Raw genomic sequence first — 230686 nt, 5'->3', positions numbered from 1 at the left:
CCAGGTCGCCGAAGTGGCGCGCGCGCGTCGGGCATGCCTGGACGCAAGCGGGCTGGCGTTCGGCCTCGTCGAGCTTGTCGTTGTAGATGCGGTCGATGCACAGCGTGCACTTCTTCATCACGCCCTCGACGTGCGAGTACTCGCGCGCACCGTACGGACACGCCCACGAGCACAGCTTGCAGCCGATGCATTTGTCCTCGTCGACCAGGACGATGCCGTCGTCCACGCGCTTGTAGCTGGCGCCGGTCGGGCACACGGTCACGCAGGCGGGCTCTTCGCAGTGCAGGCACGAGCGCGGGAAGTGAAGCGTCATCGCCGGCTGCATGGCTTCGTGCACCAGACTGCCGGTGGAGCCGCAGGCGCTCGTCTTGGCATTGGCATTGGCTTTGCCCAGGCCGAGCGCGTCGTGCGCGCCGGGATCGAACGCCGGGGTGGTGAAGTCGGTGGCCGCCACCTCGTAGCTGTGCACGCGGTTGAACCACACGCCAGTGGGGTCCTTGCCGTAAGGCTTCTCGTCGGTCAGCGGCGCGGAAAATCCGCCGGCGTTCCACTCCTTGCAGCTGACCGCGCAGGCGTGGCAGCCGACACAGGTGTCGAGGTCGATCACCAGGCCCATCTTCTTCTTCGACGGCGGCGGCAGGTCGGTCATCGCGGATCCTTCGGTTTGCCGCCCTTGAGCAGCCACAGGCCAAGCACGAACACCGCCAGCGCAAACAGCACGCTCGGCAACAGGCCCAGCAGCAACGCGCCCAGCGACGTCGCCTGGCCCGCCGCGGGCATGCCCGGCGGATCGATCACGCCATAGCCGAGCAACGCGATCAGCGCGAACCCGAGCGCGACGCACAGCCAGCCGGCGAACAGCCGCGAACGGTTCATGGCTTGCCGTCCTCGCGAGCCCGGCGGAAGCCGGCGCCGTAACGCAGGGGCGCGTTGTCGGCCTCGCCCATGGGCAGCGCCGCGAACTGCGGCTGACTTTCGCGCGCTGCGTCCGTTGTGTCGGCCGGAGCCTCCACCTTGGCGATGCGCACGCGCAGGTCGAACCACGCGGCCTGGCCGGTCACCGGGTCGGCGTTGGCGTAGTCGCCACGCGGGGTGATGTCGCTGATCAGGTGGTTCAACAGGAAGCCCTTCCGGCCTTCCGGAGCGTCCTTGCCCAGCCGCCACGCGCCCTTGCGCTTGCCGATCGCGTTCCAGGTCCACACAGTGTCGGGCTGGGTGTTGCGGGCAAAGCGCGCCTGCACGGTGATCGTGCCCAGGTGCGAGGTGACGCTGATCCAGTCCTCGTCGGCGATGCCGTGGCGTGCGCCGGTGTCGGGGTGCAGGTAGAGGTAGTTGCGGGCGGTGATCTGCCGCAGCCACGCGTTCTGCGAACCCCAGGAGTGGTACATGAACATCGGTCGCTGGGTGACGGCGCTGAGCGGGAAGTCGTGCGCCACGTCGGCCACCTGCGCGCCCTCGAACGGCTCGTACCAGATCGGCAGCGGATCGAAGTAGGCCGCGACGCGCTCGCGGTGCTGCGCCGGCGGTTGCCGTTCGCCGTGGCCGAGCGCGGCCAGGCGGAACTTCTGCAGGGTTTCCGAATACAGCTGCAGCACGATCGGCTCGGCATGGCCGAGGAATCCCATGCGGTGCGCCCAGTCGAGGTAGCTGCGGTTGGCCATCTTGAAGTAGCGCGCGTTCTCGGGAATCTCGCTGCGCCAGAAGCCGCCGTTGTCGATGTAGCGTTGCAGCTGGTCGGGGTTGGGCGCGCCCTTGGCGTGGTGCTCGCCGTGTTCGCCCCGCCATCCGGCCAGCAGGCCGACGCCGGGGGCGCGTTCGTGGCGGACGATGTAATCGGCGTAGTCGCGGTACTTGGGCGTGCCATCGGCCTCGACCATGCCCGGCAGGCCGAGCCGCGCGCCGATGTCCAGCAGCACCGACTGGAATCCGCGCACGTCGCGGCCTTCGGCCTGCGTGGCCGGGTCCAGTACGGGATGGCGAATCGCGTCGCTGGCGCCGTCGGCATCGGAGATCGGCCGGTCCAGGATCGAGATCGCATCGAAGCGTTCGAGGTAGGTCGTGTCGGGCAGCACCAGGTCAGCGTAGGCCACCATCTCCGATGCGTACGCGTCGGCGTAGATGATGTGCGGGATCCGGTACGCGCCGTCGGCGTCCTTGTCGGTGAGCCAGCCAATGGTCTCGGTGGTGTTCATCGCCGAGTTCCAGCTCATGTTGGCCATGAACATCAGCAGCGTGTCGATGCGGTACGGGTCGCCCGCCCACGCGTTGCGGATCACGGTGTGCATCATGCCGTGCGCCGACAGCGGGTACGCCCACGAGAAGGCGTGGTCGATACGGCGCGGGTTGCCGTCGGCGTCGACGAGCAGGTCCTCCGGCGCATGCACGAAACCCAGTGGCGCGGCGTCCAGTGCGCCGTTGGCCTGGCGCGTCTTGCCGGGCCGATTGGGTGGCGCGATGGGCTTGGGGAAGGGCGGTTGGTAACGGAACGAGCCGGGCGTATCCACCGCGCCCAGCAGCAGCTGCAGCAGGTGCAGCGCGCGGCAGGTGTGGAAGCCGTTGCTGTGCGCGCTGATGCCGCGCATCGCGTGCATGGCCACCGGCCGACCGACCATCTGCGCGTGCTCGCGGCCGTGCGCGTCGGTCCACGCGATCGGCAGCGTGACCGGGTTGTCGAACGCGGCCTCCGCCAGCTCACGGGCAATCCGGCGGATCGTGTCGGCGGGAATGCCGCAGCGTTCGCTCACTGCGTCGGGCGCGTACTGCGGATCAAGGTAGCGCTCGGCGACGAGGTGGAACACCGGGATCGCCGTGCGGCCGTCGGCCAGCACGTACTCCCCGACCACGGCCGGCGAGACGTCGATGCGGTTCGCGTCGGCGGGTGCGCCGTCGGTCTTGTCGAAGCACTGCGGCTTGCCGTCGGCATCGCGCACGAACAGGCCGTCGTCGGCACCGCCGGGGTTTCGCACCACCAGCCAATGCGCGTTGGTGTAGCGAACGAGGTAGTCCAGGTCGATGCGATCGGCCTTAAGCAACTCGTGGGCCAGGGCGAACGCGAACAGTCCGTCGGTGCCCGGTCGGATGCCAATCCATTCGTCGGCGATCGCGCCGTAGCCCGAACGCACCGGGTTGACCGCCACGATCTTGGCGCCGTGGCCCTTGAGCTTGCCCAGGCCGAGCTTGATCGGGTTGGAGTCGTGGTCTTCCGCCACGCCCCACAGCATCAGGTACCGGGCGTTTTCCCAGTCGGGCTCGCCAAACTCCCAGAAACTGCCGCCCAGCGTGTACAGGCCACCGGCGGCCATGTTGACCGAGCAGAAGCCGCCGTGCGCGGCATAGTTGACCGTGCCGAACTGCTGCGCCCACCAGCCCGTCAAGGCCTGGCTCTGGTCGCGGCCGGTGAAGAAGGCCAACTCGTCGGGATTGCGCTCGCGGATCGGCTTGAGCCAGCCGGCCGCGATCTGCAGCGCTTCCTCCCATTCGATCTCGCGGAACTCGCCGCTACCGCGTTCGCCCACGCGCAGCAAAGGCTTGTGCAGCCGCGCCGGCGAGTAGTGCTGCATGATGCCGGCCGAACCCTTCGCGCACAGCACGCCCTGGTTGACCGGGTGCGCGGGGTTGCCCTGGATGTAGCGGATCTTGCCGTCGGCCAGCCACACCTTGATGCCACAGCGGCAGGCGCACATGTAGCAGGTGGTGGTCTTGACCTCGTCGCCGGGCGAGGGCGAGGTGTCGATGGTGGGCTCGTCGGCGGTGGTGCGCATGGCGCGCATTGTGCCTAGCCCGGCTGCGCATCGCGACCTGCCGACGTGAATGCGGCACGACGGCCATGCTGCACGCGGGGCCCGGTCAAGCTCCGGCGGAGGCGGCGCGCTCGCGTCGCCCCGCTGCAGTGGCCTGGCCTCAGCCTTGCGGCGGATCGATCTTCAGCGTGGCGTCGTTGATGCGCGAATAGCGGACCAGGGTGACCGTGGGCGCGAGCCCTTCCGGGCGGGCCTCGACCCGCATCTGCACCGGGTAACCGTTGTCGCCGATCCAGAGCGTCAGGTCGCTCGGCGTCGGACCGGTCTGTTTCACCCGGTACTTGCTGGCCGACACGCCATCGACGCTGTCGCGGCCTTCGCCCTGCACGTCCAGGTTGTCCTTGGCCTGGGCCAGGTTGGCCGGATCGCGCCATTGGGTGAGCGTGCCGGCCGGCAGCGGAACCTTCATCGCGCGACCCTGCACGGTCATGTGCATGGTGTCGCCGATGATGATCTGCGTGCCCATCTGCGTGACCATGCGGAAGCGGTCGGGCGCGACGAAATCCACCTCGTTGCGAACCGTTCCCTTGGGCCCGGCCTGGTGTTCCATCACCGCGTGGTAGCTGCCCACGGCGGCGAACTTGTCCATCGCCGCGCGGACTTCCTGCTCGGGATTGGCCACTGCGCGGCTGGCGGCGGTGGCCACGGTGTCGAGCGCTCCGGGTGGTGTGGCAGCGGGGTCGGCCGACGTGGCCGGGGCGTCTTGCTTGCAGCCGGATGCGGCCAGCAGCGCGAGGCTGGCCAGGACGGCGAAGGAAAGGGCGGACGCTGGACGCTGGAATGGCATGGACGGCTCCTGGGGCCGCGGGCGCGGCGCTGCTGGCGTTGACGTCGTGGGCACGCGATGCCCGGCCTTGGCGCCGGGCGGGGCACCGATAGTGGCATGGATGGTGAAACCGCACGCGCTGGGCGACGATAGCGGCAAACCACGAACTGGCGCGCCATGGAACGCATCGAACGCATCCACGCTTTGCATCGCATCCTCACCGCCTCGCGCTACCCGGTGACGGTGCAGCGATTGCAGCAGGAGCTCGAGTGCTCGCGCGCCACCGTCTACCGCGACCTGGCCTACCTGCGCGACTACCTGATGGCCCCGGTGATCGGCAATGGCGAGGCCGGCTTCCGCTACGACGCCAACGAAGGCGACCGCTTCGAACTGCCCGGCCTGTGGCTCAGCTCGGACGAACTGCACGCCCTGCTCGCCGCGCAGCAATTGCTGGCACGCAGCGGCGGCGGCATGTTGTCCACCGCGTTGGCACCGCTCCAGCAGCGCGTCGAGAAGCTGCTTGACGAACACGCCGGCGGGCGGCGCATGCCCGTTGAGCGCGTGCGCGTGGTGCCGCACCGCACGCGGCGCCTCGACGAGGCCGCGTTCCGCGTGGTCGCCACTTCGGTGCTCGATCGTCGGCGCCTCGCGTTCGAGTACCGCGCACGCTCGACCGACGAAGCCACCCGCCGCAATGTTTCGCCACAGCGACTCACGCACTACCGCGACAACTGGTACCTCGATGCCTGGGACCATGACCGCGACGCGCTGCGCAGCTTCGCGGTCGATCGCATCAGCGGCGCCAGGCTGCTCGAGGAGGCGGCGCGCGACGAGACCGACGAGCAGCTCGATCGCCACCTCGCATCGAGCTACGGCATCTTCTCGGGCGAGCCCAAGGGCTGGGCGACCATCGTGTTCAGCGCCAAGGCCGCGCGTTGGGTTGCCGACGAGCACTGGCATTCGCAGCAGCAAGGGCGCTTCCTGCCCGATGGCCGATACGAGCTCAAGGTGCCCTACAGCAACGGCCGCGAGTTGCTGATGGACGTGCTGCACTACGGCGCCGACGCGCAGATCCTCGAACCCCCGGTGTTGCGCGAGCAGGCGCGCGCATTGCTGTCGCTGGCGCTGAGCCAGTACGACCGCTGATGGCGGCCGCCGACGCCCCGCATATCCGCCGCGACGAACCGGTCGCGCTGGTGCTTGGCGCCGGCGGCGCGCGCGGTCTGGCGCAGATCGGCGTGATCCAGGCCTTGCAGGCGCGCGACATCGACATCGTGGCAATCGCCGGTTCGTCCAGCGGTGCGCTGGTCGGTGGCCTGCACGCCGCCGGCAAGCTCGACGCCTACCGCGACTGGCTGTACACGATGGGGCGAACCGACATGCTGCGGTTGCTCGATCCGGCGTTCGGACGCGCTTCGCTGTTCCGCGGCGACCGGCTCATGGATGCCCTGCGCGAAGTCGCCGGTTCGCCGCGTATCGAGGACTTGCCGATCGAGTTCACCGCCGTCGCGGTGGACCTGATGCGCCAGCGCGAGGTGTGGCTGCGCGAAGGCGATCTGTGGGAAGCGATCCGCGCATCGATCGCCATCCCGGGGTTGTTCACGCCCTACCAGTTGCACGGTCGCGAGCTGGTCGATGGCGGCCTGCTGGCGCCGTTGCCGATCGCCGCCACCCGGCTCAGTGACGCGCATCGCCTGATCGCCGTCGACATGCACGGATGGCCCGAGCGGCCGCCCGGAAAGCCGGCTGACACGGCCGTGTCAGCGGGCGAAAGCGAGCCCGGCGAAGGTCGCATGGCACGGCTCGCGCGCTGGTTCGGTCGCCGGCGCGGCCCGGCCGATGCCGAGACGCCGCCGCCTGCGGCGACCGAGCGCGAGATCGGTTTCAGCGAGCTCATGGCGCGCTCGCTGGACACGATGCAGGCGCAGATCGCGCGCGTGCAGCTGGCGCTGGATCCGCCGGAGCTGGTGATCCGCATCCCGCGCGATGCGTGCCAGTTCTACGAGTTCTGGCGGGCCCGCGAACTGATCGACATCGGCCGCATCGAGGCCGACAAGGCCTTGGACGCCGCGGGCTACTGAGGCGGGTCTGCCCGCGCCTGGTGCCGGCAATCCCGGGGCTCCCGCGCCGGGCGATGCCAGCCGCCGACGGACGGCGGCGTGGGTCGCAGCGTGTGAGATGGCGGCATCGGAGCCTGCGTCCAGCCCGATGGAGCCTCTGCCATGAACGCATCCACTGCTGTCACCCGATCCCCTTCCCGTCGCGACGCGGTTCCGGTCGATCCGGGCATCGAAACGGTCCTGCGCTACGCCGTCGCGGTCGGCGCCGTGCTGGTGCTGCTGCTACCGGCCGCACGTGGCAGCAGCGCGACGATCGGCTGGTTGCCCCTGTGGCTGCTGGTGATGCCGTCATGCGCCTGGTGGGCCCTGCACCGCTTCCGCCTGCCGTGGCATCGGGACGCGGAGGCGCGCCCGGTGCGCGCCCACGTCGCGCGGCGCCGCGCGCTGCCGCAGGCGCGGCGCCGCAGCCGCCCGGGCTCGCGTCCGGAGTGGCCGAAAGCCGCTTGAGCCCAAGCCGGCCGAGCCCAAGCCTGCCGAGTCGACTGCCCGCGGCCCAGAACGCCCCCGCACCGACGCACAGATCGCGCCCACGTCGCGCGGTGGTGCGTCTGCCGGCGCGGCGGGGGGTTGGCTCTCCGATAGGGCTTGCCCGTGCGCGACGACGCCGGCGGGTTGCAGCCGCAGCGCACAGGCAGCGCCGTGCGCGGGCGCGCGATGGGCAATGCCGCCCGGGGCCGCCCCTGGGGGATCGGCCGGCAAGGCAGGGGCGTGGCAGTGGGTGGGCTGTGCTAGCGTTTCCGCCCCGCACTTTCCCACCACCTCCGGAGCAACGATGTCCGTCCCGAGCAGCAAGCAAGCGACGCCGCTGGCCAAGGCATGCCAGACCCTCGCGATCACCGCCGGCCTGGCCGTCGCGACGTTTGCGGCGAGCGCGCCCGTCTCCGTCGCCCAGGCAGAGGAGACCGCCGCCATGAGCGATGCCACCGACCCCCATGCCTGGCTTGAAGAAGTCGAAGGCACCCGCGCGCTGGACTGGGTTCGCGAGCGCAACGCCAAGACCGAGGCCGAGCTGACCGGCACCCCGCAGTTCCGCGAGCTCGAAGCCGGCATCCGCGCGATTCTCGATTCCGACGCCAAGATTCCCGGCGTCGAGAAGATCGGCCGCTATTACTACAACTTCTGGAAGGACGCGCAGCACCAGCGCGGCGTGTGGCGCCGCACCACGCTGGAGGAATACCGCAAGCCCCAGCCGCGTTGGGAGACGGTGATCGACGTCGACGCGCTCAATGCCGCCGAGGGCAAGAAGTGGGTCTGGCATGGCGCCGACTGCCTCAAGCCGCAGGTCGAGGGTGCCGAACCCGAGCGTTGCCTGGTGGCGCTGTCGGACGGCGGCGCCGATGCCGACGTGACGCGTGAGTTCGATCTGGCCAGCATGGCCTGGGTCGACGGGGGCTTTTACCGCGCCGAGGCCAAGGGCGGTCTGCAGTGGATCGATCGCGACAACGTCTACGTCTACACCGACTTCGGCCCCGGCACGATGACCGACTCGGGCTACCCGCGCGTCGTCAAGCAGTGGCGTCGTGGCACCCCGATCGAGTCGGCCAGCGTGGTCTACGAAGGTCGTCAGGACGACATGTACATCGCCGCGATGCACGACCACACGCGCGGCTTTGAGCGTGATTTCGTCAGCCGCACGCTGGCGTTCTACAACGATGAGTTGTTCCTGCGCGGCGCCGACGGCAAGCTCGTCAAGATCGACGCGCCCAACTCGGCCAACAAGTCGGTGCACCGCGAGTGGTTGCTGCTCGAACTGCGCGAGCCCTACCAGGCCGGTGGCCGGACCTGGGCCGCGGGCAGCCTGATCGCCGCGAAGTTCGATGACTTCATGGCCGGCAAGCGCGAGTTCACGGCGCTGTTCGAGCCCACCCAGAAGAGTTCGCTGGCGGGCATGTCCTGGACCCGCAACCACCTCGTGCTGAACGTGCTCGAAGACGTCAAGAACAAGCTCAGCGTGCTGACCCCGGGCGACGGCGAGTGGGCGCGCAGCGAGTTCGTCGGTGCCCCGACGTTCGGCACGCTGGGCGTGGGCGCGGTGGATGCCGACGAGAGCGATGCGGTGTGGCTGACCGCCACCGACTACCTGACCCCGAGCACGCTCGCGCTGGCCGAGCTGGGCAAGGCGCCGGAAGTGCTCAAGACCATGCCGGTGTTCTTCGATGGCACCAAGGACGTGATCGAGCAGCACTTCGCCACCTCCAAGGACGGCACCCGCGTGCCGTACTTCCTGGTGCGGCCGAAGGACCTCGCGTTCGACGGCAAGGCGCCGACGCTGCTGTACGGCTATGGCGGTTTCGAGATCTCGCTGACGCCGGGCTATTCGGGCAGTGTCGGAAAGGGCTGGATCGAGAAGGGCGGCGTGTACGCGGTCGCCAACATCCGTGGCGGCGGCGAGTACGGCCCACGCTGGCACCAGGCCGCGCTCAAGGCCAACCGCCATCGTGCCTATGAGGATTTCGCGGCGGTTGCGCGCGACCTCGTCACGCGTCGCATCACCTCGCCGCAGCATCTTGGCGCGCAGGGCGGCAGCAACGGCGGCCTGCTGACCGGCAACATGCTGACCCAGTACCCCGAGCTGTTCGGCGCGATCGTGGTGCAGGTGCCGCTGCTGGACATGAAGCGCTACAGCCACCTGCTGGCAGGTGCATCGTGGATGGCCGAGTACGGCAATCCCGACACCGCCGACTGGGACTACATCCGGACGTTCTCGCCGTACCACCTGTTCGATGCCGGTCGCGACTATCCGGCGACGATCTTCATGACCTCCACGCGCGACGACCGTGTTCACCCGGGTCATGCACGCAAGATGATGGCGCGCATGGCCGAGGCCAACAAGGACGTGCGCTACTACGAAAACATCGAAGGTGGCCACGGCGGCTCGGCCAACAACGCGCAGGCCGCACACATGAGCGCGCTGGCCTTCACCTTCCTGTGGGAAAAGCTGTCCGATTGATCCCGCTTGGCAGTACACGGGAGTTCAACGCAAACGGGCGCCGCGAGGCGCCCGTTCTGCTTGGTGCATCAGGCGGCGCGCGTGCGGTGGACGCGGTGGACGCGGTGTCGTCGTCGACGCTTGCGCGATCTCCTCCCGCATGGGGCGCATTCGCGGCGGCTTGCGGTGGCTCCCGCTTTCGCGTCGCAGTCACTCCAGCAGCCGTGCCCAGCCTTCCATGCCTTCGATACGCGACAGCACCAGCTTCACGCAGACCAGCAACGGCACCGCCAGCAGCAATCCGACGATGCCCCACAGCCAGCCGAACACCATGAGCGCCAGGATCAGCACCAGCGGCGACAGGCGCATGCTGCGACCGAGGATGATCGGCGTGACGATCTGGCCTTCGATCGTGTGCAGCAGCAGGTAGATGCCCGCCGGGAGCAGCGCCTGCCAAGGGTCGTCGAACGCGACGAAGCCCATCAGCAGCATCACCATCACCCCGATCAACGGACCGACGTACGGCGCGAAATTCAGGATCGCCGCCATCGTGCCCCACAGCAGCGCCTCCGACAGCGGAACGCCCAGCAACGACAACCCCGTCGCCAGCACCAGGCCCAGTGCCGCGTTGATCACGCTGATGGTGAGCACGTAGCGGGAGATCTCGATCTCGATCGATTGCAGGATCTCGGTCGTGACCTTCTTCTGGTGGCGGCCGGGCAACAGCGCCATCGCGTGCCGCTGCAGGTTTTCGCCGTACACCATGAAGAAGAACGTCAGCAGCACCACCGCCAGCACCGAGGCCACCATGCGCGGCGTGCTGGTCAACGTCCTGTACGGGTCGTTGGCCTCGGTGCGCACGACTTGCACGGGCCTGCTCGTGCTCTCGCCTCCGGCGGCGCGTGCGATGTTCTGCGCCGCCCGGTTGGCGTCGCTGACCGGCTTGACCAGTTCGCGCAGTTTCGGGGCCAGTTGCTTCATCTCGCGCGGCACCTCGCGCACCCATTCGCTTGCCGGCTCGACCAGCTGGATGGCCAGCAGGCCCGTGATGGCCAGGCCGCCCAGCAGCACCATCAGCGCGGCCAGGAAGCGCGGGATCCACAGGCGGCGCAGGACGCGGATGATCGGATTGCCCACCAGCGCGAAGAACATCGCCAGCAGGATCGGCAGCAGCAACCCCTGGGCGGCCCACAGCGCGGCGCCGACGGCGAGGGTGGCCAGCACGATTGCCGCCCGCGACGAGGGCGGGCGCGCCGGGGCGGGCACGTGGCCGCCCCGGTCGTCGGGGTCGTCGAGGTCGCCGGCGTCGTCGGCCGGGTCCGGCCTGTCGGGTAGGTCGGTGCTGGCGATCACGGCACGGTGGACTCGGCAGGGCGTTCCGTCGCAGCGGAAGGGACGTTGGATTCGACCGCGGACGCGACGTCCTGTGCGCGCTCGGCGGCGACTTCGGCCTCGCTCGCGGCGACCTGGGCGCTGCCGCCAGCGAACAGTCCGGACAGCATCGTCAGCATCTGCATCAACTGGCCACTGCGTGCGGCGGCTTGCAGCGGTTGCGCGCGCCCGACGGCGAAGCCGCTGACGAGCCCGGCGATCACGATCCGTCCGGGCGTCCAGGTCGCGCGCCACGACTCGCGCAGCTGACGCAGGCCCGCGACGGCGCGCCGCTCTTCCTCCTCGAGCGCGTCCTCGGCCTGGTGCACCTTGTGGATCAGTTTGTCGAAGCTCATGAAGGGCCTGGCGTGAGGTGGCGGTGGTGCGTTTGGTCGGCGGTCACGGGGGCGTGACGTCGATCCCGCGGCGGTCCTTGAGCGGTTTGCCGTCGGGGGTTTGCGGCGGGTCGTGCCGGGTCCTGTCGCGCGTGCGTTCGGGCGAGCCCGGTTCCGGCGTGAAATCGGACAGCTCGCCGATGCCCAGCCGCGCCAACTGCCGGCGCGTGGCCTTCAGGCGGGTGTGCTCGAAGTACCGCACCGCCTGCCAGGCGCCGTACACAGTGATCAGGATGCTCAGCGCGGCGGTCACCAGCAACGACGTCGCCCACGACCAGCCCAGACTGCCGCTGAGAAACGCCACCGCGGCGGCCATCAGCAACAACCAGGACGACGCGCCAAACGCAATGGCCACGCCGGTGAACGCGAGCGATCGGCCGAACGCGCTGCGCGCCAACGACACGTCCGCCGCGATCAGGCTGCGAAAGGCCTTGGCGGCGTCGGTGGCGGCACCCAGGCTGGCGCGCCCGGTCTGGCCGAGTTGCCGCAAGGCTTCGGCGATGTCGGGCGGTGGGCCTTCTGGGCCGGGCACGGAATCAGTGCCCGCATCGGGCCGCGCCTGGGGAGCGGGCCCTGCGGTCTGTCCGGCCGCTGGCGCGTGCACGCGCCCGCCCGGCCCAGCCTCGGGGGCGTGGGACGACGGCGTCGTCGGCTCGGGCTCCTCGTGCATCGAGCGTTACTTGCTGCGTGCGAGCTTGGCAATGATGAAGCCGGCCGCGAACGCGACGCCGAACGACGCCAGCGGACGCTCGCGCACCAGTTCGGCAGCGCTTTCGATGAGGTCGCGGCCCTTGTCCATCAGCGCATCCATCTGCTCGCGCGCGGCACCGCCGGCTTCCTCGGCGGCGGCGATGCCGGCCAGCGCGCTGTCGGCCAGTCCGGACTTGACGTTGGCCTTGCCGATCCGAAGCTCTTCACCGGCAGCACCGGCGGCGTCCTTGATCGCAGTGCCGGCATCGAGCGCGGCCTGCTTCAGCTGGGTGCCGGCTTCGCCGAGGTTGCTCTTCATGACATCGGTCGAGGTGGGAGTCATCGCGAAGCTCCTTGCTGGGTAGGTGGGTAAAGCAAGGCCGGGAGGGCCCTGCGTCACATCATGGCGGTTCACGCGACGCACGGCACGATCATCGCCGCACGGCGCGTCCGCACGCCCGGGAGACGTCCCGGTTGGGCGGGTTTCAGCGCATCAGCAGTTCGCCGGGACGATTGCCCCGGATGACGCGCAACACCAACTGTGCCGGAGCCTGCGTGAAGCTCGCGCGGAAGCCGGGCAGGTCGGCGAAGCCGCCCGCGCTGGCGGCCACCACCACGTCGCCGGCACGCAGGCCGCTGCCGGCCGCACGGCTGCCCTTTGCGACCGCCTCGACCAGCACGCCGGACGCGCCGGATTGGCGCAGCCGTTCGGGCAATTCGGCGAATGTCGCGCCGTCCAGGCGCGGATCGAGTTCCAGGCCCGCCAAGGCGCGCGGCTGCTCGCGAAGCGTCGCCTTGAGCTGCAGCGGCTTGCCCTCGCGCAGCACGTCCAGCGTGACCGTGCTGCCGATCGCCTGCAGGCCTTCGAAGTTGCGCAGGCTGCCGCGGTCGTCGACGCGCTGGCCGTTGGCGGACACCACCACGTCGCCCGGCTTGAGCCCGGCCGCGGCCGCGGCACTGCCGGCGAATACGCGCGTCACCAGCGCGCCGCGCGGTTCGTCCAGGCCCAGGCCGCGCGCGAGCTGTGCGGTCACGTCCTGCGATTCCAGGCCGAGCGTGCCGCGACGCACCTCGCCGGTGGTGACCAGCTGTTGCATCACGCTGCGCGCCAGGCTGGTCGGAATCGCGAAGCTCAGGCCGATGTTGCCGGCCATCGAGCCGCGCGGGTTGAAGCTGGCGGTGTTGATGCCGACCAGCTCGCCATTGAGGTTGACCAGCGCGCCGCCGGAATTGCCGGGGTTGATCGAGGCGTCGGTCTGGATGAAGTCCTGGAAGCCCAGGCCGCGCAGGCCGCTGCGACCGACGGCGGAGACGATGCCCGAGGTCACCGTCTGCCCGATGCCGAACGGGTTGCCGACCGCCACCACGAAGTCGCCCACCTGCAAAGCGCTGGAATCGGCCAGCGGCAGGGCGCTGAGGCCATCGGTCTTGATCTGCATCACCGCGATGTCGGTGTCCGGGTCGGAGCCGACGAATGCGGCCGGGAGCGTGCGACCGTCGGCCAGCGTCACCGATACCGAGTCGGCACCTTCGATCACGTGGTGGTTGGTCAGCACGTAGCCGTTGACGGCATCGACGATCACGCCCGAACCGAGCGACTCGTTGATGCGCTCCTGGCTGAGCTCGGGGAACATGCGCCGGAACACCGGGTCGTTGCCGAACGGGCTCACGCTGACGCGCTGCTTGGTGTGCACGCTGACCACGGCCGGTGTGACGCGCGCCAGCATCGGCGCCAGCGACGGCATCGGCGTGCTGCCAACGGCGGCCGGCAGCGCGGCCACTGCCGGGGTGGCGACGGGCACGGCGGCCTGGGTCGGGTTCTGGAGGCTGTCGCGCAGCGCGGTCGCGGCGAAACCGCCGAACGCGGCGGCGAGGGACAAGGCAAGCAAGGTGGGCAGCGGGCGCATGGTGGGTGCGAGATCCGTTGGGTTGCGAAGGAGTGTCGGGCGCATCGGAACCGGTGCCGGGAAGCCGTTGCGCAGCGGTGTCGATGACGCTGGGTGCAGTGTCGGGGAGGTGCGTTAAATCGTTCGTTAAAGCCCTGAAAGCCACTCGTCGAAGCCGATCGGCGCAAGCCGTTGGTCAGGGCCGCCCGCCAAGGATGCCGGCACCGATCGACAGGTCAATCGCGCGTTTGATGCCGCCAAGGGCGATCCGGTTGCCCGGCCTGCCATCGACTCCCGGGGGGCGCCACCACCGGGCCCCGGCCGGCCGCCACGGATCCGGTCACCGGGCGGATCGGTTCGCGGCCACAATGCGGGCATTCCGCGTTGCAAAGCAGCATCCCGGCCCGCGCAATCGGTGCACGGAGCGGGGCGCGATCGCCCCCATTGCGAGTCCTGACATGGGTTTACGCCAGGGTTGGCAAACATTGTGCACAGGTACCGCAAAATACGTTGACTTGCCGGGGGGTGGGGTTTAGCGTGGCCACCTTCCACCGACACAACATCTTGTGGTCGGTGTTGCAGAAGAACCCATTCGTGGGGTTTGCATGCGCGGGTTTCGCTTGAATCGGTTGGGCGCAGTGAGGATCACGCGCATGACGGGCAAGCCGGCCAAAGGCCAAGGATCAACTTGAATCGACGCGTCGCCGAAGGGCGCACGCGTCCATGGCCGTCGGCGACCGGAACCGATGGCCGGGAAACACAATCGGTACAGCCGGTCGCGGCCGCGCGGCCAGCAACAAGGAGACAGGAAAGGTCATGAGTACGGTGCGCCTCGAGGCGGTGAAGTCGGCAGCAGCACAGCGGGAAATCCCCATGCAGCCCGCATCCCAGGACATCTGGGACAAGAAGTACCGTCTGAAGACCAAGTCGGGCGAGGCCGTCGACGCCGACATCGACTCGACCTACCTGCGCGTGGCCAAGGCGCTGTCCGAGGCCGAACCCACCGCCGAGAAGCAGCAGTACTGGATGGAACGCTTCGCGTGGGCGCTGCGTCGTGGCGCCATTCCGGCCGGGCGCATCACGTCCAATGCGGGCGCGCTCGAGCACAAGCCGGCCACCAGCACGATCAACTGCACCGTCTCGGGCACCATCGAGGACTCGATGGACGGCATCCTGGAGAAGGTCCACGAGGCGGGCCTGACGCTCAAGGCCGGCTGCGGCATCGGCTACGAGTTCAGCACGCTGCGCCCGCGCGGCGCGTTCGTCGCCGGCGCCGGCGCGTACACCTCCGGCCCGATGTCCTTCATGGATATCTACGACAAGATGTGCTTCACCGTGTCCAGCGCCGGTGGTCGCCGTGGCGCGCAGATGGGCACGTTCGACGTCTCGCACCCGGACGTGAAGGACTTCATCCGCGCCAAGCGCGAAGACGGCCGCCTGCGCCAGTTCAACCTGTCGCTGCTGATCACCGACGGGTTCATGGACGCGGTGTCTACCGACGCCGACTGGCCGCTGGTGTTCCCGGTCAACATCAAGGAACGCGGCGACATCGACCTGGACGACCCCAACCAGGTCGTGTGGCGCGAATGGCCGACGCACCGCAACTACATCGACCGCGAGGACGGCCTGGTCGCGTGCAAGATCTACGGCCACATCCGCGCGCGGCACCTGTGGGACATGATCATGGTCTCGACGTATGACTACGCCGAGCCGGGTTTCATCCTCATCGACCGCGTCAACGAGATGAACAACAACTGGTGGTGCGAGAACATCCGCGCCACCAATCCGTGCGGCGAGCAGCCGCTGCCGGCGTACGGCGCGTGCCTGCTGGGCTCGGTCAACCTGACCAAGTTCGTGCGCAACCCGTTCACCGAGCAGGCGCAGTTCGACTGGGAGGAGTACCGCGAAGTCGTGCGCGTGTTCACCCGCATGCTCGACAACGTGGTCGAGGTGAACGGCCTGCCGCTGGAACAGCAGCGCGCCGAGATCATGCGCAAGCGCCGCCACGGCATGGGCTTCCTCGGCCTGGGCAGCACCGTGACCATGCTGCGCATGAAGTACGGCAGCAAGGCGTCGTGCGAGTTCACCGAGGCGATCGCACGCGAGATGGCCGTGGCCGGCTGGGAAATGGGTCTGTCGCTGGCCAAGGAAAAGGGCGCGGCGCCGATCATGGACGAGACCTTCGAGGTCACCGCGGCAATGCTGCGCCAGCGCCCCGAGATGAAAAAGGACGGCTGGAAGCTGGGCCAGAAGATCGAAGGCCGCGTGCTGCACGCCCGCTACAGCCGTTACATGCAGCGCGTCGCCGAAGTGGCGCCGGAGCTGGTGGCCGAACTGGCCGAAGTCGGTGCCCGCTTCACGCACCACAGCTCGATCGCGCCCACGGGCACCATCAGCCTGTCGCTGGCCAACAACGCCAGCAACGGCATCGAGCCCAGCTTCGCGCACCACTACAGCCGCAACGTGATCCGCGAAGGCAAGAAGTCCAAGGAAAAGGTCGACGTCTGGTCGTTCGAGCTGCTGGCCTACCGCGAGCTCGTCAACGCCCGCGCGATGCCCTTCACCGATGACGAGTCGGCGCGCCTGCCCGACTACTTCATCTCTGCCGACGACATCTCGCCCAAGGAGCACGTCGACGTGCAGGCCGCGGCGCAGAAGTGGGTCGACAGCTCGATCTCCAAGACCGCGAACGTTCCCACGGACTATCCGTACGAGGACTTCAAGGACATCTACCGCTACGCCCACGAGCAGGGCCTGAAGGGCTGCACGACGTTCCGCTTCAACCCGGCGGCGTTCCAGGGCGTGCTGGTCAAGGAAGCGGACCTCGAGAACACCAGCTACCGGTTCGAACTCGAGGACGGCAGCGTGGTCGAGGTCAAGGGCAACGAACAGATCGAGTACGACGGCGAAATGCACACCGCCGCCAACCTGTTCGATGCGCTCAAAGAGGGGTACTACGGCAAGTTCTGAGCAGGCCGCCATTGCCAACGTTGCCGGCTGCATCGCATGACGCGATACACGCCTCCGTCACCGTTGGCTGGAGACTCTGCATGGAATGGAAGGGGCAGCTGCATCGTCTCTCGCGGAATCCGGGCCGGTTTCGCGCTCATGGTGTCGGCCCGGCGCGTGTTGCAGCACTGCACACAACGCGCGCAGCAGGTATAGCATCGGCTCGGGGAACTGCGTTTCCCGAGTGAGTCACAACACCAATCCCTGAGCCCTCGGGAGGGCACATGAGCAACGGTAATGGAGTGACGGCGACCCTGTCGCAGGCCGCTGAAAACGTGAAGGAAACTGCCAGCAACATCGGCAGTGCCATCGCCACCAAGGCTGAGGACGCCGTGGCGTCGGTCAAGAAGACCGCGACCAAGGCACGCAAGGCAGCCAAGAAAGCCGTCGGTACCGCCAAGAAGAAGCTCGCCAGCGCCAGCGCTGCCGCCAAGAAGGAAGCCGCGTCGTTGAAGGCGCGTGCAACCGGCAAGAAGGCCACGGCGAAGAAGACCGCCAAGAAGGCTGCCAAGAAGGCCACGGCCAAGAAGGCAGCAGTGAAGAAAGCCGTCAAGAAAGCCGTCAAGAAGGTCGCCAAGAAAGCCACGGCCAAGAAGGCCGCGGTGAAGAAGGCCGTCAAGAAGGTCGCCAAGAAGGCCACGGCCAAGAAGGCCGCGGTAAAGAAGGCCGTCAAGAAGGTCGCCAAGAAAGCGCCCGCCAAGAAGGCTCCGATGAAGAAGGCGGCAGCCAAGAAGGCTCCGGCCAAGAAGGCAGCCAAGAAGGCGGCAAAGAAGAAGTAAGCCGTCGTCGGGCCCCTCCCCTTGGCCGTTGCGAAGGGGAGGGGCTTGGTTCCATCGCCACGCGCACTGCCGCAGGCCCGGCGGCAGAATCGCGCCTGGCACCGCCTCCGGCGCAACAACTCCCACGCAGCAACCGCAACGCACCAGGACTCAGCATGGCCGTCAAGATCGACAAGAAAATCAAGGGCTACGGCGTCGTCAGCGCCGACGACAAGGCGGCCGCGGCCAAGGCGACCGCGGTTGCCGCAGCGGTGGTCGAGGCCACGCTGCCGACCGCCGACGTGATCCAGATGCACGAGCGCATCGAGCGCCCGGAAATCCTGGTGGGTTCCACCTACAAGATCAAATCGCCGCTGTTCGAGCACGCCCTGTACGTGACGATCAACGACATCGTGCTCAACGCCGGCAGCGAGCACGAGCAGCGCCGACCGTTCGAGATCTTCATCAACTCCAAGAACATGGACCACTTCCAGTGGATCGTGGCGCTCACGCGCATCATGTCGGCCGTGTTCCGCAAGGGCGGCGACGTGACCTTCCTGGTCGACGAGATGAAGGCCGTGTTCGATCCGAAGGGCGGCTACTTCAAGGCCGGAGGCGTGTACATGCCGTCGCTGGTCGCCGAACTGGGCAGCATCGTCGAGGACCACCTCAAGTCGATCGGCCTGATGCACGACCCGGAGATGAGCGACGCGCAGCGCGCACTGATCGCCGAGAAGCGCGCGGCCTACGCGCAGCTCTCAAAAAAAAACTCTGACGTAAGCCCGCGCGACGACCGCAGCGGCGAGCTGTTCCCCGAGCCGAAGGTCAAGCCCGACGCACGCGACGAGGACGTCGAGGTCACCGGCGACGGCGGTGTGGCCTTCCCGCCCAGCGCCACGATGTGCCACAAGTGCAGCACCAAGGCGCTGGTGATCATGGACGGCTGCGCGACGTGCCTGAACTGCGGGTACAGCAAGTGCGGATGAGTGCCGGCGCGCCGCCGATGATCAGGGCGCTCGTTCTGTCCTTCGTCTTGCTGATGTCCGTGTGCGCGATGCCGGGTGCGGCGCACGCCGGTGACGAGAGCGCCGCCGACGCCGGCGCCCGCCAGCTGCTGGAAGCGAATATCCGTGTCGGCAGCGATGGCCGCCTGCTCGACGTGCAATGGCAATCGTTCGGCGAAAGCGAGAAACAGGATCTCGTGGCGCGGGTTGAGCCCGTGCTACGCGGCTGGCGGTTCCAGGCGGGGCAGCACGAGGGGCAGCCGGCCGAGACCACCAGCCGATTGAAGATGCTGCTGCGCGCCGAACCGGGCGCCGACGGCCAGCGGGCATGGCGGGTGGAACGGGCCCGGACCGGGATGGCAATGTCCGGATCCTTCGGCCCCATCAGATACCCCTCCGAGGCGTTGCGGGCAGGGGCGAGCGCGAAGGTTCGCGTGGAGGCACAGGTGGCCCCCCCGGGAAGCGTCCAGGTGGTGCGATCGGCGATGACGACCAGTCGTGCGACAACGCGCCATCGCAACGTCTTCCTGCTCACGGTGGCCGAGTCGTTGGAGCGACTGGGCTTTCAGTTCGAGACCGTCGCTGGCCGGCCAGTGGGCGCGCGCGTGGTCGTCAAGATCGAATTCACCACCGGTGCTGCCGGGAGTCGGCTGGGCGAGCCGATGCTCGACAACTACACCGTGGACGACTGGGACGTTGGCCTCAGCATCGACAGCCAGACCAGACTGTTGACCGATGTGTCGCAGGTGGTGTTTTGACCGGTTGCTGAGCATCTCCCCTACAGTGCGTTTCCACCTCGCCCGTGCGGCAGCATGAAGAATAACTATCGGCTAGAAAAACTTAAAAAACTTGAACTAGGTCCGAATGAAAGCAGAGAAGCCATCTACGCAATGATGTTGCAGCCAACACTTTCAGGCGATTTCCTTCAGGCACTCGACTCACTTGGAGATCTGGAGCCTCACATGACTTCAGATTGCTATTATGTGGCACACAGGCTGATTGCTAGCAAAGGCAAAAAGACAGTTTTCAAGGGTGAGCTGCATAAGGCAGAAAGAAGCGATCTCTTGAGCTTTCTTGATGATGCCGTGACTTCAGGCGATCTGCGTGAGTTATTGATCTCTCCAGTTCAGGAGAATCCAAACGGAAGCATGATATACATTTCAGAGGATTCAATTTATCTGTATGCGGCAGGATGATGCCAGGCGCCAGATAAAAATTTCAGGCATTGCCGGAGCGTGGATTCTTCTGAAAGTGCCACATTGCACCAGGCTTTCAGCCTGGCGGTACCGGTCAGACAAATACGCACTCTTCGGGCACTTGGATCCAAGTTGGATATAGCGCTACCACCTGCACCGCGAAGCGCTGCGCACCCAAGGCCAGGTCAGCACCCGCAGCGAATACGACCGCAGCGGCCGCTTACGCTCACGCCAACCCCGACACGCCAGCTCGCCGCCTGCAGCAGGAAACCGTGTCTGCAGCGACGGCTTGGGCGCGCCGTGGTGCATCTGGACCATGCCCACACGCAGAACGGCCCAGGTTCATTTGCTATTGCGAGAAATGAACCTGAGCCCTTTACGAACCTGACCCTCTACGCTGAAGCGGTCAGTGCTTCGACAGCCGGCGACGTGTGTCTGCGAACAGCTCTTCGCGCGCCGCGTCCTGCAGTTGCGCCAATGGAACCGTGTCAGGACTGCTGCCAAGTCGTTTGGCAAGCGCGTCGACCACCTGTTTGTTGGCATAAGGATGCGGCGCGGCGGGATCGCTGCCTTGACTGGTGATGAATCCCCCCAGCCGCTTCTGGCTGAGCGTGGCACCGGCCTGCACCAGTTCTACCAGCTTGGCGCGGTACTCCAGTTCCCAGTTTTCCAGGTCCTTGAACCGGTGCTTGTCGGCGAAGTGCTGGGCCTCGTGGCCGAGGAACACGACCTGGAAGGCGTCGCTCTCGAGACCGTCCTTGTAGACCGGCACAACGGCGAACAGCGCTTCCTCGGTTGCCCAACCGCCCGTCGAGCCGCGATCACAGCGACCGTACGCGCCCCAGCCGAGGCTGACGAAATCGTCGAGCAACTCCACGCGCACGCGTTGGGGGCCTTCCGGCAAGGCGACGTCGTAGTCACGCCTGGTCTGCTTGCGCCACAGCATCAGCTCGCGCAGCGGAGGCGTCAGGCCAGTAAGGGCGTGGTACCCACGCTTCTCCAGCTCCGCCCGCAACAGCGCCTCGAGCGCGTCGAAGTCTGGCGCGGCTCCGGCCGGTTCGCCCAGCAGCTTGCGCAGGTCCTGTTGCAAGTTGGTTTCCAGCTCGGCCTTTCGCGACGGGGTCGTGAGGGCGGTCCACCAGTAAGCCTGGTAGCTCGCCAGCACCGAGCGCGCGAACGGATCCTCGATGGTTCCCACCATCGGTGGCGAGGCCGACCGCGCGAAACGATCATGCATGCATGACCGGTAATCACGGTCGGCACCGGCGAACTCTTCGACGGGCACCGCCGTCAATGCCTGCAGCGCCTGGGCGCCATCGCCACGCAGCACCGCGCCGGTCGAGGCCGCGATCGCGTCTTTTGCGGCCGGCGTGGATTCCGGCGGTTGTGCAAGCGTTCCATTCGCAGCGGCGAGCAGGAGGGAAAGAGGAAGTAACCAGAGTGGATGGGGGCTTGGCATGCTCGGAGGGTTCTGTAGAGGCGCGGCGTGCGCCAGTGGAGGGGGGGCGCGCGAGGGCGTGGCGAGCAATTGCTCCCAACCCCCTGGTTGGACTACCTGAGGACACCTTGCGCTGCAGCGCGCACTGCTTCCATCGCTCGCAAGTAGGGACCGGGGCCATGACTGATACGGGCCACGCCCGCGTCGGCGAGCGCTTGCACGTCGGGCAGCCCGGGCATGGTCATCACGTTCATGGGTAGGTCGATCGCGTCGCACAACACTGCGATGGTGTGCAGGTCGATCAGGCCAGGCACGAAGTACCCGGAGGCGCCGGCCTCGGCGTAAGCCGTGGCTCGTTCGCGAGCTTCTGCCAGCCCATTCACGGACGCGGCGCCAGTACCAAAGAAGAGGTCAGTCCGCGCATTGATGAATAACGGGATGCCGCGCGCGTCCGCCATGCGGCGGATCGCGGTGATGCGCTCGCACTGCGCGTGGATCCCGTGCAGCCCGGTTCCAGAGACGATGCGATCCTCAAAGTTGATGCCGGCCACGCCTTGATCGATCAGGCGAGCAACGTTTTCGGCGCAAACGCGCGGATCGTCGCTGTATCCGCCCTCGACATCCACGGTGACTGGCACTTCGACCGCGCCGACGATGCGGGCCGAAATGTGTTCCACCACCGACAAAGGGATGGACTCCCCGTCTTCGTAGCCATGTGCCGCGGCGACGGCCCAGCTGCTGGTCGCGATCACAGTTGAACCGGCACTCGCGATGGCCTTGGCACTGCCGGCATCCCATGCGTTGTGGAGGACCAGTGGATTTCCCTTGACGTGGAGGGCAGCCAGACGCTGCGCGCGCTCTTTCTGTTGCATGACAGGTTTCCTTGGTTTGTAAGTAGAAGTCGGATCGAAAGGGATCAGGCGGGGTCGAATTCCAGGTCGCGACCCATCGCGATCATTCGAATGCCATGGTGGCGGCGAAGCTCGGTGTGCCCGGTCGCGCCATGGACCGCGTCCGGGGCTACGTGCTGATGGTTCATGGATCTCTCCGGAAGGGGCGATACAGACCTGTCTGTTTAGCAAAACCTACAGACAGGTCTGTAGCCTGTCAACAAGAATCTTGCCTCTCCCACGCCCATGACCTCCCGCCCGCCTCGAAGCCCGCCGTAGCGCTAGCGGTACCAAGCCGCAAGATCTCTGCGCGAACACTTCCGCGAGACGGCCTCGGGCCCGTTCTACCGACGCGGGGTACGCCCTGTCGGCGTCGACCTGGTGATCCAGGAGGTGTCGCCAAGGCCAGCCTCTACCGGTACTTCCCGACCAAGGCCGATCTGATCGTCGCGTTCCTCGAGCGCGTGGACGTGGACTCCTGGTCGGTCTGGGATGCGGTGACCCGGCAGTGCGCCGATGACCCGCTCGGCGAGCTGGAGGCTCACATGCGGTGGATCGGCGAGTGGCTGTCGCGTTCGAACTACCGCGGCTGCCCGCGATCAATGTGGCCGCGGAGTCCGCGGCGCGCGACACCTTGAGCGTCAGGTGTCCCGGCCCTACATGCAGGCGCTTCCGCGCACGCCTTGCGTCCACTGCACGTCGGCTGGACGTACCGTGGTCGGAGGAACTCGTTGCCAAACTGGATCTGGCACCCTAAGGCTCAATTGCAGATGTCCGGGTCGAAAAGATTGGATTCCCAGCCCATAAGGCTGCATTTACTGCGCAATACATTGTTGACGTCTTGCATCTGCCAACGATCGATCGAACGCCACCTGGCGAAGTAGCCCTTCACGGAACGGCGGGAATTCATCCGGTGGTCGAAGAGTTGGTCCATCACGTCGGCGGGTCGGGTCTCTGGTACCGCCGTCGGCCGATGGCTGCGAATCTTGGCCCGCTACGCGGACGACGTGGCGGATAGCGTAGCCATCGAGTCTGTCCCGGCGCCTTATGGCGGTGATCTGATGCTGGTGCTGCCACTCAAATGACAAAGGTATCTTTAGGTGAACCCAGAAGAAATCTATCAAAAGAACATCGCGACTCTACTTGCCATTCACGCAGACATCGCGTCTGGAAATGCAGATTCGCTGAAAGCGCGCCTTGAGAAGGATCCTGTTCTGTTGCACTTGGCCATGTATGGCCTTCAGGGTCATGAGACCCTGCTGCACATGGCGGCCGAACAAGGTCAAACCGGAATTTGCAGCGTGTTGGTGTCTATGGGTATTGCGCTGGACCAGCCTGCTGCCAGTTGCGGCAATAGCACGCCACTTTCCGTGGCCGCGAGCAATGGACATCTACAAACATGCCAATGGTTTCTTGAGGCGGGTGCATTGGTGGACGGGTGGCCTACCGGCATCACCACCCCCTTGATTGACGCGATTACCTCTGGCCATCAGGACGTCGTCAACCTTCTTATAGAGCACCATGCCAACATTAATCGACTGCACACCAGGCTGAATACTGCGCCATTGGACATCGCCAAAGCCTGGGGATTTGCAGAGATTGCGTCAACCTTAATAAAGTCAGGCGCGGCCAGTGTCATGGACATTGTCGAAGGCCGATCCGGGGAGTTTGGCGGTTCTATAGTCGCTTTCGTGCACAACACCGCGGGCTGGGTTCTGCCCGCGCAACTGAGTCCCTTCACCAACGAAGAAGGTCTGGAGCTTCGGATCAGCTGCATTGATGGAAAGAGCAAGTTCAAGTTGCTCTTCACCATCGGACTTTTTGCCAAAAATCCCCGTACCGAATTGTTCGCATGCCTGCCCGGTGATTGGCCTTTACCGCAAGAAGGCTATACCCCATGCAGCCCTTGGGCGTTCCCAGTCGAGTTGCTGACTCTGCTTGCTCGCCACACGTTCGATAGTGGCCCTTTGTCGGAAGGCTTCATGATTCGCCGTTCCGATGCCACGTATGCCAACCTGGCCTGGCCAGGCGGAGTGGATGCTTTCGTGGTTGTGGACAAAGCCTGGGATACGAAAACTGAGAAAGAGACCATCCCCGATGATGACAAGGTAGCGCTCTATGTTTTAGCGCCTGTCAAATTCACGAAGAAGGGCGAGCCTGACGAAGAAGCGTTGCATGCCCTGGTGCGCCGCAAACGGACAGCCAGTTGGGCGAGTGTGGTAATTCCCGGTCCGGATCCAGAGATGACGCAGTAGGAACGTTTTTAGCCCGAGTGGCCATTGGTTGCCCGGAAGGCCTTGTGGCTTGTCTTCGCCACTGAGGCGGCGCATCGGAATCATGCTTGCCCACATGCCGGGCCCGGTCGCATCAGGATTCAGGGCGTTCCAGCAATGTCATTACGTCGACCACTTCCACGTCGTGCATGAGCCTGAGGTAGGCGTCGAAGTAGGGCCGGTGCGACGCGCCGACGATGGCCAGGACGCGGCCGCCCGGGTGGTTGCCCGAGGCGCTGCGAATGTTGGCCACCATGCGCAGGTTGCGCGTTTCCCACCACGCGACGTACTGCCGACCGTAACGGGCCGCTGACGCGTCCTTCAACGCAGCGCCGAAGTCGCCCTCGATCGCCGAGCGCATGACCTTCGGTTGATTGAGGAAGCGGTACAGCGCCAACATGTCCGCTGCCTGTTCCAGAGCCTGGGCTTGCTTTGCGTGCGGAAACTGGCTGTTCGCCCAGATCGCTTGTATCGCCGCTTCATAGCCCGGGCCCGCGCCCGCACCGACACTGTCCGCGCTGTGATCGTCGATGGCGTACACCCGCTGCAATCCCAGCCTTGCCGCGAGCGTGGCACCGACGAGGTAGTTCTCGTTGCGGGCGCGGCTGATCTTTCCCATCAGTTCGGCAAGGGCCTGATCCACGCCATCGCCGGCATGCCGTTCCGTGGCCGGCAACTGCAGCCATTGCACCAGGGCGGAGGCGCGGTCGTTCGCCGCAGCCAGCAGGCTCACCATGTGTCGGCGTTGCGCGGGCGTCGGTGCTTCGGGCCACGTCGCAAAGGCTTCCTGTACCTGCACGATGGCGGCTGCCGTATCCAGACCGGTCGCCTTGCGCGCGATTTCCGTGCTGCTGCAGTAGTCGGCGGCCCCGGGGTAGATGCTGGAATAGCGTGTCAGCAGCTCGCAACTCTCGCCGGGCAACGCCTCGATCGTGATGACGTCGGGCTTGAAGGCTTGCAGGTGATCAAGCAAGGGCGCGAGCGATTCCGGTTTGAAGGTCTCCGCCATCCCGGACAGGTGCGGGCTCCCCAACACGGCGATCTGGGTGCGCGGGCCTGCCTGGCTCCCGTTCAATTCGGCAATATCGAACTGCGCAAAGGCGGGTGCTGCGCAAACGCTTGCCAGGATTCCTGCCACTGCAGTGAGCAGTACATTCACAAACACACTCCCTTGATTGGCCACGCACGCGATGGCGGCGAGCTCGTTGCTGAGGCCGATGCGAGGTCATTCTCGGTCCGCGGAAAATATGTAAGTATTTACATATATCGTCAAGGGGCACGCGCAATGGACACATCCAAGGTGGAAGAGGCCGCGGATTTCATCCGCTCGGAGGGCGTGTTCTTCCTCGCTCACCTGATGCGCCGCCTCTCAGACGAGATCGTGCAAGGTTGTGAGCAGTGGTATCCCGCCGTCGGGCTGAAAGTGGCGCCACGCACCGCGTCGACGTTGCATCTGCTGCGCCGCCACGGCCCGCGCTCGGTCACCGAGATCGCCACCGCCATACGGCAATCGCACCCGCTGGTGATCGGGTGGATCAAGCAGCTCGAACAGCAACGGATGGTGAAAACACGAAGCGATCCGGACGACCGCCGGCGCACCGTCGTCTCCCTGACCCGGGCAGGGGAGCGCGAGGCGGACCGGATGATCGAGCTTCACGACGTGTTCGACGCCGCCTACAAAAAGCTGGCGAAAGACGCCGATGCGGATGTCCTTGCGGCACTGTGGCGGATGGAAGGTGCGCTTCGTTCCGCACCTTTCGTTGAGAGACTGGCGTCCGCCCAATCGGCTGAGTGACTGCAACGAGAGGCTGTAGTCGACACGTGGCCGGCATCGGCGTTGGGACGTTCGTTGTTGCGAATGAGTCCTATTTGTATTAGTTTTGCCGCGCTGTTCATTGGGCCGTCGCCACCGTGATTCGCGCACCCCGTTCCCTGTCGCCCACCGTGGCCGTGATGCGTGTCAGTGCCTCATTGGCACAAGTGGCGCATGGCGCCCGTGCGCCGTCCCACACGCCAATCCTCGACATCCGCACGATCGCCGTCGAGCGATCTGAGCGCCTGCACGCGTTCGCGGCTGCCGGTGCGCTGGTGGCTTATCGCGACGCGCCGGCCGACCTATCCAGCACCACCCGATTTCAGACCGGCGCCTTGGGTTCCACGGCGCGTCGCATCAATGGCGGCGGACTACGTCTGCTTGCAACGGGCCAGCGCCGCCGCCGGAGCGCGCTCTTCCTCTCCGATCACAACGTCAGATGACGCCGTCGACTTGCGCCCCGCAGATGCGACGTTGGCGTCACGTCGAACTTCCCGCTCCTCCATCTGTTGCCGACAAACCCGCAATCCCCACCAGGACTTCGATCTTCATGATTTCGCACCGCCGCCATCGCCTGACCATTGCCCTGCTGATCGCCTGCGTCGCTCCCGCGGCATTCGCCCAGGAAGGCGATACCGCCACCACCCTGGACTCGATCGAGGTGGTCGCCGAGCGCGCGGTGACCGCGACCAAGACCGACACCGCAGTGGTCGAGACGCCCCAGGCCGTGAGCGTGGTGCCGTCGGAACTGTTCGCCCAGCGCGGCGCGCTGAACCTGCAGGAGACCTTGCGCTACACCGCCGGCGTCACCGCCGAGTCCTACGGCCTGGACACGCGCGGTGAGAGCTTCTTCGTGCGCAGCGTCGATCCGACCCAATACCTGGACGGAATGCGCAAGGTCTACAACTACAGCCCGATTCCGCGCATCGACGTGTACACCCTCGACCGAGTGGAAGTGCTGCGCGGCCCGTCCTCGATGCTGTACGGACAGGGCGCTGCAGGCGGCATCGTCAATGCCATCAGCAAGCGGCCCGAGTCGACGTTCGGTGGCGAGGTGGGCGTGCAGTTCGGCAGCTTCGATCGCACCCAGCTGCAGGCCGACGTTACCGGCGCGCTGGACGAAGAGGGCGATGTGGCCGCGCGACTGGTGGCGGTTGCGCGCAACGGCGGCATGCAGACCGACGAGCTGCCGGATGATCGCCTCGTGCTGGCGCCGTCGATTGCATGGCACCTGGGCGACCATACCGACATCACCCTGCTGGCGCAGTACCAGCGCGACCGCAGCGCTTCCAGCCAGCAGTTCCTGCCCGTGGCGGGCACGTTGCTGGCTCCCCCGGGACGTCGCCTCGATCCGTCCACCTTCCTGGGCGACAAGGACTACGACCGGTTGGAATCGACGCAATCCAGCGCCACGATGCTGCTGGAGCATCGCTTCAATGACGCGCTGATCGGACGCAGCAGCATCCGCTATGCCGATATCGATACCACGTTCCAGGAGCTTTACCCGGACGTGTTCACCAACCCGGCCAATCCCTTCGACGCGGAAGGCCTTCTCAATCGTTATGCCTATGCGATCAAGCCGCATCTCGGCATCCTGACCAGCGACCACTCGCTGCAGTACGGCTTCGCCACCGGGCCGCTTGAACACAAACTGCTGGCAGGCGTGGATTACAGCGACTTCCAGCAGCGCTCGCAGTCGGCCTTCTGTCCTGCCGATCGTCTGCAGCAGATTGATTCGCGTTGCTTGATTCCCGCCATCGATCCCTACAACCCAGTCTCCTCTGGCGTCATCGCGCCCGCGTACGTCACCAACCCGAAGCAGCGCAACACGCAGCTGGGCGTCTACCTGCAAGACCAGATCCGCTACGCCGATCGCGTGTCGCTGGTGCTGGGCGTCCGCCGCGACCGTGCGCGTTCGCAGACCGAAGGCTCGCCCGAACAGACCGACAAGGAGACGAGCTACCGCATCGGCGTCATTGGCGACGTGGGCAAGGGATTCTCGCCGTACGTGAGTTACGCCGAGTCCTTCCTGCCGGTGGCGGGGCTGGACTTCTACACGCGCGCGTTCAAGCCGATGCGCGGCAAGCAGGTGGAAGCCGGCGTGAAGTGGGTGCCGACGCGCGGCGCGATGTTCACCGCCAACGCCTACCGGATCGTCGAGACCAACCGGACCACCAACGATCCGAACAATGTGCTCAATGTCATCCAGACCGGTGAGATCCGTTCGCAGGGCGTGGAGCTGGAAGCCGCGTACGCCATCGGCGACGATTTCCTGGTGACTGGTAGCGTTGCGTACAACGACGCCGAAGTCACTGAAAGCAACTTCGCGCATGAAGTGGGCGTGCAGCTGAGCGATACGCCCAAGCGGCTGGCCTCCGTGTGGGTGTCCAAGCGCTTCGCGCTCGGCGATGCCCTGCAGATGCGCGTGGGCCTGGGCGGACGCCACGTGGGTCCGACCTTGTCGACGACGGCAGCCGGCTCGCTGGAAACCCCGGGCTACACGCTGGCCGATGCGCTGGTGTCGTTCGACTGGACCCAGTGGTCGCTGACGTTCAATGCCACCAACCTGTTCGACAAGGAGTACTTCGCTCCCTGTCGCGCCTTCGGTGATTGCTTCACCGGCAACACCCGCACCTTGACCGGCTCGGTCGTCTACCGCTTCTGAACGTCGTCGTTCTCCACCGCCACCAGCCATCGAACATAGCGAGCGTGTGCCATGCCCCCTGATTCCGGAACTGCCCCGAGCGTCGTGCAGGAAACGCTGCCCAAAACGGGCGGGGCGTCACGCTGGTTCCGCTTCAACCTCTGGCTGCACCGCTGGTCCAGTCTGGTGGCCACGCTGCCATTCCTGGTGCTGTGCCTGACCGGAACGATCCTGATCTTCCACGAGGAGATCGACCACGCCATGGGGGTCGTGCCGGAGGTCCATCAGGCGACGACGCAACGGCCGATGCACGAATCCGTCGCCACGGTGCAGGCGAAGTTTGCCGATCAGCGCATCCTCAGCGTCGCCATGGAGGACGACCATCCCGGCGTGCTGATGGTGGCCACGGCGCCGATACAGGACGGTGGCTACGACAATTCGGTGTTCCACTTCACCGACCTGGCCACGGCGCGGTTGGTGGGAGGCGTGAATCTGGAGGACACGCTGACCGGGTTTCTTTTCACGCTGCACGCCAACTGGTTCCTGGGCCCGATCGGTGAGCTCATTGGCGCGCTGATCGCGTTGCTGGTGCTGTTGTCGCTGCTGTCGGGGCTGGTGGTGTACGCACCGTACGTCAAGCGGATGGCCTTCGGTGTGTTGCGGCGTGGACGCGGCGCACGCCTGCTGCAGCTCGATCTGCACAACTTCATCGGCGCGATCGTGCTGGGCTGGTCGATGGTGGTGACCATCACGGGGCTGATGCTGGGCTTCGGCACGCTGGTGGAAGGTGCGTGGCAGGCCAACGAACTGCCGCGCCTGCAGGCGGAGTTCGGCGGGGCCATTGCCGATCCGCGCAAGCCCGTGGCGACAATCGATCGTGTGTGGGAGGCGGCGACAAAGGCGGTGCCGGACACGAAGGTGGTCTCGGTGATCTGGCCCGACACCGACTACTCCACCCAGCGCCACTACACCGCGTTCCTCAGCGGAACCGAGGGGCTCAAGGAGCGCATGTACCAGATCGCCCTCATTGACGGCGAAACCGGTTTGGTGTCCGCCGTGAAGCAACCGCCGTGGTACCTGCAGGCCATCTGGGTTTCCCAGCCGTTCCACTTCGGCGACTACGGCGGTCTGCCGCTGAAGCTGTTGTGGACCGCGTGCGTGTGGCTGACGTTGCTCATCACCGTCAACGGTGCGTGGCTATGGTGGGATCGCCGTCGCCGGCGCAGCCCCAAGCCCAAGGGAGCGGCCGCATGAAAGGCCGTCATACGCTGAAGGTTGTCGTCGTGATGGCCCTCGTCAGTGCCGTCGGCATCATGGGATTGCTGCTGGTCGATGGGGCACTGGATTGGCTGCTTCTGGTGTTGGCCGCATTGCCGCTGGTGGTCGGCCTGTGGTGTTGGCGCAAGGAATCGAGCACCGCCCCGCGCTCACGCGCCTAGGTGCCCGCGCCGGGCCGAGCGTCGACACTCGAAGCGTCGCTTCGACGTCCGAACGCAACGCAATGGCCGTTGCGAACCGCGTGAGAACGCCGCTTGGGAGCGCCCGCGTGACGGGAGCTCCCAAGGCACGCGAGCGCGAATGCGCACCAAGGCGCCACACGCCTACTTGAGGCGACTCAGCAGCGCGTTGGCGACGCCGACGGCCGACGCCGGGTTCTGGCCGGTGATCAGCTCACGGTCGACGACGACGTTGGCGGCCCAAGGTGCCGTGTTGCTGCGGTACTGCACGCCAGCCTGCTGCAGTGCGGTCTGCGGATAGAACTTCATCTGCCCGCCGCCAAGCTGGGGTTTGGCCTGCTCTTCTTCCTGATTGCTGATCACCGTGACCTGGTAACCGCTGTAGATCCACTGCGGGACGCGCGCAGCTTGGCCGCGACTTTCCATTGCGGCAACGAAACCCGATGCGTCAGGCAGCGTCGACAGCAGGGCGATCGGACCGTGGCACACCAGGGCGGTCGGCTTTCCGCGGTTGTGGAACGCGCTCAGCAGCCGGCCAAGCGCTGGGCTTTTCAGCAGGTCCTGCATCGGTGCGTGGCCACCGGGCACGTAGACGGCGTCGTAGCGGTCATAGCCGATCTGCTCGATGCGCGAGAGGCTCAGTACCGGCGAGTTTTCTTTCGACGTCAGCGCCAGGCTGTCCAGCAGCGCCTGGTGCGCAGCGAGGTCGGTCGCGTCGTTGTTGAAGTACATCGGGTTGACCGACGTCTGGTCCACCGTCGGTGCCTGGCCGGTCGGCGTGGCGAAGGTGATCGTGTGGCCGGCGTCGCGCAGCAGTTTGACCGGCTGCATCAGTTCGTTGAGATAGAAGCCGGTGGGGAAGGCCTTGCCGTCCTGGAGGTCGAGGTGGTCGGCGTCGGACAGGACGACCAGTACGTTGGCCGCGTGGGCGGAGGCGGCAGTGAGCGCGAGCACGACCGAAAGAGCGAGCTTGCGCAGCAGAGGTTTGGCGGAACGTGGCATGGACTTCACCGAAAGCAGGGGGAGTGGCGGCCACTGTATTGCCGCCATCCGGGGCGATAAACTGGCTTCGTGGCAAATGATCATTGCCGTTGGAGCAAAAATGAGCCGCCGTTTCGATCATCTCGGCGATGTCGAAGCCCTCATCGCGGTGGTCGAACACGGTTCGCTCACCGCGGCTGCGGTGGCGCTGTCGACCACGCCCTCGGTGATCAGCCGGGCCATCGCGCGGCTCGAGTCACGCCTGGGCAGCCAGTTGCTGCGACGGACCACGCGCCGGATCAGCCTGACCGAGGCCGGTCGCCTGTACGTCGAGCAGACCCGCGCGGCGTTCGCGTTGATTGACGATGCCGAGCGCGCGATCCAGGGGCAGGAGGGGGAACTCAGCGGACGCGTCCGCCTCAGCGTGCCAACGACCTACGGACACCATCGCTTGCCGCCGTTGCTGCAGCGCTTCGCCACGCAGTACCCGCGCGTGCAGGTCGAGTTGAACATCACCAATCGCAACGTCGACCTGGTTGCCGAGGGTTTCGACCTGGCGGTTCGTCTGGGCACGCTGCCGGACAGCGGCCTGGTCGCGCGCAAGCTTGAAGACGCGACGCTGTGCCTGGTTGCCTCGCCGGAGTACCTGCAGCGTGCCGGCACGCCACGAGATCTCGATGCGCTGGCAGCGCATGCCTGCCTCACGTTCGTGATGCCCAGCACCGGCCGGGTAGCGCCGTGGTGGTTTCGCGTCGACGGTCAGGACATCGATTGGCCGCCGCCGGCGGGGTGGGCAGTATCCGACGACGTGCTGGGCGTGGTGTCTCTGGCCGAACACGGCGTCGGCATCTGCCAGAGCTACGACTTCATCGTTGGCGACCGTGTCGCGCGCGGCCGTCTGGTCGAAGTGCTGCCGGAGTTGCGCGGACGGTCGCGACCGTTCTCGCTGATCTATGCGCCACACCGCCGACTGTCGGCGGCATCGCGCGCCCTGATCGATGTGCTGGCAGGTGTCGACTCGCGGGCGTGATGGCACGGTTGCGTCCATCGATGCGGTCGCGGTGCTGTTGATGCAGGTCGTCGCCTCATGTGCAGCAAGACCCAACGCCCGGTGACCGGGTTCGCACCAGATAACATCCTGGTAACAACACAAGGCGCACTGTCCCCTGGCACTACGACGCAATGTCGTAACGGCCACTCAGCCGCGCTGCACGTCCCCTTCCTTCTCCGCACTGAGTCTCGATGTTCCTGCCGCCGGCAGGAGCCACGGCTTCGGCCGCTCTCGATTTCGCAACTCCGCGGATCGCACTCAAAGGCACTCAATTGATGAACACCACCACCAGTCCCACCAGCACCAAGAATCTCGTCGATACCGCCGCCGCCAATGGTTCGTTCAAGACCTTTGGCAAGGCGATTGAACGCGCCGGCATGAGCGACACCCTGCGCGGCGCTGGCCCGTTCACCATCTTCGCCCCGACGGACGCCGCGTTCGACAAGATGCCCGCTGGCCAACTGGAGAACCTGTTCAAGCCCGAGAACAAGGAAGAACTCGTGTCGCTGTTGAACTACCACGTCGTCAGCGGTCGCAAGCTCGTTGCCGACATCGGCAAGTGGGAAGTGGCCAAGACGGTCAACGGCCAGTCTGCCCCGATCAAGCTGGCCGACGACAAGGTCAGGATCGACGGCGCGCTGGTCACCTCGGCCGACATCGGCTCGACCAACGGCGTCCTCCACGGTATCGACAAGGTCAACATTCCGACCAAGCAATAACGGTCGCAGTAGTTAGCCAGGAAACGGCGGGGCTTTTGCTCCGCCGTTTTTTTTTCGTGGCTACAGCGGCGGCCGCAACGCATCGAGACGAATCCGCGACCTGCAGCTTCGGCAACTCGCGCGATGTGCGCCTCGCGCCGATGGGTCGCTGCAGCACGGACGCGATGGTCCACCGAATGCGGTGTCGTCAATGCACCGGGGAGCGGGCGGCTGCGACCAGGGCGTTGGCCGACGCCAGGAGAATGCGTGGCGCGTCCTGACCGGCAAGCAGTTCCGAGCTGACGAACGCGCCGTTGACCAGCACCGCCAGTTGCGCGGCCAGGTCTTCCGGGTGCGCCACACCCAACTGCTGGGCGATGGCGCCCAGGCGTGAGCGCAGGCCTTGCATGTGCGCCCGGGCCACCTGTCGGGTTGGATGATCGTATTCGGGAAACTCGGCGGCCACGTTGATCTGCGGGCAGCCACGATAGTTGGAGCGCGACAGGCGCTCCCCGATCCAGCGCATGTGCGCGGCCAGCTCGCCGCCCGGGTCGTTGGCGTGCTGGGCCGCGACGCCATCCCAGGTGGTCCAGAAGTCCACGTCCTCACGCTCAAGGAACGCGACGATGAGGTCGTCCTTGGTGCGGAAGTGCCGATACAGGCTGGTCTTTGCGACTCCGGCCTGCGCCACCACCAGGTCTACGCCAACGGCGCGCACGCCTTGCCGATAGAACAGGTTCGACGCGCATTCCAGGATCCGTTCGCGCACGTCCAATGCATCGGCGCCCTTTGAAGGCGGGGTTTGAGCGGACGACTTTGCAGCCATGGCGGGATCCGGTCTGTTTCGAGGTTGACATCATACAGACCGGTCTGTACGGTTACAAGAACAGACAGGTCTGTATCGCCGACAAGGAGCAGGGAAATGGCTGAGAACAAGATGACTGAAGACAACAAGATCGTTGCTGTGTATGGCGCAACCGGGCACACCGGAGCATTCGTCGTCGCCGAGCTGCTGCGCCGTGGCTTGAACGTGGTCGCAGTGGGTAGGGATGTCTCCACGGTTCCCGCTGGCGTGCCGGCCCGGACGGCCGCCATCGATGACCCGGCAGCGCTGGACCGGGCGTTCGACGGCTGCGCGGTGGTGATCAACTGCGCCGGTCCGTTCCTGGAAACCGCCTCGCCGATCGTGGAAGCGGCACTGCGGGCAGGCAGTTCCTATCTGGACGTCACCGCCGAACAAGCCAGCGCCCTGGCGATCTTCGAGCGCTACGACGAACGTGCGCGCGAGGCTGGGGTGGCCCTCATTCCCGCTGCGGGGTTCTACGGCGGCCTGGCCGACGTCCTGGCCACCGCGCTGGTGGGTCGTGGGTCTGGCGATGACATGACGGTGGCCATCGCACTGGATCGCTGGTGGCCCACCAAGGGCACCCGCAAGACCGGCGAGCGCAACCGCGTTCCGCGCGTGGTGGTCGAGAACGGCGCCCTGGTTCCCATGACGATCCCGGCAAGGCAGAAGGAGTGGACATTCGCCGCGCCGCATGGCGTCCAGACCGTGGAAGAACTGGCCTTCAGCGAGGTCATCACCATCTCCCGCCATCTGAAGGTGAGCAACCTGCGTGCGTACCTCAACGTCGCATCGTTGACCGACGTCCGCGATGCCGCGACACCCCCGCCAACGGCCATCGACTCGCAGGGGCGATCCGCGCAGCAGTTCGCGATGGAAGTCCTGGCAAGTGGCGACGGCGGTTCACGCCGCGCGCTCGCCTGGGGACAGGACATCTACGCGGTGACCGCGCCCCTGGTGGTCGAAGCGGCACAACGCATGCTCCAACCTTCCTTCGATCGAACCGGAGCGATCGCGCTGGGAGAGGCATTCGATGCGGAAGACTTCCTGCGTTCGTTCCAGCCCGGACAGCTTGCCTTCGAACTCGACGCGGCCTGATCCAGCGCGCCTGTGCGCGCGTCGTGCGCAACGGTGCCAATCAGAACGCCACGGGCATTCCGTGGCGTTCGACGTCATCGGCATGGTGGCCGCTGCGCGTCGCCTGAGGCATCGGATTCGCACATCTGATCCGTCAGATGTGACCGCCAGACGTAGTCGCGCCGCGCGCAGTGGCGAACGCGATGGGCTGCACTGCGCGCGCCCATCTTGCGCCTGACAGAGCGCGATACGACACGCCCCCGTACGGCCCGCAAACTTGTCCGGCACCGGTTGCGTGCCTAAACTGCGGCGACCACAGGTGTCCTGCCGCCATCCCGGCGCGCAGGGTGAAACGGGAAGCCGGTGCGGATCGTTCGATCCCATTCCGGCGCTGCCCCCGCAACGGTAGGCGAGACCACCCGACGTTCCACCACTGCGTTCGCGCGGGAAGGTGTCGGGGTGATGCGATTGCATCGCTCGCAAGCCCGGAGACCGGCCCGTGGTGGACATCCTCAGCGATGTCAGTACTCGAGTGTTGCGGTGGGCAACCGGGCGAGCCGATTCGGCGCTGCTTCCCCCTGCCTCGAATTCGTCGTCCTGCTCCGCAACACCCGGGCATTCGCGGGTGGGCGATATGGAGGCAGGACAATGAACGAAATGAGCCGTGTGGCGACCCAGGTCGCGAACGTGAAACTGTTGATCGACGGCGAGTTCGTCGAATCGAAATCCACTCAATGGCGCGATGTCGTCAACCCGGCGACGCAGGTGGTGCTGGCGCGCGTGCCGTTTGCCACTGCCGATGAAGTCGATGCCGCAGTCGCCGCGGCCAAGCGTGCCTTCGTAACCTGGCGCAAGACGCCGATTGGTGCACGCGCGCGCATCTTCCTGAAGTACCAGCAGCTGATCCGCGAGAACATGGCCGAGCTGGCCGCGATCCTGACCGCCGAACAGGGCAAGACGTTGCCCGACGCGGAAGGCGACGTGTTCCGCGGCCTCGAGGTGGTCGAGCACGCCGCGGCGATCGGCAACCTGCAGCTGGGCGAACTGGCCAACAACGTCGCCGGCGGCGTCGACACCTACACGCTGCTCCAGCCGCTGGGCGTGTGCGCCGGCATCACGCCGTTCAACTTCCCCGCGATGATCCCGCTGTGGATGTTCCCGATGGCGATCGCCACCGGCAACACCTTCGTGCTCAAGCCCTCCGAGCAGGACCCGATGGTGACGATGCGCCTGGTCGAGCTGGCGCTGGAAGCCGGCGTGCCCAAGGGCGTGCTCAACGTCGTGCACGGTGGCGAGGACGTGGTCAACGCGATCTGCGATCACGCCGACATCAAGGCCGTCTCGTTCGTCGGGTCGACCCGGGTGGGCACGCACGTTTACAACCGCGCCAGCCTGGCCGGAAAGCGCGTGCAGTGCATGATGGGAGCAAAGAACCACGCCGTCGTCCTGCCCGACGCGAACAAGGAACAAACCCTCAATGCGCTGGTGGGCGCCGCGTTTGGCGCGGCCGGTCAGCGCTGCATGGCCGCGTCCACCGCGGTGCTGGTCGGTGATGCGCAGGCGTGGATTCCCGACCTGGTGGCGCGGGCAAGGACGCTCAAGGTCAACGCCGGCATAGAGCCGGGAACCGATGTGGGTCCGGTGATCTCGTGCGCCGCACGCGAGCGCGTCGAAGGGTTCATCGGCGACGGTGTGCGCGAGGGCGCAACGCTCGAGCTGGACGGACGCAAGCCCGACGTCGCCGGCTACGAAAATGGAAACTTCATCGGACCGACCATCTTCTCGGGCGTCACGCCGGGCATGCGCATCTACGACGAGGAGATCTTCGGCCCGGTGCTGGTGCTGCTGACTGCCGAATCGCTGGACGCCGCCATCGCCTTGATCAACGCCAATCCCAACGGAAACGGCACCGCGCTGTTCACGCAATCTGGCGCGGCCGCGCGCAGGTTCCAGGAAGAGATCGACGTCGGCCAGGTCGGCATCAACGTGCCGATCCCGGTGCCGGTGCCGCTGTTCTCGTTCACCGGCTCGCGCGCCTCCAAGCTCGGCGACCTTGGCCCGTACGGCAAGCAGGTGGTGATGTTCTACACCCAGACCAAGACGGTGACCCAGCGCTGGTTCGACGACGACACCCTGCATGTCGGCGTCAACACCACGATCAGCCTGAAGTGATGGCCGCGGTCATGGACATCCACGTGACCACGGACCCGTTGCCGGGGCTCAGTGAGGACCAGCTTGCGTTCCGCGATGCCGCGCGCGATTTCGCCCTGGCCGAACTCGCGCCGCACGCGGCGCGTTGGGACGCCGATGGCGAGTTCCCGCGCGAGGCGATCGCCAAGGCGGGCGAGCTGGGCTTCTGCGGGCTTTACACCGACGAATCCGCCGGCGGATCGGGGCTGGCGCGCCTGGACGCGGCGATCGTGTTCGAGGAACTCGCCGCGCTCGACCCGTCCACCGCCGCGTTCATCAGCATCCACAACATGGCCACCTGGATGCTCACCGCACACGCACGCCCGGCCCTGCTTGCGGCCTGGGGGCCGTCGCTGGCCAGTGGCCAAAAGCTCGCCTCGTACTGCCTCACCGAACCGGGCGCGGGCTCGGATGCGGCGTCGTTGCGCACGCGAGCGCAGCGCGACGGCGATCACTACGTGATCAACGGCAGCAAGGCCTTCATCTCCGGGGCGGGCGTCACCGACATGCTGGTGGTGATGGCGCGAACGGGCGACGACGGCGCACGCGGCATCAGCGCGTTCGCGGTGCCCGCCGATGCTCCCGGGATCGCCTACGGTCGCAAGGAGGAGAAGCTGGGCTGGAACAGCCAGCCCACGCGCGGCATCGCCTTCGAGGACGTGCGGGTGCCCGCGGGCCACCTGCTCGGCGACGAAGGCGATGGCTTCCGGATCGCCATGAAGGGCCTCGACGGCGGGCGCATCAACATCGCCGCCTGCTCGCTGGGCGCCGCGCAGGGAGCGCTCGACGCCGCGCGCCGCTACATGGGCGAGCGCCGCCAGTTCGGCCGCAAGCTCGCGCAGTTCCAGGCGCTGCAGTTCAAGCTTGCCGACATGGCCACCCAGCTGGTAGCCGCGCGCCAGATGGTGCACACCGCGGCGCGCAAGCTCGATGCGCGAACCGCCGACGCCAGCGTTTGGTGCGCCATGGCCAAGCGCTTCGCCACCGATGCGGGGTTCACCATCTGCAACGAGGCGCTGCAGATCCACGGCGGCTACGGCTACATCCGCGAGTACCCGATCGAGCGTCTGCTGCGCGATTGCCGCGTTCACCAGATCCTGGAAGGCACCAACGAAATCATGCGCGTGATCATCGCGCGCCACCTGCTGAACACCGAAGAGGAATTGCGATGACTGCGTACCGGGAAAAGCCGCACACCGGCCTGAAGCTTGAGATCGAGGGCAACGTCGCCGTCGTCACCCTCACCAACCCGCCGGCCAACACGTGGACCGTCGACAGCCTGGCGGCATTGCGCGACCTCGTCACCGGGCTCAATGCCGACCGTGACGTCTACGCACTGGTGATCACCGGTGAGGGCGAGAAGTTCTTTTCCGCCGGCGCCGACCTCAAGCAGTTCGCCGATGGCGACAAGGGCGTGGCACGTGTCGCCGCGCGCCGATTCGGTGAGGCGTTCGAGACCCTGAGCGCGTTCCGCGGGGTCAGCATCGCCGCAATCAACGGGTACGCGATGGGCGGCGGGCTGGAGTGCGCCTTGGCCTGCGACCTGCGCATCGCCGAAGAACACGCGCAACTGGCGCTGCCCGAAGCGACTGTCGGCCTGCTGCCCTGCGGCGGCGGCAGCCAGAACCTGCCGCGCGTGGTGGGCGAGGGTTGGGCCAAGCGCATGATCCTGCTGGGCGAGCGCGTGGACGCCGCGACGGCGCTGCGCATTGGCCTGGTCGAGGAAGTGGTCGGCAAGGGCGAAGCAAAGGCGCGTGCGATCCAGTGGGCGCAGCAGGCCGGCAAGCAGAGCCCGACCAGCATCGCCGTGTGCAAGGCGCTGGTGCAGGCCACCCGCACCCAGTCGCACGCTACCGCGCTGGTCAGCGAGCGCGAGGCGTTCGTCGACCTGTTCGACACCGCCGACCAGAAGGAGGGCGTGTCCGCCTTCCTCGAAAGGCGCGCCGCGCAATGGATGAATGCATGAACGGGACGGCTGGCTCGACGGCCCCCGAACCGACCGTGGTCGAGGCGCCGGTGCTGTTCGAAGAGCGCGCCGCCGGCGGCGGCCGTCGCATCGGCATCGCCACGCTCAACGCGCCCAGGACGCTCAACGGCCTGTCGCTGGAGATGGCGCGGCAACTCGATGCGCAGCTGTTGCGCTGGGCCGACGACGACGCGATTGCGGTGGTGGTGCTGCAGGGCGCGGGCGAGAAAGCGTTCTGCGCCGGCGGCGACCTGCACGGCCTGTACCGCTCGATGCGCGAGTACCGCGAACGGGGAAGCACCGACATTCGTGACAACGCCTACGCGCGCGAGTTCTTCGAGACCGAGTACCGCCTCGATCACCGCATCCACACCTACGCCAAACCCGTGCTGTGCTGGGGCCACGGCATCGTCATGGGTGGCGGCATCGGCTTGATGGCGGGCGCGAGCCACCGAGTGGTCACCGAGCGATCGAAGCTGGCAATGCCCGAGATCACCGTTGGGCTGTATCCGGACGTCGGCGGCAGCTGGCTGCTCAACCGCGTGCCCGGTCGTGCTGGCCTGTTCCTGGCCCTGACCGGCGCACCGCTCAACGGCGGCGACGCGATCCATGCCGGTCTGGCCGATCACCAACTGGCCGAAGCGCAGCGTGATGCGGTGCTGGCAACGATGGGCCGACAGGCGTGGTCCGACGATGCCGGCGACAACCACGCGCAATTGAGCGCGCTTCTGACCGGACTGGCGCAGACGCCGGCACCGGGTCCGCTGCAGGCGAACCGTGAACGGATCGCCCAGCTGTGCGCGTCCGACGACCTCGACGCGGTCGTTGCCGGCATCACCGCACTCAACACCGACGACACCTGGCTGGTTGCCGCGCGGCAGACACTGGCCGCCGGCGCGCCTGGCTCGGCACGCCTGGCGTTCGAACTGCAACGACGCGCGGCGACGTTGTCGTTGGCCGACACGTTCCGCCTGGAGTACCTGGTGTCGTTGCACTGCGCCGCACACGGCGACTTCGCCGAAGGCATCCGGGCCCTGCTGATCGACAAGGATCGGGCGCCGCGTTGGAACCCGGCAACGCTGGCAGACGCCACGCCCGCCTGGGCCGCCGACTTCCTCATCGCACCGTGGCCGCAGGACCGGCATCCGCTGGCCACGCTGGGTGCCAACCACCTCGCAGGAGCAACCGCATGAGCCGCATCGCCTTCATCGGACTGGGCAACATGGGCGGGCCGATGGCCGCCAACCTGCTCAAGGCCGGGCACTCGGTGTGCGTGTACGACCTGAGCCAGCCTGCCATCGACGCCGCCGTCACCGCGGGCGCGGTGGCGGCCAGCGACGCGCATGCCGCGGTGGTCGATGCCGAGGTCGTGGTGTCGATGCTGCCCGCCAGTCGCCATGTGGAAGGTCTGTACCTCGGCGACGGCGGCTTGCTGGCGGCGATTCCCGCCGGCGCGCTGGTCATTGACTGCAGCACGATTGCTCCTGCGTCGGCGAAGAAGGTCGCCGACGCCGCGGCCGCTCGTGGGCTGGCGATGATCGACGCGCCGGTTTCCGGCGGTACCGCCGGCGCCGCCGCCGGCACGTTGACCTTCATTGTCGGCGGCCACGCGCAGGCGCTGGAACGCGCGCGGCCGGTGCTGGAGTCGATGGGTCGCAACATCTTCCACGTCGGCGACAGCGGCGCCGGACAGGTCGCCAAGCTTTGCAACAACATGGCGCTGGGCGCGATCATGGCGGTGACCGGTGAGGCGCTGGCACTGGGCGTCGCGCACGGGCTGGAGCCCAAGGTGCTGTCGCAGATGATGGCCGTCAGCACCAGCCGCAGCTGGGCCACCGAAGTGTGCAACCCATGGCCGGGCGTGCTCGAAAACGCACCCGCGTCGCGCGGTTACACCGGCGGCTTCGGCAACGACCTCATGCTCAAGGACCTCGGCCTGGCGGCGGAGGCGGCGATGGGCGTCGGCGCGTCGATTCCGCTGGGGGAACTGGCGCGAAATCTCTACGCGATGAACAGCCGCGCCGGTAACGGCGGGCTGGACTTCTCCAGCGTGGTCAAGCTGGTGGCCAAGGACGTATGAGCGCGGTCGAGCGCGAGCGGCTGGTGCTGCCCGGCGGCGGCGACAGGCTCCTGCTGCACTCGTGCTGCGCGCCGTGCTCGGGCGAGCTGATGGAGGCCTTTGTCGCATCGGGCATCGACTACACCGTGTACTTCTACAACCCCAACATCCACCCGGTGAAGGAGTACGAGCTGCGCAAGCAGGAGAACATCCGCTTCGCGCAACAGCACGGCGTGCCCTTCGTCGATGGCGACTACGATACCGACAACTGGTTCGCACGCGCCAAGGGAATGGAGGACGCGCCCGAACGAGGCGTGCGCTGCACGATGTGCTTCGACATGCGTTTTCGAACGCACCGCGCTGTACGCCCACGAGCACGGCTTCCCGGTGATGACCAGCTCGCTGGGCATCTCGCGCTGGAAGGACATGGCGCAGATCACCGGCAGCGGCGTACGCGCGGCCGCGCCGTACGACGGCCTCACGTACTGGGACTACAACTGGCGCAAGGGCGGCGGAAGCCAGCGCATGGTGGAGATCAGCAAGCGCGAGCGCTTCTACCAGCAGGAATATTGCGGATGCGTCTACTCGTTGCGCGACAGCAACCGGCACCGCCGCGAACAGGGCCGAGACCGCATCCGGATCGGGCTGAAGTTCTACGGCGACGAAACGGCGGGTAACGACTGATCGATTGCTTCGTCCTGCGCAAAGATCGTCCAGCGGCGCGGGCGGGCGACCGCCGCGCCGCCCGGCGGCCAGGGCCCGCGCCCGCTGCCCGTGCCGGGAAAACAGGGCTAGGATGCAGGTGCGTTACTACCTACGCGTCGTTGCAGGGCAATCGAATGTCGCACGTTTACGGACCCGGTCTGGTGCTGCACATGTACCCCGAAGAATTGCTCAGATTTGGCGCCAGCCACACCGTCGAGCCCGATGATGCGGTGGCCGCGCAGCATTACTTCGTCTGCCTGTCGGCCGATGCCAAGGGCGGCCTGTGGACGCCGCTGTACCTGACGCGTGGCCAGGACCGGCTGGCTATCCCGGAGGCTGCCAAGAGTGGGCATGCGCGCTGGACGCGCGGCGTGTCCTACTACTCGCCCGATGAGCTCTGGCACATCCCGCACAAGGCCACCCAGCGCGGCGCCGCCGCGGCGCAGGACCAGTCGCAGCCCAAGACCCCGAATCGCATTGCGTTGTCGTCGCTGCCCGGCCGTGCGCAGTTCCCTTCGGACACCGCGCTGCGTCCCCACCCGCCGAACTGACCGAGCGCTGGCGCGGGGCGCGATGGCGGTCCGGGCGATACCGGACCGGGTCGGCACGTCCAGTGCGGTCGATGGCTGCCGTCGAGGGCGCGCCGGTGGCCCGCGCTAACATCGCGTTCTCGCCAACTCCGGTCACCACGCCATGCGCTGCGTCCTGTTGCTGCTCTGCCTGTTGCTTCCGGTCGACGCCTTGGCGCTGGAACTGCCGCGACAGTGGGTGCACGGCGCCGCCGGCGAGCCGGCGCTGCAGGTGCACGAGGCCGCACCCGGGTTTTGGGTGTTGCGCCAGTCCAAGCGCAGCAACGCCGAGGCGCCGTTCCTGTACCTCATCGCCGGCGCCGAACGCGCGCTGCTGCTCGATTCCGGCGCGGAGCCCGTGCAGGGGCATTCGCTGCCGCTGCGCGAAACGGTCGATGGCCTGCTTGCGCAATGGGCTCGAGCGCACGGCAGGGCGCACTTCCCGCTGGTGGTGGCGCACACGCACGCTCATCGCGACCACGTCTTCGGCGACGCACAGTTCCGCGATCGTCCCGATACGCGCATCGTCGGCAGCACCGCGCAGGACGTGGCCAAGTTCTTCGGCCTGGATCGCTGGCCCGATGGCGAGGCCAACTTCGATCTGGGCGAGCGCGCGATGACCGTCCTGCCGATACCGGGCCATGAGCCGGCGCACATCGCGGTGTACGACCCCGTCACCGGCAGTCTGTTCACGGGCGATTCGTTGTATCCGGGCCTTCTGACGATCCGTGACTGGCCTGCGTACCGCGCGAGCGCCCAGCGGCTGGCCGCGTTTGCCGCTGCTCACCGCGTCGACCAGGTGCTCGGCGCGCACATCGAGATGACCGCAACGGCGCGGCGCATGTACCCGCTGGGGACCGCGTTCCAGCCCGAAGAGCACGCCCTTGCGCTGGGCATGGCGCAGATCGACGAGGTGGCCGCGACGACCTCGACGCTGGGCGACTTCCTGCACGCGGACGTCCACGACGATTTCGTCCTGCAGCGCATCATCGCCACGCCACCGAGCGACGCGCCCAACACGCACGGCATGCTGGTGGTCGGCACGGACGTGGTCTATCTGTCGCACCTGCCGATGTTCCACAGTCCGCACAACTACCAGTTGATCTTCGAGGCCGGACTGTCGGGCGAGGTGCTCGCCGCCTACCGCGCCGACGCCGCCCGCCATCCCGGTGCGGTGTACACCCTGGCGCCCACAGCGCAATGGGTGCTGCCGACAACGATCCAGCAGGGCGGCAGCTTCCGCGCCGACCTGTATCGCGGCCACTTCGAGCGCGGCGGAACCACGATCCTGTCGGACATCGAGGTCCGGGTTGCAGACGTCGTGCAGTTCCGTCGCTTCGAGCCCGGCAGCTCGCCCGAACCGGCGCAGTGGATTGGTTTCGGTCGCGGCAGCGAACATTTCCTCGCCCACCGTCTCGAAGGGCCGCCCGACATGGACCAGGTCGTGCAGGTCTCGCGACCCCAGGCCGAAGGCCGCGCGGTGGTGTTGCCGGGCGCGGCCGAGCTCAAGCCGGGCGATGCGATTCCCGCGGGCGCCGTGCAGCGTGTGATCTACACCGAGTACGGCGACCTGGCGCGCTGATCGCGCGACGCGCGCGGTCGAGAAGGGACCGGCGCGACGTCACTGGTCATTGTGCTGCCGCCAGCAGCATGACGATGACGAATGCCGAACGCCGTGTCTGGATCAGCCGGCCGCGCCATCGGGCTGCAGAAGCCGCGCCTGCTTGGCCTTGCTCAACGTGCCCAGCGCCCGACGGTAGGACCACGTCACCAGCTCCGTCAGGTAGTCGTCCGGCACGCTGCGCACGTCGACCACCGTCACCCAGTGGAAGCGTGCCATCCAGCGCGCGGGCTTGATGCCGGGAACGTCGGTCAGCTCCAGGAAGCGGTCCGGGCTGACGCGGAAACTGAAGCGCCAACGCTCGGGTTCGCTGGTCTTGAAATAGGCGAACTGCTTGCCGTCGAGCGAAAACACCAGCACGTTGCGTGCGTCGTCATACAGACGCGTGGTGGTGCCGGGCAGCGCGGCGCAGAACGCCTGCAACTGGTGCCGATCCATCGATCCTCCTGGAGGTGGTCGCCGCAAACGGCGTCAAGGATAGCCGCGCGGGTCCGGTCGTCTGAAAGGCGGCAACACGCGCGCTCGCGATGGGCGGGTGCGCGTGTTGTCCGGTGATCGCGTGGCGCGAACGCTCGACGCGCAAAAGCCGACGGCGTGGGCCGTCGGCTTTTCACTGTCACGGTGCACGTCAGAAATCGAAGCGCACCTGCAACTGGGCCAGATCGACGTCGGTGTCTTCGACTTCGAAGCGGCTGTACTCACCGCGCAGCGCGACGTTGTCGGTGAACCGGTACTGCAGGCCCAGGCCGTAGGTGGGATCGGTGCCGGTGTCCTCGCGGCTGCCAAGGACCGGCAGGTCGCTGTCGACGTCCCAGCGATGCACGCCGGCTTTTGCGTAACCGGAGAAATTGTCGGTGAACGGCACGCTGGCCACTGCCGTCAGATAGGCCGAGCTGCCTTCCAGATCGCTGCCCAGAAGGAACTCCGGCTCGATCTTGCCGAAATCGGCATAGCCGGCTTCGAGGGCGAAGTGACGGTTGAACTGGTAGCCGCCGAACGCCGAGAACGCGGTGTCCTCGTCGTCGTAGCCGGTTTCATCGACAAACGACTGACCGACGCCGGCGCCGGCATAGAAGCCCGGTTGCTCGGACGCCTGCGCGCCGAAGGCGGCGGCGCCGACGAGCACGGCAAGCACGGTGCGCAGCAGCGCGGTACGGGGCTGATTGTTGTTGTGCTTCATGGTTGCTCTGACTCCTGCGACGGACATCGCGACTGGGGGAGGGTGTCGGCGACGGTCCGTGCGATGGGCCCCGGCGAAGTGCCTGGACAGCCATCGCTGCGAGAACTAAGTGGGTGTCGGCAACGCCCACAAAAGGGCGGAATTCGGGGATACACCGTCCCGCGTCCGGAACATCACGCCGGTGGCACGCGCATCGGGGATGCACGTGCCGCCGAAGGCGCGATTGGCTTAGGGTGTGCGCTCGCATCAATCTGCCGATGACCATGAATCCGTTACGCCTTGCGCTTGTCTCGCTGCTTTCCGCAGGCCTTGTGGCCTGCACCACCGCGCCGCTGCGCAACCCGATGGCGCAATGGCAGGGCTCGTCGAACTTCGACGCGCGACGCGCCCGCGCGGTCGTGCTGCATCACACGTCGATGGACAGCGTCGACGAGGCCCTGCGAACCCTCAAGAGCGTGAACTCGGGCGGCCCGGTGAGCGCGCACTACCTGATCGGCGAGGACGGTCGCGTGCTCCAGCTGGTGGCCGAGGATGCCCGCGCCTGGCACGCCGGTGGCAGCCGGTGGGCCGGCATCGACGACCTCAACTCCAGTTCGATCGGCATCGAGCTGGACAACGACGGCAGCGAGCCCTTCAGCGAGGCGCAACTGCAGTCGCTGTTGCGCCTGCTCGCCGACATCAGCGCGCGATTGCGCATCCAGCCGCGTTTCGTGATCGGCCATGGCGACATCGCGCCCACGCGCAAGGACGATCCGAGCACGCAGTTCCCCTGGCAACGGTTGGCGCAGGCCGGGTTCGGGTTGTGGCCACGCGACGCGCCGGCGCCGCCGCCGGCGGGATTCGATCCCTGGTTGGCGATGGCCGTGATCGGATACGACCTGCGCGACCCCACCGCCGCGATGCGCGCTTTCCACCGGCACTATCGCGGCAGCAGCGCCGAGACCTGGCAGCCGGGCGACTTCGAGATTCTGCACGACCTGCAATCGCAGGTGCTGGAACTGCCCGCCACGCGATGAACGGCCGCTTGCGCCGTATCGGTCATGTCATCGCTGTGGCGATTGGCCCGCTGCCGGGACGCACACTCCCTGGCATCGCGGCTAATCAATCCGCGGCGCGGTGCCTAGTCTTGCGCGGCGCACTTCCCGCGGCCGGCGCACCGCATCAGCAGAACGGAACCCGCCCATGAGCCTTTCGATGTACCAGTCGTCCGTCCCCGTGTTCGTGCACGCGCTGCGCAACCTGTCCGCGGTACTGCGCAAGGGCGAGGCCCATGTCGAAGGGAAGGGCGTCACCGGCGACGTGCTGCTGCAGACGCGACTGATTCCCGACATGATGCCGCTGGTGCGACAGGTGCAGATCGCCACCGACATTGCCAAGAACGGCGCCGCACGCCTGGCCGGCGTCGATCCGCTGAAGTTCGAGGACAACGAAACCTCGTTCGAGCAGTTGTATGCGCGTATCGATCGCGCGGTCGATTACATCGGTTCGTTCTCGGCCGAGCAGCTCGACGGCAGCGAAGCGCGCCCGATCGTCGTCCCCTCGCGCACCTGGGGCGACCGGCATTTCGAAGGCCGCCCCTATCTGCTCGACTTCGTGTTGCCCAATCTGTTTTTCCACACCACCACCGCCTACGCGATCGTGCGTCAGGCCGGCACCGGTGTCGGCAAGGCCGATTTCCTCGGTTTGAGTTGAGCCCCGCGCGCGGGCGGCAGGTCCAGCGGGCTTGCTACCCTGTGGCTCGTACTGCCGCGATCCACAGGGGAATCCATGCAATACCAGCAAGCCGCCGCTCGCCGCCGCTTCGCCGCGGCCGTTTCGGCCTGCGTGCGCTACGGTGCGGCCATCGCGTTGGTCGCATTGCTGTCGTTGCCTTCGGCGCATGCGGCCAAGCGCATGGGCAAGCCGCCCTCGGCACTGGTTGAATGGACATTGCCCTGGCAGCAGGGCCGTCGCGTGCAGTACGACGTGACCAGCGAGCTGGTCCTGTCGACGGGCGCCACGGAAAGCCGCTACCAGCGCAGCGCCGTGACGACCATCGAGATCGTCGCGGCGGGCACCGACGGCTATCGCCAGCGTTGGACAGAAGGTGCGGGCAAGTCCGAATACGACAACATGCCCGAACCGATGCAGCAGGTGACGTCGGCACTCGCCGAAAGCCTCGCCGATCTGCCGCTGGACGTACAACTGGACGCGAGCGGCAACTTTCGATCGATCGAGAATCTGGACGACATTCAGCCTCGCTTCGCCGCGGCGATGGACGCCTGGATGCGAACGGCACTGTCCGGCAAGGCCGCGATGCTGTCGCCGGAGTTTCGCAGCGGCATCGACAACGCATCGCGCCTGGCGACATCGCCCAAGGTGCTCGAAAGCCACTTGGGCGGGTTACCCGTGGCGTACAACTTCCTGGGCGATGGCGGCATCGGGCTCGATCACGAGTACAGCTATCACGACGAAATCGGGAACCCGACGGGTGGCGAAGCGTATCCCGCCGTTGGCCGGATGACGCTGCGCAAGGACGCGTTGCAGCCGGGCTGGTACATGCTGGACTGGACGTTGACGATGGACCGCGAAGCAGGCGGTCGGATCGTTTCCGAGAGCGCGGCGCAATTGCTCGGCGAAGATTTCCTGCGTGCCGGCGGCAAGGAGGTCGACGAGGCACTTGCCGCGCTTCGTTCCGGCATCGACGTGGGTACCTCGACCCGCATCCGTCTCGATCCATCGACCGGCCTGGTGCAGTGGCTGCAGCTGGTCGAGTACAAGCGACTGGGTTCGCGCAACCAGGTCACCACCACCTCGATGACCTTGCGAAAGTAGGTACCACGCTCGCGCGTCCGTCCGACGGGCCTTGACGCAGCTGAACGGCCCGCCGCACCGGGACTTCTGGCCCGGGGCGGTGGCGGCTGCGCGGGCCTAGAATCGGCCCATGTTGCGCTTTAGCCACAACCGGTCGGAGTCGTCGACGAGGGCGACGCGAACCACGCGCCGTTGCATCGCCGCGACGGTTGCGGTGATTGCCCTGTCGAGCGCGTTTGCCACGTCTGCGCGCACGGTGTATCGCTGCGTGCGCGACGGCACGGTCAGTCTCGCCACCGCACCCGAGCCCGGTTCGCGTTGCCAGGCGAAGCAGATCGACGACAACGCCGTGCAGCTGCCCAATCTGTGGGGCGAGATGGGTGTCGTCAACGGCACCCTGTACGAACGCCAGCAGGGCGGAAAGACCGTCTACAGCACGCGCAATTTGCCGGGCTCGACACGCGTGCTGTCATTCACGGTGCAGACGCCACCGGGCGAGCCCGCGCACGCAGGTCTTGGCAATGTCGGCAAGCCCCGCATCGATCGCCACGCCGCGCAATTCCGCGCCGCCGCGCGGGCGACCGGTGTCGACGACGCCTGGCTGCGTGCCATCGCGCACGCGGAGAGCGACTTCGATGCGCAGGCGGTGTCACCCAAGGGCGCGCAGGGCGTGATGCAGCTGATGCCGGAAACGTCGCGCGAGTACGGTGTGCTCGATCCCTACTCGCCGCAGCAATCCATCGACGCCGGCGCGCGGCTGCTGAAGTCCCTGATGCGTCGCTATCGCGGCGACCTGACCCTGGTGGCTGCCGCGTACAACGCGGGCATCGGCACGGTCACGCGTTACGGCGGCGTGCCGCCGTATGCGGAGACGCGCGCGTACATCGAGAAGGTGAAGGCCCTGCACGAGCGTTATCGCGTCGCGCTGGGCGGACGTGCCACGGCCGTGTTGCGGCCGGCCCGGTGAGTGCGCTGCGCGACGGATTGAACGTCTGGATCGAGACGGAAGAATCACGACGGTTGGATAGCGACGGTTGGACCGCGATGATTCAACCGGGGTGATCGGATCGCGCGATCGAGCCGGGAGCCGCGCGTCGCGGGCCCCATCGAATAAGCGTCCGGCGCGATGCGCGATCGCCCACCGTTGTCAGGCGAACGCCGAGGCGGCCTCGAACGGCAACAGCGTCGCGCCCGTGGCGAGGATGGCCGGCTCCACCTGGGTCAACAGCTCCTTGCTGCCGTCGACCACGACAAGGATGCGACCGGCCTGTATCTCGGCGTCGAACTTGCGCCGGATCGGGTCGGGCAATGATGAGCCCACCAGCGCCGAGGCCCAGCAGCCAACCATTGCGCCGGCGGCGGTTGCGGCCGCGGCGCCCGCCAGCGTCAAGCCGATCGGCGTCACCACCACGGCGACAAGACCTGCCAACAGTCCGGCGGCACCACCGAAGCCGGCGCCGCGCAGTGCCGCCGCCATCATGTCGGTGTCGGCTTCCTTGCGTTCGTTGGGGATCTCGTCGAGCTCGATGTCCGAACGTGCGATCAGCAGGAGGTCGTCGTCCAGTACGCCCGCGGTGCGCGCTGCATCCATGGCGGACTGCGCTGCCTCGAGGTCTGGCGTACTGAACACGTGCCGGGTCTTCATGGCGGCCTCCATGAGGGCGGAACCGTGGCGGGTGCCAGGGCATGTCTCAGGGTTTGCCCGACTTCGTTATCGCCATGTGAAACGGACCGTCGGCACCGCCGCACTCGACGCAGGCGCGTACGCTGGGCACGCAGAGGCAACCGGAGACCACCATGCTGCCGAGTGTGCAAGTGCAATGCCCCTACTGCGGCGAACTGATCGATCTGGTGATCGACAACTCGGTGTCCGAAGAGCAGTACGTCGAGGACTGCCAGGTGTGCTGCCGTCCGATCGTGGTGACGGTGTCGATTGGCGACGATGGCGAGCCGTCGGTGCAAGTCGCGGCGGAGGACGACGCCTGATTGCGCGGCGCGTTGACCGGCCGTTTCGTAAAGGTTGTGTTGTGTTCACGGACGTGACGACGCCATCGGTGCGCACATCTGCAACCACGATCACGATTCGTAGCGAAATCGACGCGATGCCTAGCGGCATCCGTCGGCGGGCGGGTTAAGGAAACGTAGGTTTAACGGTTGCGAAGCGCTTTTCGTTCATCGCGCCGTTGGCAGGGTGTGTTTGCGCCGCCATCCCCCACGAGATGGACACAACCCCACCCGTGGCTGCGCCCGATTCCCGTTACCAGGAGAAACATTCAATGAAGCATCTGACCCGCAACTCGCTGCTCGGTACCATCGCCCTCGTCGCCGCGCTGTCCGCTCCCTTGGCGTTCGCGCAATCCACCGAGGCTGGCAGCACGCAGGACCCGGCCGCCACCCAGACACCGCCGACCACCACCGAAGCCACCACGGGCAACACGTCGGCCGACGCTTCGGCAGCGACCGATGCCGGCGCTGACAAGAAGAGCTGGGCCGATGTCGACGCCAACCAGGACGGCAACCTGACCCAGGCCGAGGCGGCCCAGGTGCCGGCGCTTGCGGAAGTGTTTGCCCAGGCCGACGCCAATGCCGACGGTTCGCTGACGGGCGACGAGTACCGCTCGTTCGTCTCCAAGTCCCAGACCGACGCCGGCAACACCCAGAAGTAATCGTTGTCGGGCCGCTGATCGTCGCGCCCACCTTCGTGGTTTCCCCCGACCCGATGGCACGGCGCGCGATGATCGGCAAACGCTTGGCCCATGTGTCTGCTGGGCCGGGCCCGTCGCCGCAAAGCGCCTGCCTGTGCCGGCGACGATCGTAGTGCCCCGAAGGGCGACCGAGAGGTCGCCCTTCGTCATTTCCGCGTTGGCCACAGACGCAACGGTGTGCGCGCGATGGTCGATCGATCCATTCGCCACGCCGAGCATCGCGGGTGGCAGCGCGGTCGCGGCATAATTGCCGCATGGAAACCAACTCCCCCCATAGCCGCACCGATCAGGCCATCGGCCTGGTGGGCTTCGATGCCGACGACACCCTCTGGCGCAGCCAGGACTACTTCGACGAGGCGCAGTTGGCGTTCGAACGCGTCGTGGGCGCCTATGTCGACCTGCACGACAGCCACGCCCAGCAACGCCTGTACGACGTCGAGCTGGGTAACCTGGGCATCTTCGGATACGGCGTGAAGGGCATGACGCTGTCGATGATCGAGGCGGCGGTCGACATCACCCAGGCGCGCATCAGCGCCGCAGACCTGCATCGCATCGTCGGCATCGGCAAGGCATTGCTGCAGCATCCGGTCGAACTGTTGCCGGGGATCCGCGAAGCAGTCGAGACCATCGCCGCCGAGTACCCCGTGGTGCTGATCACCAAGGGCGATCTGTTCCACCAGGAAGCCAAGGTGCGTCAGTGCGGTCTGGCGGGGTTGTTCCGGCGGATCGAGATCGTCAGCGAGAAAGACACGGCAACCTACACGCGTCTGTTCGAGGAGTTCGCCCTGCCGGCGTCGCGTTTCGTGATGATCGGCAACTTGCTGCGTTCGGACATTGCGCCGGTGCTGGAACTGGGCGGCTGGGGCGTGCACATGCCGTACCACACGTCGTGGGCGCACGAGAACGAGGCCAACGTCGACGACGATGCGCCGCGGCTGTGCCGGGTGGCGAACGCGTCCGAGTTGCCCGACGCGGTACGCGAACTGGCGCGGCGAGCCGTTGCCAGCCCCAACCCCGGCTGAGCGCAAACGGCGGGTCGTGGCCGCATTAAAAAAAGGTTCACCCGGCCGGGCCCATCGTCCCGGCATGCCCGCCGCGTGGCGGGCACCCAAGGAGAACGCCATGACCCGTTTCCATCGCATGCTCGCCCCGGCAGCGCTGGCGGCCGGCCTCGTCATCGCGGCCCTGCTGCCGACCCCGGTGCAGGCGCAGAGCGGCAGCGACCTGGTCCGCGTGATCGTCGACGTGGCCGACGTGGTCTACCACTCCGGTCACCCGTACTACCGGCACGGCAACTACGGTTACGGCGATCGGCTGATCGTCGTGCGCGACCGCTACGGTCACCGCCGCTACTACCGCCACGTGCCGCGTGGCTACCGACAGGGGCCGCCGTACGGCAACGCATACGGTTACTACGGCCGCGAAGCTCCGCGAATGCAGCAGCGGACGCGTTGCGACAGCCGTGGCCGTTGCCGTGTGGAGTACTACGACCCGCGCCATGACAATCGGTACGACAACCGGTACTACAACCGCGATGACGATCATGGCCGCTACGACCGTTACGACGGTCGCTATGACCGTTACCGTGGTGGTGCCAGCTACTACGACGGCCGCCGCTGGCGAGAGCGCGACGACGACTGATTGACGCAGGGCGCCCGTCGCGGCGGCACCGTCCTCGGTGTCGCCGCGGCCGGTTGCCTGGCGGTCACGCGTGCGGTGTCACGTTGGTGCCCTTCGCGGCCCGCCCGGTCCGCCGGTGTTAGCCTTTGCGCGCCTTCCCCCCTTGGAGCCCGCCGTGATGATGAAACGTCCCGCCATGATGCTTGCCGCCACGCTGCTGTCGGCGGTGCTTGCGCCAGCGGCGCACGCCAGCGGTCCGATCAACTGCACGATGTCGTTCAACCTTTCCGGCTGGTCGGTGTTCTACAAGACCGCCTCCGGCACCGGCACGGTCAACTGCAGCAACGGGCAGAGCATGTCGGTACGCATCAATGCCAAGGGCGGCGGCCTGACGTTCGGACGTTCGCGAATCCGCAACGGCCGTGGGGAGTTCTCCGGGGTCAACAACATCAGCGAAGTGCTGGGCACCTACGCCACGGCCGAGGCGCATGCTGGCGCGGTGCGTTCCAGCAAGGCCCAGGCGATGGTCAAGGACGACGTGGCGCTGGCACTGGCCGGTACCGGCGAAGGCTGGGACATCGGCGTGGCGTTCGGAAAGTTCGTGATCTCCCGCTGACCCTTCTGGCGTTGCGGGCGCCGGCTGCATGGCGCGGACGTCTCGGCGCCGAAGGTGCCGCTCGTCGCGGCACAGTGCCTCCATTGCTACCCAAGGAGTACCTCATGGCCTCGAAGATCAAGACCCGGCTGCTTGCGATCGCTGCCGCGCTGGCGACGTTGACCGGAACCGGGCCGGCCCTTGCGCAGGACTTCACGTTTGGCTGGAACCCCCGCAGCGGCGACGTTTGGGTCGACACGTGGCTGGGCGACCTGAACCACTACGGGTCGAGGTATCGCGAGCCGTTCGTCGACGAGATGGTGCGTTACTACGGTGCACCGCGCGACCTCGTCCACGAGTTGCTGGTGACCCGTCGCTGGGCGCCCGGCGACGTCTATTACGCGTGTGCGATCGCGCAGATCATCGGGCGTCCGTGTCGCTACGTGATCGACGAATGGGATCGCAACCATGGTCAGGGCTGGGGCAATGTCGCCAAGAATCTCGGCATCCGACCCGGTTCGCCGGAGTTCCACCGTCTCAAGCGCGGCTTCGTGCCGACCTACGATCGGTGGGCGCGACCCATCCAGATCGACCAAGAGCTGCAGCGTGATTTCCCCAATCGCGGCCGCGGCGGAAACGCCCATCGTGACGGGCAGCCCGGGCCGCCCGGCCAGCGTGCCGGCGACGACCGCCGCAACGACGACGCGCGCGGCAACCGCGGGGAAAGCCAGCGCGGCCAGGCCGGCCAGGACCGCCGCGGCAACGGCAATGCCAAACCCAAGGGCAAGGGTCAGCAGGGCGGCGATCGCCCGCGTGGCAACGGTCGAGGCGGATGAGCGGGCCGGACGCCGACACAAGCGATGCCTCACCCCGGGTGATCCATCGCGGCGGGTGTCACTGTCGCGCCGTGCGCTTTGAGGTGGATGCGCCAGCCGACCTGGCAGCACTCGACTGCAACTGCTCGATCTGCACGATGACCGGGTTCCGTCACTTGATCGTGCCGGCCTCGCGCTTCCGGCTGCTATCGGGCGAACAGGCGCTGAGCGACTACCGTTTCAACACCGGCATCGCCCGGCACCTCTTCTGCCACCACTGCGGGGTCAAGAGCTTCTACGTGCCCCGCAGCCACCCGGATGGCTACAGCGTCAACGTGCATTGTCTCGATCCGGGCACGGTGAGGACTGTGCAGATCGCGCTGTTCGACGATGGCGACCGCGACGCGGCGACCGAGGCCCTGGCCCACCTGTCACGTGATTGACGGCCCGTTCGCCGCGGCATCCAGTGGCGCGGCCGCTTCGAGGTCGGGCGTGGACCGACGGCGATATGCAGCGTCCCACCCGGGCGGCGTTCCGCCGTGCGGGTGGGGTCTAAGATCGGGGTCATGGCCACCAACCCGCACGATCCCGGCGCAAGCGCCCCGCTGTTGAAGGATTCCCCGCGCGTGATCGGCTTCGATCCGCGCTGGCGCGACGATTTCGCCCGACTCAACCTCGAATGGCTGCGCCGCTGGTTCACGGTCGAACCCATCGACGAGCAGGTGCTGCACGACCCCGAGACGCACCTGCTGGCCGACGGTGGCCGGGTGCTGTTCGCGATTGGCCGGGACGCCACGGGCCAGGAGCGGGCGATCGGCACAGTGGCTCTCAAGCACGAGGGAGGCCGGGTCTACGAGCTGACCAAGATGGCCGTCGACCCCGAGTCCCGCGGCATGGGCATTGGCCGCCTGCTGATGGAAGGCGCGCTGGCCGAGTACGCGGCGCTGGGTGGCCGGGAGCTGTTCCTGGAGTCCAGCAGCAAGCTCGGTCCGGCGCTGACCCTGTACGAAAGCGTCGGCTTTCGGCACCACCCGGCGCCGCGACCGGGCTCGCACTACGCGCGGGCCGACGTCTACATGGTGTGGGAGCCGCCGACGTCAGGCTGAAGCTTCGACGGGGCCGTGGCGCATTCAGGTTTCCGGTGGTGGCGGCCAGGCGCCCGGCACCGCCGCCGCCGGACCTGACTGAACAGACAGGCCCCCGACAATTGCTTTTCTGGCGCCATCGGGATACGGTGCACGCGCTGAGTTGGTAAGGGTCACCGTGAATCGTGGCCCGATGATGTAGATCCAAAGATCCACCCATCGTTGCACCTCGCTTCCTCCTTGCAACCAGCAAACCGCCGCACCCGCGGCCCACAACTACGTTCCAAGGAGTAAGAAAGATGTCGAACCGTGAAACCGGTACCGTCAAGTGGTTCAACGATGCCAAGGGCTTTGGCTTCATCAGCCGTGAGAATGGCGAAGACGTGTTCGTTCACTTCCGCGCCATCCAGACCCAGGGCTTCAAGAGCCTGCAGGAAGGCCAGAAGGTGAGCTTCACCGTCGTGCAGGGCCAGAAGGGCCTGCAGGCCGACGCTGTCGAGCCGGTCTGAACCACATGTCACGGCGCCGCGCCTAGCGCGGCCCGCGACCAGAAAAGCCCGGCTTCGGCCGGGCTTTTTCTTTTTGGGGCGCCGGTCGCGCCCGTTGTGCGATGTTTCAGCCTCCAGACGCTGGCGAACCGGTGCCGGGCGATGGGAGGATGGCGTTGTCATGAGCCCCACACCGCCCCCGTCGGATGTAGGCGAGACCCGGCGCCAGGCCGCGCTGGATGCCCATGCGCTGCTCGACACGCTGCCGGAGCGCGCATTCGACGACGTGGCCATGCTGGCGGCCCTGCTCACGGGCGCGCCCGCAGCCGGGCTGGCGTTGATCGACCAGCAGCGGTTGTGGTTCAAGGCGCGTACCGGCCTGCGCCAGCAGGAACTGACCGGCGCGGGCGGGCTCATCGCCCACGCGCAGGCCGCGCCGCGCGAGCTGCTGCAGATCGGCCAGCTGGTCGCCGGCGAACACCTCGACACCTTGCCGTTGCTCGTCGATGGCCGGGCGCTGCCGTGCTGCATCGGCGTGCCGCTGCTTGCCGATCGGCAGATGCTGGGCCTGCTGCTGGTGTTCGACACTGCCCCGCACACGTTGTCGGCCAGGCAAAACGATGGCCTGCATCGCCTGGTGCGGCAGGCGCGCCAGTTGCTCGCGCTGCGCCGTTGCGTGCTCGAACAACGCAACCTGCTCGCCGAGCGTGAGGCCTTCGGACAACGCCTGGAGGACGCACGTGCCGACATGCAACGCCGGCACGACCAGCTCGCCCACGAGGCCACCCACGATCCGTTGACCGGGCTGCTCAATCGCGCCGCACTCGACCACCTGCGCAGCGATCCGGTCTCGCAGGAGCACTTCAACGCCCAGCCGTACGCGCTGATCCTGCTCGACATCGACCACTTCAAGCAGGTCAACGACCGCCACGGGCACCGGCTCGGCGACCTCGCGCTGCAGGCGGTCGCCGAGGCGGTCAACGCCGCCGTGCGCAGCAGCGACCTGGTGGTGCGCTACGGGGGCGAGGAGCTGCTGGTGGTGTTGCCGCACACCCGGCTGGATGGCGCCGCCGAGGTGGCCGAGCGGATCCGCCGGCGCGTGGCGCGGGTGAGCTCGCTGCCGTTTGCGCTGACCGTGTCGCTGGGCGTGGCGGCGGGCGATCCCGCACGCGACCAGCCCGAGCACGTGTTCGAGCGCGCCGACCAGGCGTTGTACCGGGCCAAGACCAGTGGACGCGACCGGGTGGTGGTGGACGACAGCCCGTTGTTCGACGGCTGAGCGGGGCGGTGCTACCCGCCGGGCACGCGGCTAAGCCTGGCCTAGGGCCACTCGTTGGGCGCGCCGCGGTCGGTATCCTCGGGCATGCGGACCACACGCAGAAGCGTTGGCCGGTCGGGGCCTCCATCACCCACCAGCGCTGCACGAAGCCCACGCGTTTGGCGCCCAGGGCCTCCAGTCGCGCCACTTCGGCATCCAGATCGTCGGTTTCGATGTCCAGGTGCACGCGCGAGGGGTGATCGACCTTCTGCACCTCGATGTGCAGTCCGCCGGGCGTGCCGCCGAATTCGGCGTATTTGCCCGTGCCGCCGGAGTCGGGGTCGGCGATGCGGACGCCGAGCGCCTGGCTCCAGAAGCCGGCGGCGGCGTCGAGGTCATCGGTCTGGCAATCGATGATGAATCCGGCGAGGCGACTGCGGTGGGTCATGGCGTTTCTCCCGAATGATGGTTCGAAGGAGGTTCGACGATCTTGCCCGCGCCGAGAGACGTCGTGGCGAGGATTGTCCGGATCGACGCGAACAGGACCGGCCCGGTGCCGGAACCCCTGCTCGCGTCGTGCGAATCGATCCGCCCCTGCCCGCTTGCGCCGCGTCTACATCGGCAACGCGAGATCGTCGAGCATCGCGCGCAGGAAGCGTGCCGCCTCGCCGCCCGTGCAGGCGCGGTGGTCGAAGGTCAGCGACAGCGGCATGCGGCGGTGCACTTCGATGCCGCCGATCACACCGACGACATCGTGGCTGAGCTTGCCCGCACCCACGATGGCGACCGTCGGCGGCACCACCACCGGCGTTGCGTAGCGACCGGCGAACATGCCGAAGTTCGACAGGCTGATGGTGAAACCCGACAGCTCCGATGCCGCGATGCTGCGATCTTCGACCTGCGTGCGCAGGCGGCCGATCGCGGTACGGATGCCGGCGCCGTCGAGCATGTCGGCATTGCGCAGCGCCGGCACGAACAGGCCGTCGTCGGTGTCGACCGCGATACCGATGTCGACGTGCGGGTGCAGGGTGCGGGTGAGGTTCTCGCCATCGAACCACGCGTTGAGTGCCGGCACCGCCTTGCACGCGGCGACGATCGCGCGGACCAGGCGCGCGGTGATGTCCTGCTTGCCGATCCAGGCGTGCAGGTCGGCGTCGTCGACCAGGGTGGTGGGCACGACCTTGCTGTGCGCGTCGGCCATGACGCGCGCCATGTTGCGGCGCACGCCCTTGAGCTGCTCGGGCTGGCCGCTGGCCTTCACGCCCGGCGGCTGGGTGCGCATCGGCTTGCCGGACTGCGACAGCGTGCTGCGCGAAGCGGGCGCTGCGGCTGCGGGAGCCGCGGCCGGCGCGCTGGCCGGCAACGCTGGCGCGCTGCCCGGGCGCGCGCTGCCATCGGCGGCGGCCCGCTTGACGTCGTCCATCGTCACCACGCCGTCGTTGCCGGTGGCGCGCACGAGGCCCAGCTCGACACCGAGCTTGCGCGCCAGCGCGCGCACCGCCGGCATCGCCTTCACACCGCCGACCGCGACCGCCTGCTCGCTGCGCACCGCATCGGAGCTCTGCATCGCGCCAACCACGGTGCCGGCATCGGCGCGCGCTTCGGGCTTTGTCCCGCCTTCGCTGATCTCGCCGCCCTCGTCGGACGCCACGACCGCGTTGCCCGGGCCGGGCGCATCGCTGCCGACGCTCTTGGCCGGTGCGTGGCCGCCACCGTGATGGTGGCCTGTGTCCTGGCCTTCGGCGCGTTGCGGCGCGGACGGATCGACCTCGAACTCGGCGAGCATGCTGCCGGTGACGATCACGTCGCCGGCGGCGCCGGCCAGGCGCAGCACCTTGCCCGAGACCGGCGAGGGCACTTCGACCACGGCCTTGGCGGTTTCCATCGACACCAGGTTGTCGTCGAGGCGGATCGTATCGCCGACCTTCACGAACCATTCGACGATGGTGGCGTCGGGCAGGCCTTCACCGAGGTCGGGAAGGAAGAACGTCTTCTTGTCGGTCATTGCCGGTCCTTGATCATGTCGGGTTGTCGCCGGACGCCGGGGCGTCCAGCAGTTCCAGCGCGCGTTCGGGGATCCAGCCCTGCGCACCGGTGTCGTCTTCGGCCCACCACCAACGCGCCATTTCGTGGTGCAGCTGCACCACCTGGTCGGCATCGGCATCGAGCTCGCGTGTGTCGTAGTCGGCCAGGGCGGTGGCGCGGCCGTGGTCGGTATCGAACAGTTCCGCCGGCACCCAGCCGCCGTTGCCGCCCTCGACCACGGTCCATACGAACTGCGGCCAGTCGCGGTCGCGGTTGCCGAGCACGACGGCATCGCCGCGCCGCACCCGGATCGCAGGACGATCCGGGGCGCGATGGGCGACGACGACGCGTGCGCGGCGCATGCGGGCGTCTCAGCCTGCGGCGATGGCGCGCCTGGCCGCAGCGACGATCCGGTCCACGCTGGGCAGGTACTTCATCTCGAGCCGGAACAGCGGGATGTGCGTGTCGTAGCCGGTAACCCGCTCGACCGGGGCGCGCAGGTCGTAGATCGATTCCTCGGCCAGTCGTGCGGCGATCTCGGCACCGAAGCCGGCGGTCTTGGCGGCCTCGTGCACGATCACGCAACGTCCGGTCTTGCCCACCGATTCGGCGATGGTGGCGAAGTCCAGCGGACGCAGCGTGGCGACGTCGATGACCTCGGCGCTGATGCCTTCGCCGGCCAGTTGTTCGGCCGCTTCCAGGGTTTCCTTGACCTGTGCGCCCCATGTCACCAGCGTCACGTCGCTGCCGTCGCGCAGCACGTAGCAGACATCCAGCGGCAGCGCCTCGCCGTCATCGGGTACCAGTTCCTTGTACTGGCGGTAGATGCGCTTTGGCTCGAAGAAGATCACCGGATCGGGGTCGCGGATCGCGGCGAGCAGCAGGCCGTACGCGCGCTGCGGCGACGACGGCATGACCACGCGCAGCCCGGGCACGTTGGTGAAGATCGACTCGTTGGCTTCGCTGTGGTGCTCCGGGGCGCGGATGCCGCCGCCCCACGGCACGCGCAGCACCATCGGGCAGTGCAGGCGTCCGCGCGTGCGGTAGCGCATGCGCGCGGCGTGGCAGACCAGGAAGTCGACCATCGGGTACATGAAGCCGTCGAACTGCGCTTCCGCGACCGGCTTCATGCCCTGCGACGCCAGGCCGACGGTTAGCCCGGCGATGGTGGTTTCGTCCAGCGGGGTGTCGATCACGCGCTCGGAACCGAACTGCGCGTGCAGGCCGGCGGTGGCGCGGAACACGCCGCCGTTGACGCCGACGTCCTCGCCCAGCACCAGCACCGATTCGTCGGCGCGCATCTCGTAGGCCAGCGCCTGGGTGATGGCTTCGATCAGGGTGATCGCGACGGGTGCCTGGGCGGCCTGCATGGCATCGGTCTTCGGATTGTTGGCGGCGTTCATCGGCGACCCTCCTGGGCAAGCGCGGCGGCGCGGTGCGCCTGCACGTCCGGCGGCATGTCGGCGTAGAGGTAGTCGAACATCGCCTCCACCGGCTGCACCGGGGTTTCGAGGTAGGCGTTGATCTCGATGTCCACCTTCTTGCCGCATTCCTCGGCCCAGGCCTTCTCCTCGTCCTCGCTCCATACGCCCTGCGCCGTGAGCCAGGTGCGCAGACGCGTCACCGGGTCGCGCGCCCACGCGGCCTTGACCTCGGCGTCGTCGCGGTAGCGACGTGCGTCGTCGGCGGTGGTGTGGTCGTGCAGGCGATAGGTGATGAACTCGATCACGCTGCCACCTTCGCCGTTGCGCGCGCGCTCGCTGGCGCGGCGCATGCCTTCCAGCACGGCCACCAGGTCGTTGCCGTCGACCTGCAGGCAGTGCAGGCCGCCGGCAAGGCCCTTCTGGGCCAGCGTCTTGGCGCCGGTCTGCGCCGAGCGGGGCACCGAGATCGCCCAGCCGTTGTTGATCACGCACAGCACCAGCGGCGAGGTGTAGGCGCCGGCGGAGTTGAGCGCGGCGTAGAAGTCGGTCTTCGACGAGCCGCCGTCGCCGCAGCAGGCGACCGCGATGCGCTTCTGCTTGCGCAGCTTGAACGACAGCGCCGCGCCGGCCGCCATCAGGCACTGGGTCGCGATGGGCACGCACCACGGATAATCGTTGCGCGGCACGGCGAAGTCGTTGCCGCGTTCGTCGCCACCCCAGTACAGCAGCACTTCACGCGGCTGCACGCCGCGCATGAACTGCGCGCCGTACTCGCGGTAGCTGGGCGCAAACACGTCCTCGGGCAGCATCGACGCGCCGATGCCGACGTGGGTGGCCTCGTGGCCGAGACAGGCGGCGTACGTTCCCAGCTTGCCGGTGCGCTGCAGCGCGATGGCCTTGGTGTCGAACACGCGCACGAACAGCATCTGCTTGAACAGCGGCAGCAGGGCTTTCGGGTCCTGGAAACCCGGAGGGAACTCGGCGACGGCGGTGCCGTTGGGTCCGAGGTATTGCAGGTATTCGATCTCGTAGCTCGCGGCAATGCTCATCGCGCGGAATCCTGGCAGGGGAGGGAGGGCCCGCGACGGTCGCATCCGGATCCAGTGCCGGACACGAGCGCAGGCCGCAGGCGGCTTGGTCCGGCAGACATCCCGGACCTGGCTCGGTCGCAACGCGCGAACGCGTGCTGCGACGATCGCCCGATCATAACCAAACGCGGGAAAAGGTCCGTTGCGCGTTGCGGCACGCGCGACCCGGCGTGTACGCCCGCAGGCAATGGGTACGGTGGCGTACTGCGGCGTGGGCGCGCGCTTGGACGTGCAATCGCGGCGCAGCGCGTGTCCGGTCCGGCACGTCGATCGGCGTCCACCTGCGACAGGGGTGCGACAGGGGGGCGATGGCCGCGGCCCGGCTTTTGCGCAAAGACGCGGCCGGCGTTTGGGGCGGGCGGGGCCGTGCGCCGGCCAACGCATTCGAACGCGCAGAAGAAAGGCGCGGCCGAAGCCGCGCCTTTCAGGTGGTGCATCCCGTTCGTGGAATCAGCGCGGCGAACCGATGATCCGAACCGAATGCGAGGCGGTGTTGTTGCGTGCGCGCGGATCGGTTGCCGTCGACTCCACCGTCGAGGTGACGGTCAACTCAGCGCGACCGACGCGCGGCGGCGCGACGATCGCGAAGTCGAACGCCTGCAACGCCCATGTCGCCAACGAGCTGCGTTCGCAACGCGCCGCGAAATCGTTGCCGACGGAGGCGACGTTGCAGGTCCAGCCATTGGGCGCATTGACCCGCACGTTCGCCGCGGGCGCGTTGCCGCGCAACGTGACGACGGCGTGCTGCGCCGGGTTGGGGCCTTCGTTCCACACCACCACCGGGAAGTGGCCGGTGGTGCCACTGCGAAGGTGCAGGAACGGACCGAACACCAGCGTGCCCAGATCGGCGGTGCCGGGCGCGGCCTGCACCGCGATCGACGCATCGGCGCCGTCGTTGTCGGTGACCGCGTCGATCGATTGCGCGTCGCTGGCGGCCACCAGCCTGACCGAGCGGCCGGCCAGTGCCGGCGTCGCGGTGGCGGTGATCGCGAACGTGACGGTCTCGCCATTGGCCAGCGTGGAGGCGTTGCACGCGATGCTGGTGCGACCGTTGTCGATCTGCGCGGCGTCGCAATTCCAGGCGGCGCTCGACGGCACCACCGCCATCGTCGGCAGTTCCGCATCGATCGCGAAACCGATACCCGCCGCGGTTGCCGAATCCGGACCGTTGTTGCCCAGCACCGTGTGGAAGCCCAGCACCTGGCCCGGGTTCACGCTGGCGCTGTCGGCGGTCACCGTGACCGCAAGGTCGGCGTGGTGACGCGGTACGAACGTGGCCACGACCGGGTCGTGATCGGCCAGGCGCGAGGGCGAGGTCGCATCGTTGCGGTTGAGCTCCGGGAAGTCGGCGTTGATGCGCGCGTGGTCCAATGCGATGTCGCTGGTCTGGACGATCAGCTCTTCGTTGACCAGCACGTGATCGAGCGTCTGCGCATTGCCGCCGAACACGAACGAATAGCGCTCGGTGGCCGGTTCCAGGGTTCCAAGGTTGACCAGGTTCGGCTCGACCAGGTCGATGCCGTCACCCGGCACCACCGTGGTCTCGTCGGCGCTCGGCGTGCCGGTGACGACGTTCATCGAATCGCCCAGTCCGTCATTGAACTCGAACGCGTTGAAGTCGCCCAGCACCACCATGCGTCGGCCCGGGACCGACACCTGGCGTTCGTTGAGGAACGCCGCCAGGAACTCGGCCTGGCGCTGGCGCTTGCCACGGATGCGGTTGCCGTCGGCGTCGTCGGTCTCCGCGCCGTTGAGCGAGCGCTGGTGCACGGCGACCACGTCGATCGGGAACGCGCGGCCGTCGGCGTAGTGCACCACCGCTTCCAGCAACAGCGGAGGACGGTCGTTGAGGAGGCTGGTGCTGCCGCCCGGCTCGAGCCAGGTGGTGTCCTTGCCGACTTGCGTCACCGCGACAACTTCGACGCGTGCGATGCCGACCTGCACCTGGGCGGTCTTGACCAGGAAACCGATGTCGATGCCGCCGACGTCGTTGCCTTCGATCAGGTACGGCACGTAGCTCGGGTCGGGCTGGCCGGCGGCGACCGCGTCACTGTTGATGCGGGTGGCCAGCGCCTGCAGCGTCGACAGGTTTTCCACCTCGACCGTGCCGAGGATGTCAGGCGTGTTGAGGTAGTTGCGGATGCCAAGCGAGGCCTTGGCGAGGCGACGTTCGAACGCCGCCGCGGTCAGCACCGGCTCGCCGGTGGCCGGATCGTTGACGGTGTCGAAGAAGCGCTCGAGGTTGTAGCCGGCAACGGTGAACGCCTCGGGGTTGCTCGAGGCAGGCGCCGGCCGGGGCTCGGACTCCACTGGCCGCATGATCAGGTTCGGCAGCAACTGGTCGGGCAGCACGGTGTAGCGGCGGAAGCCGTAGTCCAGCGGTCCGATCACGTAGCCGATGCGGTGGCCCACGGACACTTCCCAGCGCTGTCCGCCCAGCGCATCGCTGTCGACGGTGATCAGTTCGGGGTTGAAGTCCCAGCGCGGGATCGGCGGCACCGTGCCGCCCCCGGGCGGGGTGTCGGGCATCTGGATGCCGGGCTCGCGGAACGGACGCGGCACGCCGCTCACCACCACGTTGAGGATGCCGTTGCTGGTGCCGCTGGCATTGGGCTCGTTGGTGTTGCCCTGCGTCGGCGCCACCACGGTGGCTTCGGCGATCTTGACGCGCATGCCTTCGACGCGTTCGAGCTGGTCGAGCGGGCCGTTCGGATCCGGGAAGGTCGCCGTCAGCTCGACCGGCGCCGGCAGCGAGAACATCGGCGGCAGGTCCGGATTGGCCACCGAGATCAGGGTCACGACCGGCGACCCGCCGATCTCGGTCAGCGGTGCCTGGCCGAGATCGGCACTGGGCACGAACTCGATGACGCTACCGTCCACGCGCACGCGGTTGCCCAGCGCGGCCGATGCCGGCGGCGCGCTGCCGGTGAAGACGAACACGCCTTCGGAGGTGGCCGGATCGGCGTCGGCCTCGCTGTCGGCGGCCTGCAGGAAGAAGCCGTTGGACTTGCGACCGGTGACGATGCCGACGGTGGAAAGCAGCTGGCCCGCCAGCGGCGAACGCGCGCCGTTGCCCTGGATGTCGTGGATGGCCACCACCGGGAGCAGGTCGTCGTTGCCGATCGTGCCATCGGCCTGGGTGTCGCCACCGATGCCGCCGACGACGTTGCTGAGGTTGAGGCGCAGGGTTTCGCTGGGTTCGTAGCGAGTGTCGCCGTTGATCGTCACCGCGATGACGGTCTGGCGCGAGCCGCCGCCCAACTGCAGGCTGCCGCTGGCGGCAACGTAGTCACCGTCGGCGACCGTGGCGGTGCCGTCGGCAGTGGCGTAGTCGAAGGTGACGACGCGGTTGTCGTCGGGCGAGCCGGACAGCGTCACCGGGAAGAACAGCGTGGTCTGTCCGTCGTTGCCTTCGACCGTCACCGCATCGCCCACCGTGAGCACGGGCAGGTCGCTGGGAACGCACAGCGCGACGGCGCTGGCGCTGTTGCGCGGCGCCGGCAAGGCGACCACGAAGTCGGCGCTGTTGACGTTGGTGTCGGTGCAGCCGCTGGCGTCGCGCAGTGCAGCCGTGACGCTGCCCAGGTTGGCGGTTGGCGCCGAACCTTCGGCGCAGCTGGCTGCGGTGCCGAAGCCGAGGAAGTCGATGTTGCCGGTCGGGCAGGCGCCGCTCAGCGCGGTGGTCGAATTGACCAGGGCGACCTTGCCCGCGGTGCCGCTCATCGGGATGGTGCCGATCGCGTCGGGGGTCGGGAGCGGCGCGGCGGCGCCGGTGCCGTCGGCCTGCTTGACCAGGTAATAGCCGCCCGGTGCGATCGTGCCCGTCAGCGGCGTGACCTGCCAGCTGGTACCCGCGGCGGAGGCGTACTGCACCGACCAGCCGGTCAGATCGACCGGGGTGGCGCCGTTGTTGTGCAGTTCGATGAAGTCGCTCTTGAGCGGTGCGCCGCTGTTTCCGCCGCCGCCGTAGACCTGGCTGAGCACCACCTGCGCCGGCGCCTGGCCTGCCATTGCCAACATCGTGGCAAACGCCAGTGCCGTGACCGCGAGGCGGCCATTGTGTCGTTCCATGTTGTTCCCCATTGGTTGAACTGCCGTCCTTGCCGGGGGGCATCGCCCGCGCCGGAGGCAGGATTGTGCCTGCGATCGTGCTGGATCGGCATGGCAGGACGGTGACCATTGCCGGCGCTGCCGCGACGGGGCGATGCGCTACCCTTGCCGGCCTGTCGGGGATGTCTGAAATGACTGTCGAAAAGAACGAGCGCGAACTGGAAAGCGGTATCCACACCGACCTGACGGGTCGGATCACTTACGCCGGATACCTTCGTCTGGACCGCCTGCTGTCCTCGCAGCAGCGCCTGTCCGACCCGCCGCACCACGACGAGATGCTGTTCATCATCCAGCACCAGACCTCCGAGCTGTGGATGAAACTGCTGATCCACGAGCTCTCGGCGGCGATCGCGTTCCTGCAGCGCGACCAGGTCTGGCAATGCCAGAAGGGCCTGGCGCGGTGCAAGCAGGTGCTGCAGCAGCTGACCGCGCAATGGTCGGTGCTGGAGACGATGACGCCGTCGGAGTACATGGGCTTTCGCGACATCCTCGGCCCCTCGTCGGGCTTTCAGTCGCTGCAGTACCGCACCATCGAGTTCCTGATGGGCAACAAGAACGCCGCGATGCTGAAGGTGTTCGCCCACGACGCCGACGCGCAGGCCGGGCTCGAGCGCGTGCTCGATGCGCCGTCGCTGTACGACGAGTTCCTGATGTACCTGTCGCGTTTCGGCCATGCGGTGCCGCAACGCCACCTGGAGCGCGACTGGCGGCAGGCGCATGTCGCCGTCCCCGAACTGCAGTCGGTGTTCGAGCGCATCTACGAGAACACCGACCTCTACTGGCGCGAGTACGCGCTGTGCGAGGACCTGGTGGACCTGGAAACCCAGTTCCAGCTGTGGCGCTTCCGCCACATGCGCACCGTCATGCGCATCATCGGCTTCAAGCGCGGTACCGGCGGCTCCAGCGGGGTCGGCTTCCTGCGCCAGGCGTTGGAGCTGACGTTCTTCCCCGAGCTGTTTTCGGTCCGAACCAGCATCGGCCTGGCCCCGACGGGCGAGGGCTGAGCGCGCCGCCCGACGCGTGCGGTGCCCGTGCCGCCGGCGCGTCGATCGCCTCGGAATCCGCGTGATCGGCGCGATCGCGCGGCGGCGTGTGGCGTGCTGCACCGCAGCAATACGCTGCCGGTGGTTTGACGCATCCGCGCCCACCCGGTAAACCTCTCCGGTCCCGTGCCGCAGGCGTGGGCTTTCCATTCAGTTTCGACACGGGGGACACCGCATGAGCGGCGCCGCAATACCTACGCAGGGCCAAGAAGCGCCCATTCCAGAGTTCAAGCAGATCCTCGGCCATCCGAAGCCGCTGTGGATGCTGTTCATGTCGGAGTTCTGGGAGCGCTTCGCGTTCTACGGCATCCGCTGGGCACTCGTGCTGTACATCGTGTCGCAGTTCTATGGCGGCGACGCGTCAGGCCAGGCGCCGGCCAACCTGACCTACGGTTCCTACCTTGCCCTGGTCTACGCGGGTGCCATCTTCGGTGGCTACATCGCCGACCGGGTCATCGGCTACCAGCGATCGATCCTGCTCGGTGCGGTGTTCATGGCCGCCGGCCTGTTCATGGTCTCGCTGCCCAACCTGCAGATATTCAACCTGGGCCTGGCGACGATCATCGTCGGCAACGGTCTGTTCAAGCCCAACATCTCGACGATGGTGGGCAAGCTGTACGCCAGCGGCGACGAGCGCCGCGATTCGGGCTTCACCATCTTCTACATGGGCATCAATGCCGGTGCGTTCATCGCCCCGATCATCACCCAGCTGCTGGCGCAGAAGGTCTTTGGCACCGAAACATTGCCGGCGTACAAGATGGTCTTCATCGCCGCGGGCATCGGCATGCTGATCAGCCTGGTGTGGTTCTGGTTCGGCCGTCGCCAGCTGCAGGGCATCGGTCGTCCGCCGGCGGAAGCGCCTGGCAAGCAGCGCGTTGCCTACGTGGCCCTGGGCGCGCTGGCCGCGATCCCGCTGGTCTACTCGCTGCTGGCGCTGGGTGCGAACGCGCTGCAGGGCATCCTGAGCCTGCTGTTCGTCGGTCTGTCGGCGATGCTGCTGGTCGAAGGCTTCCGCAACGGCGCCGTGGCACGCGACAAGGTGTTCGCGATGCTGATCATCTTCGCGTTCAACATTCTGTTCTGGATGTTCTTCGAGCAGGCGGGCAGTTCGTTCACCTTCCTCGCCGAGGAAATCGTCAACCGCGACCTTGGCGGCTGGACGTTCCCGACCGCGTGGTTCCAGTCGGTCAACTCGATCGCCATCATTGCCCTGGCACCGATCATCGCGTGGATCTGGGTCGCGATGGCGCGCAAAAACGTCAACCCGTCGATCCCGCGCAAATTCGGCCTGGGCCTGATCTTCAACGGCCTGGCGTTCCTGTTGCTGATGTTCGCCCTGAAGAGCCTAGTCGGCGAGGACAACAAGATCCCGTTCTGGACCCTCTTCATGGTCTACGTGATCCAGTCGGTCGGCGAGCTTTGCCTGTCGCCCATCGGCCTGTCGATGGTCACCAAGCTGGCCCCGATTCGCCTGGTTGGCCTGGGCATGGGCGGCTGGTTCCTGTCGACCGGCATCGGCAACAACCTGTCGGGCATCTTCGCCAGCCACGTCAGTGGCGAGAGCGGCATGACCACGACCTCGGCGTTGAGTGGCTACACCTTCGGCTTCTATTCGCTGCTGGGCGCTGGCGTGCTGCTGTTCCTGATCGCGCCGCTGGTCCAGAAGCTGATGCACGGCGTGAAGTAACGCGTCGCCCGTGCCCACCGCTTGGTGGGCACACGGTGGCCAACATTGCCGCATCGGACATGCCCGCCCTTGGCGGGCATGTTCGTTTCCGGGGGCGGCGATTCGGGCGGGCGTGCCCCACAGCGGCGCTCGTGGCGTCGTGGCCGAGGCGCATCGATTGCCAGTCCGGTGCCCGTTCGCTTGCCGGCTCGGGCCTGCCCGGCTGGGGCCTGCCGGTTCGGGCCTCGTCGGTTCGGGGCTTGCCCGGTTACGGCATGTCCGCCGCGGCCTCGACCTCGGCGCGCATTTCCAGCTCGTCCAGCCGGTCGAGCAGGCGGAACAGCATCGCGCGTTCGGCCGCGTCCATGCCCTTGAACAGCCGCTGTTCGAACGAGAGCGCCAGCGGCGCGATCTCGTCGTAGATCCGGTAGCCGGCTTCGGACAGCTTCAGCACCGAACGCCGGCGATCGTCGTCGTGCATCTCGCGCTGCAGGCGGCCGGACTCGATCAGACGAGACACGGCGCGGCTCACCGCCACCTTGTCCATCGCGGTGCGCTGGGCGACCTCGTTGGCCGACAGCTCGGGGTAGCGCCCCAGCACCGCCATCACGCGCCACTCGGTGATGCCCAGCGCGAAGCGCTCGGAATATACGCGCGCGATCGCGGTGCTGACACGGTTGGACAGCACCGACAGCCGGTACGGGAGGAAGTGCTCAAGGTCGAGCTCGGCATGGCGCGGCGGGGTGGCTGACATACGGCGGGTGCCTGATTTATGGTTTCATGTGAAACTTATATCCCCCGGGGCGAGAGTCCCACGTAGGTCCGCCCCGCCGCGGCCTTCCATCGCGACACAGGAGCCAACCATGAGCGCCCAGCCAAACCTCGGCATGCAGGTCACCACTTTCGAGAATCCGCTCGGCATCGACGGCTTCGAGTTCGTCGAGTTCGCCGCGCCGCAGGGCCAAGGGGAGATGTTGCACGATTACTTCCGCAAGATGGGCTTCACCGCGGTGCTGCATCACAAGAGCCGCCCGATCACCATCTATCGCCAGGGAGGCGTGAACTTCCTCGTCAACGAGGACCCGGACAGCTTCGCCGCCGAATTCGCCGAGGCCCACGGCCCGTGCGCGTGCGGCTTCGCGATCCGCTTCAAGAAGCCGGCCGGCGACGTGCTGGCCACGGTCCTCGGCAACGGCGGTGAAGCGATCACCGACAAGGCCGACACGCGCGCGGTCGACGCACCGGTGGTCAAGGGCATCGGCGACTGCATGCTGTACCTGGTCGACCGTTACGGCGACAAGGGCACGATGTACGAGGAGTTCCTGCCGGTGCAGGGCGCCGACCCGGCCCCGAAGGGCTATGGCCTGACCTTCATCGACCACCTCACGCACAATCTGTATTTCGGCAACATGCAGAAGTGGTCGGACTACTACGAGCGCCTGTTCAACTTCCGCGAGATCCGCTACTTCGATATCAAGGGTGCCAAGACCGGCCTGGTCTCCAAGGCGATGACCGCGCCGGACGGCGTCGTGCGCATTCCGCTCAACGAATCGAGCGATCCGAAGTCGCAGATCAACGAGTACCTCGACGCCTACAAGGGCGAAGGCATCCAGCACATCGCCTGCTTCACCGACGACATCTACTCGACGGTGGAAGCGATGCGCGAGGCCGGCTTGACGTTCCTCGACACGCCCGACACCTACTTCGACGTGATCGACCAGCGCGTGCCCAACCACGGTGAGGACGTCGCGCGCCTGGCCAGGAACAAGATCCTGATCGACGCCGATGCCGAGACCAAGCAGCGCAAGCTGCTGCAGATCTTCACCACCAACGCGATCGGACCGATCTTCTTCGAGATCATCCAGCGCAAGGGCAACGAAGGCTTCGGCGAAGGCAACTTCCAGGCGTTGTTCGAGAGCATCGAACGCGACCAGATGAAGCGCGGCGTGCTCTGATCGTGCCGTAGGGCGGGCCCAGGCCCGCCACTGGCCCGCAACATCACTCAACCACACATGCGATGGTGGGCTTGAGCCCACCCTACGGATGCGTGCTCTGATCGTGCCGTAGGGCGGGCCCAGGCCCGCCACTGGCCCGCAACATCACTCACCCACGCATGCGATGGTGGGCTTGAGCCCACCCTACGGATTCCCATGAAATCCAACAGCTACCAATCGGGTTTCGGCAACGAGTTCGCGACCGAGGCGGTCGCCGGAGCGCTGCCGGTCGGACGCAATTCACCGCAGCGCGTCGCGCACGGTCTCTACGCCGAACAACTGTCGGGTACGGCATTCACCGCGCCGCGCGGCGAGAACCGCCGCAGCTGGCTGTATCGCATCCGCCCCGCGGCGATGCACGGAACGTTCTCGCCGTATGCGGCGCCGGCCGACACGCCCCGGTTCCACAGCGACTTCGGCCAGGGCCCGATTACGCCCGACCAGTTGCGCTGGAGTCCGTTGCCGCTGCCGTCCGTGGACGGTGGCGCGGCGGTCGATTTCGTCGATGGCCTGTTCACGATGGCTGGCAATGGTTCGCCGGCCGCGCAGCACGGCGTCGGCATCCACCTGTACGCGGCCAACGCCGACATGCAGGGCCGCTACTTCTACGACGCCGACGGCGAGCTGCTGATCGTGCCGCAGCTGGGACGCCTGCGCATCGAAACCGAGCTGGGCGTGCTCGACGTGGAGCCGCAGGAGATCGCCGTGGTGCCGCGTGGCGTGCGCTTCCGCGTGGCGCTGCCCGACGGCGAAGCGCGCGGCTACGTGTGCGAGAACTTCGGCGCGCTGCTGCGCCTGCCCGATCTCGGGCCGATCGGCAGCAACGGCCTGGCCAATCCGCGCGACTTCCTCACGCCGTGCGCGGAGTACGAGGACCTCGAGGGCGATTTCGAGCTGATCGCGAAGTTCCAGGGCCACCTGTGGCGTGCCGACATCGGTCACTCGCCACTCGACGTGGTGGCGTGGCACGGCAACTACGCGCCGTACAAGTACGACCTGCGTCGCTTCAACACGATCGGCTCGATCAGCTTCGATCACCCCGATCCGTCGATCTTCCTGGTGCTGCATTCGGCCAGCGACACCCCGGGCACCAGCAACCTGGATTTCGTGATATTCCCGCCGCGCTGGCTGGTGGCGCAGGACACCTTCCGGCCGCCGTGGTTCCACCGCAACATCGCCAGCGAGTTCATGGGCCTGATCCACGGACAGTACGACGCCAAGGCCGAGGGCTTCGCGCCGGGCGGCGCTTCGCTGCACAACTCGATGACCGGCCACGGGCCCGATGCGGCGACGTTCGACAAGGCCAGCGCATCCGATTTGTCCCGGCCGGACGTGATCGCCGAAACGATGGCTTTCATGTTCGAGACGCGCGCGGTGATCCGCCCGACCGCGCAGGCACTCGATGCGGCCCATCGCCAACGCGACTACCAGGCCTGCTGGGCCGGCTTGCGCAGCCACTTCGTCGCGCCCGTCTGACCCGCGTTGCACCAATCCGGCCGGCCCTCGCGGGCCGGTGGCACGTCGTTGCCCGCACTGCCGCCATGCGACGGGCATCGGCGCGCTTCGCATTGCATTCACGACCGCCCGTTACGCTGCGGCGGTCGCTTCACGGAGAGATCGGATGAGATTGGCATTGCCTGGATCCACCTTGTTGTTGCTGGCGTTGACGGCATGCAATCCCGCGCCCGCACCGCAGGACGCCGTTGCGCCGCCGTCGGATGAGCCCGCCGAGGACGTGCCGCCCGCCACTGCGCCCAAGCCAGCGCCTGCGCCTGCGCCGGGCTCCGATCCGACGGCCGGTCTCGTCGGCCTGGGCGGTTACGGCCCGGCGAGTTTCGGCATGGATGTCGCCGCGTTGCGCAAGGCCGTGCCCGAACTGGGTGAAGGCAAGCCGGCCGAACCCGGTGGCTGCCACTACCTGCCGCTGGGGTCCGCGTCCGGCGACCAGCCGCAGGTGAGCTTCATGGTCGAAGGCGACAAGTTCGTGCGCATCGATGTCGACTCCGCTGCGGTGGTCGCGCCGGGCGGTGGCAAGATCGGCATGGACACCAAGCAGATCGAAGCGCTGTATGCCGGCCGCGTCGAGAAGCTGCTCAACAAGTACGTGCCCGCAGCCCGTGACCTGCGCATCAAGGATGCCGACGGCGGCACCGGCGTGCTGCTGTTCCAGGCCGACGAGAAGGGAAGCGTGCACGCGTGGCATGTCGGCATTCCACCGCAGGTCGATTACGTCGAAGGTTGCAGCTGACGGGCACGCGGCGCAGCGGTGGCATCGCACCGCGCGCGGCGACCTGACGACAGGCGACCCGGCTAGAATCGACCCGGCTAAAATCGGCTCGATCGATGGCGCCTGCCCACCGTGCGCGCCGAGCGCGCTAGGTGGGGCAGGCAACCGCCCGTCGCGGGCCGATGGGACAACAGGGGAATGATGATGCTGGCTGCCGTGGGGTTGTTCGTGCTGGGGCTGGCGCTGCTCGCGCTGGGTGGCGATTCGATCGTCAAGGGCGCGGCCGGCTTGTCGCAGCGGTTTGGTGCGTCGCCGTTCGTGGCCGGCATGGTGCTGGTGGCATTCGGCACGTCGCTGCCGGAAGTGGCGGTCAACGGGCAGGCGATCGCCCAAGGGCAGCCGGCACTCGCGCTGGGCAACGCGGTCGGCAGCAACGTCGTCAACGTCGGCCTGACCCTGGCCATTGCCGCGCTGGCCGCCCCGCTGGTGGTGCGTTGGCGGGCACTGGCGCCGCTGTTGGTGGTGCTGGTGCTGGGCACGGTGGCGGTGATCGTGCTCGGCCTCGATGGTTCGCTGTCGCGCGTCGAGGGCTTTGGTCTGCTGATCGCGTTCGTCGCGGTGTTCGCGTTTGCGCTCGCACGCAGCCGCAGCGAGGATGCCGCCGTGCGCGAGGAGCTCGAGGCCTACGTGCGCACCAGCACCGACCCCACCCAGAACCTGCTGCGGGTCGTGATAGCGGCGGTTGCGCTGTACTTCGGTTCCAAGTTCGTGGTTGTCAACGCATTGCAGATCGGTGACTGGTGCGGGTGGTCGCCGTTGCTGACCGGTCTGGTGCCGGTCGCGATCGGCACCGCGCTGCCCGAGGCCGCCGCCGCACTGGCCGCGGCGCGGCGCGGACAGGGCGACCTGGTGGTCGGCCATGTCGTGGGGTCCAGCGTGTTCAATCTGTTGGTCGTCGTGGGCGCCATGGCGGCCTGGAACACGCTGCCGATGCCGGGGTTGCTGGTGCGCTATGCGCTGCCGGCCGCGCTTGCGTTCGCGCTGGTCCTATACCCGATGCTGCGCGGCGATCTTCGGGTCAGCCGCAACGAAGGCATCGTGCTGCTGGTCGGCTTTGCCGCATGGCTGGCGTTCGAGCTGGTGCTGGTGCGCGACGCGGCGGGGATCGCGCCGCTGTAACCGGGCTTTCTGCCGGAGCGTTGCATGCGGACAGTGCTCGTGCCGCCGGTGGCTTGCCGGTGGCATCGTGCGATGCGGTCGTCGGCCATCCGCGACGTCGCCGATATACTTCGGCCATGACCAGCTCTCCCACTCCCGCGCACCAGGCGCGCCTTCGGCCATCGCGCGCGCTGCGCGGCCTCGTCGAGTTCTTCCGCCTGGAAGCCGCTGCCGGCATCACCCTGATCGTTGCGGCCGTGCTGGCGCTGATCGCGGCCAACTCGCCGTTTGCGGGCCTGTATTCGGCATTCCAGGACATGCCGGTACAGATACGCATCGGTGCGCTCGACCTGGCCAAGCCCGCGTTGCTGTGGATCAACGACGGCCTGATGGCGATCTTCTTCCTGCTGGTCGCGCTGGAGATCAAGCGCGAAGCGTTGACCGGGCAGCTTGCCGGTCGCGAGCAATTGGTGATGCCGTTGGTTTGCGCGGCGGCCGGCGTTGCGGTGCCGGCGTTGCTGTTCATCGCGCTCAACCACGACGATGGGGCGGCGATGCGCGGCTGGGCGGTGCCGACGGCAACTGACATCGCGTTCGCACTCGGCGTGCTGGCCCTGCTGGGATCGCGCGTGCCGGTGGGCATGAAGCTGCTGCTGTCGACGATCGCGGTGGTCGACGATCTGATCGCCATCGTGATCATCGCCTTGTTCTATTCGCATGGCATGTCGCTGGTCGCGCTCGGGCTGGCCGCGGTCGCGCTGGCGGCGATGTGGGTATTGAACCGCCTGCACGTGACGCGGCTGGCCCCTTACCTGCTGCTCGGCGTGGTGCTGTGGGTGTGCGTGCTGAAGTCGGGAGTGCACGCCACGCTGGCCGGCGTCGCCACGGGCCTGATGATTCCCCACGTCGATCGCCGCAACGCGGTACCCGACGAGATCGAGCATTCGCCGCTGGAGTACCTCGAACACGCGCTGCACCCGTGGGTGGCCTACGCGATCCTGCCGCTGTTCGCGTTCGCCAATGCCGGCCTCGCGCTCGGGGGCATCGATGCGGGCGCCATGCTGTCGGCGCTGCCGATGGGCATCGTGCTGGGATTGGTGATCGGCAAGCCGGTCGGCATCGTCGCCGCGGCGGTGGCAATGCGCGCCCTGGGTTGGGCGAAGTTTCCGGCAGGAATGGACCTTCGCGCGATGCTCGGCCTGGGTGTGCTGTGCGGCATCGGCTTCACGATGAGCCTGTTCATCGCGTCGCTGGCGTACCACCAGCCGGCGCAATACGACGGTGCCGTGCTGGGCATTCTCGGCGCGTCACTGCTGGCTGCCGTGATCGGCTTCGCGTGGCTGCGCGCGGTACTGCCCGCGCGCGCCGCGGGCACGGACTGAGGCGGAGCCACGCATGCGTCATGCCCTGGTGTTTGGCGGCAGCGGCCAGATCGGACGGCCGTTGCTTGGACTGCTGCGTCGCGACGGTTGGCGCGTGAGCGCGTTGTCGCGCAGCCCGCAGACCGACCAGCCGGGCCTGCACTGGCTGCAGGGTGGGTTCGATGCGATGCCCAACCTGCCTGCCGGCGTCGACGTGGTGGTCAGTTGCGGACCGCTGGACGGGTTCGCGTCCTGGTACCGCGACGCGCGCCTGCGTGCACCGCGCGTGGTGGCATTCGGCTCGACCAGCGTCGATACCAAGCTGGGCTCGGCCGACGCCCACGAGCGCGATGTCGCCCGGCGCCTGCGCGATGCCGAGGCGTCGTTGTTCGTCGAAGCCGCCGAGCGCGATGCGGCGGCCACCGTGCTGCGGCCCACGCTGGTGTATGGCGCCGGTCGCGATGCCACCCTGACCCGGATCGCGGCCCTGGCGCGGCGTTGGCGACGGTTCCCGTTGCCGCGTGGCGCCAATGGCCTGCGCCAGCCGGTGCACGTCGATGACCTTGCCGCGGCGGCGTTTGCCAGCATGGGCAGCAGCGTTACCCACGGACGCGCCTACGCGCTGCCCGGCGGAGAAACGCTGGCCTATCGCGAGATGGTCGCGCGCGTGCTGGCCGCTCTTGATCCACCACCGGCGATGATCGAATTGCCATCGCCGCTGTTCAACCTGGCCCTGCTGGCGGCGCAGGCCAGCGGTCGCGCCAGTGGCCTGGGAGAGGCCGCCGTGCGCCGGATGCGCAACGATCTGGTGTTCGATGCCACGCCGGCACGCCGCGATTTCGGCTACGCCGCGCGCGACTTCGCCCCGACCGCGGCGATGTTCGAGCCGCGCGGCGACGAAGCCGCGTAGCCCCGGCGGGCACGCGGTGCGGCCGACGCCGTTGACGGTGGGCCGTGCGCAATTCGTACGACCGGGCTAAAGATCCTGCGCCGTCGGCATCGACCTGGTCTTGGCCAGGGCGCGCAGCGCGATCGCCAGCACGCCGCCGAGCACCATCGAGCCACCGATCCACAGCCGTGGGCCCGGCCGGTCGCCCCAGAACGCAACGCCCAGGCCGATCGCGAGCACGGGGACCAGCAGCAGCCACGGCATCACCTGCGCCACCGGATGCCGTTGCACCAGCACGTAGTACAGGCCGTGACCGAGCAGGGACGACACGAACGCGGCATACGCCACGCCAAACCAGGCCACCGGTCCCGCCGAGCGCAGCTGCGCCAGGCCTGCGGGCTCCATCAGCATGCTGGCCGCCAGCAGGGGCAATAGCGCGATCAAGGCCGTCCAGCCCTGCTGGCTCCACACGTCGAGGCCGCGCAGGCCCTTCATGAGCACGGTGCCGACCGCCAGCGCCGCCGCCGAGGCGAGCATCAGCAGCACCGAGGCGGGGTGGTCGAGCACCAGGGGATCAAACCCCAGCACCAGCACGCCGGCAAAGCTCAATGCGATCGCAACGCCGGTACGCCAGGCGAAGCGCTCGCCGAGCAGCCACCACGCCAGCAGCGCGGTCATCGGTACGTAGCTCTGCATCACGATGGCGGGAGAGGACAGGTCGCCGGCAAGCTTGAGCGCCGTGAAGCTCAGGCCGAAATGCACGACGCCGATGCACAGGCAGACGGCGACCAGTCGAGGCCATTGGCCGTGGGCCGGGCGCTTGAGGAAGAACACCATCGGCAGCGCGAGCAGTGCAAAGCGCAGCGCGGTGAACAGCAGTGGCGGCAGTTCGCGCAGGGCATAGGCCGACGCGAGGAAGTTGCCGGCCCAGGCCAGCACGATCAACAGCAGCAGGACGAGATCGCGTGGCGGCATCGGCGTATCTTCGCCGAGCCGCGTGGACAGGTGTGAACAAGTCGCCGCGACACAGTGTTTCCGGCATGGCGTTGGCCACTGACCATTGCCGCTGCCGCGTGCGGCCGCGCATCCCGCTCCGAGCTGGAGCGGGATGCGGGCGCCATCAGAAGCGATAGCTGATCGAGGTCACCAGTTCGCGTCCGCTGGCCGGGAAGCCCACGTACGCGCCTGCCCCGGCGTTGTAGCCGTAGGTGGCGTGGTCGTAGTAGTGACGGTCGAACAGGTTGTTCAGTGCCACGCCCAGCACCAGCTGCCCATCGGCGAGCAGTTGCCAGTTCGCCATCGCATCGACCACGGCGTAGCCGGGCTTGTCCGGCGCGCCCGGCGCGATCGAGTTGGCCTCGTCCTCCACGCGTCGCGCGCGCAGGCCGTAGCGCGATCGGCCCGAGGCGGAGCGCCAGTCGACGCGCGCCGTCCAGGTGCGGCCGATGCCGGTGCCCAGGCCCAGGTCGGCATCGTTGAGCGGGCGGTCGTCGAACCGGTTGTCGGAGTTCCACACGCCCAGGCCCACGCCGAACTGCTGCCAGTCCTTGCCGGCTTCGAGCTCGTAGCCATCGACCTCGGCCTGGCCGATGTTGCCCCAATGGCCCCACTCGGCGTTGCCGGTGTAGACCGCGGCGATGTAGTTGTCGATGTGCTGGCGGAAGCCGGTGGCACGCAGGTACCAGCCGTCGCGCTCGTAGGCCAAGCCCAGTTCGACGTTGTCGGCGCGCTCGCCTTCGAGGTCGCCGTGGTGCGTGTACAGCGCACTGAAGAACGCCTCGCGAATGGTCACGCCGCGGAACGCCTGGGCGTATGCCGCGCGAAGGCTCAGGTGATCGGTCGGACGCCACTCGATGGCAAGGTTCGGGCTGGGACGCGATTGCGCGTTGGAAGCACCCTTGCCGACGCCGGCATCGACCTCGTGCCGGTAGTCGTCCCAGCGTACCCCGGCCGACAGCAGCCATGACGCCGAGGGTCGCCAGTCGCCCTGCACGTAGGCCCCGAACACGCGCGCTGTCTGCTGTGTGCTGCCCCAGAACGGCGGCGGCGTGGCCTGTTGCGTCGCCCGCAGTTCATCGCGCCGGTAGTCGATGCCGTAGACCAAGTCGAAGGCATCCAGGCGCGTGGTGTTGCGCAGATCGAAGCCGGTGCTGACCTGCTGGCCCCGGCTGTACACCAGGCCCGTGTTGTTGCGGCGGTTCTGGTAGCGGCTGTCGTTGCGGTAGGCCGTCGCGCGCACGTCGATCGCAGCGCTCGCCGGGTTGTAGCGGTGGTTGTACGAGAGCGTTTCGCGACGCATCCGATGATCGGACAACTGGAAGCGACCGTTGAAGTTGGTCATGTGCGGGCGCTCGTAGTACGTGCCGGTGTCGTCGAGCCGTTCCGCCGAGAGATCGAAGCTGTGCGCGTTGAACTGACCGTTGAGCTTGACCTGGCTGCGCTCGTGATCGAACGCGGTGGGCGATACGCGCTGGCCGTTACCGTCGTCGTAATCGCCGCCGTCGTGGCGCACATGCGTCGCCATCAGGCCCAGGTTGGGGCCCACGCGGGCGAAGGCCGCGACCACGGCCTTGTGGTGGTCCTGCCCGTTGAAGCCGGCCGCACCCTTGACCAGCATGCCGGCGTCGCGGCCGGGCGAGAGCATGTCGAAGGCATTGCGTGTGTTGACTCGCATCGTGCCGGTCAACGCACCTGCACCGGCGGTGGCGGCGCCGGCGCCGGCATCGAGTTCGATCGAACGGATGAACTCCGGTTCTACCTGCACGCGCGTCTGGTGGTGGTACAGCTCGGCCGGCTGCTGGGCACCGTCGATGGTGACGTTGAGCAACGTGTCCTCGAATCCGCGCACGTAGACCTTCTGCGCCACCGTGGATCCGCCGCCGACCGCGACGCCGGACTCGTTGGAGAGCAGGTCGCCCAGGTCGGCCGCCTGGGTCAGTTCGATTTCGTTGCGATCGATCGCGAAGTTTCCAGGCTCGCGCTCGGCAGTGACCACGACCTCGTCGAGCGTGCGTGCCTCGGCGTCGGGTAGGGGCTGTACGGCGTGGGCCATCGGGGCAAGCGCAAGCAGCGTCGCGCCTGTCAGCGACAGGCGCATCGGAAGGGAATTCATGCTGGATCGTCCTGGAAGGAAGAAGGCGGGATCAGCGCGCCCGGAAGGGCTGCGCTGCCGCATTGGCTGGACGTGTCGATGCAACGTCGGGCGAGCGGGCCGGCGAATACTGCCGCGTTGCGGCCGATCTGTAAATGCGAGAAATTCTCATTTGGCCTGACAGCGTCGCTGCGCGGCGCCATCGGCACCACGTAGTCCCGTCTTGGCGGCGGTGTCCGCGCGTTGTGCGTGCGATCACGGCGCACAGGAAGGTCCGGCGAAGCGCGCCACGCGTGCACGATGCGCGGCTTCGACGAACACCTGCGCAATCTTCGGGCTTGCCAATCACGATTCGCGCTTCGTAGGATGTCGGCGCTTTCGCGGCATCGCCGCATTGTCCAGCCAGCCGGCGTTTGACGCCCGCAAGCTCATTCGACCACGAGCTTGCAGGCCAGACAGATGAACGCATCACGGTGCGCGGCTGCCGCGCGGAACCGTTCCCGACACGCCATTCCCACTGCCGCCAGCGCGGACGGTGTGCGCTTTGCCGTGCGCGGTTTCGGCCGCGCGCGAAGTCGCCGTTCGCGTCTGCGCACTAGCGCCACCGGCACCCACGACGTCCGCTCCGGTCGAGGGAGTTCGCCTCGCGCTTCCCTGTGCCCGTTGCACTGCCCGTCGCCGCCGACACCGACCTGCGTCACGCCCGGGTCGCCATGACTCCCCCTCGACGCCATCACGGTCCCTCCATGCCCAACGATCCGTTGCTATCGGCCTATCGCGCGCGCGATTCGCTGTTCTCGTCACCGACCTCGCAGTTGCATGCACGCGGTGTGCTGCGCGAGGTTTCCACCGCGGCCGACCAGGGCCTGGTCGACGCGGCCGCCTTGGCGCTGCGACAGGCCGCGTGCGATGCGGGCCGCTTGCCCTTGCTGGGCGCGGTGCCGTTCGATGCGTCCGAACCGTCGCGGTTGTGGATCCCGATGCAGGCGGCGTTCGCCAACGGCGGCGCGCGGCACCGCGGCGCTGGCGCCGGCCACGCATCCACGGCGCCGTCGACGATCCACGTTCAACCGTACCCCGAACCCGCCCGCTACCTGCGCAACGTCGCCAGCTCGCTCGAACGCATCCTCGACGGCGGCCTGAGCAAGGTGGTGATGTCGCGCAGCGTGCGCATCAGTGCGCAGATCGACGTGCCGCAGCTCCTGCAGCGATTGCTGGCACGCACCAGCGACGGGTACACGTTTGCGATGGACCTGGCCGGCGCGGGCGGGCCGCGCGCCTGCCTCGTCGGGTCCAGCCCCGAACTGCTGCTTTCGCGTCGCGGCACCCGCGTGGTGTCCAATCCGTTGGCCGGTTCGATCGCGCGCAGCGAGGATCCCATCGAGGACCAGCGACGCGCGCGCCGCCTGCTCCGGTCTGCCAAGGACCGCCACGAACACGCCGTGGTGGTGGATGCGGTGGGTGCGGCGCTGACGCCGTTCTGCCGTCAGCTCAAGGTCCCCGCGGCGCCCTCGCTGCTGGCGACGCCGACGATGTGGCACCTGTCCTCGCGCGTGCAGGGCGAGCTGCGCGATACCTCGACCAGCTCGTTGCAGCTTGCGCTCGCGCTGCATCCGACACCGGCGGTCTGTGGACACCCGACCGCATCGGCGCGCCAGCTGATCCGCGAGATCGAGGGTTACGAACGCGGCCTGTTCACCGGCCTCGTCGGCTGGTGCGACGGCGACGGCGATGGCGAGTGGGCGGTGACCATCCGCTGCGCACTGATCGACGACGATTCGGCCACCGTGTACGCCGGCGCCGGTGTGGTCGAGGGCTCCAGACCCGATGCGGAACTGGCCGAGACCACCGCAAAGCTGGCCACGATGCTGGGCGCGATGGGCTTGGGCACGGCATTGGCGGGGCGCGCATGAACCCGTCGCCACTGCCTGGCTTCCGCCCGTGGCCCGCGGCATTCGCTGCGCGATACCGGGAGCGCGGCTACTGGACGGGCGTCGGCCTGTACGCGGAACTGGCGCGTGTCGCCGCCGAACATCCCGCGCGCACCGCGCTGGTGTGCGGGTCGCGGCGCTGGACGTACGCGCAGTTCGACCAGCGCGTGCGCCGTTTCGCCGCTGGCCTGGTGGCGATGGGCATCGTCCCGCGCGACCGCGTGGTGCTGCAGCTGCCCAACATCGCCGAGTTCCACATCGCTTGCTTCGCGCTGTTCCGGATCGGCGCGTTGCCGGTGTTCGCGCTGCCCGCCCACCGCCGCGCGGAGATCACGCATTTCGTGCAGCACACCCAGGCGCGCGCCTGCGTGATCGCCGATTGCGAGGCGGGCTTCGACCACCGTCTGCTGATGCGTGAGGTGATGGTCGAAAGCCCCTGCCTGCAACACGTGATCGTGGTCGGCGATGCGCTGGATCTGATGCCGTTCGACGCGGTCTACGGCGACGCTGACCAGTTGCACGGGCATCCCATGCCCGACGCCGCCGACGTGGCGTTCCTGCAACTTTCCGGCGGCAGCACCGGCGTGCCCAAGCTGATCCCGCGCACACACGACGACTACCTCTACAGCATCCGCGAGAGCGCCCGCATCTGCGGCCTCACGCCCGAGTCGATTTACCTGTGCGTGCTGCCGGCGGCGCACAACTTTCCGATGAGTTCGCCCGGCGCGTTCGGTGTGTTCCACGCCGGTGGCTGCGTGGTGCTTGCCCGGCAGCCGTACCCGGCGCAGTGCTTCGCGCTGATTGCCGCCGAGCGGGTGACGATTGCCGCACTGGTGCCCGCGCTGGCGCTGGCGTGGCTTGAATCGAAGGCGCGCAATCAACACGACCTGTCGAGCCTGCAGTTGCTGCAGATCGGCGGCGCGCACCTGGCCGGCGAGGTGGCGCGACGGATTCCGGCCACGTTTGGCTGCGCGCTGCAGCAGGTGTTCGGCATGGCCGAGGGCCTGGTCAACTACACGCGCCTGGACGACCCGCCCGAGCGCATGCTCGAAACCCAGGGTCGTCCGATCAGCGAGGACGACGAGATCCGCATCGTCGACGACGACGACCGCGATGTCGCACCGGGCACGGTGGGCCACCTGCTGGTGCGCGGCCCGTACACGATTCGCGGCTACTACCGCGCCGACGCACACAACGCCAACGCGTTCACTGCCGACGGGTACTACCGCAGCGGTGACCTCGTGCTGCGTCGTGACGATGGCTACCTGGTGGTGACCGGTCGCGCCAAGGACCAGGTGAACCGCGGTGGCGACAAGATCGCCGCCGAGGAGGTCGAGGGGCACCTGCTGGCGCACCCGGCGGTGTTCGATGCCGCGCTGGTGGCGATGGCGGACGCGTGGATGGGCGAGAAGTCCTGCGCGTTCGTGGTGCCGCGCGATGCGGTGCCGGGCACGCGCGAGCTGCAGGACTTCCTGCGCGGCCGCGGCATCGCCGGCTTCAAGGTTCCCGACCGCATCGAGTTCGTCGACCGCCTGCCGCGTACCGCGGTGGGAAAGGTCGACAAGAAGGCGCTGCGCGCGCGCATCGCCAACCTGCTGTGCGCACCGCGCGCTTTCTCCCTTCCCGCTGACGAACACACGCCATGACCATCCCCACCATTCCGTCCTATCCGATGCCGACCGCCGATGCGCTGCCCGGCAACCGCGTCGCGTGGCTGCCAGATCCCGCGCGCGCGGTGCTGCTGGTGCATGACATGCAGGAGTACTTCCTGGACTTCTACGACCGGACACAGTCGCCGGTCCCGGAGCTGCTGGAAAACATCCGCGCGTTGCGCAATGCCTGCGACGGCGCCGGCGTGCCGGTGGTCTACACCGCGCAGCCGCCGCAACAGAGCGCACAGCAGCGCGGCCTGCTGCAACCGTGGTGGGGGCCGGGCATCACCGCGCGGCCGGATCTGGCGCCCATCCATGCCGATATCGCACCGCGTGCCCAGGACACCGTGCTGACGAAGTGGCGCTACAGCGCCTTCGTGTCCAGCGACCTGCGCGAGCGCATGCACGCACTGGGCCGGGACCAACTGCTGGTGTGCGGCATCTACGCGCACATCGGCTGCCTGATGACAGTCGCCGACGCGTTCATGCACGACATCCAGCCGTTCCTGGTCGGCGATGCCGTGGCCGATTTCTCCGCCGACGAGCACGCGCAGGCACTCGACTACGTGTCCAGGCGTTGCGGCGTCGTCCTGCCGCACCAGGCGTGCGTGGAGGCCTTGGCCGGGGCGGGCGCGATGCCGGCCAGCCTGCTGGCGCTGCGCAGCGAGCTGGCGCAGATCATCGAGTTGCCGATCGAGCATCTGGCCGAAACCGACAACCCGTTCCATGCTGGCCTGGATTCGATCCGGCTGATGTCGCTGCTGGAACGTTGGACCGGGCGCGGTCAGCAACTGGGCTTCGTCGAACTGGCCGAGCGCGGCAGCGTCTCGGAGTGGTGGGAATTGATCCAGTCACGGCGGATGGCGGCATGAGCCCCGGCCCGGACACCGTCCCGGCGACCCACCCCGACGGCACGGCCATGCCCGTGACCGCGCCGCAGTACGGCATGTGGGCAGGGCAGCAACTGGATCCGGCCAGCGCCTCGTTCTGGACGGCCGAGGCCGTCGAGCTGGTGGGCGAGCTGGACGTGACGGCATTGCGCCGCGCCATCGACGAGGCCTTGCGCGATTGCGATGCCCTGCACATGCGCTACCGCGTCGAGGACGGTGAGCTGGTGCAGCGCCTGGACCCGAGGCGCGTCGTCGATCGGCAACGCCTGGACTTTTCCGGCGTCCACCAGGGTTCGCTGCTGGCGCACGGTTGGATGCGCCGCGACCTGTTGCATCCGGCCGACCTGGAACACGGGCCGCTGTTCGCCACCGCGGTGATCCGGATCGGCCCACAGCAGCACCTGTGGTACCTGCGTGCGCATCACATCGCGCTCGATGGCTACGCCTACCTGCTGTTGATCCATCGCGTCGCGCAGTTGTACTCGGCGTACTGCGTGGGCGGCACGCCCGAGCCCGGACGCGACTGGTCGCTGCGCGCGGTGGTCGAGGAAGAGACCACCTACCGGGCGTCGCCGCAGCGCACGCTCGATGCCGCGTTCTGGCGCACGCAACTCGCTGGCACCCCCACGCCACCGACCCTGGCAGCCAAGACGCCGCCGTGCGACAACACCCGCTCGCAGCGCTGGATGCTGGCGCCGTCCACACAGGCGCGCTGGCAGGTGGCGGCACGTGCATGCGGCGTGGACTGGGCGGCGTGGTTGGTGGCCGCGATTGCCGCGTGGCTGTACGCACGCAGCGGCGAGCGCGAGGTCAGCCTCGGGTTGCTGGTCATGAACCGTCTGGGATCGGTGGCGCTGGGCGTTCCGTGCATGGCGATGAACGTGGTGCCGCTGTGGCTGCGCGTCGATCCCGACGCGGGCTTCGATGCGCTCGCGCGAGAGGTCGCCGCCGCCATGCGACGCATGCGCCCGCACGCGCGCTACAACTACGAGCAACTGCGCATCGACATGGGCCTGGAAGGCAGCCACGCGCAGCTGTACGGGCCGGTGGTCAACCTGATGCCGTTCGATCGGGGCTTCGTGTTCGCCGGCCTGCGCAGCCGCGCGATTCCGGTGTCGGTGGGTTCGGTGGAGGACCTCGACATCACCGTGTCGCCACTGGCCGATGGCGTGCGCTTCGACATCGAGGCCAACCCCCGCGCGTACGACGCGAGCACCCTGCGTTCGCATCACGAGGCCCTGCTGGCGATCACCGAAGCGGCGATGGCGCATCCGATTGCGTCAGTAGCCGGGGTGGTGGCCCCGTGGCGATCGAGCGCCGCCGCCGTCAAAGGCACGGGTGACGCCGACGGCGTGGTGGGCGGATTGGCGGGAGGCGTGGCGGCATGAACGCGCAGGCCGCCGCCGTGCGCCCGGTACCGCGTCTGCTGCGGGTGCTGCGTGTGGTCACCCGCACGCCGCGCATGCGCCGGATCACGCTCACCGGCAACACCCTTCAGGGCTTTCCGGCGGGCAGCGGGGGCGCGCACATCAAGCTGCTGTTTCCGGATGCCGTCGACGAGGTGCCGGCGCTGCCCGCGGTCAGCGCCATCGGACCGGTCTGGCCGACGGGAGCGAAACGTCCACACGCGCGCACCTACACCGTGGCGCGCTTCGATCCGGACGCACTCGAGCTGGATGTCGACATCGTGCTGCACGGCGATGGCGGGCCGGCATCGCGATGGGCGGCGGTGGCGCGTGTCGGCGATTGGCTCGGGCTGGTGGGACCAGGCGGTCCGGCGTTGTACTGGCCGCAGGCCGACCGCTTCGTGCTGATCGGCGACCCGAGCAGCTATGCGCTGGTGGCTGCGGTGATGGCCCAGCTGCCCGATCACGCGGTGGGCGACGTGCTGATGCAGATCCCGGACCTGGCCGAGATCCAACCGTTGCCCGATCGTCCCGGCATGGTCGTTCGCTGGGCGTTGCGAGAGCGCGACGGCGGGGTCGAGCGACTGCTGCGCCTGGTGCAACTGCTGGCGTGGCCATCGTCGCGCGTGTCGGTGACGTTGGCCGGAGAGAGCGCGCAAGTGGTGGCGATTCGCGATTTCCTGGTCGCGCAACGTGGCGTGCAACGCCGGCACATGTACGCGGTGCCGTACTGGAAGCAGGCGGTGGATGAGGATGCCTACCACGAGGAGCGGCACCGGATCATGGACGCGTTCGCGGAGGAGCCCGCATGAGCTTTTCGGATAGCGGAGCGGGCGGGGAGTGGATGGAGTTCCGACATCGCACCGTGCTGGTCACCGGCGCCGCTCAGGGCATCGGCGCGGCAACGGCGCAGATGCTGGCCCGGCAGGGAGCGGCATTGGCATTGCTCGATCGCGACGAAGAGCGGCTGCACGACACCGCGGCATCGTTGCGCGCGTTAGGTGTGCCGGTGTTTGCGCAGGCGCTCGACCTGACCGACATCGCCGCGTTGGACGACGCGGTCGCCACGATCGAGCGCGAGTTCGGCGCGATCCGGCACCTCGCCCACGTCGCCGGCATCCTGCGCACCGGTGAGGTGCTCGACAGCCGGCTCGAGGACTGGGACGCGTGCATGGCGATCAACGCACGTGCCGTCTACGGAAGCACGCGCGCGGTGGCCAGGGTGATGGCGGCGCGGGGCCACGGCAGCATCGTCGTGGTGGGCTCCAACGCGGCCACGGTGCCGCGCGTTGGCATGGCCGCGTACGCCGCCTCGAAGGCGGCGGCCAGTCAGTACCTGCGCTGCCTGGCGCTGGAGCTGGCGCCGCTGGGCATCCGCTGCAATCTCGTGTCGCCTGGGTCCACCGACACGGCGATGCAGCGCGCGTTCGCCGGCGACGCGCAGGCGCGCCGCGACATCCTCGACGGCGTGCCGCAACGCTGGCGATTGGGCATTCCGCTGCGTCGCATCGCCGACCCGCAGGACATCGCCGAGGCCGTGTGCTTCCTGCTGTCCGATCGCGCACGGCACATCACCCTGCACGACCTTCGCGTCGACGGTGGCGCCACGCTGGACGCGTGAGGCGCCGCGCCGGTGCGCCGATCAGTAGCGCAGGCCGAGCTTGCGGTAGAGCTTGGCCACGACCCAGGCCGGGCCGATCAGCAGGTAGGTCAGGTCGGTGAAGAAGCTCGGTTTGCGGCCTTCGATCTTGTGGCCGACGAACTGGCCGATCCAGGCCACCACGAACACCGCTATCGCCAGCCACAGCAGCGTCATCGTGCCGTAGGTGTCGTGCAGCCAGCGCGTCGCCAATGCCATCAGCACGAATGTCGCCAGCATGCCGTAGCCCAGCGCGCGCGAGGACTTGTAGTAGAAGAGCAGCGCGGCGACCATCGCCAGCCCGGCCCAGGCCCCGGCACGCAGCCAGCCGCCGGGCGTGGGAATGCACCACAGCAGGGCGATCACGCTCCACGCGATCGCCGGCACGCAAATCACGTGGATCCGTTGGTTGGTGACGTTCTGGTGGTCGCCGGAGTAGCTCGCAAACCAGCGATCGATCGGGCGTTGCAGGGTCGATTCGGCGATGGTGCTCATGGCAGGCTCCCGGCATTGGCAAGGCGCGGCCCCGCTGCGGGGCGTCCGCCGGCGCGTCAGTGCGCGGCTGTCTTCGAGAATAGCTGGATTACCACCACGCCGGCCACGATCAGGCCAATGCCGATCAGTGCCGGCGCGTCCAACGGCTGCTTGAGCAGCAGCCAGCCAATCAGGGCAATCAGCACCACCCCGACACCGGACCAGATCGCGTAGGCGACACCGACCGGCGCGGTCTTCAATACCAGCGACAGGAAGTAGAACGCGATGGCGTAGCCGGCCAGCACCACCAGCGACGGCAGCGGTCGCGTGAAGCCTTCGGACGCCTTGAGCGCACTGGTCGCGATCACCTCGGCGGTGATCGCGGCAGCGAGATACAGCAGGCCCTTGGGCATCGTCGCGTCGGGCCGGCTCAGTCGATCGAGATGCCGGCCAGCTTCTGCAACGCCTCGGCGTACTTGGCACGGGTGCGTTCGATCACCTCGGCCGGGAGCTTCGGGCCGGGCGGGGTCTTGTCCCAGCCGAGTTCTTCCAGATAGTCGCGCACGAACTGCTTGTCGTAGCTCGGCGGACTGGTGCCGACCTGGTACTCGTCGGCCGGCCAGTAACGCGACGAGTCCGGCGTCAGCACTTCGTCCATCACGTACAGGCGACCGTCGGCGTCGGTGCCGAACTCGAACTTCGTGTCGGCCAGCAGGATGCCCCGTTGCGCGGCGTAGTCGCGCGCGAACGTGTACAGGCGCAGCGTCGCGTCGCGCACCTGTTCGGCGAGTTCTGCGCCGACCGTGCGCACGGCCGTGTCGAAGTCGATGTTCTCGTCGTGGTCGCCCACGGCGGCCTTCGTCGACGGGGTGAAGATCGGTTCGGCCAACTGCTCGGCCTGGCGCAGGCCATCGGGCAGGGCGATGCCGCTGATGCGGCCGGTGCGCTGGTAATCCTTCCAGCCGCTGCCGATCACGTAGCCGCGCGCGATGCATTCGATCGGCACCGGCTTGAGGCGCTTGGTCACCACGGCGCGCTTCTCGTACGCCGCCGGATCGACGCCCGGCGGCAGCACCGCGGCCACGTCGATGCCGGTGAGGTGGTTGGCGACGATGTGCTCGGTCTTGCCGAACCAGAAATTGCTGATCTGGCACAGCATCTCGCCCTTGCCCGGGATCGGGTCGGGCAGCACGACGTCGAACGCGCTGAGGCGGTCGGTGGCGACCATCAGCAGGTAGTCGCCCGGTGGGGTGCCTGCGGGCAGGCGATCGGCGGGCAGGTCGAACACATCGCGCACCTTGCCGCGGTGGCGCAGTGGCAGGCCGGGCAGGTCCGATTCGGAAAGGGCGGGTCGCAGCAGAGTCGTGGACAACGTGAAGTCCCTGAGTGGCAACGGGCCCCGCCGGCGTGCGCCTCGCACCACGCGCGGAATCGGCGGGGCCGGGCAGTGTACGACGGTCCGGGGCCGGCTTGCAGGTAGACTGTCGCCGGCCCGTCGCCGGGCGCCCTGAACCGCCTCGAGATTGCGATGAAACGCTGGTACGGCAAGCTGTTGGGGTTCTTCGCCGGGGCTGCGCTGCTGCGCGGCAACCCGCTGCTGGGGGCCGCCCTGGGCCTGCTGATCGGCCACGCCTTCGACAGCGACTGGTTCAAATTGGCCCGCGACAACCCCTACAGCGTGCTCGGGCTGACCTCCGATGCCAACGACGCCGAGGTCGACCAGGCCTATCGCCGGCTGATCTCGCAGTACCACCCCGACCGCCTGGCCGGCGCCGCGCGCGAGCTGCGCGAGCAGGCCGAGACCCGTGCGCGCGAGATCAACGGCGCCTACGACCGTATCAAGGCGCTGCGCAAGCGCTAGCCGCCGCCACCGCCACCGCCGCGCGTGCCGCCGTCTGTCGCGTGCGCGGGCCCTTCTTCCCGCCCCTGCTCCCGGAATCGCTCATGCAATCCACCGTCATCGCCCCGTCCATCCTCTCGGCCAACTTCGCCAAGCTCGGCGAGGAAGTCGACAACGTGCTCGCCGCCGGCGCCGACTGGGTGCATTTCGATGTCATGGACAACCACTACGTGCCCAACCTCACGATCGGCCCGCTGGTCTGCGAGGCGCTGCGCAAGCACGGGGTGACCGCGCCGATCGACGTGCACCTGATGGTGGAGCCGGTGGACCGCATCGTCCCCGACTTCGCCAAGGCCGGCGCGTCGATCATCACCTTCCATCCCGAGGCGAGCGCGCACGTCCACCGGACCGTCCAGCTGATCAAGTCGCACGGTTGCCAGGCAGGCCTGGTGCTGAATCCGGGCACGCCGGTGGAAGTGCTGGACTGGGTGCTCGACGACCTCGACGTGGTGCTGCTGATGTCGGTCAACCCGGGCTTCGGCGGCCAATCGTTCATTCCCTCGACGCTGGCCAAGCTGCGCCGCGTGCGCGAGATGATCGACCGCAGCGGCCGCGCGATCCGGCTCGAGGTCGACGGCGGTGTCAAGGCCGACAACATCGCCGAGATTGCCGCCGCAGGCGCCGACAGCTTCGTCGCTGGTTCGGCGATCTTCGGCGCCGCCGACTACGCACAGGTGATCGGCCAGATGAAGGCCGCCGTTGCCGCGGTGCGTTGATGAACACCTGCGACCTCTGCGATCGGCACGAGGCGATGCTGCGCGTGCTGGCCCTGCCGCTGCGTGACTTCGGCGGCCGCCTGGCGTTTCAGGGCACGGTCAGCACGGTGTCGGCGTTCGAGGACAACTCGCGCGTGCGCGAGGCGGTGGCCGAGCCGGGTCTGGGGCGCGTGCTGGTGGTGGACGGCGGCGGTTCGCTGCGCCGGGCGATGCTCGGCGACATGCTGGCCGAGAAGGCGGTCGAGAACGGCTGGTCGGGTGTGATCGTGCATGGCGCGATCCGCGACAGCGCGGCGATCGGCCAGCTCGCGCTGGGCGTCAAGGCGCTGGCCACCTGCCCGATGAAGACCGAGAAGCTGGGTCGCGGTGAGCGCGACGTCGTGCTGGCGATCGGTGGTGTGGTGGTGCGCCCCGGCGACTGGTTGTGCGCCGACGGCGACGGCGTGGTCATCGCCGATCACGCGCTCGCCTGAGCCGGGGCCGTAACGGCCCCGCCTGCCGCGAAGGGTGGCCGGCTCCTGCCGGGCCACCCTTCGCTCGATATTGGAGGCATCCAGCCTCCGCCCGTCGTCCCTGATATGGCCTCTCATACTCCAGGCAGACGGTGACCGGAGCGTTACCGCGCCGCGACCGTCGCATGTCCGGTGCGTGCGACCCGTGACGCCGGACGCGTGACGCTGTGCGAGGCAGGCACGGGCCACCGCCTTGCAACGCGCGGTCCTGCCGAGCCGTCGACCCGCTGGCATACTGCCGGGCCCCGTCCTCGCCGCTGCCCGCATGCAACTCGACGCCGAACAGTTCCGCCAGCTGGCCGACGCCGGCCACACCCGCATCCCGATGGTGCGCGAAGTGCTGAGCGACCTCGACACGCCACTGTCGGTCTACCTCAAGCTTGCCGACGGTCCGCACACCTACCTGCTGGAGTCGGTCGAGGGCGGTGAACGTTTCGGTCGCTATTCGATCATCGGCCTGCCGGCACGGCGCGTGTACGCGTTTGCCGGACACAGCCTGTTCGTGACCGAACACGGCGAGCTGATCGAGTCGCGCACGGTCACCGATCCGTTTGCCGAGGTCGAGCGCCTGCGCAGCGAGCATTCGGTGCCGAAGATCGACGGCCTGCCGGGCTTTACCGGTGGACTGGTCGGCTGGTTCGGTTTCGAGTGCATCCAATACATCGAACCGCGCCTGGCGGGGCCGCAGGCCGATGGCAGCAGCAAGCCCGACGAACTGGGCACGCCCGACATCCTGCTGATGCTCAGCGAGGAACTGGCAGTGTTCGACAACCTCAAGGGCCGCCTGTACCTGATCGTCCATGCCGATCCCAGCCAGCCGCAGGCGCATGCGCGCGCGGTCCGCCGACTCGACGAACTCAGCCATCGGCTGCGCCAGGGCGGTCCGGGCTATCCGGGGATGATCGATCCCAACGGCCTGGCCGAGGACGATTTCGTGTCGGGTTTCACGCGCGAAGGCTTCATCGATGCGGTCGAGAAGTCGAAGGAATACATCCGTGCCGGCGACATCTTCCAGGTGGTGCTGAGCCAGCGCATGTCGGTGCCGTTCAAGGCGCGCCCGGTCGATGTCTACCGCGCGCTGCGCGCACTGAATCCATCGCCGTACATGTACTTCCTCGACGTGGGCGACATGCAGGTGGTGGGCTCGTCGCCGGAGATCCTGGTGCGCCTGCAGGATGGTGAAGTGACCGTGCGACCCATCGCCGGCACGCGCCCGCGCGGGGCAACGCCAGAAGAAGACAGCGCGCTGGAAGCCGAGCTGCTGGCCGATCCGAAGGAGCGCGCCGAACACCTGATGCTGATCGACCTGGGTCGCAACGACGTCGGTCGGGTCAGCCAACCCGGAACGGTTGAGCTGGGCGAGCGATTCGTGATCGAACGCTACAGCCACGTCATGCACATTGTCAGCGAGGTCACCGGCCGCCTGCAGCCGGGCCTGAGCTATGCCGACGTGCTGCGTGCGACGTTCCCCGCCGGCACCGTCAGCGGCGCGCCGAAGATCCGCGCACTGGAAGTGATCCGCGAGCTCGAGCCGATCAAGCGCAACGTCTACGCCGGCAGCATTGGCTACATCGGCTGGCACGGCGATGCCGACACCGCCATCGCGATCCGCACCGCTGTGATCCAGGATGGTCGCCTGCACGTGCAGGCCGGCGCCGGCATCGTCTACGACTCCGACCCCGCCAAGGAGTGGGAAGAAACGATGAACAAGGGACGCGCGCTGTTCCGCGCGGTAGCCGAGGCGGCGAAGGGCCTGTAATCGACGGGGTAGGGTAAGGCGATGGCGACAGCGCAATATTCCGAGAACTGGTTCGAACACAACATCCCGCACTGGGAGCAGTGGCTGGCCGACCTGCGTGGCCGGCAGGGCGCGCGCGCGCTCGAGATCGGAAGCTTCGAGGGCCGCTCCACGCTGTGGCTGTGCGAGAACATCCTCACCGCCGACGACAGCCGCATCGACTGCATTGACTTGTTCCGCGCCGATCCGGTGTATGGCGACTACGTGCAGCGCTTTCGCGCCAACACCGCCGCGCACCGCGCGCGCATCCGCGAGTTCGCCGGCCCGAGCTTCGAGATGCTGCGGCGCGTGGAGGGGCCCTACGACATCGTCTACGTCGACGGTTGGCATTCGGCGTTCGGCGCACTCGCCGACGGGGTGATGACCTGGCCGCTGCTCAAGGTCGGCGGGGTGATGATCTTCGACGACTACCTGTGGGTCCCGCCGAAGCTCGGGGTGCCGCCCAGGATGGGATTGATCGAGCGCAAATGGGCGAAATGGCAGGGCCGCGATCGCAAGCGGATCATGCTGGACCGGCAGATCGCCTCGGTCGCCGTGGACACCCCGAAGCTGGGCGTCGACGGCCTGCTGGCCACGCTCGATGGCTACTACGAACTGTTGGGCGCCGAGTACCAGCTGGCAGTGCGCAAGACCCGCGATTTCGACCAGGGCCAGTTGGGTCACGACACCTGATTCGCGCTCCCGGCAGGTGCGTGCCGGGTGCGCTCTCGTCGATGCCGCACTCGTCGAACCGGCCCGCGTCGATGAGGCCCTAGTCGATGCGATCCACTTCGGCGCGGTGTCTCCGGCGGGGTCGAGGACGGCCAGCCGGCGCCGCCGACGAACGGCAATCGGCGTATCCAGCGCTGCCGCAGCCTTCCGGAACCAGTCGCACCGCCCCGGCGTGCTGCCGTGCAGCGTGCGTGCCGACACGATCGGCGTAGGGTCGCGCTGCGCGCCGGGCAACTGCCCGGCTCGTGCGTATGGTCCGGCATGGAACGCCGCATCCACCAGACGTTGTGGCGCCCTGCCGGGTCGGTCGGCTGCCAATGAAGGCGGCCTTCTTCCAGCCCAGGAGGGAAGTCGAAATGTCCGATAACACCCAGCGTCGCATGCGGCTGCATGCCTTGGCGGTCGCAACTGCGGTCGCGTTGTCCACCTTCGCCTTGCCGGCCGTCGCCGGCCGTGTCGACCTCGCCGGCCTCGAATCGGCCGGAGGCCATGACCAGTTCATCGTGAAATACCGCGACGGCAGCGCCGAGCGTGGCAATGCCGCCACCCTGCAGCGCTCGCTCGACGCGGCCGCGCGGCGCGTCGGCGCGCAGGCGTCCGGGCTCCGGCACGTACGGCGCATGGCCGTCGGTGCCGAGGTCGTGCGCGCCAGCCGCAAACTCGATCGCGCCGACGCCGAGCGCCTGATGCGGCAGATCGCCGTCGACCCCAACGTCGAGTACGTCGAGGTCGATCGCATGCTGCAGATCGCGCTCACCCCGAACGACCCGCGCTACCCCGAGCAGTGGGGCTACCAGGACGCCGACGCCGGCATCCGTGCCAACGAAGCCTGGGACAGCGCCACCGGCACCGGCGTGGTGGTGGCCGTTCTGGACACCGGCATCACCAATCACAGTGACCTCAACGCCAACATCGTCGCCGGCTACGACTTCATCACCAGTGCCACCACGGCCGGCGACGGCAACGGGCGCGATGCCGACCCAACCGACCCGGGTGACTTCTTCGGCGGCAACCCGTCGAGCTGGCACGGCACGCACGTCACCGGCACGGTGGCGGCGTTGACCAACAACGGCGTCGGCGTGGCCGGTGTCGCCTTCAACGCGCGGGTGCAGCCGGTGCGCGTGCTGGGCCGTGGTGGCGGCACCATCTCCGACATTGCCGACGCCATCGTCTGGGCGTCCGGCGGCACGGTCAGCGGCGTTCCGGCCAACCCGACCCCCGCCGAAGTCATCAACCTCAGTCTTGGCGGCAGCGGCAGCTGCAGCTCGACGATGCAGTCCGCGATCAACGGCGCGGTCGGCCGCGGCACCACGCTGGCCATCGCCGCGGGCAACAGCAACGCCAACACCTCCGGGTTCACGCCGGCCAACTGCAACAACGTCATCGCCGTGGCGTCCATCACCAGCACTGGCCAGCGCTCGAGCTTCTCCAACTACGGCCCGCTGATCGACATCGCCGCACCGGGCTCGGCGATCCTGTCCACGCTCAACACCGGGTCCAGCACGCCCGGCACGGAAACCTACGCCAGCTACAACGGCACCTCGATGGCGGCGCCGCACGTCGCCGGCGTGATCGCGCTGCTGCAGTCGGTGTCGCCGACGCCCAAGACCCCGGCGCAGGTCGAGACCATCATCAAGACCAACTACCGGCCGTTCCCGGTGACACCCACCCAGGTCATCGGTCCGGGCATCCTGGACGCCAAGGCGGTGGTGGATGCCGCCGGTGGCGGCGGCAACGCGCCGCCCAGCGCCAACTTCAGCTTCACCACCAGCGGGCTGGTCGCCAACTTCACCGACAGCTCCAGCGACAGCGACGGCACGATCGCATCGCGCAGCTGGAATTTCGGCGACGGCGGCACGTCCAGCGCCACCAACCCCAGCCACACCTACGCCGCAGCCGGCAGCTACACCGTCTCGCTGACGGTGACCGACGACGACGGCGCCACCAACACCAAGACCTCGACCGTGGCCGTGGGCGGCGGCGGGAGCGTACTCACCAATGGCGTCCCGGTGACGGGTATCGGCGGCGCGGTGGGGAGCGAGCAGTTCTGGACGATGGACGTGCCCGCGGGGGCCAGCAACCTGCGCTTCGTGACCAGCGGTGGCACCGGGGATGGCGACCTGTACGTGAAGTACGGGGCGGCGCCCACCACGGCCAGCTTCGACTGCCGCCCGTACCTGTCGGGCAATGCCGAAACCTGCGCGATGCCTGCGGCCACCGTCGGTACCTGGCACGTGATGATCCGTGGTTACACGGCGTTCTCGGGGATGAGTCTCACCGGTAGCTACACGCTCGGTGGCGCCATCACGTACAGCAACGGCACGGACTTCGCGATACCCGACAACGGCACCGTGGAAAGCCCGATCACCGTGAGCGGGCGCACCGGCAACGCCCCGGCCGGCACACCGGTGGCGGTCAACATCGTCCACACCTACAAGGGCGACCTGCGTGTCGACCTGGTGGCGCCGGACGGCAGCATCTACAACCTCCACAACCGCAGCGGCGGCAGCGCCGACAACATCGTCCAGACCTACAACGTGAGCCTGACGAGCGAGGCGCTCAACGGCACGTGGAAGCTGCGTGTGGCCGACCAGGTCGCGCTCGATACGGGCTACATCAACAGCTGGAGCATCACCTTCTAGGCCCGGCCCCTGGCCAATGGCCGACCCAACCGACAGCCCCGGCTCCCGCCGGGGCTGTCTTTTTGCCCCATCCGCGCGGGGGCGGAGAGCGGCCGGATCATGCGCCCGGCCCGGTTGCTTATGCCTTCGCCGCGGTGGCGTCGCCTGCGGGCATCCCGCACAATCCGAAGTCCGCTCCAGCGGCCCGGACGCGCTTGCGCCCCGTTGCGCATGCTGGCGCGACCCCGCCATTCCGCCACCGGCTCTCCCGCCAGCAGAGGACTCAGCGCGCCATGCTGCTGATGATCGACAACTACGACAGCTTCACCTGGAACCTCGTCCAGTACCTGCAGACGCTGGGCGCCGAGGTCCGGGTGGTGCGCAACGACGAGCTGTCGGTCGCCCAGATCGATGCACTGGACCCGCAGCGGATCGTGATCTCGCCCGGCCCGTGCACGCCCAACGAGGCGGGCGTGTCGGTTGCGGTGATCCGCGAGCTGGGTCAGCGCATCCCGGTGTTCGGCGTGTGCCTGGGCCACCAGAGCCTTGGACAGGCCTACGGCGGCGACGTGGTGCGCGCCAAGACGATCATGCACGGCAAGACCTCGCGCATCCGCCACGAAGGACTCGGCGTGTTCGCGGGCCTGCCCGATGGCTACGAAGCCACGCGCTACCACTCGCTGGTGGTGGCCCGCGAGACGCTGCCGGACTGCCTCGAGGTCACCGCCTGGACCGAGAACGCCGATGGCTCGTTCGACGAGATCATGGGCCTGCGCCACCGCGAGCATCCGGTGGAAGGCGTGCAGTTCCATCCCGAATCGATCCTCACCGAGCACGGCCACGCGCTGCTGAAGAACTTCCTGGTCCGGTGATCCCACCGGTGGGCCCCGGCCCGCCGGCACGCACGCAACGGCAGGTCACGGCCCGCCCTACAGGTTCGACGATGCCCATTACTCCGCAAGAAGCCCTGCAGCGAACGATCGAGCATCGCGAGATTTTCCACGACGAGATGGTCGAGCTGATGCGCATGATCATGCGCGGCGAAGTCAGCCCGACGATGACCGCAGCGATCCTGACCGGCCTGCGCGTCAAGAAGGAAACCGTCGGCGAGATCGCCGGTGCGGCCACGGTGATGCGCGAGTTCGCGCGGCCCGTGGAGGTGTCCGATCGCAACCACCTGGTCGACATCGTCGGCACCGGCGGCGACGGTGCCAGCACGTTCAACATCTCCACCGCCAGCACCTTCGTGATCGCCGCCGCCGGCGCCAAGGTCGCCAAGCACGGTGGTCGCAGCGTGTCGTCCAAGTCGGGCAGCGCGGACGCGTTCGAGGCGCTGGGCGCGGCCATCGAGCTGCAACCCGAACAGGTGGCGCGCTGCATCGAGGAATGCGGCATCGGCTTCATGTACGCGCCGCTCCACCATCCGGCCATGAAGGTGGTCGGCCCGGTGCGCCGCGAGATGGGCGTGCGCACGCTGTTCAACATCCTCGGGCCGCTGACCAATCCGGCCAGCGCGCCCAACATCCTGATGGGCGTGTTCCACCCCGACCTGGTCGGCATCCAGGTGCGTGTGCTGCAGGAGCTGGGCGCGCAACGCGCGCTGGTGGTCTGGGGCCGCGACGGCATGGACGAACTCTCGCTCGGTGCCGGCAGCCTGGTGGGCGAGCTGCGCGATGGCGTGGTGCGCGAGTACGAGGTGCACCCGGAAGACTTCGGCATCGCAATGGCCGCCAGCCGCAATCTGCGCGTCGAGAACGTCGAAGAGTCCAAGGCGATGCTGTTGCAGGCGCTCGACAACGTCGACGGGCTGCCGCGCGAGATCGTCGTGCTCAATGCCGGCGCGGCGCTGTACGTGTCCGGCGTGGCCGAGACCATCGCCGATGGCATCGCCCTGGCCCGCAAGACCATCGCCTCGGGCGCCGCGCGCGCCCGGCTGGATGCCTTCGTGGCGACCACCCAACGCCTGGCCGCGCAATGAGCCGGCAGGCAGCAACGCAAGCACGCCCATCGGGCACGATCAGGAATCGCAAGAATGGATGAGGGTTTCGCAAGCCTGCCGTCGCCGCCGTACTACGCGGTGATCTTCTCCTCGCGCCGCAACGGCGAGGACGAGGCTGGCTACGCCGCCGCCGCGCAGCGCATGGCCGAGCTGGCCGCGCAACAGCGCGGCTACCTGGGCGCGGAGAGCAGCCGCGATGCCGGGGGGTTCGGCATCACCGTGAGCTACTGGCAGGACGAGGCCGCCATCCTGGCCTGGAAACACCAGGCCGAACACGCGGTCACCCGCGCGCACGGCCGCCAGTACTGGTACGAGCATTACGAACTGCGCGTGGCCAAGGTCGAACGCGCTTACGGCGGCAAGGGCGGGGTGCGGAAATGAGCGACATCCTCAGCACCATCCTGGCGCGCAAGGTCGAAGAGATCGAACAGCGCAGCCGGGTGCGCGGACTGGACGACCTGCGCGCGCGCGCCGCGGCGCAGCCGGCCACGCGCGGATTTGCCGCCGCGATCGGTCGCAAGCTCGCCGCTGGCGACGCGGCGGTGATCGCCGAGGTGAAGAAGGCCAGCCCGTCGAAGGGGTTGATCCGCAAGGACTTCCACCCGGCGCAGATCGCCGCCAGCTACGAGGCCGGCGGCGCCGCCTGCCTGTCGGTGCTGACCGACGTGGACTTCTTCCAGGGCAGCAACCTGTACCTGGGCGAGGCGCGCGCGGCCTGCTCGCTGCCGGTGATCCGCAAGGATTTCATCATCGATCCGTACCAGGTCTACGAGGCGCGCGTGATCGGCGCCGACGCGATCCTGCTGATCGTCGCCGCGCTCGAGGACGGCCCGCTGATCGAGATGGCCAACCTCGCCCACGAGCTGGGCATGGACGTGCTGGTCGAGGTCCACGACATCGACGAGCTGGAGCGCGCGCTGCAGACCGATTGCGAACTGATCGGCGTCAACAACCGCAACCTGCGCAGCTTCGAGGTGTCGCTGGACACGTCGTTGGCATTGCGCGGCGCGGTGCCGCGCGATCGCACCCTGGTCACCGAGAGCGGCATCTCAACCCGCGAGGATGTGGCGCGCATGCGCGCGGCGGGAATCGATGCGTTCCTGGTCGGCGAGAGCTTCATGCGCGAGGCCGATCCGGGCGCCGCCCTGAAGCGGCTGTTTGCTGCGTGAATGGGCCCACCGAGTCCGTCCCCGACGGCCGCTACCCGCGGCCCGGCGCAGAGGCGCCGTTGGTGGTGTTCGACTTCGACCACACCCTGTACGACGGCGATTCGGGCAGCCACCTGTTCGCCTGGCTGATCAAGCGCCGCCGCTGGCGGACGCTGCTGGCCCTGCTGATCGCGCCGCTGTTCGCGCCGTTGATTGCCTTCCTGCCGACGCGGCGTTTCGGCGTATCGGGGTTTGTCTGGGCGGGATCGGTCGGCACCCACCGTACCGGCGGGTTCAACGCCGCGATCGACCTGTACGTGGTTACCCATGCCGAAAAGATCCGCGACCGGTTGCTGCCGATCGCCTTGGACGTACTGCACGGTCACCGCGAACGCGGCGACCGCGTGGTGATCGCCACGGGCGCGCCGCCGGAACTGGCGCGCGCGATCCTGGCGTTCGTCGCGCACGAGGACGTGCCCGTGATCGGCACCCTGGTCGGACCGAGGTTCGGTGGCATCGGCGCGCTGCGCCACTGCCACAACCAGATGAAGATGACGATGCTGCGCGAGGCGGGGTTCGGCGAGCCGATCGCGATGGCGTATTCCGACAGCAGCGCCGACCTGCCGCTGTTGCTGGCCGCACAGCGTCCGGTGGTGGTGAATCCCAAGGCGGGGCGCGTGCCGATGTTCCGGCGGGTGCTGCCGGCCGGCACGCCGATCCTCAATTGGGGTTGCGCCGATCGCGCCGGCGATCCGGTCTGAGCCCGCACGGCGGCGGCGCCCGGGCGGATTCGGGCGCAACGAGGCCCTAGTCGCCCAGCAGTTTGATGAAGTGCGCCGAGCCGTCGGCGTAGCCGCAATCGCGGTAGAAGGCATGCGCGTCGGCGCGGCGCTGGTTGCTGGTGACCTCGATGCGCGCGATCCGGGCGTTGCGCGCGATCGCCTCGACCTCACGCAACAGCCGTCGGCCGATGCCCCGGCGGTTGCTGTCCGGCGCCACCACCAGGGCGGTGATGCGCGCCAGATCGGCCCCGCGCGTCAGCGAATAGCGCAGGTCCATGGCCACCCGCCCGCATGCCATGCCGTCGACCTCGGCCAGCATCAGGTGCTGGCGCGGGTCGCCCAGGACGATGGCGATGCGTTCGGCGGCTTCGTCCCGGGTGCAGGGGTAACCCAGCAATCCCAGCAACTCGGCCACATCACTGGCGTCGCCGGTGGCCGCCGCGCGGATGCGCGGCTCAGCCGGCGGGGGCGCGTCGGCGGCGCCCACGGGTTCAGCGTGTCCCGAACAGGACGACGGTCTTGCCGCGCGCGTGCAGCTTGCCGTCGGCCTGCAGCTTCTTGAGCACGCGACCGGCCATCTCGCGCGAGCAACCGACCAGGCGGGACAGCTCCTGGCGCGATACCCGCAGCTGGGTGCCGTCGGGGTGGCTCATGGCCTCGGGTTCCTTGGCCAGGTCGTGCAGCGCACGGACGATGCGGTCGGTGACGTCGAGGAAGGCCAGTCGACCGGCCTTGCGGCTGGTGTCGAGCAGGCGACGCGAAATCTGGGCCGCGATTGCGTACAGCAACTTCGGCGCGTCCATCGCCAGCCGCGAGAGCAGCAGGTCGTAGAGGCGTTCGTGGCCGATCTCGGCGAGCTCGCAGGTGCTGCGGGTGCGCAGGATCACCTCGCGCTGGTTGCTCTCGATGAACAGGCCCAGTTCGCCGACGAATTCGCCGGGGCCGAAGTAGCCCAGCACCAGTTCGCGGCCATCTTCCTCTTCTGTGATGATGCTCACGGAGCCGGAGATCACGTAATACAAGGTGCTTGCCGGATCGCCCGGTCGGAACACGTCGGTGCGGGAGGGATAGCGTCGGCGATGGCAGTGCGCGAGAAAGCGCTCAATGGTCGCCGAATCCGGCAGCAGCGGGCTGTTGGTGCGTCGCAGGGCAGTCAAGTGGGCAACCGTGTCGGGAGGCGGAGTGGGATTCTGGAGCAGTACAGGCGTGTTCCAGCCGGAGCTTAGGGGCAAGCGCCTCAGTCGGCAAATCCCCGGTCAGGCGACAGATCGGGGCGACTTTCGTTTCCCTGCAACCCCAATTGCCGCATAATTCCGCTTCTCATCGCCCTACCGGGAATCGAAATCGTGGTCAAGCCGTTGCCGCGCCTGAGGTTGCAAGGTTTCAACAACCTCACCAAGGCGCTCTCGTTCAACATCTACGACGTCTGCTACGCCGCCTCCGAGGAGGAACGCCGTCGCTACATCGAGTACATCGATGAGGAATACAACGCCGACCGCCTGACCCAGATCCTGACAGATGTGGCGGACATCATTGGCGCCAACATCCTCAACATCGCCCGCCAGGACTACGACCCGCAGGGCGCGTCGGTGACGATCCTGATCTCGGAAGAGCCGGTGATCGACAAGAAGGACGCCGGCAAGGAGATCATCTCCGACGCCGTGGTCGCGCACATGGACAAGTCGCACATCACCGTGCACACGTATCCGGAGACGCATCCGGACAACGGCATCGCGACCTTCCGCGCCGACATCGACGTCGCCACCTGCGGCGTGATTTCGCCGCTGAAGGCGCTGAACTACCTGATCGAAAGCCTCGAGTCGGACATCGTGGTGATGGATTACCGCGTGCGTGGCTTCACCCGCGACATCAAGGGCAAGAAGCACTACATCGACCACAAGATCAACTCGATCCAGGACTACCTGGCCAAGAACGTGAAGTCGCGCTACGAGATGCTCGACGTCAACGTCTACCAGGAAAACATCTTCCACACGAAGATGCACCTGAAGGACTTCGACCTCGACACGTACCTGTTCGAGGAAAAGGCGCGCAACCTGTCGTTCAAGGAGCGCATGAAGATCGAGGCCCGCCTCAAGCGCGAGATCGAAGAGCTGTACCACGGCCGCAACCTGGCCGACTGATCCTCGCGATCGCGCTGCACTCGGAAAGGCCGGCCATGCCGGCCTTTTCGCTGTCTGGGGAACGGGCGGCGGCCCGCGCGGGGCCGGCGACGCTCAGAGCCGGTACGCGACGGCCTTCATCAGCTTCGACGCCGCGGCCATCAGGCTCGGCACCGGCACCGGCAGGATGCGCGCGCCGGCGGCCTCCGCGTTGGACGCATGGCGGGCCTCGTCGGCCTTCATCACTTGCAGGATCGCGCGGCTGCGTGCGTCCTCGGCCGGCAGCGACTGCAGGTGCTCGTCGATGTGCGCTTCGACCTGGTGTTCGGTTTCGACCACGAAGCCGAGGTTCCAGCCATCGCCGCGCAACCCTGCCAGCGCGCCGATCGCGTAGCTGCCGGCGTACCACAGCGGGTTGAGCAGGCTCGGCCGGCTGTCGAGCTCACGCAGGCGATCGGCGCACCAGGCCAGGTGGTCCGTTTCCTCCTGTGCGGCCTCGAGCAGGTGCTCGCGGGTGACCGCGTCGCGCGCCACCGCTGCCTGACCGCAATACAGCGCCTGCGCGCAGACCTCGCCGACGTGGTTGATGCGCATCAGCCCGGCGGCGTGGCGACGCTGGGCGTCGTCCAGAACGAGGTCGGCCTCGTTGCCGGCGGGGTTTGGACGGGTCGCGGGCGGGGCGCCGAAAACGGTATCCAGCGCGCGTTGCGCATCGTCGAGCAGGCGATCGATCGGGCCGAGCGTACGGTCAGTCATGGCCGCAGTTTACGGCGTCGCCATCGCCCCGGTCGATGCGGACGGCGTCGTCGCGGCCGCTGCGTCAGCGCCCGCCGATCCGGTATCCGTCAACGCAGAGTCGAGCAGTCCGGCGAGAAATTCGAGCGGGTGCAGGACCGGCACCTGGGTGGCATTGCCCAGGTGGAGCCGGCAGCCGAGGTTGGCGCTCAGCAACAGGTCGGCACCGGAGCGTTCCAGCTGTTCGATCAGCGGCTTCCGATACGCGCGCGCCCGCTCCGGGTCCGTCAGCATCTGGGTGCCGGCCGCGCCGCAGCAGCCCATGCCGCCGTCGAGCTCGACCACCTGCAAGCCGGGGATGCGCGCCAGCAATCGCCGTAGCGCGGGCACCGAGCCGCTGGCGTTGCGCTGGGTGCAGGGCAGGTGCAGCGCGATCGTGCGATGGCAGGCCCGCCAGGACAGGCGTCCGGCGCGTGACTCGACGAACTCGATCGCATCGCGCAATCGGCTGTCAGCGGGCAGCGCCGCGCCGATCGCGTCATGGCAGCCGCTGGCCAGGCTCAGTACCGTGCCAGTACTGGAGAAGGCGTCGCGGTTGGTGGCCGCAAGCCGTCGACCGGCCCCGGCGTTGCCAGCATGCACGTGCAGGGCGCCGCAGCAGGTCTGTCCCGCGGGGATCGACAGATCTGCGCCGACGGCCGAGCAGAGCCGCGCCAGCGCCGAGCGAAGCCCGACTTCGTAGGGCCCTGCCACGCAGCCGACGAAGAGCCCGATGGTGTCGGGGCTTGTCATGGCGTGGCTTGCCGGCGGCAAAGGGGGCATGGCAGGGCCGGGCGGACAGGGAAGGGGCCGCAAGGCCGCAGGCAGCCACCGGTGCGCGAGGCGATAGGCATGCAGCAGGGCTGCCAGCGTCCGCGTGCGGGCAGTCAAACGCTCCAGCCAACGTTGCCGCCAGGCCGGCCGTCGCCGCTGCCGCTGCAGGGCTCGCGCCGAGATCAGTAATTGGCCATAATCCACGCCCGCTGGGCAGACCGCTTCGCAGTTGCGGCAGCCCAGGCAATGATCGAGATGGGCGTCACCCGTGGCGTCCGTGGCGATCGAGCCCAGGGCCCAGGCCCGTGCAATGGCGATCCGGCCGCGAGGCGATTCCGCTTCCTGGCGGTCGCTGGCGTAGGTGGGGCATGCCGGCAGGCACAGTCCGCACTGGACGCAGCGCTCGGCCAGCGCCTGCAGCTGGTCTGCCGGGGGCTGGAGATGGGCGGGAGGCATCCCGCTGATGCTAGCACGTGCGCTTTGGGTGCTTGCGGCGGCCAAAAAAGCCCGCTACAATTCCGCCTCTTACGTTCCGCATTTGTGGAACCACGCCGTTTTACCTTTATTCGTTTTTCTGGGTGTCGTCATGAAGACTTTCAGCGCCAAGTCCGAGACTGTGCAGCGCGACTGGTATGTGGTTGATGCGTCGGGCAAGACGCTCGGCCGCCTGTGCACCGAGCTGGCTCGCCGTCTCCGCGGCAAGCACAAGCCGGTGTTCACCCCGCACGTCGATACGGGCGACTACCTGGTCGTGGTCAACGCCGAGAAGATTGCCGTCACCGGCAAGAAGCTCACCGACAAGAAGTACCACCGCTTCACCGGTTACATCGGCAACCTGAAGACCGAGACGCTCGGCCAGGCGCTCGAGCGTCACCCGGAGCGCGTGATCGAAATCGCCGTCAAGGGCATGCTGCCGAAGAACCCGCTCGGCCGTGCCATGTATCGCAAGCTCAAGGTCTACAAGGGCTCCGAGCATCCGCACACCGCCCAGCAGCCGCAGACGCTGGACATCTAAGGTACGAACATGGCAATCCAGCAGAACTACGGCACCGGCCGCCGCAAGTCCTCCACCGCTCGCGTGTTCCTGCGCAAGGGCGATGGCAAGATCACCATCAATCAGCGTTCGATCGAAGAGTTCTTCGGCCGCGAGACTGCCCGCATGATCGTGCGCCAGCCGCTCGAGCTGACGCAGTCGACCGACAAGTTCGACGTCAACGTCACCGTTGCCGGCGGCGGCATCACCGGCCAGGCTGGTGCGATCCGTCTCGGTATCGCCCGTGCACTGGTGGAGTACGACGAGTCGCTGAAGTCCGACCTGCGCAAGGCCGGCTTCATGACCCGCGACGCCCGTGAAGTCGAGCGCAAGAAGGTCGGTCTGCACAAGGCACGTCGCGCCACGCAGTTCTCGAAGCGCTAAACTACGTTTCATTGCCCCGTCGCCAAGCGGTAAGGCACCTGACTCTGACTCAGGCATTCGGTGGTTCGAATCCATCCGGGGCAGCCAAAACCCAGCTAGCGAGCGCTTCGGCGCTTCTGCGCAAAAACCCGCCTTCCGGCGGGTTTTTTGCGTTCTGGTCCTTCCGCTTTTGGGTGAGCCTGTCGGTTCCGATGGCCGGCGGTGCCTCGCGCCGCCCGCGGAACGGCTTCCGCATGGCTTGAAATGCCAACTATTGCCACGCTGATCAACGGCTTAGGCGCGCGGCCCGGCCGACTGTCGGCACGCTGCCCAGAGCCAGTCCGCCCCCAGGGGGTAGGACAATCCCGACCTGTCAGTTCTGTCAGGTGTCGGCGCAGCGCGATGCGACGATATTTCCATCTCCCCGATTGGGGGATCGGTGACGGATAGACAGGGGGCAATGTGTTGGGAGTGTTTCGTAGGCTGCTGGGGCAAACCCCGGCGCCAAAGCCACAGTCATCGCCGCGGGCAACGGTTACGTTACCGGCGCGGCCGGCGCGTGACATCGCCTACGACCCTGAGCTGGTGGACTCGCTGCAACGCGACCACGCAGAACTGGTCAATCTCTTCGGTTCGATCGGGCGCCAGGCGGAAATCGGCGCGTTCGAGCAGATCCCGGCCGCGCTGGTGTCGTTCAAGACCCTGCTCGAAGGCCATCTCATTGCGGAGAACGTCCGCTTCTACAACTACGTGGAGAACAGCCTGCGTGGTGACAGCCTGAATTCCGAACTCATCAGGAGCTTCCGGCGCGAGATGAACACGATCGCGCGCGGCGTGGTGGATTTCGTGAAGAAGTACCAACTGGCGACCTTCGATGTCGCGACGCGCGACGCCTTTCTCGGCGACTACCGCGCAGTCGGGGCGCTGCTGACCCAACGTATCGAACGCGAGGAGAACAGCCTTTACCCGCTGTACCAGCCGATGCGCGAATCGGCGTTTTCGTAACTGTCCCAAGGAGGGATTGGCGTGGACAAGGATGTCGATGGCGTTCTGACCGATGAAATGCAACGTCTGCGCGGACAGCTCGAGACACACCACGTGTTCTCGCAGTTGGCAGATGTGGAGGCGTTGCGCAGCTTCATGGAGGTACACGTGTTTGCGGTCTGGGATTTCATGTCCTTGGTCAAGCGCCTGCAGCGGGATCTCACCTGCGTGGAGTTGCCGTGGATGCCACCCGCGAATCCGGCAGCGGCACGCCTGATCAACGACATCGTCCTGGCCGAGGAAAGTGACCTGGATGTCACTGGCCAGCCAGCCAGTCACCTGGACCTCTACCTGGCGGCGATGCGCGATGTCGGCGCATCGACTGCGATGTTCAACCGTTTCGCGCAATGTCTGCGCGAGGGCAAGACACTGACCGATGCGCTGCATTCCGCCTCGGTCCCGGCTTTCGTTGGTGCGTTCGTGCGCCACACCATCGAGACGGCACGCGAAGGCAGCACGCTCGAAGTGATGGCGAGCTTCTTCTACGGGCGCGAGAACGTGATCCCGGGGATGTTCCAGGGGCTGCTGGACCGGTGGGGAATCGCTCCGGGGCAGGCGAGCGGGTTTGTCTACTACCTGCAACGCCACATCGAACTCGATGGCGACAGTCACGGTCCGGCGGCGAATCGGCTCATCGCGGACGAGCTCGCACGCGATCCGCGCGGTTTGGCGGAGGCGCGCAAGGCCGCCAGGCAGGCACTTATTGCAAGACATGCGTTGTGGGACGGGGCGTCGAATCTCATCCGTGCACAGCGTAAGCAGCACTTCATGGAAGAGACACCGGAGGCGAGTGTGTTCGCTTAGGGAACCTGTGAACTTGTTCAGAGGTCTCGCGCCAAGGACGGCGCGCTCGTGGATCAGGAGCAGAAGCCCCTGATCTGGCGAGGGCAGGTTCGGGGACTTCCCGGACTTGCCGAGTCTGGGCAAGTCCACGGATGGGCTTGTCCAGACCTTCCCTGTTGGTGGGCGCGGGGGCTGTCGAAAGGCGGCATCCGCCATGGATGAAGGCGGCAAGGACGCCGTCATTGTGGTCGTCGGGCGCTCGGCGCTCGCCGCGCCAGAGAGGCACCCCGGTCGCGCCGTGCAGGGATCCCTGCACGGCGCCATCGCGGGGTTGCACCACTGCCGCATCCCGGTGCTCTCCACCGACACTGCGATTAGGCGGCTTCGGCCAGCGTCGCATGCACCGGTTCAACGCCCAGCGCGAGCAGGTTCTGATCGCTCACAGGCAGATAAAACGCCAGGCTCTTGACGTTGCCGATGCGACGGGGCTCGCCGAGACGGTGCAGCTGAAGACCGAGCTTGAGAAGCATCCGCTCGAACGGTGCGCTGGTGACGCCAACGATCGCCTCGATGCCGCGTGAAGCAGCGAATCGCATCACCTCGGCCATCATCGTGGTGGGCAGGTCGCTGAAGCCATAGAGGCCCCGGGTGTGGTCCTCGGCCACCGCGAACCGGCTGATCTCCCAGATGCGCGGCCCGACCGGCACCGCCGATCCATCGGCCAGGAACGGGAAGATGTCGCGAAGCATGTTCGGTCCCTGGGTCGGCAGCAGTCGACAGCAACCGACTGCGTGCGGCTCCGAGCTCGATGCCTCGTGGGCGACGACGTAGTACGGGCCGATCAGGTCGAACCAATCGTGCTCGCGACCGTTCTCGACTCGCACCTCCCAGCCAAGTCGATGGTGGAAAACGTCCGTGCGCAGGCGGTACATGCTGTCGAGCAGTGGTGCATGAAGAGCGGCTTCGCCGGCGCGCGCAATCGTGATCTGTGTCATTGCCTGGACTCCTTGCGTGATAGGAAGTCGCAGGTGAACGCAAGCTGACAACAATGACAGCTGGCGCAATTGACAGGATAGAGGTATAGGCGTCCCGCCTTGGCTGGCAGACGAGGTGATTGGAAGGGAGCGGAGCGGGCCAGATCCGGCCCGTCCGGGAGTTACTGCGGGGCGATCAGGCCCATCGAAATGGCGCGCGCAATCGCGGCCTGGCGGCCGCAGACGCCGAGCTTCTGCGCCGCGTTCTGCAGGTGGAAAATCACGGTCCGCTCGCTGATCACCAGCAGTTGGCCGATCTCCCAACTGGTCTTACCCTGCGCCGCCCAGAACAGGCATTCGCGCTCGCGCTTGGTGAGTGCGGGGAACGTCTGCTGGGTGCGCGCGCGTGCGAAATGACGCCCGGCCTCGTGCACGAAATGGGCGAGCAGATGGAGCTCGGGCATGCGCCGCGAGAGCTCTTCGCCATTGCGCGCGTCGCACGCGAACGACATCAGTCCCCAGCACACGCCCGGCCCGTGCAGCGGGACGCTGACGCCCGCGCCGAGGCCAAACTCGCCGGCCTCTCCGAACATCCGGCGGACCTTCTGCAGCCTGGGGTCGGCGATCGCACGGTTGTCGCCCACTGCTTCCGCCCACGACAACGGCGTGGCGTGATCGTGGCAATGCGATACCAGCGGATCGATCTGCAGGTACTGCATTTCGAGGTAGCGTTCGAGCCAGCCCGGGGGGTAGCCGCCGAGGCTGAAATGGGCGTGACGATCGTCGATCAATGGCAAATTGATCGCGTAGAACCAATGGCTGACGCCAATGGACTTGGTGAGGCGATCCACCGCCACGGTGAGTTCGTCGGCGGAAGCGTAGGTGGTCAATCCACGCAGGGTCTCGAGAGCCGGAAACATTTCACGTCCTGTGAAATCCCCGGGCCACGATACCGCGGGAGCGGTGGCGGGGATGGGGGGTGGACCCGGGCCGACGGCTAGGTCGACACGGGACAATAGGGCATCGTCAGGCAGTTACAATTGTAACGATCGCGCAAGGGCGCAGTACAAACCGGGGTACACAATGAAGCTTGGCAGTCTGAAGGAAGGCGGTCGCGATGGCACGTTGATCGTGGTGTCGCGCGACCTGACACGCGCCGTTCGCGCAACCGGCATTGCAGACACGTTGCAGCGTGCGCTCGAGGACTGGTCAAACATCGCGCCGCGCCTCAACGCGCTTTCCGCCGCGCTCGATGCCGGCCAGGCCGATGCTGCGTTCCCCCTCGACATGGCCGCCCTCGCGGCGCCGATGCCGCGCGCCTACGAGTTCGTTGATGGTAGCGCCTACCTGCCGCATGTCGAGCGTGTCCGACGCGCGCGTGGCGCCGAGGTGCCGGAAAGCTTCTACGTCGACCCGCTGATGTACCAGGCGGTCAGCGCCGGTTTCTACGGCCCGCGCGACGCGGTCCGCGTGCCAAGCGAAGAGTACGGCATCGACCTCGAGGCGGAGGTCGTGATCGTCACCGACGATGTGCCGATGGCGGTCACTGCCGAACAGGCGGCCTCCCACATCCAGCTGGTGGGCCTGGTCAACGACGTCAGCCTGCGCAACCTCATCCCCAACGAACTGGCCAAGGGCTTCGGCTTCCTGCAGTCCAAGCCGCGCTCGGCGCTGAGCCCGGTGTTCGTGACGCCCGACGAGCTTGGCGACGCCTGGCAGGACAGCAAGCTGCACCTGCCGCTGTTGACGCACATCAACGGTGAGTGGTTCGGTGCGCCCGAGGCGGGCGTCGACATGCAGTTCAACTTCGCCCAGCTCGTTGCGCATGCGGCGAAGACCCGGCCGTTGTCCGCCGGCACCATCGTCGGTTCCGGCACTGTCGCCAACGAGGACACTTCGCTGGGCGCATCGTGCTTCGCAGAGCGCCGCACGGTCGAAACGCTGGAGCTGGGCAAGCCGCAGACGCCCTTCATGTCCTACGGCGATGTCGTGCGCATCGAGATGCTCGATCGCGATGGGCGTGACGTCTTCGGCGCGATCGAGCAACGCATCGAGCGCGCCGACGCGGGCTGAGGCAACGGGCCGGCCCGCCCGGGCCGGCCGCGACCAATCAGGCGACCCGACGGCGGTATGCCGTCGTCAGGCGGAGATGATCCATGAGCGGCAATCTGCAGCTGTATTCGTACTGGCGTTCGAGCGCGGCATTTCGCGTGCGCATCGCGCTGAACCTGAAGGGCCTGGCGTACGAGACGCTGCCCGTGCACCTGCTGCGCGATGGTGGCGAACAGCATTCGGCCGACTATCGCCAGATCAACCCGCAGCAGCTGGTGCCGGTGCTTCGCCACGGCGACCGGTTGTTGCGGCAGTCGCTGGCGATCCTCGAGTACCTCGAGGAAACCTGGCCACAGCCGCCGCTGCTGCCGGCCGACAGCCGCGGCCGCGCGCGCGTGCGTGGAATCGCCAATGCCATCGCCTGCGACGTGCACCCGCTCAACAACCTGCGCGTGCTGCAGTACCTGGAGCGTGAATGCGAGATGGGGCAGGACGAGCGCGACGCGTGGGTACGCCATTGGATCTCGGAAGGCTTCCAGGCCATCGAGGCGATGCTGGGCGACCATCCGTCGACCGGCCGCTTCAGCGAAGGCGACGTGCCGACGATGGCCGATTGCTGCATCGTGCCGCAGGTCTACAACGCGCGCCGTTTCGGTGTCGACATCTCGGCATTTCCGGCCATCGAGCAGATCGAGCGAGCGTGCCTGGCGCTGCCGGCGTTCGATGCTGCGCGTCCCGAGAAGCAACCCGACTCCCCGTCCGTGTAGCGCAGAAAGCAGAAGGCCGGGCAAGCCCGGCCTTCTGGGTGTCGCGGTGGAGCGGAAGCGTCAGTGTGCGGAGTGCGCGTCGAACACATCCGCGTACGGGTCGTGCTCGCCAGTGCCGCCTTCGGACAGGCGGAACTTGAGCGCGAGGCCATCGCGCGAGTCGGCGGCACGCAGCGCCTCCTCCTGCTCGATCTTGCCTTCCTTGTAGAGCCGGAACAGGCACTGGTCGAACGACTCCATGCCTTCTTCCAGCGACTCTTCCATTGCCTGCTTGATCTCGTGCACCTGGCCGCGACGCATGAGGTCGCGGACATGCGGGGTGTTGATCAGGATCTCGGCAGCGGGCATGCGACGGCCATCGACGCCGAGCACCAGGCGCTGCGACACCACGGCCTTGAGGTTCAGCGCGAGGTTCATCAGCACGTTCTTGTGCGCCGCCTCGGGGAAGAAGTTGAGGATGCGCTCAAGCGTCTGGTCGGCGTTGTTGGAGTGCAACGTCGCCAGGCACAGGTGACCGGTTTCGGCGAACGCGATCGCAGCTTCCATCGTCGTGGAGTCGAGGATCTCGCCGATCAGGATGACGTCCGGCGCCTCGCGCATCGCGTTCTTGAGCGCGTTGTGGAAGGCGTGCGTGTCGAGGCCGACTTCGCGCTGGTTGACGATCGACTTCTTGTGGCGATGCAGGTACTCGATCGGGTCCTCGATGGTGAGGATGTGACCGGAGGTGTTGCTGTTGCGGAAGTCGATCATCGACGCCAGCGATGTCGACTTGCCCGAGCCGGTGGAACCCACGATCAGCACCAGGCCGCGGGGGGCCATGATGATGTCCTTGAGCACCTGCGGGAGCTGCAGTTCCTCGATTGACGGGATCACGCTGCGGATCGCACGGATCACCATGCCGACCTCACCGCGCTGTTTGAAGACGTTGATGCGGAATCGGCCGGCGTCGGCCAGTGCGTACGCCATGTTGAGCTCGAGGTCGCGCTCGAACATCGGCACCTGGCCTTCGTCCATCAGCGAGTAGGCAATCTTCTTGACCATGCCCGGCGGCAGCCCGGTATTGCCAAGCGGATGCAGCTTGCCCTCGATCTTGATGTAAACCGGCGCGCCGGTGCTCAGGAACATGTCCGAAGCGTTTTTTTCCGTCATCAGCTTCAGGAAATAGCCGATGTCCATGTACTTGACCCTCGTTGGCGGCGGCGTGACCGTTGCATGCGCGCCGCAGGCTTCCGACAATGGCCGAGCGACACCCCTTCGCCACGGCACCCCAAATGACCACTAGCTTCGCACAATTTCGAATCCCGCTACTGTCGATTGCTACCGTGTTTGGCCTGAGCGCCTGTGCGACATTGCCGCCGCCGACAAACGAGTTGGCTGCCGCGCAGCAGGCCGTCGTTCGCGCCGATGGCGCCGATGCGGACCAGTACGCGGCGGCCGAAATCGCCGCCGCCCGCAACGCATTGGCACAGGCACAGGCCACGATGAGCAAGGGCCGCGATGCCGATGTGCGACGCCTTGCGCTGTTTGCCGCGGCCGATGCGGACCTGGCCTACGCCAAGAGCCGCGACGCGGTGGCCACCGCCGAGCTGGCACAGCGCCGCGCCGAACTCGACCAGCTGCGACGCCAGCTGGGCACGGAGGGCGGCCGATGAACGCGCGCCCCCTGCTGCTGGCCCTGCTGCTGGCCCCGGTGCTTGGCGCCCAGGCGCAGACCGCGCCGGCCGTCGATGCCGTTACCTCTCTCAACCAGCGCCTGAGCGCCGTCGAAGCGGAAGCGCAGGCGTCGGGCTTTGCCGCCTTCGAGCGCCTGCAGGCCCGCCACGCGGTCGATGCGCTTGCCGCGTCGCGGGGCCGGGATCGCGATGCCGCGCTGTATGTCGCCGAGCGCCGGGTGGAGATCGCCCAGATCGCCGCGCGCAGCCAGGCAACGCAGCGCGAGGTGGATCGGCTGGACCGCGAGCGCGGCGAGTTGCTGGTCGAGGCCAGCCGCCGCGATGCCGAGCGCGCCCGTGCCGAGGCCGAGCGCCTGCGGATCGCCGCCCAGGTACAGGCCGAGGAGGCCGCGCGCCTGCGCCAGCAGACCCTGGCCGACGCCGAGGCGATGCAGGACGTCGAGGCCGCGCTGCAGGGCGCAACAGGGGCGCAGGCGGCCAAGCTTGCCGCCGCTCGGGAAAAGGAAGCCGCCCTGGCGCGTGAAGAGGCCGAGCTGCTGGCCGGTGGGGGGCGTCTGCCGGCCTCGCGCCACGAGTCGCGTGGCGAGGTGTTCACGCTGGCCGGCGACGCGTTTGGGTCGGGCCAGGCCACGCTCACCGCCGCCGCGGCCGGCAGCGTGCGAGCGCTGGCCGCTTACGTGAAGACGGGTGGCGGGGCGGTCCGGATCGAGGGCCACACCGACAGCGACGGGAATGCCGCCGGCAACCTGGCGCTGTCGCAGCGGCGCGCCGACGCAGTTCGTGACGCGTTGGTCGCCGCTGGCGTTCCGCGCTCGCGGGTGCAGGCCGTCGGGCGTGGACAGGCCGAGCCGGTGGCCGACAACGGCAGTGCCGCAGGTCGCGCCCGGAATCGTCGGGTTGAAGTGATCGTCCCGCAGAAATAGCTTTGTTATCAATTGGTTATTTTCATCGTAGGGCGCGCGCCGTCCCGCGATGACCGTTGGTCGCTGTAGACGAAAGTCGCCTTGCCACCCCCCGGAGGGAGGAGTAGGGTCGGATACCCAAGCGGCTACCAACTGCTTGGCGATGAGCCCGGCCAATGACGCAATCGCTGAACCAGCAGGACCCCGCCGCCGCGCACCGCGCTCCGGCTCGTCTGTGTGGTGACGTAACCGATTTGCGCCGGGTGCCCCTGATCGATCCAAACAACGCCTCGGCCCTCCGGCCGGGGCGTTTGTGCATGGGGGTTTGTCCGAGAGTCCGGGCCGCAGGGCCTGGGCTTACAACAAGCTGAAGGAGGCTTTTCATGTTCGAAGAACAACCGCAGCTGGAAATCGACGCGCTGATCAAGTCCAACCCGGAATTTAAGCAGCTCTATCAACGGCACAAGCTGCTCAACAAGAAGGTCACGGACGCCGAACTGGGCGTACTTCCGATCGACGACACCACCCTGGGACAGATGAAGCGCGAGAAGCTTGCTGCGAAGGACCGCCTGCTCCAGTTGTACGACACGCGACCGCATTGACGCCTCCAGCCGTGACGGCGACGACCTCCCTCGTCGGTCGTCGTCGTCGCGGATCTGGTGCCCCGGGGTAGCGGCGACTGCCGCATCAGCCGCCCGGAGGTCCCAGGCAGTTGCGTGATGCCGGGCCGGGGGCCGTCCTGATGGCCGGCTCCCGCGATTCCCGCTGACACGTCCCTTCTCTCCCACCGTCGCCGGCCGCAAGGCCGGCCCTGACGGCCGCGTGGCGTTGCGACATGCGTCAGGGGCGCGTTGCGCAGGCAAACGCGTCGCAGGGCGATGACCGCATCGCCCGACACGGACATCGCCTTCCAGGACTTCCCGCCAGGGTCGCGGGCAAGGTTCGCCCGTTAGAATCGTCCGGTCCGCCGCGATTCCCGCGGCCCCTGGAAAGCGCGCTCCGCATGGCCATCCACTCTTCTGTACTCGAACTGATCGGCCGCACGCCGATCGTCAAAGCCCAGCGCCTCGACACCGGCGTCTGCGAGCTCTACCTCAAGCTCGAATCGCAGAACCCCGGCGGGTCGATCAAGGACCGCATCGGGCTGAAGATGATCGAGGCCGCCGAGAAGCGGGGCGACATCAAGCCCGGCGACACGCTCGTGGAGGGCACCGCCGGCAACACCGGCATCGGCCTGGCGCTGGTCGCGCAGCAGAAGGGCTACAACCTCGTCCTCGTCGTGCCCGACAAGATGAGCCGCGAGAAGATCTTCAACCTCAAGGCGATGGGGGCGCAGGTGGTGCTGACGCGCTCGGACGTGGCCAAGGGCCATCCCGACTACTACCAGGACATGGCCGAGCGACTGGCTCGCGAAACCCCGGGCGCGTACTTCATCAACCAGTTCGGCAACCCCGACAATCCCGCGGCGCACGAGCACGGCACCGGTCCGGAGATCCTCGAACAGATGGCCGAGGTCGGCGGCGTCGACACGATCGTGTTCGGCTGCGGCAGCTCCGGCACCATGACCGGCCTGTCGCGTTGCTTCGCCGAACACTCGCCGCACACCGAGCTCGTGCTCGCCGATCCGGTGGGCTCGATCCTCGAGGAATACATCAACCGCGGCACGTTGTCGGACAAGTCCGCCAGCTGGATGGTCGAGGGCATCGGCGAGGATTTCCTGCCGCCGATCTCGGACTTCACCCGGGTCAAGCGCGCCTATGCCATCAGCGACAAGGAAAGCTTCCTGACCGCGCGCGAGCTGCTCGAGAAGGAAGGCGTCCTGGGCGGTTCGTCCACCGGCACGCTACTGGCCGCGGCATTGAAGTATTGCCGCGAGCAGACCACGCCCAAGAAGGTGCTGGTCTTTGTCTGCGACACGGGCAACAAGTACCTGTCCAAGATGTACAACGACTACTGGATGCTCGACAACGGCTTCCTCGAGCGTGCCCCGAGCAACGATCTACGCGACCTGATCCTGCGTCCGTACTCGCAGCGCGACACGGTGGTGGTTGGCCAGAACGATCTGCTGGTCACCGCATACCAGCGCATGAAGCTGTACGACGTGTCGCAGCTGCCGGTGATGGAAGGCGATCAGCTGGTCGGCATCGTCGACGAGAGCGACGTGCTGCTGCACGTGTACGGCGACGAGGCGCGCTTCCGCGACCCGGTGTCGACGGCGATGGTCAGCAAGCTCGACAAGGTGGACGTGCACGCGCCGATCGAGTCGCTGCTGCCGGTGTTCGATCGCGGGCACGTGGCAATCGTGGTCGATGGCGACCGCTTCCTCGGCCTGATCACGCGCATCGACCTGCTGAACTACCTGCGCCGGCGCGTGCAGTGAACCCTCCGTTGCCCGCGCACTGGTTGCCGGGCGACCGCCTGCCCGACGTGCGCCTGCGGGCGGCCGACGGCAACGCGGTCACCTTGCACGGCGAGTTTGCCGGCGCCCCGGTGTGGCTGGCGACCCCGGCCGACGCGACGGCCGCGTCGCGACTGCCGGCGCCGTCGGATGGCGTGGTCGCGTTGTGCGTCGGTCCCGCGGCGCTGGACGTCCCCGCGCCGTGGCGGGCGTTCGCGGCCGATCCGGCGTGGTGCCAGGGCCTTGGCCACGCGCTGCTGTGGCAGGCTGACGAGAACCTTCGCCTGATGGCCTGCCACGCCTTGCCGCTGGCCCTGCCACCGGCGCCGTTTCCCACCGAGCAGCCCCTGCTCCCGGAGCAGACCGTCCGCATCGCGCCGGTGCTGCAGATTCCCGGTGTGTTCGAGCGGGAGCTGTGCGAGGCGTTGATCCGCCATCTCGACATCGATTGCGGCGGCGGCGAAGCCTCGGCGGTGCTGGTGCTCGAAAACGGGCGGCAGACCCTGCAGATCGATCCGTCGGTCAAACGGCGGCGCGAGAGCTTCCCGCGCGATGCGGCGCTCGAGGCGCGCATGCACGAACGCGTGCTGCGCCGCGCGCTGCCGGAGATCGCGCGGGTGTTCCAGTTCGGTGTGCAGCGCCGCGACCCGTTCAAGCTGCTTGCCTACCCCGAAGGTGCCGGCTACTTCCGCGCGCACCGCGACAACGACACCCCGGACGTGGCCCACCGCCGCTTCGCGTTGTCGGTCAACCTAAACGCCGGCGACTACGAGGGCGGCGAGTTCCGGTACCCCGAATTCGGTCCGCACCGCTTCTCGCCAGCCACCGGTACCGCGCTGGTGTTTTCGTGCTCGCTGCTGCACGAGGTGCTGCCGGTGCACCGCGGGACGCGCTACGCGATGACGACGTTCCTGGGCTGATGGTTGTCCGGCCGAGCGCCCGCCGGGGGCAGGTAGCCCGGGTGGCTGCGGGAGGCCGATCGCCCTGTTCAGCGGCTCCCAGGCGACTCAGTACGGCCCGCCTCGGTGCGGCCAGGCTCAAACATCGCCAGCCTCAGTCGCCGGATCGGCCACCGGGCCCGGCCGCGGGACGCAGGCGGGCGGTGATCGCCGCGTCGGGCGTGTTGGCCAGAGCGCGCTCGGCCCAGGCCAGCCCGGCCGCCACGTCGTGGGCGTGTGTCCGACCAGCGGCATCGAGCTCGCGTCGGCGGCTGCCGGCATCGAAAGCCTGGTCCGGATCCTTGGCGTAACGGTCCAGCAGGCCCGATACCCGGATCCGGGCGTCCCAGTCGGTGGGCACGGGCAGGCCGAAATGGCGGGCCAGCCCGGCGGTGGTTCCGGCCGGGTCGGCCAGCAGCGCCGCGAAATCGAGATCGACCAGGCGCCCGGCCAGTGCCGGATCGTCGACCAGGCGCTGCCAGCGCCACTGCGCGGCCAGCCACACCCGCGCCAGCCGCTCGCCGATGCCGTTGGCGGCGGGCGTCCGATCACCGCCGGCCAGGCGCGCCACCTCGCCCGACAAGGCCGCCTCGACCAGGCCCGGGTCCCGCAGCATCGTGGCCAACCAGTCCTGCAGGTCGACCCACAGCAGGCACGCCCTGCCGGAGGTCGCAGCCAGCAGCGGCGCGGCCAGGCAGGCCACCTGGCTGCTCGGCTTGACCACGACTGCCGCGGTATCGTCGAAGCCGCGATCCAGCGCGCGTACCGCCAGCGGCCACCAGGGCGACGCCGGCGCCCCGTCTGGATCCTGGGCCAGCGCCAGCAGCGGTAACGGCTCGCGCAGGCCCAGCACGCCCGGCAACAGGTCGAGCAGGCGGCTGAGCAGGCTGGAGCCGCAGTGACCGATGTGGAACAGCCAGTGCACCGGCAGCCCGGCGGCCGGGCCGGCCAGGGCCTGGGTCAGTTCGTCGCGCGAGGGCTGCCAGCCGGGGATGTCGCGATGGGCCAGCGCCCGGCGATCGAGAAAGCTCGCCCGCCGGTAGTCATCGGCGGTGAAATGCAGCACCAGTGCGGTCTCCCCGGCCGGCTCCAGCGCGAACAACGGATAGGCTGCACTGAGGCTGAAGTCGCCTGGCAGGCGAAGGGGAGGACGCATGGTCAATGTTAGAATCCGCGACCCTCGCATGCTAGCGGAAGCGGAAGTTCCCTATGACCGAACGACAGCCGGAAGGGGCGCGAAAGCCCGGTTTGGGCACCCTGGCGATCCACGCCGGGCAATCGCCGGACCCGAGCACGGGCGCGGTGATGACGCCGATCTATGCGACGTCCACCTACGTCCAGAGCAGCCCCGGCGAACACCAGGGGTTCGAGTACTCGCGTAGCCACAATCCGACCCGCTTCGCCTACGAGCGCTGTGTCGCCGCGCTGGAAGGCGGCACCCGCGGGTTCGCGTTCGCCTCCGGGCTGGCCGCCACCTCCACGATTCTGGAGATGCTGGATTCTGGCAGCCACGTGATCGCGATGGACGACGTGTACGGCGGCACCTACCGGTTGTTCGAGCGCGTCCGTCGCCGCTCCGCCGGCCTGGATTTCAGCTGGGTCGATCTCAGCGACGTCGCCGCCTTCGAGGCCGCGATCCGCCCGGAGACGAAACTGGTCTGGATCGAAACCCCGACCAACCCGCTGCTGAAGCTGGTCGACATCGCCCGGATCGCCGAGATCGCGCGCAAGCGCGGCCTGATCGTCGTGGTCGACAACACCTTCAGCTCGCCGATCCTGCAGCGCCCGCTCGAACTGGGCGCGCACCTGGTCATGCATTCGGCGACCAAGTACCTCAACGGCCACTCCGACATCGTCGGCGGCATGGTCGTGGTCGGCGACGACACCGAGCTGGCCGAGCAGATGGCCTTCCTGCAGAACGCGATCGGTGGCGTGCAGGGCCCGTTTGACAGCTTCCTGGCCCTGCGTGGCCTGAAGACCCTGCACCTGCGGATGCAGGCGCATTGCGACAACGCGATGCAGCTGGCGCAGTGGCTGGAGTCGCACGCCGCCATCGAGAAGGTGATCTACCCCGGCCTGAAGTCGCATCCGCAGCACGCGCTTGCGCAGCGTCAGATGAACGGCTTCGGCGGCATGGTCTCGATCTACATCAAGGGCGGGTTGGCGGCGGCCAAGCGATTCTGCGAGCGCACCGAGCTGTTTGCGCTGGCCGAGTCCCTGGGCGGCGTGGAGAGCCTGGTCAACCACCCGGCCATCATGACCCACGCCTCGGTGCCGGCCGAGCGTCGCGCCCAGCTGGGTGTCACCGACAACCTCGTGCGCCTGAGCGTCGGCGTCGAAAACCTCGACGACCTTCGCGACGAGCTGGCGGGTGCCTTGACGTGAGGCAACGTTCGTTGTGGCGCGATTTTGCGGATAGCGTGCGCCGTCCGGAATTCTGGGCCTACTCCAGTTGGCTCGGAATCGTTACGAAGTACCGTCGGTCCCGGCTCGGGCTGCTGTGGCTGGTGATGCCGGCGGTGCTGTACGTGTGGGGAATCGGGTACTTCTTCGCGCGGCTGCAGGGCGTGACGCCCGCCGAGTTCATGCCGCACATGGGCCTGGGCTACCTGATGTTCCGGTTGCTCTCGATGGTGATCAACGAGGCCTCCAGCGTCTTGCCCAGCCACCAGTCCTTCATCCTCGACGGCCACCAGCGCCTGACCGATTTTTTCCTGCGCGTGGTGGCCAAGGCGTTGTTCTACTTCATCGTCGCCTCGCCGGTGGTGGCCATTGCCCTGTTGCGGGCGCCACAACTGGAACTGGCGGGTGGGCTGTTTGCCTTGGTCTCGGTGCCGCTGGTGCTGGTAAACGTGATGTGGATCGCGGTGATCATCGCGCTGGTTGGCGCGCGCTTCCCCGACATCCACGAACTGATGGGCAGCGTGTTCATTTTTGGCTTCATCCTCACGCCGATCCTCTGGTACGCGAGTCGGGCACCGATGGGGACCGTGCACGGGACCTTCATGCGCCTCAATCCGCTGTACCACCTGATCGAAGTCGTTCGTGCGCCGCTGCTGGGGGAGCCGCTGGAGCACTTCACTCTCTATTACCTGGCCGTCTTTACGGTCGCGGGCTGGATGTTGGCGGCGTTGGCGTACAAGCGGTACGCGCGCTACGTGCCGATCTGGGTCTGATGCGGGTGACCGAATGAATGTTTCCCTGATTGCCCGCGGCGTGAGCCTCGAGGTTCCGATCTACCTGCAGAACGAGCGGTCTGCGAAGACGTGGTTCGCCACGCTGCTGAACGCTGCGTTCGATCCGCCGCGGCGCGAAACCCGGACCGTGCTTTCCGATATCGGCTTCGAAGCGCACGACGGTGACCGGATCGCCCTGATCGGACGCAACGGGGCGGGCAAATCGACCCTGCTGCGCGTGCTCAACGGCGCCTTCACCCCAACCCGCGGCGCGGTCGAGGTCAACGGCTCGTGCCAGGCGCTGCTGAATGTCTCGCTGGGCTTCAACGCCGAGGCGACCGTACGCGAGAACATCTTCCTGCGCGGAACCGCGATTGGTCTGCGCTCGTCGCAGATCCGCCACCTGATCGAGCCGGTCGTCGAATTCGCCGGGCTCACCGAGAAAATCGGCCACCGGCTCAAGACCTTGTCCGCCGGTCAGCGCATGCGCCTGGGCTTTGCCATCTCGACGTCGGTCCAGCACGACATCATGCTGATGGACGAATGGATCGGCACAGGCGATACCGAGTTCATTGCCAAGGCCAAGGAACGCCTGGCCGGGCGGGTGGACGGCAGCCGGATTGTCGTGCTCGCCAGCCACAATGCCGGACTGCTGAACAGCGTCTGCAACAAGGGCATCGTGCTCGAGCGCGGCCGGATGATCTTCTACGGCGGAATCAAGGAGGCGCTTGCGTCGTATCGCGACCTGATCAAGAGCGTTCCGGCCGAAGCCGCCGTTCTCTGAGCCATGCGCTTCCTCCTGGTCGCCTACGACTTTCCGCCGATTCCCTCGCCGCAGGCGCTGCGATGGGCCTATCTCGCTCGCGAACTGGCCGTTGGCGGCAACGAAGTGCACGTGCTGGCACCGGACGTGCTGGGTTACGGCGCCGGACGGTTGCCGGAGTTGCCAGCCTCTGTGGTGGTGCATCGCTGCTGGCCGGGACCGTTCATGGGCCGCCTGGTCGCGCGGAAACGGCAATACTATCGCGACCACCCCGACGCGCAGCGCCAGGAGCAGGAGCCGCCATCAACGCGCCCGGCTACGGGAGCGGGAGCGGTCAAGGCCGCGCCGGCGCTGAACTGGAAGGGACGGCTGTTCCACCGGATCAATGCCCTGCTGGGCTGGGTGCTGTATCCGGACATGCGGGCAGAGTGGGGTCCTTCGGCGCGCAAGGCGCTCGATCGCCTGCTCGATGAGGTCGCCCCCGACATCGTCATCAGCTCGCACGAACCGCCGGTGTCGATACCGCTGGGCCTGCACGCGAAGAAGAAGGGATTCACCTGGGTGGCCGATCTGGGCGACCCGGTGCTGGCGCCCTACACGCCACGCCGATGGCGCGCCCGTGCGTTCCGTCTGGAGCGCGAACTGTGCGCCAAGGCCGACCTGGTGACGCTGACCAGTGACAGCGCGCTGGCAACCCTGCGCGCCCGTCACGGCCTGCCGGTGGAGCGGGCGATGGTGCTTACCCAGGGCTTTGACCACCGGTTCGCCAGCCAGAGCGGCGCGACGACGGCGATCGCGTTCGATCCCGATCGCCTGGAGCTGCTCTATACCGGCAGCTTCTATGCGTTCCGTCGCCCGGAAGTGCTGCTGGACGCGGTTCTTGCCACGTCGGGAGCGCGACTCACCATCGCCACCATCAACCCACCACCGAGCCTGGTCGCACTGGCCGAGTCACACCCGGACAGCATCCGATTGCTCGGCTTCATCGGCCATCTGGATGCGCTGGCGCTGCAGCGCCGCTGCGACCTGCTGGTCAACATCGCCAATGCCGATCCGGTCCAGGTGCCGGGCAAGATCTACGAGTACCTCGGCGCGGCCGCCCCCATCCTGCACATCGGCGACAACCCGGCCGATTCGGCGGCGTCCCTGCTGTCCGAGTTCGGAGCCGGGTGGAGCGTCGCGGGCGATTCGGGCGAGATTGCCGCCCAGCTCGCCCGCCTGCGCGACGCCAAGTGCGCCACGGGCGCGTTGGCGCGCCCGGGCAGCGCCGTCGGGCGCATCGAGTCGTCGTTTTCCTGGCAAAGCCTGGCCGCTTCCCTGCAGGCGGCAAGCGCGCGCATCGCGCCGGCCCGATCGCCATGACCGCCAACGGGCACCGCGACAACGACGACCTCCAGGTGCGCCTGCGGTTGCTCCGTGCGCAAGCCCGTCTGCGTGAGCTGGACGCGGCGATCGACGAAGCGCAGCGCGGACTCCGGGACGCCGAAGCCGAAAGTCGGCTGGTGCGTGACTCGCTCGCATTCGGGCTGGGACACGCGCTGTTGGACGCGTGCCGCTCGCCCCGGTTGCTGCTCACATTGCCCACCCGTCTGGCGGGCCTGGTCTCGACCTGGCGCGCGCGCGTTGACCGCCCGGCGTTGCCGGCTGCCGCACCCAGCACCGCACCCGCGGTGCAGGTTCTCCACGGCGAAACTTTCCGTATCGAGATTGAAGCGCTGAACTCCGTGCCCGATGCGCCTGCATCGCTGGGCGGGCTGCGTGTTGCTGCGGTGCTGGATACCTTCTCCAGTGAAAGCCTGGGCCCGGATTGCGAGCTGATGCAACTCCGGCCGGACGACTGGGCCGGACAGCTGCGGGATTTCAAGCCGCACCTGCTGCTGGTCGAGTCCTGTTGGCACGGCCCGGACCACGCTTGGGAGGGCCTGGTGTCGCAGTGTTCCGACACCTTGCGCTCGCTGGTGGCCTCCTGCCGCAAAGCGGGAATCCCGACGGCCTTCTGGAACAAGGAAGATCCGCTGCATTTCGAGGCGTTCTTCGAGTCGGCCGCCTTGTTCGACACGGTTTTCACGACCGACGCCGACAGCATCCCGCGCTACAAGCGGGACTTCGGGCACGCGCGCGTCTACCTGATGCCGTTCGCGTTGCAGCCGAAAATGTTCCACCCGGTGGCGGAGAATGCCCGCGAGGACGCGTTCTTCTTTGCCGGCGCGTACTACGCCTCCCTGATCGAGCGTTCTCGCGATCTGCGCGCATTGACCGACGCCCTGGCGCTGGTCGGCCCGGTGCATGTCTTCGATCGCAATCACGGCCAGAAGGTCGGCAACGACCTGGCTTACCCGGCCGCGTACAGCGCGATGGTGCGCGGCGGCATGCCCTACAAGGGCATCGCCGACCTGTACCGCTCCTACCGGTTCGGCATCAACATCAACACCATCAAGCAGTCGCCGACCATGTTCGCGCGCCGGGTGTTCGAGTTGATCGGTAGCGGCTGCGGCGTGTACAGCAACCGCTCGCTTGGCATCTCGCGCTTGTTCGGCGACCTGGTGGTTGCCACCGACGACCAGGAAGAGGCGCTGTGCCGGGCCTGGGGTGAGTTCCGCGGCGACGACGCCACGCTTTCGCGCTCCCGGCGGGTGGCGGCGCTGCGCAAGGTGTTGCTGCAGCACACCTACGCCCACCGGCTTGGTTACCTTGCCAGCCGGGTCGGCTATTCGGTCTCGCCGCCATCCCTGCCGCGGGTGGCGGTGCTGGCGCGGATCGACGACGCCCGTCAGCTCGACGCGCTCCTGGCCAGTTGTGCCCGGCAGCGCCTGCAACCCGACCAACTGCTGCTGGCGGTGCCCGAGGCATTGCATGCGTGGGTGCCTGACACGGCGCAGGTGCTGTCCGCACAGGACCTGGCTGCCGCCGTGCGCGGACGCCTGGCGGGGTACTGGATCGCTCCGTTCGATCCGCGAGACCACTACGGCGAGCACTACTTGCAGGATCTGCTGCTCGCGACGCGCTACACCGATGCCGCGGCCATCGGCAAGGCGGCCTACCGACGCGCCGGCGACGATGGCCTGGTGACGCCCGAACTCGAATATCGCCGGGTCGATCGCCTGGCATTGCGGCGCCTGGTGATCGCGGCCGATAGGCAACCCGGTTCGATCGGCGGCCTGATCGATGCGATCGATGAGGGCTCGCTTGAGTTGCCCGGCGCCGTCTCCATCGACTCGCTGGGCTACGTCGAAGGCGGCGCGATGGACGACATCGAGCCCGAGGCGTGCTTCGACGAAGGTGTCGACATGGCCGACGCGCTGCGTTTTGCCGAATCGCTGGCGCCCGCGCCATCGGCCGCGGCCGGCCGGGAGCTGAGCGGCGCCCGCCTTGCGGCGGCATTGAAGGCGGGCGAGGTTCCCGCCGGAACGTCAGTGGCCGTGCGTCGTCACCGACTGGAACTGTGCGCGGCGCTCCCCCCGGGCACCGAGCACGCGACGCTGCGCTCGGCTGTCCTGTCCCGCGCGGAGATCGAGCGGGACGGCTGCGTGCTCGCCTGTGTCGATGCGGCCCCGGACGACGCGATCGAGTACGGGCTCGAGGCTGTGGCCAGCGATGGCGCGACCCTGGCCCGACTGCCGCTGATGGCGCAGGTTTCGGTGTCCCGCGTGCCCCCCGCCGGTACCGCCGGATACCGCTTCACCGTGCGATTGCGCGGGACATTGACCCGTTTCGTCGATGGGCTGTGGCTGGACTGGCGGTTGCCCGCCCCGGCATTCCTGCCCGGTGCCGGACGTGTGCTGGTGGTCACCAATATCTATCCCGAACCCGGCAGGCCGTACCGCAACGGTTTTGTCCACCGGCGAGTTATCGAATACCGGCGCCGTGGCGTGGCGGTGGATGTCGTGTGCGTGGCGGCGGGTGCGCAATCGCGCGGGTACCAGTACGAAGGCGTGCCGGTCCTGGTCTGCGATCCGGCAGCGCTGCGTGAAACGCTGGTGCATGCGCGGCACGACGCCATCGCCGTGCATTTCCTCGACCGCGACATGTGGCAAGGCATACGCGATGCCGCGTCGCGCACCCGGACGGTGGTCTGGCTGCACGGCGCCGAGATCCAGCCGTACGCGCGGCGCAGTTTCAACTTCTCCACCGACGAACTACGCGCGCGCGCCCAGCGGGACAGCGACGCACGTATGGGTTTCTGGCGCGAGATTCTGGCGACGCCACCGGCCGGCCTGCAGCTGGTATTCGTGTCGAGCACGTTTGCCGAGCAGACCTGGCAGGACCTGGGCCTGCGCCTGCCGGCGGAACGCTGGCAGGTAATCCACAATCCAATCGACACGACGCTTTTCGCGTATCACGAAAAGCCCGTCGAGGCGCGACTGAATATTCTTTCCGTGCGTCCGCACGATACCCGCGTGTATGCCAACGACCTGGTGGCGGATGTCATCCGGAAGCTTTCCGGATATCCGGAATTCGCCGGGATGAATTTCCACCTCGTCGGCGACGGTGCGCTGTTCGAACAGAATTTCGCCGGGCTGGATGCATTCGCCAACGTGCGCATCGAACGCCGCCTTCTGCGTCAGCAGGAAATCGCCGACCTGCATCGGCACAACGGAATCTTTCTGGTGCCGACCCGCAGCGATACGCAGGGCGTCTCGCGTGACGAAGCCATGGCATCGGGCCTGGTGCCGGTAACCAATCTCGCCGGTGCGGTGGGTGATTTTGTAGATGAACGGGTGGCCGTGCTGGCGGGCCCCGAGGATGTTGATGCTATGGTTCGCGGGATACTAAAATTGATCGCTGAACCACAATGCTTCCAGCAGATGTCAAGGGCTGCCGCGCGACGTGTCCGCGAGCAGAGTGACGCCGGCAAGGTGGCTGTCCACGAACTGACAGTCCTCGGCGTGCACGCACGGTTGCAGATCTAAGGGCGGCGCGGCCTGCCCGGCGGGCGCCCCTGCCCATTGTGAAATTCCATTTCGAACATTCCAGGGAATTGAAAATGCTGTCAATTGATGATGCGAAAATCGGCGTGGTTGGGTTGGGTTATGTCGGCCTGCCGCTCGCCGTCGAATTCGGAAAGGTGTTCGACGTCGTCGGCTTCGATATCAACACCACCCGGATCGAGGAGTTGCGCCGCGGTGAGGATCGCACGCTCGAATTGACCAGCGAAGAACTCGTCCAGGCCAAGTCGCTGGCATTCACCAGCACCCTCGAGGATCTTTCCGACTGCAACGTCTACGTGATCACCGTGCCGACGCCGGTCGACGTGGCGCGTCGCCCGGACTTCGATCCGCTGCTGCGCTCGAGCGCCGCGATCGGCTCGATCCTGAAGCGCGGCGACTGCGTCATCTATGAATCCACCGTCTACCCGGGTGTCACCGAGGAAGTCTGCGTGCCGGTGCTGGAGAAGGCGTCCGGCCTGAAGTTCAACGTCGATTTCTGGTGCGGTTACAGCCCCGAGCGCATCAACCCGGGCGACAAGGACCGCGGCCTGCGCTCGATCGTGAAGGTGACGTCGGGCTCGACGCCGGAAGTGGGCACGTTCGTCAACGCCCTGTACGGCAAGATCATCGATGCCGGCACCCACCTGGCCAGCTCCATCCGCGTGGCCGAGGCGGCCAAGGTCATCGAGAACACCCAGCGCGACGTCAACATTGCCCTGATGAACGAGCTGGCGATGATCTTCAACCGGATCGGCATCAGCACCCAGGAAGTCCTCGCCGCCGCCGGCACCAAGTGGAACTTCCTCGCGTTCCAGCCCGGACTGGTGGGCGGCCATTGCATCGGCGTCGACCCGTACTACCTGGCGCACAAGGCCGCGATGCTCGGCTTCCATCCGGAGCTGCTGCTCAGCGCCCGTCGCATCAACGACGGCATGGGCCCGTACGTTGCGGCGCAGGTCATGAAGCACATGGCGCGCAATGGCCTGCACCTGGTGGGCTCGCGCATCCTCGTGCTCGGACTCACGTTCAAGGAAAACTGCCCCGACCTGCGCAACACCCGGGTCGTGGACGTCATCACCGAACTCCAGGCGGCCAACGCCCAGGTCGACGTGTACGACCCCTGGGCCGATCACCGCCAGGCCCACGAGGAGTACGGCATCAGCCTGGTGGGTAAGCCCGACCTGGCCGCCTACGACGCGGTCGTGCTGGCCGTGCCGCACCACCAGTTCGTGGATGCGCCCGACGGCTCGGTCGAGGCGTATGCCAAGCCCGACGGCGTGGTGTTCGATGTGAAGGGACGACTGGCCCCCAGCGCGAAAGTCTTCCAGCTCTGATACCGGGAACGACCATGACCCAGGCCCTGAATCCTGAGATCGCCACGGTGCCCACCGCGCAGGCGAGTGTGTTCGAACACGACGGGTGCACGATCCACATGCTCCTGCCGTCGGCCGAAGACCACATCTCCAAGGGGATCCTCTCCAGCAAGGCGTTTTACGAGAGCGAGCTGCTTCGGGCCGTGGGCGCGAAGCTGTCTCCCGGGGACTGGGTCCTGGACGTGGGCGCCAACATCGGCAACCACACGGTGTTCTTCGCCCGGGTCAGGGGCTGCAATGTCGTCTCGTTCGAGCCGAATCCGGAGGCGTTCCACTTCCTGAAGGAAAACGTCCGCCTCAACGCGGTGGAGTCGCTGGTGCGACTCCACCCGCTCGCCGTGGGCAGCGGGCCGGGCCGGGTCAGCATGGTCTCCTCGATGGCCAACAACCTCGGCGCTACCCGTTTCGGGGTGGACGAGAACGGCGAGGTCGAGGTTGTCCGCCTGGACGACATGCCGATCGGCGGACGCGTGGCGTTGCTGAAGGTGGACGTCGAGGGGATGGACCTGGCGGTGCTGCGCGGCGCACAGGCGACGATCGAGAAGCACCGCCCGATGATCGTCTGCGAAGCGCAGACGCCCGAGGAATTCGAGGAGATCCACACCCTCCTGGCCCAGCACGGTTACTCCGTGCTGGGTTGTTTCAATGCGACGGCCACCTATCTGTTCATGCCGGCGAAAACCGCGGCGGAGAAGCGCGAGCTGCCGTTGCACGAGGCCGATGAATTGCTGCGCACGCAGATGACGTTGCGTGCCACGGTCAGCCAGGTGCAGAAGCTCAAGCAGGCCGTCGACAAGCAGGCGTTCCTGGGCCGGCAGCTGTCCGCGCGCCTTTCCGGGGATGGCGCCGATGTTGCCGCGACCGGCGGCGTGTTTGCCGAGCTGGAGAAGCTGGCCTCAAGTCTGGCCAGGATCGACGACCGACTGACGACGCTGGCGCCGCGGGTCGACCAGGCGCAGAACGCGATCGCCGAAGTGGCCGCCAAGGGCATGACCGGTCTGAGCATGGTGGGCGAACAGGCCCATCAGATGGGCCAGCTGGCCGTGAAGGTGGAGCAGACGAGCGAGCGATTGGCGCACCTGACGTCGGACCGGCAGCGGATCGATGCCGAGCTGGCCGCCGGCCTGGCCAAGGTCGATGGCCGTGTCGATGCGCTGCTGCCGCGAATCGAACAGGCGCAGGGCGATTTCGCCAAGCAGCTCGCCCAGCAGCTCGCCGAGTTCGGCGAGGACGCCGCCGGGCACACGGCGCGGCTGTCGACCCAGCTGCAGGACATCGAGGCAGCGCTGGCCGCGCACCAGGCCCATGCGGCGGAGATCGACGAGCAACTGCACGGGTCGTTCGCGTCGGCCATTGGCGACACGCATGCGATGGTCGCGTCGGAGATCGACGAGCGACTGCGCGAGTCGCGCCTGGCGGTCCTTGGCGACACGCGCGCGATGCTCGAGTCCGAAGTCGACGGGATCGAAACCCGCCTTGACGAGCGCTTCGCCGAACGCGAGGCGACCATTGCCGTTGCGCTGGCGACCCAGGCCGGCTCAGCAGCCCAGTTGCGCACGCTCGAAGCGACCGTCGACACCGTGGCGGCCGGACTGGACGATCACACCTCGACGCTGGCCCGCGTCAACGACACGCAGCGCGAGCACGACGCACAGTTGGCCATGCTTCGCGCCGCGATTGGCGAGGCGGACTTGCGTATCGGGCACGTGCTGGCCCTGCGCAACCGGCTCGAAGCCGAGCACGGCGCGCAGATCGGCCGACTCGACCAACGCATCTCCGAGCAGGTCAGGCATGCCAAGTCGACTGCCGAGGAAACGCAGGCCAGCCTGGCGCGTCTGAACCAGCTGGAAGAGAACGTGCGCGACCTGCGCGGGCGACACGATGCACTGCTGGGCGGACGGGTCTTCTCGTTCCTGCGACAGACCAAGGGCGTTGTGCGCACGGCGGCCTGGCCGCTGCTGAAGCTCATGGGCCGGGTGCCCGCGACCGAGGTTTCCGTTGCGCCGGCATTGACGCAAACGGCAAGCCCCGCCGCGCTGTCAGCGCCCGTCGCCCCACGCGTCCCGACGACGCAGGCGCACGTCTCAACGACGGTCGGGTCAGCGCCAGCCGCCGCCGTCGTGCCGTCTGCTGCCGCCCCGGCGGTTGCGTCGCGCGAGGCCGCGCGTCCCGCCGCGGCAACGGTGCAGGCGCCGGCGAAGGTTGCCGTGCCAGCGTCCGCTGCCGCTGCGACGCCAATGCCGACGCCGGTCCAGGCGCCCGTCGTCGACGAAGCGCCCCCGTCGCTGGTTCTCACCGACATTCCCTACATGCGTCGTCCGCTGGCGACGCTCAAGACCGACTTCGTGCGTCTGCCGGTGCCGGCGAACACGCTGGTGTCGGTCATCATGACCACGTTCAACACCGAGCAGTACGTGCGTGAGGCGGTCGAGTCGATTCTCACGCAGACCCACGCCAACCTCGAGCTGTTGGTGGTCGACGACTGCAGCACCGACCGCACCCGCGAGATCGTGCAGGAAATCGCCGCGGTCGACCCGCGGGTCCGGTTGCTGTGCTTCGGCTCGAACCGCGGCACCTACTGGTGCAAGAACCACGGCATCACCCAGGCGCGCGGCGCGGCCATCACGTTCATGGACTCGGACGATGTCAGCGAGCCCGAGCGCGTTGCCAAGCAGCTCGCGCTGCTGAGCGAGTCCGGCTGCGCGGTCAGCACCTGCCTGCACGAGCGGCGCGACCCGGCCGGCAACCTCATCGCGGTCAACGGACGCACCAAGCGACTTGCCTACATCAGCCAGATGATGCGTCGCGATGTGTTCGACACCGTCGGGTATTTCGACAGCGTGCGTACGTCCGCCGACGACGAGATGCTGCGACGGATCAAGCGTGTGTTCGGCGAGGACGCCCACAAGTGCGTGCACGAGGTGCTGTACAAGGCGCTGGTGCGCGATGAGTCGCTGACCCAGGATCCCGCCAACCGCGGCCTGTCGACGGTGCCGGGCGGCCTGGCCGCACCACGCAAGGCGTACAGCGATGCGGTGGATGCCTGGCACGCCGACCTGGCCAAGCGCGGGCGCTATCCGTTCGTGCCGTTCCCGGTGGTGCGTCGTCCGTTCGCGGTCCACAGCAAGCTGGGCGTGGTGCGCGGTGCGGCCAATCCGGACGAATCGATCTCGGTCTGTCTTGCCAGCTTCCCGCCGCGCCGCAGTGCGCTGCGCGCCGCAATCGATTCGTTGATCGACCAGGTCGATCGGATCTTCGTCTACCTCAACGAATACGACGAGGTTCCGCAGTTCCTGAAGCACCCGCGCATCACCGTCAAGATCGGTGGCGAGGACCTGCGCGACAACGGCAAGTTCTATTTCGGTCCCGAACTGCCGGAAGGCTACTGCTTCACTGTCGACGACGACATCGTCTATCCGCCCGACTACGTGCAGCGTCTGATCCGCAAGATCGAGCTGTATGGCCGCAAGGCACTGGTCGGTGTGCACGGCACGATCTTCGCCAAACCCATCGTGTCGTACTTCGCCGACCGCACGCTGTTCCACTTCAAGCATCCGCTGGAACGCGACCGCATCGTCAACCAGCTCGGTACCGGCACGCTCGCGTTCCACACCAGCCTCTGGCGTCCCAGCCACACCGCGTTCGCGTCGACGGGCATGGTCGATGCGTGGATCGCGGTGGAAGCGGCCAAGCGCGGCATTCCGCTGATCGTGGTGGATCGCAAGCGCAACTGGCTCAAGCCGATGGAGGAGCCGTCCGGCGCACCGCCGTCGTTGTTCGAGGAGTATCGCCAGCGCGATTCGGCGCAGACCGAACTGGTGCTGACGGGCGCGCCCTGGACGGAAGAGCCGGGCAGCGAGCTTGCGCGATTCCTCGCCGAGCGACTGGCTGCCGGTGGCGACGCCTTCGCCAATGGCATCGTCGACCTGCAAACGTCGTCCACGTCCGCTCCGGCGATCGCCAAGCCGGCGGTCGCCATGCCGGGCAAGGGTGGGGCAACCTTGCTGCACCTGGGCACCGATCACGAGGTGCGACCCAGGACCCGCGGCTGCGTCTGCTTTGAAGCGGGCACCGACCCGGAACGAATGAAGGCAACCGTCGGCGCGTTGCTGGTCCAGTTCGACGAGCTGTGCGTGGTGCTGCCCGCGGCGCAAGGCGTGCCGGAGTTCCTCATCGGACGCCCCGGCGTGCACGTGTGGATCAACGAGGTCGTCGACGAGCGGGCGCGGTTCGACGCCATCGAGGGATTCAAGGGTTATTACATTCCGCTCGACGCGGCCATCGACTATCCACCGCACTACGTCCGGCAGTTGGTCGATGCCATCGACCGCTACGACCGCAAGGCCGTCGTGGGTTGGCATGGCACGCCGGCGGTGGATTCCGCCGCCGGTCCGGATGGCGGTGATCGCCAGGTCAAGGCGCTCACGGCCGCGCTGTGTGCGTTCCACACCGACACCCTGAAAGTGTCCCGCGCCGATTTCACCCAGGACGCCGACGTCGATGCCGTGCTCGCGCGCCTGGGCCGTGTGCAGGCCGTGCCGTTTGTCGAGCTGGGTGACGCACCGGTGGGCAGCAAGGCCGCGTTGCAGTCGGCCTACCTGACCGTGCGTCCCGCCCCGTCGCAAATCGCGCCCGTGGCCGCCGATGCGTCCGACCTGTGGCGCATGCCGGCGTTGCAGGCGCCGTATCGGCGCCCGAACTTCCGCCTGGCGGTGGTCGGTCGTACCGATCGCGAGCGCTGGAAGAAGGGCGGCATCCTGAAGTCGACCCACCTCACCGCCGACATGCTGCGACCGTACGGCGTGGACGTGGCGCTGGTCGACCTGGAAACCGGCGACCCGCGCGGCCTCGACGGCCATCCGGCCGACATCGTGATGATCTACCCGGGCGACCCCGAGCGCCCGGACTTCGTGAACGTGCTCGACCTGGTGGACCACCACGCGCGGCAAGGCCGTTCGGTGCTGGTGAACCTCTCGCTCAATGGCCGCTCGACGCGCAAGAAGTTCATCTGCGAGCAGATGGCCGCCTGGCGCGCGCAGTACGGAAAGCGGGTTGCGATGATGGTCTTCAGCGATCGCGTGTTCGACGATCCGGAACTGGCACCGGTGCTCGATGGCATCGTCGCGATTCCCAAGACCCTGCAGATCGAGGCGCCGCGTTACGTGGATTTCCATTCCACCAGCGGCATCTTCCTGGGCGACTACGGCAAGCTCTGCGACGACAGCCTGCTTGCGTGGCCGGCAGCCGACGCGATCGAGGTGATCCGCAACGCGGTCCCCCACGCACGGTTGTTCACGGTCCAGCAGTACCGGCCCAAGGTGAAGAAGGACCTGGGGGTGGAAATCCTCCCGTTCCTGACCGACGACTTCTCCGAAGTACTGGCCACGTCGCGATTGATGGTGAGTCTGGTCAAGTTCGCGACGTTCGAGATGGTGCCGATCGAGGTCGCGTCGCTCGGCGTGCCGCTGCTGCACGCGAAAATGGAAAACTCGCTGTCGGACTACCTCGGCCTGGGGGCGATGGAGGTCACGTCGCTGCGCCAATTGGCCGCCTATTGCAAGCTGATTTATGATGACCCGCTTTGCTGGTCGGGGCTGAGCCGGGCGGGCATGGCCATCGCCAATGGTGCCGACTACCGCAACCTCAGCGCGCAGATGTACCTGCGGCTGCAGCAATTCCTGCATGAATCGAATGGGGGAAACGGCTCCCCCCTCTGAGCGGCAACTCTTTCCGGCCGGCCGCCAAGGCCGGCGTGTGTGCGGATATCCCTGTTTTTTCTTCAACCGAATTGTGAGGAAGTGATGAGCAAGAAGTTCGTGTTCGCCCTGGCGATGGTCGCCAGCCTGGCCGCCTGCCGCGACAACAACCAGGCTACCCAGGAGCCCGTCGCGCCGCCGGCGCCGACGGAAGCCACGGCTCCCGTCGTGGAACCCGCTCCGGTCGCTCCGGTTGCTCCGGTTGCTCCGCCGGTCGCGATGGTTCCGGCGCTCCAGGCCCCGCTGGCCGGTGGCGTCCAGACCCTGCCATTCCGTTTCCACGTCGCCGTGGAGCGTGAAGTCACCGCCAAGAAGACCGGCAAGGTCGTGCGCGAAGTGGGCATCGAGTTCTTCGACGGCACCGTCGATGAAGTGGATGCGCAGATGGCCGAAGCCTTCAAGCAGGGCGGTTACGCCCGTGACAAGGGCGAGCCGCAGGGCCATGCCATCCGTTCGGTCTACAAGAAGTCCGGCTCTTCCGACGTGCTGGTCTGGGTCCGCCGTGGCGCGCCGCGCGGTGAGCGCTTCAAGCTGCAGCAGCCCGACGCCAAGGGCACCGTGTACATGGCCTGGGATGTTGCCCCGAACTGATTTCGGGCGCTCGCCGGCGATGCAGCACATCGCCGGTGACCTGCTTTCCTGACGTTTCCGATCCAGAGATCCGCAATGACGAACGGCACCGGTTTCAGACTCGATATTCAAGGACTGCGTGCCATCGCAGTGCTTCTGGTCCTGGTGTTCCACGTCTGGCCGACGGGTCTGCCGGGCGGATACGTGGGCGTTGACGTGTTCTTCGTGATCTCCGGTTTTCTGATCACCGGCTTGCTGGTCCGCGAGTTCGAGAACAAGGGTCGGATCTCGCTCGTGGGCTTCTATGCGCGTCGTATCCGGCGCCTGCTGCCCGCGGCCACATTGACCCTGGCGGCCGCGGCGATCGGCAGCTACCTGTGGCTGCCCGAGGCGTTGTGGTCCGACCTCGCGATGGAGGTGCTTGCCAGTGGGTTCTATGTCGAGAACCTGCTGCTGGTCGTCAAGTCCGTCGACTACCTTGCATTGCAGGAAGCTCCCAGCCCGGTGCAGCACTACTGGTCGCTGTCGGTGGAGGAGCAGTTCTACATTTTCTGGCCGTTGCTGATGATCGCAACCGGTGCGCTGGCCCGGAAGATGGGCTGGCGCACGCGCGCGGTGTTCGCCGCGGCCCTGGGCAGCGTGACGCTGGCCTCGTTTGCGTGGGGTGTCTACAAGTCCTACACCGATCCGGCGCCGGGCTACTTCCTGACCACCACCCGGATCTGGGAGCTTGGCATCGGCGGCCTGCTGTCGCTGATGGCCTTCGACGAAGGCGGCAACCGGCTGGCACGCGGAGTCGCCGGCTGGGCAGGGTGCCTGGCGATCCTCGCCAGTGGCTATTTCTACACCACCGGCCTGCCGTTCCCGGGTTACGAAGCGCTGCTGCCGACATTGGGCGCGGCGGCATTGATCTACGCCAGGAGCGAACCGTCCGACCTGCTCGGCCGGGCGCTCGCCGTGCGTCCATTGCAGTACTTCGGCGATATCTCCTACTCGCTGTACCTGTGGCATTGGCCGGTGGTGGTGTTCTACCCGTATGTCACCGGACGCGAGATCGGTCGCTTCTCCGACGGCGTGACGGTGGTGGTGGTGTCGGTGGTGCTCGCGCACCTGTCCAAGTACGGCGTCGAAGACCGCTTCCGCCACCCGGTGGCCGCCACCGGACGCAGCAGCGGCTACAAGCTGGCCTACGCGATGGGCGCCGGCTGCATGCTGCTGGTCGCCGCCGCTGCCGCCGTGCCCTACGGCTCGGCAATGAAGCTGGATTCGGGTTACGCGGCGCCGCTGTCGCAGGTCGACGCCAGCTATCCCGGCGCCGAAGCGTTCCTGCACCAACTGCCGGTACCCAAGGTCGCCGCGTCGCTGCCTGCGCCCGGCGTGGCAAAGCTTGATCGTGGCCCCGCCTACGGTGGCAACGGCGAGAAGAACTGCATCGGCTCGACGGTCGACGACGCGATCGCGTTCTGCAACTACGGCAAGGCCGACGGCCGTTTCCACCTGGTGGTGATCGGCGATTCGCACGCGGTGCACTGGCTGCCCGCATTCAAGAAACTTGCCGACGAGCGCGGCTGGAGACTGACCGGCCTGACCAAGAGCAGCTGCGCCATCACCGACGTCACGGTGCGCTTTGGCAGTCGTTCGTCGACGCGCGAGTTCGAGGAGTGCACGCGCTGGAACCGCAAGATGATCGACTGGGTACTGGCCAACAAGCCCGACCTGGTGGTCGTGAGCATGTCGCCCAACCACAAGATCCAGAATCGCGAAGCGCCCGACAGCCAGGAGGCGATCGCCCAGGGCCTGGTGAGGGAGCTGCGCAACCTCACCAATGCCGGCATCGACGTGGCGATGATCAAGCACACGCCATGGCAGCTTGAGGATCCGCCGAGCTGCATGTCCAAGCCCGGCGCCACCGTCGAGGCCTGCTCCGGGCGTCGCAGCCAGGTGATCCTTGAAGGCGCCGTGGTCCTCGCCTCGCGCCTGGACAACCGGCTGAGCCTGCTCGATTTCGATGATGCGTTCTGCCAGGGCGATGTCTGCCCCGTCGTCATCGGCAACGTCTTCGTCCATCGCGACAAGAACCACCTCACCGCAACGTACGCCAGGTCGCTTGCGCCGGCGCTGCTCGATCGAATCAGGCGGACCCATCCCGGAGTGCCGTGACCTTGCCGCCGCCGGTCGAGGCCGGCGGACACAACGCGCCGCGTCGTCTGCCCACGTCAGGGCGATGTGCCAGCGGCGCCGCAGCGCGGTGATTCAACGAACCGCCGCGTTGTGGTTCACCTGCCAGACCGTTCACCTGCAAGCCCCAGATCTCCAGGACACACGATGTCGAGCACCAACACTTCCAGCTTCCGAACCGACATCCAGGGGCTGCGCGCAATCGCGGTGCTGCTGGTGCTGGTGTTCCACATCTGGCCGTCGATGCTGACCGGCGGCTATGTCGGCGTGGACGTGTTCTTCGTCATCTCCGGCTACCTGATCACCGGCTTGCTGGTTCGGGAGGCCGAGCGTGGCCGGATCTCACTGCTTGGCTTCTACGCGCGGCGCATCCGCCGGTTGCTGCCGGCGGCGTCGTTGACGCTGGTCGCAGCGGCCATCGGCGGCTACCTCTGGCTGCCACCCGCGGTCTGGTCCGACCTGGCCAAGGAAGTGCTGGCCAGTGGCCTCTACGTCGAGAACCTGCTGCTGGTGCAGAACTCCGTCGACTACCTGGCGCTGGGTGAGGCGCCCAGTCCGGTGCAGCACTACTGGTCGCTGTCGGTCGAGGAGCAGTTCTACATCGTCTGGCCGCTGCTGATGATCGTGACCGGCGCGCTTGCCACGCGCTTGCAGTGGCGGTTGCGCGGCACGTTCGCCGTGGCGCTGGCAACGGTGACGCTGGCTTCCCTCGGCTGGGGCATTTACATGTCCTTTACCGATCCGGCGCCTGGCTATTTCCTCACCACCACGCGCATCTGGGAACTTGGCGTGGGCGGCCTGCTTGCGCTGGTCGGCAGCGGGAGCGGCGAGCGTCATCCGACGTTGCGCAACACCGTGGGCTGGGCCGGCTGCGCGGCGATCCTCGTCAGCGCCATCTTCTACACGAACACGTTGCCTTTCCCCGGGTACGAGGCACTGTTGCCCACGCTCGGCGCGGCCGCCGTGATCTACGCAGGCAGCGGGCCGACCAGCGTGCTGGGTCGCGTGCTGGGCAACCGTGTCATGCAGTACTTCGGCGACATCTCGTACTCGCTGTACCTGTGGCATTGGCCGGTGGTCGTGTTCTACCCCTACGTGACCGGTCGCGATCTCACGCTGTTCTCCGATGCCGTCACGGCGATCACGATCTCGGTCGTCCTGGCCCATGCCTCGAAGTACCTCATCGAGGACCGCTTCCGGCACGCTCCCGCCCGCGCGCGTGGCGAGGGATTCCCGAGTGCCTACGCGATGGGCGGTGCGTGCATGGTGGTGGTGGTCGCGGCCGCGGCATTGCCGTACGTCCGTGCCGACTCGATCGACAACGATGCGGCGTCGACCGTGGCGCAGGCCGCTCCGGACTATCCGGGCGCACAGGCATTCCTCTACGGCGCGGCGGTGAAGCCGGTCGCCGTCCCGCAGCCCGCACCGGGCGTGGCCAAGCTCGACCGGGGCCCGGCCTACGGCGGCAAGGGCGGCACGCGCTGCATCGCCGAGGTCAAGGGTACCGACCTGGTGTCGTGCCACTACGGAACCACCGGCGGAAAGTTCCGCGTGGTGCTGGTGGGCGATTCGCACGCCGCGCATTGGTTGCCGGCGTTCGAGCAGCTCGCGATTGCGCGCGACTGGGATGTCACGGCCCTCACCAAGAGCGGCTGCGCGTTTGCCGACCTCACGGTGCAGTACGGCTCGCCCGGCACGCCGCCCACGGATTACGTCGAATGTGACCAGTGGAAGTGGAAGGCGCTGGACCGGATCCTCGCCGAGAAGCCGGACCTGGTGGTCATCAGCGAGTCGCCAAACCACCGCACCGGCGGCATGTCCGCATCGCAGAGCCAGCAGGCCGTTGCGGCCGGCGTGGTGACAATGGCGAAGAAGCTGACCACTGCAGGCATCAAGGTGTCCGCCATCAAGCACACGCCCTGGCTGGCGCTCAATGCACCGGCCTGCATGTCCAAGCCCGGTGCGTCACCGGAAGCGTGTTCGGGTGTGCGCCACAAGGCGCTGCGCAATGCCGCGCTGAACATCGCGGCAAGCCTGGATCCGCAGATCAAGCTGCTGAACTTCGATGACGCCTTCTGCCGCGGCGAAACCTGCCCGGTCGTGATCGGCAACGTGTTCGTGTACCGCGATCAGCACCACATGACCGCGACGTTCTCCCGGACGCTCTCGCGCGCCCTGCACGAGCGCATCCAGGCCGCCTACCCCGGCACGCCCTGATTGCATCGTCCTGCCGGTGGCATCGCCGGTAACTGGCGCCGCGGCCTTCCGGGGCGCGCAAGGACGGTCGTTGGACGGCGGCGTCAGCGCTGCGCCGCGTGATCGACGCGGCCTGCGCTCAGGCGCTGCGGGGGAGGGGGTCGATCGGGGCTGCAGACGCTCGCGTGCTGTCGCGCGCGGCGCGTCGAGGCGGGTTCAGCCGAGGTCGGCCGACGGCCCCGGGCGGCGTTGCTGGTCGGCCCACCAGGCCGACAGGACGCGCGTCATGCGTCCGGCGGTGTTGCCATCCCACAGCGGAATCGGCGTTGCGGCGGCACGCGGCGATTGCAGGATCGCATCGAGTTTCCCGATCGCCTCGGCCGGGCTGGTCAGGCAGTTCGTGCCGAGCGTGATCGTGACCGGGCGCTCGGTGTTCTCGCGGACCGTGAGGCAGGGAACGCCCAGGAACGAAGTCTCTTCCTGCAGGCCGCCCGAATCGGTCATCGCCACGCGCGCGTGCGAAAGCAGCGAAATGAATTCGCGGTAGCGGATCGGTGGAAGCAGGTGCAGGCCGTCGATGCCATCGGCATGGGCACGCAGGCCGTGGCGATCCAATGCGGCCGCGGTGCGCGGGTGCAGTGGCAGCACCACCGGCAGACGCGTGCTTGCCTGCTGCAGCAGCGACAACATGGCGCGCAGCCCGGGTTCGTGATCGACGTTGGAGGGGCGATGGAACGTCGCCACCGCAAAGCCACCGCGAGGCAGCCCGATCGCGTCACCCAGGCGTGCGCCGGCGTCGGCGTCGAGCGTGCGCACCAGCGAGTCGATCATCAGGTTGCCGACGAAGTGCACGGCGTCGGCAGGCTTGCCTTCGCTCCGCACCAGCGTGTCGACGGCGTCTTCGCTGGTGGCGAAGAACAGGTCGGCAATCGCATCGACCATGAGCCGATTGAGCTCTTCCGGCATCCGCCGGTCGTGGCTGCGCAGGCCGGCTTCCACGTGCGCCACCGGCAAGCCGTGACGTTTCGCGGCAAGCGCGGCGGCGAGCGTGGCGTCCACGTCGCCGAACACCACCACCAGGTCCGGTGTGTCGGCGCGCAGGGCCTCGCCGTAGCCGGCCACCATGTCGCCCAGGCGCTGGCCGTAGCCGTCGCCCGGCAGCGGGATGCGCAGTACGTGATCGGCATCGACCCCGAGGTCGGCGAGGATGTCATCGCCCAGGCCGGCATTGGTGTGCTGCTCGAGGAACACCACCCGCGGGTCGCACCAGTCCGAGGCCGAGAGCGCGTGCGCCAGCGGCCCGAGCTTGACGATGTTGGGACGCGTGCCGACGATCAGGTCGACTCGGCAGCGGCGCGTGGCGCTCAAGACCCGGCTCCGTGGCTCGACGTCGCATGCGCCATCGCGAAGTGCCGCTCCAGCGCCGTGACGATGCGCTGACTGGCTCGCCCGTCGCCGTAGGGGTTGTGAGCCGTCGACATGCGGCGGTAGTCGTCGGCGTTGTCCAGCAGGCGCTGCGCGGTGTCGACGATGCGCGCGGTGTCGGTGCCGACCAGTACCGCCGTGCCGGCCGAGATCGCTTCGGGGCGTTCGGTGGTGTCGCGCATCACCAGCACCGGCTTGCCCAGCGCCGGCGCTTCTTCCTGGATGCCGCCGGAATCGGTAAGGATGAGCTCGGCCTGTCGCATCAAATGCACGAACGGCAGGTAGCCCAGCGGTTCGACCAGGTGGACGTTGGGGGTGGCGGACAGCTGTTGTTGCACGACGCGGCGCACCTCCGGGTTCAGGTGCACCGGATACACGATCTGGATGTCCTGGCGCGCGGCCAGCATCGCCAGTGCGGCGCAGATGCGCTCGAAGCCGGCACCGAAGTTCTCGCGACGGTGGCCGGTGACGAGGATCGTTCGCTTGGCCGGATCGAGGAACGGGAACAGCGAACGGGTCGAGGCCAGCAAGGCGTCATCGGTTGCCAGGCGATCGTCCACCGTCAGCAGCGCGTCGATGACGGTGTTGCCGGTGATCACGATGTGGTCCGCCGCAACACCCTCGCGCAGCAGATTGTCGCGCGCCAGCTCGGTGGGCGGGAAATGCAGCCGGCACAGCGGCGCGGTCAGCCGGCGGTTCATTTCCTCCGGCCACGGCGCAAGCATGTCGCCACTGCGCAATCCCGCCTCGACATGGCCCACGGGGATGCCCGCGTAAAAGGCGGCCAGCGCCACGGCCAGCGTGGTGCTGGTGTCGCCGTGCACCAGCACCATGTCCGGACGCAGGTGCTGCAGTGCCGTGGAGGTGGCTTGCAAGATGCGCGCGGTGAGGTCGGGCAGGGTCTGGCCGGGTTGCATGACGTCGAGGTCGACGTCGGTGGTGATCCCGAACAGCTCGAGCACCTGGTCGAGCATGTGCCGGTGCTGCGCTGTCACCAGGACCTGCGGCTGGAGCCGTTCGCTGGCCTGCAGCGCATGCACCAGCGGCGCCATCTTGATGGCTTCCGGCCGCGTGCCGAAAGCCACCAGGATCCTGGATCTGCGTACCGTCACCGGAGCGTTCGCCGCGCGCCGGATTACAGCGCCGCTTCCAGCTCGGGAAGGATCTTGAACAGGTCGCCGACCAGGCCGATGTCGGCGATCTCGAAGATCGGGGCGTCACCGTCCTTGTTGATGGCCACGATGGTGCCTGCGTCCTTGATGCCGGTCAGGTGCTGGATCGCGCCGCTGATGCCGACGGCGACGTACAGCTCCGGGGCGATGATCTTGCCGGTCTGGCCGACCTGCAGTTCGTTGGGCACGTAACCGGCGTCGACCGCCGCGCGCGAGGCGCCCACGCCGGCGCCGAGCTTGTCGGCGAAGTCGTAGATGATCTTGAAGTTCTCGGCCGAGCCGACGCCGCGACCGCCAGACACCACGCGGCGCGCGCTCTGCAGGTCGGGGCGATCGGACTTGCCGGCGGCCAGGCCCTTGTAGCGCGTGTGCGTGGGCAGGGCGACATCGACGCTCGCCGCTTCGATGGCAGCGCTTCCGCCGCGCGCGGCTTCCGGCCACGAGGCGGTGCGCACGGTGGCGACCACGGCGTGGTCGGTCGGAGCCTCGACGGTGATGATCGCGTTGCCGGCGTAGATCGGGCGTTTGAACGTGTGGCTGCCTTCGACGGACATCACGTCCGACACCTGGGCGACGCCCAGCAGGGCGGCCACGCAGGGCATCAGGTCCTTGCCGAAGGTGGTGCTGGGGCCGAACACGTGGCTGTAGCCGGCCGCGAGGTTGGCGATCTGCGGGGCAAGCACCTGGGCGATCGCGTCGGCGTTGGCGGCGTTGGCCACGGTCAGCACGCGCGCAACGCCGGCGATCTGCGCGGCCTCGGCGGCGACGCCGGCCGGGTCGGCGGCCAGCACCACGATGTCGATCGACTCGGGCTTCAGCGCCTGCGCGGCGGTCACGCACTTGGCGGTGGCGGCGTTGAGCTTGCCCGCCAGGTGTTCGGCAACGATCAGTACCTTGCTCATCACAGCAGCCCCTTTGCCTTGAGTGCGGCGACCAGTTCGGCCGCGTCCTTGACCATCACGCCCTTGCTGCGCTTGGGCGGCGGCGCGAAGTGGGTGGTCTTGAGGGTGTCGCCGGCGTCCACGCCCAGGTCGGCGAAGGCGATGGTCTCCATCGGCTTGCTCTTGGCCTTCATGATGTCGGGCAACTTGATGAAGCGCGGCTCGTTGAGGCGCAGGTCGGTGCTGACCACGGCCGGCAGATCGACTTCCAGCGTTTCCAGGCCGGCGTCGACTTCACGGGTCACGGTGGCCTTGCCGCCTTCGACTTCGAGCTTGCTGGCGAAGGTGGCCTGCGGCCGGCCCCACAGCGTGGCGAGCATCTGGCCGGTCTGGCTGGCGTCGTCGTCGATCGCCTGCTTGCCCAGGATCACCAGGTCGGGCTGTTCCTTTTCGATCAGCTTGAGGAACACGCGTGCGGCGGTCAGCGACTGGATCGGCTGGTCGGTGACCACGTGAATGGCGCGGTTGGCGCCCATCGCCAGGCCGTTGCGCAGGTGCGCCTGGGCGTCGGCCGGGGCGATCGTGGCGACCACGACCTCGGTGGCGATGCCCTTGTCGCGAAGCCGCAGGGCCTCTTCGAGGGCGATCTCGTCGAACGGGTTGGCCGACAGCTTGACGCCATCGGTGACCACGCCGGAACCGTCCGGCTTGACCTGGATGCGGACATTGAAGTCCACCACGCGCTTGTAGCCGACGAGGATCTTCATCGTGCGGGGATTCCTTGGGGGGTTGGATCGTGGCCACACGGGCCCGAGCCGCCAATTCTAGCCGAGCCGACGGGCCGCCGCAGGCCGCCCCCGTCCCCGGGTCGGCTACCCTTGTGCGGTCATGACTTGAGGATTCGACATGCTGCATCCGGTGGTGCTCAGTGGCGGCAGCGGGACCCGGCTGTGGCCGTTGTCACGGCAGAACCAGCCCAAGCAGTTCCTGTCGCTGATCGGCGATCGTTCGCTGTACCAGGAGACGGTGCTGCGCGCCAGCGGCCTGCCGGGCGCGCAGGCACCGGTGACGGTGTGCAGCGACGACCACCGGTTCATGGTTGGCGAACAACTGCAGACGGTCGCCGTGCCCAGCGGCGGCATTGTGCTGGAGCCGATGGCGCGCAACACGGCCCCGGCGATCGCGCTGGCTGCCCTGCACGTGCTGGCCGGCGACGACGACGCCACGATGCTGGTGATGCCGGCCGACCACCTGGTCGAGGACGAGGCGGCGTTCCGCGAGGCCGTGGCGCGTGCCACCGACCTGGCCGCGAAGGACTGGCTGGTCGCCTTCGGCATCACTCCCGACTACGCCGAGACCGGTTACGGCTACATCCTGCGCGCCGAAGAACTGGCGCCGGGCGGCTTCCGCATCGAGCGCTTCGTCGAGAAGCCCGACCTCCCCACCGCCGAGCGCTACCTCGCCGAGGGAACCTACGCGTGGAACTCGGGCATGTTCCTGTTCCGCGCGCAACGCTACCTCGACGAACTCGGCCGCCATGCCCCTGCCATCCTGGCCGCCGCACGCGCCGCGTATGCCACGGCGACCGCGGACCTGGACTTCATCCGCGTCGGCGCCGAGGCGTTCGCCGCCAGTCCCAGCGACTCGATCGACTACGCGGTGATGGAGAACACCGATCGCGCCGCGGTCGTGCCGGTCAGTTGCGGCTGGAGCGACATCGGCTCGTGGTCGTCGCTGTGGGCGGTGGCCGAACACGATGCCGACGGCAATCGCCACGAAGGCGACGTCATCTCGGTCGACACGCGCGGCAGCCTCGTGCGGGCCTCCGAGCGCCGCCTGATCGCGACGATCGGCGTCGAGGACCTGGTCATCATCGATACCGCCGACGCCACGCTGGTGGCACGCAAGGATCGCGTGCAGGACGTCAAGACGGTGGTCGACCGGCTCAAGGCGGCCGGACGGAGCGAGCACCTGTTCCATCGCAAGGTCTACCGGCCGTGGGGCAGCTACGACTCGATCGGCGTCGGCCCGCATTTCCAGGTCAAGCGGATCTTCGTCAAGCCCGGTGCGGCGTTGAGCCTGCAAAAGCACCAGCACCGCGCGGAGCACTGGGTGGTGGTGTCCGGCGTGGCCGAGGTGACGTGCGATGACCGCGTGTTCGAAGTGCGCGAAAACGAGAGCACCTACATCCCGCAGGGCAGCGTGCACCGGTTGCGCAACCGGGGCAGCACGCCCGTCGAGCTGATCGAGGTGCAATCGGGCAGCTACCTCGGCGAAGACGACATCGTGCGGCTCGAAGACGTGTACGGCCGATCCTGAGCCACCGCGATCCCGGGCAACCGCGAACCGAAGCCAGCGCGATCGACGAGTGCATCGGCCGGCGCGTGTAGCCGGCGTCGCGGACAGTACGCAAGGGCATGGGCGCCACGCCGCGCATTGCCCGAAGGTCCGGTGCAGGCGACCGGGATGCACGGGGTAAACTGCGGCCATCCCGCACACGGAGTCATCCCATGCCCCAGGACAGTGCCGCGTCGCCCCGCGCCGGCGACGCGAAGAGCAAGCTTTACCCCGATGCCCGCAGCGCGCTGCAGGGCGTCGTTGCCGACGGACAGACCCTCGCGGTGGGCGGCTTCGGCCTCTGCGGCATTCCCGAGGCGTTGATCGGCGCGTTGCGCGATTCCGGTGTCAGCGGGCTGACGGCGATTTCCAACAACGCCGGCGTCGATGGCTTCGGCCTCGGCCAGCTGCTCTCCACGCGCCAGATCAAGAAGATGATTTCGTCGTACGTTGGCGAGAACAAGGAATTCGAACGGCAGTTCCTCGCCGGCGAACTCGAGCTCGAATTCAATCCGCAAGGCACGCTCGCCGAGCGCCTGCGTGCCGGTGGCGCCGGCATCCCGGCGTTCTTCACCGCCACCGGCTACGGCACGGTGGTGGCCGAAGGCAAGGAAACGCGCGAGTTCGACGGCAAGCATTACGTCATGGAAACCGCGCTCAGGGCCGACGTCTCGCTGGTGAAGGCGTGGAAGGCGGACACCGCCGGCAACCTGGTGTTCCGCAAGACCGCGCGCAACTTCAATCCGGCCTGCGCGATGGCGGGCAAGGTGTGCGTGGTCGAAGTCGAAGAAGTCGTCGAGGTCGGTGCCATCGATCCCGACCACGTGCACCTGGCCGGCATCTACGTCGACCGCATCGTGCTCAACCCGACGCCCGAGAAGCGCATCGAGCAGCGCACCGTCAGCGCGGGCTGATCCCGGCGTGCGGGTCGGGCGGCAGCGCTGCCGCCCATTGGCGTCCACATTCGACACACAGGAAGCATCTTCATGGCTTGGAACCGCGACCAGATGGCGCAACGCGCCGCGCAGGAACTCACCGACGGCGCCTACGTCAACCTCGGCATCGGCCTGCCGACGCTTGTCGCCAACTTCATTCCCGAGGGCATGGACGTGTGGCTGCAGTCCGAGAACGGACTGCTGGGCATCGGCCCGTTCCCGACCGAATCACAGGTGGACGCCGACCTGATCAACGCCGGCAAGCAGACCGTGACCGCGCGCGAAGGCGCCAGCTATTTCGGCAGCCACGATTCGTTCGCGATGATCCGCGGCGGCCACATCGACCTGGCGATCCTGGGTGCGATGGAAGTCACCGACAAGGGCGACCTGGCCAACTGGATGGTCCCGGGCAAGATGGTCAAAGGCATGGGCGGCGCGATGGACCTGGTGGCGGGCGTCAAGCGCGTCGTGGTGCTGATGGAACACACCACCAAGGCCGGCGAACCCAAGATCCTGCCCGAATGCACCCTGCCGCTGACCGGCGTGGGCGTGGTCAGCCGCATCATCACCGAGCTGGCCGTGATGGACGTGACCGCCGATGGCCTGAAGCTGGTCGAGCTGGCCCCGGACGTCACCGAAGACGACCTGCGCGCGAAGACCGGCGTGGCGCTGATCGCGGCCTGATCGCACGCTCCACCTGCCATCCGACGGCGGCCTGGGCGCCGCCGCCGGGACCTTCGCGGGAATCCGCACCGACGGGCGCGCTCTGCAACCGTCGACCCCGCCGCGCCGGATTAGACCGGACGGCCCATGCGCGGGCCTGGCCTGAGCTCGGCCGCGTTGGCCGAAGCCATCGGCCGGACACCGACAGAACACCGGCCCGGCGCCGACGGACCGGGCGCTGCCAGGCATGGCGCCGTAGCACCCGATTGGGCCTAAGCACGGTGCGATTCGTCATATGGACCGCTCACCGGGGCGATCTACACTGCCAATTCCGAATTTCCCGGCTTGGCCATGACGCACCCTCGTTCCAGTCACCTCGACCGCCTTGAGGCGGAAAGCATCCACGTGCTTCGTGAGGTGGCGGCTGCGTTCCGCAATCCGGTGATGCTGTACTCGGTCGGCAAGGACAGTTCGGTGCTGCTGCACCTGCTGATGAAGGCGTTCTATCCCGCGCGCCCGCCGATCCCGCTGCTGCACGTCGACACTGGCTGGAAGTTCGGCGAGATGATCGCGTTCCGCGACCGTCGAGCGGCCGAGACGGGGTGCGAGCTGCGCACCTACACCAACCCCGACGGCATCGCGCGCGGCATCGGTCCGATCAGCCACGGCGCCACCGTGCACACCGACGTGATGAAGACCCAGGCGCTCAAGCAGGCGCTGGACAAGTGGGGGTTCGATGCCGCGATCGGTGGAGCGCGCCGCGACGAGGAGAAGTCGCGCGCCAAGGAGCGCATCTTCTCGTTCCGCAGCGCACAGCATCGCTGGGACCCGAAGAACCAGCGCCCGGAGTTGTGGAACCTCTACAACACGCGAATCCACAAGGGCGAGTCGGTGCGCGCGTTCCCGATTTCCAACTGGACCGAGCTGGACGTGTGGCTGTACATCTACCGCGAGAAGATCCCGGTGCCGTCGCTGTATTTCGCCAGGGAGCGGCCGGTGGTCGAGCGCGATGGCGCGCTGATCATGGTCGACGATGATCGGCTGGCGCTGCGCGAAGGCGAGGTGGTGCGCAACCGCAAGGTGCGCTTCCGCACGCTGGGTTGCTATCCGCTGACCGGCGCGATCGAATCCGACGCCGACACGCTGGAGGCCATCATCGCCGAGATGCTGGTGGCCACCACCTCCGAACGCCAGGGTCGGGTGATCGACCAAGACCCGGGCGCCTCCATGGAGAAGAAGAAGCAGGAAGGGTATTTCTGATGGGCATCGACGACCGCCGGCGCCTGTCCGTTGTCGAGGGCACCGATTCCAGTGGGGCAGCTTCCAGCCAGGTCGATCCCGACAGCGCCGGCAGCGCCATCGCCGCCTACCTCCAACAGCACGAAAACAAGGGGCTGCTGCGCTTCATCACCTGCGGCAGCGTCGACGACGGCAAGAGCACGCTGATCGGGCGCCTGCTGCACGACACCAAGCTGCTGTTCGATGACCAGTTGGCCGCCCTCGAGAAGGACAGTGTTCGCCACGGCACGCAGAACGGCGAGATCGATTACGCCCTGCTGGTCGACGGTCTCGATGCCGAGCGCGAGCAGGGCATCACCATCGATGTCGCGTTCCGCTTCTTCGACACCGAGCGGCGCAAGTTCATCGTTGCCGACTGCCCCGGCCACGAGCAGTACACGCGCAACATGGCCACCGGCGCCTCCACGGCCGACCTGGCGATCGTGCTGGTCGACGCGCGCAAGGGCCTGCTGACACAGACGCGTCGGCACAGCTACATCGTCTCGCTGCTCGGCATCCGGCACGTGGTGCTTGCGGTCAACAAGATGGACCTGGTGGGTTACGACCAGCAGGTATACGACGAGATCGTCGACGGCTACCGCGAACTCGCCGCCCAGCTCGGGATCGAACACGTCACCAGCATTCCGTTGTCGGCGCTGAGGGGCGACAACATGCTCGGTCGCTCGGCGCAGACGCCCTGGTACCGCGGCGTGTCGCTGCTGGAACACCTGGAGACGGTGGATGTCGGTCGCGCGGCGCGTGCCGGCGGATTCCGCATGCCGGTGCAGTGGGTCGCGCGGCCCAATCAGGATTTCCGCGGCTTTGCCGGCACGCTGGTGGCGGGCGAGGTGCGGCCCGGCGACGAGATCGTGGCGCTGCCGTCCGGGCGTCGTTCGACCGTGGCGCGCATCGTGACTGCCGATGGCGACCTCGACGTCGCCGCCGATGGCCAGGCCGTGATGTTGACGCTGGCCGACGAGATCGATGTCAGTCGCGGCGATGTGCTGGCGCACGCGGCCAATCCGCCGCAGGTGGCCGACCAGTTCGCCGCGCACCTGCTGTGGATGGGCGAGCATCCGTTGCTCGCCGGCCGTCCGTACTGGCTGCGCATCGGCACGCGCACGGTTGGCGCGACGATCACCGAGATCAAGCACAAGATCGACGTCAACACGCAAGCGCAACTGGCGGCGCGGCACGTCGACCTCAACGAGGTCGCCTACTGCAACCTCAGCCTCGACGAGCCGGTGCCGTTCGAGGCCTACCGCGACAACCGCGGGCTCGGTGGCTTCATCCTGATCGATCGCCAGGACAACGGCACCGTGGCGGCGGGTGCGCTCGACTTCGCCCTGCGCCGTGCCGGCAACATCCACTGGCAGCACGTCGATGTCGACAAGGGCGCGCGCGGCCGCATCAAGCACCAGCAGCCGCGCTGCCTGTGGTTCACCGGCCTGTCGGGTTCGGGCAAGTCGACGATCGCCAACATCGTCGAGAAGCAGCTGCTCGCGATGGGGCGGCACACCTACCTGCTGGACGGTGACAACGTCCGCCACGGCCTCAACAAGGACCTGGGCTTCACCGATGCCGACCGCGTGGAGAACATCCGGCGCGTCGCGGAAGTCGCCCGGCTCATGGTCGACGCCGGCCTGATCGTGCTGGTGAGCTTCATCTCGCCGTTCCGTGCTGAACGTCGTCTGGCGCGCGACCTGTTTGCCGAGGGCGAGTTCGTGGAGACCTACGTCGACACGCCGCTGGCACTGGCCGAACAGCGCGACCCCAAGGGCCTGTACGCGAAGGCGCGCGCCGGCGAGATCATGAACTTCACCGGCATCGATTCGCCCTACGAACCTCCCGAGCACGCCGAACTGGTGCTGACGACGGCCGATGCGACGCCGGAACAGCTTGCCCAGCGCGTGATCGACCACCTGAAGGATGTCGGCGCGCTCTGAAGGGCGCGGTGTGGGCGGCATTCATCGCGAACACGACAACGCCGGCGACCCATGCTCCACGTCACGTTGGCGGACGTTCCAGGCGACTGGATGCATGAACGGGGGTTGCGGCGTCGGAATGTGATGGTCGTCGCGTAGCGGCAACTTGCCTGCGCAATCGTGCGACGAACGGGCGCATCGACTGGCCCGAAGCGCCTCCATTTCTTTGAGGCTGGCCGGTCCTTTGTCTTAGACTGGCCAAGCCCAGCGGGGCAGCAGGAATACGCGTGGCCGATGTCCTTGCGACAGCGTCCACATCAACGGGGGGATGGGTAATGAAGAAGCTTTTCGGTGTCCTGGCGGCTGCGCTGTTGTGCGCGTGCTCGCAGGACGGTACGCGCATCGGCGCTGATGGCGTCGCAGCGTCGGCGAACGCCGCGTCGGGTGTGCCTTCCACCATCGCCCAGCTCGGAGCGGCGCACAGCTTTGCGAGTGCTCCCGATCGCGGCGGGCTGGTGGAGTACGCGGGCGGCCGCACGCACACCAAGGGCGCCTACACCTGGCACCCGGTTTCGCTGAGCGAACGGCATGCATTGCAGGCGATCGTCGACGGCGAGATGACGATTCCAGTGCCCGGCGGCAACCCGGTCACGCTCAAGTACGAGCGCCATGTCGAGCACGACAACGGCAACTGGAGCTGGATCGGTCGCTCGACGTTGGACCCGGGGCAGACCTCGGTGATCACGTTCGGTGCTGAAGCCGCGTTCGGTACCGTTCCGATGGGTCCCGATGCGCCCGCGCTTCGCCTGACCACTGTCGCCGGCCGGCCGTGGATCGTCTCCACGGACCGCAACCTGGTGCGCGAACTGCACAACGCGGCCACCCGTCCGACCGCGCCCGACTACCTCGTCCCGCCCGGCAACCCCGGCGGCAAGGGGATGCAGGCCGCCGCGGCCAGCGCCGCTACTGCCTCGGCTTCGGCTTCGGCAACCAACACCCTCGATGTCGTGGTCGGCTACACCAACGGTTTCGCGACCGCGCGTGGCGGCACCAGTGCCGCGGTGACGCGCATCCAGAACCTCGTCGACATCACCAATGAGGCCTACGTCAGCAGCAACATCAACTGGCAGGTACGCCTGGTGGGCACGCTGGCGGTCAATTACGCCGACGCCACCAGCAACCAGACCACGCTCGAGGAGTTGACCGGATTCCGTGCGCCCAGCACCACCATCCCGGTCAACCCGGTGTTCAACGCGTTGCGTGCAGCGCGCGAGACGTACGGAGCCGACCTGGTTTCGCTGGTGCGCCAGTTCAAGACCCCCGAGAACGCCGGCTGCGGTATCGCCTGGATGATCGGCGGCGGCGGGCAGGTGATCGATCAGGGTTCCCAGATGTTCGGTTACTCGGTCGTCAGTGACGGCCAGGACGCGGGCGATGGCGGCACCTACTTCTGCCGCGAAGAGACCTTCGCGCACGAGCTCGGCCACAACCTGGGTTCCAACCACGACACCGTGACCGCCGGCGGCCAGCAAGGCGCGTACCCGTTCTCGTTCGGCTACAAGACCTCCGTGGCCAACGGCAACTTCTACACGATCATGGCCTACGGCGATCAGGGCCAGAGCGCCTACCGGGTGTTCTCCAACCCGGCCGTCACGACCTGTGGCGGGCGTGCCTGCGGCGTGGCCAACCAGGCCGACAACGCCCGCAGCATCAACCTCACCGCGCCGGTCATCAGCGCGTTCCGGGCAACGGTCGTCGTCCCGCCGGAGCCGACGGAACTGGTGCACAACGACATCGACGGCAACGAGAAGTCGGACGTGCTGATGGTCAAGCCCGGCTCGTTCGCCTACTGGGCTATGGACGCCAACGTCATCACCCGCTCGCGTGCGTTCACGCTGGGCACCGGACTGGTTCCGGTGGCCACGGGCGACTTCGACGGTAACGGCCGAGCCGACATCGCGTTCAAGAACGCCAGCCGGCAGATCTACCTGTGGCTGGGCGACGGCACGGTGTTCACCAGTGGCCTGGTTGCCTCGTTGGCCTCCGGTTACGAAGTGATCGGCGCCGGCGACGTCAATGCCGACGGCAAGGACGACCTGCTGCTGCACCGTCCGGGCCAGCTCGTGCATTGGGTCATGAACGGCACCACGATCACCAGCTCGAAGATCGTTCCGGTGGCCTCGGCCTTCAAGCCGGCAGCGGTCGGTGATTTCGACAACAACGGCCGCGCCGACATCGCCTGGCTCAACGACGCCAACGACATCTACATCTGGCTGGCCAACACCAGCAACTACAGCGGCAGCTTCCTGATCAAGCTCGATTCGCGCTTCACCATCCGCGCTGCATCGGACATCGATGGCGACGGCAAGAGCGACCTGCTGCTCTATCGTCCGGGGCAGATGGTGCAGTGGATCATGAACGGCGCGTCGCTCACGCGTTCGCGGGCGTTCTCGATCGTCACCAGCTACAACATCGCCTCGACCGGCGATTTCAATGGCGACGGTCGCGGTGACGTGGTGTGGCTGAAGACCGACGGCAACCTCTACATGTGGCTGGCGACGTCGACCGGGTTCTACACCAGCAAGGCAATGACCAAGCCGGCAGCCGGTTACGTGCTCGTTCGTTGAGGTTGAGTTAGGTCGTGCCCGCCTGGCGGGCACGACGCGTCACTACCGGTTTCACGCACAAGGCCGCCGAAAGGCGGCCTTGTCGTTTCGGGGGCGGGAGGTCTGCCTCGCTCGGTGCACCGCGTCTGCGGATGCTCGACGCTCCGGCACGCCGTTGGCGGCGCGCCGCGTACCGCGTCAGGAGGCTTCGGCGACCAATGGCTCGACGCGCGCGGGGAAGTCCGCCGGGTCGAACATCTCGTAGCCGAACAGCGTGAAATCCTCGCGGTAGAGGCGGTTGACCAGCGCCACGGTGGCGCGGTCGTAGCGGTCCAGGTACTTGGGCTGCGTGGTGCACAGACCGGTGCGCACGTTCTTGTCCGGCGCCTTGTCGAGCGTGATGCCAAGGCGCTCGCCCAGTCGCGTCATGTCCTCGACCAGGTGTTCGGCGCGTCCGACGAAATCCATCGTGGGCTCGCCATCCCGGCACGCAAACTCCGTCATCGGACAGAAACAGATCCAGCGCCAGTCCGAGCGGATGTCGGCGTGGGCGACGTGCTCGTGGAAGTAGCGCGCGAAGTCGTCGCCGATGGCATCGAACACCGGTTGCTTGGCGACCTTCCAGCGGGGGAAGTTTTCCGCGGCGAACCGGTCCTGCAGGTAGCCCGAGTAGAGCCGGTCGTAGGGATTGCGGACGAAGGTGAACTTGAAATAGTCGTCAAACCGCCCCGCGTGCTCGTCGCCCAGGAACTGCCGCACGGTCTGGTGCTGCACGTACCTGGACACCGGCCAGCCGATGTCGACACTGGGGCTCAGCGATTCGCGCAACGTGGCCGAAGCGGACTTGGGCACCACGAAGTACAGGAACCGGTGCCGGTGGGATATCACCATGGTTCAGAGGTTCTGGTAGTTCGGTCCCGCGCCGCCTTCCGGAGTGACCCAGTCGATGATCTGGTACGGGTCCTTGATGTCGCAGGTCTTGCAGTGCACGCAGTTGGCGGCATTGATCTGCAGGCGCTTGCCCTGCGCTTCGTCCTCGACGATCTCGTAGACGCCGGCCGGGCAGAAGCGCGTGCACGGGTTGCCGTATTCCTGGGTGCAGCGCGTCACGCACACCGAGGTGTCGTGCACCTTGAGGTGCACGGGCTGGTCTTCGTCGTGTTCGGTGGCGGCGAAGTACACGCCGGCCAGGCGGTCGCGTGGCGCGAGGGTGCGGTCGAGGTAATCGCGCCTGGGCTGCTCGTGTTCGCCCAGCTTGTCCAGCGAAGACCAGTCGGGCTTGTTCTTCAGCGTCCAGGGCGAATGACCGCCGGTGATGGTTTCCCAGGCGGCGTTGAGCATGCCCATCCACAACCCGCGCTTGAAGCCGGGCTTGATGTTGCGGACCTTGCGCAACTCGGCCATCGCTTCGGAGCCGCGCAGCTTCGCGTCGAAGCCCTCCGGTGCGAGCTGCGAGGCAACCAGGTGTTCGGCGGCGAGCATGCCGCTGCGGATTGCCTGGTGGGTGCCCTTCACCTTGGGCACGTTGAGCAGGCCGGCGGTGTCGCCGATCAGCAGCGCGCCGGGCATCTCGACCTTGGGCAGCGACTGCCAGCCGCCGGTCACGATGGCGCGCGCGCCGGCCGAGACCAGGTTGCCGCCTTCCAGCAGCGGCTTGACCATCGGGTGGTTCTTCCACTGCTGGAAGGCCTCCCACGGCTTGTAGTCCGGGTCCTTGTAATCCAGCCCGCTGACGTAGCCCAGCGCGATGCGGCCCTTGTCCAGGTGGTACAGGAAGCTGCCGCCGTAGGTGTGGCTGTCGGCCGGCCAGCCGAAGCTGTGCACGATCTTGCCCGGACAGACGCGCTCCTCGGGTACCTGCCACAGCTCCTTGATGCCGATCGAGTAGCCCTGCGGGTCGCTGTCGGCGTCGAGCTTGAACTGCCGGATAAGCCGCTTGGTGAGGTGCCCGCGCGCGCCCTCGGCCAGGACCGTGACCTTGGCGCGGATGTCGATGCCGGCGGTGTAGCCGGGCTTGTGCGATCCGTCCTTGGCGACGCCCATGTCGCCGATGCGCACGCCCACGACGCGGCCATCGGCGTCATGCAGGGTCTCGGACGCGGCAAAGCCGGGGTAGATCTCCACGCCCAGGGCCTCGGCCTGCGGCGCCAGCCACGCGCACATCGCACCGAGGCTGACGATCACGTTGCCGTGATTGTTCATGCCCGGCGGCACGGGCAGCTTGCGCCCGCCGGTCTTGCTGAGCAGCCAGAACTCGTCGTCCGTGGCCGGCACGCAGATCGGCGGCGGATTGTCGCGCCAGCCCGGCAGCAACGCATCGAGCGGGCCGGTTTCGATCACCGCGCCGGACAGGATGTGCGCGCCGATGGTCGAGGCCTTCTCGATCACGCATACCGAGAGTTCCGGGTTGAGCTGCTTGAGCCGGATCGCGAACGACAGTCCGGCCGGGCCGGCGCCAACCGCGACGACGTCGTATTCCATGACATCGCGCTCGATCGGCGTGTCGACGTCGGTACCGTGGGCTTCGCTCATGCTGGCTGCTCCGCTTGCTGCGCGTTGAAGGCGGCCAGGACGGCCGCGTAGGTCAGTCGGAGATTGTCGCGGGTTTGCGGCGGGCAGCCAAATGATGCGATGCGCCCGGTGCGGGCGCCGCGGCGGAAGCGGGCGTCCGGAGTGCGGCCTGACATCGCGGTCGGACCGGATCGGTGCGGCCGGATTGGCCGTTTGCCACGGCCTGTTCAGCGTTCAGCGACGGGGTGGGGGCCGCCCGCCGCAACACCGCCAAAGTGGGCGGCGCGCCCGGATTCAGCGATGCACGCCCCGCTCGTGCGCTTCGCCGCTGGCCAGTACCCAGCCGGCCATCTGGCCGGTCAGCGCGCCCAGCGCCCGGTCGAACGCATCGATCACGGCTGGCACCGCGGTCGCCGACGCCGGCTGCGCCTGCAGGAAGGTGCGCGAGGCCACCACCTGCTGATCCTTGACGTGCATGAGCTTGGCGTTGACCTCGATCGTCGCCGACGGCATGGCCGCGGCATCGGCGTACGCCGACTCGAATCGGCGGATGTCGAGCACCAGCCGGTAGTCGGTGTTGATGCCACTGCCGGCGCGCGTGGCCACCGGGATGCGCCCGGAGTCCTCGAGCGTGCGCAGCAGGCTGTCCACCAGCATCGCGCTGGGCGGCTTGGCCCAGGTCGCGCCCTTGTAGACCTGCAGTTCGTTCGCGCTTGGCCGCACGGCGATGCGCACGCTGTCGACCGACCGCGAGCTGGCGGGCGCGGTCACGCCCAGCTGCCATGTGACGCTGGGCCACTCCGGCGCCGCGGCCGGGCGGGGGTCGGGGGCGTAGACCGTCGGCGCATCCTTGGGCTTGTTGCCCACGATCGAACAACCTGCCAGCAGCAGGCCCAGGCCGATGGCCATCGTTGCCGGGGCGAGACGGTGAAACGCCGCGGGCGGGCAGGGGCGGGTGGTCATTTCGGTTCGAACTCCTTGGGTGCGTCGCGACCGAGCAGGTAGCGCGCCGGGCTGCTTTCGAAGCGGTCGCTGATGCCGCGCAGGTCGCGCACCAGCAGCCGCAGTTCGGCCAGGGTCGGGCCCAACTGGCCCAGCCCGTCGTTGGCGAAGCTCGTGATCGCGGCCCGGTTGTCGTTGACCAGGCCGTCGGCGCCGCTGGCGGCCGAATCGAGCTTGGCGAGCGTGGTGTCGAGCTTTCCGACCAGGCCCGGCAGCTTCTGGACGAGTTCGCGGTCGACGTCGGTCATCGCGCGGTTGGTGGTGGCCAGCGTGGCTTCAAGCTGCTCGCTGGACTTGCGCGCATTGATGATCAGCGCGCGCATGTCCTCGCGCTGGTCGGCGATCGAGCCGGTCAGTGACTCGACGTTGGCCAGGGTGTTGGACAGGCGGTTGACGTTTTCCTGGCTCAGCACCTGGTCGAGCCGCGCGACAAGCCGGTTGGCGGTGTCGGCGATGTTTTGCAGCGCCGAGGCTTCGGTCTGGATGACCGGTATCTCGCTGTTGTCGACATCGGTCAGAGCGGGACTGCCGGGGCTGCCGCCGGTGAGCTGGATGATCGGCGTGCCGGTCAGGCTGGGCATGGTGATCTTGGCGCGCGTGTCGGCCTTGACCGGCGTGTCGGCCTGCAGGCGCAACTTGGCGAACACCCGGCGCGGATCGTCCGGTGCCAGTCGCAGCGAGGTGATCGTGCCGACCGAGATGCCGTTGTACTGCACCGAGCTGCCCTCGGTCAGGCCGGTGACGGGCTCGTTGAACACGATGGCGTAATCGCGCCAGCCCTGGTCGGAGGAGTACTTCGCCGCCCACAGCGCGAACAGCAGCAACAGGCCGCTGGCCAGCAGGGTGAAAGCGCCGATGAGGACGTAATTGGCCTTGGTTTCCATCGTGGGGTGCCTGGTGGCGCGGGTGCGGAGTGGGAGCGGAGTGGGACGGGCGGAAGTGGAAGTCGGATCAGCGCGGCAACCGCCGCAGGGAGCGTCGCTGTGACCGGTCGCGCTTCGTGTCGCCACGAGCGCGGGACCGGCCAAAACTACACCGTGGCCTTGCCGCGGGCGTCACGGTACGTCAACCAGCGGGTCGTTGCGGTCGCGTGCGTGCTGCGCGGCGCGCGCCCGTGGTCCATGGAAATACTCCTGCACCCAGGGGTGGTCGAAGCGCTCGATGTTGGCCGGCGTGTCGCAGGCGACCACGCGGCGATCGGCGAGCACCGCGATCCGGTCGCAGATGGCGTACAGCGTGTCCAGGTCGTGGGTGATCAGGAACACCGTCAGCCCCAGTGCCTGCTGAAGGGTGCGGATCAGGTTGTCGAACGCGGCCGCACCGATCGGATCGAGGCCGGCGGTCGGCTCGTCCAGGAACAGCAGCGGCGGATCCAACGCCAGGGCGCGGGCGATGCCGGCGCGCTTGCGCATGCCGCCCGACAACTGCGACGGCAGCTTGTCGATGGCTTCGGCGGGCAGGCCGGCAAGCTTGACCTTGAGCAGCGCCAGCTCGTAGCGCAACGAGTCGGGCAGATCCGGGTGGTACTCCTTGAGCGGCACCTGCACGTTTTCGCCGACCGTCAACGACGAGAACAGCGCGCCGTCCTGGAACAGCACGCCGGTGCGCCGCTCGATCAGCCGGCGCGCCTGCGGGTCGTCGCTGCGCGCGTCCAGCCCCAGCACCTCGATCTGGCCCGCATCGGGCTGGCGCAGGCGCAGGATCGAGCGCATCAGCACGGACTTGCCTGTGCCCGAGCCGCCGACCACGCCCAGGATCTCGCCACGACGCACGTCGAGGTCGAGGTCCTCGTGCACGACCTGTTCGCCGAAGCTGTTGAACAGGCCCCGGACGCGGATGATCGGTGAGTTGTCGGCGGCGGAAGTCATCGGGAGATCAGGAGTGGTCGGCCGGCGGGTGCGCCGCCGGCGGGGAGTGAATGGTCAGTTCCAGCCAATGCAAAACCGTGTCGCCGGCTCCACGGCGGTCCTTGCCAGTGGCGCGGACGCGCCCGGCCGCGGCAGCGACGGCGTGTCCCGTTCTCAAAATCCCATCTTCATGAACCAGATCGCGGCGAACGCGTCGATGATGATGACCAGCGAGATCGCCTGCACCACGCTCGAGGTCGTGCGTTCGCCGACCGACTGCGCGGTGCCGCTGACCTGCAGGCCTTCCAGGCAGCCGATCAGGGAGATCACCAGCGCGAACACCGGTGCTTTCACCAGGCCGACCAGGAAGTGCCGCAGTTCCATCGTCTCGTGCATTCGTCCCAGGTATTGCTGAGGCGGGATGTCCAGCGCGTAGGCGCCCACCGTCAAGCCGCCGAGCAGGCCGGCGATCATCGCCACGAAGGTCAGCAGCGGAAGCATGATCAGCAAGGCCAGCACGCGCGGGATGACCAGCAGGTCGATCGGGTCCATGCCCAGGGTCCGGATCGCATCGACCTCCTCGCGGCTTTTCATCGCGCCGATCTGCGCGGTGAACGCGCTGGAGGTACGGCCGGCAATCAGGATGGCGGTCAACAGCACGCCGAACTCGCGCAGGAAGGAGATGCTGACCAGTTCGACGACGAAGATCTCGGCGCCGAAGTCGCGCAGGATGGTCGAGCCCAGGAACGCGACCACCGCGCCCACCAGGAAGCACAGCAGCGCCACCAGCGGCACGGCGTCGAGGCCGACCTGCTCCATGTGGAAGACGGTTGCGATCGGGCGGAAGCGGCCCGGTTCGCGGACCATGCGCAGCAGCTTCAGCAAGGTCTCGCCGAAGAAGCTGATCAGCGCGCGGAACTCGCCCCAGTTGTCGTGTACCGCGAATCCCAAGCGCGCCAGCGCAGCGGCGACACCGTACTCGCGCTTGCGCGGCGGGCGGTCGTCGGCGACGTCGTCGATCGCGCAGACCAACGCGCGGTGGTCCTCGCGGAAGGCGAACGCTTCGAAGTCCAGGTTGTGCCGTCGCGCGAAGCGAAGCAGCTGCAGCACGCCGACCGAGTCGAGACGATCGACGGCACTGGCGTCGAGCGCGGTGGCCGACGCGGGCGCGCGGGCGAGGCAGGCCGCGATCTCGGCGGCGTGTTCAAGCGTCCAGTGCCCGGACAGGCGGATACGCGACGGCTCGTCGGCGTCGACGGTCAACTGCGGCGGGGCTGTGGCGGGCTCGATCATGCTCGTGGGCAGGATACAGACTTGCCTGTATGCGGTCAGGAGCACGCGCCGGGTGCCGGGCACGCCGTTCGCATGCGATGCTTTCGGCGATGCCCTCTCCCGCACCCAACAGCAGCGCCAGCTACGGCGAACGCGTCGACTTCGTCATCGAGCTGGCCAGGCGCCTGCACGCCTATGGCACCACCGCGCAACGCATCGAGGGCGCGATCACCGCCGTCGCCCACAAACTGCGGTTGGAATGCGAGCCGTGGTCGAACCCGACCGGCATGATCCTCACCTTCAGCGACCCCGCGCGTCGCCCCGGCGAGGCCGACATCACCCGTGTGATCCGCCTGCCGCTGGGCGAGAACGACCTGCACCGGCTCAGCGAGACCGACCGCATCGCCGAGGACGTCCTCGTCGGCAGGCTCGACCTGGCCCAGGCGCTCGCGGCGATGCGGGCGCTCGACACGCTGCCCACGCGGCGCGCGCGCGCGCTGCAGGTGTTTGGTTTCGGCCTCGCCGCCACTGCCATCGCCGGACTGCTGCGGCTGCCCTGGCTGGACATCGTGGTGGCTGGCTGCAACGGGCTGATGATCGGCCTGCTGGTGCTGCTGGCCGAGCTGCGCCCGCGACTGCGCGAAGGCTTTGAAGCGGTTGCCGCGCTGCTTGCGTCGATGGTGGCGGTGCTGGTGGCCAGCTTCATCGCGCCACTGAACCAGAACACCGTGATCATTGCGTCGCTGATCGTGCTGCTGCCGGGCATGGCACTCACCAATGCCGTCAACGAGCTCACCAGTGGGCACCTGGTCTCGGGTACCGCGCGCTTTTCCGGTGCGGTGACCACGGTAATGAAACTGGCGGTGGGCGCGATAATCGCGCTGTACCTGTGCGAGTTGCTGGGTCTGCAACCGCAGGTGCGCGCAATGCGCCCGCAACCGGGCTGGATGGAATGGCTCTCGCTGGCGATGGCGTCGTTTGCGTTCGCCGTGCTGTTCCGCGCCGATATCCGCGATTACCCGAAGGTGATGGCCGCCGCCGCGACCGGTTATCTGGTCGCACGGTTCGGTGGCATGGCGTTCGGTAGTCCCGCCGGGATATTCCTGGCGGCGTTGCTGATGACCGTGGCCGGTAATGCGTTTGCGCGCTGGTGGCACCGCCCGGGTGCGCTGATCCGCGTGCCAGGAATCATCATGCTGGTGCCGGGCAGCGTCAGTCTGCGTGGTCTGCTCGACCTCCTGCAGCAGCAGGACATCGTGGTGGGCCAGGGGGCTGTGCTGGCGGTGCTCAATATCCTGCTGGCACTGATCGCCGGCCTGCTTTTCGGCAACCTGCTGCTGGCCGCGCGCCGCAACCTCTAACGGGGCGCGCACCGTCGCTGCTGGTGGTCGGTGCAAATAACGAGAAGGCGTTGCGGGAGCCCACCGTGCGTGGAGCCAACGGGCAGAACCGGCAAACAAAATGGCGGGAAGAGCCGGCAACTGAACCGGCTGGCTGAACCGGGAAGCCTCGTCGGCGAGCGTCAACGGTCGGTACCGCTCGCAATCCATTACGCGCATCACTTCTCGCGATCGCCAATCGCGAACGCCTTTCGCAATCGCCCTTCGCAATCGCCCTTCGCAAAAACGCCGGCACTGGGCCGGCGCTTTCGCAAGGTGGTTCCCGATTCGTCGCGGGTTGCCCGATCGACTTACTTGATCAGAAACTCCGCGAGCGAGCGGCCTGCGCCGGTGTGAGCGGCAAGCCAACGCGGCTGCTTGCCACGACCGGTCCAGGTCTCGCTCGCATTCTCGGGGTTGCGGTACTTCGGAGCGACCTTGCTGGTGGCCTTGCGCGGCTTCTTCGCGGCGGGCGATGCCGATCGCGGTGCGCGCGCAGCGGCGCCGGCGTTGCCGAACAGCTCGGCGACGGTATAGCCCTCGGCCTTCAGCAGTGCTGCGACTTTCTTCTGCACCGCGGCAATCGGCTTGCGCTTGGCAAGCGTGGTCTTGCGCTTCTTGGCCTGAGTGATCAGGGCCTGAAGCTCCTTGGTGGACAGCTTGTTGATATCGATCGACATCGGAAACCTCCGGATTATGGGGTGGACAGTGCCATTCCCTGGCTTGCGTCGATCATGGTAGCGCGCAGCGTGTTGTCGAGTAAATCGACAAAATACCCGGATTCGGTTTCCCAATACCCGGCCAGGGTAATCATCGGTCACCGGAAGGCATGCCCCGCACGGCGAATGGCCGGCGTAATGCCCTCAACCTGAACGGAGGTGCTGAAGCGCCAGAGCGCTTTCCCCGGCCCACCGCGGCGGATTTGCCCGCCCGGGAGATTTCCGTCTGCCCGTGCGTGGTGTCGGTTTGCGGGTGCACTCAGGCACACGGGGCGCCCTGGCAGCCTTTGCGCTGCCTGGAAGGCGGCCGGGCCGCCAGTAGAACGGCGGGTGCCCCCAAGGAGGAGGCACCCGCCATTCCCGCTTCCGGCTGGCTCAGCCGTGGCCGCCGGCGCCGAGGCGGGCAAACAAGGCGTTGCGATCGAGGCTTTCCGCCTCGCTGGCCCGGCGGTGGCGGTATTCGAACGTGCCCGCGCCAAGGCCGCGCTCGGAAACCACGACGCGATGCGGGATGCCGATCAGTTCCATGTCGGCAAACATCGCGCCGGGACGCTGACCCCGGTCGTCGAGCGCGGTTTCGATACCGGCGGCATTCAACTCGCGATACAGCGTCTGCGCGGCTTCGGCTACCGCGGGATCGTTCTTGGGATTGATCACGCAAACCACTGCCAGCCACGGTGCCATCGCATCGGGCCACGCGATGCCGGCGTCGTCGTGATTCTGTTCGATTGCCGCCGCGACGATCCGCGATACGCCAATGCCGTAGCAGCCCATCGCCGGAATCGTGGCCTTGCCGGTTTCGTCCAGCACGGTGCATTTCATGGCTTCGGCATATTTGCGGCCGAGCTGGAACACGTGGCCGACCTCGATGCCGCGCGCGATGCCGAGCGTGCCCTGGCCATCGGGCGAGCGATCGCCTTCGACCACGTTGCGGATGTCGGCGACCACCGCAGGTTCGGGCAGGTCGCGGCCCCAGTTCACGCCGGCAAGGTGGTAACCGGACGCGTTGGCGCCGACCACGAAATCGGCCATTGCCGCGACGCTGCGGTCGGCGACAACGCGGATCGGCCTGGCCGGTGCGACCGGGCCAAGGAAGCCGGGCTCGCTGCCCAGGTGTTGGGCGATCTCGGCCTCGGTGGCGAGGCGGTAATCCGCCAGGCCGGCCAGCTTGGCCAGCTTGATCTCGTTGACGACGTGGTCGCCGCGCACCAGCGCCAGCACGAACTGACCACCCGGGTCGGCGCCATCAATGGCGTCGCCCATCAGCGCCACCGACTTGACCGTGCGCTGGAGCGCGATGCCGAGCAATGCGGCGACGTCCTCGCAGGTCTTCTGCGTGGGCGTGTCGACCTTGCGCAGGGCCTCGGTCGGGGCGGGGCGATCGCCCGGCGAGACGGCCTCGGCCGCTTCCAGGTTGGCCGCGTACGCGGAGCCGTCGGAAAACGCGATCGCGTCTTCGCCCGAGTCGGCCAGCACGTGGAACTCCTGCGATGCGTCGCCACCGATCGCGCCGCTGTCGGCCTGCACCGCGCGGAACTTGAGGCCCAGGCGGGTGAACACGCGGCTGTAGGCGTCGTGCATGTTGCGGTACTCACGCACCAGGTCCTCGTCGGTGACGTGGAACGAGTACGCGTCCTTCATCAGGAACTCGCGCGCGCGCATCACGCCGAAACGCGGGCGGATCTCGTCGCGGAACTTGGTCTGGATCTGGTAGAAGTTGACCGGCAGCTGCTTGTAGCTGGCCAGTTCGTTGCGCGCGAAGTCGGTGATGACTTCCTCGGCGGTCGGGCCGTAGCAGTACTCGGCTTCCTTGCGATCCCGGATCTTGAGCAGCTGGCCACCGAATTTCTCCCAGCGCCCGGTTTCTTCCCACAGCTCGCGTGGCTGCACCGACGGCATCAGCAGCTCGATCGCACCGGCTGCGTCCATTTCCTCGCGCACCACGCGCTCGACCTTGCGCAGCACGCGCAGGCCCAGTGGCGACCAGGTGTACAGACCGGCGGCGAGCTTGCGGATCATGCCGGCCTTGAGCATCAGCTTGTGGCTGATCACTTCGGCGTCGGCGGGGGTTTCCTTGCTGGTGCGGAGATGGAACTGCGACAGGCGCATCGGCGGGCTTCTGGGCGAGGGAAGCGGCGATTTTAGCGGGGAAGTCGCCCGCGCTGCGGTGCGGGGTGTCGCCGAACCGTCGGCTCGGGGGTCGCGGTGGGGCCCGGGATCAGGGGCGGTCGCCGTGGATCTCGATGCCTTCGCGCGGTTGCGTGTCCAGACGCTCCACCTTGCCCGAGGCCTTGCCCGGGCGCGGGGGCTCACTGGTGACCTGCAGCACGCCGGCGCGGTCGCGCCAGCGATACAGCGCCGGGCGCGCCGCTTGCGCCTGGGCGGCGCGCGCCTCTTGCGCACGTTGCTGTTTACGCTGGGTTTCCTGGGGGGTGTCGCGCGACACCCACCATGCCAGGCCGGAGCCGAACAGCACACCGGCCACGATCGCCCAGCCCAGTTTCATGCGCGCGGTGTGTCCGCGATCAGTACTTGCCCGACTCGGCGGGGGCGGCCTGCGGGGTGGCCTGCGGCGCGCTGGCCGGCTGGCTGACAGTCGAGGCGCCGCAGTAGGTCTTGACCGCGGCTTCCGCCATCGCGGTGCGGTTGGTGCGCTCTTCCGCACTCAGGTTGCGGTCGGCCTTGCCGTCCTTGTTCTCGTCGACGCCAACCTGGCCCTGGCCCTGGAGCACCGTCAGGTTGCTGCGCGCGTTGCTGCAGTTGGCGTTGACCACCGGCTTGGCTGCCGTTGGCGCGGGCGGGGTGGAGGCATCGCGCACGTCGCGGTTCTGGTAGTTCTGGCCGGCAGGCGGCGAGTCGGAATAGTGGGTCACGCCGTTGGCGTCCTTCCACTGGTACACCTGCCCGGCAAACGCCGGCAGTGCAACCAGCAGCAACCCGGCACCGATCCATGGCAGTGCACCGCGCAGGACGCGGGCAGGGGAGTGGATGGGCTGGTTGAACATGGCGGTCTCCGATGGGGGGTGCGGAAGGCGTGGAAGCCGATTGCAGCACCGCGCAAGCGTGCAGGCAAGCAGGATCGGCCAATTGCGCCTGACTGGGCCGCTTCGCGAGGGACCTACGTCACGAAACGTGACTTTGCCGGTGGATCGGTCGCGAACCCATCCGTTGACGGCCGGCGCTACACTTCCAGCATGGATGACATGCCCACGCCACGCCCTCGCGGACGCGGCATCTACCTGCTGCCGAACCTGTTCACCACCGGCGGCCTGTTTGCCGGTTACTACGCGATCATCGCCGCCACCCAGGGGCGCTTCGATGACGCGTGCATCGCCGTGTTTGTCGCCGCGATCCTGGATGGTCTCGATGGTCGGGTCGCGCGGCTGACCAACACGCAGAGCGAGTTCGGCGTTCAGTACGACTCGCTTGCCGATCTGGTGAGTTTCGGCCTGGCACCGTCGCTGGTGATGTACCACTGGGCGCTGGCGGGCATGAAGCTCGATGGCGCCACGCCGGGCAAGATCGGCTGGGTCGCGGCGTTTCTGTACGCGGCCTGCGCGGCGCTGCGCCTGGCGCGCTTCAACTCGCAGGTCGGGCAGGTCGACAAGCGCTGGTTCGTCGGCCTGGCCAGCCCGGCCGCAGCCGGACTGGTCGCGAGCTTCGTGTGGACCTGTGAAGAGCTGGGCTACAACGGCGAGCAACTGCGATACGCCGCCTTGGCGGTGACCGTGGCGGCGGCGCTGTTGATGGTCAGCCGATTCCGTTACTACAGTTTCAAGGGGGCAGGTCCGCGTCACGATCGCGTGCCGTTCCTGGCCATCGTGGTGGTGCTGGCCGCGCTGATCGCCGTCGCGATCTGGCCGCCGGGCGTGCTGTTGGCAATCTGTGGTGGTTACGCGCTGTGCGGCCCGGGTTACTGGGCCTGGCGACGGGTGCGGCGCCTGCCTCCGGAAGACGCGACATGAGCTCGCCCTGGAGCGCCCAGCAGCGCGAATGGCTGCATGCGCTCGGCCATCCGGTAATGGTGCTTGCCGGCGCCCACGCGGCGGCGTCCGATGACGACGACGCCGAGGCAGCGCGGGCGCTGCCTCTCGAGGGCGTGCGCCTCCGCGAGTCCGGCGCCGATCGCGACCCGCAGGGCGACGCCCCGGGCGGGTCGGCAATGCAACGCGGTTCCGACCGCATCGCGCCGTCAGTGGTTGACCGCGCCGTGCCGTCACCGCGACGACCGCCGGCAACGCTCGAAGCAGACGGCGAGCGCCCCACTGGCCGGCGCGTGCCCGAGTTCGGCGCGCCGCCCGGCGATGCCGATCCGCGGCTGCACCGCGCGCTGTTGCGCGCGACCGGTCAGGCGACCACGCGCGCGGCGGAGAAGGTGCTGCTTGAACTGGGTGTCGACGCCGCCTCGCTGCGCGGCGATGCCGCGGCCAAGCGCGCACTGTGGCCACGACTGCGGCGGCAACGGCCGCCACGCTGGGCATGAGCGCGCGCGCCATCGAGGCGCCACGGCCCGGCACCGTGCTGCGGCCGATGCGCGAGGACGACATCGAACGCGTCCTGGCGATCGAGGTGCGCGGCTACGAGTTCCCGTGGACGGCGGGCATCTTCCGCGACTGCCTGCGTGCCGACCATGCGGCCTGGGTGCTGCTGGCCGACGAGGCGATCATCGGCTACGGCCTGCTCAGCGTCGCCGCGGGCGAGGCGCACGTGCTCAACCTGTGCATCGACCCGCAGTCGCAGGGGCAGGGGCACGGTCGTCGCCTGTTGCGCGCCTTGGTGCAGGTGGCGCGCGGCCGCGGCGCCGAACGCGTGTTCCTGGAAGTCCGACCGTCCAACAAGTCCGCCATCGCCCTGTATTTCGACGAAGGCTTCAACGAGATCGGTCGTCGCCCGCGCTACTACCCGGCCAAGGACGGGCGTGAAGATGCGCTGGTCATGGCGATGGAGCTGTTTACGGATTGATGCAGCCGCTTGATGCGGCCGCGCGGCGCGCCAGGCGAGGAAGGCGCGGGGTGCGCGATGGCTCGCGCCGGCCCTGCGTCCTTCCCGGTTGACCCGCCTGGCGCTTGTCAGCCCAGCTTCGTGCGCTGCGCGACCAGCGCCTCGCGCTGCACGCGCCAGTCGACCAGGCGCTTGCGCTCCTGTTCGACCACCGCCGGCGGGGCATTGGCGACGAAGGTGTCGCTGGCCAGCTTGCCTTCGCACTTGCCGATCTCGCCGTCGACGCGCTTGATCTCCTTGTCCAGGCGCGTGCGTTCGGCGCCCAGGTCCACCAGGCCTTCCAGCGGCACCAGCAGGCGCAGCTCGCCGACCACCGCGGCCGCCGACGCCGGCGCGTCGTTGGCGTCGGTGAGGAACTCGACGCGATCGAGCTTGTTGAGGAAGCGCAGCTGCGATTCAAAGCGCGCCACGCGTGCGCGATCGGCGTCGACGCCGTCGGCGAGCAGCAATCCGACGAACTTCGCCGGCGCCACGTTGAGCTCGCTGCGGACCTTGCGCAGCGCCGACACCATCGCCTTCAACCACTCGACGTCGGATTCGGCTGCGCTGTGGTCGCCGGCCACGTCGGCGGCCTGCGGGTACGGACGCAGCATGATCGTCGTGTCGACGATGCCGAGCTTGGGCGCGATCGCCTGCCACAGCTCTTCGGTCACGAATGGGATCAGCGGGTGCAGCAGCGACAGCAGTCGCTCGAGCACGTACAGCAGGGTGTGGCGGGTGCTGACGGCGGCTGCGGCGTCGTCGCCGTTGAGCGCAGGCTTGGCCAGCTCGACGAACCAGTCGCAGAACTGGTTCCAGGCGAACTCGTACAGCGTCTGCGACAGCAGGTCGAAGCGGTAGGCGGCGAAGTGGCCGGCGGCTTCGGCCGATGTCCTGGCCAACTGCGCGAGGATCCAGCGCTCGGCATCGGTCCGCGGCTGCGGCACGCCGTTGAAGCTGGCGCCTTCGGTGTTCATCAGCACGAAGCGGGTGGCATTCCACAGCTTGTTGCAGAAGTTCTTGTAGCCCTCGGCGCGGTTGAGATCGAACTTGATGTCGCGACCGTGCCCGGCCAGCGCGGCCATCGTGAAGCGCAGCGCATCGGCGCCGAACGCCGGGATGCCGTCCGGGAATTCCTTGCGCGTGTGCTTCTCGATCTTGGTCGCGTCTTTCGGGTTCATGAGCCCGGTCGTGCGCTTGGCGACCAGGTCGTCGAGGGTGATGCCGTCGATGAGATCGAGCGGGTCGAGCACGTTGCCCTTCGACTTGGACATCTTCTGGCCGTCCTTGTCGCGGACCAGGCCAGTGACGTAGACGTCGTGGAACGGCACTTCACCGGTGAAGTGGTCGGTCATCATGATCATCCGGGCGACCCAGAAGAAGATGATGTCGAAGCCGGTCACCAGCACGCTCGACGGCACGAACTTGTCGAAACCGCGTGCCTGCATGAGTTCCGCGTTGGGCCAGCCCATCGTCGAGAACGGCCACAGCGCGGACGAGAACCAGGTCTCGAGCACGTCGTTGTCGCGGATCAGCGCAGCGTCGGCGGGCAGCGCGTGCTTCGCACGAACCTCGGCCTCGTCACGCCCGACGTAGATGTTGCCCTGGGCGTCGTACCACGCCGGGATGCGGTGACCCCACCAGAGCTGGCGGCTGATGCACCAGTCCTGGATGTTGCCCATCCAGTGGCGGTAGGTGTTGATCCAGTTGCCGGGCACGAAGTTGACCTTGCCGGTCTCGGCCAGCTCCAGGCCGCGCGCGCCGAGCGTGTCCATCTTCACGAACCACTGGTCGGTCAGGTACGGCTCGATCACCTGGCCGGTGCGGTCGCCGCGCGGCACCTGCAGCTTGTGCGCCTTGGTCTCGACCAGCAGCGCGGCGGCATCGAGGTCGGCAAGCACGGCCATGCGCGCGTCGTAGCGATCCAGGCCCCGGTAGTGCGACGGGATGGCCTCGTCGTTGTCGACGACCTTCGCCTCGGGCGTGAAGATGTTGATCAGCGGCAGCGAGTGGCGCTGGCCCACCGCGTAGTCGTTGAAGTCGTGCGCGGGCGTGACCTTGACCACGCCGGTGCCAAACTCGCGATCCACGTAGTCGTCGGTGATGATCGGGATGATGCGACCGGTCAGCGGCAGCGTGACGGTCTTGCCGTGCAAGTGCGCGTAGCGCTCGTCCTCGGGGTGCACCATCACCGCGGTGTCGCCGAGCATGGTTTCCGGGCGCGTGGTGGCCACAACCAGCGAGCCGCTGCCGTCGGTCAGTGGGTAGGAGATCGACCACAGGTAGCCGTCTTCCTCCTCGTTGACGACTTCGAGGTCGGAGATCGCGGTCTTCAGCACCGGGTCCCAATTGACCAGCCGCTGGCCACGGTAGATCAGGCCCTGCTCGTGCAGCTTCACGAACGCCTCGGTCACCGCGTCGGCCGCCATCGGGTCCATCGTGAACACGCTGCGCGACCAGTCGCCCGACGTGCCCAGGCGACGCATCTGCCGTTCGATCGTGCTGCCGGAGTGCTGCTTCCACTCCCAGACCTTGTCGATGAAGCCGTCGCGGCCCAGCGAATCGCGCGTCTCGCCCTTGCCTTCCAGCGCGAGGTTGCGCGACACCACCATCTCGGTGGCGATGCCGGCGTGGTCGGTGCCCATCTGCCACAGCGTGTCGAAGCCGCGCATGCGGTGATAGCGCACCAGCGCGTCCTGCAGCGTGTGCTGGAACGCGTGGCCCATGTGCAGGGTGCCGGTCACGTTCGGCGGCGGCAGCAGGATCGTGTAGGGCTCGCCCTGTCCGCGCGGCTGGAACACGCCGCTGCTTTCCCATTGCTGGTACAGGCGCGATTCGAACTGGGTCGGGTCGTAGCTGGAAGAGAGCGTGCTGGTCATGGGTGTGGCCGAAAGGTTTTTCCTGGTGCCTGCGGAGTCCGCATGACGCGGGCGGGCGTGTCGCGGATTGTCGATGGCGCATGGCGCCTGCGTTGCCCTCGCGGTGGCGTGCGGCGATGGGTTCGCCGCGCCGTCGCCGGTCCGGCGTGCGCTACATGTCGTACTTCTTCAACTCCAGGCCGCGGGCCTGGTACTGCTTCCACCGCTCGCGCAGCGGTCCGCGCGCGGAGTCGTCGGCGGGTACCACTTCGAGTACGCGGTCGAACGTCCCGGCCACCGCGTCGTCGCGCAGGTTGATCACCAGCGGGCGCATCGGGATATCGCTGTCGGGCGTGGCGATGAGCACCGGCGCGGCGTCGTCTTCGTCGTCGCCGGCAATCTGGTGCGGGATGTAGGCATCGCTGTCGAACGCCCACAGCAGGTCATCGAGCGCCTCGGCCTGGGCGGTGTCGCGCGCCAGAACCAGCGTCCACAGGCCCGCGTCGTGCGCCTTGCGCGCCAGCTCGCAGACCAGCAGCAGCGGCTCCTCGCGGAAGCGCTCCTTGGTGATCAGGTAGAAATCGGCTCGTGGCATGCGGTCGGGTCGCTTGCTGCGGGTGAGGGGAACGATCGCGTGCGCTGCGTGCTGTCAGGAGAGGCCTGCCGCCGTGCCGCCGTTGCCAGCGGCACTTGGGGCCTCACGCCCGTGCAGCGCGCGTTGTCACGCGTGGACGTTGCGATCGAGCAGCCACTGGCTCAGCAGGCCGACCGGGCGACCGGTCGCCATGCCGCGCTTGCCTTCGTCGCTGGCGCTGCCGGCGATGTCCAGGTGGGCCCAGCGCTGGCCTTCGGTGAAGCGCGACAGGAAGCAGCCGGCGGTGATCGCGCCCGCCCAGCGGCCGCCGATGTTGTAGACGTCGGCGAAGCTCGAATCGAGCATGCCCTGGTACTCGTCCCACAGCGGCAGGCGCCAGGCGCGGTCGAACACTTCCTCGCCGGCCTCGATCAGCTCGCCCGCCAGGTCGTCGTGCTTGCTCATCAGGCCCGAGGCGTACTTGCCAAGCGCCACCATGCACGCGCCGGTCAGCGTGGCCACGTCGACCAGCGCCTGCGGCTCGTACTTCTGGGCGTAGGTGAGCGCGTCGCACAGGATCAGGCGACCCTCGGCGTCGGTATTGCCCACCTCGATGGTCTTGCCGGACATGCTGGTCAGCACGTCGGACGGGCGGTAGGCGTCGGCGTCGGGCATGTTTTCCACCGCCGGCACGATCACCACCAGGTTGATCGGCAACTGCATGCCGACCGCGGAAACGAACGTGCCCATGACGGTCGCGGCGCCGCACATGTCGTACTTCATCTCCTCGATGCCGCCGGCGGTCTTGAGGTTGATGCCGCCGGTGTCGAAGGTGATGCCCTTGCCGACCAGCACGTACGGCTTGCTGTCGCCACCGCCGCTGTATTTCAACGCGATGAGCTTGGGCGGGTTGGCCGAGCCGCGACCCACCGCGAGCAGCGAGCCCATGCCCAGCTCGGTCATCGCCGCCACGTCGAGCACTTCGCAGCTGGTGGTGTCGAAACGCTTGGCGAAGGTCTGCGCCTGCTCGGCCAGGTAGGCCGGGTTGCAGACGTTCGGCGGCAGGTTGCCCAGCTCGCGTGCGAACTGCACGCCGGCGGCAATCGCCTTGCCCTGCGACAGCGCGGTGGCGTCATCGCCCTGGATTGCCAGCGACGTCAGGCCCGGTTCGAGCTTCTTGCGGCTGGCTTCGCCCAGGGTGGCGACGTAGCGGTAGCAGGCGTGGTCGGCGGCGATCACCGCCTGGCGGATCGCCCAGGCCTGGTCGCGGCCGGTCACCGGCACTTCGGAAAGCGTAAGCAGCGCCTTGCCGATCGGGCCGGTCTTCAGCGCGCGCGCGGCGTCGCCGATGGCCTTGAGGTACTGCGGCACGCCAAACTTGCCCGGCTCGCCCAGGCCCACCACCAGCACGCGGGGTGCGGCGATGCCGGGCAGGTCGAGCAGCAGGGCGGTGCGGCCGGTCTTGCCAGCGACGTCGCCGCGTTCGAGCAGGGCCCGGATGCGGCCGCCGCTGACCTGGTCGAGTGCGTCACCCGAGGGGCTGAGGGTGTTGTCGGTGAACGCACCGACCACGACGCAGTCGAAGTTTGCGGCGGCAGGCGCGTCGCGGTTCAGGTCGAATTCGAGGGCCATCGAACAGATTCCGGGAGTCAGGAGGGGGAGTTATCCGTACAATCGCGCGGCTGGACAGGGCGGTTGGCGCCCCCGGAACCGCGCGATTTGCGCAGGCCCCGGGCCGGGATGGAGCCGCCGAGTCTAAAGCAAGGCGCCTGGTTTCCCGAACAATCCACCCGGCCGCACCACTCCGGACACCTGGCACCAACCCCTTGGCACGACACCGCGGACATGGCCCGGGCGTGCCATCCCGAAAGCCCGCCCAACGACAGAGACGGCGCCCAAACGCATGGCCAAGCTTGACCGATACCTGTTCGGCGAATTCGCCCAGTCGACCTTCGCGGTGCTGGTGGTACTGCTGATCGTGATGGTGGGCGGTGCCTTCGCCGACGTTCTGCAGGACATCGCACGCGGCAAGATGGCGGTGGGCATGCTGCTCGCCCAGCTGGGCCTGGTGATGCTGCAGTGGCTGCCGATCATCCTGCCGCTGGCGCTGATGCTAGGACTCATGCTCGCGATGGGTCGGCTGTACCGCGATTCCGAGATGCCGGTCATCGCCGCGGCCGGTGTCGGCCCGCGCCGTCTGCTCAAGCCGGTGCTGATGGTGGTGGTGCCGGTCGTGGCCCTGGTGGCCGCGTGCTCGCTGTGGCTGGGCCCGTGGGCCGAGCGGCAATCCAAGCAGATGATCAACGAAGCCAACCGCAACCTGATCGTGGCCGGGCTCAAGCCCGGCGCGTTCACCGAGATACCGGGCGGTGGCGGGGTGATCTACGTGGGCAGCATGTCCGCCGACGGCAGCCAGTTCCAGCGCGTGTTCGTGTACCGCCACAACGACGACCGCCTCGACGTCACCACCTCGGCCAGCGGCGCGCTCAACGTCAACGACGCCGGCGAGCGCTACCTGACCCTGGACGAGGGTTTCGAAGTCGAGGGGCCTCGGGCCGGCGGCAAGGACTATCGCCTGCTGCGCTACAAGAAGAACGACGTGATGCTGCCCGCCGGCCAGCAGAAGTACGACGCCAACGAGCCGGAGATGCTGCCGACCCAGGACTTGTTCGGCGATCCGCGCCCCGAGGCCAATGCCCAGCTGCACAGCCGCTTCGCGCCGCCGTTGCTCGCGCTGGCGTTCGCGCTGATGGCGTTGCCGCTGGCGCGAAGCACCCCGCGCCAGGCGCGCTACGGCCGCGTGCTGACCGGGTTCCTGACCTACCTGATCGGCATGAACCTGATGCTGATGGGCACGCGCTGGCTCGAGGACGGCAAGCTGTCGCCGGCGATGGGCCTGTGGTGGCTGGTGCTGCCGCTGCTGGCGGTGGGTGCCTGGCTGTATTTCGCCGACGGCCGCATGCGTCGCGCCCGGCTGGCGCGTTGATGTCGGCCTTGGCCTGTCCGCTCCCTGAGCGCCTGCGATCGCGTTGCCTGGTGATTCGATGAAGCCTTTCCCCAAGATCCATGACCTGTTCGTCGGCCGCGTCGTGCTGGGCACGGTGCTGCTGACCTGGGCGGTGCTGCTCGGGCTCGACTTCATGCTCAGCCTGGTGGGCGAGTTCAAGGACGTCGGCAAGGGCAACTACGGCTTCGCGCAGTCGATTGCCTACATGCTCTACACCGTGCCGCGACGCGTCTATCTGTTGTTCCCGTATGCGGCGGTGATCGGTTCGCTGATGGCGCTGGGTCAACTGGCGGCGAGCTCGGAGCTGACGGCGCTGCGTGCGGCGGGCCTGTCGCGTCGCCGGCTCAGCCTCGCGGTGGCCGGCGCGCTGACGTTGTTGACCCTGATGATGGTGATCAGCGGCGAGACCGCCGGCCCCTGGGGACAACAGCGCGCGGACGCGCTGAAGGCGTCGGCCAAATCCAACAACCTGATCGTTGCGCAGTACTCGGGCACCTGGGCGCGCGAGGGCAACGTGATCCTCAATACCCAGGGCGGCGAAGAGCGCATCAACGGCAACGACCGCTGGCTCGAGCTGCGCGACGTGCGCCTGTACGAATTCGCCGAGGACGGCCGGCTGGCCTCGCTGGCGGTGGCCAAGACCGCCGAACACCGGCCCGGGGGCTGGCTGCTGCGCGACGTGACCCGCACCCGTTTCGAGGAGCGCTCGGTCAGCCAGAGCCAGGTCAAGGAAGAGCGTTGGGAGTCGCAGCTCGACGCCACCGCGCTGTCGGCCGGCACCGACCGTCCGCGCTTCATGGCCGGTACCGAGTTGCGCAAGGCCATCGACTATCGCCTGCGCAACGGACTCGATGCCGCCGAGTTCCAGGAGCATTACTGGGGGCGCTGGTTCTACGCGTTCAACGTGCTGGCACTCTGCCTGGCGGCCGTGCCGTTCGCGTTCGGCACGCTGCGCAGCGGCGGCCTGGGCAAGCGCCTGTTCATCGGCATCGTGTTTGCGCTCGGGTTCTGGCTGCTGCAAACCCAGTTCGTCAAGGCGGCCAGCGTCTACAAGCTCGACTTCCGCATTGCCTACCTGCTGCCGACGCTGATCATGCTTGGCGTCTCGGCCTTCCTGTTCAAGCGGCGCTCGGGCTGAGGCACGGGGCGGCCAACGGGCACCCGTTCCGGGTTGCACGCGACGCGGGTTCGGTCGCAAGGGCGGCGTAGCGCCGGGGCGTGAGGTCGAGCGTGCCCGACCGGGCGTGTCGGGTCGGCGATATCAGACGGCGCGCCAGACCCGCGCGCCAGACCAGCGAAAGCGCCGTCAGCCCCGGGGGCGCTTGGGCTCGCGCAGCGTGCGCGTGCCGCTGAGGCGGTCGTGCCAGGTCAGGCGGTCGCGGTCGATCCATGCCCACCAGAAACCCAGGCCGCCCAGCAACAGGCTCAGGTTGCCGACCAGGTAGCGCAGCAGCAACGCCTTCCACGTGGGCCGGGTGCCATCCGCCGCCACCACGCGCAGACGCCACGGGCGCATGCCCAGCGTCTGGCCGCCGCGTCGCCAGCTGGCCAGCGCGTAACCGGCCGTGATCAGCCAGCACACCAGCCACAACCCGAGCTGCAGCGGGCTCCATGGCGGGATGTTGTCGTGGACGTCGTGACCTGCCCATTGGTAGCCCAGGGTGAACACCAGCGACGCCAGCATCCACAACGCGACCATCGGCCACAGGTCGTAGAACAGGGCCAGCAACCGCCAGCCGATCAGCGGGGCGGGGCGGGGAGAGGAAGAAGCGGTGGTGGCGTCAGCGGTCATCGCAAAAGGATAGTCGCTGGCGCTGGCCGTGCGGTCTCACGCGCGCGCGTAACGCCCCCATCACTGGCTCCGCCGCTGCCGGACGCGGAGGCGCGCCGTGCGACTGCCGGGCCGACTGGATCGCGACCGAGGAAGCCGTCGCATCCGGCTCAGGAAGGCGCGCGGCTGACTTTCCCGCTGGGCGCACTAAGCTGCGGCGATGAGCACACCGGAACACCGTCAGCGCCTCACACCCGCGCAACGCCGCAGCCTGGCGATGGCGCAGCCGGCCTTGCCCGATGCCGATGCCGCCGCGATCGAACGCTTCCTGGAGGCGCTGTGGGCCGAGCAGGGACTCGCGAGGCAGACCCTCGACAGCTACCGCCGCGACCTCGAAGGCCACGCGCGCTGGCGCCAGGGTCGCGATGGCGGGCTCGCCAGCAGCGACCGCGCTTCGTTGTTCGACTACCTGGCCTGGCGCACCGGGCAAGGCTACTCGCCGCGCAGCAACGCGCGCCTGCTGTCGGCGTGGCGGGCGTTCTTCGCGTGGTGCCTGCGGCGCGGCGAGCGCACCGACGACCCGACCGCGCTGCTGCTGCCGCCACGGCTGCCGCGCTCGCTACCCAAGGCGTTGTCCGAAAGCGAGATCGACGCGTTGCTGGCCTCGCCCGATACCGGCACGCCCCTTGGCCTTCGCGATCGCGCGATGCTGGAACTGATGTATGCCTGCGGTCTGCGCGTGAGCGAACTGGTGAACCTGCCGGCGACCGCACTCAACCTGCGCCAGGGCGTGCTGCGCGTTACCGGCAAAGGCGGCAAGGAACGCCTGGTGCCGCTGGGCGAGGAGGCCCGGCACTGGATTGAGCGCTACCTCGCCAACGCGCGGCCGCAACTGGCGGGTAAACGCGCGCTGGCGCCGCTGTTCCTGTCCGCCAGCGGCGAGGCGCCAAGCCGCCAGCAATTCTGGCAACTCGTGAAGCGCCATGCCGGCGCGGCCGGCATCGATCCGGTCAGGATCAGCCCGCACGGGCTGCGGCACAGTTTCGCCACCCATCTGCTGAACCGGGGGGCAGACCTGCGCGCGCTGCAGATGCTGCTGGGCCATGCCTCGTTGTCGACCACCCAGATCTACACCCTGGTGGCGCGCGAACAGCTCAAGCAGCTGGTGGCGCGCCACCATCCGCGCGGTTGACGCGTCCCTGCGTCTGGCATTCCGCGTTCCGTGAACCGCGTCGATCCCGGTGGTTCGACGGCCGCAGGTGGCGTGCCACAATCGGGATCCGACCAACCCACCGGCGTCGTGTGTTCGACGCCCTGCAAGGAACCGAACCGATGATGCGTTACCTCCTGCTAGCGCTTGGTGCCATCAGCCTGTCCGCCTGCGCGCAGACCACCAACCCGGATGGCCGGGCCGCCGCGGCGTCGGCCAACGGTGCGGCAACGGCAATGGCCAAGCCGATGGCCGGTTCCGCCGACGAGCGCGCGCTCGCCGCCCTGCACAAGCTCAACGCCAAGGCCGTGCCCGAGCGCATCGGCCCGGCGCCGCTGCCGGGCTTCCGCGAGGTGGTGGTGGGGGGCGAGGTGATCTACGTCAGCGACGACGGCCGCTTCATGTTCGTTCCGGGGCCCAACGGCGCACTGTTCGATTCGGTCGCGCAGACAAACCTCAGCGAAGCGGCAATTGCCAGCCTGCGCGTCAAACTGCTCGCGACGATCCCGGCCAACGAGCGCATCGTGTTCTCGCCGCCGAATCCGAAGCACACCGTCACGGTATTCACCGATATCGAATGCGGCTATTGCCGGCAGCTGCACAGCCAGATCGCCGAGTACAACGCGCAGGGCATCGCGATCGAGTACCTGGCATTCCCACGCGCCGGCATCGGCAGTCCCGACTTCGACAACATGGTGTCGGTGTGGTGCTCGGGAGATCGCAAGAAGGCGCTGACGGAGGCCAAGATCCACAACGCCGTGACCGCGCGGACCTGCACCAATACGGTGACCATGCAGTACAACGTCGGCCAGCGCGCCGGCCTGAGCGGTACGCCGATGATCCTTGCCGCGGACGGCACTCAGCTGGGCGGTTATGTCCCCGCGGCGGAACTGCGCAGGCGCCTGGACCAGCTCGAGCGCGCACCGGCGGCGGCCGCCGCGGCCACCAAAACCCCGCCCAGCGGCACCTGATCGCCGCGCGGCACCCCGCCGCCAGGCCTGTCGACGCCGCCTCCGGGCGGCGTCGTCGTTTGCGGAACGCCCGCTGCGACGGGCTCGCGGCGGTTTCCGGGCCACCCGGCCGGACGCCGGGGCGGCGCTCGGGGAGGCGCTTGGTTACAATCTGCGGCCCCGACGTAGAACGGTTCCCCGGACATGATCGTCCTCGAGGGCGCACCCGCCCTGTCTTCGTTCCGCCGCGAACGCCTGCAAGCCCGCCTGCAAGCCATCCATCCCGACGTGCGCCTGCTGGGCGCCTACCCGGTCTACTGGGTGGTGCCGGAAGCCGACAGCGCGCCCGACGCCAGCATCCTGCGCCGCATCCTGCAGGCCGAGTCGAGCGAGGCCGCGCGCGATCTCGGCGCCGTGTCGCGCTACGTGACGCCACGCCTGGGCACGCTGTCGCCCTGGGCGAGCAAGGCCACCGAGCTGCTGCGCGGTGCCGGGCAGCCGGTCCACCGCGTCGAACGCGGTACCCGCTACGACCTGCAGGGCTGGCCGGCCGATGCGGCCGTTCGCGACGCACTGGCCAAGGTGCTGCATGACCCGATGACGCAATCGTTGCTGGACGCCCGCGACGATGCCGCCGCGCTGTTCGCGGCGCCGGCGCGCGGCGACATCGAGCGCATCGCGCTGGACGAACTGGAAAGCGCCAACCTGCGCCTCGGCCTGGCCCTGGCCGACGACGAGATCGCCTACCTGCGCGAGCGCTTCGGCGCGTTGGGTCGCAAGCCGGCAGACGTCGAGCTGATGATGTTCGCGCAGGCCAACTCCGAGCACTGCCGACACAAGATCTTCAACGCCTCGTGGACCATCGACGGTCGCGACATGCAGGGCAACGGCGGTCCGCAGTCGTTGTTCCGGATGATCAAGCACACCCACGCGCAGACGCCCGAGCACACGCTGTCGGCGTACAGCGACAACGCCGCGGTGGTTGCCGGCTACACCAGCCGCCGCTTCCGTCCGGATCCGGCCACCCACGGCTACCGCAGCGAGGCCGAGGTCGACTCGGCGTTCTGCATCAAGGTCGAGACCCACAACCACCCGACCGCCATCGCGCCGTTCCCCGGTGCCAGCACCGGCAACGGTGGCGAGATCCGCGACGAGGGCGCGACCGGCCGCGGCGGCAGGCCCAAGGCCGGCCTGTGCGGCTTCAGCGTCTCGCACCTGCGCATCCCGACCCTGCCGCAGCCGTGGGAGGCGCCGCGTGCGTTGAACCCGCGCATGGCGCCGGCGCTGGAAATCATGCTCGACGGCCCGATCGGCGCGGCGGCGTTCAACAACGAATTCGGCCGCCCGAACCTGGTCGGCTACTTCCGCAGTTTCGAGCTTGCCGAGGGCGCCGGCGATAACGGCGTGCTCGCACGCGCTTACGACAAGCCGATCATGCTGGCCGGCGGCCTGGGCGCGATCGACCGCGTGCAGGTCGAGAAGCTTGGCCTCAAGCCCGGTTACGCGGTGATCGTGCTCGGCGGTCCGTCGATGCTGATCGGCCTGGGCGGCGGTGCGGCCAGTTCGGTCGCGTCCGGCGACAGCGCCGAAGACCTCGATTTCGCCAGCGTGCAGCGCGACAACCCCGAGATGGAGCGTCGCTGCCAGGAAGTCATCGATCGTTGCGTCGCACTTGGCGCCGACAATCCGATCGCCAGCGCCCACGACGTCGGCGCAGGCGGTCTGTCCAACGCGATTCCCGAACTGCTGCACGACTCGGGCCTGGGCGGCGTGATCGACCTGGACCGCGTGCCCAGCGACGACCCGTCGCTGTCGCCGATGCAGCTGTGGTGCAACGAATCGCAGGAGCGCTACGTGCTGGGCCTGCCGGCCGACCGCGTCGAACAGTTCGAGGCGATCTGCGCACGCGAGCGCTGCCCGTTCGCGGTGGTCGGCTTCGCAACCGCCCAGGAGCGGCTGGTGGTCGGTTACGGCGCCACGGTCGATGCCGTGCATGGCGACGACGCCACGCCGCAGGACTGGGCGATCGACCTGCCGATGGACCTGCTGTTCGGCAAGCCGCCGAAGATGCACCGCGACACCCGTCATCCGCCGCAGGCGCCGTGGCCCGCGCTGCAGTGGCAGGAGCTGACGTTGCGCGACGCGGCACTGCGCGTGCTCGCTCATCCCACGGTGGCATCCAAGAACTTCCTGGTCAGCATCGGCGACCGCACCGTCGGTGGCCTGACCGCGCGCGACCAGATGATCGGTCCGTGGCAGTTGCCGCTGGCCGACTGCGCGATCACGTTCTCCGGCTTCGACGGCCACACCGGCGAAGCGATGGCCATCGGTGAGCGCACGCCTCTGGCACTGATCGACGCGGCTGCCGCGGCGCGCATGGCGGTCGGCGAGGCCATCACCAACCTGTGCGCGGCGCCAGTCGAATCGCTCAACCGCATCAAGCTGTCTGCGAACTGGATGGCCGCGGCGGGTCACCCGGGCGAGGACGCACGCCTGTTCGACGCGGTCCGCGCGGTCGGCATGGAACTGTGCCCGGAACTCGAACTCAGCATCCCGGTCGGCAAGGACTCGCTGTCGATGCAGGCGCAGTGGAAGGCGCGTGATACCGGCAGCGAAGTGGCGCACAAATCGGTGTCGCCGGTGTCGCTGATCGTCAGCGCGTTTGCACCGGTGGTCGACGTGCGCCAGCAGCTCACCCCGCTGCTGGCACGTGAGGAAGCGACCGAGCTGTGGCTGATCGGCCTGGGCGCCGGCAAGCAGCGGCTCGGCGGCTCGGTGCTGGCGCAATGCCATCCCCAGGCCGGTGCCGACCAGTTGCCGGCATTCGCAGGCCAGGTCCTCGAGCGCGGCGATGCCGGCGTTCCCGACCTCGACGATCCGCAACGCCTGCGCGACTTCTTCGAATTGATCCGCGAGGCGCGCGAGGCCGGGCTGTTGCAGGCCTACCACGACCGTTCCGACGGCGGCGCGTTCGCGGCGCTGTGCGAGATGGCGTTCTGCTCGCGCCTTGGCCTGGACATCAACCTCGATGGCTGGGGCGAGGACCCGTTCCGCACCCTGTTCAACGAGGAGCTGGGCGCGATCGTTCAGATCGCCAGCGAAGACCGCGCGGTGTTCGCCGACCTGGTTGCGCGGCACGGCCTGATCGATTGCGCGCAGCGCATCGCGCGCCCGTCCAAGGCCGCCGCCGTGCGCGTGCGCGCCGAGGGCGAGACGCTGGCCGAGTGGCGTTGGGACGAGTTGTTCGATGCCTGGTGGTCCACCAGCCACGCACTGCAGAAGCTGCGCGACAACCCCGAGTGTGCCGACGAAGAACGCGCCGTCGCGCGCGATTTCAATGCGCCAGGCCTCAAGCCCAAGCTCGAGTTCGACCCCGCCGACGACATCGCCGCGCCGTTCATCAACACCGGCGCGCGGCCGAAGGTCGCGATCCTGCGCGAGCAGGGCGTCAACGGTCAGATCGAGATGGCCGCGGCGTTCGACCGCGTCGGCTTCGAGGCGTTCGACGTGCACATGAGCGACCTGGTCAGCGGCCGGTTCGATCTGGCGCAGTTCAAGGGCTTCGCGGCCTGCGGCGGCTTCAGCTACGGCGACGTGCTCGGTGCCGGTCGCGGCTGGGCAACCTCGGTGCTCGAGCGCGGTGCGCTGCGGGCGATGTTCGAGGCGTTCTTCGCGCGCACCGACACGTTCTCGCTGGGTGTCTGCAACGGCTGCCAGATGCTCAGCCAGCTCAAGCCGATCATCCCCGGCGCCGAGCACTGGCCGAGCTTCCTGCGCAATCGCAGCGAACAGTTCGAGGCGCGCCTGGGGCTGCTGGAAGTGGTTGAAACGCCTTCGCTGTTCTTCCGTGGCATGGCCGGCTCGCGCATCCCGGTTGCGATCGCGCACGGCGAAGGTCGCGCCGATTTCGGGCAGGGCGCGCAGGGCAATCTCGACCGCATCGCCGCGCACGTCGCGCTGCGCTATGTCGACGGCAACGGCGCCGTGGCGACCAGCTACCCGCTGAACCCGAACGGCTCGCCCGACGGCATCGCCGGCCTGACCAGCCACGATGGCCGCGCCACGATCCTGATGCCGCATCCCGAGCGCACCCTGCGCAGCGCCAACTTCAGCTGGGCGCCGCGTGAATGGAACGGCGACTCGCCGTGGCTGCGGATGTTCCGCAACGCGCGGGTGTGGGTGGGCTGACGGCTCGCCCGCGGTCGGCGCGAGGGCACGCATCCTCCCGCCGGTCCGTGCGGCGGCGAATGCGACCGGCGACGCGCCGGGTCGCCGCCGGCAGCTGCTAAAGTCGACCCCTCACTGGAGGAGGTCGACGTGAACGCGGTCGCAAGCGATACCAATCCGCAGCCCAGCGGCAATGGCGTGGCCGACAACGGCCTGCCCGGTGGCGGTCCGCCCGCCAACGAGATCGACGAGCGCATCGTCGATGCCCTGCTGGCGCGCGGCCGGCTCAAGGACCCCGACCTGGGCCGTGCGCGGCGCCTGCAGGAAGAAACCGGTGGCAGCCTGCTCGGCCTGCTGTCCCGGCTCGGCCTGGTGTCCGAGCGCGACCATGCCGAGACGGTCTCCGAAGTGCTCGGCCTGCCGCTGGTCAGCGTCAAGGACGCGCCCGAGTTGCCGCCCGAGGGCGTGCTGCTGACCAGCAAGTTCATGAAGCAGTTCCATGTCTGCGCCATCGCCGAGAGCGAAGCGGCGGTCGACGTGCTGATGGCCGATCCGCACGACACGTACACGTTGGATGCCCTGCGCCTGGCCACCGGTCGCGAGGTTCGCGCCAAGGTCGCGTTGCGTTCGGAAATCGACGACCTGATCGAACGCTGGCACGGCCAGGGCCGCAGCGCGATGGGCGCGATCGTCGAGACCGCCGAAGGCGAGGGCAGCGACCTGGACGATGTCGAGCACCTGCGCGACCTCGCCTCCGAGGCGCCGGTCATCCGACTGGTCAACCTGGTGATCCAGCGCGCGGTCGAACTGCGCGCCTCCGACATCCACATCGAGCCGTTCGAGAATCGCCTCAAGGTGCGCTACCGCGTCGACGGCGTGCTGGCCGAGGGTGAAAGCCCGCCGGCCAACCTCACCGCGGCGGTGATCAGCCGCATCAAGATCATGGCCAAGCTCAACATCGCCGAGCGACGCCTGCCGCAGGACGGCCGCATCATGTTGCGCGTGCAGGGCAAGGAGCTGGACCTGCGCGTGAGCACGGTGCCGACCGCGCACGGCGAGTCGGTGGTGATGCGCCTGCTCGATCGCGAGACGGTGGTGCTGAATTTCGAACGGCTGGGCTTCACCAATGAGTTCCTGCCGCAGTTCCAGAAGGTACTCGACCAGCCCCACGGCATCATGCTGGTCACCGGCCCCACCGGCTCGGGCAAGACCACCACGCTGTACACCGCGCTGAGCAAGCTCAACACCCCCGACGTGAAGATCATCACCGTCGAGGACCCGGTCGAATACCAGATCGAGGGCATCAACCAGATCCAGGCCAAGCCGCAGATCGGCCTGGATTTCGCGCACGCGCTGCGTTCGATCGTCCGCCAGGATCCGGACATCATCATGATCGGCGAAATGCGCGACCTGGAGACGTGCAAGATCGCCATCCAGTCCGCGCTGACCGGCCACCTCGTGCTCAGCACGCTGCACACCAACAACGCCGCCGGCGGCATCACGCGCCTGCTGGACATGGGCGTCGAGGACTACCTGCTGACCTCGACCATCAACGGCATCCTCGCCCAGCGACTGGTGCGTCGACTGGAACCGACGCATGCCGAGAAGTACCCGGCATCGCCCGAAGAGATCGAGAAGTTCGGCTTGCGCCGTTACCAGCCCGAAGGCGAGATCTGCCTGTACCGGCCGCGCGGTTCGGCGCTCGCGCCCTCCGGTTACCTGGGGCGCACCACCATCATGGAGTTCATGGTGATGAACGACGAACTGCGGCGTGCGGTCATGCGCCATGCCGGGATGGGCGAGCTGGAACAGATCGCCCGCGCGGCCGGCATGCGGACGATGTACGAGGATGGCATCGTCAAGGCAATGGCCGGACAGACCACGATCGAGGAAGTGCTGCGGGTGACCGAGGATGCGTAACGCCGCCGCACCGGGCGTGGGTTGCCGCCACGCTCCAGAACGGCCCGCTCGTGCGTCCGCGAGCGGTCATCCGCGCACGGCCCCGACAGCCCCGACGAACCGCAGCTGACCCATGCCCCTGTTCAACTACAAAGCGCTCAACGCGCGCGGCGAGACGCTGGACGGGCAGATGGAAGCCGGCAGCCAAGTCGAGGTCGTGCAGCGGCTCCAGGAGCAGGGCCACCTGCCGATCGAGGCGCGCCTGGCCAGCGAGGGCGGCGGAGCATCGGTCTGGAAGGACCTGTTCAAGGCCAAGCCGTTCGCCGGCGAGCGGCTGGTGCAGTTCACCCAGCAGCTGGCGACGCTGCTCGGCGCCGGCCAGCCACTCGACCGCGCCCTGACGATCCTGCTGGAGCTGCCCGAGGACGACGCCGCCAAGCGCACGCTCACCGACGTGCGTGATGCGGTGCGCGGCGGTACCTCGCTGTCGACCGCGCTGGAACGCCAGCACGGCACGTTCTCGCGGCTGTACATCAACATGGTGCGCGCGGGCGAAGCCGGCGGCAGCATGCAGGAAACCCTGGCGCGCCTGGCCGACTACCTCGAGCGATCGCGCGCACTGCAGGGGCGCGTCATCAATGCGCTGATCTACCCGGTGATCCTGCTGGTGATGGTCGGGCTCAGCCTGCTGTTCCTGCTGGGCTACGTGGTGCCGCAGTTCGCGGTGATGTACGAGAGCCTCGACGCGACGCTGCCCACGTTCACCCGCATCGTGCTCGGCGTCGGCCTGTTCGTGCGCGACTGGTGGATCCTGCTGCTGGCCGTGCCGGGCGCGGCGTTGTTGTGGTTCGACCGCAAGCGGCGCAACCCGGTGTTCCGCGAGGCGTTCGATGGCTGGCTGCTGCGCCGCCGCTTCGCCGGCAGCCTGGTCGCCAAGATCGAAACCGCCCGGCTCGCGCGCACGCTCGGCACGCTGGTGCGCAATGGCGTGCCGCTGATGGCCGCGCTGGGCATCGGGCGCAACGTGATGGGCAATCGCGTGCTGGCCGCCGACGTGGAGGCCGCCGCCACCGAGGTCAAGAACGGCGTGGCCCTGTCGACCGCACTGGGCAAGGGCAAGCGATTCCCGCGGCTGGCCCTGCAGATGATCCAGGTCGGCGAGGAATCCGGCGCGCTCGACGCGATGCTGGTCAAGACCGCGGAAACTTTCGAGCAGGAAACGAGTCTGGCATTGGACCGGATGCTGGCGGCGCTGGTGCCGGTGGTGACGGTGGTGCTGGCCGGGCTGGTGGGCGTGGTGGTGCTGGCGGTGCTGACACCGCTGTACGACCTCACCAACGCGATCGGCTGAACCGGCGCCGTGTTTGTCCAACCAGGCGTGTTCATCCTGCCGGCCTGAACGGCGGGTTGAATGCCGACCCGCCTGGGTGCCATGAATGCGGGAGCCTGCGCGACATTTGGGTGATCCCCCTGGCGGGGTCGCCAGAACCGAACCTGCCGGCCCTAGAATCGGGCCGGTCCCGACGTAGCCGGGATGCTTCCCGGCCCAATCCACGGATGAACCACATGCGCAATCTTCGTTCCATCGCCCGCTCCCCGTCGCCCGCCAACCAGCGCGGCATGAGCCTGATCGAGATCATCATCGTGATCGTGCTGATCGGCGCCGTGCTCGCCTTCGTCGGCAATCGCGTGATCGGCGGCAAGGACCGTGGCGACTACAACATCGCCAAGGCGCAGGTGCAGACGCTGGCCGGCAAGGTCGATTCGTTCCAGATGGACACCGGCCGCCTGCCGACCTCGCTCGACGAGCTGGTGACGCAGCCCGGCGACGTGACCGGCTGGCTGGGACCGTACGCGAAGGCGACCGAGATCAAGGACCCCTGGGGCCATCCGATCGAGTATCGCGCACCCGGTGAAGGCCGGCCGTACGACCTGGTGATGCTCGGCAAGGACGGCAAGACCGGTGGTTCCAGTACCGACGCCGACTTCCGCTACGAGTGATGCGCCCACGCGCGTCGGCGCCCGCCGATGCGTGAGAGGTGCTGCCGACGATGAAGCGAACGCAATCCGGTGTATCGCTGATGGAGATGCTGCTGGTGATCGCCTTGATCGCCGGCATCAGCGTGCTTGCGGCAGGCGCGCTCGGCGGCGGCTTCCGCGGAATGCAGTTGCGCTCGGCGGCCAAGGAGATCGCATCGCAACTGCGCTACACCCGCGCGCACGCGTTGGCTACCGGGCAATCGCAGCGTTTCATCATCGATCCCCAGGCGCACACCTGGGAAGCACCCAACGGGCGTCGCGGCGAGATTCCCGCGGCCTTGGGCGTGCGTTTCATCGGCGCGCGCGAGGCGCTGCCCGTACGAGGCCAGGGCGCGGTGATGTTCTTCAATGACGGTGCCGCGACCGGCGGCCGCATCGAGATCAACGCCGACAAGGCGACTTGGCGCATCGACATCGCCTGGCTGACCGGGCAGGTCAAGGTCGCGCCTGTGAGGACCGAGCCGTGAAGCCGTCCGCGCGCCGCGACAGCCGGGGCTACTCGCTGCTCGAGGTGATCGTCGCATTCGCACTGCTCGCTGCGGGCCTGACCCTGTTGCTGGGCACGCTGTCGGGCGGTGCACGCCAGGTGCGCTGGTCCGGCGACGCAGGTCGCGCGGCCCTGCATGCGCAATCGTTGATCGACCAGGTCGGACTGGAGGCCCCGCTGAAGGACGAGCAGCGCAGCGGCGAGTTCGAGGAAGGTCGCTATCGCTGGAACCTGGTGGTCAAGCCATGGCGCGATCCCTCGACGGCGGGTCAGCCACAGGCGCCTGGCGCCCGCCCGATCTTCGAGGTCGCACTCTCCGTGGAGTGGGGCGAGGGCGAGAGCAGTGGCCGGCGCCTGCAGATGCGCAGCCTGCGCTTGGGGCAGCCGGACGCCAACGCGGTGCTGACGCAATGAACGCCATGCCCGTCCTGCCGCGTCGCTCGCGCGGGTTCACGCTGATCGAAGTGCTGCTTGCCACCGCGCTGCTGGCCGCGGGCCTGGCGCTGGCATTCGGCACGCTGGGCGCTGCCACCAAGACCGTCCAGCGCGGCGAAGTCATGGCCCAGCGCAGCGAACGCATGCGCGCGGTGCAGGGCTTCCTGCGCCGGCGAATCGCGGCGGCGCGTCCGGTGGCGTTCGACACCGACACGGCCAGCCTGCTGCCGCAGCGGTTCATTGGTGACGGTGAGCGCATGCGCTTCGTCGCCGACCTGCCGGACTACCTCGGCCAGGGCGGGCCCTACCTGCATGACTTCAGCGTCGACGGTGGCGGCCAGAACGGCCGCATCCTGTTGACGTTGGGTCTGGTGCAGTCCGGCGAGACCATCGAAGACCGCGTGCCGCGGCCGCCCGAGGTGCTGGTCGAAGGGCTGGAGTCGGCGCGCTTCCGCTATCGCGCGCTGGATTCGGAAGGAAAGCTGGGCGCCTGGCAGGATCAATGGACGGCCGTCGAGCAGCTGCCGTTGCTGATCGAGGTCACGCTGCGCGACGCAGACGGCAGCCAGTGGCCGCCGCTGGTGGTGGCCCTGCCGATGGCCACGGCGACCGCGGGCGCGGCGTCCGCCAACGGAGAGATACTGTGATCGTCCGTCGGACCGCGACCGCGTCGCAGGGCATGCGCGGGGCCGCGCTGCTGCTGGTGCTGTGGCTGCTGGCGTTGCTGACCGCGCTGGTGGGCGGCTTTGCGCTGGCGGCACGCACCGAGGCGATGCAGTCGCAGGTGCTGGTGCGTGGACTGGTCGCGCAGAACGCCGCTCGCGCCGGCCTGGAGTACGCGCTGACCCGGGTCGATGCCGAAGACGCCCGTCGCCAGTGGCGCCCCGACGGCAGCGCCCGCACCTGGCGTTACGCCGATGCCGACGTGACGGTGAAGATCGTCGACGAGAACGGCAAGGTCGACATCAACCAGGCCGACCTGACCCTGTTGACCGAGCTGTTGCGCGTGCTGGGCAGCAGCCAGGCCGAGGCGGCCCGACTGGCCGCGGCCATCGTTGACTGGCGCGATCTGGACAGCCTCACCCAGGTTGCCGGCGGCGGCGAAGACGCCGACTACGCCAGCGCCGGGCGTCCGTACGGCGCCAAGGACGCCGAGTTCGAAGGCATCGCGGAACTCGAACAGGTGCTCGGATTCACACCCGCGCTGTATGCCAGTATCGAGCCGCACGTCACCGTCTACAGCGGCATGGCCCGGCCCGAACCGGCGTTTGCGTCGGCGCAGGTACTCGATGCGATGGGCATGGACGGTGCGGCCGTGGTCGCACAGCGTGGCAACATCGATCCGTTGACCGGGTTGCCACGACCCGGTGGGCCCGGCGGCGTGCCGCTCGTTGGCAGTCGAAGCGGAACGTATAGTATCGACAGCCGTGCTCGGCTCGCCGATGGGCGCGAGTCCGTGCTGCGGGGCGTCGTGCGCGTGGGCGGCAACGCAGTGCCTGGGATGGCATACACCGCATTGCGCTGGGAGGAGGGAGCTTCACCACGATGAATTCGGTTCAGGACCGCCTGTCGCAGGACGGGTTGCGGCGCCTCGGTGCTCGGCTGGCGCCGGGAACGGGCGGCTTCTTTTCATGGTGGGGGCGCTCGCTCGCGTCGTGGCTGTCGCCGCGCCAGCGTCGCGTGCTCGGTCTCGATCGCGGCCGCCTGCTGCTGCACGTCGATGGCGACACGTTGTCGCTGCGCCTGCAGCGCGGTGACGCGATCGAGGACGTTGCCGTCTTGCCGGCGCCGCAGACGGTCGACCATGTCGCGGCGGGCGCGCTGGGCGAACCCGTCCTCACCACTCCCGACCTGGCCGGCGCCGCGCTGACGCCCGATGGTGATCTCCTCGCCCGGGTGCTGAGCCCTGCCGCCGCGGCCTTGCCGCGCTGGCTGCTGCTGCCTGCCGCCAGCGGCCTGCGCCGCCGCATGCCGTTGCCGGCCGCCGCTGCCGAGCGACTGCGCGACGTGGTCGGATTCGAGATCGACCGGCAGACCCCCTTCACCGTCGATGCCGTGGCGTTCGATGCGCGAGTGCTGGGTCGCCGCGAGGGCGATGGCCAGCTCGACGTCGAGCTGGTCGCGGTGCCGCGCCGCGCGCTGGATGCCCAACTGGCGGCGCTCGGCCCGCTGGCCACAACGCTTGCCGGCGTGGACCTCGCCGCCACGGACGGTGCGCCGCTGCGGGTCAACCTGCTGCCGCTGGCCCAGCGACGTCACCACGCCGACCCCTGGCGCGGCTGGAACCTCGCGCTGGCTGCGGTGGCCCTGGTCGCCGTCGCTGCCACGCTGTGGCAACTGCTCGAGAACCGTCGCGCCGCCGCCACCGCGTTCGAGCAGCGCATCGCCAAACAGGCCGAACCCGCACGCCGTGCGGCCACCCAGCGCCAGGAACTGATCAGCCTCATCGAAGGTCAGGCCTTCCTCGACAAGGCCCGTGCCGGACGGCCGAGCGCGGTGGAGGTGGTCGACGAACTGGCACGCCGCCTGCCCGACGGAACCTACCTGGAAAAGCTGTCGATCGAGGACAACCGGCTGATGCTGATCGGCCTGAGCAACGAGGCCGCCGCCCTGATTGGCCGACTGCAGGGCAGCAAGCTGTGGCGATCGCCGGCCTTCGGTGGCGCGCTGCAACCCGACCCGGGCTCCGGACGCGATCGTTTCACCTTGACCGCCGAACTCGCCATCGCCACCACGGCCCCCGTGCAACCCAAGGCTGCCAATGGCAACGCTCCCGTTCGCTGATCGTGACCGCTGGCTGGCGCTGGGCCTGTTGCTGGCCGCGCTGGGCGTTGCCTACGCGCTGCTGGTGCACCCGTGGTGGAGCGTGCCGATGCTCGAGGTCAACGGGCGCATCGACACGCTGCGCGAACGCGAACTGCGGATCCGCTCGCAACTTGCGCAGGCACCGCAGGTCAACCAGCGTCTGGCGCAGGCGCGCACGCAGCTTGCCCAGCGGCCGGGTTTCCTGGCCGAAGCCAGCGCCGAACTGGCCACGGCAAGCCTGATCCAGCGGCTCGAAACCGCGGTGTCCGAGGCCAGCCCGGGCAACCGCAGCTGCGCGATCACCAACCGATCGCCGCTGGAGTCGACCACGCGCGAAACCTTCACCCGGGTGGTCGTGCAGGTGCGCCTGCGCTGCGGCAACCCGGAGCTGGCCAGCGTGCTGCACTCGCTCGAGAACGGCTCGCCGCGGCTGTTCGTCGGAAACCTCAACGTGCTCGCACAGCGCATGTATTTCGTGCCGGGAACCGGCGAGGACAACAACACCAACGATGCTGGCCTGGATGTGTCCTTCGACCTCTACGGCTACCTGCGGCCGGTCGCGGGGGTGACGCGTGCGCCTTGACGATGCCGGTCCGCGTACCTGGTTGCTGGCCGCGACTGCCGGCTGGGCCGTCCTCGCCTGGGCGCTCGCCCTGGCCGGCATGGGCGGGCGGATCCAGCCGCGTGAAATCGATGCCTCGCTTCAACCCGCGCTGCCACCGTTGCCGGCGGCCACCACCGGACGCATCGGCGGGCTGGACCAGTACAACGAGATCGCCGCGCGGCCGCTGTTCACCAGTGACCGCAAACCCAAGCCGTTCTTCGTGCAGGGCGAGGGCGAGCAACCCGAAAGCAACGATTTCGATTTCGTGCTGACCAGCGTGCTGATCACGCCCTCGCTGCGCATGGTGATCGTGCAATCGCCCGATGGCAGCCAGTCGCTGCGCATCAAACTGGGTGAGGCAGCCGAGCAGAAGCCGGCGTGGCGACTGGCCTCGCTGGAGCCCCGCAGCGCGGTATTCGAGGGCCCTGAAGGCCCGCGTACGCTCGATCTGCGCGTGTTCGACGGGCAGGGCGGTGCGGCGCCAACGGCAAGCAGCAGTGCTGGCGCGCAGCCAAAACCCGATTCGGCCAATGCGGCCGCGGCCGCCATGGCGTCGTCCGGGCAGGTGATCCAGCCCGAGGCCGTGCCGCCCAATCCCGACGCCGCGCTTCCCGCTCCGCCGCCGCCTCCACCGCCTGAGCCGGCCCAGCCGCCGACCGATCAGGCCCCCATGACCGACCAGGCGCAGATGGAAGCGATCCGTCAGCGCATCGAGGCGCGCCGCGAACAGCTGCGCCAGCAATCCACCAACTCCCAGCCGCCGGCCGAGAGCCCGTAGAGTGCAAGCAATGAACCCTCGCAACCCATCGGGCATCACTGCCTGGACTCCCGCTCCCTTTCGCACCGTCCTGGGACGCGGCGTACTGGCCGTCACCATCACCTCGCTGCTCGCCTCGTGCATGAGCGCGCCGGTTGCCGATGTCCGCCGCGCCGGCCAGGCGCCGCAGCCCTCGGTCCCCAGTGGGCAGGCAGGCGCGTCTGACGTGACCACCGCGCCGCTGGAGGCGTCCAAGGACGACGGCCTTCCCCGGCCGCAGATCCGCCGCGGCACCGGCCAGGTCATCAACCGCGAAGCGGCCAGCTCGTCGCCACCGAATCTCGCCGGCACCTCCGGCGATGCGAAGTTCAACTTTGAAGGCGAGTCACTGCACGGGGTGGTCAAGATCATCCTGGGCGACCTGCTCGGACAGAACTACGTGATCGCGCCGGGCGTACAAGGCACCGTCACGCTGGCCACGCCGAAGCCGGTCAGCCCGGCCAGCGCGATGAACCTGCTGGAGATGGTGCTGGGCTGGAACAACGCCCGCATGGTCTACAGCGGCGGCCGCTACAACATCGTGCCGGCCGATCAGGCGCTGGCGGGCAACGTCGCGCCACGCACCGGCTCGGCCTCGACCGCGCGCGGCTTCGAGGTACGCACCGTGCCATTGCGGTACGTCTCCGCGACGGAGATGGAAAAGATCCTCAAGCCCTATGCGCGTCAGAACGCGATCATCAACGTCGATGGCGCACGCAACACGCTCAGCATCGGCGGCAGCCAGGCCGAGCTCGAGAACTACCTGCGCACGATCGAGATCTTCGACGTCGACTGGTTGTCGGGCATGTCGGTCGGTGTGTTCCCGCTGCAGAGCGGGCGCGCCGGCCGCGTCGTGCAGGACCTCGAACGCGTGTTCGGCGAGTCCAGCAAGTCGCCCGTTGCGGGCATGTTCCGCTTCATGCCGATCGAATCGGCGAACGCGGTGCTGGTGATCACCCCGCAGGCGGATTACCTCGACGACATCCAGCAGTGGCTTGAGCGTATCGACGGCGCCGGCGACAGCATCCAGCTGTACACGCAGGAGCTCAAGTACATCAAGGCACGCGACCTGGCCCAACGGCTGTCCGAAGTGTTCGGCGGCGGTGGTGGCAGCAACGGCGGCAGTGGCGATCCCTCACTGATGCCGGGCACCAGCCCGGTCGATCTCAGCAGCGGTGCCGCCAACGGCAGCGGCGACAAGGACGGTGGCGCCGCGATGGGCAGCACCGATACCGGTAGTGGCACCAGCGGCAGCAATGGCGGCAGTCTGTCGCTCGGCTCCGGCCAGAGCGGCAGCGGCAGCGTCAGCTTCGAGGTCGAGGGGCGCAAGGTGGGCGTGTCGGCGGTCGACGAGACCAACTCGCTGCTGGTGCGCGCCAGCCCGCAGGCGTGGAAGTCGATCCAGGACGTGATCGAACGCCTGGACGTGATGCCGCTGCAGGTGCATATCGAGGCGCAGGTGGTCGAGGTCGCGCTGGGTGGCCAGCTTGAGTACGGCGTCAACTGGTTCTTCGAGCAGGCGGTCAACGCCCCGGTGGCCGGCGGTGGCGCGGGCTTGCCCAGCGGACTGGGACGCGACATCTGGGGCGATCTGCGCGGCAGCGTGCGCGACGTCAACGCGGACGGTGTCGGCGGCCTGGCCTGGACCTTCCTGGGGCGCAACGCAGCGGCGGTGATCACCGCACTGGACAAGGTCAGCGACGTGACCCTGCTGCAGACGCCGTCGGTGATGGTCCGCAACAACGCCGAGGCAACGCTCAACGTCGGCAGCCGGATTCCGATCACCACCACCTCGATCAACCCGGGAACCGGCAGCGACAACACGGTCAGCCAGGTCCAGTACCTGGACACCGGCGTGATCCTCAAGGTGCGCCCGCGCGTGACCCGCGATGGCACCGTGTTCCTGGACATCGTGCAGGAAGTCAGCTCGCCGCTGGCCAGGGCCAACAACGAGGTCAACGTCACCATCAACACCCGCAAGCTGAAGACCGAGACCGCGGTGCAGACCGGCGACACGGTGATGCTGGCCGGCCTGATCACCGACGAGGTGGGGCGTGGTTCCAGTGGTTTGCCCGGATTGAGCCGCATCCCGGTCATCGGTGGTCTCTTCGGCCGTCAGACCAGCAACAACCGGCGCACCGAGACGATCATCCTGATCACCCCGACCATCGTGCGCGACCCGCGCGAGGCTCGCACGCTCACGGACGAGTACGGTCGCCGCTTCCGGGCGATGCGACCGCTCACCCCGCAGAGCAAGTGACCCCGGCAGTCGCACGGCATGCGTGAACTGCCGGTCGTCGTCCTGCCGGTCGGCGTCGATGACGACGCCCTCGATGCCTGCCTGGCGGCGCTCGAAGCCGGCACGCCGACAGGCACGCGCGTGTGGCTGGCCGACGATGCCCAGGCCGGGCCGCGCGGCTACGCGATCATCGAGCGCTGGATGGCACGCACCGCCCTGAAGGCCGACTACACGCGGCGCCAGCGCGGTGTCGGCGAGGTCGCCCACCTCGACCAGGTGCTGGCGGCCTGCGGCGACGCCGACGTGGCCGTGCTGGCCGCCGATGCGGTGCCGCTGCCGGGCTGGCTGGAACACCTCGACGATTGCCTGCGCAGCGACGGCGCGATCGCCACCGCGACCACCTGGAGCAACGCCGGCGAGGCCGCCGCCTGGCCGCGTATCGGCGAGATCGACCCGTTGCCGTCCGAGCCCGAGCGCCTGGCCCGTGCGGCGGCGCGGATGCCGGCCGTGCATCCCGAACTTCCCGCCGCCATTGCCCACGCCGTGCTGCTGCGTGGCAGCGCGCGGCGGCGCCTTGGCGGCCTGGACGCGACCAGCTACGGCTCGTGGTGCGCGGCGCTGACCGATCTGTCGTTGCGCCTGGCCGGTATGGGGTGGCGCAATGTGTTGTGCGCAAACGCTTTCGTCGCGCGCCAAGGCGAGGGCAGGCCGTTCGATGGCGACATGGACGCGCTCTCCGCGCGCTGGCCGGACTGGCACGCGCGCATCGCCGGCTTCCTGATGGGCGACCCGCTGCGCGACCTGCGTCAGCAACTGGTGCGGCTATACGACGACATCGGTCCGGAGGAGGCGCAGCGTGACCTGTTCGCCTGATCCGCTGGGTGGCATCGCCGCGGTGGTGGTCAGCTACCGCAGCGCTGCGACCATCGACGACTGCCTGTCACGCCTGCGCGCCGCCGACGGCGTGGTGGCGATTCGCGTGGTCGACAACGCGTCCGACGATGGCACCCTGGACGTCGTGCAACGACACGCGCTCGCCGATCCGCGCGTGCACTTCGTCGCCAACCCCGACAATCCCGGGTTCGCGGTGGCCTGCAATCAGGGCGTTGCCGATCTTGCCGGTCGCGAAGTCACCGCCGACGGTGCTGCCCGCGACGGTGCCGACGCGGCCTGGATCGCGTTCGTGAATCCCGATTGCCTGGTCGAGCCTGGCACCCTGGCGCGCCTGCGCGAGCTGGCTTTCGGGCGAGGCCAGGCGCTGCTGGGTGCCGATCTGGTCGACGAGACGGGGCTGCGTGACGGCGCGGCACGGCGGCGCGATCCCGACTTCGGCGCGATGTTGTCCCACGCCCTGCGGGGTCGTGCGTTCACGCTGGAGATCGCGATCGACGAACAGCAGCCGCTGCAGCAGGTGTCGGCGGTGTCGGGCGCGTTGATGCTGATGCCGCGCGCGCTGTTCGAACGCATCGAGGGTTTCGACGAAGGCTACCGCCTGCATGCCGAGGACCTCGATCTGTGCCGGCGCGCGCATGCGGCCGGCGCGCTGGTCGCCGTCGCCAACGACGTGCGCGTGGTGCACGTGCGCGGTGTGTCGAGCCGTTCGCGTCCGCTGTTCGTGGAGTGGCACAAGCACCGCGGGCTGTGGCGCTATTTCGACAAGTTCGAAGCCGCCGGGCACGGCCGGTTGATGCGCGGCGCGGTGTTCGCCGCGATCTGGCTGCGCTTTCCGATTGCCGCGGCCCGCGCGTGGTGGCGGCGCGGCTGACGCTCCGGGCGCATCCGGCCCGTGCGGGTCACGAAAACCGCATCAGCGATTTGCGATCAACGATTCCGGGCCAACGATGCCGGATCAGCGATACCGGTTGATCTGGTCGCGTAGCGCCATCGCGGCCTGCGCCGCGGCCTGGGCGTAGTCGCTGCCGGACGAGGCATACAGCACGGCGCGAGAGCTGCTGACCACCAGGCCGGTGCCGTCGGCGGTCTTCGCGTTCTCGACCACCGCCTGCACGTCGCCGCCCTGCGCGCCCACACCCGGCACCAGGAACGGCACGTCGCCGACGATCGTGCGTATCTCGCGCAGCTGCTCCGGCCAGGTGGCACCGACCACCAGCATGCAGTTGCCGTGCGCGTTCCATTCGTTGGCGACCTTGGCCGCGACGTGCTGGTAGAGCGGCCGGTCGGCGACCAGCAGGTCCTGCAGGTCGCCCGCGCCGGCATTGGACGTGCGGCACAGGATCACCACGCCGCGGTCGGCGCGGTCGAGGAAGGGCTGCACCGAATCGCGGCCGAGGTAGGGGTTGGCGGTGACCGCGTCGGCACCGTAGCGATCGAAGGCTTCACTGGCGTAGTGCTGCGCGGTGCTGCCGATGTCGCCGCGCTTGCTGTCGAGGATCACCGGGATGCCCGGGTGCGCGGTATGGATGTGCGCGACCAGCCGCTCCAGCGCGTCTTCGGCGCGCAACGCCGCAAAGTGCGCGATCTGAGGCTTGAAGCTGCACACGTACGGCGCGGTCGCGTCGACGATGTCGCGGCAGAAGTGGAACACCGCATCGTCGTCGCCGGAGAACGCCGCCGGGAACTTGGCCGGCTCAGGGTCGAGGCCGACGCAGACCAGCGAATGGGAATCGGCCCAACGGGCGCGCAGTGCCTGCATGAAGCTCATCGACAATCCTCGCTGGATTCCGTCATCAATCGTGCTGTTGCCGCGACGACGACGCCCGCGAACGGGCGTCGTGCCGGTCCATCGTGTTGCTTACTTCAGAGCCTTGAAGCGCAAGCGGTGCGGCTGCGCGCCTTCCGCGCCGAGGCGACGCTTCTTGTCGTCCTCGTACTCGCGGTAGTTGCCCTGGAAGTACTCGACGTGCGAGTCGCCCTCGAACGCGAGGATGTGTGTGGCGATGCGGTCCAGGAACCAGCGGTCATGGCTGATCACCACCGCACAGCCCGGGAACTCCAGCAGCGCGTCTTCGAGCGCACGCAGGGTTTCCACGTCCAGGTCGTTGGACGGTTCGTCCAGCAGCAGCACGTTGCCGCCCTGCAGCAGGGTCTTGGCCAGGTGCAGGCGACCGCGTTCACCGCCCGACAGCGCCCCGACCAGCTTCTGCTGGTCCTGGCCCTTGAAGTTGAAGCGGCCGATGTAGGCGCGCGACTGGATCTCCACGCCGTTGATGTTGAGGATGTCGGCGCCGCCGGACACTTCCTGGAACACGTTGTGGTTGCCGGTCAGCGCATCGCGGCTCTGGTCGACGTAGGCGATCTTGGTGCTCGGGCCCTTGCTGATCTCGCCCTTGTCCGGCACTTCCTGGCCCGTGATCATCTTGAACAGGGTCGACTTGCCGGCGCCGTTGGGGCCGATGATGCCGACGATCGCGCCCGGCGGAATGATGAAGCTCAGGTCGTCGATCAGCAGGCGGTCGCCAAAGCTCTTGGAGACATTCTTGAACTCGATCACCGACGAGCCCAGGCGCTCGCCCGGCGGGATGAAGATCTCGTTGGTCTCGTTGCGGCGCTGGTACTCGACCGAGTTCAGCTCCTCGAAGCGGGCCAGTCGTGCCTTGCCCTTGCTGCGGCCGCCCTTGGCGTTGCTGCGCACCCACTCGAGTTCCTTGGCGAGCGCCTTCTGGCGCGCCTTCTCGGTGTTCTCTTCCTGCTTCAGGCGCTCGGACTTCTGCTCGAGCCACGCGGTGTAGTTGCCCTTCCACGGAATGCCGCGGCCGCGGTCGAGTTCGAGGATCCACTCGGCCGCGTTCTCGAGGAAGTAGCGATCGTGGGTGACCGCCACCACGGTGCCGGTGTAGCGCGAGAGGAACTGCTCCAGCCACTCCACCGACTCGGCGTCGAGGTGGTTGGTCGGTTCGTCCAGCAGCAGCATGTCGGGCTTCTGCAGCAGCAGCTGGCACAGCGCGACGCGGCGCTTCTCGCCACCCGACAGCTTGCCGATCACGGCCTCCCACGGCGGAAGGCGTAGCGCATCGGCGGCCACTTCCAGCTGGTGCTCCAGGGTGTGCGCGTCGCCGCTGGCGAGGATCCCTTCCAGGCGCTGCTGCTCGGCGGCAAGCTTGTCGAAGTCGGCGTTCTCGTCGGCATAGGCCTCGTAGATCTTGTCGAGCGCGGCCTGCGCGCTCAGCACGTCGCCCACGCCCACTTCCACCGCCTGGCGCACGGTGTGCTCGGGATCGAGCTGCGGTTCCTGGGCGAGATAGCCGACCTTGATGCCCGTGGCCGGGCGTGCCTCGCCGGTGAAGTCGGTGTCGACGCCGGCCATGATCTTCAACACGGTGGACTTGCCCGCGCCGTTCAGGCCGAGCAGGCCGATCTTGGCGCCCGGGAAGAACGACAGCGAGATGTCCTTGATGATCTGGCGCTTGGGCGGAACGGTCTTGCTGACACCGTTCATGGTGTAGATGTATTGCGACATGGGGGCTCCGCAGGCAGGCGACGGCAACCTGCGCGAGGCAGGGCCAGGGTCGGGATGGAATCCGGATAGCCGCGAATTATAGGGCCACCGGCCCGCCCCGGGGCCGGCCCCCGCTGGGACGGGCGTTCAGGCGCGGTGGGCGAGAGGGCGCAGGAGTACCGGCCAGGCAGGCGCTCGGCACGCCCGGCGACGCGTTCCCGGCGCGGGCAGATGACCGGCGGTCAAAGCCGCTAAACTCCGGCCCCTTCCCCACGCTCCCGGAGTACCTGGCGATGTTTGCTCGTGATGCCCGTATCGAAGCCTTTGATCCCGAACTGGCCAAGGCCATCGCCGACGAAAACCGGCGCCAGGAAGAGCACGTCGAGCTGATCGCGTCGGAAAACTACGCCAGCCCGATGGTGATGGAAGCCCAGGGCAGCCAGCTCACCAACAAGTACGCCGAGGGCTATCCGGGCAAGCGCTATTACGGCGGTTGCGAGTACGTCGACGTGGCCGAGACGCTGGCGATCGACCGCCTCAAGCAACTGTTCGGCGCCGACTACGCCAACGTGCAGCCGCACTCGGGCTCGCAGGCCAACCAGGCCGTGTACTTCGCCCTGCTCAACCCGGGCGACACCATCCTGGGCATGAGCCTGGCGCACGGCGGCCACCTCACCCACGGCGCCAAGGTCAACATCTCCGGCAAGCTGCTCAATGCCATCCAGTACGGTGTCAACGACCAGGGCCTGATCGACTACGACGAAGTCGAGAAGCTCGCCTTGGAGCACAAGCCCAAGATGGTCGTCGCCGGCTTCAGCGCCTACTCGCAGAAGATCGACTGGGCGCGCTTCCGCGCGATCGCCGACAAGGTGGGTGCGTTCCTGTTCGTCGACATGGCGCACGTCGCCGGCCTGGTCGCCGCGGGCGTCTATCCCAACCCGCTGCCGCACGCGCACGTGGTCACCTCGACCACCCACAAGACCCTGCGCGGTCCGCGCGGCGGCATCATCGTGGCCAAGGACCCGTCCGATGACCTGGTCAAGAAGCTGCAGAGCATCGTGTTTCCGGGCATCCAGGGCGGCCCGCTGATGCACGTGATCGCGGCCAAGGCGGTGGCGTTCAAGGAAGCACTGGATCCGGCGTTCACCACGTACCAGCAGCAGGTCGTCAAGAACGCGCAGGCCATGGCGCAGGTGATCATATCGCGCGGCTACAAGATCGTTTCCGGCGGTACCGAAAACCACCTCATGCTGGTCGACATGATCGGCAAGGGAATCACCGGCAAGGACGCGGAAGCCGCGCTTGGCCGCGCCCACATCACGGTCAACAAGAATGCGGTGCCCAACGATCCGCAGAAGCCGTTCGTGACCTCCGGCCTGCGCATCGGCACCCCGGCGGTGACCACGCGCGGGTACAAGGAGGCCGAATGCGTCGCGCTGGCCAACTGGATGTGCGACGTGCTCGACAACCCCACCGACGAGAACGTCATCAGCGGCGTGCGCGAGAACGTCAGCCAGCAGTGCAGGCAGTTCCCGGTCTACGGTTGACGACCCGATGCGGGCCGCGCGATGTGGCGGCCCGTTCCAGCTCGGTGCCGCATGCCGGCGCCGAGGTGATCGATACGGATCGTTGAACGCCTGCGGGAGCGACCTGCAGGCGATCGGGCGCCCGGCGGTTGCAATGCTCGCGGTTGCAGGGTCACAGCTTCGGCGGAAGGACATGGACGCAGACATCCAAGCAAGGCGTTGCACCCCGGGCGATGAGGACGCGCTGTCGCTCATCGGGCAGGCGACATTCCTGGAAACTTTCGCGGGCCTGCTCGGCGGGCGGGACATCGTGTCCCATTGCGCCAGCGCGCACTCCGTCCCGACCTATCGCACCTGGCTGACCGCGCCGGACCATGCGTTGTGGCTGGCCGAGACATCGCCGGGCAACGCGCCGGTCGGCTACGCGGTGGTGGCGCCTTCGCAGCTGCCGCTCCCGGATGCCGCAAGCGACGACCTCGAACTCAAGCGGATCTACCTGCTGGGAAAATTCCACGGCGGCGGCATCGGCAAGCGGTTGCTGCGCGAGGGCATCGCCCACGCACGTTCGGTGGGGGCCAGGCGCCTGCTGCTTGGCGTCTACGCGCACAATGCGGCGGCAATCGGGTTCTACCAGCACGTGGGATTCCGCACGCTGGGTGCCCGAAAGTTCAATGTCGGCGGCCGGGACTACGATGACCACATCCTGGGAATGCCGCTTGCGGATTGACCCGGCATGGGTAGCACCATGACAGCGCCGGCCTCGACCCGGACGCCGGGCGTGGCGTGGATGGCGTGCGACGCCGCTCTCGGTTTCGCCGGCACCGGTTGTCTGTCGCAAGGAGCAACGCGTTGACCACTCGCATTGCGCTGGTCGGGGATTTCAACGAGGCCGTCCTCGCCCATCGGGCGATTCCACAGGCGTTGGCGATGTCGGCACAGGCGCTGGGCATCACGCTCGACGTGCGCTGGCTGGCCACCGACACCCTTCGCGCCGATGACGACCTGGCCGGTTTCGCCGGCGTCTGGTGCGTGCCCGCCAGCCCCTACCGCAGCATGGACGGGGCGCTGCTTGCGATCCGTCATGCGCGCACGCGGCAATTGCCGTTCCTGGGCACCTGCGGCGGCTTCCAGCACGCCATCGTCGAGTACGCACGCAATGTGCTGGGCTGGGCCGATGCCGATCACGCCGAGACGGCCCCCGATGCGGCGCGTGCGGTGATCGTGCCGCTGGCGTGTTCGCTGGTGGAGGTTGCCGAACCGGTGATCTTCCGGCCCGGATCGCGCATCGCCGAGGCTTACGCGACCGAATGGATCGAAGAGGGGTACCACTGCCGCTACGGCCTGGCAGACGGGTTCCGCGACGCGGCGTTTGCCGACGGCGCGCTGCGCATTGGCGCGGTGGACGAGCACGGCGACGTGCGCGCCATCGAGTTGCGCGACCACCCGTTCTTCGTCGCCACGCTGTTCCAGCCCGAACGCGCCGCGCTGCGGGGCGATCCATGCCCGCTGGTGCGCGCCTTCGTCGCTGCGGCAGGGCAGGACAGCCTGCCCGCCGGGTCGGCCGGAACGGTACGGCTTGATCCGGCCGACCGCTGACGCCACCCTAGCCACATGCATTGTCCCTTCTGCCAGCACCTCGACACCCGCGTCATCGACTCGCGCGTGTCCGACGACGGCGCCACGATCCGCCGTCGCCGCGTCTGCGAGGCCTGCGGCGAACGCTTCAGTACGCTGGAGACGATCGAGCTCAAGCTGCCGGTGATCATCAAGGGTGATGGCCGTCGCGAGGCCTTCGACGCGCGCAAGCTGCGTGTCGGTTTCGACCGGGCACTGCAGAAGCGGCAGGTTGCCGAAGAACAGATCGAGGCCGCCGTGCGCGCCGTCGTGCACCAGTTGCGCATGACCGCCGAACGCGAGCTGCCGTCGCGGCGCGTCGGCGAGTTCGTGATGGCCGAGCTGCGCAAGCTCGATCACGTCGCCTACGTGCGTTTCGCGTCGGTGTACCGCGCGTTCGAGGACGTTGCCGACTTCCGCGAGGAACTCGACCGACTCGAACACGACAACGCCGTCGCCGGTGAAGCCCAGCTGCCGTTGCTGGATGGCGAACCGGCCGGCAACGGCAAGCCCCGCAGACGCTGAATCGCCATGTCACAGACCGCTCCACTCACCTTCAGTGCCACCGACCACGCCCTGATGGCGCGCGCCCTGCGCCTGGCGGCGCGCGGCGCCTACACGACGCGGCCGAACCCGATGGTGGGCTGCGTGATCGCGCACGGGGATGAGGTCGTCGGCGAGGGCTGGCACCAGCGCGCGGGTGAACCGCATGCCGAGGTGCTGGCACTGCGCGCGGCTGGCGACCGCGCGCGCGGCGCGACCGCCTACGTGACTCTCGAACCCTGCGCGCACACCGGACGCACCGGGCCGTGCGCCGATGCACTGGTCCAGGCCGGTGTGGCGCGCGTGGTCGGGGCGATGCGCGACCCGTTCCCCAAGGTGGCGGGCGAGGGTTTCGAACGCCTGCGCGCTGCGGGGATCGTGGTCGAATCCGGCCTCATGGAGGCACCGGCGCGCGCGCTCAACTGCGGGTTCCTGTCGCGCGTCGAGCGCGGCAGGCCGTGGGTGCGCGTCAAACTCGCCAGCAGCCTGGACGGCCGCAGCGCGCTCGCCAACGGCGAGTCGAAGTGGATCAGCGGCGACGCCTCGCGCCAGGATGTCCAGCATTGGCGTGCGCGCGCCGGTGCGATCGTGACCGGCGCCGGCACCGTGCTCGCCGACGACCCCTCGCTGACCGTGCGCCTGGACCCCGCCGCCGATGGCAGCGCCGTGCCGTTCGTACCGCCGCTGCGCGTGGTGCTCGACCCGGGCCTGGCCACTGTTGCGCGTGGCCGTGTGCGCGAGGGCGATGCGCCGACGCTCTACATCCACGCCCCCGATGCCAAACCGCCGCGCGGCCTGACCACGCAGCTGGCGTCGGTGCCCGTGCACGCCGGTCGCTTCGACCTCGATGCCGTGCTGGCGCTGCTCGCCGCTCGTGAGATCAACGAGGTGCAGCTCGAGGCTGGCGCGACGCTGGCCGGCGCGTTCCTCACCGCGGGCCTGGTCGACGAAGTGCTGCTGTACGTCGCCCCGGTGCTGCTCGGCGAGCGCGCGCGGCCGCTGTTCGATGGCCTGGGCATCGAGACGATGGCGCAGAAGATGAAGCTCACCATCGTGGAATCGCGCTACCTGGGCGGCGACATCCGCGTGTTGCTGCGGCCCGACCCGACAGGCTGACCATCCCCATGCACACCGCCGGCTTCAAGGACCACTTTTCCGGCGTCGCCGATGCCTACGCCGCGGCGCGGCCCGAGTACCCGGATGCGCTGTTCGATGCGATCGCCGCGTGCGTGCCGCGTTCGGCCAACGTGTGGGAGCCCGGCTGCGGTAGCGGACAGGCAACCCACGGACTGGCAGCGCGCTTCGCCCACGTGCACGCCAGCGACCCGAGCGCGCAGCAGCTCGCCCACCACTGGGCGCAGCACCTGCTGTCGGGCACGGGCACGGGCAGCGGCAACGTGGTGCTTGCGGTCGAACCCGGCGAGCGCACTGATCTGCCCGATGCGAGCGTCGGACTGGTGGCAGTGGCGCAGGCGCTGCACTGGTTCGACCGGCCTCGCTTCTTCGCCGAGTGCGAACGTGTGCTGGCCCCGGGCGGCGTGCTCGCGGCCTGGGGCTACGCCGACTTCGTTCCACCCGAGGGCATGGTCGACGCGGTGGCGGCGTTCCGTGCGCAGATCGAGCCGCACTGGCCGCCCGAACGCGTGCAGGTCGATACGCATTACGCCGGGTACGAATGGCCGTTCGAGTACGCCGGGCCCGGCCTGGCAGCTGCGGACCGTTGGATCGAGGCCGAATGGAGCCTCGCCCAGTTCCTGCGCTATCTGGCCAGCATGTCGGCCAGCGCGCGCTGCCTGGACGAGACCGGCGACGACCCCGTGGCGCGGCATGCGGCGGCGCTGTCGGCCGCCTGGGGCGACAGCTCGGACCTGCGCACGTTGCAGTGGCCGTTGTTCCTGCACTTGCGCCGCAAGTCCGCCCAGCCTTTGTAGACGCTGTCGCCCACACCCCGACGCCCCGCGCGCCCGCGTTCGAGCCGCTCCGGCGTCGATCGGGAGTGCAGCCGGGACGACGCACCCGGGACGCAACGTTCCGCCCAGGCCGCTGCCCGCACCGGAGCGCCCGCACCCCCGGTGCTAGAATCCCCGCGCTGCTTCGGCGGCAAACACACGACGTCTTCAGGGCGGGGTGCAATTCCCCACCGGCGGTAGGTCGCCTGGCCCCATCGGCCACGACGACAAGCCCGCGAGCGCCTCCGGCCACGCCGGAGGGTCAGCAGATCCGGTCCGATGCCGGAGCCGACGGTTACAGTCCGGATGAAAGAAGACGGCACGTGCAGGGCTCCGTAGCCGTGCGCGTGCCATTGCCTTGTGGCGTTTTTCGCTAGCCATCCACGCGGGAAACGTTCCATGTCCACGATCCATACCGGCACCACCGGGCCACGCAGCGCCCGGCCCATTCCCTCCGATCCGACCAGCGGCTTCCCGCGGGAGGCGCGCTGATGTTCACCGGCATCATCGAAGGCCTCGGCCGCATCCAGGCCAGCGAGCCGCGCGGCGGCGACATGCGCTTCACCATCGACGTCGGCACGCTGGCGTTCGAGCAACCTACGCTGGGCGAGAGCATCGCCGTCAACGGCGTGTGCCTGACGGTGGTCGAGTTCGATGCGACCTCCTTCCAGGCCGACGCCTCCAACGAGACGCTGGCGCTGACCACGCTCGGTCGGCTGCCGCTGGGCAGCACGCTGAACCTCGAACGCGCGATGCGACCCACCGACCGCCTCGGCGGCCACCTCGTCAGCGGCCACGTTGATGGCCTGGGCGCGGTCGCCTCGGTGCACGACGACGCCCGCGCGCAGCGCTGGCGCTTCGACGCGCCCGCCGCGCTGCTGCGCTACATCGCCAAGAAGGGCTCGATCTGCGTTGACGGCGTCAGCCTGACCGTCAACGAGATCGACGCGCGTGGATTCGAGGTCGCACTCGTCCCGCACACCGTGGCCCACACCGCGTTCGCGCACACCGCCGTGGGCGCTGCCGTGAACCTCGAAGTCGACCTGGTCGCGCGTTATGTCGAGCGCCTGCTGGGCCAGAAGGAAGGAGCAACCCCATGAGTTTCGCCCCCATCCCCGAACTGCTCGAGGAAATCCGCGCCGGCCGCATGGTCGTGATCGTCGATGACGAGGACCGCGAGAACGAAGGCGACCTGATCATGGCCGCCGAGCTGGTCAAACCCAGCGACATCAACTTCATGGTCACCCACGCGCGCGGCCTGGTGTGCCTGTCGCTGACCCGCGAGCGTTGCCGCCAGCTCGGCCTGCCGCCGATGGTTCGCGACAACACCTCCCAGCACCACACCAACTTCACCGTCAGCATCGAGGCCGCCGAAGGCGTCACCACCGGCATCAGCGCCTACGACCGCGCGCACACCGTGCGCACCGCGGTTCGCCCGGACGCGGCGCCAAGCGATCTCAACCAGCCCGGCCACATCTTCCCGCTGCAGGCACAGCCGGGCGGGGTGCTCAACCGTGCCGGCCATACCGAGGCCGCCGCCGACCTGGCCCTGCTCGCGGGCCTGGAGCCGGCCGGGGTGCTTGTCGAGATCCTCAATCCCGACGGCAGCATGGCGCGCCGCCCGCAGTTGGAGGCGTTCGCGGCCGAGCACGGCCTCAAGATCGGCTCGATCGAGGAGCTGATCCGTTACCGCCTCGCCACCGAGCACACGGTCGAGCGTGTCGACACGCGCGAGATCGAGACGGACCACGGCCCGTTCCAGCTCACCAGCTACCGCGACCGGCTCAGCCACGCCCTGCATTTCGCCTTGCTGCGCGGCGAGCCAGATCCGGCCACGCCGACCCTGGTGCGCGTGCACGTGCACAACCCGCTCGCCGACGCGCTGCATTGGCGTCGCGCGGACTTCGGGCCGGCGGTGGGCGACGTGCTGGCCACGATCGCCCGCGAGGGCCGCGGTGCCCTGGTGTTGCTGGGCGACAACGTCGGCCCCGACGCGTTGCTGGCCCGCATCCGCCAGCAGCCGCAGACCGGCGAGCCCGGCCCGTCCGACACCGCGCGCGGCGCCGGCCATGCGCTGGCCGAGTGGCGTCGCAACGGCGCCGGCGGGCAGATCCTGGCCGACCTGGGCCTGGCCAAGCTGCGCGTGCTGGGCACCCCACGCAAACAGATCGGCCTGGCCGGCTTCGGCCTGGAAGTGGTCGAGTACGTCGACACGGGCCATTGAGGCCGGTGAAACCAACGGCACGGGGTAGCCACCGAACGGCCACCGCCAATGCCCCGGACGCCCCGCCCCCGCGGCGGGGTAAACTGCGCGCCCCCCAGGATCGACCCCAACATGCCCCATATCGAAGGTGACCTGCGCAGCCCGGACGGCGCGCGCTACGCGATCATCGCCAGCCGCTGGAACCCGCGTATCACCGACACCCTGGTGGCCGGTGCGCGCAAGACCTTCGCCGAACACGGCGTGGGAGAAGATGCGGTCGACGTGATCCGTGTGCCCGGTGCCTGGGAAATCCCGGTGGCCGCCGCGCGCCTGGCCGCCGCCGGCCGGCATGCCGCGCTGGTTGCGCTGGGTTGCGTGGTGCGTGGCGACACGCGCCACTTCGAGCAGGTGGCCGACGGTTGTTCCGACGGCCTGATGCGCGTATCGCTGGACTACCGCATCCCGGTCGCCAACGGCGTGCTGGCGGTCGACCGCTTCGAGGACGCGCAGGCGCGTGCCGGCGGCAGCCACGGCAACAAGGGCGAGGAAACCGCCCTGGTCGTGATCGAGATGACCCACCTTCTGCAGCAGCTGCCGGCCGCTGCCGGCGCCGCGGAGACACACGCATGAACAGCAAGTACCAGCGCAAGGACGGCATCGACCCCGTGGCCCGCTCGCGCGCCCGTCGCCGCGCTCTGCAGGCCGTCTACGCGTGGCAGCTGTCCGGCGCACGCGTCAACGACGTGATCGCCCAGTTCGCCCACGAGCAGGCCAAGGAAGTCGCCGACCTGGTGTACTTCGAGGACCTTGTTCGCGGCGTCGACCAGCACCAGGACGAACTCGACGTGGCGCTGGCGCCGTTCCTCGACCGCGACATCGAACAGGTCGATCCGATCGAGCGCGCCGTGCTGCGCATTGCCGCCTACGAGCTGCTCAAGCGCCCCGACGTGCCATACCGCGTGGTGATCAACGAAGCCATCGAGACCGTCAAGCGTTTCGGCGCCGAGCACGGCCACACGTACATCAACGGCGTGCTCGACCACGCGGCCGCCGCGTGGCGCTCGGTCGAGGTGAAGGCGCCGCGAGGCAGGTGAGACGCGGCAGCGGGGCGTGCGTTGGCGCAAGCGCGCCGTAAGCGCGAGCAGGGCGCGTGGCGCGTTCGTGCACCGCGCCCAGCCGCTGGTTGCACTGGCTCCGCCGGTTCGAGACGCGTTGCCTGACATGAGGTAGCGCCGCGCTCCCGCCTCGTTCGCTCCTCACGCCTGGCCACCGGTTTTCCGCCCATGCCCGAGTTCGACCTCATCGACCGCATCCGCGCCCGCGTCCTGCAGCGCGATGACGTCGTGCTCGGCATCGGCGATGACGCCGCGTTGCTTCAGGTGCCGGCCGGCCGCCAGCTGGTGGTGGCGATGGACACGCTAAACGTCGGCGTGCATTTCCCGCATGCCACCGCGCCGGCCGACATCGGCTGGAAGGCCCTGGCGGTCAATCTGTCCGACCTGGCCGCCATGGCCGCCGAGCCGGCCTGGTGCACGCTGTCGCTGTCCCTGCCGGGCGACGATCCGGCGTGGGTCGAGAGTTTCCTCGACGGCTTCCTCGCCCTGGCCGCGCAGCACCGCGTGGCGCTGGTCGGCGGCGACACCACGCGGGGACCGTTGTCGATCAGCGTGACCGTGCACGGCTTCGTCGAGCCCGGCCGCGCGCTGCGCCGTGCCACGGCCTGCGTCGACGACGACATCTGGGTCAGCGGCACGCTGGGCGATGCGGCCGGCGCGCTGGCGCTGATGTCCGACGATGCAGGATCGGCATGTCGTGCGAGCCCGGCCGGAGTCGTCGACGCCTCTGGGTCCGTCGCTTGGACTGACAGTGATCCGCGCGACCCGGCGCATTCCGCTTACGCCCGACTGCGACTCCACCTCGACCGACCGACGCCGCGCATCGGCATCGGCCTCGCGCTGGCCGGCACCGCGAACGCCGCCATCGACATCTCCGACGGCCTGCTGGCCGATCTCGGCCACGTCTGCGCGGCCAGTGGCGTCGGCGCGCAGTTGCAGCTCGACGCGCTGCCAGCGTCCAGCGAACTGCGTGCGCTGTTCCCCGACGCGCGCCGCCATGCCCTGCAGGCCAGCGGCGGCGACGATTACGAGCTGTGCTTCACCGCGCCGGCCACGGCGCGCCACGCCATCGAACAGATCGCCATCGCCACCCACGTGCTCTGCACCCGCATCGGCCGCATCGTCACCGGTAGCGACGTCCAGGTGCTGGCGGGCGATGGCACGTCCTGGACGCCGCCGCGCGCGGGTTACGTGCACTTCGGCAGCGAGTAGTCCGAGCGGCTTGCGCCATCCACGTGACAGAACGAAACCGGCGCCACAGTCCGAACCGGCGCCCAACCTCCTCACCCGATCGTACGGTTCGGCGCGGATGATCCCGTGCGAAATGGCGGCAAGCATCGCGCTGCGCCACGGATGCGACTTCGGCTCGAATGAACTACTCGACCTCGTCGGGGAACCGCAAATAGCGCGGCGGAACGGCATTCGCGAGCCAAACGCCATTGGCCGACAAGAAGAACTCGTGGCCGTCACGGTGCATGTCAACGGCGTTGACGATCAGTACGACTGGGCTTCCGTGGCGTGCACCGACGTCCCTCGCCGTTGTTTCGGCCGACGAGAGATGGACATGTTGCCGAGCGCCGGGCAGGAGCCCGCTTTCGCGGATTGAGGCGGCAAATCGGGTGGCTGTTCCGTGAAAAAGCGTGCCGGGGGGCTGCTGCGGCGTCAGTCCGAGGTCAACCTTGATGGAATGCCCCTGATTGGCCCGGATTCTCTCGCCCGTTGGGTCAACGACAAAGCGCTTCTTGTCACTCGTGGACACGATCTCGAGGACAAGCTCTCGCGTGAGCGCGATCCCTTTGTCGCTAGCGAGTTGAATCAGTTGGTCCAGTTCGGCCCAGCCTTCTGCATCGAGGGAAAGTCCAATCTCCTCTGGCTTGTGGCGCAGGACGAGGCTCAGGAATTTGCTCTTGGACACCAGTGACTCGGACATGCGGCGGGCTCTAACGTCTCAGTAGTTGGCCGCAAGGCGGCTGCGGTTCGATCGTGAAAGGCGTGGCCAGTGTTGTCTTTCGCTCATGAGCGCTGGTCGTCCAGGCCAATCCTGCCGGGCAGGAAACTGCGTGAGCATCGTAATCAAAGAACCGAGGCATGGCGTGCGGTCGACGTGTCGATACTCACATCGAGCAGGCGGCCCGCGCCATCATGGGACAGCAAGCGTCCGGATTGCTCACGCACGTGAGCTGACACGCGGGGGGTCGCGATCGTTGGGGCGATGCGATGCGATTCCGTGCGCTGCGCGCTAGAGGGCGCGCAATTGGTCCGCCAGAGAGCGGGTGTGGGCCGTGGTGGTGTCGCCGGTGTGCAGGGTCGACTTGGGCTCGATCAGCATCAGCAGGCATTCGTGCTCGGCCACCGGCCGGTGGCGCACGCCCTTGGGGACGACGTGCATCTGGCCGGGGCCGAGTTCGACGCTGCCGTCCTCCATCTCCAGGCGCAGGTGGCCCTGCAGGACGAAGAACAGTTCGTCCTCGTGCGCGTGGCTGTGCCAGTCGAGCGTGCCGTGGACCTTGGCCACTTTGACGTAGGCGTCGTTGAGTTCGCCGATCACGCGCGGCGACCACAGTTCGGCCAGCGATGCGGCCAGTTGCACGGGAGTGATGGCTTGCGGCACGGGGGCGCTCCGGTCTGGGTAAAAGGTTGGGGCAATTCGCGGAATGCGACGCGTCGGAGTCGAAGCGCCTCCTACAGGTTTGGGGATGCGATCGCGCAAGGCAATGGCGTGGCCGCAGCCGCTGGACGGAGACGGCGGCATCGGGTCTGTTCGGAAGCCGTCGGCCTTCAGTCCAGCAATGCGCGCACACGCGCTTGCAGGATGGGTAGCACCTCGGCGTCGAACCATAGGTTGGCCTTGAACCAGGCGACGTTGCGCGGGCTGGGATGTGGCAATGGCAAGTGGTGGGGCAGGTAGTCGCGCCAGGCGCGCACGGTGTCGGTCAGCGTGGCCTTGCGCCGATCGCCCAGGAAGTACGCCTGCGCGTACTGGCCGATCAACAGCGTCAGGCCGATGTCGGGCAGCAGCGGCAACAGGCGCGGGTGCCAGGTGGCTCGGCACTCCGGGCGAGGAGGGGCATCGCCGGAGCCGGCCTTTCCGGGATAGCAAAAACCCATCGGCACGATGGCGATGCGGGTGGGGTCGTAGAAGGTGGCGTCATCGAGTTGGAGCCAGGCGCGCAGGCGCCGGCCGCTGGCGTCATCCCAGGGGATGCCGCTGGCGTGCACCTTGGCCCCCGGCGCCTGGCCGACGATCAGCAGACGCGCGCCCGCGGCGACGTTCAACACCGGCCGTGGCCCCAGTGGCAGATTGGCCGCGCAGATGCGACAGGCGCGGATCTCGTGCAGCAGGGTGTCGAGCGCGTCCGTCATGCGGCAGAGCCTAGGGCGGCAGCAGCTTGCCCGGATTGAGGATGCCGTCCGGGTCGAACACCTGCTTCACCTGCCGCATCAACGCCAGCGTGGGCGCGGACACCGCCTGCGGCATGAAATCCCGTTTGGCCAGGCCGATGCCATGTTCACCCGACAACGTGCCGCCCAGTGACAGGGTGAGCGCGAACACGCGCGCCATCGCCGCGTGCGCGCGCGCGGATTGTTCGACGTCGTTCGGGTGGTACATCAGGTTGACGTGCAGGTTGCCGTTGCCGGCGTGCCCGAAGCACACGATGGGGAGCGCGAACTCGCGGGACAGCGCCTGCACGCCGTCGACGAGATGCGGGATGCGCGACACCGGTACCACCACGTCCTCGTTGATCTTGCCGGGCGCCAGCGTGCGCAGCGACGGCGACAGCGCCTTGCGCGCGGCCCAGAGCTTTTCGCGCGCGGCGTCGTCGGCGGCGTCGTCGAGCGACACCAGGCCGTCGCCTTCCGCCGCCGCCATCAGCGCTTCGATTGCGTACGGCAGCAGTTCCTCGTCGCCATCGGCTTCGATCATCAGCAACGCACCGGCGTCGTGCGGGAGGTCCGCGCCGCCGACATCGCGCGCCAACCGCACCGCATCGGCATCCATGAACTCGAGCATCGACGGCGTTACCGGCTGCGCCATCAATCGCGCGACTGCCTGTGCCGCGCTCGACACATCGCGGTAGATCGCACGCAACGCGCGCCGCGCCATTGGCGTCGGCGTGAGGCGCAGGCTGGCCTCGACGATCAGCGCCAGCGTGCCTTCGCTGCCGACCAGCAGGCGGTGCAGGTCGTAGCCGGTTGATCCTTTGGTGGTGGCGGTGCCGCAGATGATGAGCTCGCCGCTGCCGGTGACGGCGGTGAGGGCGAGCACGTTGTCGCGGCTGGCGCCGTACTTCACCGCGCGCGGCCCGCCGGCGTTGCACGCCAGGTTTCCGCCAACGGTGCTGAACGCGGCACTGGTGGGATCCGGCGGCCAGAACAGGCCATGCGGCCTCAACGCGGCCTGCAGGTCGCCATTGAGCACGCCCGGTTCGACCACCGCGCAGCGATCGCCGGGACGCACGGCCAGGATGCGGTCCATGCGTTCGAACGACACCACGATGCCGCCATCGACCGGCACCGACGCGCCGGTGGTGTTGGTGCCACGCCCGCGCGCGACCACCGGAACGCGGTGCGCCCGGCACGCGCGCACCAGTGCCTGCACCTGCGCGCGCGTGGTGGGCAGTGCCACTGCATCGGGCAGCGCCTCGCGCCGCGAATTGTCGAAGGCGTACGCGACGCGTTCGCTGGGCGAGATCAGCCAGCCATCGCCAAACAGATCGGAGAGTTCGTGCTGAAGGGTGGCGGGGAGGGTCATGGGGTGTGCGGCGCTCGACGGCGGATCCCGGCGGCAATGGCGCGCGGGCAGGGCGAATCGTAGTGGTTTGCGCGCGTCGCCGTGCGTCGGGGGCGAGGGAGATGACCCGAGCCGGGGGGCGAGGTCGGCGCGCTGCTCGGGAGCGGCTTCGGCCGCGGTCACTGGGTGGGCGCTGGTCGGGCTCGATGGGCTGGCTTCGGCGGAAGGCCTCAGGCCCCGTCTGTCTGCGAATCCCTTGCGGGGAACGCCGGGGTACGCCGCCAAGCCATGCGCATCGCGGTCAGCAGGCCGGCGACCACCAGCGTCGGTGCCCACACCCAACGCGCTTCCGACAGCAGCACCACCACGCCGCGCTGACTGAAGAAACCGGCACCGATTGGCGACACGCGGATCGGCGTCCAGGGCGCGAACAGGCGTGCGTCCGACCAGGGCCAGAACAACGCCACGCCGAGCCCGCCGTTGGTCAGCGCATCCAGCAAGGGATGCGAGGCCGTGCACGCCGCCATCCATGCCAACGCGCGCCATCGCGTGGTGCCCAGCGATCGGTGGGCGAACGCACCGAAGGCACCGACCAGCAATGCGAACAGCAACGAATGGCTGGCGCCGCGATGGCCGAAGTCGGCGGCATACGCGATGCCAAGCTTGAACGCGACGACGTCGGCGTCGGGCAGCACCGCCGCAAGCGCGCCGGCGATCAGCAGGCGCGGCGGAACGGCGCGGCATCCCAAGGCCATCCCGACGGCGAGCGGGACGAAGGCGTGGGTCATGATCGTGGGCATGTCTGGGCGGATTCGCAGGCCGTTGGGGGTGGGCGATTCTGCCGCGGTTCGAAGCGCAGGGCGACGCGCGCCTGCGCCGAGCTCGCAGATGGCATTCGCAGATGGCAGTGAGGGCGACCGGAAGCGACGCGCAGTTGCCGACACGGTAGCGCTGAGATCCAGCGACGCGTTGATCCGGCGTGCGTCGATCCGCGGTTCCGCCGGATCGCACCACCTCGCACACGGCGGACTAGTCGTCCGCCCGGAACGCGTCGCGCAGCCAGTTCAGGCGTGGCGCGTCCGGAGCACCGTCGGCTTCGATCACGTCGAAGCGGCAGGGGCTGCTCGCGTACTGGCGGTTGGTGGCGAGGAATGCCTGCGCCGCGTGCACGAGCTTGCGCCGCTTGCTGGCGTCGATCGAGGCGGCGCCGCCGCCAAAGCGCGGGTCGCGGCGGTAGCGCACTTCGATGAACACCAGCGTGGCCTCGCCGCGTCCGCTGTCGTCCAGCATGACCAGATCCAGTTCGCCGAAGCGGTAGTTGGCGTTGCTGGCGATGTCGCGCAGACCCGCGCGGCGCAGGTGGTCGCGAGCGGCGACTTCAACGCTGGCGCCGCGGCCACGGCGGTCCATCGCCTCAGCCATTGCGGCGGTGCCGGGGGAGGCGTGGCGTGTCCTGACGCGGCCAATCAGCGTGCGAAGTGCACAAACGCGCGGGCACGCGATCGTCGCGGGCCCGGATGCCGGCGTGGTGTGGTGCAGCACACGCCGTCATGGGGTGCCGGTTCAGCGCAACCCGTCGCCCGACAGCGGCACGACCACGCCGCTGTTGAAGGTGGACCAGGCCGGTGTCCGCAACACGTTGCCGAAGCCGTCGATGCGCAGCGTGCCAGTGGCGCCGTCGACGCGGCCGTCGGCGGCAAGCGCGAGGTGCTCGAGGTAGGCGGTCAGCAGCCAGGCATCGTGGCCGAACGCGAACAGGCGGGCGCCACCGGCGCGCGCGGTCGGCAGCACCTGCGCAACGCTTGCGGCATTGCCGAGGCTGCGCACGCTGCGGTTGTTCCAGGCTTCGGTCGGAAAGGCGATGCCGTCCAGTGCCATGTCCAGGTCGGCCTTGCCGGTGCCGGCCAACAGCTGCGATGTCGCCACGCGCGGCTTGCCGGCCAGGCCGGCAAGCGCGAGGCGAGGGGTCAGCGCGCGCGCGCTGTCGCCCTTGACCGCGAGGAAGATCGCATCGATGCCACCTTCCTTCTGCGCGAACGGCGCGAAGTCGGCGGTGCCGTCGCTGGTGACGTCGGTGACCACCGCACCGCGTTCACCGAGGCGATCGCGCAGGCTGGCCGTGGCGCGCCGCTGGCTGTCGTCGCTTCCGGCGATCACCAGTACGCGCTTGGCGCCACGGGCGAGGAGCAGTTCGGCTGCGGCGATGCCTTCGTCCTCGGGCGACAACGAGAAACTGGCGTTGCCCGACGGGGGGTGCCCGCTGCCGCGGTTGAGCGCCAGCACGGGTACGCTGAGGCTATCGCGCGCAAACAGCGCATCGACCTCATCGCGGCCCAGCGGACCGACCACGAAGTCGCTGCCCTCGCTGACGGCCCGGTCGTAGGCACCCAGCGCGCCACCGACGCTGCCGGAGGTGTCGTAGAACACGATTTCGGGGCGACGACGGGTTTCGCCGTAATAGCCGGCAAGCAGGCCATCGCGTACCGGCGAGGCCGCCGATGCCAGGCTGCCCGACAGCGGCAGCAGCACGGCCAGTCGCGTCGGCGGGCGGTAACCATCGGCGTCGGCAGCCGGGCGTGTGGTGGTGCTGAAGTGCCAGTCGGCGCGATCGAACGGACGCGGCAGCGGCAGGCCGCGGTGCAGCAACGCGCGACCGGCGTAGTTGTACAGCGCATCGCCGACAGGCATCGCAGCGGATTCGCGCGCCAGGGTGGCGTCGTCGAGCTGGGCGAGCAGTGATTCGATCTGGCGATCATTGTCCTTGCGCGCGGCGCCAGCCAGCGTGGCGGCGTTGCGGGCGAGGTCGCGCGCCTGGCTGACGGCCGGGTGGCTGGCCGCCTGCGAGCTGTCGGCGCCAGGGCGGGTGTTGGACGTCACGCAACCACTGGCCAGGGCCACCAGCAACAGCGGTGCAAGCAACTTGCCCGCAACGGACCAGTTGGAAGCGGGCCGGCAAGCGCGAGGCCGGGTGATCGGAAGGGTCATCGGCATGCATCCGCCGCGTCGCGGCGTTCCAAGGGGGACTCGCTGGCGATTCTACCCGGCGGCGCGGATTCGGCATCCAGTGTTGATGGCGCATCCCCAGGGCAACCCGCCGCGGGGCACGCGGGCGGGGCGCGGCCGGGGCGCCCCAGAGGCTGGGTCTGTTCGCCCGGGGCCTACTGCTGCGCGGCCAAATGGACGACGCGCAGGTCGGAGCTGTCCGACTTGTCGACGCGGGAAACACCAAGGAATCGTCGGTGGTCTGGCCATGCTCGTTCGCGTGCGGCGTCATGCCAGCGTGCCAAAGGACGCAGGTGCACTGGCGCCTCACTATGCTTTCCGCCCGTTGCGTGCAGAAGGGAAGACAGTCCCGCATGCGGCGCCTACCATGCGCCGATGCAGAACTACGGCACCCTCCACATCGTCGCCACACCGATCGGCAACCTCGGTGACCTGTCGCCGCGCGCGCTGGACACCTTGAAGTCCGTTGCGGCGATCTGCGCCGAGGACACCCGCCACACGCGCCAGATGCTGTCGCATTTCGGCCTGGAGCGACCGCTGCTTGCCCTGCACCAGCACAACGAGGACGGGCAGGCGGCGCAGTTGGTCGCACGATTGCAGTCCGGCGATTCGCTGGCGCTGGTGTCCGATGCCGGCACGCCGCTGGTCAGCGATCCGGGCTTCCGGCTGGTCCGGGCGGCACGCGCGGCCGGGATCAAGGTCAGCCCGGTGCCCGGTGCCTGCGCCGCGGTAGCGGCACTTAGCGTCGCCGGACTGCCCAGCGACCGCTTCGTGTTCGAGGGCTTCCTGCCCGCCAAGGGCTCTGCCCGTCGCGAACGCCTGCACAAGCTCGCCGCCGAATCGCGCACCCTGATGTTCTACGAATCGGCGCACCGCATCGAGGAGTCGCTGGTCGACATGGCGGCCGCGTTCGGCAACGACCGTCCGGCGGTGCTGGCACGCGAACTCACCAAGTTGTTCGAGACGGTGCTCGACGGCGGTCTGGGCGACCTACTCGCGAAGGTCCAGGCCGACCCCAACCAGCGGCGCGGCGAGTTCGTCGTGATCGTCGAGGGAGCCGGCGAAGACGCCGATGCGGCCATCGTCGAAGGTCGGCGCCTGTACGCCAAGCTGAGCGAGTACCTGAAGCCCTCGCAGGCGGCCAAGGTGGCTGCCGAGTTGAGTGGCGCGCCGCGCAAGGCCTTGTACGGCAAGGACGCGGGCGACGCCGAGGATTGATGGGGCGGGGTGGCGCGAGCCCCGGCAGTCCGGCCCGAAGGGATGCCCGACGCGACGCGGGGGTTACAACGGCCCCGCGGACGCTGACCAACCGATGCTCTCCGACGACGGCGCCGCGTGAACCGCGCAACGGCCGCCGGTGGCCGGTGGCCCGTTGGCGGCCCGCGCGCCCGGTCGCCGTGCGACAATGCGCGTGGCGGAGTCGGCCAGGCAATCGCGTCATCCGCAAGGGTGCCGAGGAAAGTCCGGGCTCCACAGGGCACGGTGCCAGGTAACGCCTGGGCGGCGAGAGCCGACGGAAAGTGCAACAGAGAGCAGACCGCCGAACGGCGTCGCAAGACGTGCGTGGTAAGGGTGAAACGGTGCGGTAAGAGCGCACCGCGAGTCTGGCAACAGACCGGCACGGCAAACCCCACCGGGAGCAAGACCAAATAGGGAGACTTTGCCGCGGCCCGCGGTGTCTCCGGGTAGGTTGCTTGAGCGTATCGGTGACGATGCGCCTAGAGGAATGATTGCCCACGACAGAACCCGGCTTATCGGCCGGCTCCGCCACCTGATTCACCGAGCACCCCGTCGCCCTCGGCTGCGGGGTGCTTGGCCATGGGTTGTGCGCGTGGCGCTGCCGCCATGGGCGCCGGGATGGCGCCTGGCGCGGGAAATCGGCGCAAATTACGTGACGGACGTCACATTGGTGCGATGCCGCATGCTCGATGGGGCAATCGCGGCACGCGTCCGGGCACGCGCACCGGCCCGCCACATTCTCAAAATATGAGATGAAACAAAGCTTAGCCGTCAAGTCTTGAACAATCCTCTGAAGTCGCCCGCAAGCCCTTGAAACCGCTAGTGAATTCCGGTCCGGAAATTCATTGACAAGGCTCAGGTGCCTGCCTAAGGTGGGCAAAAGAGGGAAAACCCGGATTTTCGTGGTTTTCTGTGGCTCAGTCGCCCGCTTAGAGGCGGCAGACACCAGGTGTAGTGATGTTCCAGGGCGAAACCGCCATCACGATCGACGAAAAGGGCCGGATGGCGGTGCCCACCGCCTACCGCGATCTGGTCGCGCGTGACTGTGGCAATCGTCTGGTGATCACCTACAACCCGTTCGAGGCCGGTTCCCTCTATCTGTATCCGCTCAAGGTCTGGGAGCGTGTGCGCGACCAGGTCAACGCGCTGCCCAAGGTCAAGAGCACCAGCCGCGTCATGCAGCTGAAGCTCGTGGGTGCGGCCGAGTTCGTCGAACCCGACGGCAATGGACGGTTCACCATCCCGGCCAGCCACCGCGGCGCGGTCGGGATTGAGCGCAAGGCCGTGCTGTTGGGCATGGGCGAGAAATTCGAGTTGTGGAGCGAGCAGGCGCATCACGAGCAGATCCGTCAGGTGATTACCGACGCGGATCTGAGCGACGAGCTGCTCGACCTGCAGCTATGACCGGCGGTGGCAGCGGGCGCGCCATCGCGCCGCCAGGCCACCTCCCGGCGTCGCACCTGCCAGTGATGTTTGCGCAGGTCCTGGACGGACTGCGGGTGATCCCGGATGGAACCTACCTGGACGGCACGTTCGGCCGAGGCGGCCATGCGCGTGGCGTGCTCTCGCAACTCGACGCCGGAGGCCGGCTGCTGCTGATGGACAAGGATCCCGAGGCGATCGCTGTGGCCGAACGTGAGTTCGGTGCGGACGCGCGCGTGGCGATCTTCCGCGGCAGCTTCGCCGACCTCGCGCATTGGGATGCGACGGCCGCGGGCCTGGACGGCATCCTGCTCGACCTGGGCGTGTCGTCGCCGCAGCTCGATGTCGCCGAGCGCGGCTTCAGCTTCGGCAAGGACGGCCCGCTGGACATGCGCATGGACCCGGATTCGGGCGAGAGCGCCGCGCAGTGGCTGGCCACGGCGTCCGAGCGGGACATCGCCGACGTGCTGTGGACCTACGGCGAGGAAAAACTCAGCCGCAAGATCGCGCGCACCATCGTCGCCCGCCGCGATGCGCAGCCGCTCACGCGCACCGCGCAACTGGCCGAGCTGATCAGCTCGGTGATGCCGCGCGGAAAGGACAAGATCCATCCCGCAACGCGCAGCTTCCAGGCGATTCGCATCTTCATCAACCGCGAGCTGGCCGATCTCGAGGCCGGTCTCGATGCCGCATTGGAACGCCTCAAGCCGGGCGGGCGCCTGGCGGTGATCAGCTTCCATTCGCTGGAAGATCGCATCGTCAAGCAGTTCATCGCGCGCCACGCCAAGGCGCCGCCAGCCAATCGGCGCATGCCGATCGAAATCGCGTTCACGCCGACCCTGCTGGCCATCGGCGGTGCGCAGAAGGCGCATGACAGCGAGACCGCAAGCAATCCGCGTGCCCGCAGTGCCGTGCTGCGCGTGGCCGAGAAACTGGCGACGGGAGGTGCCGCGTGAGCTGGCGCCTGCTGCTGACCGTGCTAGCGCTGGCCAACGTGGTGGCGGCGCTGGTCGTCGTGCACGCGCGCCACCAGCACCGCCAGCTGTTCGTGCAGCTCAGCAAGCTCGAGAAGGCGCGCGACGACCTCAACATCGAGTTCGGTCGCCTGCAGCTGGAGCAGGCGACGTGGGCCGAAAGCAACCGCATCGACCAGGTCGCACGCGACCGGCTCGGCATGAAGTTTCCAGAAGGCGCTGAAACCGTGGTGATCCGCCCATGAACGAACGCCACCGCGATCGCCAGGGCAAGGACCGCCAAGGAAAGGATCGCGCCGCCGCCAAGGCCCCGACCGCGCCGCGCGGTCGGCCCCGTTTCAACCTGCGCAATCGGCTCGCCATCGTCGGTGGCGTGCTCGGCCTGTGCTCGGTGGCGTTGGTTGGGCGTGCGCTCGACCTGCAGGTGCTCAACAACGATTTCTACCGCCAGCAGGGCGACGCGCGCATCAAGCGTGAACTGCCGATCGCGACCTCGCGCGGCATGATCACCGACCGCAACGGCGAGCCGCTGGCGGTGTCGACGCCGGTCGAGTCGATCTGGGGCAATCCGCAGGAGCTGCTCAAGAACCCGGCGCGCCTGCCGCAGCTGGCGACCGCGCTGGGGATGCCGCTGGACGAGCTGACCCGCAAGCTGGGCCAGCGGGCCGGCAAGGAGTTCGTTTTCCTCAAGCGCCGCATCAATCCCGATGAGGCCCACCGCATCCTCGCGCTCGACATTCCGGGCGTGGCGTCGCAGCGCGAGTACCGCCGCTTCTATCCGCAGGGCGAGGCGTTGGCGCACGTGCTGGGTTTCACCAACATCGACGACCGCGGCCAGGAAGGTCTCGAACTCGCGTTCGACGAATGGCTGCGCGGCGAGGCGGGCTCCAAGCGGGTGATCCGCGACCGCCGCGGCCGCATCGTCGAAAGCGTCGACCTGATCAAGCCGGCCGCGCCTGGTCGCGATCTGGTGCTCACGATCGACCGTCGCATCCAGTACCTGACCTTCCGCGAGCTGCGCCACGCGCTCAACGAGACCGGCGCGTCCAGCGCGTCGGCGGTGGTGCTCGACGTCGCCACCGGCGAGGTGCTGGCGATGGCCAACCTGCCCACCTACAACCCCAACCAGTTCGGCAGTGGCACCCCTGACACCCACCGCAACCGCGCGGTGACGGACGTGGTCGAGCCGGGTTCGACCATGAAGCCGATCAGCGTATCGGCGGCGTTGCAGTCCGGCCGCGTCAACGCCGACACGCTGGTCGACACCACCGGTGGGCGCATGCCCAACGGCCGCTACACGATCTCCGACACGCACAACTACGGCGTGCTGACCGTGACGGGCGTGATCACCAAGAGCTCCAACGTCGGCGCGGCCAAGCTCGTGCTGCCGCTGCCCAATCGGTACTACTACGACTTCGTGCACGGCTTCGGCTACGGCGAAAGACCGGGCAGCGGCTTCCCGGGCGAATCGCCGGGCCTGCTCGCGCTGCCCGAGAAGTGGAGCGGCACCACCAAGGCCACGATGTCGTACGGCTATGGCCTGTCGGCGACGCCGCTGCAGATCGCCCGCGCCTATGCCGCGCTGGCCAACGGCGGCAAGTTGATCGCGCCGACCTTCGTGAAAGGCCAGCACAACCCGCCACGCCAGGCGATCGAGCCGGCGGTGGCGGCACAGATGATGCGCATGATGCAGACAGTTACAGAGAAAGGTGGCACGGCCCCGCAGGCCGCGATCCTGGGTTACCACGTGGCGGGAAAGACCGGCACCACGCGCAAATTCAGCGGGACCGGCGGCTACTCCAACAAGTACCTGTCGCTGTTCGCCGGCGTGGTGCCGGTGGACAACCCGCGCTTTGCGATGGTGGTGGTGATCAACGAGCCGGACCCGACCCGGCGCGGCTACTACGGTGGCCCGGTGTCGTCGCCGGTGTTTCGCAACGTCATGGACGGCGCGTTGCGCCTGATGGACGTGGCACCGGACGATATCGATACCTGGCTCGCCGCGCAGGCCGATGCCGAGGCCAGGCGCACCCGCGCCAACGGCGGCCGGCCTGCCGGGCCGGTGCTGCCCAACGCTGCCGCTGGCGCGACAGCAACCGCGGCGCGGTTGCCGATGGCGTTGCCTGCCCCGGTGCAGGGAGGCGCGCTGTGAGCCGCGCCATGCCGCTGGCCAAGCTGCTGCCCGATGTCGCGGGCGTTCCCGCCGACCTGGTGATCGGTGGCCTGGTCATGGACAGCCGGGCGATTCGCACGGGCGACGCGTTCGTGGCGATTGCCGGTTTCGGCGCGCACGGGCTGCAGTTCGTCGACCAGGCGCATGCCGCCGGGGCCGCCGCGATCCTGTTCGAACCGCCCGCACCGGCCGAGCTGCCTGCGCCGGCGGATGCGATCGCCGTGCCGGGCCTTCGCTCGCGCCTGGGCGCGATGGCCGATGCGTTCCACGGTCGGGTCAGCGCCGACATGACGGTCGTGGGCGTCACCGGCACCAACGGAAAGACCTCGACCGTGCAGCTGCTCGCCCAGGCGTGGACGCTGCTGGGCACCACGGCGGGCACGATCGGCACGCTGGGCACCGGCCTGTACGGCGATGCACAGCCGACCGGTTTCACCACGCCGCTGGTGTTGGCGCTGCACGCACAGCTTGCCGGCCTGCACGACCAGGGCGCGCGGGCAGTGGCGATGGAGGTCAGCTCGCACGCGCTCGACCAGGGCCGTGTCGACGGCGTGCATTTCGCTGTCGCGTTGTTCACCAACCTGACGCGCGACCACCTCGATTACCACGGCGACATGGCCAGCTACGGCGCGGCCAAGGCCAAGCTGTTTGCCTGGCCGGGCCTGCAGGCGGCGGTGATCAACCTCGACGACGCCCACGGTCGCGCGCTCGCCGCCAACCTGCCGGCGACGGTACGGGCCATCGGCGTCAGCTCGCGCGAGGCCGCCTCGGCGGTGGTGCGCGCCAGCGCGGTGCACCTGGACAACGCCGGCATGGCGTTCGACCTCGTGGTCGACGGTCAGCCCCACCCGGTGCGGTCGCCGCTGCTGGGTCGCTTCAATGTCGACAACTTGCTGGCGGTTGCCGGCGCCCTGTTTGCGCTTGGCCAGTCGCCGGAGCGGATCGCCCAGACGCTGTCTCGCCTGCAGCCGATCCACGGCCGCATGAACCGCCTCGGCGGGCACGCCGGCCAGCCGCTGGTGGTCATCGACTACGCGCACTCGCCCGACGCGCTGGAACAGGCGATCACCACGCTGCGCGCGCACCAGCCCGCGCGCCTGCTGTGCGTGTTTGGTTGTGGTGGCGAGCGCGATCGCGGCAAGCGGCCGCAGATGGCGACCATCGCCGAGGTCGGCGCCGACGTGGTGATCGTCACCGACGACAACCCGCGTGGCGAAGACGGCGATGTGATCGTCGCCGACATCCTCGCCGGCTTCATCGATACGTCCAAGGTCGTCGTGCAGCGCGATCGCGCGCGCGCCATCGCCTGCGCCATCGGCCAAGCCGGTCCCGACGACATCGTGCTGGTGGCTGGCAAGGGCCACGAGGCCTACCAGGAAGTCCACGGCGTGCAGCATCCGTTCGACGACACGCAGGTGGCCCGCGGGCTGCTGGAGGCACGCGCATGAAGCCGATCCGGCTGTCCGACATCGCCCGCATGGCCAATGGCCGTCTGCGTGGCGATGACCGCGTGGTCACCGCACTGGTCACCGACACGCGCGCCCTCGGCGATGCCGGCAGCGCCCTGTTCGTCGCACTCAAGGGCGAGCGCTTCGACGGCCACGACCACGTGGCCGCGGCCGCGCAGGGCGGTGTCGCCGCCGCGCTGGTCGCGCGCGAACTCGACGTCGCGCTGCCGCAGGTCATCGTGGCCGACACCGAACGCGCACTGGCCGACATCGCCGCGATGCTGCAGCGCGAACGCACCACCCAGGTCGTGGCGATCACCGGCAGCAACGGCAAGACCAGCGTCAAGGCGCTGCTGCTGGCCATCCTCGAGCGCGAATGCGCCACGGCCGGTGGCGCGGTCTATGCCAACCCGGGCAACCGCAACAACGAGATCGGCCTGCCGCTGGCGGTGATCGACGCGCCGGACGACGCACGCTTCGCCATCTACGAGATGGGCGCTGGCAAGCCCGGCGACATCGCCTATCTGACCGCCATCGCGCGTCCGCAGGTGGCGCTGGTCAACAACATCGCGCCGGCCCATCTGGAACGCATGGGCAGCCTGCTCGGCGTGGCCGACACCAAGGCGGCGGTCTACGACGCGTTGCCGGCCGATGGCGTGGCGGTGATCAACGACGACGACGCATTCGCGCCGTACTTCGCCGAGCGCGCGCACGGCCGCCGCATCCTGCGATTCGGCCTCGACGGCAATCCCGAGATCGGTGCCAGCGCCATCGTCGCCGGCGCCGATGGATCCCGCTTCACGCTGCACACGCCGATTGGCGACGTCGCCATCGCGCTGGCCATGCCGGGTCGACACAACGTGCGCAACGCGCTCGCCGCGGCATCGCTCGCGCTGGGCCTGGGCGCGTCGCTCGACACCATCGCTGCGGGCCTGGAAGCCGCGCAACAGGTCGCCGGACGGCTGGTGGCGCACACGCTCGACAGCGGCGCGGTGCTGGTGGACGACAGCTACAACGCCAATCCCGGCTCGCTGGCGGCGGCGATCGACACGCTGGCCGAAGCCAGCCGGAGCGAGCGCGCCGAAGGCTGGCTGGTGCTGGGTGACATGCGCGAATTGGGCGAGGACGCCGAAGCCATGCACGCCGAGGCCGGTCGCCGTGCCAAGGCCGCGGGCATCGCGCGGCTGTTCGCGCTGGGCCCGCTGAGCGCCGCCGCGGCGCAGTCGTTCGGCGACGGCGCAACGCACTACGACACCCATGCCGCGCTCGCCGCCGCATTGGCGCAGGACGCTCGCGCCGGTGTGCGCGTGCTGGTGAAGGGATCGCGCGGCAGCGCGATGGATCGAATCGTGACGGCATTGCTTTCCGGTGGAACGCAGTCGCAAGGGAAGGGGAACCACCATGCTGCTTGAACTCACGCGCTGGCTCGAGCAGCTGCAGAGCCTGTTCGGACTGTTCGGCTACCTGACCTTCCGGGGCATCCTCAGTGCCTTGACGGCGCTGGCGTTGTCGCTTTGGTGGGGGCCGGCGGTGATCCGCCGCCTCGGCCAGCTCAAGGGCGGCCAGCCGATCCGCAAGGAGGGCCCCGAGAGCCACTTCTCCAAGGCCGGCACGCCGACGATGGGCGGTGCGCTGATCCTGATCACCGTGCTGGCCTCGGTGCTGCTGTGGGGCGACCTGCGCAACAAGTACGTGTGGGTGGTGCTGGCGGTGATGGCGTGCTTCGGCGCGATTGGCTGGTACGACGACTGGATCAAGATCGTCCGTCGCGATCCCAACGGCCTGAAGTCGCGCTGGAAGTACCTGCTGCAGTCCGTGTTCGGTCTCGGCGCCGGCCTGTACCTGTACTACACCGCCGATCCGAACGTCGTCGCCACCACCACGTTCTACGTGCCGCTGTTCAAGGCCGTCGCCTTGCCGCTGGCTGGCGTGAGCTTCGTGGCCATCGCGTACTTCTGGATCGTCGGCTTCTCCAACGCGGTCAACCTTACCGACGGCCTGGACGGCCTGGCGATCATGCCCACCGTCCTGGTCGCCTGCGCGCTGGGCGTCTTTGCCTACCTCGCGGGCCACGCCCAGTTCTCGGAGTACCTGCAGATCCCGCGCGTGCCCGGTGCGGGCGAGCTGGTGATCATCTGCGCGGCGATCGCCGGTGCGGGCCTGGGCTTCCTGTGGTTCAACACCTACCCGGCGATGGTGTTCATGGGCGACATCGGTGCGCTCGCGCTCGGCGCGGTGCTCGGTGCGATTGCCGTGATCGTGCGCCAGGAGCTGGTGCTGGTGATCATGGGCGGCCTGTTCGTGATCGAGACGCTGTCGGTGATGATCCAGGTCGCGTCGTTCAAGCTCACCGGCAAGCGCGTGTTCCGAATGGCGCCGATCCACCACCACTTCGAGCTCAAGGGCTGGCCCGAGCCGCGCGTGATCGTGCGCTTCTGGATCATCTCGGTGATCCTCGTGCTGGTCGGCCTGGCGACGTTGAAGGTGCGCTGATGGCCGAAAGCGCGCGCCAGGCCACACGACTGGATGCCATCGGGGGGCACTTCGACCCGTGGCTGATCGCGGTCGCGTGTGCGTTGGCGTGCGTGGGCGTGGTGATGGTCGGCTCGAGCTCGATCGCGCAGAACTCCGACGAGTTCTATTACCTCACCCGCCACTTCGTGTTCCTGGGCGGCGGCGCCGTGCTGGCGTTGTGGCTGATGCGCACCGAGCTCAAGCTGGTCGAGCAGTACAGCCAATGGCTGCTGCTGGGGTGCTTCGTGCTGTTGCTGCTGGTGTTCGTGCCGGGGCTGGGACGCAGCGTCAAGGGCGCGCACCGCTGGATCAACCTGGGCGTGTCCAGCTTCCAGGCGGTCGAGGCGGTCAAGCTGCTCTACATCATCTGGCTGGCGAGCTACCTCAAGCGTTACAGCGAGGAAGTCAGCGCCACGTGGCCGGCGATGCTCAAGCCGCTTGGCGTGGCGATCATGCTGGTCGGCCTGCTGTTGCTGCAGCCGGACTTCGGCTCGTCCTCCCTGCTGCTGGCGATCACCGCCGGCATGCTGGTTCTGGGCGGGGTCAACATGCCGCGCATGTTTGGTCCGGTGGTGGTGTTGCTGCCGGTGCTGGCGGTGATCGCCATCGCCGAGCCGTACCGTATGCGTCGCATCACCTCGTTCATGGACCCGTGGAAGGACCAGCTCGATTCCGGCTACCAGCTCACCAACTCGCTGATGGCGGTTGGTCGCGGCGAGTGGTTCGGCGTCGGCCTGGGCGCATCGGTGCAGAAGCTCAACTACCTGCCCGAGGCGCACACGGATTTCATCCTGGCCGTCATTGCCGAAGAGCTCGGCTTCGTCGGTGTGTGCGTGGTCATCGCGCTTTTCAGCGCCTTGGTGGCGCGCGCGCTGTGGATCGGCCTGAAGTGCGTCGAGATGCGCCGTCATTTCGCGGGCTACTGCGCATTCGGTATCGCGCTGTGGATCGGCATGCAGAGCTTCGTGTCGATCGGCGTGAACCTTGGCTTGCTGCCGACCAAGGGCCTCACGCTTCCGTTGATCTCGGCTGGCGGTTCGAGCGTGCTGATGACCTGCGCGGCGCTCGGCCTGCTGCTGCGGGTGTCGTACGAGCTCGACCGTGCACAGCGCCAGGTGGCGCGTGCTCGCGGCGAGCCGGGGCCGGCCACGGTCGCCGACGACGCCAGCAAGTCACCGCAGCGCCAAGCACCGCGCGCCCCCGCCGGCGTGCCCCTGGCCGGCACACCCGCGCCGGGCACCCCACCAGTGGCAGCGCACGCCGTCGATCCGATGCGCGGCACCAGCCGTCTGCGGCAGCGCGTCGAACCCACCTTCGGAGCGCGCGCATGAGCACGTCGAACGCTCCCGTCGCCACCTTCGGCCGCCCCGTCATGATCCTGGCCGGCGGCACGGGCGGGCACATCTTTCCGGGGCTCGCGGTTGCGCGCGCGCTTCGCGAACGTGGCATCCCGGTGACCTGGCTCGGCAGCGAGGGCGGCATGGAAACGCGCCTGGTGCCGGGTCACGACGTGCCCATCGACACCATCGCGGTGCGTGGTGTCCGCGGCAAGGGGATCGCCGCACTGCTGGGCATGCCGCTGCGCATGATCGGCGCGGTGAACGCCGCGCGGCGCGTGTTGCGCGAACGCAATCCCCGCGCGGTGGTCAGCTTCGGCGGTTTCGCCGCGGGACCCGGTGGCCTGGCCGCGCGCCTGGCCGGCGTGCCGCTGATCGTGCACGAACAAAACCGTGCCCCGGGCATGACCAATCGCGTGCTGTCGCGGTTCGCGCGCCGCGTGTTGACCGGCTTCCCGGATACGTTTGCCGGGATCGCCGAGGAGGTTGTCGGCAACCCGGTGCGCAGCGAGATCGCCGCCATCGCGTCGCCCGCCCAGCGTTTCGCTGGCCGCGAAGGGCCGCTGCGCCTGCTGGTGCTCGGCGGAAGCCAGGGCGCACGCGCGCTCAACGCCGCGGTGCCGAAGGCTGTCGCCGCGCTGCGCGGCACGCTGGCCTGCGAGGTGCGCCATCAGTGCGGCGAGAAGCTGCACGAGGACGCCGTGCGCGCCTACGCCGATGCCGGCGTCACGGCGTCGATCGAACCCTTCATCGCCGACATGGGGGCGGCCTATGCATGGGCCGACCTCGTCGTATGCCGCGCCGGCGCACTGACGCTGGCCGAGCTGTGTGCGGTCGGCGTCGGCGCGGTGCTGGTGCCGTTCCCGCAGGCCGTGGACGACCACCAGACCAAGAACGCCCTCTACCTCGTCGACCGCGGCGCGGCGCAGCTGCTGCCGCAAGGCGATGACCTTGCCCAGCATCTCGGCGCGACCATCGAGATCCTCGGTCATCGCACCGACCTGCTGCGCATGGCCAACGCCGCGCGCGCCCTGGCGCTCCCCGACGCAGCCGATCGCGTCGCCACCATTGTCATTGAACAGTTCCAACCGGAGCGTCCCGCATGAGTGTCACCCAGCGCCGCCGTCTGCTGCATGCGGCCGATCCTGCCAACGCCGGCGCCACCGGCAGCGCCGTGCGCGTGCACTTCGTCGGCGTCGGCGGCACCGGCATGAGCGGCATTGCCGAAGTCATGTGCACGCTGGGCTACCAGGTGTCGGGTTCGGACATGGCCGACAACGCCGTCACCCGTCGCCTGGCCGCGCTCGGCATCGCCGTGCATCGCGGCCACGCCGCGGCCAACGTGCTGGGCGCCGACTGCGTGGTGGTGTCTAGCGCGATCAAGGCCGACAACCCGGAACTGATGGAAGCGCGCTCGCAGCGCATTCCGGTGGTGCCGCGTGCGGAAATGCTCGCCGAACTGATGCGCTTCAAGCGCGGCATCGCCGTGGCCGGCACGCACGGCAAGACCACCACCACCTCGTTGACGGCGAGCGTGCTGGGCGAAGCCGGCATCGACCCGACGTTCGTGATCGGCGGACAACTGCTGGCCGCCGGCGCCAATGCACGCCTGGGCACCGGCGAATGGCTGGTGGCCGAAGCCGACGAGAGCGATGGCAGCTTCCTGCGGCTTGGCCCGCAGATCGCGGTGGTCACCAACATCGACGCCGATCACCTCGAAAACTACGGTGGCGATTTCGCCAAGGTGCTCGCGGCGTTCGACGAGTTCCTGCACCGGTTGCCCTTCTATGGCCTGGCGGTGCTGTGCATCGACGATGCCGAAGTTGCCGAACTGGCAGCGCGTTCGGCACGCCACGTGTTGACCTACGGCTTCCACGAGGACGCCGACGTGCGCGCCGAGGACGTCGTCCAGGACGGCGGCCGCATGCACTTCTCCCTGTGCCTGCCCGATGGGACGCGCACGCCGATCACACTGGCGTTGCCGGGTCGGCACAACGTGCAGAACGCGTTGGCCGCGGCCGCGGTGGGCTGGCAGCTTGAGGTCGCCCCCGAGGCAATCGCACGCGCGCTCGAGAAGTTCGCCGGCATCGGCCGCCGCTTCAACCTGCTGGCCGAGCTGACCACCGCCAAGGGCGCGACCGTGCAACTGGTCGACGACTACGGTCACCACCCCAAGGAGCTGGCGGCGGTGTTCGCCGCGGCACGCGGCGGCTGGCCCGACCGGCGGCTGGTGGTGGCGTTCCAGCCGCACCGTTACAGCCGCACGCGCGATCTGTTCGACGACTTCGCCGGCGTGCTCTCGGGCGTGGACGCACTGGTGCTGACCGAGGTCTACCCCGCCGGCGAGGCGCCGATCGCCGGCGCCGACGCAAAAGCACTGGCGCGCGCCATCCGCGCGCGCGGGCGCATCGATCCGGTCGTGGTTGGCGGCGCCGTCGACCTGGCCTCGGTGCTGCCGGACGTGCTCCAGGACGGTGATCTGCTTTTGATGATGGGCGCCGGCGACATCGGCCACGCCGCGCAGCAGATCGCCAGCAGTGGATTTGAAGGAGAAGGCAAGTGAGTGTGCAGATCTCGCCCCAGCGCGTGACCGACCCGAACGTGTTCGGCCGCGTCGCGGTGCTCATGGGCGGTACCAGTTCCGAACGCGAGGTGTCGCTGGACTCCGGTCGCAACGTGCTCGAGGCGCTGCTCGCGCGCGGCGTCGAGGCGTTCGCGGTCGATGGCATCCCGGCGCTCGTCGATGCAATCGGTGCAGGCCGCGTCGACCGCGTCTTCAACATCCTGCACGGCAACAAGGGCGGCGGCGAAGACGGCGTGCTGCAGGGGCTGCTGGAAGCGCTGCGCGTGCCGTACACCGGCTCGGGCGTGCTCGGTTCGGCGTTGGCGATGGACAAGATCCGCACCAAGCAGGTGTGGCTCAGCCTGGGCCTGCCGACGCCGCGTTACGTGCGTCTGGCCAAGGGCGACGACGTGCATGCCGCCGCGCGCGAGCTTGGCCTGCCGGTGATCATCAAGCCGTCGTGCGAAGGTTCGAGCGTGGGCGTGTCGCGTGTGCACGACGACGCCGGCCTCGACGAGGCGGTCGCGCTGGCTGCGCGCTATCCGGGCGAGATGCTGATGGAGCAGCTGGTGGTCGGCGACGAGCTGACCGTCGGCGTGCTCGACCTGGGCGATGGCTACCGCGCGTTGCCGTCGATCCGCATCGTGCCCAAGGGCGAGTGGTACGACTACAACGCCAAGTACGTTGCCGAGGACACGCAGTACCTGTGCCCTGGCCTCGATGGCAGTGACGAATCCGAGATCGGCCGCATCGCGCTGGCGGCGTTCATTGCCGCCGGTTGCACGGGGTGGGGACGCGTGGACGTGATGCGCGATCGCGCGTCGGGTCAGTTCCATCTGCTCGAGGTCAACACCGCGCCGGGCATGACCAGCCACTCGCTGGTGCCCAAGGCCGCGCGCGAAGTCGGCATCGGCTTCGAGGAGCTGTGCTGGCGCGTGCTGGAATCGAGCCTGGCGGACGCCGGAGGTGAATTGGCGTGAACGCCCTGCTGCGCCTCGTCGGTTGGCTGCTCGCGTTGACCCTGGTCACGCTGCCGGTCGTGGCCGTGCTCAACGGCTGGATCGGCGCCGGACAGTGGCCTTTGACGCGCTTGCGTGCGATCGGCGAGTTCGAGCGCGTCGACGGTGCGACGCTGCGCAAGGCGCTGCTGCCGCACGCGCAGCGCGGCTTCTTCGCCGTTCGTCTGGACGATGCGCAGGCCGCCGTGGCGGCGTTGCCGTGGGTCGAACACGCCGAGGTGCGCAAGCGCTGGCCCGACGTGCTGGAAGTGCGCGTGATCGAGCACCGACCGTTCGCGCGCTGGGGCCAGAACCTGCTGCTGTCCCAGCATGGCCGGCTGTTCCCGGCCAAGGGCATCGAGGTGCCCGCCGGCCTGCCGCAACTGGCCGGGCCGGTGTCGCGCGTCGATGCGGTGGTGCGGCAGTACAACGAGTCGAAGGCGCTGTTCGCGCCGCTCGGCATCCACGTGTACGCAATCGAGCTCGACCCGCGCGGCAGCTGGACGCTGCAGCTGGGCAACCCGTCCGGCGGCGCGGTCGCCGCGACGCAGGTCGTGGTCGGGCGCAGCGAAGCCAACGCACGGCTCGCGCGGTTCGCGCGCCTGCTGCCGCAGCTGATGGCCCAGCCCGCACAGGCGCTCGCCCGCGCCGACCTCCGCTACACCAACGGATTTTCGCTGACCTGGGTTCCCGCCAAGGCAGCAACGAAGCACACGCAGGAAACCTCATGAATCGCAAGGGTGACAAATCGCTGATCGTCGGTCTCGACATCGGCACCTCGAAGGTGGTCGCGCTGGTCGGCGAGTACACGCCCGACAACGGCCGTCCCGGCAATCCGATCGAGGTGATCGGCATCGGTTCGCACGAATCGCGCGGCCTGCGCCGCGGCGTCGTGGTCGACATCGAGTCGACCGTGCAGTCGATCCAGCGCGCGATCGAGGAAGCCGAGCTGATGGCCGGTTGCGAGATCCGCTCGGTGTACGCGTCGATTTCCGGCAGCCACGTGCAGTGCCGCAACTCGCAGGGCATCGCGCCGATCCGCGATGGCGAGGTCAGCTTTGCCGACCTCGATCGCGTGCTCGAAGCGGCCAAGGCCGTCGCGATCCCGGCTGACCAGCGGATCCTGCACGCCATTCCGCGCGACTACGTGCTCGACGACACCCAGGAAGGCATCCGCAACCCGGTGGGCATGACCGGCGTTCGCCTGGAGGTGCACGCGCACCTGGTGGTGTGCGCGCAGTCGGCGGCGGCCAACGTCAGCCGTTGCGTGGAGCGATGCGGCCTGCAGGTGGACGACCTGATCCTGGGCGTGCTCGCGTCCAGCCACGCCGTGCTGACCAGCGACGAGCGCGAGCTCGGTGTGGTGCTGGTCGACATCGGCGCCGGCACCACCGACATCTCCGTGTTCGTGCAGGGCGCGATCGCGCACAGCGCCAGCCTGCCGATCGCCGGTGACAAGGTCACCGAAGACATCGCGCACATGCTGCGCACGCCGACGCCGGAGGCCGAGCAGATCAAGGTCCGTTACGCGTGCGCGTTGTCGCAGATGGCCACGGCCGAGGAAAGCATCCAGGTGCCCAGCGTCGGCGATCGCCCGCCGCGCCGCATGCCGCGCGCGTCGCTCGCGCAGGCCGTGCAGGCGCGTTACGAGGAAATCTTCGAGATGGTGCAGGCCGAGTTGCGCCGCAGCGGCTTCGAGCAGCACGTGCGTGCCGGCATGGTGCTGACCGGCGGCGCGGCAAAGATGGAAGGCGTGGTCGAGCTGGCCGAGGAAATGCTGCAGATGCCAGTGCGCGTCGGCATTCCGCAGCACGTTACCGGGCTGGGCGAGGTGGTCGGCAACCCGGTGCACGCCACCGGCGTGGGCCTTCTGCTGATGGGCAGCCAGATCGAAAACCCGCGCCGACCGGCGATCTCCGCCGGGCGCGCGGGCAGCTTCCTCAACAAATTGAAGAACTGGTATCGCGGCGAATTCTGAAGGATCGCGGAGTGACTGGCGGGAACCGAAGGGTGGCAAGGCAGCGTGGCAATCAGGGCGCTGCCCGACGGTTCCGGCATTGAGGACACGACCGAAGCGAAGGCGCTCCGGCCAATGGCAGGCGGCGACAGGCAGCAGGGCAGCACGGCAACACATACATAACTAGACAAACGAGGACGAGGACATGGCGCATTTCGAACTGGTTGAAAACATGGCCCCCAACGCGATCATCAAGGTCGTGGGCGTCGGCGGCGGCGGCGGCAACGCGGTCGCGCACATGGTCAGCGGCAACGTCGACGGGGTGGAATTCATCACAGCCAACACCGACTCGCAGGCGATCAAGAACTGCGGCGCCAAGCTGCAGCTGCAGCTGGGCAGCAACGTCACCAAGGGCCTGGGCGCCGGCGCCAACCCGGAGGTCGGTCGCCAGGCAGCGCTGGAAGACCGCGAGCGCATCATGGATGCGCTGTCCGGCGCGGACATGGTGTTCATCACCGCCGGCATGGGTGGCGGTACCGGTACCGGCGCCGCGCCGGTGGTCGCCCAGCTGGCCAAGGAGATGGGCATCCTGACAGTCGCCGTGGTCACCAAGCCGTTCCCGTTCGAGGGGCGCCGCCGCATGCAGGTCGCACTCAAGGGCATCGAAGAGCTGGCGCATCACTGCGACTCGCTGATCACGATCCCCAACGAGAAGCTGATCACCGTGCTCGGCCGCAACGCCACCATGATCCAGGCGTTCCGCGCTGCCAACGACGTGCTGCTCGGCGCCGTGCAGGGCATCGCCGACCTGATCGTCCGCCCGGGCCTGATCAACGTCGACTTCGCCGACGTGCGCACCGTGATGAGCGAGATGGGCCTGGCGATGATGGGCACCGGCTCGGCACGCGGCGACGACCGCGCGCAGGCCGCTGCCGAATCGGCGATCCAGAACCCGCTGCTCGACGACGTCAACCTGTCGGGTGCCAACGGCATCCTGGTCAACATCACCGCCGGTCCGGACTTCACGATGGCCGAGTTCGACGAGGTGGGCCGCACCATCGAGGCATTCGCCTCGGAGGACGCCACGGTCGTCATCGGCACCGTGCTCGACCCGGACATGCAGGACGAGGTCAAGGTGACCGTGGTCGCCACCGGCCTCAACCGCGCGGTGGTGCGCGAGACCGGTCGCCGTCCGCAGATCGCGGTGGTGGCCAACCCGGCCAGGCTCAACGGCACCACTGGCCTGCCCATCGACGGCGTGGGCGACGGCTTCGCGCCGGCGATCCCCAGCTTCGGTGGTAGCCTGCGTGGCGGCACCCGCGGCAACGACAGCGCCTCGTCGACGCCGCTGGCGGCCGATTTCGGCTCCAGCGACAGCTACCTGGACATCCCGGCGTTCCTGCGCCGTCAGGCCGACTGATCCAACGTTCCTCCGGCTGGCAGGATGCCGGCCGTGGAATCGCGGCGGCGAGCGAAGGCTCGCCATGCGCCCCGTGATTCCGCCCCTTTGGTCCCGGGCCTCCGTGCCCGGGGCATTTTGGCCGGTCGGCCACGCCGACCGGCCGGTTTCCGTGCCAGCCCGTCCCGCCAGCAGCGGGGGCGTTTTCCGTTAAGGTTCAGCCGGTCGCGTGCTAACCTTGCCACCCCCCGAGGTCGGGCCCAGGCTCCCCGCCGGTCGCGAGCCGAATTCCGATCGAATGCCCGATCCCACGACCAGCCGAGGTCGCCCCCTCCCGATGCTGCGCCAACGCACCCTCAAGAACGTGATCCGCGCCACCGGCGTGGGCCTGCACAGTGGCGAGAAGGTCTTCCTCACGCTGCGCCCGGCCCCGGTCGATGCCGGCATCGTGTTCCGGCGTGTGGACCTGGACCCGGTGGTCGAGATCCCGGCGCGCGCCGAACTGGTGACCGAAACGGTGCTGTGCACTGGCCTGAGCCGCGATGCCGGCAAGGTCATGACCGTCGAGCACCTGCTGTCGGCATTGGCCGGCCTGGGCATCGACAACTGCTTCATCGACCTCTCCGCGCCCGAAGTGCCGATCATGGATGGCTCGGCGGGCCCGTTCGTGTTCCTGCTGCAGTCCGCCGGCGTTGCCGAGCAGGACGCGGCCAAGCGCTTCATCCGCATCCGAAAGCCCGTCGAAGTCCGCGACGGCGACAAGATCGCCCGGTTCGAACCGCACGACGGCTTCCGGATCGGCTTTACCGTCGAATTCGATCACCCCGCCATCCCGGCATCGCAATCGCGGGCCGAGGTCGAATTCTCCACGGCTTCCTACGTCAAGGAAGTCAGCCGCGCGCGCACCTTCGGTTTCATGCGTGACCTGGAATACATGCGCGAGCGCAACCTGGGCCTCGGCGGCTCGATGGACAATGCGATCGTGCTCGATGAGTTCCGGGTGCTGAACGACGACGGCTTGCGTTACGCCGACGAGTTCGTCCGTCACAAGATCCTCGATGCAGTGGGCGACCTCTACCTGGCCGGCCACCCGATCATCGGCGCCTACGAAGGCTTCAAGTCCGGCCACGCATTGAACAACAAGCTGGTGCGCGCCCTGCTGGCCGAACGCTCGGCCTGGGACGAGGTCACGTTCAGCGACCAGGACGCGGTCCCGGCGGGCTACGGCATCCCGGCCCCGATCTGAACCATCCCCGGCCCCGCACGGGCCGCGCTACTCCGGCAGGGCGCAGTCCTTCGCCTGCCTCCACTGGGCCGATGTCCGGACCAGACGCCCCGACCAGGCGCCCCGGCTCGCAGCCAGGTCCGCCAGCCTCCTTGCTTGGTTCATGCCGCTCCCGCGTGGTGGCGATCTCAGGCGGTCGGTACGCGGCTGGGCGAACGCTCATCCCGCCGGATGCGTGTGCGCACTCGGGCGCGGAACCGCACTTTGAGCGATTCGTCCGATCACACGGTCTGGGCTGGGAACTGGTGCCGGATCGACGGCGGATTTCCCGCGTCATGGGGTGGGCATAACGCCGATTGCGGCGTACCGAACGCCCATCGAACGAGTGGGAAAAACGCGCTTGGGCGCGCGTGCGCGGGCGCTCGAATGATCTGTGCGCCTCGTCACGGAGGTGAATGCACTGTGATTCGTTAACGAAAATTTAACGAATAATTTCTTAAATGTTACCGACCCTTTAACAAATCAGCGGGTTGGCGCCATTAGGATTGCCCGTCCCCGATCATCCGGAGGCCGTGGCTAGAACGTGCCACGCCCGCCGAAACGGTCATTTGCCATCGCCGGGCTCCTTGGGTACAGGGGGTTTCAACGATGCCAAGGCGGCCTGCAATGCTTGCTTTGCAGACGCTGACAAGGGGATGGCTTTCCGGTTCGGCTGCGGTTGTGGCTGCGCCGGGGAGACAGTGGTCTTGACCACGATCTCCGCCGCAGCAAGCCCGATGGATTGGGCCACGTTGAGCAGTTCCGGAGCCGCAAGCCGAAGTTTGGCGCGCCACACCGGAGCATCGACGACAAATACGAGCCTGCCGCGCTCGAAGTTTGCCAGCCGCGTGTGTGCGGCTAGTGAGGGGGGCAGGAAGGGGCGTAACCGACGGTCCAGCCCGTCGAGCCAAAAGGCTCGCCGGATCGGGTCGCCAGCGGGTTCCGCGAGCAGCGCATCGAGCGCTTCTCGCGGTGACGAGGGGCGGCGCGGGGTGGATCGGGAATCAGACATCG

206 protein-coding genes, 1 tRNA gene, 1 other RNA gene, 3 pseudogenes and 2 riboswitches (2 of these 213 only partly in view) are annotated in these 230686 nt (G+C 68.1%); of the genes and pseudogenes, 145 read left to right on the top strand and 66 right to left on the bottom strand.

Features of this window, described 5'->3' with window-relative positions; all coding sequences use genetic code 11:
* The 4 genes from EER27_RS08825 to EER27_RS08810 all read right to left on the bottom strand — a co-directional run.
* Window positions 1-649, bottom strand: the 5' portion of a protein-coding gene (locus EER27_RS08825) for a 4Fe-4S dicluster domain-containing protein (protein WP_123087647.1). The gene continues 212 nt to the left of window position 1, outside the view; only the first 649 of its 861 coding nucleotides appear in the window; it begins with the start codon at window positions 647-649; the stop codon falls past the left edge of the window.
* The gene (locus tag EER27_RS08820) at window positions 646-876 is read right to left on the bottom strand and encodes a hypothetical protein (RefSeq protein WP_123087646.1); all 231 of its coding nucleotides are present in this window, start codon (window positions 874-876) and stop codon (window positions 646-648) included. The genes EER27_RS08825 and EER27_RS08820 overlap by 4 nt, the downstream gene beginning before the upstream one ends.
* A complete protein-coding gene (locus EER27_RS08815; protein WP_223807238.1) occupies window positions 873-3761 on the bottom strand; it encodes a molybdopterin oxidoreductase family protein in 2889 nt (962 codons plus the stop codon). The genes EER27_RS08820 and EER27_RS08815 overlap by 4 nt, the downstream gene beginning before the upstream one ends.
* A gap of 139 nt (window positions 3762-3900) precedes the next feature.
* Window positions 3901-4587 (bottom strand): LolA family protein, encoded by a 687-nt coding sequence (locus EER27_RS08810; RefSeq protein ID WP_123087644.1) that lies wholly within the window; start codon window positions 4585-4587, stop codon window positions 3901-3903.
* A gap of 156 nt (window positions 4588-4743) precedes the next feature.
* Between EER27_RS08810 and EER27_RS08805 the strand changes: the two genes are divergently transcribed.
* From EER27_RS08805 to EER27_RS08790, 4 genes are all read left to right on the top strand, one after another.
* Window positions 4744-5712 carry a helix-turn-helix transcriptional regulator gene (locus tag EER27_RS08805; protein WP_123087643.1) on the top strand — a complete coding sequence of 323 codons (969 nt, stop codon included), beginning with the start codon at window positions 4744-4746 and terminating at the stop codon, window positions 5710-5712.
* Window positions 5712-6647, top strand: coding sequence for a patatin-like phospholipase family protein (locus EER27_RS08800; protein ID WP_123087642.1), 936 nt, complete (start codon window positions 5712-5714; stop codon window positions 6645-6647). Before EER27_RS08805 ends, EER27_RS08800 begins: the two co-directional genes overlap by 1 nt.
* Window positions 6648-6788: 141 nt before the next feature.
* Entirely contained in the window at window positions 6789-7133 is a 345-nt protein-coding gene (locus EER27_RS08795; RefSeq protein WP_223807237.1) for a hypothetical protein, read from the top strand.
* Window positions 7134-7458: 325 nt separating this feature from the next.
* Entirely contained in the window at window positions 7459-9636 is a 2178-nt protein-coding gene (locus EER27_RS08790) for a prolyl oligopeptidase family serine peptidase (RefSeq protein WP_123087641.1), read from the top strand.
* Between the two features lie 189 nt (window positions 9637-9825).
* Here the strand turns inward: EER27_RS08790 and EER27_RS08785 are convergent, their stop codons facing one another.
* From EER27_RS08785 to EER27_RS08765, 5 genes are all read right to left on the bottom strand, one after another.
* On the bottom strand, window positions 9826-10881 hold the full coding sequence (locus EER27_RS08785; RefSeq protein WP_123087812.1) for an AI-2E family transporter: 1056 nt from the start codon (window positions 10879-10881) through the stop codon (window positions 9826-9828).
* A gap of 83 nt (window positions 10882-10964) precedes the next feature.
* A complete protein-coding gene (locus EER27_RS08780; protein ID WP_123087640.1) occupies window positions 10965-11342 on the bottom strand; it encodes a hypothetical protein in 378 nt (125 codons plus the stop codon).
* Between the two features lie 43 nt (window positions 11343-11385).
* Window positions 11386-11913: a phage holin family protein gene (locus EER27_RS08775; RefSeq protein WP_223807236.1), complete on the bottom strand. Its 528-nt coding sequence runs from the start codon at window positions 11911-11913 to the stop codon at window positions 11386-11388.
* A 144-nt stretch (window positions 11914-12057) separates the two neighbouring features.
* Window positions 12058-12414, bottom strand: a complete 357-nt coding sequence (locus EER27_RS08770; RefSeq protein ID WP_123087639.1) for a hypothetical protein — start codon at window positions 12412-12414, stop codon at window positions 12058-12060.
* Between the two features lie 142 nt (window positions 12415-12556).
* Entirely contained in the window at window positions 12557-13978 is a 1422-nt protein-coding gene (locus EER27_RS08765) for a trypsin-like peptidase domain-containing protein (protein ID WP_123087638.1), read from the bottom strand.
* Window positions 13979-14773: 795 nt separating this feature from the next.
* Here EER27_RS08765 and EER27_RS08760 point away from each other — a divergent pair.
* From EER27_RS08760 to EER27_RS08740, 5 genes are all read left to right on the top strand, one after another.
* Window positions 14774-16927: an adenosylcobalamin-dependent ribonucleoside-diphosphate reductase gene (locus EER27_RS08760; RefSeq protein ID WP_123087811.1), complete on the top strand. Its 2154-nt coding sequence runs from the start codon at window positions 14774-14776 to the stop codon at window positions 16925-16927.
* Window positions 16928-17190: 263 nt separating this feature from the next.
* Complete coding sequence (locus EER27_RS08755) at window positions 17191-17745, top strand: hypothetical protein (RefSeq protein WP_123087637.1); 555 nt, start codon at window positions 17191-17193, stop codon at window positions 17743-17745.
* Between the two features lie 155 nt (window positions 17746-17900).
* Complete coding sequence (locus EER27_RS08750; RefSeq protein WP_123087636.1) at window positions 17901-18710, top strand: TSCPD domain-containing protein; 810 nt, start codon at window positions 17901-17903, stop codon at window positions 18708-18710.
* Complete coding sequence (locus tag EER27_RS08745) at window positions 18707-19486, top strand: energy transducer TonB (protein WP_123087635.1); 780 nt, start codon at window positions 18707-18709, stop codon at window positions 19484-19486. Before EER27_RS08750 ends, EER27_RS08745 begins: the two co-directional genes overlap by 4 nt.
* 54 nt (window positions 19487-19540) lie before the next feature.
* Window positions 19541-19924 (top strand): hypothetical protein, encoded by a 384-nt coding sequence (locus EER27_RS08740; RefSeq protein ID WP_123087634.1) that lies wholly within the window; start codon window positions 19541-19543, stop codon window positions 19922-19924.
* A gap of 406 nt (window positions 19925-20330) precedes the next feature.
* Here EER27_RS08740 and EER27_RS08735 read toward each other — a convergent pair whose 3' ends face one another.
* From EER27_RS08735 to EER27_RS17450, 3 genes are read right to left on the bottom strand one after another with little or no spacing between them, the layout of a single operon-like run.
* Window positions 20331-21452, bottom strand: a complete 1122-nt coding sequence (locus EER27_RS08735; RefSeq protein ID WP_148040982.1) for a hypothetical protein — start codon at window positions 21450-21452, stop codon at window positions 20331-20333.
* Window positions 21453-21475: 23 nt separating this feature from the next.
* Window positions 21476-22234: an isocitrate lyase/PEP mutase family protein gene (locus tag EER27_RS08730; protein ID WP_123087632.1), complete on the bottom strand. Its 759-nt coding sequence runs from the start codon at window positions 22232-22234 to the stop codon at window positions 21476-21478.
* A gap of 44 nt (window positions 22235-22278) precedes the next feature.
* Window positions 22279-22401 carry a hypothetical protein gene (locus EER27_RS17450; RefSeq protein WP_263316929.1) on the bottom strand — a complete coding sequence of 41 codons (123 nt, stop codon included), beginning with the start codon at window positions 22399-22401 and terminating at the stop codon, window positions 22279-22281.
* Window positions 22402-23352: 951 nt separating this feature from the next.
* On the opposite strand from EER27_RS17450, the gene EER27_RS08720 reads away from it, so the two are divergent.
* Entirely contained in the window at window positions 23353-24507 is a 1155-nt protein-coding gene (locus EER27_RS08720) for an ankyrin repeat domain-containing protein (RefSeq protein ID WP_123087631.1), read from the top strand.
* 112 nt (window positions 24508-24619) lie between these two features.
* Here the strand turns inward: EER27_RS08720 and EER27_RS08715 are convergent, their stop codons facing one another.
* Window positions 24620-25708, bottom strand: coding sequence for a DUF5694 domain-containing protein (locus EER27_RS08715; RefSeq protein WP_223807235.1), 1089 nt, complete (start codon window positions 25706-25708; stop codon window positions 24620-24622).
* Window positions 25709-25810: 102 nt separating this feature from the next.
* On the opposite strand from EER27_RS08715, the gene EER27_RS08710 reads away from it, so the two are divergent.
* From EER27_RS08710 to EER27_RS08690, 5 genes are all read left to right on the top strand, one after another.
* Window positions 25811-26320, top strand: coding sequence for a MarR family winged helix-turn-helix transcriptional regulator (locus EER27_RS08710; RefSeq protein WP_123087630.1), 510 nt, complete (start codon window positions 25811-25813; stop codon window positions 26318-26320).
* Window positions 26321-26478: 158 nt separating this feature from the next.
* Window positions 26479-26781, top strand: a complete 303-nt coding sequence (locus tag EER27_RS08705; RefSeq protein ID WP_148040981.1) for a hypothetical protein — start codon at window positions 26479-26481, stop codon at window positions 26779-26781.
* 107 nt (window positions 26782-26888) lie between these two features.
* Window positions 26889-29003, top strand: coding sequence for a TonB-dependent siderophore receptor (locus tag EER27_RS08700; RefSeq protein WP_123087628.1), 2115 nt, complete (start codon window positions 26889-26891; stop codon window positions 29001-29003).
* Window positions 29004-29054: 51 nt separating this feature from the next.
* Window positions 29055-30236 carry a PepSY-associated TM helix domain-containing protein gene (locus EER27_RS08695; protein ID WP_223807234.1) on the top strand — a complete coding sequence of 394 codons (1182 nt, stop codon included), beginning with the start codon at window positions 29055-29057 and terminating at the stop codon, window positions 30234-30236.
* On the top strand, window positions 30233-30421 hold the full coding sequence (locus EER27_RS08690) for a hypothetical protein (RefSeq protein WP_123087626.1): 189 nt from the start codon (window positions 30233-30235) through the stop codon (window positions 30419-30421). Before EER27_RS08695 ends, EER27_RS08690 begins: the two co-directional genes overlap by 4 nt.
* Before the next feature lie 162 nt (window positions 30422-30583).
* On the opposite strand, the gene EER27_RS08685 is transcribed toward EER27_RS08690, so the two are convergent.
* Window positions 30584-31441 (bottom strand): type 1 glutamine amidotransferase domain-containing protein, encoded by an 858-nt coding sequence (locus tag EER27_RS08685; RefSeq protein WP_123087809.1) that lies wholly within the window; start codon window positions 31439-31441, stop codon window positions 30584-30586.
* Window positions 31442-31541: 100 nt separating this feature from the next.
* Between EER27_RS08685 and EER27_RS08680 the strand changes: the two genes are divergently transcribed.
* Complete coding sequence (locus EER27_RS08680) at window positions 31542-32450, top strand: LysR family transcriptional regulator (protein ID WP_123087625.1); 909 nt, start codon at window positions 31542-31544, stop codon at window positions 32448-32450.
* A 296-nt stretch (window positions 32451-32746) separates the two neighbouring features.
* A complete protein-coding gene (locus EER27_RS08675; protein ID WP_123087624.1) occupies window positions 32747-33190 on the top strand; it encodes a fasciclin domain-containing protein in 444 nt (147 codons plus the stop codon).
* Window positions 33191-33377: 187 nt separating this feature from the next.
* On the opposite strand, the gene EER27_RS08670 is transcribed toward EER27_RS08675, so the two are convergent.
* Window positions 33378-33995: a TetR/AcrR family transcriptional regulator gene (locus EER27_RS08670; protein ID WP_123087623.1), complete on the bottom strand. Its 618-nt coding sequence runs from the start codon at window positions 33993-33995 to the stop codon at window positions 33378-33380.
* A 96-nt stretch (window positions 33996-34091) separates the two neighbouring features.
* Between EER27_RS08670 and EER27_RS08665 the strand changes: the two genes are divergently transcribed.
* The 9 genes and pseudogenes from EER27_RS08665 (at window position 34092) to EER27_RS08625 (ending at window position 44161) form a co-directional block, all read left to right on the top strand.
* Window positions 34092-35111, top strand: a complete 1020-nt coding sequence (locus EER27_RS08665) for a saccharopine dehydrogenase family protein (protein WP_123087622.1) — start codon at window positions 34092-34094, stop codon at window positions 35109-35111.
* Window positions 35112-35390: 279 nt separating this feature from the next.
* Window positions 35391-35605, top strand: a riboswitch (cobalamin riboswitch).
* Window positions 35606-35747: 142 nt separating this feature from the next.
* Window positions 35748-37262, top strand: a complete 1515-nt coding sequence (locus EER27_RS08660; RefSeq protein WP_123087808.1) for a CoA-acylating methylmalonate-semialdehyde dehydrogenase — start codon at window positions 35748-35750, stop codon at window positions 37260-37262.
* Window positions 37263-37273: 11 nt separating this feature from the next.
* Entirely contained in the window at window positions 37274-38452 is a 1179-nt protein-coding gene (locus EER27_RS08655) for an acyl-CoA dehydrogenase family protein (RefSeq protein ID WP_190285725.1), read from the top strand.
* Window positions 38449-39246, top strand: coding sequence for an enoyl-CoA hydratase (locus EER27_RS08650; RefSeq protein ID WP_123087620.1), 798 nt, complete (start codon window positions 38449-38451; stop codon window positions 39244-39246). Before EER27_RS08655 ends, EER27_RS08650 begins: the two co-directional genes overlap by 4 nt.
* The gene (locus EER27_RS08645; RefSeq protein ID WP_123087619.1) at window positions 39243-40439 is read left to right on the top strand and encodes an enoyl-CoA hydratase/isomerase family protein; all 1197 of its coding nucleotides are present in this window, start codon (window positions 39243-39245) and stop codon (window positions 40437-40439) included. Before EER27_RS08650 ends, EER27_RS08645 begins: the two co-directional genes overlap by 4 nt.
* A complete protein-coding gene (gene mmsB, locus EER27_RS08640; protein ID WP_123087618.1) occupies window positions 40436-41326 on the top strand; it encodes a 3-hydroxyisobutyrate dehydrogenase in 891 nt (296 codons plus the stop codon). Before EER27_RS08645 ends, mmsB begins: the two co-directional genes overlap by 4 nt.
* Window positions 41323-41989 (top strand): annotated as a pseudogene (locus EER27_RS08635) (epoxyqueuosine reductase QueH). The gene mmsB and the pseudogene EER27_RS08635 overlap by 4 nt, the downstream one beginning before the upstream one ends.
* Window positions 41990-42144: 155 nt before the next feature.
* A complete protein-coding gene (locus EER27_RS08630; RefSeq protein ID WP_123087617.1) occupies window positions 42145-42561 on the top strand; it encodes a hypothetical protein in 417 nt (138 codons plus the stop codon).
* Between the two features lie 142 nt (window positions 42562-42703).
* Window positions 42704-44161, top strand: a complete 1458-nt coding sequence (locus tag EER27_RS08625) for an MBL fold metallo-hydrolase (protein WP_123087616.1) — start codon at window positions 42704-42706, stop codon at window positions 44159-44161.
* Between the two features lie 102 nt (window positions 44162-44263).
* Here the strand turns inward: EER27_RS08625 and EER27_RS08620 are convergent, their stop codons facing one another.
* Complete coding sequence (locus EER27_RS08620) at window positions 44264-44638, bottom strand: MmcQ/YjbR family DNA-binding protein (protein WP_123087615.1); 375 nt, start codon at window positions 44636-44638, stop codon at window positions 44264-44266.
* Window positions 44639-44828: 190 nt separating this feature from the next.
* Window positions 44829-45380 (bottom strand): outer membrane beta-barrel protein, encoded by a 552-nt coding sequence (locus EER27_RS08615; protein WP_190285709.1) that lies wholly within the window; start codon window positions 45378-45380, stop codon window positions 44829-44831.
* A 263-nt stretch (window positions 45381-45643) separates the two neighbouring features.
* Between EER27_RS08615 and EER27_RS08610 the strand changes: the two genes are divergently transcribed.
* The 4 genes from EER27_RS08610 (at window position 45644) to EER27_RS08595 (ending at window position 49140) form a co-directional block, all read left to right on the top strand.
* Window positions 45644-46396 carry an N-acetylmuramoyl-L-alanine amidase gene (locus EER27_RS08610; RefSeq protein WP_223807233.1) on the top strand — a complete coding sequence of 251 codons (753 nt, stop codon included), beginning with the start codon at window positions 45644-45646 and terminating at the stop codon, window positions 46394-46396.
* A gap of 166 nt (window positions 46397-46562) precedes the next feature.
* Window positions 46563-47072: a DUF1993 domain-containing protein gene (locus tag EER27_RS08605; RefSeq protein ID WP_123087612.1), complete on the top strand. Its 510-nt coding sequence runs from the start codon at window positions 46563-46565 to the stop codon at window positions 47070-47072.
* A 75-nt stretch (window positions 47073-47147) separates the two neighbouring features.
* A complete protein-coding gene (locus EER27_RS08600; RefSeq protein WP_123087611.1) occupies window positions 47148-48194 on the top strand; it encodes a hypothetical protein in 1047 nt (348 codons plus the stop codon).
* Between the two features lie 109 nt (window positions 48195-48303).
* Entirely contained in the window at window positions 48304-49140 is an 837-nt protein-coding gene (locus EER27_RS08595; protein WP_123087610.1) for a lytic transglycosylase domain-containing protein, read from the top strand.
* 180 nt (window positions 49141-49320) lie between these two features.
* Here EER27_RS08595 and EER27_RS08590 read toward each other — a convergent pair whose 3' ends face one another.
* On the bottom strand, window positions 49321-49818 hold the full coding sequence (locus EER27_RS08590; RefSeq protein WP_123087807.1) for a hypothetical protein: 498 nt from the start codon (window positions 49816-49818) through the stop codon (window positions 49321-49323).
* Window positions 49819-49970: 152 nt separating this feature from the next.
* On the opposite strand from EER27_RS08590, the gene EER27_RS08585 reads away from it, so the two are divergent.
* From EER27_RS08585 to EER27_RS08540, 10 genes are all read left to right on the top strand, one after another.
* Window positions 49971-50159: a CPXCG motif-containing cysteine-rich protein gene (locus tag EER27_RS08585; protein ID WP_123087609.1), complete on the top strand. Its 189-nt coding sequence runs from the start codon at window positions 49971-49973 to the stop codon at window positions 50157-50159.
* A 290-nt stretch (window positions 50160-50449) separates the two neighbouring features.
* Window positions 50450-50839, top strand: coding sequence for an EF-hand domain-containing protein (locus EER27_RS08580; protein ID WP_123087608.1), 390 nt, complete (start codon window positions 50450-50452; stop codon window positions 50837-50839).
* A 293-nt stretch (window positions 50840-51132) separates the two neighbouring features.
* A complete protein-coding gene (locus tag EER27_RS08575; protein ID WP_123087607.1) occupies window positions 51133-51900 on the top strand; it encodes an HAD family hydrolase in 768 nt (255 codons plus the stop codon).
* 100 nt (window positions 51901-52000) lie between these two features.
* Complete coding sequence (locus tag EER27_RS08570) at window positions 52001-52519, top strand: hypothetical protein (protein WP_123087606.1); 519 nt, start codon at window positions 52001-52003, stop codon at window positions 52517-52519.
* A 160-nt stretch (window positions 52520-52679) separates the two neighbouring features.
* Window positions 52680-53114 carry a hypothetical protein gene (locus tag EER27_RS08565; RefSeq protein ID WP_425480825.1) on the top strand — a complete coding sequence of 145 codons (435 nt, stop codon included), beginning with the start codon at window positions 52680-52682 and terminating at the stop codon, window positions 53112-53114.
* A 104-nt stretch (window positions 53115-53218) separates the two neighbouring features.
* Window positions 53219-53929, top strand: coding sequence for a hypothetical protein (locus EER27_RS08560; RefSeq protein WP_123087604.1), 711 nt, complete (start codon window positions 53219-53221; stop codon window positions 53927-53929).
* On the top strand, window positions 53926-54351 hold the full coding sequence (locus EER27_RS08555) for a GFA family protein (RefSeq protein WP_123087603.1): 426 nt from the start codon (window positions 53926-53928) through the stop codon (window positions 54349-54351). Before EER27_RS08560 ends, EER27_RS08555 begins: the two co-directional genes overlap by 4 nt.
* 123 nt (window positions 54352-54474) lie before the next feature.
* Window positions 54475-55014: a GNAT family N-acetyltransferase gene (locus EER27_RS08550; protein WP_123087602.1), complete on the top strand. Its 540-nt coding sequence runs from the start codon at window positions 54475-54477 to the stop codon at window positions 55012-55014.
* Between the two features lie 278 nt (window positions 55015-55292).
* Window positions 55293-55502, top strand: coding sequence for a cold-shock protein (locus EER27_RS08545; protein ID WP_123087601.1), 210 nt, complete (start codon window positions 55293-55295; stop codon window positions 55500-55502).
* A 160-nt stretch (window positions 55503-55662) separates the two neighbouring features.
* On the top strand, window positions 55663-56760 hold the full coding sequence (locus EER27_RS08540) for a GGDEF domain-containing protein (RefSeq protein ID WP_123087600.1): 1098 nt from the start codon (window positions 55663-55665) through the stop codon (window positions 56758-56760).
* Window positions 56761-56914: 154 nt separating this feature from the next.
* Here EER27_RS08540 and EER27_RS08535 read toward each other — a convergent pair.
* The 6 genes and pseudogenes from EER27_RS08535 to EER27_RS08510 all read right to left on the bottom strand — a co-directional run.
* Window positions 56915-57187: pseudogene (locus EER27_RS08535) on the bottom strand (VOC family protein); the annotation flags it as partial.
* Between the two features lie 165 nt (window positions 57188-57352).
* Entirely contained in the window at window positions 57353-58744 is a 1392-nt protein-coding gene (locus EER27_RS08530; RefSeq protein WP_123087599.1) for a dihydrolipoamide acetyltransferase family protein, read from the bottom strand.
* Window positions 58745-58757: 13 nt separating this feature from the next.
* Complete coding sequence (locus tag EER27_RS08525) at window positions 58758-59126, bottom strand: SH3 domain-containing protein (protein ID WP_123087598.1); 369 nt, start codon at window positions 59124-59126, stop codon at window positions 58758-58760.
* Window positions 59127-59135: 9 nt separating this feature from the next.
* A complete protein-coding gene (locus EER27_RS08520) occupies window positions 59136-60167 on the bottom strand; it encodes an alpha-ketoacid dehydrogenase subunit beta (RefSeq protein ID WP_190285708.1) in 1032 nt (343 codons plus the stop codon).
* Window positions 60164-61237, bottom strand: coding sequence for a pyruvate dehydrogenase (acetyl-transferring) E1 component subunit alpha (gene pdhA, locus EER27_RS08515; RefSeq protein ID WP_123087597.1), 1074 nt, complete (start codon window positions 61235-61237; stop codon window positions 60164-60166). The genes EER27_RS08520 and pdhA overlap by 4 nt, the downstream gene beginning before the upstream one ends.
* Window positions 61238-61726: 489 nt before the next feature.
* The gene (locus tag EER27_RS08510) at window positions 61727-65347 is read right to left on the bottom strand and encodes a lamin tail domain-containing protein (RefSeq protein WP_190285707.1); all 3621 of its coding nucleotides are present in this window, start codon (window positions 65345-65347) and stop codon (window positions 61727-61729) included.
* A 170-nt stretch (window positions 65348-65517) separates the two neighbouring features.
* On the opposite strand from EER27_RS08510, the gene EER27_RS08505 reads away from it, so the two are divergent.
* On the top strand, window positions 65518-66390 hold the full coding sequence (locus EER27_RS08505; protein ID WP_123087595.1) for a tryptophan 2,3-dioxygenase: 873 nt from the start codon (window positions 65518-65520) through the stop codon (window positions 66388-66390).
* 214 nt (window positions 66391-66604) lie between these two features.
* On the top strand, window positions 66605-68116 hold the full coding sequence (locus tag EER27_RS08500) for a peptide MFS transporter (protein WP_123087594.1): 1512 nt from the start codon (window positions 66605-66607) through the stop codon (window positions 68114-68116).
* 247 nt (window positions 68117-68363) lie between these two features.
* Here EER27_RS08500 and EER27_RS08495 read toward each other — a convergent pair whose 3' ends face one another.
* Complete coding sequence (locus tag EER27_RS08495; RefSeq protein WP_123087593.1) at window positions 68364-68849, bottom strand: MarR family winged helix-turn-helix transcriptional regulator; 486 nt, start codon at window positions 68847-68849, stop codon at window positions 68364-68366.
* Between the two features lie 109 nt (window positions 68850-68958).
* On the opposite strand from EER27_RS08495, the gene hppD reads away from it, so the two are divergent.
* The 6 genes from hppD (at window position 68959) to EER27_RS08465 (ending at window position 75745) form a co-directional block, all read left to right on the top strand.
* Window positions 68959-70050: a 4-hydroxyphenylpyruvate dioxygenase gene (hppD, locus tag EER27_RS08490; protein WP_190285706.1), complete on the top strand. Its 1092-nt coding sequence runs from the start codon at window positions 68959-68961 to the stop codon at window positions 70048-70050.
* Window positions 70051-70245: 195 nt separating this feature from the next.
* Window positions 70246-71565, top strand: coding sequence for a homogentisate 1,2-dioxygenase (gene hmgA, locus EER27_RS08485; protein ID WP_123087592.1), 1320 nt, complete (start codon window positions 70246-70248; stop codon window positions 71563-71565).
* 145 nt (window positions 71566-71710) lie between these two features.
* A complete protein-coding gene (locus EER27_RS08480) occupies window positions 71711-72337 on the top strand; it encodes a lectin (RefSeq protein WP_148040980.1) in 627 nt (208 codons plus the stop codon).
* A 180-nt stretch (window positions 72338-72517) separates the two neighbouring features.
* Complete coding sequence (locus EER27_RS08475; protein WP_190285724.1) at window positions 72518-73495, top strand: calcium/sodium antiporter; 978 nt, start codon at window positions 72518-72520, stop codon at window positions 73493-73495.
* A gap of 116 nt (window positions 73496-73611) precedes the next feature.
* Window positions 73612-74856 (top strand): Na+/H+ antiporter NhaA, encoded by a 1245-nt coding sequence (gene nhaA, locus EER27_RS08470; RefSeq protein WP_123087590.1) that lies wholly within the window; start codon window positions 73612-73614, stop codon window positions 74854-74856.
* A gap of 13 nt (window positions 74857-74869) precedes the next feature.
* The gene (locus EER27_RS08465; protein WP_123087589.1) at window positions 74870-75745 is read left to right on the top strand and encodes an NAD-dependent epimerase/dehydratase family protein; all 876 of its coding nucleotides are present in this window, start codon (window positions 74870-74872) and stop codon (window positions 75743-75745) included.
* Between the two features lie 66 nt (window positions 75746-75811).
* Here the strand turns inward: EER27_RS08465 and EER27_RS08460 are convergent, their stop codons facing one another.
* Together EER27_RS08460 and EER27_RS08455 are read right to left on the bottom strand one after the other, a co-directional pair.
* A complete protein-coding gene (locus EER27_RS08460; RefSeq protein WP_123087588.1) occupies window positions 75812-76699 on the bottom strand; it encodes a DMT family transporter in 888 nt (295 codons plus the stop codon).
* Between the two features lie 145 nt (window positions 76700-76844).
* Window positions 76845-78836, bottom strand: a complete 1992-nt coding sequence (locus EER27_RS08455) for a TonB-dependent receptor domain-containing protein (RefSeq protein ID WP_190285705.1) — start codon at window positions 78834-78836, stop codon at window positions 76845-76847.
* Between the two features lie 725 nt (window positions 78837-79561).
* Between EER27_RS08455 and EER27_RS08450 the strand changes: the two genes are divergently transcribed.
* Genes EER27_RS08450 through EER27_RS08425 form a run of 6 tightly spaced genes read left to right on the top strand, consistent with a single transcriptional unit; the run spans window position 79562 to window position 86315 of the window.
* On the top strand, window positions 79562-80728 hold the full coding sequence (locus tag EER27_RS08450) for an isochorismate synthase (RefSeq protein WP_123087586.1): 1167 nt from the start codon (window positions 79562-79564) through the stop codon (window positions 80726-80728).
* Window positions 80725-82392, top strand: a complete 1668-nt coding sequence (locus EER27_RS08445; RefSeq protein ID WP_123087585.1) for a (2,3-dihydroxybenzoyl)adenylate synthase — start codon at window positions 80725-80727, stop codon at window positions 82390-82392. The genes EER27_RS08450 and EER27_RS08445 overlap by 4 nt, the downstream gene beginning before the upstream one ends.
* Window positions 82389-83270, top strand: coding sequence for an isochorismatase family protein (locus EER27_RS08440; RefSeq protein ID WP_190285704.1), 882 nt, complete (start codon window positions 82389-82391; stop codon window positions 83268-83270). The genes EER27_RS08445 and EER27_RS08440 overlap by 4 nt, the downstream gene beginning before the upstream one ends.
* A complete protein-coding gene (locus EER27_RS08435) occupies window positions 83267-84676 on the top strand; it encodes a condensation domain-containing protein (RefSeq protein WP_123087584.1) in 1410 nt (469 codons plus the stop codon). The genes EER27_RS08440 and EER27_RS08435 overlap by 4 nt, the downstream gene beginning before the upstream one ends.
* Entirely contained in the window at window positions 84673-85506 is an 834-nt protein-coding gene (locus EER27_RS08430) for a siderophore-interacting protein (protein ID WP_123087583.1), read from the top strand. The genes EER27_RS08435 and EER27_RS08430 overlap by 4 nt, the downstream gene beginning before the upstream one ends.
* Window positions 85503-86315, top strand: a complete 813-nt coding sequence (locus EER27_RS08425) for a 2,3-dihydro-2,3-dihydroxybenzoate dehydrogenase (RefSeq protein ID WP_223807231.1) — start codon at window positions 85503-85505, stop codon at window positions 86313-86315. Before EER27_RS08430 ends, EER27_RS08425 begins: the two co-directional genes overlap by 4 nt.
* A gap of 21 nt (window positions 86316-86336) precedes the next feature.
* On the opposite strand, the gene EER27_RS08420 is transcribed toward EER27_RS08425, so the two are convergent.
* The 3 genes from EER27_RS08420 to EER27_RS08410 are packed head-to-tail and all read right to left on the bottom strand — an operon-like array spanning window position 86337 to window position 88179.
* A complete protein-coding gene (locus tag EER27_RS08420) occupies window positions 86337-86828 on the bottom strand; it encodes an Mpo1 family 2-hydroxy fatty acid dioxygenase (protein WP_123087581.1) in 492 nt (163 codons plus the stop codon).
* 56 nt (window positions 86829-86884) lie between these two features.
* Window positions 86885-87220 carry a DMT family transporter gene (locus tag EER27_RS08415; RefSeq protein ID WP_123087580.1) on the bottom strand — a complete coding sequence of 112 codons (336 nt, stop codon included), beginning with the start codon at window positions 87218-87220 and terminating at the stop codon, window positions 86885-86887.
* 17 nt (window positions 87221-87237) lie between these two features.
* A complete protein-coding gene (locus tag EER27_RS08410; protein WP_123087802.1) occupies window positions 87238-88179 on the bottom strand; it encodes a phosphoribosylaminoimidazolesuccinocarboxamide synthase in 942 nt (313 codons plus the stop codon).
* Window positions 88180-88335: 156 nt separating this feature from the next.
* Here EER27_RS08410 and EER27_RS08405 point away from each other — a divergent pair, with 156 nt between their 5' ends.
* The 12 genes and pseudogenes from EER27_RS08405 (at window position 88336) to EER27_RS08355 (ending at window position 98973) form a co-directional block, all read left to right on the top strand.
* Window positions 88336-88668 carry a J domain-containing protein gene (locus EER27_RS08405; protein ID WP_123087579.1) on the top strand — a complete coding sequence of 111 codons (333 nt, stop codon included), beginning with the start codon at window positions 88336-88338 and terminating at the stop codon, window positions 88666-88668.
* 83 nt (window positions 88669-88751) lie between these two features.
* The gene (rpe, locus tag EER27_RS08400) at window positions 88752-89423 is read left to right on the top strand and encodes a ribulose-phosphate 3-epimerase (RefSeq protein WP_123087578.1); all 672 of its coding nucleotides are present in this window, start codon (window positions 88752-88754) and stop codon (window positions 89421-89423) included.
* Entirely contained in the window at window positions 89423-89896 is a 474-nt protein-coding gene (gene rraA, locus EER27_RS08395; RefSeq protein ID WP_123087577.1) for a ribonuclease E activity regulator RraA, read from the top strand. Before rpe ends, rraA begins: the two co-directional genes overlap by 1 nt.
* Before the next feature lie 304 nt (window positions 89897-90200).
* The gene (trpE, locus tag EER27_RS08390) at window positions 90201-91694 is read left to right on the top strand and encodes an anthranilate synthase component I (protein WP_123087576.1); all 1494 of its coding nucleotides are present in this window, start codon (window positions 90201-90203) and stop codon (window positions 91692-91694) included.
* 21 nt (window positions 91695-91715) lie between these two features.
* Entirely contained in the window at window positions 91716-92405 is a 690-nt protein-coding gene (locus tag EER27_RS08385; protein WP_123087575.1) for a class I SAM-dependent methyltransferase, read from the top strand.
* Between the two features lie 395 nt (window positions 92406-92800).
* Window positions 92801-94405: pseudogene (locus EER27_RS08380) on the top strand (S8 family serine peptidase); the annotation flags it as partial.
* A 93-nt stretch (window positions 94406-94498) separates the two neighbouring features.
* The gene (locus tag EER27_RS17445) at window positions 94499-95086 is read left to right on the top strand and encodes a proprotein convertase P-domain-containing protein (RefSeq protein ID WP_223807249.1); all 588 of its coding nucleotides are present in this window, start codon (window positions 94499-94501) and stop codon (window positions 95084-95086) included.
* Between the two features lie 272 nt (window positions 95087-95358).
* Window positions 95359-95937, top strand: a complete 579-nt coding sequence (locus EER27_RS08375; protein WP_123087573.1) for an anthranilate synthase component II — start codon at window positions 95359-95361, stop codon at window positions 95935-95937.
* 71 nt (window positions 95938-96008) lie between these two features.
* Window positions 96009-97043 carry an anthranilate phosphoribosyltransferase gene (gene trpD, locus EER27_RS08370; protein ID WP_123087572.1) on the top strand — a complete coding sequence of 345 codons (1035 nt, stop codon included), beginning with the start codon at window positions 96009-96011 and terminating at the stop codon, window positions 97041-97043.
* A gap of 54 nt (window positions 97044-97097) precedes the next feature.
* Window positions 97098-97445: an antibiotic biosynthesis monooxygenase family protein gene (locus EER27_RS08365; protein WP_123087571.1), complete on the top strand. Its 348-nt coding sequence runs from the start codon at window positions 97098-97100 to the stop codon at window positions 97443-97445.
* The gene (trpC, locus tag EER27_RS08360; RefSeq protein WP_123087570.1) at window positions 97442-98233 is read left to right on the top strand and encodes an indole-3-glycerol phosphate synthase TrpC; all 792 of its coding nucleotides are present in this window, start codon (window positions 97442-97444) and stop codon (window positions 98231-98233) included. The genes EER27_RS08365 and trpC overlap by 4 nt, the downstream gene beginning before the upstream one ends.
* Complete coding sequence (locus EER27_RS08355) at window positions 98230-98973, top strand: haloacid dehalogenase-like hydrolase (RefSeq protein ID WP_123087569.1); 744 nt, start codon at window positions 98230-98232, stop codon at window positions 98971-98973. The genes trpC and EER27_RS08355 overlap by 4 nt, the downstream gene beginning before the upstream one ends.
* A gap of 46 nt (window positions 98974-99019) precedes the next feature.
* Here the strand turns inward: EER27_RS08355 and EER27_RS08350 are convergent, their stop codons facing one another.
* Both EER27_RS08350 and crp read right to left on the bottom strand, forming a co-directional pair.
* Window positions 99020-99481 (bottom strand): GNAT family N-acetyltransferase, encoded by a 462-nt coding sequence (locus EER27_RS08350; RefSeq protein WP_123087568.1) that lies wholly within the window; start codon window positions 99479-99481, stop codon window positions 99020-99022.
* Window positions 99482-99485: 4 nt separating this feature from the next.
* Entirely contained in the window at window positions 99486-100151 is a 666-nt protein-coding gene (crp, locus tag EER27_RS08345) for a cAMP-activated global transcriptional regulator CRP (protein WP_123087567.1), read from the bottom strand.
* Between the two features lie 189 nt (window positions 100152-100340).
* Here crp and speD point away from each other — a divergent pair, with 189 nt between their 5' ends.
* A complete protein-coding gene (speD, locus tag EER27_RS08340; protein ID WP_123087566.1) occupies window positions 100341-101135 on the top strand; it encodes an adenosylmethionine decarboxylase in 795 nt (264 codons plus the stop codon).
* Window positions 101136-101228: 93 nt separating this feature from the next.
* Here the strand turns inward: speD and coq7 are convergent, their stop codons facing one another.
* A complete protein-coding gene (gene coq7 / locus EER27_RS08335; protein WP_123087565.1) occupies window positions 101229-101870 on the bottom strand; it encodes a 2-polyprenyl-3-methyl-6-methoxy-1,4-benzoquinone monooxygenase in 642 nt (213 codons plus the stop codon).
* Between the two features lie 9 nt (window positions 101871-101879).
* Window positions 101880-103118, bottom strand: a complete 1239-nt coding sequence (locus EER27_RS08330; protein WP_123087564.1) for a (Fe-S)-binding protein — start codon at window positions 103116-103118, stop codon at window positions 101880-101882.
* 130 nt (window positions 103119-103248) lie between these two features.
* On the opposite strand from EER27_RS08330, the gene rplM reads away from it, so the two are divergent.
* The 5 genes from rplM (at window position 103249) to EER27_RS08305 (ending at window position 105906) form a co-directional block, all read left to right on the top strand.
* Entirely contained in the window at window positions 103249-103677 is a 429-nt protein-coding gene (rplM, locus tag EER27_RS08325) for a 50S ribosomal protein L13 (protein ID WP_123087563.1), read from the top strand.
* Window positions 103678-103686: 9 nt separating this feature from the next.
* Window positions 103687-104079 carry a 30S ribosomal protein S9 gene (gene rpsI, locus EER27_RS08320; protein ID WP_123087562.1) on the top strand — a complete coding sequence of 131 codons (393 nt, stop codon included), beginning with the start codon at window positions 103687-103689 and terminating at the stop codon, window positions 104077-104079.
* 12 nt (window positions 104080-104091) lie between these two features.
* Window positions 104092-104166, top strand: a tRNA-Gln gene (locus tag EER27_RS08315).
* A 477-nt stretch (window positions 104167-104643) separates the two neighbouring features.
* Window positions 104644-105063 carry a hemerythrin domain-containing protein gene (locus tag EER27_RS08310; RefSeq protein ID WP_190285703.1) on the top strand — a complete coding sequence of 140 codons (420 nt, stop codon included), beginning with the start codon at window positions 104644-104646 and terminating at the stop codon, window positions 105061-105063.
* 21 nt (window positions 105064-105084) lie between these two features.
* Window positions 105085-105906, top strand: coding sequence for a DUF3050 domain-containing protein (locus tag EER27_RS08305; protein ID WP_223807230.1), 822 nt, complete (start codon window positions 105085-105087; stop codon window positions 105904-105906).
* A gap of 353 nt (window positions 105907-106259) precedes the next feature.
* On the opposite strand, the gene EER27_RS08300 is transcribed toward EER27_RS08305, so the two are convergent.
* Together EER27_RS08300 and EER27_RS17325 are read right to left on the bottom strand one after the other, a co-directional pair.
* The gene (locus tag EER27_RS08300) at window positions 106260-106880 is read right to left on the bottom strand and encodes an acyl-homoserine-lactone synthase (protein ID WP_123087560.1); all 621 of its coding nucleotides are present in this window, start codon (window positions 106878-106880) and stop codon (window positions 106260-106262) included.
* A gap of 161 nt (window positions 106881-107041) precedes the next feature.
* Window positions 107042-107779 (bottom strand): helix-turn-helix transcriptional regulator, encoded by a 738-nt coding sequence (locus EER27_RS17325; protein ID WP_123087559.1) that lies wholly within the window; start codon window positions 107777-107779, stop codon window positions 107042-107044.
* A 163-nt stretch (window positions 107780-107942) separates the two neighbouring features.
* On the opposite strand from EER27_RS17325, the gene EER27_RS08290 reads away from it, so the two are divergent.
* Together EER27_RS08290 and maiA are read left to right on the top strand one after the other, a co-directional pair.
* On the top strand, window positions 107943-108932 hold the full coding sequence (locus EER27_RS08290) for a fumarylacetoacetate hydrolase family protein (RefSeq protein ID WP_123087558.1): 990 nt from the start codon (window positions 107943-107945) through the stop codon (window positions 108930-108932).
* An 83-nt stretch (window positions 108933-109015) separates the two neighbouring features.
* A complete protein-coding gene (gene maiA / locus EER27_RS08285) occupies window positions 109016-109678 on the top strand; it encodes a maleylacetoacetate isomerase (RefSeq protein ID WP_123087557.1) in 663 nt (220 codons plus the stop codon).
* 60 nt (window positions 109679-109738) lie between these two features.
* Here the strand turns inward: maiA and EER27_RS08280 are convergent, their stop codons facing one another.
* A complete protein-coding gene (locus EER27_RS08280) occupies window positions 109739-110854 on the bottom strand; it encodes a PilT/PilU family type 4a pilus ATPase (protein ID WP_123087556.1) in 1116 nt (371 codons plus the stop codon).
* 146 nt (window positions 110855-111000) lie between these two features.
* Between EER27_RS08280 and EER27_RS08275 the strand changes: the two genes are divergently transcribed.
* The 5 genes from EER27_RS08275 to EER27_RS08255 all read left to right on the top strand — a co-directional run bounded on the left by EER27_RS08275 (window position 111001) and on the right by EER27_RS08255 (window position 115571).
* Window positions 111001-111330, top strand: coding sequence for a DUF4398 domain-containing protein (locus tag EER27_RS08275; RefSeq protein ID WP_223807229.1), 330 nt, complete (start codon window positions 111001-111003; stop codon window positions 111328-111330).
* Window positions 111327-112274, top strand: a complete 948-nt coding sequence (locus tag EER27_RS08270; protein ID WP_123087554.1) for an OmpA family protein — start codon at window positions 111327-111329, stop codon at window positions 112272-112274. The genes EER27_RS08275 and EER27_RS08270 overlap by 4 nt, the downstream gene beginning before the upstream one ends.
* A 362-nt stretch (window positions 112275-112636) precedes the next feature.
* The gene (locus EER27_RS08265; RefSeq protein WP_123087553.1) at window positions 112637-112855 is read left to right on the top strand and encodes an HP1242/YdcH family protein; all 219 of its coding nucleotides are present in this window, start codon (window positions 112637-112639) and stop codon (window positions 112853-112855) included.
* A gap of 401 nt (window positions 112856-113256) precedes the next feature.
* Complete coding sequence (locus EER27_RS08260) at window positions 113257-114633, top strand: pyridoxal-phosphate dependent enzyme (protein ID WP_123087552.1); 1377 nt, start codon at window positions 113257-113259, stop codon at window positions 114631-114633.
* The gene (locus EER27_RS08255) at window positions 114630-115571 is read left to right on the top strand and encodes a 2OG-Fe(II) oxygenase family protein (RefSeq protein ID WP_123087551.1); all 942 of its coding nucleotides are present in this window, start codon (window positions 114630-114632) and stop codon (window positions 115569-115571) included. The genes EER27_RS08260 and EER27_RS08255 overlap by 4 nt, the downstream gene beginning before the upstream one ends.
* Before the next feature lie 133 nt (window positions 115572-115704).
* On the opposite strand, the gene EER27_RS08250 is transcribed toward EER27_RS08255, so the two are convergent.
* Window positions 115705-116745 (bottom strand): sulfotransferase family protein, encoded by a 1041-nt coding sequence (locus EER27_RS08250; protein WP_123087550.1) that lies wholly within the window; start codon window positions 116743-116745, stop codon window positions 115705-115707.
* A gap of 53 nt (window positions 116746-116798) precedes the next feature.
* Here EER27_RS08250 and EER27_RS08245 point away from each other — a divergent pair, with 53 nt between their 5' ends.
* The 10 genes from EER27_RS08245 (at window position 116799) to EER27_RS08200 (ending at window position 136550) form a co-directional block, all read left to right on the top strand.
* A complete protein-coding gene (locus EER27_RS08245; protein WP_123087549.1) occupies window positions 116799-117974 on the top strand; it encodes a cystathionine gamma-synthase in 1176 nt (391 codons plus the stop codon).
* Between the two features lie 35 nt (window positions 117975-118009).
* The gene (locus tag EER27_RS08240; protein ID WP_190285702.1) at window positions 118010-118765 is read left to right on the top strand and encodes an ABC transporter permease; all 756 of its coding nucleotides are present in this window, start codon (window positions 118010-118012) and stop codon (window positions 118763-118765) included.
* 13 nt (window positions 118766-118778) lie between these two features.
* A complete protein-coding gene (locus EER27_RS08235; protein WP_123087547.1) occupies window positions 118779-119549 on the top strand; it encodes an ABC transporter ATP-binding protein in 771 nt (256 codons plus the stop codon).
* Window positions 119550-119552: 3 nt separating this feature from the next.
* Window positions 119553-120890: a glycosyltransferase gene (locus EER27_RS08230; protein WP_123087546.1), complete on the top strand. Its 1338-nt coding sequence runs from the start codon at window positions 119553-119555 to the stop codon at window positions 120888-120890.
* Entirely contained in the window at window positions 120887-124438 is a 3552-nt protein-coding gene (locus tag EER27_RS08225) for a glycosyltransferase family protein (RefSeq protein WP_123087545.1), read from the top strand. The genes EER27_RS08230 and EER27_RS08225 overlap by 4 nt, the downstream gene beginning before the upstream one ends.
* A gap of 74 nt (window positions 124439-124512) precedes the next feature.
* On the top strand, window positions 124513-125790 hold the full coding sequence (locus EER27_RS08220) for a nucleotide sugar dehydrogenase (RefSeq protein ID WP_123087544.1): 1278 nt from the start codon (window positions 124513-124515) through the stop codon (window positions 125788-125790).
* Window positions 125791-125804: 14 nt separating this feature from the next.
* Window positions 125805-131546, top strand: a complete 5742-nt coding sequence (locus EER27_RS08215) for an FkbM family methyltransferase (protein ID WP_123087543.1) — start codon at window positions 125805-125807, stop codon at window positions 131544-131546.
* Window positions 131547-131630: 84 nt separating this feature from the next.
* Window positions 131631-132176, top strand: coding sequence for a hypothetical protein (locus EER27_RS08210; RefSeq protein WP_123087542.1), 546 nt, complete (start codon window positions 131631-131633; stop codon window positions 132174-132176).
* A 75-nt stretch (window positions 132177-132251) separates the two neighbouring features.
* A complete protein-coding gene (locus EER27_RS08205) occupies window positions 132252-134315 on the top strand; it encodes an acyltransferase family protein (protein WP_123087541.1) in 2064 nt (687 codons plus the stop codon).
* A gap of 165 nt (window positions 134316-134480) precedes the next feature.
* On the top strand, window positions 134481-136550 hold the full coding sequence (locus EER27_RS08200; protein ID WP_123087540.1) for an acyltransferase family protein: 2070 nt from the start codon (window positions 134481-134483) through the stop codon (window positions 136548-136550).
* A gap of 195 nt (window positions 136551-136745) precedes the next feature.
* Here the strand turns inward: EER27_RS08200 and wecB (EER27_RS08195) are convergent, their stop codons facing one another.
* From wecB (EER27_RS08195) to EER27_RS08180, 4 genes are read right to left on the bottom strand one after another with little or no spacing between them, the layout of a single operon-like run.
* Window positions 136746-137897, bottom strand: coding sequence for a non-hydrolyzing UDP-N-acetylglucosamine 2-epimerase (gene wecB / locus EER27_RS08195; RefSeq protein WP_123087539.1), 1152 nt, complete (start codon window positions 137895-137897; stop codon window positions 136746-136748).
* Window positions 137894-139066, bottom strand: a complete 1173-nt coding sequence (gene wecB / locus EER27_RS08190; RefSeq protein WP_123087538.1) for a non-hydrolyzing UDP-N-acetylglucosamine 2-epimerase — start codon at window positions 139064-139066, stop codon at window positions 137894-137896. The genes wecB (EER27_RS08195) and wecB (EER27_RS08190) overlap by 4 nt, the downstream gene beginning before the upstream one ends.
* Window positions 139067-139089: 23 nt before the next feature.
* Window positions 139090-140028, bottom strand: coding sequence for an electron transfer flavoprotein subunit alpha/FixB family protein (locus EER27_RS08185; protein WP_123087537.1), 939 nt, complete (start codon window positions 140026-140028; stop codon window positions 139090-139092).
* Window positions 140028-140774 carry an electron transfer flavoprotein subunit beta/FixA family protein gene (locus tag EER27_RS08180; protein WP_123087536.1) on the bottom strand — a complete coding sequence of 249 codons (747 nt, stop codon included), beginning with the start codon at window positions 140772-140774 and terminating at the stop codon, window positions 140028-140030. Before EER27_RS08180 ends, EER27_RS08185 begins: the two co-directional genes overlap by 1 nt.
* A 139-nt stretch (window positions 140775-140913) precedes the next feature.
* Between EER27_RS08180 and EER27_RS08175 the strand changes: the two genes are divergently transcribed.
* The 6 genes from EER27_RS08175 to EER27_RS08150 all read left to right on the top strand — a co-directional run bounded on the left by EER27_RS08175 (window position 140914) and on the right by EER27_RS08150 (window position 149772).
* The gene (locus tag EER27_RS08175; RefSeq protein ID WP_123087535.1) at window positions 140914-142326 is read left to right on the top strand and encodes a mannose-1-phosphate guanylyltransferase/mannose-6-phosphate isomerase; all 1413 of its coding nucleotides are present in this window, start codon (window positions 140914-140916) and stop codon (window positions 142324-142326) included.
* A gap of 191 nt (window positions 142327-142517) precedes the next feature.
* A complete protein-coding gene (locus EER27_RS08170) occupies window positions 142518-143258 on the top strand; it encodes a CoA transferase subunit A (protein WP_123087534.1) in 741 nt (246 codons plus the stop codon).
* 72 nt (window positions 143259-143330) lie between these two features.
* Window positions 143331-143963, top strand: a complete 633-nt coding sequence (locus EER27_RS08165; protein ID WP_123087533.1) for a CoA transferase subunit B — start codon at window positions 143331-143333, stop codon at window positions 143961-143963.
* Between the two features lie 330 nt (window positions 143964-144293).
* Window positions 144294-145202, top strand: coding sequence for a sulfate adenylyltransferase subunit CysD (cysD, locus tag EER27_RS08160; RefSeq protein WP_123087532.1), 909 nt, complete (start codon window positions 144294-144296; stop codon window positions 145200-145202).
* Window positions 145202-147166, top strand: coding sequence for a sulfate adenylyltransferase subunit CysN (gene cysN / locus EER27_RS08155; RefSeq protein WP_123087531.1), 1965 nt, complete (start codon window positions 145202-145204; stop codon window positions 147164-147166). Before cysD ends, cysN begins: the two co-directional genes overlap by 1 nt.
* Before the next feature lie 314 nt (window positions 147167-147480).
* The gene (locus EER27_RS08150) at window positions 147481-149772 is read left to right on the top strand and encodes a reprolysin-like metallopeptidase (RefSeq protein WP_123087530.1); all 2292 of its coding nucleotides are present in this window, start codon (window positions 147481-147483) and stop codon (window positions 149770-149772) included.
* 177 nt (window positions 149773-149949) lie between these two features.
* Here EER27_RS08150 and EER27_RS08145 read toward each other — a convergent pair whose 3' ends face one another.
* The 6 genes from EER27_RS08145 to EER27_RS08120 form a co-directional block, all read right to left on the bottom strand.
* Complete coding sequence (locus EER27_RS08145; RefSeq protein ID WP_123087529.1) at window positions 149950-150642, bottom strand: sulfotransferase family 2 domain-containing protein; 693 nt, start codon at window positions 150640-150642, stop codon at window positions 149950-149952.
* A gap of 3 nt (window positions 150643-150645) precedes the next feature.
* Window positions 150646-152283, bottom strand: a complete 1638-nt coding sequence (locus EER27_RS08140) for an electron transfer flavoprotein-ubiquinone oxidoreductase (RefSeq protein ID WP_123087528.1) — start codon at window positions 152281-152283, stop codon at window positions 150646-150648.
* Window positions 152284-152556: 273 nt separating this feature from the next.
* Window positions 152557-153171 carry an ABC-type transport auxiliary lipoprotein family protein gene (locus EER27_RS08135; RefSeq protein WP_223807247.1) on the bottom strand — a complete coding sequence of 205 codons (615 nt, stop codon included), beginning with the start codon at window positions 153169-153171 and terminating at the stop codon, window positions 152557-152559.
* A gap of 50 nt (window positions 153172-153221) precedes the next feature.
* On the bottom strand, window positions 153222-154148 hold the full coding sequence (locus EER27_RS08130; RefSeq protein WP_123087526.1) for an MlaD family protein: 927 nt from the start codon (window positions 154146-154148) through the stop codon (window positions 153222-153224).
* A gap of 171 nt (window positions 154149-154319) precedes the next feature.
* Window positions 154320-155132: an ABC transporter ATP-binding protein gene (locus EER27_RS08125; RefSeq protein ID WP_123087525.1), complete on the bottom strand. Its 813-nt coding sequence runs from the start codon at window positions 155130-155132 to the stop codon at window positions 154320-154322.
* Between the two features lie 153 nt (window positions 155133-155285).
* Window positions 155286-156509 (bottom strand): ABC transporter permease, encoded by a 1224-nt coding sequence (locus EER27_RS08120; RefSeq protein WP_190285701.1) that lies wholly within the window; start codon window positions 156507-156509, stop codon window positions 155286-155288.
* On the opposite strand from EER27_RS08120, the gene EER27_RS08115 reads away from it, so the two are divergent.
* Window positions 156482-157744, top strand: a complete 1263-nt coding sequence (locus EER27_RS08115; protein ID WP_425480824.1) for a threonine/serine exporter family protein — start codon at window positions 156482-156484, stop codon at window positions 157742-157744. The genes EER27_RS08120 and EER27_RS08115 overlap by 28 nt on opposite strands.
* A 329-nt stretch (window positions 157745-158073) precedes the next feature.
* On the opposite strand, the gene EER27_RS08110 is transcribed toward EER27_RS08115, so the two are convergent.
* The 4 genes from EER27_RS08110 to EER27_RS08095 form a co-directional block, all read right to left on the bottom strand.
* Window positions 158074-158442: an H-NS histone family protein gene (locus EER27_RS08110; protein WP_123087523.1), complete on the bottom strand. Its 369-nt coding sequence runs from the start codon at window positions 158440-158442 to the stop codon at window positions 158074-158076.
* Window positions 158443-158856: 414 nt separating this feature from the next.
* Window positions 158857-160590, bottom strand: a complete 1734-nt coding sequence (locus tag EER27_RS08105; protein WP_123087522.1) for a proline--tRNA ligase — start codon at window positions 160588-160590, stop codon at window positions 158857-158859.
* A gap of 109 nt (window positions 160591-160699) precedes the next feature.
* Window positions 160700-160987, bottom strand: a complete 288-nt coding sequence (locus EER27_RS08100) for a DUF4124 domain-containing protein (protein ID WP_123087521.1) — start codon at window positions 160985-160987, stop codon at window positions 160700-160702.
* A 19-nt stretch (window positions 160988-161006) separates the two neighbouring features.
* Complete coding sequence (locus tag EER27_RS08095; protein ID WP_123087520.1) at window positions 161007-161486, bottom strand: DUF4124 domain-containing protein; 480 nt, start codon at window positions 161484-161486, stop codon at window positions 161007-161009.
* A gap of 189 nt (window positions 161487-161675) precedes the next feature.
* On the opposite strand from EER27_RS08095, the gene pssA reads away from it, so the two are divergent.
* From pssA to rimI, 3 genes are read left to right on the top strand one after another with little or no spacing between them, the layout of a single operon-like run.
* Window positions 161676-162446, top strand: coding sequence for a CDP-diacylglycerol--serine O-phosphatidyltransferase (gene pssA, locus EER27_RS08090; protein WP_123087519.1), 771 nt, complete (start codon window positions 161676-161678; stop codon window positions 162444-162446).
* On the top strand, window positions 162443-162964 hold the full coding sequence (locus tag EER27_RS08085; RefSeq protein WP_123087518.1) for a hypothetical protein: 522 nt from the start codon (window positions 162443-162445) through the stop codon (window positions 162962-162964). The genes pssA and EER27_RS08085 overlap by 4 nt, the downstream gene beginning before the upstream one ends.
* Complete coding sequence (gene rimI, locus EER27_RS08080; protein WP_123087799.1) at window positions 162961-163443, top strand: ribosomal protein S18-alanine N-acetyltransferase; 483 nt, start codon at window positions 162961-162963, stop codon at window positions 163441-163443. The genes EER27_RS08085 and rimI overlap by 4 nt, the downstream gene beginning before the upstream one ends.
* Window positions 163444-163550: 107 nt before the next feature.
* On the opposite strand, the gene EER27_RS08075 is transcribed toward rimI, so the two are convergent.
* The 3 genes from EER27_RS08075 to EER27_RS08065 form a co-directional block, all read right to left on the bottom strand.
* Entirely contained in the window at window positions 163551-166340 is a 2790-nt protein-coding gene (locus EER27_RS08075; RefSeq protein ID WP_123087517.1) for a valine--tRNA ligase, read from the bottom strand.
* 151 nt (window positions 166341-166491) lie between these two features.
* A complete protein-coding gene (locus EER27_RS08070; protein ID WP_123087516.1) occupies window positions 166492-166914 on the bottom strand; it encodes a DNA polymerase III subunit chi in 423 nt (140 codons plus the stop codon).
* 126 nt (window positions 166915-167040) lie between these two features.
* Window positions 167041-168525 (bottom strand): leucyl aminopeptidase, encoded by a 1485-nt coding sequence (locus EER27_RS08065; RefSeq protein WP_123087515.1) that lies wholly within the window; start codon window positions 168523-168525, stop codon window positions 167041-167043.
* Between the two features lie 271 nt (window positions 168526-168796).
* Between EER27_RS08065 and lptF the strand changes: the two genes are divergently transcribed.
* The gene (gene lptF / locus EER27_RS08060; protein ID WP_123087514.1) at window positions 168797-169879 is read left to right on the top strand and encodes an LPS export ABC transporter permease LptF; all 1083 of its coding nucleotides are present in this window, start codon (window positions 168797-168799) and stop codon (window positions 169877-169879) included.
* 58 nt (window positions 169880-169937) lie between these two features.
* Complete coding sequence (lptG, locus tag EER27_RS08055; RefSeq protein ID WP_123087513.1) at window positions 169938-171038, top strand: LPS export ABC transporter permease LptG; 1101 nt, start codon at window positions 169938-169940, stop codon at window positions 171036-171038.
* A 168-nt stretch (window positions 171039-171206) separates the two neighbouring features.
* Here lptG and EER27_RS08050 read toward each other — a convergent pair whose 3' ends face one another.
* Entirely contained in the window at window positions 171207-171692 is a 486-nt protein-coding gene (locus tag EER27_RS08050; protein WP_123087512.1) for an RDD family protein, read from the bottom strand.
* Between the two features lie 199 nt (window positions 171693-171891).
* Here EER27_RS08050 and xerD point away from each other — a divergent pair, with 199 nt between their 5' ends.
* The 16 genes from xerD to EER27_RS07970 all read left to right on the top strand — a co-directional run bounded on the left by xerD (window position 171892) and on the right by EER27_RS07970 (window position 191068).
* Window positions 171892-172863, top strand: a complete 972-nt coding sequence (gene xerD / locus EER27_RS08045) for a site-specific tyrosine recombinase XerD (protein ID WP_190285700.1) — start codon at window positions 171892-171894, stop codon at window positions 172861-172863.
* A 140-nt stretch (window positions 172864-173003) separates the two neighbouring features.
* Window positions 173004-173852, top strand: a complete 849-nt coding sequence (locus EER27_RS08040; RefSeq protein WP_123087797.1) for a thioredoxin fold domain-containing protein — start codon at window positions 173004-173006, stop codon at window positions 173850-173852.
* 183 nt (window positions 173853-174035) lie between these two features.
* Window positions 174036-178019: a phosphoribosylformylglycinamidine synthase gene (gene purL, locus EER27_RS08035; protein ID WP_123087511.1), complete on the top strand. Its 3984-nt coding sequence runs from the start codon at window positions 174036-174038 to the stop codon at window positions 178017-178019.
* A 192-nt stretch (window positions 178020-178211) separates the two neighbouring features.
* Complete coding sequence (gene gspE, locus EER27_RS08030; RefSeq protein WP_123087796.1) at window positions 178212-179918, top strand: type II secretion system ATPase GspE; 1707 nt, start codon at window positions 178212-178214, stop codon at window positions 179916-179918.
* Window positions 179919-180030: 112 nt separating this feature from the next.
* Window positions 180031-181248 carry a type II secretion system protein XpsF gene (gene xpsF, locus EER27_RS08025; RefSeq protein WP_123087510.1) on the top strand — a complete coding sequence of 406 codons (1218 nt, stop codon included), beginning with the start codon at window positions 180031-180033 and terminating at the stop codon, window positions 181246-181248.
* Window positions 181249-181463: 215 nt separating this feature from the next.
* On the top strand, window positions 181464-181898 hold the full coding sequence (gspG, locus tag EER27_RS08020) for a type II secretion system major pseudopilin GspG (RefSeq protein WP_123087795.1): 435 nt from the start codon (window positions 181464-181466) through the stop codon (window positions 181896-181898).
* A gap of 50 nt (window positions 181899-181948) precedes the next feature.
* Complete coding sequence (gene xpsH / locus EER27_RS08015) at window positions 181949-182404, top strand: type II secretion system protein XpsH (RefSeq protein ID WP_123087509.1); 456 nt, start codon at window positions 181949-181951, stop codon at window positions 182402-182404.
* Entirely contained in the window at window positions 182401-182838 is a 438-nt protein-coding gene (gene xpsI, locus EER27_RS08010) for a type II secretion system protein XpsI (protein ID WP_123087508.1), read from the top strand. Before xpsH ends, xpsI begins: the two co-directional genes overlap by 4 nt.
* Window positions 182835-183506 (top strand): prepilin-type N-terminal cleavage/methylation domain-containing protein, encoded by a 672-nt coding sequence (locus EER27_RS08005; RefSeq protein ID WP_123087507.1) that lies wholly within the window; start codon window positions 182835-182837, stop codon window positions 183504-183506. Before xpsI ends, EER27_RS08005 begins: the two co-directional genes overlap by 4 nt.
* Before the next feature lie 32 nt (window positions 183507-183538).
* Window positions 183539-184408 carry a type II secretion system minor pseudopilin gene (locus EER27_RS08000; protein ID WP_123087794.1) on the top strand — a complete coding sequence of 290 codons (870 nt, stop codon included), beginning with the start codon at window positions 183539-183541 and terminating at the stop codon, window positions 184406-184408.
* Window positions 184405-185643 (top strand): PilN domain-containing protein, encoded by a 1239-nt coding sequence (locus EER27_RS07995; protein WP_123087506.1) that lies wholly within the window; start codon window positions 184405-184407, stop codon window positions 185641-185643. Before EER27_RS08000 ends, EER27_RS07995 begins: the two co-directional genes overlap by 4 nt.
* Window positions 185621-186247 carry a type II secretion system protein GspM gene (gene gspM, locus EER27_RS07990; protein WP_123087505.1) on the top strand — a complete coding sequence of 209 codons (627 nt, stop codon included), beginning with the start codon at window positions 185621-185623 and terminating at the stop codon, window positions 186245-186247. The genes EER27_RS07995 and gspM overlap by 23 nt, the downstream gene beginning before the upstream one ends.
* On the top strand, window positions 186237-187046 hold the full coding sequence (locus EER27_RS07985) for a general secretion pathway protein GspN (protein ID WP_123087504.1): 810 nt from the start codon (window positions 186237-186239) through the stop codon (window positions 187044-187046). The genes gspM and EER27_RS07985 overlap by 11 nt, the downstream gene beginning before the upstream one ends.
* 121 nt (window positions 187047-187167) lie before the next feature.
* Window positions 187168-189324 carry a type II secretion system secretin GspD gene (gene gspD, locus EER27_RS07980; RefSeq protein WP_223807246.1) on the top strand — a complete coding sequence of 719 codons (2157 nt, stop codon included), beginning with the start codon at window positions 187168-187170 and terminating at the stop codon, window positions 189322-189324.
* 18 nt (window positions 189325-189342) lie between these two features.
* Complete coding sequence (locus EER27_RS07975; protein WP_123087502.1) at window positions 189343-190176, top strand: glycosyltransferase; 834 nt, start codon at window positions 189343-189345, stop codon at window positions 190174-190176.
* Entirely contained in the window at window positions 190160-191068 is a 909-nt protein-coding gene (locus EER27_RS07970; RefSeq protein WP_123087501.1) for a glycosyltransferase family 2 protein, read from the top strand. Before EER27_RS07975 ends, EER27_RS07970 begins: the two co-directional genes overlap by 17 nt.
* 84 nt (window positions 191069-191152) lie before the next feature.
* Here the strand turns inward: EER27_RS07970 and pyrF are convergent, their stop codons facing one another.
* Together pyrF and ettA are read right to left on the bottom strand one after the other, a co-directional pair.
* Window positions 191153-191965 (bottom strand): orotidine-5'-phosphate decarboxylase, encoded by an 813-nt coding sequence (pyrF, locus tag EER27_RS07965; RefSeq protein ID WP_123087500.1) that lies wholly within the window; start codon window positions 191963-191965, stop codon window positions 191153-191155.
* 90 nt (window positions 191966-192055) lie between these two features.
* Window positions 192056-193720 carry an energy-dependent translational throttle protein EttA gene (gene ettA / locus EER27_RS07960; RefSeq protein ID WP_123087499.1) on the bottom strand — a complete coding sequence of 555 codons (1665 nt, stop codon included), beginning with the start codon at window positions 193718-193720 and terminating at the stop codon, window positions 192056-192058.
* Window positions 193721-193992: 272 nt separating this feature from the next.
* Here ettA and glyA point away from each other — a divergent pair, with 272 nt between their 5' ends.
* The 11 genes from glyA to thiL all read left to right on the top strand — a co-directional run bounded on the left by glyA (window position 193993) and on the right by thiL (window position 203861).
* The gene (glyA, locus tag EER27_RS07955; RefSeq protein WP_123087498.1) at window positions 193993-195246 is read left to right on the top strand and encodes a serine hydroxymethyltransferase; all 1254 of its coding nucleotides are present in this window, start codon (window positions 193993-193995) and stop codon (window positions 195244-195246) included.
* A gap of 172 nt (window positions 195247-195418) precedes the next feature.
* Window positions 195419-195952 carry a GNAT family N-acetyltransferase gene (locus tag EER27_RS07950; RefSeq protein WP_123087497.1) on the top strand — a complete coding sequence of 178 codons (534 nt, stop codon included), beginning with the start codon at window positions 195419-195421 and terminating at the stop codon, window positions 195950-195952.
* 122 nt (window positions 195953-196074) lie between these two features.
* Window positions 196075-196821 carry a CTP synthase C-terminal region-related (seleno)protein gene (locus tag EER27_RS07945; RefSeq protein WP_263316927.1) on the top strand — a complete coding sequence of 249 codons (747 nt, stop codon included), beginning with the start codon at window positions 196075-196077 and terminating at the stop codon, window positions 196819-196821.
* A 15-nt stretch (window positions 196822-196836) separates the two neighbouring features.
* Window positions 196837-197364: a transcriptional regulator NrdR gene (gene nrdR / locus EER27_RS07940; RefSeq protein ID WP_123087495.1), complete on the top strand. Its 528-nt coding sequence runs from the start codon at window positions 196837-196839 to the stop codon at window positions 197362-197364.
* A gap of 6 nt (window positions 197365-197370) precedes the next feature.
* Window positions 197371-198498: a bifunctional diaminohydroxyphosphoribosylaminopyrimidine deaminase/5-amino-6-(5-phosphoribosylamino)uracil reductase RibD gene (gene ribD, locus EER27_RS07935; protein ID WP_123087494.1), complete on the top strand. Its 1128-nt coding sequence runs from the start codon at window positions 197371-197373 to the stop codon at window positions 198496-198498.
* 8 nt (window positions 198499-198506) lie between these two features.
* Window positions 198507-199313 (top strand): class I SAM-dependent methyltransferase, encoded by an 807-nt coding sequence (locus tag EER27_RS07930; RefSeq protein ID WP_123087493.1) that lies wholly within the window; start codon window positions 198507-198509, stop codon window positions 199311-199313.
* Between the two features lie 178 nt (window positions 199314-199491).
* A riboswitch (FMN riboswitch) is annotated at window positions 199492-199653 on the top strand.
* Between the two features lie 169 nt (window positions 199654-199822).
* Window positions 199823-200431: a riboflavin synthase gene (locus EER27_RS07925; RefSeq protein ID WP_123087492.1), complete on the top strand. Its 609-nt coding sequence runs from the start codon at window positions 199823-199825 to the stop codon at window positions 200429-200431.
* Window positions 200428-201555, top strand: a complete 1128-nt coding sequence (gene ribB, locus EER27_RS07920) for a 3,4-dihydroxy-2-butanone-4-phosphate synthase (protein WP_123087491.1) — start codon at window positions 200428-200430, stop codon at window positions 201553-201555. The genes EER27_RS07925 and ribB overlap by 4 nt, the downstream gene beginning before the upstream one ends.
* A 111-nt stretch (window positions 201556-201666) precedes the next feature.
* A complete protein-coding gene (ribH, locus tag EER27_RS07915) occupies window positions 201667-202164 on the top strand; it encodes a 6,7-dimethyl-8-ribityllumazine synthase (protein ID WP_123087490.1) in 498 nt (165 codons plus the stop codon).
* Complete coding sequence (gene nusB / locus EER27_RS07910) at window positions 202161-202628, top strand: transcription antitermination factor NusB (RefSeq protein WP_123087489.1); 468 nt, start codon at window positions 202161-202163, stop codon at window positions 202626-202628. Before ribH ends, nusB begins: the two co-directional genes overlap by 4 nt.
* 189 nt (window positions 202629-202817) lie before the next feature.
* Window positions 202818-203861, top strand: a complete 1044-nt coding sequence (gene thiL, locus EER27_RS07905; protein WP_123087488.1) for a thiamine-phosphate kinase — start codon at window positions 202818-202820, stop codon at window positions 203859-203861.
* A gap of 163 nt (window positions 203862-204024) precedes the next feature.
* On the opposite strand, the gene EER27_RS07900 is transcribed toward thiL, so the two are convergent.
* The 7 genes from EER27_RS07900 to EER27_RS07870 form a co-directional block, all read right to left on the bottom strand.
* Window positions 204025-204579: an RNA 2'-phosphotransferase gene (locus tag EER27_RS07900; protein WP_123087487.1), complete on the bottom strand. Its 555-nt coding sequence runs from the start codon at window positions 204577-204579 to the stop codon at window positions 204025-204027.
* Between the two features lie 309 nt (window positions 204580-204888).
* Window positions 204889-205260: a cupin domain-containing protein gene (locus EER27_RS07895; protein ID WP_223807227.1), complete on the bottom strand. Its 372-nt coding sequence runs from the start codon at window positions 205258-205260 to the stop codon at window positions 204889-204891.
* Window positions 205261-205427: 167 nt separating this feature from the next.
* Complete coding sequence (locus EER27_RS07890) at window positions 205428-206012, bottom strand: uracil-DNA glycosylase family protein (protein WP_123087485.1); 585 nt, start codon at window positions 206010-206012, stop codon at window positions 205428-205430.
* 10 nt (window positions 206013-206022) lie between these two features.
* Entirely contained in the window at window positions 206023-207402 is a 1380-nt protein-coding gene (locus EER27_RS07885; protein WP_123087484.1) for an FAD-binding oxidoreductase, read from the bottom strand.
* A 209-nt stretch (window positions 207403-207611) separates the two neighbouring features.
* On the bottom strand, window positions 207612-208181 hold the full coding sequence (locus EER27_RS07880) for a metal-dependent hydrolase (protein WP_123087483.1): 570 nt from the start codon (window positions 208179-208181) through the stop codon (window positions 207612-207614).
* Between the two features lie 229 nt (window positions 208182-208410).
* Window positions 208411-208791, bottom strand: coding sequence for a YraN family protein (locus EER27_RS07875; RefSeq protein WP_425480823.1), 381 nt, complete (start codon window positions 208789-208791; stop codon window positions 208411-208413).
* Between the two features lie 153 nt (window positions 208792-208944).
* Window positions 208945-210366 carry a penicillin-binding protein activator gene (locus EER27_RS07870; RefSeq protein WP_223807226.1) on the bottom strand — a complete coding sequence of 474 codons (1422 nt, stop codon included), beginning with the start codon at window positions 210364-210366 and terminating at the stop codon, window positions 208945-208947.
* A 393-nt stretch (window positions 210367-210759) separates the two neighbouring features.
* Between EER27_RS07870 and rsmI the strand changes: the two genes are divergently transcribed.
* The 17 genes from rsmI (at window position 210760) to lpxC (ending at window position 229654) form a co-directional block, all read left to right on the top strand.
* Window positions 210760-211602, top strand: coding sequence for a 16S rRNA (cytidine(1402)-2'-O)-methyltransferase (gene rsmI / locus EER27_RS07865; protein WP_123087480.1), 843 nt, complete (start codon window positions 210760-210762; stop codon window positions 211600-211602).
* Between the two features lie 198 nt (window positions 211603-211800).
* An RNA gene (gene rnpB / locus EER27_RS07860) (RNase P RNA component class A) lies at window positions 211801-212154 on the top strand.
* Window positions 212155-212580: 426 nt separating this feature from the next.
* Window positions 212581-213027, top strand: a complete 447-nt coding sequence (gene mraZ / locus EER27_RS07855; protein WP_123087479.1) for a division/cell wall cluster transcriptional repressor MraZ — start codon at window positions 212581-212583, stop codon at window positions 213025-213027.
* The gene (gene rsmH, locus EER27_RS07850; RefSeq protein WP_123087478.1) at window positions 213024-214001 is read left to right on the top strand and encodes a 16S rRNA (cytosine(1402)-N(4))-methyltransferase RsmH; all 978 of its coding nucleotides are present in this window, start codon (window positions 213024-213026) and stop codon (window positions 213999-214001) included. The genes mraZ and rsmH overlap by 4 nt, the downstream gene beginning before the upstream one ends.
* The gene (ftsL, locus tag EER27_RS07845; protein WP_223807225.1) at window positions 213998-214264 is read left to right on the top strand and encodes a cell division protein FtsL; all 267 of its coding nucleotides are present in this window, start codon (window positions 213998-214000) and stop codon (window positions 214262-214264) included. Before rsmH ends, ftsL begins: the two co-directional genes overlap by 4 nt.
* Entirely contained in the window at window positions 214261-216171 is a 1911-nt protein-coding gene (locus EER27_RS07840; RefSeq protein ID WP_123087477.1) for a peptidoglycan D,D-transpeptidase FtsI family protein, read from the top strand. Before ftsL ends, EER27_RS07840 begins: the two co-directional genes overlap by 4 nt.
* The gene (locus tag EER27_RS07835) at window positions 216168-217640 is read left to right on the top strand and encodes a UDP-N-acetylmuramoyl-L-alanyl-D-glutamate--2,6-diaminopimelate ligase (RefSeq protein WP_123087476.1); all 1473 of its coding nucleotides are present in this window, start codon (window positions 216168-216170) and stop codon (window positions 217638-217640) included. Before EER27_RS07840 ends, EER27_RS07835 begins: the two co-directional genes overlap by 4 nt.
* The gene (locus EER27_RS07830) at window positions 217637-219052 is read left to right on the top strand and encodes a UDP-N-acetylmuramoyl-tripeptide--D-alanyl-D-alanine ligase (RefSeq protein ID WP_123087475.1); all 1416 of its coding nucleotides are present in this window, start codon (window positions 217637-217639) and stop codon (window positions 219050-219052) included. The genes EER27_RS07835 and EER27_RS07830 overlap by 4 nt, the downstream gene beginning before the upstream one ends.
* Window positions 219042-220133: a phospho-N-acetylmuramoyl-pentapeptide-transferase gene (mraY, locus tag EER27_RS07825; RefSeq protein ID WP_123087474.1), complete on the top strand. Its 1092-nt coding sequence runs from the start codon at window positions 219042-219044 to the stop codon at window positions 220131-220133. The genes EER27_RS07830 and mraY overlap by 11 nt, the downstream gene beginning before the upstream one ends.
* Entirely contained in the window at window positions 220133-221485 is a 1353-nt protein-coding gene (gene ftsW, locus EER27_RS07820) for a putative lipid II flippase FtsW (protein WP_123087473.1), read from the top strand. The genes mraY and ftsW overlap by 1 nt, the downstream gene beginning before the upstream one ends.
* Entirely contained in the window at window positions 221482-222597 is a 1116-nt protein-coding gene (murG, locus tag EER27_RS07815; protein WP_123087472.1) for an undecaprenyldiphospho-muramoylpentapeptide beta-N-acetylglucosaminyltransferase, read from the top strand. Before ftsW ends, murG begins: the two co-directional genes overlap by 4 nt.
* The gene (gene murC, locus EER27_RS07810; protein WP_123087471.1) at window positions 222594-224054 is read left to right on the top strand and encodes a UDP-N-acetylmuramate--L-alanine ligase; all 1461 of its coding nucleotides are present in this window, start codon (window positions 222594-222596) and stop codon (window positions 224052-224054) included. Before murG ends, murC begins: the two co-directional genes overlap by 4 nt.
* Complete coding sequence (locus tag EER27_RS07805) at window positions 224051-225034, top strand: D-alanine--D-alanine ligase (protein ID WP_123087470.1); 984 nt, start codon at window positions 224051-224053, stop codon at window positions 225032-225034. Before murC ends, EER27_RS07805 begins: the two co-directional genes overlap by 4 nt.
* Window positions 225031-225783 (top strand): cell division protein FtsQ/DivIB, encoded by a 753-nt coding sequence (locus EER27_RS07800; protein ID WP_123087469.1) that lies wholly within the window; start codon window positions 225031-225033, stop codon window positions 225781-225783. The genes EER27_RS07805 and EER27_RS07800 overlap by 4 nt, the downstream gene beginning before the upstream one ends.
* Complete coding sequence (gene ftsA / locus EER27_RS07795) at window positions 225780-227030, top strand: cell division protein FtsA (protein WP_123087468.1); 1251 nt, start codon at window positions 225780-225782, stop codon at window positions 227028-227030. Before EER27_RS07800 ends, ftsA begins: the two co-directional genes overlap by 4 nt.
* Before the next feature lie 184 nt (window positions 227031-227214).
* The gene (gene ftsZ, locus EER27_RS07790; protein ID WP_123087467.1) at window positions 227215-228429 is read left to right on the top strand and encodes a cell division protein FtsZ; all 1215 of its coding nucleotides are present in this window, start codon (window positions 227215-227217) and stop codon (window positions 228427-228429) included.
* Window positions 228430-228745: 316 nt separating this feature from the next.
* The gene (gene lpxC / locus EER27_RS07785; protein ID WP_123087466.1) at window positions 228746-229654 is read left to right on the top strand and encodes a UDP-3-O-acyl-N-acetylglucosamine deacetylase; all 909 of its coding nucleotides are present in this window, start codon (window positions 228746-228748) and stop codon (window positions 229652-229654) included.
* 583 nt (window positions 229655-230237) lie between these two features.
* On the opposite strand, the gene EER27_RS07780 is transcribed toward lpxC, so the two are convergent.
* Window positions 230238-230686: the 3' portion of a DciA family protein gene (locus EER27_RS07780; RefSeq protein WP_223807224.1), read on the bottom strand. Its footprint extends 16 nt past the window's final position; 449 of the gene's 465 nt are visible here — the last part of the coding sequence; the start codon falls outside the window, past its right edge — the gene reads right to left on this strand; its stop codon occupies window positions 230238-230240.

It is taken from the genome of Montanilutibacter psychrotolerans, from assembly GCF_003719825.1.
Lineage (GTDB): Bacteria > Pseudomonadota > Gammaproteobacteria > Xanthomonadales > Xanthomonadaceae > Montanilutibacter > Montanilutibacter psychrotolerans.
This window is presented reverse-complemented; position numbering and strand designations above follow the sequence as displayed.

Bases quoted from the DNA above. Each gene is read 5' to 3' on its own strand.
- EER27_RS08820 (WP_123087646.1), bottom strand. From the start codon at position 876: ATGAACCGTTCGCGGCTGTTCGCCGGCTGGCTGTGCGTCGCGCTCGGG.
- EER27_RS08815 (WP_223807238.1), bottom strand. From the start codon at position 3,761: ATGCGCACCACCGCCGACGAGCCCACCATCGACACCTCGCCCTCGCCC.
- EER27_RS08810 (WP_123087644.1), bottom strand. From the start codon at position 4,587: ATGCCATTCCAGCGTCCAGCGTCCGCCCTTTCCTTCGCCGTCCTGGCC.
- EER27_RS08805 (WP_123087643.1), top strand. From the start codon at position 4,744: ATGGAACGCATCGAACGCATCCACGCTTTGCATCGCATCCTCACCGCC.
- EER27_RS08800 (WP_123087642.1), top strand. From the start codon at position 5,712: ATGGCGGCCGCCGACGCCCCGCATATCCGCCGCGACGAACCGGTCGCG.
- EER27_RS08795 (WP_223807237.1), top strand. From the start codon at position 6,789: ATGAACGCATCCACTGCTGTCACCCGATCCCCTTCCCGTCGCGACGCG.
- EER27_RS08790 (WP_123087641.1), top strand. From the start codon at position 7,459: ATGTCCGTCCCGAGCAGCAAGCAAGCGACGCCGCTGGCCAAGGCATGC.
- EER27_RS08780 (WP_123087640.1), bottom strand. From the start codon at position 11,342: ATGAGCTTCGACAAACTGATCCACAAGGTGCACCAGGCCGAGGACGCG.
- EER27_RS08770 (WP_123087639.1), bottom strand. From the start codon at position 12,414: ATGACTCCCACCTCGACCGATGTCATGAAGAGCAACCTCGGCGAAGCC.
- EER27_RS08765 (WP_123087638.1), bottom strand. From the start codon at position 13,978: ATGCGCCCGCTGCCCACCTTGCTTGCCTTGTCCCTCGCCGCCGCGTTC.
- EER27_RS08760 (WP_123087811.1), top strand. From the start codon at position 14,774: ATGAGTACGGTGCGCCTCGAGGCGGTGAAGTCGGCAGCAGCACAGCGG.
- EER27_RS08755 (WP_123087637.1), top strand. From the start codon at position 17,191: ATGAGCAACGGTAATGGAGTGACGGCGACCCTGTCGCAGGCCGCTGAA.
- EER27_RS08750 (WP_123087636.1), top strand. From the start codon at position 17,901: ATGGCCGTCAAGATCGACAAGAAAATCAAGGGCTACGGCGTCGTCAGC.
- EER27_RS08745 (WP_123087635.1), top strand. From the start codon at position 18,707: ATGAGTGCCGGCGCGCCGCCGATGATCAGGGCGCTCGTTCTGTCCTTC.
- EER27_RS08740 (WP_123087634.1), top strand. From the start codon at position 19,541: ATGAAGAATAACTATCGGCTAGAAAAACTTAAAAAACTTGAACTAGGT.
- EER27_RS08730 (WP_123087632.1), bottom strand. From the start codon at position 22,234: ATGCAACAGAAAGAGCGCGCGCAGCGTCTGGCTGCCCTCCACGTCAAG.
- EER27_RS17450 (WP_263316929.1), bottom strand. From the start codon at position 22,401: ATGAACCATCAGCACGTAGCCCCGGACGCGGTCCATGGCGCGACCGGG.
- EER27_RS08710 (WP_123087630.1), top strand. From the start codon at position 25,811: ATGGACACATCCAAGGTGGAAGAGGCCGCGGATTTCATCCGCTCGGAG.
- EER27_RS08705 (WP_148040981.1), top strand. From the start codon at position 26,479: ATGCGTGTCAGTGCCTCATTGGCACAAGTGGCGCATGGCGCCCGTGCG.
- EER27_RS08700 (WP_123087628.1), top strand. From the start codon at position 26,889: ATGATTTCGCACCGCCGCCATCGCCTGACCATTGCCCTGCTGATCGCC.
- EER27_RS08695 (WP_223807234.1), top strand. From the start codon at position 29,055: ATGCCCCCTGATTCCGGAACTGCCCCGAGCGTCGTGCAGGAAACGCTG.
- EER27_RS08690 (WP_123087626.1), top strand. From the start codon at position 30,233: ATGAAAGGCCGTCATACGCTGAAGGTTGTCGTCGTGATGGCCCTCGTC.
- EER27_RS08685 (WP_123087809.1), bottom strand. From the start codon at position 31,441: ATGCCACGTTCCGCCAAACCTCTGCTGCGCAAGCTCGCTCTTTCGGTC.
- EER27_RS08680 (WP_123087625.1), top strand. From the start codon at position 31,542: ATGAGCCGCCGTTTCGATCATCTCGGCGATGTCGAAGCCCTCATCGCG.
- EER27_RS08675 (WP_123087624.1), top strand. From the start codon at position 32,747: ATGAACACCACCACCAGTCCCACCAGCACCAAGAATCTCGTCGATACC.
- EER27_RS08670 (WP_123087623.1), bottom strand. From the start codon at position 33,995: ATGGCTGCAAAGTCGTCCGCTCAAACCCCGCCTTCAAAGGGCGCCGAT.
- EER27_RS08665 (WP_123087622.1), top strand. From the start codon at position 34,092: ATGGCTGAGAACAAGATGACTGAAGACAACAAGATCGTTGCTGTGTAT.
- EER27_RS08660 (WP_123087808.1), top strand. From the start codon at position 35,748: ATGAGCCGTGTGGCGACCCAGGTCGCGAACGTGAAACTGTTGATCGAC.
- EER27_RS08655 (WP_190285725.1), top strand. From the start codon at position 37,274: ATGGACATCCACGTGACCACGGACCCGTTGCCGGGGCTCAGTGAGGAC.
- EER27_RS08650 (WP_123087620.1), top strand. From the start codon at position 38,449: ATGACTGCGTACCGGGAAAAGCCGCACACCGGCCTGAAGCTTGAGATC.
- EER27_RS08645 (WP_123087619.1), top strand. From the start codon at position 39,243: ATGAACGGGACGGCTGGCTCGACGGCCCCCGAACCGACCGTGGTCGAG.
- mmsB (WP_123087618.1), top strand. From the start codon at position 40,436: ATGAGCCGCATCGCCTTCATCGGACTGGGCAACATGGGCGGGCCGATG.
- EER27_RS08630 (WP_123087617.1), top strand. From the start codon at position 42,145: ATGTCGCACGTTTACGGACCCGGTCTGGTGCTGCACATGTACCCCGAA.
- EER27_RS08625 (WP_123087616.1), top strand. From the start codon at position 42,704: ATGCGCTGCGTCCTGTTGCTGCTCTGCCTGTTGCTTCCGGTCGACGCC.
- EER27_RS08620 (WP_123087615.1), bottom strand. From the start codon at position 44,638: ATGGATCGGCACCAGTTGCAGGCGTTCTGCGCCGCGCTGCCCGGCACC.
- EER27_RS08615 (WP_190285709.1), bottom strand. From the start codon at position 45,380: ATGAAGCACAACAACAATCAGCCCCGTACCGCGCTGCTGCGCACCGTG.
- EER27_RS08610 (WP_223807233.1), top strand. From the start codon at position 45,644: ATGAATCCGTTACGCCTTGCGCTTGTCTCGCTGCTTTCCGCAGGCCTT.
- EER27_RS08605 (WP_123087612.1), top strand. From the start codon at position 46,563: ATGAGCCTTTCGATGTACCAGTCGTCCGTCCCCGTGTTCGTGCACGCG.
- EER27_RS08600 (WP_123087611.1), top strand. From the start codon at position 47,148: ATGCAATACCAGCAAGCCGCCGCTCGCCGCCGCTTCGCCGCGGCCGTT.
- EER27_RS08595 (WP_123087610.1), top strand. From the start codon at position 48,304: ATGTTGCGCTTTAGCCACAACCGGTCGGAGTCGTCGACGAGGGCGACG.
- EER27_RS08590 (WP_123087807.1), bottom strand. From the start codon at position 49,818: ATGAAGACCCGGCACGTGTTCAGTACGCCAGACCTCGAGGCAGCGCAG.
- EER27_RS08585 (WP_123087609.1), top strand. From the start codon at position 49,971: ATGCTGCCGAGTGTGCAAGTGCAATGCCCCTACTGCGGCGAACTGATC.
- EER27_RS08580 (WP_123087608.1), top strand. From the start codon at position 50,450: ATGAAGCATCTGACCCGCAACTCGCTGCTCGGTACCATCGCCCTCGTC.
- EER27_RS08575 (WP_123087607.1), top strand. From the start codon at position 51,133: ATGGAAACCAACTCCCCCCATAGCCGCACCGATCAGGCCATCGGCCTG.
- EER27_RS08570 (WP_123087606.1), top strand. From the start codon at position 52,001: ATGACCCGTTTCCATCGCATGCTCGCCCCGGCAGCGCTGGCGGCCGGC.
- EER27_RS08565 (WP_425480825.1), top strand. From the start codon at position 52,680: ATGAAACGTCCCGCCATGATGCTTGCCGCCACGCTGCTGTCGGCGGTG.
- EER27_RS08560 (WP_123087604.1), top strand. From the start codon at position 53,219: ATGGCCTCGAAGATCAAGACCCGGCTGCTTGCGATCGCTGCCGCGCTG.
- EER27_RS08555 (WP_123087603.1), top strand. From the start codon at position 53,926: ATGAGCGGGCCGGACGCCGACACAAGCGATGCCTCACCCCGGGTGATC.
- EER27_RS08550 (WP_123087602.1), top strand. From the start codon at position 54,475: ATGGCCACCAACCCGCACGATCCCGGCGCAAGCGCCCCGCTGTTGAAG.
- EER27_RS08545 (WP_123087601.1), top strand. From the start codon at position 55,293: ATGTCGAACCGTGAAACCGGTACCGTCAAGTGGTTCAACGATGCCAAG.
- EER27_RS08540 (WP_123087600.1), top strand. From the start codon at position 55,663: ATGAGCCCCACACCGCCCCCGTCGGATGTAGGCGAGACCCGGCGCCAG.
- EER27_RS08530 (WP_123087599.1), bottom strand. From the start codon at position 58,744: ATGACCGACAAGAAGACGTTCTTCCTTCCCGACCTCGGTGAAGGCCTG.
- EER27_RS08525 (WP_123087598.1), bottom strand. From the start codon at position 59,126: ATGCGCCGCGCACGCGTCGTCGTCGCCCATCGCGCCCCGGATCGTCCT.
- EER27_RS08520 (WP_190285708.1), bottom strand. From the start codon at position 60,167: ATGAACGCCGCCAACAATCCGAAGACCGATGCCATGCAGGCCGCCCAG.
- pdhA (WP_123087597.1), bottom strand. From the start codon at position 61,237: ATGAGCATTGCCGCGAGCTACGAGATCGAATACCTGCAATACCTCGGA.
- EER27_RS08510 (WP_190285707.1), bottom strand. From the start codon at position 65,347: ATGGAACGACACAATGGCCGCCTCGCGGTCACGGCACTGGCGTTTGCC.
- EER27_RS08505 (WP_123087595.1), top strand. From the start codon at position 65,518: ATGACTGTCGAAAAGAACGAGCGCGAACTGGAAAGCGGTATCCACACC.
- EER27_RS08500 (WP_123087594.1), top strand. From the start codon at position 66,605: ATGAGCGGCGCCGCAATACCTACGCAGGGCCAAGAAGCGCCCATTCCA.
- EER27_RS08495 (WP_123087593.1), bottom strand. From the start codon at position 68,849: ATGTCAGCCACCCCGCCGCGCCATGCCGAGCTCGACCTTGAGCACTTC.
- hppD (WP_190285706.1), top strand. From the start codon at position 68,959: ATGAGCGCCCAGCCAAACCTCGGCATGCAGGTCACCACTTTCGAGAAT.
- hmgA (WP_123087592.1), top strand. From the start codon at position 70,246: ATGAAATCCAACAGCTACCAATCGGGTTTCGGCAACGAGTTCGCGACC.
- EER27_RS08480 (WP_148040980.1), top strand. From the start codon at position 71,711: ATGAGATTGGCATTGCCTGGATCCACCTTGTTGTTGCTGGCGTTGACG.
- EER27_RS08475 (WP_190285724.1), top strand. From the start codon at position 72,518: ATGATGCTGGCTGCCGTGGGGTTGTTCGTGCTGGGGCTGGCGCTGCTC.
- nhaA (WP_123087590.1), top strand. From the start codon at position 73,612: ATGACCAGCTCTCCCACTCCCGCGCACCAGGCGCGCCTTCGGCCATCG.
- EER27_RS08465 (WP_123087589.1), top strand. From the start codon at position 74,870: ATGCGTCATGCCCTGGTGTTTGGCGGCAGCGGCCAGATCGGACGGCCG.
- EER27_RS08460 (WP_123087588.1), bottom strand. From the start codon at position 76,699: ATGCCGCCACGCGATCTCGTCCTGCTGCTGTTGATCGTGCTGGCCTGG.
- EER27_RS08455 (WP_190285705.1), bottom strand. From the start codon at position 78,836: ATGAATTCCCTTCCGATGCGCCTGTCGCTGACAGGCGCGACGCTGCTT.
- EER27_RS08450 (WP_123087586.1), top strand. From the start codon at position 79,562: ATGCCCAACGATCCGTTGCTATCGGCCTATCGCGCGCGCGATTCGCTG.
- EER27_RS08445 (WP_123087585.1), top strand. From the start codon at position 80,725: ATGAACCCGTCGCCACTGCCTGGCTTCCGCCCGTGGCCCGCGGCATTC.
- EER27_RS08440 (WP_190285704.1), top strand. From the start codon at position 82,389: ATGACCATCCCCACCATTCCGTCCTATCCGATGCCGACCGCCGATGCG.
- EER27_RS08435 (WP_123087584.1), top strand. From the start codon at position 83,267: ATGAGCCCCGGCCCGGACACCGTCCCGGCGACCCACCCCGACGGCACG.
- EER27_RS08430 (WP_123087583.1), top strand. From the start codon at position 84,673: ATGAACGCGCAGGCCGCCGCCGTGCGCCCGGTACCGCGTCTGCTGCGG.
- EER27_RS08425 (WP_223807231.1), top strand. From the start codon at position 85,503: ATGAGCTTTTCGGATAGCGGAGCGGGCGGGGAGTGGATGGAGTTCCGA.
- EER27_RS08420 (WP_123087581.1), bottom strand. From the start codon at position 86,828: ATGAGCACCATCGCCGAATCGACCCTGCAACGCCCGATCGATCGCTGG.
- EER27_RS08415 (WP_123087580.1), bottom strand. From the start codon at position 87,220: ATGCCCAAGGGCCTGCTGTATCTCGCTGCCGCGATCACCGCCGAGGTG.
- EER27_RS08405 (WP_123087579.1), top strand. From the start codon at position 88,336: ATGAAACGCTGGTACGGCAAGCTGTTGGGGTTCTTCGCCGGGGCTGCG.
- rpe (WP_123087578.1), top strand. From the start codon at position 88,752: ATGCAATCCACCGTCATCGCCCCGTCCATCCTCTCGGCCAACTTCGCC.
- rraA (WP_123087577.1), top strand. From the start codon at position 89,423: ATGAACACCTGCGACCTCTGCGATCGGCACGAGGCGATGCTGCGCGTG.
- trpE (WP_123087576.1), top strand. From the start codon at position 90,201: ATGCAACTCGACGCCGAACAGTTCCGCCAGCTGGCCGACGCCGGCCAC.
- EER27_RS08385 (WP_123087575.1), top strand. From the start codon at position 91,716: ATGGCGACAGCGCAATATTCCGAGAACTGGTTCGAACACAACATCCCG.
- EER27_RS17445 (WP_223807249.1), top strand. From the start codon at position 94,499: ATGGACGTGCCCGCGGGGGCCAGCAACCTGCGCTTCGTGACCAGCGGT.
- EER27_RS08375 (WP_123087573.1), top strand. From the start codon at position 95,359: ATGCTGCTGATGATCGACAACTACGACAGCTTCACCTGGAACCTCGTC.
- trpD (WP_123087572.1), top strand. From the start codon at position 96,009: ATGCCCATTACTCCGCAAGAAGCCCTGCAGCGAACGATCGAGCATCGC.
- EER27_RS08365 (WP_123087571.1), top strand. From the start codon at position 97,098: ATGGATGAGGGTTTCGCAAGCCTGCCGTCGCCGCCGTACTACGCGGTG.
- trpC (WP_123087570.1), top strand. From the start codon at position 97,442: ATGAGCGACATCCTCAGCACCATCCTGGCGCGCAAGGTCGAAGAGATC.
- coq7 (WP_123087565.1), bottom strand. From the start codon at position 101,870: ATGACTGACCGTACGCTCGGCCCGATCGATCGCCTGCTCGACGATGCG.
- EER27_RS08330 (WP_123087564.1), bottom strand. From the start codon at position 103,118: ATGCCTCCCGCCCATCTCCAGCCCCCGGCAGACCAGCTGCAGGCGCTG.
- rplM (WP_123087563.1), top strand. From the start codon at position 103,249: ATGAAGACTTTCAGCGCCAAGTCCGAGACTGTGCAGCGCGACTGGTAT.
- rpsI (WP_123087562.1), top strand. From the start codon at position 103,687: ATGGCAATCCAGCAGAACTACGGCACCGGCCGCCGCAAGTCCTCCACC.
- EER27_RS08300 (WP_123087560.1), bottom strand. From the start codon at position 106,880: ATGACACAGATCACGATTGCGCGCGCCGGCGAAGCCGCTCTTCATGCA.
- EER27_RS17325 (WP_123087559.1), bottom strand. From the start codon at position 107,779: ATGTTTCCGGCTCTCGAGACCCTGCGTGGATTGACCACCTACGCTTCC.
- EER27_RS08290 (WP_123087558.1), top strand. From the start codon at position 107,943: ATGAAGCTTGGCAGTCTGAAGGAAGGCGGTCGCGATGGCACGTTGATC.
- maiA (WP_123087557.1), top strand. From the start codon at position 109,016: ATGAGCGGCAATCTGCAGCTGTATTCGTACTGGCGTTCGAGCGCGGCA.
- EER27_RS08280 (WP_123087556.1), bottom strand. From the start codon at position 110,854: ATGGACATCGGCTATTTCCTGAAGCTGATGACGGAAAAAAACGCTTCG.
- EER27_RS08270 (WP_123087554.1), top strand. From the start codon at position 111,327: ATGAACGCGCGCCCCCTGCTGCTGGCCCTGCTGCTGGCCCCGGTGCTT.
- EER27_RS08265 (WP_123087553.1), top strand. From the start codon at position 112,637: ATGTTCGAAGAACAACCGCAGCTGGAAATCGACGCGCTGATCAAGTCC.
- EER27_RS08260 (WP_123087552.1), top strand. From the start codon at position 113,257: ATGGCCATCCACTCTTCTGTACTCGAACTGATCGGCCGCACGCCGATC.
- EER27_RS08250 (WP_123087550.1), bottom strand. From the start codon at position 116,745: ATGCGTCCTCCCCTTCGCCTGCCAGGCGACTTCAGCCTCAGTGCAGCC.
- EER27_RS08245 (WP_123087549.1), top strand. From the start codon at position 116,799: ATGACCGAACGACAGCCGGAAGGGGCGCGAAAGCCCGGTTTGGGCACC.
- EER27_RS08235 (WP_123087547.1), top strand. From the start codon at position 118,779: ATGAATGTTTCCCTGATTGCCCGCGGCGTGAGCCTCGAGGTTCCGATC.
- EER27_RS08230 (WP_123087546.1), top strand. From the start codon at position 119,553: ATGCGCTTCCTCCTGGTCGCCTACGACTTTCCGCCGATTCCCTCGCCG.
- EER27_RS08225 (WP_123087545.1), top strand. From the start codon at position 120,887: ATGACCGCCAACGGGCACCGCGACAACGACGACCTCCAGGTGCGCCTG.
- EER27_RS08220 (WP_123087544.1), top strand. From the start codon at position 124,513: ATGCTGTCAATTGATGATGCGAAAATCGGCGTGGTTGGGTTGGGTTAT.
- EER27_RS08215 (WP_123087543.1), top strand. From the start codon at position 125,805: ATGACCCAGGCCCTGAATCCTGAGATCGCCACGGTGCCCACCGCGCAG.
- EER27_RS08210 (WP_123087542.1), top strand. From the start codon at position 131,631: ATGAGCAAGAAGTTCGTGTTCGCCCTGGCGATGGTCGCCAGCCTGGCC.
- EER27_RS08205 (WP_123087541.1), top strand. From the start codon at position 132,252: ATGACGAACGGCACCGGTTTCAGACTCGATATTCAAGGACTGCGTGCC.
- EER27_RS08200 (WP_123087540.1), top strand. From the start codon at position 134,481: ATGTCGAGCACCAACACTTCCAGCTTCCGAACCGACATCCAGGGGCTG.
- EER27_RS08185 (WP_123087537.1), bottom strand. From the start codon at position 140,028: ATGAGCAAGGTACTGATCGTTGCCGAACACCTGGCGGGCAAGCTCAAC.
- EER27_RS08180 (WP_123087536.1), bottom strand. From the start codon at position 140,774: ATGAAGATCCTCGTCGGCTACAAGCGCGTGGTGGACTTCAATGTCCGC.
- EER27_RS08175 (WP_123087535.1), top strand. From the start codon at position 140,914: ATGCTGCATCCGGTGGTGCTCAGTGGCGGCAGCGGGACCCGGCTGTGG.
- EER27_RS08170 (WP_123087534.1), top strand. From the start codon at position 142,518: ATGCCCCAGGACAGTGCCGCGTCGCCCCGCGCCGGCGACGCGAAGAGC.
- EER27_RS08165 (WP_123087533.1), top strand. From the start codon at position 143,331: ATGGCTTGGAACCGCGACCAGATGGCGCAACGCGCCGCGCAGGAACTC.
- cysD (WP_123087532.1), top strand. From the start codon at position 144,294: ATGACGCACCCTCGTTCCAGTCACCTCGACCGCCTTGAGGCGGAAAGC.
- cysN (WP_123087531.1), top strand. From the start codon at position 145,202: ATGGGCATCGACGACCGCCGGCGCCTGTCCGTTGTCGAGGGCACCGAT.
- EER27_RS08150 (WP_123087530.1), top strand. From the start codon at position 147,481: ATGAAGAAGCTTTTCGGTGTCCTGGCGGCTGCGCTGTTGTGCGCGTGC.
- EER27_RS08145 (WP_123087529.1), bottom strand. From the start codon at position 150,642: ATGGTGATATCCCACCGGCACCGGTTCCTGTACTTCGTGGTGCCCAAG.
- EER27_RS08140 (WP_123087528.1), bottom strand. From the start codon at position 152,283: ATGAGCGAAGCCCACGGTACCGACGTCGACACGCCGATCGAGCGCGAT.
- EER27_RS08135 (WP_223807247.1), bottom strand. From the start codon at position 153,171: ATGGCCATCGGCCTGGGCCTGCTGCTGGCAGGTTGTTCGATCGTGGGC.
- EER27_RS08130 (WP_123087526.1), bottom strand. From the start codon at position 154,148: ATGGAAACCAAGGCCAATTACGTCCTCATCGGCGCTTTCACCCTGCTG.
- EER27_RS08125 (WP_123087525.1), bottom strand. From the start codon at position 155,132: ATGACTTCCGCCGCCGACAACTCACCGATCATCCGCGTCCGGGGCCTG.
- EER27_RS08115 (WP_425480824.1), top strand. From the start codon at position 156,482: ATGCTTTCGGCGATGCCCTCTCCCGCACCCAACAGCAGCGCCAGCTAC.
- EER27_RS08110 (WP_123087523.1), bottom strand. From the start codon at position 158,442: ATGTCGATCGATATCAACAAGCTGTCCACCAAGGAGCTTCAGGCCCTG.
- EER27_RS08105 (WP_123087522.1), bottom strand. From the start codon at position 160,590: ATGCGCCTGTCGCAGTTCCATCTCCGCACCAGCAAGGAAACCCCCGCC.
- EER27_RS08100 (WP_123087521.1), bottom strand. From the start codon at position 160,987: ATGAAACTGGGCTGGGCGATCGTGGCCGGTGTGCTGTTCGGCTCCGGC.
- EER27_RS08095 (WP_123087520.1), bottom strand. From the start codon at position 161,486: ATGTTCAACCAGCCCATCCACTCCCCTGCCCGCGTCCTGCGCGGTGCA.
- pssA (WP_123087519.1), top strand. From the start codon at position 161,676: ATGGATGACATGCCCACGCCACGCCCTCGCGGACGCGGCATCTACCTG.
- EER27_RS08085 (WP_123087518.1), top strand. From the start codon at position 162,443: ATGAGCTCGCCCTGGAGCGCCCAGCAGCGCGAATGGCTGCATGCGCTC.
- rimI (WP_123087799.1), top strand. From the start codon at position 162,961: ATGAGCGCGCGCGCCATCGAGGCGCCACGGCCCGGCACCGTGCTGCGG.
- EER27_RS08075 (WP_123087517.1), bottom strand. From the start codon at position 166,340: ATGACCAGCACGCTCTCTTCCAGCTACGACCCGACCCAGTTCGAATCG.
- EER27_RS08070 (WP_123087516.1), bottom strand. From the start codon at position 166,914: ATGCCACGAGCCGATTTCTACCTGATCACCAAGGAGCGCTTCCGCGAG.
- EER27_RS08065 (WP_123087515.1), bottom strand. From the start codon at position 168,525: ATGGCCCTCGAATTCGACCTGAACCGCGACGCGCCTGCCGCCGCAAAC.
- lptF (WP_123087514.1), top strand. From the start codon at position 168,797: ATGGCCAAGCTTGACCGATACCTGTTCGGCGAATTCGCCCAGTCGACC.
- lptG (WP_123087513.1), top strand. From the start codon at position 169,938: ATGAAGCCTTTCCCCAAGATCCATGACCTGTTCGTCGGCCGCGTCGTG.
- EER27_RS08050 (WP_123087512.1), bottom strand. From the start codon at position 171,692: ATGACCGCTGACGCCACCACCGCTTCTTCCTCTCCCCGCCCCGCCCCG.
- xerD (WP_190285700.1), top strand. From the start codon at position 171,892: ATGAGCACACCGGAACACCGTCAGCGCCTCACACCCGCGCAACGCCGC.
- EER27_RS08040 (WP_123087797.1), top strand. From the start codon at position 173,004: ATGATGCGTTACCTCCTGCTAGCGCTTGGTGCCATCAGCCTGTCCGCC.
- purL (WP_123087511.1), top strand. From the start codon at position 174,036: ATGATCGTCCTCGAGGGCGCACCCGCCCTGTCTTCGTTCCGCCGCGAA.
- xpsF (WP_123087510.1), top strand. From the start codon at position 180,031: ATGCCCCTGTTCAACTACAAAGCGCTCAACGCGCGCGGCGAGACGCTG.
- gspG (WP_123087795.1), top strand. From the start codon at position 181,464: ATGCGCAATCTTCGTTCCATCGCCCGCTCCCCGTCGCCCGCCAACCAG.
- xpsH (WP_123087509.1), top strand. From the start codon at position 181,949: ATGAAGCGAACGCAATCCGGTGTATCGCTGATGGAGATGCTGCTGGTG.
- EER27_RS08005 (WP_123087507.1), top strand. From the start codon at position 182,835: ATGAACGCCATGCCCGTCCTGCCGCGTCGCTCGCGCGGGTTCACGCTG.
- EER27_RS08000 (WP_123087794.1), top strand. From the start codon at position 183,539: ATGCGCGGGGCCGCGCTGCTGCTGGTGCTGTGGCTGCTGGCGTTGCTG.
- EER27_RS07995 (WP_123087506.1), top strand. From the start codon at position 184,405: ATGAATTCGGTTCAGGACCGCCTGTCGCAGGACGGGTTGCGGCGCCTC.
- gspM (WP_123087505.1), top strand. From the start codon at position 185,621: ATGGCAACGCTCCCGTTCGCTGATCGTGACCGCTGGCTGGCGCTGGGC.
- gspD (WP_223807246.1), top strand. From the start codon at position 187,168: ATGAGCGCGCCGGTTGCCGATGTCCGCCGCGCCGGCCAGGCGCCGCAG.
- EER27_RS07975 (WP_123087502.1), top strand. From the start codon at position 189,343: ATGCGTGAACTGCCGGTCGTCGTCCTGCCGGTCGGCGTCGATGACGAC.
- pyrF (WP_123087500.1), bottom strand. From the start codon at position 191,965: ATGAGCTTCATGCAGGCACTGCGCGCCCGTTGGGCCGATTCCCATTCG.
- ettA (WP_123087499.1), bottom strand. From the start codon at position 193,720: ATGTCGCAATACATCTACACCATGAACGGTGTCAGCAAGACCGTTCCG.
- glyA (WP_123087498.1), top strand. From the start codon at position 193,993: ATGTTTGCTCGTGATGCCCGTATCGAAGCCTTTGATCCCGAACTGGCC.
- EER27_RS07950 (WP_123087497.1), top strand. From the start codon at position 195,419: ATGGACGCAGACATCCAAGCAAGGCGTTGCACCCCGGGCGATGAGGAC.
- nrdR (WP_123087495.1), top strand. From the start codon at position 196,837: ATGCATTGTCCCTTCTGCCAGCACCTCGACACCCGCGTCATCGACTCG.
- ribD (WP_123087494.1), top strand. From the start codon at position 197,371: ATGTCACAGACCGCTCCACTCACCTTCAGTGCCACCGACCACGCCCTG.
- EER27_RS07930 (WP_123087493.1), top strand. From the start codon at position 198,507: ATGCACACCGCCGGCTTCAAGGACCACTTTTCCGGCGTCGCCGATGCC.
- EER27_RS07925 (WP_123087492.1), top strand. From the start codon at position 199,823: ATGTTCACCGGCATCATCGAAGGCCTCGGCCGCATCCAGGCCAGCGAG.
- ribB (WP_123087491.1), top strand. From the start codon at position 200,428: ATGAGTTTCGCCCCCATCCCCGAACTGCTCGAGGAAATCCGCGCCGGC.
- ribH (WP_123087490.1), top strand. From the start codon at position 201,667: ATGCCCCATATCGAAGGTGACCTGCGCAGCCCGGACGGCGCGCGCTAC.
- nusB (WP_123087489.1), top strand. From the start codon at position 202,161: ATGAACAGCAAGTACCAGCGCAAGGACGGCATCGACCCCGTGGCCCGC.
- thiL (WP_123087488.1), top strand. From the start codon at position 202,818: ATGCCCGAGTTCGACCTCATCGACCGCATCCGCGCCCGCGTCCTGCAG.
- EER27_RS07900 (WP_123087487.1), bottom strand. From the start codon at position 204,579: ATGTCCGAGTCACTGGTGTCCAAGAGCAAATTCCTGAGCCTCGTCCTG.
- EER27_RS07890 (WP_123087485.1), bottom strand. From the start codon at position 206,012: ATGACGGACGCGCTCGACACCCTGCTGCACGAGATCCGCGCCTGTCGC.
- EER27_RS07885 (WP_123087484.1), bottom strand. From the start codon at position 207,402: ATGACCCTCCCCGCCACCCTTCAGCACGAACTCTCCGATCTGTTTGGC.
- EER27_RS07880 (WP_123087483.1), bottom strand. From the start codon at position 208,181: ATGCCCACGATCATGACCCACGCCTTCGTCCCGCTCGCCGTCGGGATG.
- EER27_RS07875 (WP_425480823.1), bottom strand. From the start codon at position 208,791: ATGGACCGCCGTGGCCGCGGCGCCAGCGTTGAAGTCGCCGCTCGCGAC.
- EER27_RS07870 (WP_223807226.1), bottom strand. From the start codon at position 210,366: ATGACCCTTCCGATCACCCGGCCTCGCGCTTGCCGGCCCGCTTCCAAC.
- rsmI (WP_123087480.1), top strand. From the start codon at position 210,760: ATGCAGAACTACGGCACCCTCCACATCGTCGCCACACCGATCGGCAAC.
- mraZ (WP_123087479.1), top strand. From the start codon at position 212,581: ATGTTCCAGGGCGAAACCGCCATCACGATCGACGAAAAGGGCCGGATG.
- rsmH (WP_123087478.1), top strand. From the start codon at position 213,024: ATGACCGGCGGTGGCAGCGGGCGCGCCATCGCGCCGCCAGGCCACCTC.
- EER27_RS07840 (WP_123087477.1), top strand. From the start codon at position 214,261: ATGAACGAACGCCACCGCGATCGCCAGGGCAAGGACCGCCAAGGAAAG.
- EER27_RS07830 (WP_123087475.1), top strand. From the start codon at position 217,637: ATGAAGCCGATCCGGCTGTCCGACATCGCCCGCATGGCCAATGGCCGT.
- mraY (WP_123087474.1), top strand. From the start codon at position 219,042: ATGCTGCTTGAACTCACGCGCTGGCTCGAGCAGCTGCAGAGCCTGTTC.
- ftsW (WP_123087473.1), top strand. From the start codon at position 220,133: ATGGCCGAAAGCGCGCGCCAGGCCACACGACTGGATGCCATCGGGGGG.
- murG (WP_123087472.1), top strand. From the start codon at position 221,482: ATGAGCACGTCGAACGCTCCCGTCGCCACCTTCGGCCGCCCCGTCATG.
- murC (WP_123087471.1), top strand. From the start codon at position 222,594: ATGAGTGTCACCCAGCGCCGCCGTCTGCTGCATGCGGCCGATCCTGCC.
- ftsA (WP_123087468.1), top strand. From the start codon at position 225,780: ATGAATCGCAAGGGTGACAAATCGCTGATCGTCGGTCTCGACATCGGC.
- ftsZ (WP_123087467.1), top strand. From the start codon at position 227,215: ATGGCGCATTTCGAACTGGTTGAAAACATGGCCCCCAACGCGATCATC.
- lpxC (WP_123087466.1), top strand. From the start codon at position 228,746: ATGCTGCGCCAACGCACCCTCAAGAACGTGATCCGCGCCACCGGCGTG.